Source organism: Microbacterium sp. NPDC089987 (assembly GCF_044748505.1).
GTDB lineage: Bacteria > Actinomycetota > Actinomycetes > Actinomycetales > Microbacteriaceae > Microbacterium.
In genome coordinates, this window is the sequence record NZ_JBIVGE010000002.1 from 446958 (window position 1) to 673416 (window position 226459).

Sequence of the window (226459 nt, forward strand, 5' to 3'; positions counted from 1 at the left end):
TCACCGCTGCCGTAGCCGTCCTCGACGATCGCGACCGGGCAGTCGGCGCCGCGCGCGCCGGCGGCGAGCACGTGCGCCGAATGGCCGAGCGTGCTGACGCCCATGAGCAGCACGAGCGTGTGGTCGGCGCCCGAGGTGCTCACCGACCCGCCGGGCTCGATCTGATCGTGCGCGCTGACGACGCTGAACGACGCGGCGACGCCGCGATGGGTGAGCGGGATGCCCGCGACGGCCGGCACCGAGACCGCGCTGGTGACCCCGGGCACCACCTCGACCCGGACGCCCGCGGCCTCGCAGAACAGCTGCTCCTCGCGGCCGCGGCCGAACACGAACGGATCCCCGCCCTTCAGGCGCACGACCTCGCGGCCGGCCCGCGCCAGCTCGACGAGCAGCTCATTGATGCCGTCCTGCGGCACCGGGTGATGACCGGGCAGCTTGCCGACGTCGATCACCTCGGCGGCGATGACCGCGCCTTCGGCTTCCAGCTGGGCGAGCACGCTGCGCGCGCCGAGCCGGTCGGCGACGATCACGTCGGCCTTCTCGAGGGCGCGCAGCCCGCGCAGGGTGAGCAGGCCGGCGTCACCGGGGCCGGCGCCGACCAGAGTCACTGTTCCGGTCATCGGGTGCCTCCCAGCAGCAGTCCGCGATTGCGCAGCATCCGGCGCTCGAGCGGTCCGAAGAACACCAGCTCGATCACGATGCCGATCGCGAGGATCAGGATGATGGTGCCGAGCACGCTGGCCAGATCCGCCAGCTCGCGCGACTGGTTGAGCAGCGTTCCCAGGCCGAAGCCCATCGAGCCGCCCATCGTGATGATCTCGGCCGCCATCAGCGAGCGCCACGAGAACGCCCAGCCCTGCTTGAGGCCGGCCACGTAGCCGGGCAGCGACGCCGGAAGCACGACAGCGGTGGCGAGCTGCCAGCGACTGGCCCCGAGCACGGTGCCGACCCGGCGCAGCTGCGGTGGCACCTGGTCGATGCCGGAGAGCAGGCCGTTCACGATCGACGGGATCGCCCCCATCAGGATCACGAAGTACGCCGTCGCGTCGGTCAGGCCGAACCAGATGATCGCCGCAGGCACCCAGGCGACCGAGGGCAGCACGGTCAGCCCCGAGATCAGCGGGCCGGCCGCGCGACGCAGCAGCTTCCACTCCGCGAGCGCGAGCCCCAGCGGGGTGCCGATCGCGATGGCGATGAGAAAGCCCAGCCCGCCGCGCTCGAGGCTGGTGAGCACGGCCTGCTGCAGACGACCGGTCTCCCATGCGTCGCCGAGGGCGGTCAGCACCGCGGCGGGGCTCGGCGCCTTATCGGGGCGAGGAGCGGCGACGGTGATGTAGAGCTGCCAGACGGCCAGCAGCACGAGCAGCAGGGCGATCGGCGGCAGCGCTTTCGCGATGATCTCCCGCCAGCGGGGCGTCGTCTGCGCCGACTCGGACTGCAGCCGGTCGAGTCCGGACGAGAGGGTGTGCAGATCGTCGTGCTCGCCGGAGGCGGGGATGGATGGCGGCGCTGTCGTCTCAGGAGGCATTGCGGGCCAGCTCCTTCCGCAGCTCCGCGGTGATCTCGCTGGCGAGGGCGGCGACCTCGGGCGACTCGATGCGCCGGCCGATGGTGTTTCGGATGCGCCATTCGCCGGCGATCCGGCCCGGCCTGCTCGAGAGCAGCACGACGCGCTGACCGAGACGCGCGGCCTCGCGCACGTTGTGCGTGACGAACACGATGGTGCGGCCGGTCGCGCGCCACACCCGCTCGAGCTCCTCGTGCAGCAGATCGCGGGTGATGGCGTCGAGGGCCGCGAACGGCTCGTCCATGAGCAGCACCGGACGATCCTGAGCCAGCGCCCGCGCCAGCGCGACCCGCTGGCGCATGCCGCCGGAGAGCTCGTGCGGGCGCTTGTCCCCGGCTTCGGCGAGGTTCACGGTCGCCAGCAGCCGGTCGGCCTCGTCGCCGCGCTCGCCGCGCGGCACGCCGCGCAGCCGCAGGGCCAGCTCGATATTGCGGCGCGCGGTGAGCCAGGGCATCAGCGCCGATTCCTGGAACATCACCGCAGATCCGCCGTCGGGCGTCTCGATCGCTCCTGACGTGATCGGCTCGAGGTCGGCGATGAGGTTGAGCAGGGTCGACTTGCCGCATCCGGATGCCCCGAGCAGGCACACGAACTCGCCGGGGGCGATGTCGAGCGAGACGTCATCGAGCACGAGCGGCCCCGACCCGTAGCGCTTGGTGACGTGCGAGATGCGCACCGCGGGGTCGACGCCAGGGCGCTCGCCGGGCAGCGGGCTGACGCCGTCGAAGCTGGGCGCGAGATGCGCTTCGCTGACGGTCGGGCGCGCGAGGGTGTCGCGGGTCGTCATCACTGCTCCCCGAGCCCGGACGCCGAGACGGTGTCCTCGCCGGCATCCGACAGCTGTGCGTTGAGCGCTCGCAGGTCGAACAGACCGTCGATCGAGCCCTTCTTCTGCGTGCCCGCTGCCAGCCCGTTCGCGACGAGCGCTTGGAAGGTCTCGGCGTGCGGATCGACCGTGAAATCGACGTTCTCGAGCGCACGGGCGAGCACGTCATCGGGCAGGCGTTTCCCGGTCGCCTCCTCGAGCTGAGCGTTGATCACCGCGCCCGCCTCGGGCTCGTTCTCATCGAGCCACTGCACCGAGGCGATGTGACCCGCGAGCAGCTTCTCGACGATCTCCGGATGCTCGTCCGCGAACTCCTTGCGCACCAGCAGCACCGTGGTCGGGAACGCCCCGTCATCCCAGAGGTCGGCCTCATCGACCAGCACATGCGCGCCCGCCTCGACGACCAGCCGCGATACCCACGGCTCGGGCAGCCAGGCGCCGTCGAGCTGCCCGTCCTGGAAGAGCGTGAGCGTCTGAGCGTTCTCGGTCGGTGTGATGCTGACGGCGCCGGCGCCGGAGGTGGAGGTCTCGTACCCCTCGTCGGCCAGCCAGCTGCGCAGCGCCACATCCTGCGTGTTGCCGAGCTGAGGGCTCGCGATGTTCGCGCCCTGCAGGTCTTCCGGTGAGTCGATGCCGTCGCGCACGACGAGCGCGGCCCCGCCAGAGGTCGCCCCGGCGATGATCCGTGCGGAGGCGCCGCCCGACTGGATGAAGGTGTTGATCGACGGGTTGGGCCCGATGTAGGTGGCATCGATCGCGCCCGCGGAGAGCGCCTCGATCGCGGCCGGGCCGGCGTTGAAGATCTCGGTCTTCAGGTCGACGTCGCCGAGAGCGTCGTCGAACAGCCCCTCCGAGAGCCCGACCAGGGCCGGTGCGTGAGTGACGTTGGCGAAGTAGCCCAGGCGCAGCTCGGTCACCTCGCCCTCGGCGGCGGACCCGGATGCCGGGGCGCAGCCCGCGAGCACCAGTGCGGTGACGCCCATCGCCAGGGCCCCCAGTGCGGTGAATGTCCTGTTCTTGCGGGTGATGTTCACGGTTTCGCCTCCTTAGGCTCGTGGTGCTTTTCGGTCGTGCAGATCGGATCAATCAGGTCAGTCGATGACGGTGCCGGCGGCGAGCGTGGCGCCGTCGGCGGGGTGGATGAGCAGCAGCGAGCCGCCTTCGCGGCTCTGCGCGTACGGCTCGAGCGGGAGGTCGGATGCCAGGCGCAGCCGCACCCGCCCGATCTCGTTCTCGGCCAGGGAGGCATCCGCTCCCGCGGTCAGATCGGTGTGCGCGAGGGTTTCCAGGTCACGGCGGGTGAGGACTTCCGCGATGATCGCCTGCACGGTCGCCGTGCCGTGCTTCACGAGCACGCGCGCGCCGGGGGCTGTGGCTCGGGGGTCGAGCTGGAACAGCTCGACCACGGCATCCCGGCGCAGTGCCGGAGCCGAGCCCTCGGCGACGATCAGCGCGCCGCGGGCGGCGTCGATCTCGTCGGCCAGGGTGAGTGTCACCGATTGCCGCACCTCGGCGGCGCCGGTGTCGACGCCCGCGACGTGCACACCGGTCACCTCGGTGGCGCGCCCCGAGGGCAGCACCTGCACGCGGTCGCCGACCGATACGGCGCCGGCGGCGATCCGCCCGGCGAAGCCGCGGAAGTCGCGCAGCCGCTCGACCTCGCGGGCGGGGACATCGGGCGACAGGCCGCCCTGCGGTCGCAGCACGAGCTGCACCGGCAGCCGCAGCGGGGCGGCCGCATCGGTGCGCACCGGCAGCGTCTCGAGCAGCTCGAAGAGCGTCTCTCCGCGATACCAGGGGGTGCGCTCGGAGCGGTCGACGATGTTGTCGCCTTCCAGCGCCGAGACCGGCAGCACGCGCACCGCGGGGATGCCGAGCTCGTCGGCCACCCGCAGCGCCTCGAGTTCGATGTCGACGTAGGTCTGCTCGTCGAAGCCGACGAGGTCGATCTTGTTCACGGCGACGATCACGTGCGGCACCCGCAGCAGCGACGCCACGGCCAGGTGGCGCCGCGTCTGCTCGACCACGCCCTTGCGGGCATCCACCAGCACGATCACGGCGTCGGCCGTGGCCGCTCCCGTGACCATGTTGCGGGTGTACTGCACGTGCCCGGGGCAGTCGGCGAGGATGAAGCTGCGCTGATCGGTAGCGAAGTAGCGGTAGGCGACGTCGATCGTGATGCCCTGCTCGCGCTCGGCGCGCAGGCCGTCGGTGAGCAGCGCGAAGTCGAAGGCGCCGAGGGCGAAGCCCCGCGCCCTAGAGGTTGCGGCGACCTGGTCGAGCTGGTCGGCGAGGATCGCCTTCGCGTCGTGCAGCAGCCGGCCCACCAGGGTGGATTTGCCGTCGTCGACGGAGCCTGCCGTCGCGAACCTGAAGAGAGTCGCACCCATCAGAAATACCCGTCCTTCTTGCGGTCCTCCATGGCGGCCTCGCTGATCCGGTCGTCGGCCCTGGTGGCGCCGCGTTCGGTCAGGGTCGTGCGGGCGACCTCGTCGACGATGGACGCCGTGTCGGCGGCATCCGACTCCACCGCGCCGGTGCAGCTCATGTCGCCGACGGTGCGATAGCGCACTGTGCGGCGCACCACCTGCTCGTCGTCGCGTGGCTGCGAGAACTCGCCCACGGCCCACCACATGCCCGAGCGGTGGAACACCTCCCGCTCGTGCGCGTAGTAGAGCGGCGGCAGGGCGATGTTCTCGCGCTCGATGTAGCGCCAGATGTCGAGCTCGGTCCAGTTCGAGATCGGGAAGGCGCGCACGTGCTGGCCTGGCAGGTGCCGGCCGTTGTACAGGCTCCACAGCTCGGGGCGCTGATTGCGCGGATCCCACTGCCCGAACTCGTCGCGCAGCGAGATGATGCGCTCCTTCGCGCGGGCCTTGTCCTCGTCGCGGCGCGCACCGCCGAAGACCGCGTCGTGCCGTCCGGCCGCGATCGCGTCGAGCAGCGGCTGAGTCTGCAGCGGGTTGCGCGTGCCGTCGGGGCGCTCGAAGAGCCGGCCGTCGTCGATGTAGTCCTGCACGCGGGCGACCTCGAGGTCGATGCCGAGGCGGGCGACCGTCTCGTCGCGGAAGCGGATCACCTCCGGGAAGTTGTGCCCCGTATCGACGTGCAGCACGGGGAACGGCACCCGTCCCGGCGCGAACGCCTTGGCGGCGAGGTGCAGCACGACGACCGAGTCCTTGCCGCCCGAGAACAGCAGCACGGGGCGCTCGAACTCGGCGACCACCTCGCGGATGATGTGGATGCCCTCCGCCTCGAGCAGGTCCAGCGTGCTCAGCGCAGTGGGACGCGCCTCACCGGTCGTCGAGCGGGCGGAGCGAGACGAAACGTCGTGAGTGTCCAGAGTCATACGTGCAGCCCGCATTCTGTCTTCGTCAGACCGGCCCAGCGGCCGGATCGAGGGTCTTCACCGGGGGCGACGGGCTTCGTGCACGGCGCGCAGCCGATCGACGGATATCCGTTAGCGATCAGAGGATTCACCGGCACGTCGTGCACGGTGGAGTAGCCGATGAGCTCGTCGAAGCTCCACGCCGCGACCGGGTTCACCTTCACGAGCCCGTTGCGCTCATCCCAGACGACCAGCTCGGTCGCGGCGCGCGTGGGCGCCTCGTCGCGGCGCACTCCGGTGAACCACACCTCGTAGCCGCCGAGCGCTCGCTGCAGCGGCTCGACCTTGCGCCGCGCGCAGCACAGCCCGGGGTCGCGGGCGAACAGGTCGGCGCCGAACTCGGCATCCTGCTCCCGCACGCTCTGGACGGGCTTCACGTCGACGACGGTCACGTCGAGACGCGACGCGACCTCGTCTCGGGTGAACCTCGTCTCGAGGAAGTGGTAGCCGGTGTCGAGGAACAGCACGTCGACACCCGGGATGCTCTGCGAGACGAGGTGGGGGAGCGCGGCATCCGCCATCGAGCACGCGACGGCGGCCTGCGAGACGGCGAAGTTGGCCGCGACCCATGCGACAACCTCGGCCGGACTCGCCTCGTCGGGCTGGCGGCTGCGCAGCTCGAGGTTGCCGCGCTCCGCGAGGGCGCGCAGCTCTTGCGCAGAGCGGCGACCCTTCGGCAGGCTCAGGGGCCCACTTTCCGCGGTGCTCACTCCTTCTGCGGTGCTCACTCCGTCCGCGCGGGTCACTGCAGCGCCTCGTCTTCAGCCCGGTGCGCCCAGGTGGCGAACCTCTCGCCCTCGGTGCGGTCAGCGAGGTAACGGCGGATGACCCGCTCGGCGTAGTCGGCGATGCCGTCGGCGGGAACCTTCAGCCCGCGCACGGTGCGCCCGAGGCCGGCCTCAGCGCGCCCCTCGGTGGCGAGTCCGCCCCCGAGGTGCACCTGGTAGCCCGGCACCTGCTGACCGTCGATCATGACGAGCTGGCCCTTCAGGCCGATGTCGGCCGTCTGGATGCGCGCGCAGGAGTTCGGGCATCCGTTCACGTGCAGCGTGATGGTCTGGCCGATCTCGGGCTCGAGCTCAGCAAGACGCTGCTCGAGCTGATCGATCGCCTGCGCGGCGTTCGCCTTGGTCTCGACGATCGCGAGCTTGCAGAACTCGATGCCGGTGCAGGCGATCGTCCCGCGACGGAACAGGCTCGGGCGCGACGGCAGACCGAGATCGTCGAGACCGGCGACGACGTGCGGCACGCGGTCCTCGGGCACATCGAGAACGAGGATCTTCTGGAAGACCGTCGGACGCAGCCGCTGCGATCCGTTCGCCTCGGCGAGATCGGCGAGGCGCGTCAGAGTCGTGCCCGACAGGCGGCCGACAGTGGTCGCGGCGCCGATGTAGAAGCGGCCGTCCTTCTGGCGGTGCACGCCGACGTGATCGGGCGCCCCGACAGGCGCGGCGGGGGCCGGACCGTCGGGCAGGGGAGACGTGAGGTACTCGGTCTCGAGAACCTCGCGCATCTTCTCGGTGCCCCAGTCGGCGAGCAGGAACTTCATGCGGGCCTTGTTGCGCAGTCGGCGGTAGCCGTAGTCGCGGAAGATGCTGGTGACACCGTGCCACACCTCGGCGACGCGCTCCGGCGGCACGAAGGCGCCGAGCCGCTCGCCCAGGCGCGGGACCGCGGCGAGAGCGCCGCCGACCCACAGGTCGTAGCCGATGCCGAGCTCGGGATGCTCGACGGCGACGAACGAGCAGTCGTTTATCTCGTGCACGACGTCCTGGCTGGGGTGGCCGGTGATCGCCGTCTTGTACTTGCGTGGCAGGTTCGAGAAGCTCGGGTCGCCGAGGTAGCGGTCGATGATCTCGCGCAGCTGCGGTGTCGGGTCGATGAGCTCGTCCTCGGCGATGCCGGCCACGGCCGAGCCGAGGAAGGTGCGTGGCACGTCGCCGCACGCCTCGGTGGTGTTCAGCCCGACCGCCTCGAGGCGTCGCCAGATCTCCGGCACATCCTCGATGCGCACCCAGTGCAGCTGCACGTTCTGACGGTCGGTGATGTCGGCGATGTCGCGCCCGAACTCGGTCGAGATCTCGCCGATGACACGCAGCTGCTCGCTGGTGAGCTGTCCGCCGTCGATGCGCACGCGCATCATGAAGTACTCGTCCTCGAGCTCGTGCGGCTCGAGCTGCGCGGTGCGGCCGCCGTCGATGCCCGGCTTGCGCTGGGTGTACAGCCCCCACCAGCGGAACCGGCCATGCAAGTCAGATGGATCGATGCTCGCGAACCCGCCCTTCGCGTAGATCGTCTCGATGCGCTCGCGCACGTTGAGGCCGTCGTCGGCGAGCTTGATCTCCTCGTTGGTGTTCAGCGGTTCGCGCCCGTCGACTGCCCACTGGCCGTGCGGTTTGGTCGGCGTGCGACTGGTGCGGGTGCGTGCCCCGCGGATCGTCGTCGGCTGCTGAATGGTCATCGAGCCCCCCTCGGATGAATGGCTGGGGATCAACGTACGGACTGCCATCCACGCCGGGAACCTTCCATGACACGGAAAGACCAGGAGCGAAACACGGCGTCATGTGACGTGAAACATGACGCGGGAGGGGTGGCGCGATCGTCGGATCTGTGCGTGGCCGGCGAGAGGGCCGCGCGAGCGCAGGCGAATCACCCGACGTAGGACGGAATGGAGCGAGCTCGTCCTACGCCGGGTGGATCGCCTACCTCCGATGAGTCAGGCCGGATGCGCGGCCGCGTAGCGCCCGACGACCAGGTCGACGAGGGCCTCCGGGATGCCTCCATCAGGCAGCAGATCGTCGAGCAGCGGCGGCGTGATGGGGTGGGCGCCGGCATGGCGGACGGCGAGATCGAAGAAGAAGCCCCGTCCGAGCAGGTAGGTCGCGACGACGGCATCCGGTGCCGCGCTCAGCGCCGTCCGCAGATCCGGATGCCGGGCGGCGAGGTACGCGAGGTCGACGCGCCGGCCCGTGCGGGCGCGCAGCAGCGCCGCCATGCCCTCGGCATCCGCAACCGAGCGCTCGTCGCGGGAACCGGCGACGGCGAGCACGACCGGCGCGTCGGGATGAGGGATGCCGTCGAGCCGCATCGCGAGCACCTCGGCGAGCAGGGCGTCGGGGCCGAGCGGGTCGGTGACGACGACATCCGGTCTGTCCACGGCGATGCCGTGCAGATCGTGATGCACATGGAACCCCTGCGAGAGCAGCAGCGGCACCACGACCACCGGCCTGTCGATCGCAGCGAGCGCGCTCGCCGCGTCGGGCTGCTGCACGTCGACGAACGCCGCACGCACGTCGACATCGGGCATCCGCTCGGCCACGCGATCCACGAGAGCGGCGATCGACCGCGCCCCATCGGCGTCGGACGTGCCGTGCGAGACGGCGAGCAGCGCGGGTCGGGCCATGCGGGCGACTCTAGAGCGGGCGAGGGGGATGCGCCGGAAGCGGCGTCAAACAGCGAAATGCGATGCGCAAGACTCAAACCTGAGTCGAGTCATATCAACTTCGTTTGACAGCATCCGGGGGCGGGTTTACACTTGAGTCATCACGACTCAGGTTCACATCTGGTCGTCCGCAGACTTTCACCAATGCAAAGGAGAAACACATGGCACGTGCTGTCGGTATCGACCTCGGAACCACCAACTCCGTCGTCAGCGTCCTCGAGGGCGGCGAGCCCAAGGTCATCGCCAACGCCGAGGGCTTCCGCACCACCCCGTCGGTGGTCGCGTACACCAAGGACGGCGAGGTGCTCGTCGGCGAGACCGCCAAGCGCCAGGCCGTCACCAACGTCGACCGCACCATCGCATCGGTCAAGCGCCACATGGGCACGGACTGGTCGTTCGACGTCGACGGCAAGAAGTGGACGCCGCAGGAGATCTCCGCGCGCATCCTCCAGAAGCTCAAGCGCGACGCCGAGTCCTACCTCGGCGACACGGTCACCGACGCCGTCATCACCGTTCCCGCGTACTTCAACGACGCCGAGCGTCAGGCCACCAAGGAGGCCGGTGAGATCGCGGGCCTCAACGTCCTGCGCATCATCAACGAGCCCACCGCGGCGGCACTCGCGTACGGCCTCGACAAGGGCAAGGAGGACGAGCTCATCCTCGTCTTCGACCTCGGTGGCGGAACCTTCGACGTCTCGCTGCTCGAGGTGGGCAAGGACGACGACTTCTCGACGATCCAGGTGCGCTCCACCGCCGGTGACAACCGCCTCGGTGGCGACGACTGGGACCAGCGCGTCGTGGACTACCTGATCAAGCAGTTCAAGGAGACCACCGGCGTCGACGTCTCGGGCGACAAGATCGCCCTGCAGCGCCTCAAGGAGGCCGCCGAGCAGGCAAAGAAGGAGCTCTCGTCGTCGACGAGCGCCTCGATCAACCTGCCCTACCTCTCGCTGACCGATCAGGGCCCCGTCTCGCTGAGCGAGAGCCTCACCCGCGCGAAGTTCGAGGACCTCACCAAGGACCTCCTCGACCGCACCAAGAAGCCCTTCGAGGACGTCATCCGCGAGGCGAACATCAAGGTCGCCGACATCGACCACATCGTGCTCGTCGGCGGTTCGACCCGCATGCCGGCTGTGGCCGAGCTCGTCAAGCGCGAGACCGGCAAGGACGCGAACAAGGGCGTCAACCCCGATGAGGTCGTCGCTGTCGGCGCCGCGCTCCAGGCCGGTGTCCTCAAGGGTGAGCGCAAGGACGTGCTGCTCATCGACGTCACCCCGCTGAGCCTCGGCATCGAGACCAAGGGCGGCATGATGACCAAGCTCATCGACCGCAACACCGCGATCCCGACCAAGCGCAGCGAGACCTTCACCACCGCCGACGACAACCAGCCGTCGGTCGCGATCCAGGTCTTCCAGGGCGAGCGCGAATTCACCCGCGACAACAAGCCGCTCGGCACCTTCGAGCTCACCGGCATCGCGCCGGCTCCCCGCGGCATCCCGCAGGTCGAGGTCACCTTCGACATCGACGCCAACGGCATCGTGCACGTGTCCGCGAAGGACAAGGGCACCGGCAAGGAGCAGTCGATGACCATCACCGGCGGCTCGTCGCTGTCGAAGGAGGACATCGATCGCATGGTGCGCGAGGCCGAGGAGAACGCGGCTGAGGACAAGAAGCGCCGCGAGGCGGCCGAGGTCCGCAACCAGGCCGAGACCCTCGCGTACTCGATCGACAAGCTCATCAAGGACAACGACGACAAGCTCCCCGAGGACGTCAAGACCTCGGTGCAGGGCGACGTCGACGCGCTCAAGACGGCTCTCGCCGGCGATGACGACGAGGCCGTGAAGACGGCGTTCGACAAGCTGAACGAGTCGCAGACGAAGCTGGGCGAGGCCATCTACGCCCAGTCGCAGGCGGATGCCGCCGCCGGCGCCCCCGCAGGTGACGAAGCCCCGGCTGACGCCGCCTCCGAGGAGGACGTCGTCGACGCCGAGGTCGTGGACGACGAGGACGACCCTTCGACGGGCTCAGGACAGGGAAAGTAAGAGATGACGGACAAGAACTTCGACGACAACAGCGCCGAGGTTCCCGGCGAGGGGTCGGATGCTCAGGCATCCGGCCCCGCGTCGCAGAACCAGAGCGCTTCCGACAGCCCCGACTCGACCGAGGCCGCAGCGGCCGAGGGCTCTGACGACGACCTCACGGTCGACGACATCCTCGGTGCCGAGCAGACGACCGATGCCGCCGCCGTCGATCCCGTGGCGGATGCCGAGAACGCGCTGCTCACCGACCTCAAGCGGCTGACCGCCGAGTACGCGAACTACCGTCGCCGCACCGAGGAGCAGCGCCACGTCGAGATCGACCGCGCAAAGGGCGAGGCCGCCAAGGGCCTGCTGCCCGTGCTCGACGATCTGGACCGCGCCCAGCAGCACGGAGACCTCGTCGAGGGCTCGGCCTTCGCCGTGATCGCCGGCAAGCTGCGCGCCGTGGTGGAACGTCTCGGCGTCGTCGCCTACGGCGCGAAGGGCGACGAGTTCGACCCGCAGCAGCACGAGGCGATCTTCCAGCAGCCGACTCCCGGTGCCACCACCTCCACGATCCTCGAGGTCGTCGAGGTCGGCTACCGTCTCGGCGATGTCGAACTGCGTCCGGCCAAGGTCGTTGTCGCCGTCCCCGCGGAGTAGGTGATCGATGGCTAGCCAGGACTGGTTCGACAAGGACTTCTACAAGACGCTGGGCGTCTCGAAGGACGTCTCGGACGCCGATCTCAAGAAGACCTATCGCAAGCTCGCCCGCAAGTACCACCCCGACTCCAATCAGGGTGATGCCGCGGCCGAGGCGAAGTTCAAGGAGATCAGCGAGGCGTACAGCGTGCTCAGCGACGCCGAGCAGCGTCGTGAGTACGACGAGATCCGCGCGATGGGCTCGGGTGCGCGTTTCACCGCTCCCGGTGCCGGTGGAGCAGGCGGCTTCGAAGACGTCTTCAGCCGGTTCGGGCAGGGCGGGCGTGCGAGCCAGGCCGACTTCGACGACATCTTCTCGATGTTCTCGCAGGGCGGCGGAGGCTCGTTCGGCGCCGGTCGCTTCGGCCAGCCCACCGGCGGGTACCGCGGCTTCGGCGGCCCGCAGAAGGGCGCGGACCTCACGGCCACCACCACCCTCGACTTCGCCACCGCGGTGCAGGGCGAGACGATCTCCCTGCAGGCCGGCGACGGCAAGCCGTTCAAGGTGAAGGTGCCCGCGGGCGTGAAGGACGGGCAGAAGATCCGTCTGCGCGGCCGCGGGCGCCCGTCGCCCGACGGCGGCGAGGCCGGCGACATCGTCGTGCAGGTGAAGGTGCGCCCGCATCCGGTGTTCACACGCGACGGACTGAACCTGCGCCTCACGGTGCCGGTGACGTTCACCGAGGCGACCCTCGGCGCGACGATCGAGGTGCCCACCCTCGCCGGCGACACCGTCAAGCTGCGCGTCGCGCCCGGCACGCCCTCCGGGCGCGTGCTGCGGGTCAAGGGCCGCGGCGTGACGACGGCGAAGGGCACCGGCGACCTGCTCGCCGAGCTGCAGATCGCGGTTCCCACGCACCTCGACGACGCCGCCAGGGAAGCGCTGGAGCGCTTCCACGAGCTCGGTCCGAAGGAGAACCCGCGCGCCGAGATGATGGCCAAGGCGAAGGCCTGACGATGGATGCCGATTCGCCCCTCTTCGCGATCGCGGTCGCCGCGGAGCTGGCCGGGATGCACCCCCAGACGCTGCGGCAGTACGACCGCATCGGTCTGGTGGTGCCCGGCCGCACCCGCGGCGGCTCGCGCCGCTACTCGATGCGCGACATCGAGCAGCTCCGCGAGGTCGCCCAGCTCTCGAGCGACGGGATGAGCCTGCCGGCCATCGCCCGTCTGCTCGATCTGGAGGACGAGGTGCGGATGCTGCGGCGCCGCGTCACCGAGCTCGAAGGCGCTCTGCGTGCCGAGCGCGAGAACCGCCCCGGTGTGCGCGTGTTCGCCGCTGGGGCGACCGGCTCCATCGTCACGCTGCCGTCCGGTCGGCGCATCCGCCGCTCCACGGAGGTCGTGCTCTGGCATCCGCGTGGCGCCGTCGAGGCGGGCGACGACACGGCGGGCGACGACCCGGCCGGCGACGACCCGGCCGGCGACGCGTCCGAGTCATAGAGCGCCGCTCAGATCCCCAGAACGGCCTTCGCGATCAGGAAGTAGATGATCAGGCCGGTCGCGTCGACGAACGTCGTGATGAACGGGTTCGAGAAGACCGCCGGGTCGACCTTCATGGCCCGCGCCGCGAGCGGCATGATCCCGCCGATCGACGCGGCCACCGTGCAGACGGCGGCGAGGGTCAGCCCGATCACCACGCCGATGTGCCAGTCGTAGACGAGTCCCGCGATGGCGAACCCGAGCGTGCCCAGCAGCAGCCCGAGGCAGAGCCCCACCCGTATCTCCCGGGAGAGCACCTTGCGCACGTCCCGCGGCGCGATCTCGCCCAGGGCCAGCGAGCGGGTCACTGTCGTCGCGGCCTGATTGCCGGTGTTGCCGCCGGTGCCGATCAGCAGCGGGACGAACAGCGCCAGCACGGTCATCTGCGAGAGCGTCGCCTCGAACGTGTCGAGCACCTGCACGGTCAGTGTCGCGCCGACCGCGAGCACCAGCAGCCACACCACTCGCGAGCGCACGAGGCGGCGGATCGGGGTCGACAGGTACGAGCGGCGCAGCGGCTCGACACCGCCCTGACGCGCGGCATCCTCGCTCTCCTCCTGCTTGAGGATGCGGGCCGCGTCATCGATGGTCAGGATGCCGACGAGCCGCTGCTCGCCGTCCACCACCGGCAGTGCCAGCAGGCTGAAGTCCGTGGTGCGTCGCGCGGCGACCTCCGCGTCCTCCGTCACCTCGGCGACGTGCGGGTCGCTCATGATGCCGGCGATCAGAGCATCCTCATCCGCCATCATCAGATCCCGCAGGCTCACGATGCCGACCACGCGCCGCGCGTCGGTCACCGGCAGGGTGTAGACGGTCTCGGCGCTGTCGAGGGCGGCGCGGATGCGCGCGAACGTCTCGCGCACCGTGAGCTGCGGATGGGTGGTGACGAACTCCGGGCTCATCCGCCTGCCGACGGAATGCTGCGGATAGCCCAGCATGCCCGAGGTCAGATCGCGCTCCTGGCGGGTGAGTCCGCGCAGCAGCTGCGGAGCGACGGATGCCGGCAGCTCGTCGAGCAGCCAGACCCGGTCGTCGGGGTCCATCTCCGCGAACAGCGAGGCCACCTCGGCGCGCCGCAGCGCGCCCACCAGGTCGCCCCGAGTTCCGGGCGAGAGCGCTTCGAACACGTCGAGCGCCCGCGGCTTCGCGAGCAGCCGATAGACGATGGCCGCGTGCTCGATGCCGAGACGATCGACGAGTTCGACGATCTCAGGTACCGACAGGGGCGTCAGCGTGGCCGATGCGCCCGGGAGGTCCTGCTCGGAGATGAGACGGCGGATGTCGTCGGCCGCGTCGGAGACGGACTGGAGCTGAAGAGGAGTCATGGCGTGCCTTGAGTGAGGCACCGCACTGAGCGCGTGTCAGAGAACGCCGGGGCGTGCGTCGCAGCAGACGCCGCCGCTCAGCCGAGCGGTGCGGAAGCGGAGGGGATGACGTGTCTGCGACTATGACTGTCACTCGACATGGTGAACCACCTCGCTTCCTGGTGCTCGGGGAGGGCGTACCAGACGATCGTACCCGGGATACGAGGACGGGCTGTTCCGGCATCCGGCTCAGCCGGCAGCGACCTCGACCAGCTCTCGGGCGAGGCCGTGCAGGTCTCGAGGGCCGCCCCGCCAGAGGGCGGTGATCGGCCGGCGCAGCGGCACCGGCGCCAGCTCGAGGGCGTGCAGACGCCCGAGTGCCGTGTCGTCGGCGACGGCGAGCTCGCTGAGAACCGCCGGGGCGATCCCGGCGATCGCCGCCGAGCGCACCGCGGCTTCGGTCGACAGCACGGATGCCGGCGGCTCGGCGGTGTAGCCGGCGGCGCTCAGCACCTGATCGAGAGCGGCGCGGGTGCCGCTGCCCTGCTCGCGGACGATGAGAGGAGTGGCGGCGACCTCGGCGAAATCGACGCTGTCGCGGCCGGCCCAGGGATGCTGCAGACCCACGGCGACGACCATCGAATCCCAGTGCACGACGCGCGACCCCAGACCGGTCGGCACGTGCGGGCTCTCGATGAAGCCCAGTGCGCACTCGCCGTCGTGCACCTTGCGGATCACCTCGTCGCTGTTGGTCGTGTCGAAGACGACCGAAGACGGGCGCTGACCACGGCCGATCTGCCGGCCCTGAAGAGCCGCCACCCAGCCGGGCAGCAGGTGCGCCGCCACGGTCTGGCTGACGGCCACGACCAGGTCGGTCGCGCTGTGCTGGCGCAGCGAGCCGACGGCCGCGTTGAACCGGTCCGTCGCCGCGAGCGCCTCCCGTGCCCACACCACGACGAGGTCGCCCTGAGGGCTGAGCACCGTGCCGCGCGGTGAGCGCTGCAGCAGCTCGACGTCGATCTCGCGCTCGAACGCCCGCAGCCGTGCCGAGAGGGCCTGCTGAGTGAGGCCCAGCGTGCGGGCGGCGCGCGAGATGCTGCCGTCCGATGCCACCTGCGCAAGCGCCCGTAAAGGCCGGATGTCGACGATCTCCATGGTCACAACTCCTCGTTGTAACCCTACAAGAATGCGCCCTCTACTCCCGTCGTCGCCACCGCCGAAGACTGGATGCATGGAACGAACAGCACTGGCATCCGCACCACCGTCGCACACCGCCGACAGCCGGCGTCGGGCCCCGCGATCGCTCCTCGGAAAGCTGCCCGGCCTGCTGCTCTGCATGGCGATCGCGGCGGTGGCGACGGTGATCGGCCATGCCGTCCCCGTGCTCGGTGCGGCGATCCCGGCCGTGCTGATCGGCGTGCTGCTCGCGGTGCTGCGCCGGCCCTCGGGTCGTCTGATGCCTGGCGTGAAGCTCGCGAGCTCCTTCGTGCTGCAGTGCGCCGTCGTGCTGCTCGGGGCCGGGCTGTCGATCGACTCGGTGCTGCGGGTCGGGGCTCGCTCGCTGCCGGTCATGCTCGTCTCGCTGGCCGTGTGCCTGTCCGCCGCCTGGCTGCTCGGACGAGCGCTGCGGATCGACGCCGGGCTGGTCACGCTCATCGGGGTCGGCACCGGGATCTGCGGTGCGTCGGCGATCGCCGCCGTCTCGCCGGTGATCCGCGCGAAGAGCTCCCAGGTCGCCTACGCCATCTCGACGATCTTCCTGTTCAACATCCTCGCGATCGGCGCCTTCCCGCTGATCGGCCACCTGCTCGGGATGCCTCCGGAGACGTTCGGCCTGTTCGCCGGAACCGCCGTGAACGACACCAGCTCAGTGGTGGCCGCAGCCACGGTCTACGGCACGGCAGCGCTCGAGTTCGCCGTCGTGGTGAAGCTCGTGCGCACGCTGATGATCATCCCCGTCAGCATCGGCCTGGCCGTCATCGATGCGCGCCGTCGTCAGGAGCGCAGCGGCTTCTCGCTCGCCCGCGTGCTGCGGCTGGTGCCCTGGTTCCTGGTCGGATTCGTCGCCCTCGCACTGGTGAACTCGACCGGGATCATCCCGCCCGCCGTCGCCGGTGCGCTGGGGCAGGTCAGCGCGTCTCTCGTGGCGACCGCGCTGGCCGGCATCGGCCTGTCCACCGATCTGCGGGCGATCCGCACCGCCGGCTGGCGGCCGCTCGCGCTGGGCGGGATGCTGTCGGTGCTCGTCGCCGCGACCACCCTCAGCACGATGGCCTTCGCCGGCTACCTCTGAGACGCGTGTCGTTCAGGTCGGCGGCAGGCGCAGGACGTCGCCCTCGCCGCCGGTGATGTCGCCGGCGATGCGGATGCTGCGAGCGAGATCGTCCAGCGCACCCTCGAGGGTGCCGAAGCGCTCTCGGTCGCTGCACACCGCTGTCAGGGTGACGAGGTGCGTGCCGGTGTCCCAGGTGTAGGTGGCCGACGCAGGGGATCCCGGCTTCGCCGGCGCCGGCATCAGCAGCTTCTCGCCCTGACCGAGCGGCGTGCGGAAGTCTTCGGTGTCGTCGTACTCCATGGGCATCATGGCGCGCGCGGTGCGCAGCTGGGGCGTGAGCTGCTGCACGGTCGCCATCGCGACCACCAGCTCGGGCTCGGCCTTCCAGGTCCACGCCAGCACACGGCCATCCGCCTTGCGCATGGCGAACGGGATCGCCTGGCTGGCGAGCCAGCTGCCCAGGCGGGCGCCGGGCAGCGTCTCGCGCCCGAGTCCCGTGCCGGCCTGCGCCAGCAGCATCCGGATGGCGGCCTTGCGATGGCGACGGCCGCTGAATCCCAGCGACCCGGTCACCGGGATCCACAGGGCGCGGTCGGCAGTCGAGATCAGGCGCATGACCCCACGGTACGCGGCTCGCCTCCCCGAATGACACAGTGCGCTCGGGTAGAGTGACGGGCGCCCAGAGCTAGAGATAGGCAGCAGACTTCACGTGACCTCCGGACGCCCCCTGAAGATCCTCATCGGCTGCGACACGTTCGCCCCCGACATCAATGGAGCAGCGCGCTTCGCCGAGCGCCTCGCCGCCGGCCTCGTGCAGCGCGGTCACGACGTGCACGTCGTCGCGCCGAACACCGCGTACCGCCGCTCACCCGCGCACACCGAGATCATCGAGGGCGAGCCCATGATGATGCACCGGCTGCCCGCTCTGCGCTGGCTGCCGCACGACTGGGTGCGCTTCGTGTGGCCGTGGCGCTCGAAGCACTGGGCGCGCAAGGTGCTCGACCAGGTGCAGCCCGACATCGTGCACATCCAGTCGCACATCATCATCGGGCGCGGGCTCACCCGCATCGCCCACCAGCGGGGCATCCCGGTGATTGCGACCAACCACGTGATGGCCGAGAACATCCTCGACCACAGCACCTTCCCCAAGTTCATCGACGACGTCGTGCTGAAGCTCGCCTGGGCCGACGCGAAGCGCACCTTCGACATGACGCGCGCGGTGACGACGCCCACGCGCCGGGCCGCCGACTTCCTCGAGCGGACGGTCGACATCCACGGCGTCGTGCCGATCAGCTGCGGCATCGATCGACGCAACTACGATCCGGTGATCGCCCCGCGCGACGCGAACCGCATCCTCTTCGTCGGACGGCTCACGGGCGAGAAGCAGGTCGATGTCGTGCTGCGCGCGGTGCAGCAGCTCGACCCCGCGCTCGACGTGCACTTCGACATCGCCGGAGGCGGAGATCAGCGCAAGGCGCTCGAGGCTCTGACCGCCCAGCTGGGCATCGAGGACCGCGTCACCTTCCACGGCCGGGTGACCGACGAGCAGCTGCGCGCGCTGTACTCGCGCTCTTCGGTGTTCGCGATCGCCTCGATCGCCGAGCTCCAGTCGATCGTGACGATGGAGGCCATGGCATCCGCCCTCCCGATCGTGGGAGCGAACGCCGTCGCCCTGCCGCACCTGGTGCACGACGGCGAGAACGGACACCTCTTCGAGCCCGGCAACGTCGACGACCTCGCCGACAAGCTGACTCGGGTGCTGACCGCGTCGCCGGCGGAGTACGAGCGGATGCAGCGCGCCTCGCTCGACGGGGTCGCCGTGCACGACATCAACCGCACGCTCGACACCTTCGAGGCGCTCTACCGCGACGAGCCGCTTCCCGCCTGACGGCTGCCGAGCTCGCTCGCGGTTCCGCGGTGCGCGGCGCTGGCCTGCTGACCGCACGGAGGTAGGCGGACACGCCAAGGTAGGACGAATGACGCGAGTTCAGTCCTACGCTCGCGCGTTCGCCTACGCCCACACGGCCTCGTGCCGCAGACTCGTGCCGCGGCACGAGGCGGTCAGCCCGCGGCCCGGGCAGCCGCAGCAGAGCCGCGTCAGGCGTTGGTCATGCCGCGGCGCAGCAGACGGCCGCGCGGGTTCTCGAAGTCGATGACCTCGCCGTGCAGCCAGGTGCGACGGACGACGCCCGCGAGCGCCTTGCCCTGGTACGGGGTGATCGGGTTCTTGTGGTGCAGCTTCTTGACGTCGACCACGTAGGCGTCGTCGGCGGCGAAGATCGAGAAGTCCGCGTCGTAGCCAGGCGCGATGCGGCCCTTGCCGGTGAGCCCGGCGAACTGCGCGGGGCGCTCGCTCATCCATGCCACGACCTGCTCGAGCGACAGCCCGCGCTGACGCGCCTCGGTCCAGATCAGCGACAGGCCGAGCTGCAGCGACGCGACGCCGCCCCAGGCCACGCCGAAGTCGCCGTTCTCGAGATCCTTAAGATCCAGGGTCGAGGGGGAGTGGTCGGACACGATGAAGTCGATCGTGCCCTCCTCCAGGCCCTGCCAGAGCAGCTCGCGGTTGCCGGCCTCGCGGATCGGCGGGCAGCACTTGAACGCGGTCGCGCCGAGCGGGATCTCCTCGCTGACCAGCGTGAGGTAGTGCGGGCACGTCTCGACGGTGATCTTGAGGCCGTCGTGCTTCGCCGTGCGCAGCATCGCCAGAGCATCCGACGACGACAGGTGCAGGATGTGTGCGCGAGCGCCCGTCCAGCGGGCGCGCTCGATGACCTCGGCGATCGCGAGGTTCTCGGCACCGCGGGGGCGGGATGCCAGGAACTTGCCGTAATCGTCTCCGTCGGGCTGCGGGGCGCGGTCGATGGCCCTGGAGTCCTCGGCGTGCACGATCATCACCGAGTCGAAGGTCGCGAGCTCGCGCATGTCCTTCTCGAGCTCCTCCGGGTCGAGCGGGGGGAACTCGTCGACGCCGGAGTGCAGCAGGAAGCTCTTGAAGCCGAAGACGCCCGCATCGTGGAGGGGGCGCAGGTCGGCGGTGTTCCCGGGGATGGCGCCGCCCCAGAAGCCCACATCCACGTGGGTCTGGCCGCGTGCCACCGAGCGCTTGGTCTCGAGCGCGTCGACGCTCACGGTCGGGGGGATGCTGTTCAGCGGCATGTCGACGATCGTCGTCACGCCGCCGGCCGCAGCGGCGCGGGTGGCGGATGCGAAGCCCTCCCACTCGGTGCGCCCCGGCTCGTTGACGTGCACATGGGTGTCGACCAGGCCCGGGATGAGGGTCTCGTCATCGGCGAGCTCGATGACCTCGTCGCCATCGAGGTTGTTGCCGAGCGGCTGCATGGCGACGATGACGCCGCCGCGCACCCCGACCTCTCGGGGGCGGATGCCGGAACTGGTGAGCACGCGCTCGCCGCGGATGACGAGGTCGTAGCGCTCGCCCGTGGGGTCGAGCGAGGCACGTGCTGATTCCTGGTGCTCGGCGTCCTGCGACATCTCGACCGCCCTTCCTAGTGCTTTCATCATGCGAGAACAACATTTCGCACTAAGGGATTCCATCACGCGCGCGAAGCGCTGTCAACACCGAGCGAGTGTAGTCCGGCATAGGCTGGGCGGGCCCGGCGACTGCTGGCGGGCCAGGGAAGACCGCGCTAGGCTTTTCGCATAGCAGAAGCCGGATTTCATTGATCGGAACTCAGATGAACGCTCCACTCCCGTCCTCCACTCGACGAGAGGTCACCGCCGAACTCGCCCGCTCCTGGCTGCTCGTCGCCGCCACGCGGCCCGAGACCTTCGACGACGCCGCGGCCTCGCATGCCGACGCCGTGGTGCTCGACATCGAGGATGCCGTCGACGCCAGCAAGAAGGAGTCGGCGCGCGCGGATGTCGTGCGCTGGCTGAGCGAGGGCGGACGCGGATGGGTGCGCATCAACGATGCGGGCAGCGACTACTGGGCTGACGACATCGAGGAGCTGCGCGCAGCTCCTGGGCTGCAGGGCGTGATGCTCGCGAAGACCGAGCTCGGCGGGCAGGTCATGGACACCTTCAACCGCCTCGGCGCCCGCGTTCCCATCGTCGCGCTCGTCGAGTCCGCGGTCGGCATCGAGAACGCCAGCGAGATCGCCCGAGCCAAGGGGGTGTTCCGCCTCGCCTTCGGCAGCGGTGACTTCCGTCGCGACACCGGCATGTCGGCCGATCGGGAGGCGATGGCCTACCCGCGCGCCCGCCTGGTGATCTCGAGCCGCGTCGGCGGCCTGCCGGGCCCGATCGACGGCCCGACCGTCGGCTCGAGCCACCCGATCCTGCGCGAGCAGTCCGCGATCACCGTGTCGATGGGCATGACCGGAAAGCTCTGCCTCCAGGCCGAGCAGACGCCCGTGGTCAACGAGGTCATCAGCCCCACCCGCACCGACGTCGAGTGGGCGTCCGAGTTCCTCGCCGACTTCGATGCCCGCGGCCGCATCGTCCGCGACGGCAGCGATCTGCCCCGCCTGGGGCGCGCCCGCAAGATCATGCAGCTCGCCGAGGCCTTCGACGTGCTGCCCGTGGCCCGCTGACGACGCTGCCCTCAGCGGCGCCGATCGCGGCATCCATCCCGAAACAGAACGGAGTCATCATGACCGACAAGCTCACCCCCGGCGTCACCGCACCCGACTTCGCCCTCGGCGATGCCGAGGGCCGCACCGTCGCCCTGGCCGACTACCGCGGTCGCAACGTGGTCGTGTACTTCTACCCGAAGGCGGCGACTCCCGGATGCACCACGGAGGCCTGCGACTTCCGCGACAGCCTCTCGGCGCTGGATGCCGCCGGTTACGCCGTCATCGGCGTCTCGCCGGACTCGATCGATGAGGTCCGCGCGTTCGCCGAGGCGGAGGGTCTCACCTTCCCCCTGCTCGCCGACACCGACGCCTCCGTGGCGAAGGCATGGGGCGTATGGGGCGAGAAGACCGTGGGCGACCGTACCTTCGACGGCGTGATCCGCTCGACCTTCGTGCTCGACGGCGACGGCGTCGTGCAGCGTGCGGAGTACGGTGTTGACGCAGAGGGTCACGTGGCCCGCCTGCGCACCGAACTCGGCGCCTGACTCCACGATGCGAAAAGGGCCGCCGGGGATGTTGACAAACGGATCCGGCGGCCCGCACAATATTTACACATGCTGAAATAACAGTTCCGGCATACGGAAGTAGCCTTCTTGTGAAGACTCCGTCAGGGGTTTCCGTATAGCCTTCACGCCGGATGCCAGCATCTGCTTGAGGATCGAAGATGTTACTCGAGAAGTTCAATTCGGCTCCCCGTGAAGAAGCCGTGGCCGTCGTGAAGCCGGCTCTGGACATCCCCCGGTGGATCGACGCGATTGTTGACGGCCGCCCGTACCAGAGCGTCGACCAGGTCGCCGCCGCCGCCGCTACGGTCGCCGCTCCGCTCTCCGAGGCCGAGCTGGACGCCGCGCTGGCGCACCACCCGCGCATCGGCGAACGCCCGCAGGGCGAGACGGCGGAAGCCGCGCTGTCGCGCAAGGAGCAGCCGGGCGTCGACGCGGATGCCGCTGCCGCGCTCGCCGCTGGCAACAAGACCTATGAGGAGAAGTTCGACCGCGTGTACCTGGTGCGCGCTGCCGGGCGCTCCGCCGAGGAGATCCTCGCCCTGCTGCAGCAGCGGCTGGGCAACACCCCCGAACAGGAGCTCGCCGTCGTCGACCAGCAGCTGCGTGAGATCGCGGCGCTGCGTCTGACCGGAGCCCTCGAGACCTGAAGGAGCGCACCATGAGCGTTTCCCACGTGACCACCCACATCCTGGACACCTCGATCGGACGCCCCGCGCCCGACGTCGCCGTCGCACTCGAAGCCCGTCAGGGCGACGAGTGGGTCGGGATCGGTTCAGGATCCACAGATGCTGACGGGCGGGTGAAAGAACTGGGCCCCGAGCGGCTGGAGAGCGGCGCATACCGTCTCCGGTTCGACACAGCGGCCTACTTCGCCGGCATCGACACGGACACCTTCTTCCCGGAGGTGGTGTTGACCTTCCAGGTCGACGCTGAGCAGGCGCACTACCACGTGCCGCTGCTGCTCAGCCCGTTCGCCTATTCCACTTACCGAGGAAGCTGAGTTGAGATCATGACCAACATCATTCTGGGCAAGAACCAGTACGGCAAGGCAGAGGTCAGGGTCGTCCGCATCACGCGCGACACCGACCGTCACGAGATCGAGGACCTGAACGTCACCTCGCAGCTGCGTGGCGACCTCGACAGCGCCCACTTCGAGGGCAACAACGAGCACGTCGTCCCCACCGACACGCAGAAGAACACGGTCTACGCCTTCGCCAAGGACGGCGTGGGCAGTCCCGAGGAGTTCCTGCTGCGTCTGGGCCGCCACTTCACCGGCGAGTTCGACTGGATCACCGGCGGTCGCTGGGAAGCCGAGCAGTACACCTGGCAGCGCATCCAGGGCGACGACGGCGAGCACGACCACTCGTTCGTCCGCGGTGGCACGGAGACCCGCACCTCTGTGGTGCAGATCGACGAGGACGACACGGTCGTCATCGCCGGCCTCCAGGACCTCAAGGTGCTGAAGTCGACGCAGAGCGGGTTCGTCGGCTACCCGAAGGACAAGTACACCACCCTGTCCGAGACCGAGGACCGCATCCTCGCGACCTCGGTGACCGCCAAGTGGCGCTACAACCGCACGGACATCGACTTCAACGAGGTCTTTGCGGACGTCCGCCGCCTGCTGCTCGCGGGCTTCTCGCGCAACTACTCCTACGCCCTGCAGCACACGCTGAAGGAGATGGCGGAGGCCGTTCTCGAGGCGCACCCCGAGATCGACGAGATCCGCTTCTCCACCCCGAACAGCCACCACTTCGTGGTGGACCTGTCGCCCTTCGGCCTCGAGAACCCCAACGAGGTGTTCTACGCGGCCGACCGCCCCTACGGCCTGATCGAGGCGTCCTTCCTCCGCGAGGGCGCCGACACCGACCACTGGTCGTGGGACGGCATCGCCGGCTTCTGCTGATCCAGCGCCAGGCGGCACGGAACACACACCGGGGCTCGTCGGTCACACCGACGGGCCCCGGTGCCACCAGGGCGGGGAAGCCCCCGTCCGTCGTCCCCATCTCACATACGCCCACCCCGAACAGCGGGTCCTGGACAAGGAGGTCCTCTCATGACTGCTGCGCGCAGCAACACCAAGGCCAAGCGCCCATCCGACCGTCCTGAGGACGAGCGCCTCGGCATCGGCCCATCCATCGCCTACGGGCTCCAGCACGTCCTGACCATGTACGGCGGCATCATCGCGCCGCCGCTCATCATCGGCTCCGCAGCCGGTGTCAGCCCCGGCGAGATCGGCCTGCTGATCGCGGCCTGTCTCTTCGTCGGCGGCCTCGCCACCCTGCTGCAGACCATCGGCTTCCCGTTCTTCGGATCTCAGCTTCCCCTCGTGCAGGGCGTCTCGTTCGCCGGTGTCGCCACGATGCTCGCGATCGTGAACGGCAACGGCAAGGACGGCCTCACCAACGTCTTCGGCGCGGTGATCATCGCCTCGCTGATCGGCCTGGTGATCGCCCCCTTCTTCGCGCAGATCGTGCGGTTCTTCCCGCCGGTGGTCACCGGCGTGGTGATCACCTCGATCGGCCTGTCGCTGATGCCGGTCGCCGGCCGGTGGATCGTCGGGAACGACCCGACGGCCGCGTCCTTCGCCGACCCCGTCAACATCGGCATCGCCGGCTTCACCCTGCTGGTCATCATCGTGCTCAGCAAGGTCGGCAACGCGTTCGTCTCGCGCCTGTCCATCCTGCTCGCGCTGGTCATCGGCACGATCTTCTCGGCGGTGATCGGCCGCGCCGACTTCTCGAAGGTCTTCCAGGGCGACTTCTTCGCCTTCCCGACCCCGCTCGCCTTCGGGGCGCCGACCTTCGACCTCGCGGCCATCCTGTCGATGCTCATCGTGGTGCTGGTGATCCTCACCGAGACGACGGCCGACATCCTGGCCGTCGGCGAGATCGTCGGCTCGAAGGTCGACCGCAAGCGCATCGCCGCCGGTCTGCGCGCCGACATGCTCTCCAGCGCCGTGTCGCCGATCTTCAACTCGTTCACGCAGAGCGCGTTCGCACAGAACGTCGGACTCGTCGCGGTCACGAAGATCAAGAGCCGCTACGCGGTCGCCGCGGGTGGTGTGGTGCTGATCATCCTCGGACTCTGCCCGTTCCTCGGCCGCGTGGTCGCCGCGATGCCGACAGCCGTGCTCGGCGGCGCCGGCATCGTGCTGTTCGGCACGGTCACCGCGTCGGGCATCCGCACGCTGGCGAAGGTCAAGTACGAGAACAACATGAACCTGATCATCGTCGCCACCGCGATCTCGATCGGCATCCTGCCCGAGCTGATCCCTGCAATTTACTCGAACTTCCCGAGCTGGTTCCAGGTCATCTTCAACTCGGGCATCAGCTCCGCCGCGGTCGCCGCGATCCTGCTGAACCTCGTCTTCAACCACTTCACGCGGGGCAACTCCGACGACCCGTCTGTGTTCGCGGCGAGCCCGGTGCGCATCATCCGCACCGACGTGATCCGGGTGCTCAAGGAGGGTGACCGTTACGTCGACGGCAAGCTCGTCGGCGCTGACGGCAAGGTCGTGCAGATCGTTGACGACGAGCCGGGCGGATCAGCGCACTGAGATCCGTCTCGAGGCCCGCGCTCCTGAGGGGTGCGGGCCTCGACGCGTGATCACAGGGAGCGCAGCGCGGAGATCGCTCAGCCGCGACCGCCGAACGGCATCCCCGCCGCGGCGACGGTCAGCGAGGAGATGTTCGCCTCGGGCGGCAGCTGCGCCATGAACAGCACGGTCCGCGCCGCATCCGCCACATCGAACGTCGGCTCGACCAGACGGGAGCCGTCGGCCTGGAGGGCGCCCGTGCCCACTCCGATCTCGGACATGATCCGCGTCGCGGCGTTGCCGATGTCGATCTGGCCGCAGCTGATGCCGTGGGGTCGGCCGTCCAGGTCGATCGACCGGGTCAGGCCGGTGATGGCGTGCTTGCTCACGGCGTACGCGACCGAGAGCGGTCGCGGCACCTGGGCGGAGATCGACCCGTTGTTGATGATGCGGCCGCCGGACGGTCGCTGCGCGATCATCGTGCGCATCGCGGCGCCCGCGCAGAGCAGGGCGCCGGTCACGTTCACATCGATCGTGCGCTGCCATTCGACGGGGTCGATGTCGGCGGCGGATGCCACGGGGCCGAAGATCCCGGCATTGTTGAACAGCACATCCACCCGGCCCCACTCGGCGACCACGCGATCGAACAGCGCGTCGACCTCCGCGGGCACGGTGACGTCGGCGGGCACGACGAGCGCGTCCGGATGCCCGGCGGCGGTCTGCTGCAGGGCATCCGCCCGCCGCCCTGCGAGAGCCACCCGAAAACCCGCCCCGAGCATGGCCACGGCGACCGCGCGCCCGATGCCCGAGCCCGCTCCGGTGACCACCGCGACGCGTTTGCTCGTCATCACTGTCCTCCTGAAGTGGGTCCCTGAGCCTGAAGTGGGTCCCTGAGCCTGTCGAAGTGTCAGGACGCCAGCTCGGCGCTGATGGCCTGGGCCGCCGTGCGCAGCATGGGCACGGCCCGCTCGCCGAAGGCCTCGTCCACGCGCGAGATCGGACCCGACACCGACACCGCGGTGGGCGTCGGCGCGTCGGGCACGGCCATCGAGAAGCAGCGCACGCCGATCTCCTGCTCCTGGTCGTCGATCGCGTACCCCCGCTCGCGGATGCGGTCGAGCTCGGCGATGAGCGAGTCGACATCGCCGATGCTGTGCTCGGTGGGGGTGGGCATCCCGGCGCGAGTGACGATGCCCCGCACGGTGTCATCGGGCAGCTGCGCGAGGATCGCCTTACCGACGCCGGTGTCGTGCGTGTGGGCACGACGGCCCACCTCGGTGAACATGCGCATCGAGTGCAGCGACGGCACCTGGGCGACGTACACGATCATGTTGCCGTCGAGCACCGCCATGTTCGCGCTCTCGCCGAGCTGATCGACGAGGGTCTTCAGCTGCGGGCGGGCCAGGGCGCCGAACTGGCGCGAGGCGCCCTCGCCGATGCGGATCAGCCGTGGGCCGAGCGCGTAGCGTCGGTTCGGCAGCTGACGCGCGTAGCCGAGTGAGACGAGGGTGCGCAGCAGCCGGTGGATGGTCGGCAGCGGCAGGTCGGTCGACGATGCGAGTTCGCTGAGGGTGACATCGCCGCCGGCGTCGGTGACCAGTTCGAGCAGTTCGAAGACACGCTCGACGGACTGCACTCCGGATCCGCTGCCGCGCGTGGTCTTGCTTTCAGCCATCAAGTCCTCCTAGGTACCGACACGATTCCATCATGCGAGAAGTGCGAGCGAAAATCCTGGGCGATCCCGCATCGTTGATTGCATCGGACTTTCGTAAGATAGACAATAGTCTCCACGATGCGAAAGCACGAAGAAGTCCACCAGCAAATGTGAGTCGGCGCCGCGGCGTACGGCGCACCTCAGGGAAGAGGAATCATGGCCAATCCCGGTCCCGGCAACTCGATCACACTGCGCATCGACGCCCCCTCCAACTTCAGCGTCACCAGCGAGCTCGCCGCTGCCGCGGCATCCGCCGGCGCTGCGATCACCGCGCTCGACGTGGTGGAATCGCACCCCACCTCGATCGTCGTCGACCTCACCTGCAACACCATCGATGACGAGCACGCGACGCGCATCCGCGACGCCGTCGAGGCGCTCGAGGGCGTGCACGTGCGCCAGGTCAGCGACCGCACCTTCCTCATGCACCTCGGTGGCAAGCTCGAGGTCGTGCCCAGCGTGCCGCTGCGCAATCGCGACGACCTCTCGCGCGCCTACACCCCGGGTGTCGCCCGCGTCTGCATGGCGATCGCCGAAGACAAGAGCAAGGCACGCAACCTCACCGTCAAGCGCAACACCATCGCCGTGGTCACCGACGGCACCGCCGTGCTCGGTCTCGGCGACATCGGGCCCGAGGCTGCTCTGCCGGTGATGGAGGGCAAGGCTGCGCTGTTCAAGCAGTTCGCCAACGTCGACGCGTGGCCGGTCTGCCTCGACACGAAGGACACCGAGGAGATCATCAAGATCGTCAAGGCGATCGCTCCGGTCTACGGCGGCGTGAACCTCGAGGACATCGCGGCCCCCCGCTGCTTCGAGATCGAGGCGCGTCTGCGTGAAGAGCTCGACATCCCCGTCTTCCACGACGACCAGCACGGCACGGCCATCGTCACCCTGGCCGCCCTCGTCAACGCGCTCAAGGTCGTGAAGAAGAAGATCGAGGACGTGCGCATCGTCGTGTCCGGCGTCGGCGCTGCCGGCAACGCGATCATCCAGCTGCTGCTCGCCGAGGGCGCGAACGAGATCGTGGCCTGCGGTCGCGACGGAGCCATCGTCGCCGGCGTCGAGTACGCCGACGCGCACCGCCGCGAGATCGCCGCGACCACCAACCCGCGCGGCTTCCAGGGCAGCCTCAAGGAGGCCATGGTCGATGCCGACGTCTTCATCGGCGTGAGCGCGCCCAACGTGCTCGACGAGAACGACATCGCGAACATGGCCGACGACGCGATCGTCTTCGCGATGGCCAACCCGACTCCCGAGGTCGACCCGGTCGTGGCATCCAAGCACGCCGCGATCGTCGCCACCGGCCGCAGCGACTTCCCGAACCAGATCAACAACGTCCTGGCTTTCCCCGGCGTCTTCCGCGGCCTGCTCGACGCGGGCGTGTCCGACATCACCGCACCTATGCTGGTCGCGTCGGCCTACGCCATCGCGTCGCGCGTCGAAGAGGATGAGCTCAACGCGAGCTTCATCATCCCGAGCGTGTTCGACCCGCTGGTCGCCGGTGCTGTCGCAGACGCGATCGTGCGGGCCGTCGAGTCCGCCGCCGCGGGCAAGTCCGCCGCAGAGAAGGAGTGAGCCGGGTGTCAGCCAACACGTCCCTGCGCGAGGACGACTTCGCAGACATCGACGAGCGCCTCGCGCAGACCGACGCTCTTCTCTCCGGCTCGTACCCGGGCGATGACGGCAGCCGGCAGCCCGTGCACACCCTGTACGTGCCGGCGGACCGCTTCGACCGCGACCTGCCCGCACGCTTCGGCGCCGACGCCATCGCGGCCGTCGAGGCGGCCGGCGGCACCGCCGCGCTGGCCGAGTCGGTCGGGCTGGGTCATCTCGCCGACCAGCTCGCGCCGCTGGTGGATGCCAAGCTGCGCCGCGAGCCCATCGAAGACCTCCGCCTCGACTTCGAGGACGGCTACGGCACCCGCGACGACGACGAGGAGGACGCCGACGCGATCCTCGCCGCCGAGCGCGTCGCCGAGGCCGTCGCCGCAGGCTCGGCGACGCCGTTCATCGGCATCCGGTTCAAGTGCTTTGAGGCGCCGACCAGGCGCCGCGGCATCCGCACCCTCGACCGTTTCATCACCACCCTCGCCGCCGCAGGAGACCTGCCGGACGGGCTCGTCCTCACGCTGCCGAAGGTCACCACCGTGGCGCAGGTCGAGGCGATGGTCGCGCTCTGCGAGCGCTTCGAGGAGCGCCTCGGTCTGGCATCCGGGCGTCTGCGCTTCGAGGTGCAGATGGAGACGCCGCAGCTGATCGTCGCCGCCGACGGCACCATCCCGGTCGCGACGCTGCTGCACCGCGCCGAGGGACGCGTCTCGGCCCTGCACTACGGCACATACGACTACAGCGCCTCGCTGCAGATCGCCGCCGCGTACCAGTCGATGGAGCATCCCGCCGCCGACTACGCCAAGCAGGTCATGCAGGTCGCGGTCGCCGAGACCGGCGTGCGTCTGTCGGACGGGTCGACCAACGTCATCCCGGTCGGCGAGAAGGCGCCGGATGCCTGGAAGCTGCACGCCCGCCTGGTGCGGCGCTCACTGGAGCGCGGCTACTACCAGGGCTGGGATCTGCACGCCAACCAGCTGCCCACCCGGTACCTGGCGACCTACGCGTTCTACCGCGAGGGGTTCGAGGCCGCCGCCCGACGTCTCGACAACTACCTGCACGGCAGCGACGCGACGATCATGGACGAGCCCGCCACCGCGCGCGCCCTCGCCCGCTTCGTCGTGCGCGGCCTGGAGTGCGGCGCGCTCACCGAAGACGAGGTGCGCTCGTCGACCGGCGCCTCGCCCGCCGAGCTGACGCGGCTCGCGCATCCCAAACTCGCCACCAAGGAGGACAACTCATGAGCGCCCGCACCTACTACACCCCGGCAGGCGGGCTCCCGCCGCAGAGCGACCTGCTCACCGACCGGGCGGTCGTGAAGCTCGCCTACACGTTCATCCCCAAGGGCGTGCTGCGCGACATCGTCACCAGCTCGCTGCCCGGCTTCACGGACACCAGGGCGTGGATCCTCGCCCGCCCGACACCGAGCTCGGCGCAGACCTTCTCGCAGCTGATCGTCGAGATCGCCCCGGGCGGTGGAGCAGCGAAGCCGGAGCTCGAGGCCGGCGTCGAAGGCGTCGTGTTCGTCACGACTGGCAGGCTCACCCTCACGCTCGAGGGTGAGACGCACGTGCTCGAGGCGGGCGGCTACGCCTTCCTCGCCCCCGGGGCGACGTGGTCGCTGAAGAACGAGGGCGACGAGGTCACCAGCTTCCACTGGATCCGCAAGGCCTACGAGTGGCTCGAGGGCGTCGACGCACCTGCATCCTTCGTCACGAGCGACGCCGAGGTCGAGCCGGTCTCGATGCCCGACACGGACGATGTGTGGTCGACGACCCGCTTCACCGACGCGAGCGACATGGCGCACGACATGCAGGTGAACATCGTCACCTTCAAGCCGGGCGGCTCGATCCCGTTCGCCGAGACGCACATCATGGAGCACGGTCTGTTCGTGCTGCAGGGCAAGGCTGTCTACCGGCTCAACGACGACTGGGTGGAGTGCGAGGCCGGCGACTACATGCTGCTGCGCGCGTTCTGCCCGCAGGCCTGCTATGCCGGCGGTCCCGAGGACTTCCGCTACCTGCTGTATAAGGACATGAACCGTCAGATCTCGCTGACCTGAGCGGTCTGGCCGAGAAGGCGCCGTCCCTGCAGAGGGGCGGCGCCTTTCGTATCGTGCGAGAGAGTATTCCGGGTCAGTTCCCCGCGCCGCCGAAGAATGCGTATGTCGCGACCGCGACGACGAGAACGCCGACGCTGATCGAAGTCCAGACCCAGCCCCACCTGGACGTGTCCTGCGGCGCAAGGTCCCGAAAAGCAGGACCGAGCGGGCTGTCGTTGACGCCAGGCATCTGGCCGAACTCTAGGTGCAGAGGCTCTTCAGGATCTTTATTCAAAGAACCCCTCCTCTACCAGGGGAAGATCAATGGAAACACTGCGTCGCGCCTCCGGTTGAGACTGACGTGACTCACCAGATGGGATAGTCAAGCTACCTCGAATCGGATTTGCGGTGTTGACGGCCACAGAGCTCGACAAAGACACCAGTCCAGCTTCCCCGGCGTTGCGCTTCGTAATTCCGCCCGCTGGCGAAAATGCTACCTGAATGCTTTGCTCGTGGCTCGCGCTCAATGCGTGCAATGAAACTCTGCGCTCGTTGGCTACCAGGGTGGGGTTGCAGCTCGAGGCCACATAATCTCCTTGGGCAACGAATATGCAGTCGAAGCTATTGTTGGTTCCCGTCCAAAGCTCACCGCCATCGGTGTGCCCGTAACTGGTGAGCGCAAAGTCTCCTGCTCTGCCCGTGCGCAAATCTCGGGCGGTGATTTGGGCAACCGAGGGAACGTCCGTGGGATCTTCCGTGAGAAGACTTTGCGACTCGGTCTTGGCGGTGCCGCTCAGCTGTGCGTAGAGCAGCCAGGCCTTAACTGCGGTCTTATCGCCCGGTGCATAGAGGTTGTAGAGAAACTTCGCCTCTGTCTTCCCCCATCCTCGAGGCCCGTTCTGCGTCGCGATGCTGTCGCCGGAACTGGAGTATCCGTTGAACCAAACGGTGGTTTTCGAGGTATAACCATCGGCTTTTGGGATATGCGCCGTAATTCCGGTGCGGGAGAGATTCCCAGCAGCTACGGTTTCCGTGTAGGTGGTTCCGTCCGGAGCGATGGTTTTGTTCATCCAGACCTACGTTGCGGATGACGCGGACAGCGCGCCGCCTAGCACGATGCTTGATGTGAGGAACGTGGTAGCAAGGCCGCGACCGAACTGCTTTTTCTTCAATTTCCCCCCTAGGACTTTGAGTCGCCCCGCGCTGAACTGGATCTCAGCTCGTGGAGAGTGTTCTTCTGAGGGATGATCTCGCGCAACGGTGGCTACGTCAAGAAATGTTTCATCCAGATCTCAGACAAGTCGGGGCGAGGAAGATGGGAAACGCCGGACAGGCGAGGCTCTCGCCGGCGATCCTCACCCCCTGACGCGCGAGCCCATTCCGGATGCCGGAATCCCGGACGCCCTTCGTTGACACGTCTCTCACCCCGGCCTAGCCTTCCATTACTAGAAACTTGTCTTCCGCAATACGAAACCAAGGACGATCATGAGCTACACCGTCAACGCGTCGATCCTGCTGACCGACCTTCCCGTCAACGAGCGTCCCGCCGCCGCCAAGGCTGCCGGCTTCGACGCCGTCGAGTTCTGGTGGCCCTTCTCCTCTGCTGTCCCCGAGCAGCAGGAGGTCGACACGTTCGTCGCCGCCATCGAGGACGCGGGGGTGCAGCTCACCGGCCTCAACTTCTTCGCCGGCGACATGCCCGCCGGCGACCGCGGACTGGTGTCGTGGGTCGGACGCGAGGGCGAGTTCCGCGACAACGTCGACGTCGTCGTCGGCATCGGCGAGCGCACCGGCACCAAGGCGTTCAACGCCCTCTACGGCCTCCGCCAGGACGGCGCCGACGAGAAGGCTCAGGACGACCTCGCGGTCGAGAACCTGGCGATCGCCGGGAAGGCTGTCGCCCGCCTCGGCGGCATCGTGCTGCTCGAGCCGGTCTCTGGTGCCGACGCCTACCCGGTGAAGACCGCGGCCGACGCGCTCGAGATCATCGCCCGCGTCAAGGCCGAGCACGGCGTCGACAACGTGCGCCTGCTCGCGGACTTCTACCACCTCGCCGTCAACGGCGACGACGTGGCGGCTGTGATCGCCGAGCACGCCGGCGAATTCGGTCACATCCAGATCGCCGACGCCCCCGGTCGTGGCGAGCCCGGCTCCGGCGAGCTGCCGCTTGCCGACTGGATCGAGGCGGCGCGCGCCGGCGGCTACGACGGCGCCATCGGCCTCGAGTACAAGGCCACCCAGGACGACCCGTTCGCCTGGACCAAGAACTGACATCCCACTTCCGCGAAGGAGCGACGACATGACCAGCATCACCATCATCGGTCTCGGCATCATGGGCCTGCCCATGGCGAAGAACCTCGTCAAGGCCGGCTACACCGTCACCGGCGTCAACCGCAGCCCCGAGGCTGTGCAGAAGCTCGTCGATGCGGGTGGCAACGGCGCCGCAAGCATCGCCGAGGGCGTCAAGGACGCCGACGTGATCATCACGATGGTGCCCGACTCCCCGGATGTCGCCGGCGTCGTGCAGGGCCCCGAGGGTGTGTTCGCCAACGCGAAGAAGGGCGCCCTCTGGATCGACAACTCCTCCATCCGCCCCGACGTCGCCAAGGAGCTGGCCGAGGAGGCCGTCGCCGCAGGTCTCGGCGCCGTGGATGCTCCGGTCTCCGGTGGCGAGCAGGGCGCCATCGACGGCGTGCTCTCGATCATGACCGGCGGGTCTCCGGAGGACTTCGCGAAGGCGGAGCCCATCCTGCAGGCCATCGGCAAGACCATCGTGCACGTGGGCCCCGCCGGTGCCGGTCAGACCGTCAAGGCGGCCAACCAGCTCATCGTCGCCGTCAACATCCAGGCGCTCAGCGAGGCGATCGTGTTCCTCGAGGCCTACGGCGTCGACACGGACGCGGCCCTCAAGGTGCTCGGCGGCGGTCTCGCCGGCTCCAAGGTCCTCGACCAGAAGGGGCAGAAGATGCTCGACCGCGACTTCGCCCCCGGCTTCCGCCTGGCCCTGCACAACAAGGACCTCGGCATCGTCACCGCCGCAGCCCGCGGCGCCGGCGTCACCGTGCCTCTCGGCTCGGCCGTCGCCCAGCTCGTCACCTCGCTCGTCGCCCGCGGCGACGGCGGCCTCGACCACTCCGGCCTCTTCAAGCTCACCGCTGAGCTCTCCGGCCGCGACAAGAACTAAGGACAGAACATCATGACCCGCATGCGTGCAGTGGACGCCATCGTCCAGATCCTGATCAAGGAGGGCGCCGACGAGGCGTTCGGCCTTCCCGGCGCCGCCATCAACCCCCTGTACTCCGCGATGCGCGCCGGCGGCGGCATCCGGCACACCCTCGCCCGCCACGTCGAGGGCGCGTCGCACATGGCCGACGGCTACAGCCGCACCGGCGACGGACGCATCGGCGTCTGCCTCGGCACGTCGGGCCCCGCCGGCACCGACATGATCACCGGTCTGTACGCGGCGATCGCCGACAGCATCCCGATGCTGTGCATCACCGGCCAGGCGCCGGTGGCGAAGCTCGACAAGGAGGACTTCCAGGCCGTCGACATCGCGTCGATCGCGAAGCCGGTGACGAAGTTCGCCAAGACCGTGCTCGAGGGCGCGCAGGTTCCCGGCGTGTTCCAGAGCGCCTTCCAGATCATGCGCTCGGGCCGCCCCGGCCCCGTGCTGATCGACCTGCCGTTCGACGTGCAGATGACCGAGATCGAGTTCGACATCGACACGTACGAGCCGCTGCCGGTCGCCAAGCCCGTCGCGACCCGCGCGCAGGCCGAGAAGGTGCTCGACATGCTCACCGCGTCGAAGCACCCGGTGATCGTCGCCGGCGGCGGCATCGTCAACTCGGGCGCATCCGACAAGCTCGTCGAGCTGGCCGAGACCCTCGGCGTGCCGGTCGTCCCCACCCTGATGGGCTGGGGCGCCATCGCCGACGACCACCCGCTGGCCGCAGGCCTGGTCGGCATCCAGACCTCGCAGCGCTACGGCAACGCGAGCTTCCTCGAGAGCGACTTCGTGCTCGGCATCGGCAACCGGTGGGCGAACCGCCACACCGGTGGCCTCGACACATACCGCAAGGGCCGCACCTTCGTGCACGTCGACATCGAGCCGACCCAGATCGGCCGCGTGTTCGCCCCCGACTACGGGGTGGTCTCCGACGCCGGCGCGTTCATGGACGTCCTGCTCGATGCCGCGCGCGACCGCGTCGCCGAGCTGCCCGACTACAACACCTGGGCGGAGGAGTGCCGCGACCGCAAGGCGCGCCTGCAGCGCAAGACCAACTTCGACAACGTGCCCATGAAGCCGCACCGCGTCTACCAGGAGATGCTGACGGCGTTCGACCGCGACACCACTTTCGTCACCACGATCGGCCTGTCGCAGATCGCCGGCGCGCAGCTGCTGCACGTCTACGGCCCCCGCAAGTGGATCAACGCCGGCCAGGCCGGCCCCCTGGGCTGGACCGGCCCCGCCGCCCTCGGCGTCGTGCGCGGCAAGCCTGGCGAGCAGGTCGTCGCGCTCTCGGGCGACTACGACTTCCAGTTCATGATCGAAGAGCTCGCCGTGGGCGCGCAGCACAAGCTGCCGTACATCCACGTCGTGGTCAACAACAGCTACCTGGGCCTGATCCGTCAGTCGCAGCGCGGCTTCGAGATGGACTACGAGGTCTCGCTCGCGTTCGACAACGTGAACACCCCGCTCGATCCCGACAGCGTCGCGAGCGGCTACGGCGTGGACCACGTCAAGGTCGCCGAGGGTCTGGGCTGCAAGGCGATCCGTGTGGAGCGCCCCGAAGAGCTCGCCGCCGGTTTCGCCGAGGCAGCGCGCCTGCGCGACGAGTTCCAGGTTCCCGTGGTGGTCGAGGTCATCCTCGAGCGCGTCACGAACATCGCGATGGGTGCCGACCTCGACACCATGAACGAGTTCGAGGACCTAGCCGCGTCGCCCGCCGACGCCCCCGAGGCGATCTACGCCCTGCTCGACTGATCGACATGCGCATCCTCATCGCCTCTGACAAGTTCAAGGGCTCGGCGACGGGCTCCGAGGTGGCGGCGGCGCTCGCCGACGGCATCCGGGAGATCACTCCGGATGCCGTCGTCGATGCGGCCCCGGTCGCCGACGGCGGCGAGGGCACGGTCGACGCGGCCGTGGCGAGCGGATTCACGCCGGTGACGGTCTCGGTGACCGGCCCCACCGGCCTCCCGGTGGATGCCGTCTTCGCCGTCCGCGATGAGCAGGCGATCATCGAGATGGCTGCGGCCAGCGGACTGGAGGTGCTGCCGGACGGCGAGAAGGATGCCCTCGGCGCGACCAGCCGCGGCACCGGCGAGCTCATCGCCGCGGCGCTCGACCGCGGCGCGACCTCGATCGTGCTCGGTGTGGGCGGCAGCGCGTGCACCGACGGCGGCGCAGGCATGCTGCAGGCGCTGGGCGTGGCACTGCGCACCGAAGACCGACCGGTCCGCCCCGGCGGCGCGGGCCTGACCGATCTGGTCTCGGCCGACATCTCGGGACTCGATCCCCGACTCGCCGGGGTCAGCTTCGTGCTGGCCGCCGACGTCGACAATCCTCTCCTGGGAGACCGGGGGGCCGCCGCGGTCTTCGCACCGCAGAAGGGGGCGAGCGCCGACGATGTCGCCGTCCTCGAGGCGGGCCTCTCGCGGCTCGCGGAGCTCGTCGACGTGCTGCCCGGCGTGCGGGCTTCGGCATCCGCGCCCGGAGCGGGAGCGGCCGGTGGCGTCGGCTATGCCGCGCTGGCGGTGCTCGGCGCCGTGCGCGAACCCGGCATCGACGTCATCCAGCGCCTCACGGGTCTCGAGGCGCGCATCGCCGACGCCGACCTGGTCATCACCGGCGAGGGCAGCCTCGACGATCAGAGCCTGGGCGGCAAGACGCCGTTGGGAGTCTCGGCGGCTGCCGCGAGAGCGGGCAAGCCCGTCGTGGCGGTGTGCGGTCGCACGACCCTGGATGCTGCGCAGGCCGCGTCTGCAGGCTTCGCGAAGGTCTATGCGCTGAGCGACATCGAGCCCGAGCCGGCGAAGAGCATGGCGAACGCCGTGCCGCTGCTGCGCGAGGTCGGTCGCGCGATCGCCGCCGACCTGCCGGAGCTCCTCGCCCGCTGAGCGGCGCGGCTGTTCATCGGCGATCCGGGTGGTCTCATGTGGTCGCCTCGTCGCTCGTGATGCGGCCATTCGGGCCCACTGGGCGCGGCGGCGACGCGGGTGTGGATCGCGGCGGCGACGCGGGTGGTCCCATGTGGTCGCCTCGCCGCGCGTGATGCGACCGTTCGGGCCCACTGGGTGCGGTGGCGACGCCGGCGCGGAGCCGGGCCCCGAACCGGGTGGTCCCGTGTGGTCGCCTCGCTGCGCGTGATGCGGCCGTTCGGCCCCACTCGGCGCAAGGGAGATGTGCGCGATGCGGCCGTTCGGGCCCACTCGACCCCACACATGACGAAGGGGACCGGGTCGCCGGTGGGCGGACCCGATCCCCTTCTCTCGCGCGTGGGTCCTCAGGCCGCCTTCGGGAAGAGGACGCGGAATGCGCGGACGAAGCCATTGCCCTGGTCGGCAGGCAGGTGGAAGTCCGGGTCGATGTTGACGGACGTGTTCTCTGCGGACGGGACGTACCCGCTCGCCTCAATCGGATGTGCGCTCATGTCCCTCTCCGTTCTTGTTTCCATAAAGTGAAAGAATCGTCTTGCTCTATGAAAAGAATAAGCGCAGAGTTGCCGAAGAGTCAATACCCTCTTCGCGCCTGTGACCGCAAGTTGCGCCGACGCGCGGGCGAGTCGTCAGCTCCAGTGTCCCGGATCGGCGAGCACCCGAGAGCTCACCTGCAGCGACCCCGCCGCCACCTCGGCCGTGCAGAACAGCAGCGACATGGTCGGATACCCGTGAACATGGTTGTCGCGCACGATCGCCCGGTCGTCTTCGGGGGAGAGGCGGGCGCTCTCGGCGAGCACCGCGACCCAGCGCTCGTCCCACGCGTCGGCGGAGGGGCTGCCGGCAGTCGCGGCGAACCGCGGCAGCCACGCGTCGATGCGCGCCGTGCGCGGATCGTCGAGGTCGTCGTGCGCGATCATGTGCACGCCCGCGGGCACCGGCGTCTCGCGCAGCTCCGCACCGTCCCACGAGAGCACGCGGGATCCACTCGGGGTCACCTCGAGCAGGTTGAACCCGTGCATCGGCAGCGGCCCCTGTGGCGAGCGGCCCGCGACCGATTCCAGCGCCAGCGATCCGCGTGAGCGCACCGCGTCCTCCGGCAGATCGAGCACGTCAGCGCGGTTCAGCAGCACGGCGAGGCGCCCGGCAGCGGGGGCGGCCGCGAGCCACGCACCGCCGGCGCGGCGGTCGCGGATGCCGATCACACCGGGGTGCACGTCTGGCCACCACTCGCCGAGGTCGTCCCAGGGACGATCCGGATCCTCGTCGCGCACGGCCAGCAGCCGCGCGCCTTCGCCGGGGGAGGGGGCGACATCGATCACGACGGTGCACACGAGCACGAGTCTAGGCGGGCCTCGCTGCCCCATGGCCGGCAGCCAGATGCGCCGAGCCGGACGCCCATGGCCCTGCACCCTGGGGCAGAATCGAACGCGTGAACATCGTCGTCGCCGTCACCGGCGGAATCGCCGCGTACAAGAGCGTGTACCTGGTGCGCCTGCTGATCAAAGCCGGTCACGAGGTCACCGTCGTGCCGACCGAGGACGCGCTGCGCTTCGTCGGCCTGCCCACGTGGGAGGCGATCAGCCGCAGACCCGTGACGACGAGCGTGCACGAGGACGTCGCCCAGGTGCGCCATGTCGCCCTGGGGCAGGCCGCCGACCTCGTGATCGTCGCGCCCGCCACGGCGAACACGATCGCGAAGATGACCGCGGGCCTCGCCGACGACCTGCTCGGCACCACTCTGCTCGCGACGACGGCGCCGGTCGCGATCGCTCCGGCGATGCACACCGAGATGTGGCGCCACCCGGCCACCCAGGCGAACATCGCCACGCTCCGTGAGCGCGGCGTCGCCATCCTCGGCCCAGGCGAGGGCGAGCTGACCGGCGGGGACTCAGGACCGGGACGGATGCTCGAGCCCGAGCAGATCATGGCCGAGGCGCTCGCCCTGATCGATGGCGAACAGCAGCGAGCGGATGAGCAGCAGGATCTCGACGGACTGCGCGTGGCCGTCTCGGCCGGCGGCACCCGTGAGCCCCTCGACCCGGTGCGCTTCCTGGGCAATCGCTCCAGCGGACGCCAGGGCACCGCGCTCGCGCTCGCCGCGGCCGACCGGGGCGCGGACGTGGTGCTCGTCGCGGCGCACGTCGACGGCGCGGTGCTGGCGGATGCCGAGGGGCACCCGCTCATCCGCATCGAGCACGTCGGAACTGCGGCGGAACTCGGCGACGCGATGCGCCGAGCGTCGGAGGAGGCGGCGGTCATCGTGATGGCCGCCGCGGTCGCCGACTACCGCCCGGCCGAGGTGTCCGACCGGAAGCTCACGAAGGAGTCCGGTCCGCTCGAGAACATCGAGCTGGTGCAGAACGAGGACATCGTGGCCCATCTCGCCGCTCGGCGGCATCCCGGCCAGGTGATCGTCGCGTTCGCGGCCGAGACCCCGGCTGACGGCGACGAGCTGCTGGGGCGCGCGCGGCGCAAGCGCGAGCGCAAGGGCGTCGACCTGCTCGTGGTGAACGAGGTCGGCTGGGACCGCGGGTTCGAGTCGGGGGAGAACGCCGTGCACGTCATCGGCGACGGCGGTGCGGTGGTGGCACGGGCATCCGGAACCAAGCGCTCGGTCGCCGACGACGTGTGGGACGTCATCGCCGACATCCTGTCCTGAGGCGCGGCGGTTCAGCCGCCGATGTACGACATCTCGATCCGCTTGCGCTGCGTGCGCAGCGCCGGGGTGAGGCCGGCGCGGATCTCGGAGTAGCGGTCGTCCCGGCCGCCCCAGATGGATGCCATGGCCGCCGCCAGCTCGACGTCGTCGGCGCCTCCGCGCATGAGCGCACGCAGGTCGTGACCCTGCGACGCGAACAGGCAGGTGAACAGCCGGCCCTCTGTCGAGACGCGGGCGCGCGTGCAGGTGCCGCAGAACGCGTTGGTGACGCTGGAGATCACGCCGATCTCACCGCTGCCGTCGGCGTAGCGCCAGCGCTTCGCGGTCTCGCCGTGCACGGTCGGCGCCACCGGCTCGAGGGGGAACACCGCGCCGATGCGCTCGATGATCTCGGCAGACGGCACGACCTCGTCGAGCGACCAGCCGTTGGTGTTGCCGACGTCCATGTACTCGATGAAGCGCAGGGTGTACGGGGTGCCCTTGAAATGCCCGGCCATGCTGAGGATCTCGTCGTCGTTGACCCCGCGCTTGACGACCATGTTGAGCCGGATGGGTCCGAGGCCTGCGGCGTGCGCGGCGTCGATGCCGTCGAGCACCCGGCTCACCGGGAAGCGCACGTCGTTCATGCGCTGGAAGAGTTCGTCGTCGAGCGAGTCGACCGACACCGTCACGCGCTTCAGACCCGCGGCCTTCAGGGCCGGTGCCTTCATCGCGAGGGCGGAGCCGTTGGTGGTCAGGGCCAGGTCGAGCGGCTGACCTTCGGGAGTGCGGATGGCGGCGAGCTGCTCGATGAGCTGCTCGATGCCGCGGCGCAGCAGCGGCTCGCCTCCCGTGAGGCGCAGCTTCTGCACTCCGTGGGCCGCGGCGACGGTGGCGATGCGCGTGATCTCCTCGAAGCTCAGCAGCTCGTCGCGGTCGAGGAACGCGTAGTCGCGCCCGAAGATCTCCTTGGGCATGCAGTACACGCAGCGGAAGTTGCAGCGGTCGGTCACCGAGATGCGCAGGTCACGCAGCGGACGGTCGAGCCGGTCGGTGAGCGCGGCCGACGCATTCGCGGGACGGCCGTCGCCGTCGATGCGCCTGCTCGCCATGATCACGTCCTCTCGCGTTGAAACGCTAGCACCGGATGCCGGGGTGCGGACCCGCTGAAGCCCGTGTCAATTCCCCGCAACGGGGATGCGCCGTGGATTTCAAGAATGCGCGCCGGAATTCTCTGGACGCCGGCAAATGATGTTGCTATTCTTGCAGCAGCCGCATATCCGAGAAGCGGCGCAATTGAACAGTCAGCGGTTCGACGTATATCTCGCAGAACGATCCCATCCGGATCCGACTCGATAAGCCGTATCACTGCTACGACAGCAAGGAAGCTCTCGTATGAACAGCAGCGCTATGCCGATATCCGAATCGCAGACCGACCCGACGACCAGACCAGACCCGGCCGAATACCTGGCAGAAGCCGTGCGCATCGCCGTCGAGAACGTCCGCAACGCGGGCGGACCCTTCGGGGCCGTGGTCGTCACGGCCGACGGGCAGGTCTTCGAGGGCGTGAACCGGGTCACCGCCGATCTCGATCCCTCCGCGCATGCCGAGGTCACGGCGATCCGCAACGCGTGCCGCGGCCTCGGCACCTTCGACCTGTCGGGAGCGACGCTCTACACGAGCTGCGAGCCCTGCCCGATGTGCCTCGCCACGTCGCTGTGGGCGCGGATCGACCGGGTGTACTTCGCCGCCGACCGGCACGATGCCGCTGACGCCGGCTTCGACGATGCGGCGTTCTACCGCTACTTCGAAGGCGACGACTCCGATCGGGCTGTCATGCCCGTGACCGACATCGCGCTGCCGCCCGGGCAGCGCGTCGCCCCCTTCACCGAGTGGGCAAGCACGCCCACCCGCATCGAGTACTGAACCCCTTCACCCTTCTCCGGAGCCGATGATGTCTTCACCTGTCCCTCCTTCCGCGCGCCCATCCGAGGCCGACACATCCACGACCGAGGTGGTCGGCAACGACGCCGCCGAGCACTTCGCCCGCGGCGGTGAACAGCTGCCGCCCCTGGCCACCGGCGCGACGAGCACCGTCGACGCCACACCGAAGAACGGATTCGACCGGTTCTTCGAGATCACCCGACGAGGGTCGACCGTCGCACGGGAGATCCGCGGCGGCGTGGTCACGTTCGTGACGATGGCATACATCGTCATCCTCAATCCGCTGATCCTCGGCGGCGTCACCGACGTGACGGACGGGGCGCTGGATGCCGCGCAGATCGGCGCCGCCACGGGCCTCACGGCCGGTGTGATGACGATCCTGTTCGGCGTGGTGGCAAGGCTGCCGTTCGCACTCGCGGCGGGGCTCGGCATCAACTCCTTCCTCGCCGTCTCTGTCGTCGGCCAGGTCACCTGGCCCGAGGCGATGGGGCTCGTCGTGATCAACGGGCTGCTGATCGTGCTCTTCGGCGCCACCGGCATCCGCACCGCCATCTTCAAGGCGGTGCCGCAGGCGCTGAAGGCGGCGATCACCGTCGGCATCGGCCTGTTCATCGCCTTCATCGGCTTCGTCGACTCGGGCTTCGTCAACCGCACCGCCGGCGGACCGCCTGTGCAGCTCGGCGACAACGGCTCGATCACCTCCGTGCCCACGCTGATCTTCCTGTTCGGGCTGGTGCTGATCGGCATCCTCGTGGCGCGCAAGGTGCCGGGCGGCATCCTCATCGGCATCGTGGTGAGCACGGTCGTGGCGCTGATCGCGCAGTCCGTGCTCAAGCTCGGGCCGTCTTTCGAGGATCCGAACGGCTGGCACATGACGATCCCCGAGCTTCCTGCCGCGTGGATCACGGTGCCCGATTTCGGCCTGATCGGCCAGTTCGACCTGTTCGGCGCCTTCGGCCGCGTCGGCGTGCTCTCCGCCACCATGCTCGTGTTCACGCTCGTCTTCTCGAACTTCTTCGACGCGATGGGCACGATGACCGGTCTCGCCAAGAACGCCGGCCTGGCCTACAAGGACGGCACCTTCCCGCGACTTCGCGCCGCGTTCGTCGTCGAGGGCTTCGGCGCGGTGGCGGGCGGCGTGACCTCCACGTCATCGAACACCGTCTACGTCGACAGCGCCTCGGGCATCGGCGAGGGCGCTCGAACGGGCCTTGCCTCGCTCGTCGTCGGCGTGCTGTTCCTGCTGTCGATGTTCGTCACCCCGCTCACCCTCGTGGTGCCGATCGAGGTGGGCTCGGCAGCCCTGGTGGTGGTCGGGGCGATGATGATGTCGCAGATCCGCGAGATCAAGTTCACGAAGTTCGCGGTGGCGCTGCCGGCGTTCCTCACCATCGTCACGATGCCGCTGACCTACTCGATCGCCAACGGCATCGGGGTGGGGTTCATCTCGTGGGCGCTGGTGAATGCCTTCTCCGGTCGCGCCAGGAAGGTGCACTGGCTGATGTGGATCGTCGCGGCCGGCTTCGCGCTGTATTTCGTCCGCGGGCCGATCGAGGCGATGCTCGCGGGCTGAGGATGCTGGTCGGAAAGGTCCCGATTCTCGATGTCGAGGATCGGGACCTTTCTGCTGTGCGGATCCTTTCCCTGCGGGCACAGGAATTCCCGTAGCGCACGATTGCAGCGTGAATGAATGCACTCATTCACGCGTTTGCGGATCAGCAATAGCCGGAATGCGTTTCGCGCATTCCGGCTATCCGAAGAATGTCATTCGGATGCCCGCGGTGCCGCCTCCTCGATCAGCTGGAGAATGCGGGCGGCGACGCTCACCGCGATGACCGCGGGCTGCTTGCCCGACACCTCTGGGATGCCGATCGGAGTCGTCACCCGGGCGAGCTCCGCGTCGGTGTGGCCGAGCTCGCGCAGCCTCTTGCGGAACCGCGCCCACTTCGACGCCGAGCCGATCAGGCCGATCGACCCGATCCCCGGCGAGCGCAGCGACTGGTCGACGATCGCGAGGTCCTCGACGTGGTCGTGCGTCATGACGAGCACGTGGGCGCCCGCGGGGATGTCCAGCAGGGCGGCCTCGGGCACCGGCGCGTGATGCACCTGGATGCGCGCTGCGGCGTCGGTCGTGGCGGGGGCGAGGCGCGCCGGGTCGAGCATCTCTGCGCGGGAGTCGACGAGGTGCAGCGACAGCTCGTGCCGCGAGAGGATCCGCGTGAGCTCGAGGCCCACATGGCCCATGCCGAACACCGCCACGGTGGGCACGACGCGAACCGGCTCCAGCATGATGGTGACTTCCCCTCCGCAGCACTGCACGCCGTACTCGGTCGTGGCCTTATCGCTGAGCGTCAGCGTGAGCAGCTGGGGCTCGGCCGTGCCCGAGGCGAGCATCTCGCGGGCGCGGTCGGCGGCGGTCGCCTCGAGGTTCCCGCCGCCGATCGTGCCGAACTGGTCGCCAGGCGAGATGACCATCTTCGCGCCGCCGTTGCGGGGCGCGTGCCCGCGCACCATCGCCAGGGTCACGATCACCGCGGGCGTGCGGCTCTCGCGCAGCGCGCGCAGGGCATCCAGCCAGTCGACCATCTCAGACCGCTGCGAGTTGGGGCGCAGGCTCCGCCGCGCCCAGCGCTGCGCGCGCGGTCTCGACCGCCCAGTACACCGACTCGGCTGTCGCCGGAGAGGCGAGCTCGACAGAGTGCCCTGCCGGGCCGAAGGCCGCGACCGCTTCGCGCAGCGCCTCTCGTGCGCTGAACGCGAGCATGAACGGCGGCTCGCCGACGGCCTTCGAGCCGTAGACAGCGCCATCCTCACGGGCGTTCTGGAACAGGCGCACGTTGAACTCCTCGGGCATCTCCGAGAAGCTCGGCAGCTTGTAGGTCGACGCCGACTGCGTCTGCAGGCGGCCGCGGTGCGGGCCGTCGGTGGCATCCCAACGCAGATCCTCGAGCGTGAGCCAGCCCATGCCCTGCACGTACGCGCCCTCGATCTGGCCGATGTCGAGCATCGGCGAGAGCGAGTCGCCCACGTCGTGCACGATGTCCACCCGGCGGATGCGGTACGCGCCGGTGAAGCCGTCGATCTCGACCTCGGTGGCCGCGGCGCCGTAGGCGAAGTACTTGAATGGCGAGCCCTGCATGGTCTCGGGGTTCCAGTGCAGACCAGCCGTGCGGTAGTAGCCGGCGGCGAACAGCTGCACGCGCTGGAAGTAGGCGGCCTTCGCGACCTCGGCGAAGCTCACGCGCTCGGGCTTGCCGAGGGCGGTCACGTAGCCGCCGCCGAAGCGCACGTCGCGTTCGTCGACGCCCAGCAGGCGCCCGGCGACAGCGGCCATGCGGTCGCGGATCTGCTCGCAGGCGTTCTTCACCGCACCGCCGTTGAGGTCGGCACCCGATGACGCGGCCGTGGCCGACGTGTTCGGCACCTTGTCGGTGCGAGTGGGGGCGAGACGCACCTGGTGCAGCTCCAGGCCCAGGGCGGTGGCCGCGATCTGCAGCATCTTCGTGTGTAGGCCCTGACCCATCTCGGTGCCGCCGTGGTTGACCAGCACCGATCCGTCCTTGTAGACGTGCACGAGCGCACCGGCCTGGTTGAACGCGGCGAAGTTGAATGAGATGCCGAACTTGATCGGCGTCATCGAGATCGCGCGCTTCACGTCGGGGCTGGCCGCGTTGAACGCGTCGATCTCGGCGCGACGCTGGGCGATCGACGCCTCGTCGGCGAGCTGGTCCCAGATCGTCGGCATCCGCTCGGCGTCCTTCACCAGCTGGCCGTACGGGGTGTGCTGACCCGGCTGGTAGAAGTTGCGGCGTCGCAGCTCGAGCGGATCGACGCCGAGTGCGGGGGCGACCCGGCCGAGGATGTCCTCGATGAGGAACACGCCCTGCGGACCCCCGAAGCCGCGGTACGCGGTGTTCGACTGCTTGTTGGTTTTCGCGATCTGCCCGTAGGCGTGCACGTTCTGGATCCAGTAGGCGTTGTCGAGGTGGCAGAGCGCGCGGCCGAGCACGGGCTCTGACAGGTCGATCGACCAGCCGCCGTCGGCGGTGAGCACGGCATCGAGAGCCTGCAGCATGCCGTTCTCGTCGAGACCGACCTTCCAGCTGATGTGGAAGGGATGCCGCTTGCCGGTCATCGTGAGATCCTGCGTGCGGTTCAGGCGCACCCGCACCGGGCGTCCGGTGAGCTTGGCCCCGAGCGCGGCGATGGCGGCGAAGCCGTGCGGCTGCATCTCCTTGCCGCCGAAGCCGCCGCCCATGCGCAGGCACTGCACGGTGACCTCGTTCGCGTGGATGCCCAGCACGTGCGAGACGAGGTCCTGCGTCTCGGTCGGGTGCTGCGTGGAGCACTGGATGAAGTACTGCCCCTCGGAGTCGCGCACGGCGAACGACGCGTGCGTCTCGAGGTAGAAGTGCTCCTGCCCCGCGAACTCGGTGACTCCCTCGAACACGTGCGTCGAGGCGGCGAGTCCCGCAGCCGCGTCGCCGCGGGCGACCGTGCGCCGGGTGCCCATGAACGATCCGGCCTGGATGGCGTCGTGCACCGTGATCAGCGAGGGGAGCTCGTCGTACTCGACCTTCACCCGCTCGGCGCCGAGGCGTGCGGCCTCGGTCGTCTCCGCGAGCACCCACACCAGCGCGTGACCGTAGAACATGGCCTCGCTCGGAAACAGCGGCTCGTCGTTGCGGATGCCGGCGTCGTTCAGGCCGGGCACGTCGTCGGCGGTAAGCACGCGCACGACGCCGGGCACCTCGTAGGCGCCCGAGACGTCGATGCTCACGCGAGCGTGCGCGCTGGCGGACTGCACCGGCCAGGCGGTGAGCACGCCGGCGGTCTGCGCGGCGATGTCGTCGGTGTACATCGCCGCTCCGGTCACGTGCAGCGCTGCACTCTCGTGCACGGCGGGGCGTCCGACGACGGGGTTCTCGGGGCGGTCGGCGAGCGTGTTCACACCGACACCTCCTTCGACTGGATGACGGTCTGGCTGTAGAACTTCAGCAGGGCGGAGCCCAGCATGTGCGCGCGGTAGTCGCCGCTGGCGCGGTGGTCGGACATCGGCGTGCCCTCGGACTGCAGCACGGCGGAGGCCGCCTTCACCGTGGTGATGTTCCACGGCTTGCCGATCAGCGCCTCCTCGGTGGCGGTGGCGCGCAGCGGGGTGGCGGCGACGCCGCCCAGGCCGATGCGGGCAGAGGTGACCGTGCCGCCGGTGATGTCGAAGGCGAAGCCGAGCGCGACGGAAGAGATGTCGTCGAAGCGGCGCTTCGAGATCTTGTGGAACGCGGTGTACTCCGACAGGGGGAGGGGGATGCGCACCGCGGTGATCAGCTCGTCTTTCGCGCGCACGGTCTGCCGGTAGCCGGTGAAGTACTCGGCCAGCGGCACCTCGCGCTCGCCGTCAGCGGATGCCAGCACCAGCCTCGCGTCCAGCGCGAGCAGTGCCGGCGGGGTGTCGCCGATCGGCGAGCCGGTGCCGAGATTGCCGCCGATGGTCCCGCGGTTGCGGATGAGGCGCGATGCGAACTGGGGGAACAGCTTGGCCAGCAGCGGCACACGGCCATCGAGGCGGCGTTCGACGTCGGACAGCGGCAGCGCCGCTCCGATCTCGACCATGTCATCGGTGACGGTGAGTGCGCGCAGCTCTTCGAGCTGGTCGATCGCGATGACGAAAGGCGCGCGGCGACCGCGGAGGTTGACCTCGACGCCCCAGTCCGTCGATCCCGCCACGATCAGGGCATCCGGCTCATCGCGAAGCAGACGCAGGGCGTCGGCGAGGCTGGGGGGACGGACGAAGCGCGACCCGGCGACCTCGGCTTCCGTCGCGACGGCTGAGGGAGCCGGCTGCGACAGGCGCTGCTGGAGCGGGTCATCCTGCTCGGGCGAGCCGAGCGAGTAGGCCGCGTCGCGGATCGGTCGGTAGCCTGTGCAGCGGCACAGGTTGCCGCTGAGCGCGTGCAGGTCGAACCCGTTCGGGCCGGCCTCGAGGCCGTCGTCATCCGGGCCCTCGCCGTGCTGCTGCTCGCCGTCATGAGCGGGGCAGCCGGTGCCGCGCTCGGGACGGTAGTACTCGGCCGCCATGCTGCATGCGAAGCCGGGAGTGCAGTACCCGCACTGCGAGCCGCCGGCCTCGGCCAGCTTCTGCTGCACCGGATGCAGGTTCTCGACCCCGCCGAGCCCCTCGGCCGTCACGATCTCCTGCCCGTCGAGGGCGTAGACCGGCACGAGGCACGCGTTCACCGGCGTCCAGCGGGTGGTGCCGTCATCGTCGGGGGTGGCGATCATCATGGCGCAGGCGCCGCACTCGCCCTCGGCGCAGCCCTCCTTGCTGCCGGGGAGCCCGCAGTCGCGCAGCCAGTCCAGAGCGGTCGTGTGGGTGGGCACACCGTCGAGCGGGCGGCTCCGCCCGTTCACGGTGACCGTGATGTCAGTCATTGTCTCTCCTCGGGTATGACGCGTCGGCGTCGGCGCACGCTGCTCGCGTGCCGGCGGGGATTCCGAGGGGTGGGCGCCGCTCCGATCGCATGATGCGATCGCGACGTCGCGCGCGGGCGCGCTGATCTCAGGCGAACCGACGGCGAGGCCTCGGAATCGTCGGGAAGGGCGATTCCGTGGGCGGCTGCTCAGGCGCCGTGGGCGTACCAGTTGCCCCAGGCGGTGGAGCTCTCGACGGGGGCGGTGGCGTGAACGTGAACGTACTGCAGCATCGCGACCCCTCTCTGCGCTGAGTTGAGGAGAATCCTCATGATGTCGGTCAGTGTAATCGGCCGTCCGAGCTTCGGTCAAGAGCGACGGGTTGCCCTTCCGTGGCGCAGGATCTAAACTTGAGTCAACACAACTCAACTTTGAAGGAGTCTCCCTCCAGGAGGAACGAATGACCAACCCGGCACAGAGTGAAGAGCAGCAGAGCGCCCTCGAGCAGTTCGGCATCAACCTCACCGATCGCGCCCGCCAGGGCAAGCTCGATCCGGTGATCGGCCGCGACAGCGAGATCCGTCGCGTGAGCCAGGTGCTCACCCGGCGCACGAAGAACAACCCCGTGCTCATCGGCGAGCCCGGCGTCGGCAAGACCGCCGTCGTCGAGGGGCTCGCGCAGCGCATCGTCGCGGGAGACGTCGCCGAGTCCCTTAAGGACAAGGAGCTCGTCTCGCTCGACATCTCCGCGCTCGTCGCCGGTGCCATGTACCGCGGTCAGTTCGAGGAGCGGCTGAAGAGCGTGCTCAAGGAGATCACCGAGTCCGACGGCAAGGTCATCACGTTCATCGACGAGCTGCACGTGCTCATGGGCGCGGGCGGCGGCGAGGGCTCGGTCGCGGCATCCAACATGCTCAAGCCCATGCTCGCCCGCGGCGAGCTGCGCATGATCGGCGCCACCACTCTCAACGAGTACCGCGAGTTCATCGAGAAGGACGCCGCGCTCGAGCGCCGCTTCCAGCAGGTGTACGTCGGCGAGCCGACCGTCGAGGACACCGTCGCGATCCTGCGTGGACTGAAGGGGCGGTACGAGGCGCACCACGGGGTCACGATCTCGGACACCGCGCTCGTGGCATCCGCGGCGCTGTCGAACCGCTACCTGCCCAGCCGCCAGCTGCCGGACAAGGCGATCGACCTGATCGACGAGGCCATGTCGCGGCTGAAGATGGAGATCGACTCCTCGCCCGTCGAGATCGACGAGCTCAAGCGCCAGGTCGACCGGATGAAGTTGGAAGAGCTCGCGCTGAAGAAGGAGAAGGACGCCGCGTCGAAGGAGCGCCTCGCGGCGCTGCGCGAGCAGATGGCCGGGCTCGAGAGCGAGCTCGACGCGCTCGAAGAGCGCTGGGCGCGCGAGCGTCAGGGGCTGAACCGGGTCGGCGAACTGAAGAAGCAGCTCGACGAGGCCACCACCCAGCGTGACCTGGCGATGCGCGAGGGCGACTACACGAAGGCATCCAAGCTCGAGTACGAGACCATCCGGCGCCTGAACGCCGAGATCGCCGAGGCCGAGCAGGCCGAGGCGGCCGTCTCGAACGAGGGCCGCATGGTCAACGAGCAGGTCACCGAAGAGGACATCGCCGCCGTGATCGCCGCATGGACGGGCATCCCGGTCGGCAGGCTGCTGCAGGGCGAGAGCGAGAAGCTGCTGCATCTCGAGAGCGAGCTCGGCCGCCGTCTGATCGGGCAGAAGGAGGCGGTGAAGGCCGTCTCGGATGCCGTGCGGCGCTCGCGCGCCGGCATCAGCGACCCCGGTCGTCCCACCGGCTCGTTCCTCTTCCTCGGACCGACCGGCGTCGGCAAGACCGAGCTCGCCAAGGCGCTCGCCGCGTTCCTCTTCGACGACGAGCACGCGATGGTTCGCATCGACATGAGCGAGTACGGCGAGAAGCACTCCGTGTCGCGCCTCGTCGGCGCCCCTCCCGGGTACATCGGCTACGAGCAGGGTGGTCAGCTGACCGAGGCCGTGCGTCGGCGTCCGTACTCGGTCGTGCTGCTCGATGAGGTCGAGAAGGCGCATCCCGAGGTGTTCGACGTGCTGCTGCAGGTGCTCGACGATGGCCGGCTGACCGACGGGCAGGGGCGCACGGTCGATTTCTCGAACGTCATCCTCATCCTCACCTCGAACATCGGCTCGCCCATCCTCATCGACCCCGTCATGTCGCCCGACGAGAAGCGCGAGGCGGTGATGGCGCTCGTGCGGCAGTCGTTCCGCCCGGAGTTCCTGAACCGTCTCGATGACATCGTGATGTTCTCGGCGCTCTCGCACGACGACCTCGCGCAGATCGTCGAGCTGGCGGTCGACGGACTGCAGCGTCGGCTCGCGGATCGCCGGCTGACGCTGGCCGTGACCCCGGATGCCAGGGCCTGGCTCGCCGAGCGCGGCTACGACCCGGTGTTCGGCGCCCGGCCGCTGCGCCGGCTCATCCAGACCGAGGTCCAGAACCGCCTTGCGACGGCGCTGCTCTCGGGCGGCGTGCGCGACGGCGACATGGTGCGCGTGGACGTCGCGGCCGACGGCAGCGGACTGGCGCTCACGGCCGCCGGCGCCTGACCCCTCGGGCCCGGTTTCGCGCCCTGGGCCCGCGAGACTTCACTTCCAGCATGAGAAACGCGTTCCAGCGCGGTTTCTCATGCTGGAAGGTACGTCTCGTGGGTTTTCCGTGCGTTCGAGCGCGCGGGACGACCCGTCGAGTTCCGACATGTGAAATAGTTCATTCGCGTTTCGGAAAAAATCGTTGACGGTGCGCGGTCTGCGTGGTTGAATCTGAACTACTCCGATGACGGAGCACCCGGATCCGCAGACATGCGCACTGAGCCCACTCACCCGTGAGCACACCTGCGAGCCCCGCACTCGACGAAGAGGTCAGGAAATGAGCAAGCAGAAGAACGACGTCCTCCGCCCCGAAGATGAACGCCTGTCCATCGGCGCCACCTTCGGGTACGGACTCCAGCACGTGCTGACGATGTACGGCGGCATCATCGCGCCGCCGCTGATCATCGGGCAGCTCGCCGGACTCAGCCCGGCAGAGATCGGCGTGCTCATCGCGTCGTGCCTCTTCATGGGCGGCCTGGCGACCATCCTGCAGACGGTCGGCATCCCGTTCTTCGGTTCACAGCTGCCGCTCGTGCAGGGCGTGTCGTTCGCCGGTGTGGCGACCATGGGCGCGATCGTCACGAACGGCGGCGGGCTGCCGGCCGTGTTCGGGTCGGTGATAGCGGCATCCGTCCTCGGTCTGCTGATCGCACCGATCTTCGCGATGGTGATCCGGTTCTTCCCGCCGGTCGTCACCGGCGTCGTCATCACCACCATCGGCCTGACCCTGCTGCCCGTCGCCGCGCGCTGGGCCATGGGCGGCAACGCGACTGCCGACGACTACGGCTCGCCGCAGAACCTGCTGCTCGCATTCGTGACGCTGCTGTTCGTGCTGATCCTCAGCAAGGTGCCGATCGGGGCCGTCTCTCGCCTGTCGATCCTGCTCGCCATCGTCGCCGGCACGATCTTCGCCGCCTTCCTCGGCCGGGTCGACTTCTCGCAGGTCGGCGAGGGCGCCATCTTCGCCTTCCCGACGCCGTTCGCGTTCGGCTGGCCGACGTTCGAGATCGCCGCGATCATCTCGATGTTCATCGTGATCCTCGTGACCCTCACCGAGACCACGGCCGACATCCTCGCTGTGGGCGAGATCGTGGGCACCAAGGTCGACAAGAAGCGCATCGCCGACGGCCTGCGCGCCGATATGCTCTCCAGTGCCGTGTCGCCGGTCTTCGGCACGTTCACCCAGTCGGCATTCGCGCAGAACGTCGGCCTGGTCGCCATCACCGGTGTGAAGAGCCGTTTCGTCGTCACCGCCGGAGGCGTGGTGCTGGTCATCCTCGGTCTGCTGCCGGTGCTCGGCCGCGTCGTCGGCGAGATCCCCTCCCCGGTCCTGGGTGGCGCGGGCATCGTGCTGTTCGGCTCGGTCGCGGCATCCGGTGTCCGCACGCTGGCCAAGGTCGACTACCGCGGCAACATGAACCTCATCATCGTGGCGGCGTCGATCGGCATCGGCATGCTGCCGATCGCCGCTCCGACCATCTACGACCAGATGCCCGACTGGTTCAACACCATCTTCCACTCGGGCATCAGCTCGGCCGCGGTCGCCGCGATCTTCCTCAACCTGCTGTTCAACCACGTCGGCGCCCGCCGCTCGAAGAACGCCAACAGCTTCGTCGCGGCACCCACGCGCAGTATCCCGGTGCAGTACCTCGACGCGTTCGAGGACGGCGACTCGATCGTCGACGGCCGGATCGTCGACCGGGAGGGCAAGGAAGTGCCGGTGCAGGTGCCCGAGCACTGAGTCCGCCGCCCTGACGTACCGCGAGACTTCACCTCCGGCACGAGACCTGCGCTCCGGCGCTCGGTCTCACGCTGGAAGGGAAGTCTCGCGGCGTCTTCGCGGGTGCGGGAAGGCTAGTCGCTGTGCGAGGTCTGCCAGGACGAGGGGCCGGTGGAGCCGGCCGGATACTCGTCGAGCGGCGTCTCGCCGCGAGCCCAGGCATCCCGAACCGGCTGGATGATCCGCCAGCACTGCTCGGCCTCATCCGCGCGCACCGACAGGGCGACGTCACCGTCGAGCAGCTCTTCGATCACCTCCTCGTACGACCGCTGCTGCCCAGCACCCAGGCCCGCGACGAGATCCTCGTCGCGCAGCGCGAACGGATCGTCGCCTCCGGTCACGTGCAGGCGCAGGTGCATCTCATCGGGTCCGAGTGAGAAGGTGAGGCGGCCGCCGTCGGCGGGGACGCCGTTCAGCCCCGGCGGCACGTGCCGCACCGGCTTGAATGTCACCACGATCTCGGAGTGCTTGCGCTCGAGCGCCTTGCCCGAGCGCAGGATGAACGGCACCCCGGCCCAGCGGTCGCTGGAGACCTCGAAGACGACCTCGGCGAGCGTCTCGGTCTGCCGGGAGACGTCGATGCCCTCCTCATCGCTGTACGAGGGCAGCTTGCGGGATCCCCCATCGGCGAGCTGCTGGTTGCCGGCCGTGTACTGCGCGCGGCGCGAGAAGCGAGCCGGGTCGTCGCCCATCACGTGCGTAGCCCGCAGCACAGCCGCCTTCGCGTCGCGCAGGTCGCGCTCGTGCAGCGTCGCGGGCGGATCCATCGCGAGCAGCGCCAGCACCTGCAGCAGGTGACTCTGGATCATGTCGATGAGCGCGCCGGCCTTGTCGTAGTAGCGGGCACGGCCTTCGAGCGCGACCGATTCGTCGAAGCGGATCAGCACCTCCTGGATGTGCTCTGCCGACCACACCGGCTCCCAGATGCGGTTGGCCAGGCGCACGCCGAGCAGGTTCAGCAGCGTCGACCGCCCGAGGAAGTGATCGACGCGGAAGATCTGCTTCTCGGGCACGAGCGCCAGCAGCTTGTCATTGAGCGCGCGCGCGCTCGCCTCGTCCTGGCCGAACGGCTTCTCCATCGCGAGCACGGTTCCCTCGGGAAGCGTGAGCCCGGCCATCGCGTCGATCGCCGCGGCGGTGACGGCCGGCGGCAGGGCGAAGTAGAGCACGGTATCCGGGTCGAGCGTGTCGACGAGGGCCGCTACGGCCGAGGCATCCGTCACATCCGCCTGAGCGTAGTCCGCGAGGTCGACCTGGTCGAGTGCCTGGGGGGAATCGGCGAACGCCTTCTTCACGGTGGTGCGCCAGGTCTCGGCATCCCAGTCCTCCGTGCCGGACCCGCGCAGCACGACCCGGCGGTTCTGCTCTTTGCCGAGCAGAGACGCGAGCGAGGGCAGCAGCAGGCGTGAGGTGAGGTCGCCGGTGGCGCCGAGGATGAAGAGTGTTCTGGTCGTCGACATGGCACCGAGGGTAGTCGTCGTCGAACCGAGCGCAAGGGGGGTGGAGTGGGTTCGGCTCCGATGACAGACTGCGCTCGTGGTGACGCGAATCGAGGACTACGCCCTGCTCAGCAACTGCCGCACTGCGGCGCTCGTGTCGAGGGAGGGCAGCATCGACTGGCTGTGCCTGCCGCGGCTCGACTCCGCCAGCACGTTCGCGGCCCTGCTGGGTGACGAATCGCACGGGCGGTGGATGCTGCGCCCCGACGACCCGGATGCCACCGCCACCCGTCATTACGATCGCGACACGTTCGTGCTGATCACCCGGTGGCAGAGCGGTGACGCGGTCGCCGAGGTGCACGACTTCATGCCCATCGACCCGGACCCCGGCGTGCAGATCCGGCGGACGGATGTCGTGCGCCGCGTCGTCGGGGTGGCCGGTGATATGACGTTCACGCAGCGGCTCAGCATCCGGTTCGACTACTCCCGTGCCATGCCGTGGATGCGGCAGACCGGGACCGACGACCAGCCGCAGCTGGTCGCCATGGCAGGGCCGGATGCGCTCGTGGTGCGCGGTGCGCGGCTGAAGGCCGTCGACCACGAGCACCGCGGCGAGGTGCGCGTGGGAGCCGGCGATGTGCACGACCTGCAGCTGTCCTGGTTCCCGTCGCACCGCCCGGCACCCGACCCGCTCGACGTCGATCACGCGCTCGAGGTGACCAAGACGTGGTGGCAGAGCTGGGCCGACACCGTCGAGCACGCCGGACCGCACCACGACAAGGTGGTGCGCTCGCTGCTGATCCTGCGCGCTCTCACGAATCACGAGACCGGCGGCATCGCGGCAGCCGCGACCATGGCGCTGCCCGAGCAGCTCGGCGGCGAGCGCAACTGGGACTACCGCTACGTCTGGCTGCGCGACGCCGCGCTCACGCTCGAGGCGCTGCTCGATCACGGCTTCCTCGGGCTCGCCGACAGCTGGCGCGAGTGGCTGCTGCGTGCGGTCGCGGGAGACCCTGCCGATCTGCAGATCATGTACGGGCTCGCGGGGGAGCGCGATCTCACCGAGAGCGTGCTCGCCGCGCTGCCCGGGTACGCCGACTCCGGACCGGTGCGCGTCGGAAACGGCGCATGGGGGCAGTACCAGGCGGATGTCGTGGGTGAGGTGCTCGTGACCCTGTCGGCTGCGCGGAAGGCGGGACTCGCCGACAGCGAGTTCTCGTGGCCGCTCGAGCGCAGCCTGCTGCGCTTCGCGTCGGATCAGATCGATCATCCCGATCAGGGCCTGTGGGAGATCCGCGGGCCGGCACGCATGTTCACGCACTCGCGGGTGATGATGTGGGCGGCGTTCGATCGGGGTGTGCGGGCGGTGGAGGAGTACGGGCTGCCCGGTGCGGTCGACACCTGGCGCAAGCTGCGCGACCGGATGCGCGAGGAGATCGACACCCGGGGCGTGCGCAACGGGCACTTCACCCAGCACTACGACACCGATGAAGTGGATGCGTCGCTGCTGCTGCTGCCGCAGGTCGGCTACTGCCGACCCGACGACGAGCGGATGCTGGCGACGGTGGCCCGCATCGAGCAGACGCTCATGCACGACGGGCTGCTGCACCGCTACCGAACGGAGAGTGGTGTCGACGGCCTGGCGGGTGAGGAGAGCCCGTTCCTCGCATGCTCGTTCTGGCTGGTCGAGCAGTACGCCAGCACCAGCCGGCGAGACGAGGCGGCGGAGCTGATGGACCGGCTCTGCGGGCTGACCAACGACGTCGGGATGCTGGCGGAGGAGTACGACCCGGTCGCCGGTCGGCAGCTCGGCAACACTCCGCAGGCGTTCTCGCACCTGGCGCTGGTGCGCGCCGCAGACGCGCTGAGCGACAGCGAGAGCAAGCCCCGCTGACGCGAAGAGCATCGCGCGACGGTCGCATCGCTGTCCACAGGGAAGAAAGTGCGGTGCGAAGCCGTTCTGCCGTCGTGCGACCATGGGTGCATGAGACGGCACCTCAAGTGGATCGTGCTCCTCGTCAGCGCGCCGCTGTCATACCTCGTCGCGATGCTGCTGATGATGGCGGCGCGTGAGGCCCAGACGAGCGCCGAAGGCAGTGGCATTGCCGGGCTCGTGCTTGCCCAGCTGCTGCTTATGCTGCTGGCCGTCGGCGTGCCGATCTGGATGCTCGTGTGGTCGATCGTGGAGATGACTCGTGTGCACCGGCGTGCGCAGCGTGCGAAGGGCCGGTTCACGCCATTCGAACAGCAGCAGCTCGCTGCAGCTCGCAGTTCCGCCGCGGCATGGGAGCATGCCCGCGCTGTTCGGACATCGATCATGGCGGGGCAGATGCCGCCCGCACTCCCTGCGCAATGGGATGTCGTGCCGGATCAGGGAGAGGTGTTCTTCGGGCACGTGCCCGTGACGTACGCCCGGTACTACGGTCAAGACATCACGTACCGGCAGTCGTCGACCGTCGCGCTCGGGAGACCAGCCTTCATCGTCGGAGCGCTGGCGGTGACGGCGATCGCGAACGCGGCAGCTCGGTCGCAGGCAGATAAGCAGGCGGCCACCCAGTGGCGCGAGTGGCAGAACACCGGCGCCTACGTGACGTCGCATCGGATCGCCGTCCACGCGAGTGGTGAGTGGCTCTCGTTCGACTACGCCGCGATGACGGCCGTGTACCCCGAGGTGGCCTCCCAGACACTGGTGTGCCAGTTCTCGTCGACATCACCGCTGCTGCTCAGCGGCGACGGCGCGGCGCTGAGCGCAGTGATCGCCGTCGCGCAGGCGTATGGGCGGGATGCTGTAGGGACTCACCCCGCCCTGACCGCCCTCGATCGCCCGGCTCCCGAACCCGCGCTCCGACCGATCGGCAGGACGGGCACCCGCTGACGGCGAGAGCGCCGCCCGGACGGGACGGCGCTCTCGAGGAGGGATGCGCGGCTCAGGCGTTGGCGAGCAGCGTCTCGTCGATCGGACGACGAACGCGGGGAGCCGACTCGCGCTCCTGCAGCACCTCGGGCAGCGCGCCCGCATCACCCAGGTCGCCCAGGGCGATGACGGTGATCGGGGTGAAGCGCTCGCCGAGGCCGGTGAGCTCGCGGATGTCGTCCGCGTCGAAGCCGCTCATCTGGTGCACGACCAGGCCGTCGTGGTGTGCCTGCACCGACAGGTGCGCGACCGACTGGCCGAGGTCGTACACGGCGTGCGAGATCGGGGCGCCCTCTTCGTTCGCGGTCTCGGCGACGGCGACGATGAGCGCCGCGGCGTTTCCGGCCCACGCCTGGTTGAAGCCCATCAGCGCCGAGTGGATGCCGCGGTGCAGCTCCGAGCCCCGGCGCGCGACGATGAAGCGCCACGGCTGCGAGTTGTTGGCGCTCGGGCTCCAGCGGGCGGCCTCGAGCGCGGAGGAGAGCTTGGCCTCGTCGATCGGCGCCTCGGAGTCGAACGCGCGGGGGCTCCACCGGTCGGCGAGGACGTCCAGGACGGGGTGCTCGGTCTGCGCGGTGCGATCGAGGATGGGGTTGCTCATCAGGTGAGGCCTTTCGCTGTTCGGGAGTTCGGGCGGACCTCATCGTCCAGGGATGCCAACGAGTCTATGCGCACGCATATTCCCACATCCGGAAGTCGGGCTTCATCAACGCGAGAAACCACTTCCCGCATGGGAAACCACGCGTAACGCGGTTTCTCAGGCAGGAAGTGGTTTCTCGAGCGGAGGCGGCGACGAAACGGGTCAGCCGCGCAGCGCCTCCCCGAGCTTGACCCGCGCCCCCATCCGCAGCAGCGAGTTCTCGTAGATCTTCGCGGCGACGACGATCGCCGCGATGCACGTCGCGAGCAGGATGAGCAGCGACAGCGCGCCCTCCCACCACTGCGCCTCGCCGACGAACATCCGCACCGGCATCGCGACCGGTGCCGAGAACGGCACGTACGACATGATCGTCAGCACCAGCGGGTTGTCGTTGAAGAAGATCACCAGGAAGTACGGCGCCATCACCAGCATCATCAGCGGCATCGTGGTCGAGCCGATGTCCTCCTGCCTCGACACCATCGCCGCCGCCGCGGCGTACAGCGCCGCGAGCAGCACGAACCCGAAAAGGAAGAACACCGCGAACCAGAGAATCGGCGCGCCGATGCCGCTGAGCACGTCCTCCTGCCCGGTCACGATCAGCCCGACGATGGCGATCACCGACAGCGCGATGATCTGCCCCATCGCCAGCACCGTGTTGCCGAGCACCTTGCCGGCCAGCAGCGTCCGCGCCGGGATCGCCGAGATGAGCAGCTCGACCACCCGGGTCTGCTTCTCCTCCACCACGCTCTGCGCGATCGTGCCGCCGAAGGTCGATGCGGCGATCAGGAACACGATGCCGAAGCCGAGTGCGACCAGGTAGCGCAGCAAGGGGTCGGTGTCGGCCGGCTGCAGCACCTCGACGGTGGGCGACTGAGAGAGCATCATCATGAGACTGGACGGCGCCCCCTCCTTCGCGAGCACCACGTACCCGAAACCGGCCGGGTCCCCGGGGACCAGAGCGGCCTCCACCTCGTCGCTCGTGACGAGCTCTTCCGCCGCCGCACGGTCGGCCACCTCGCGGGCCTCGACGCCGGGCATCCCGTCGAGCACCGCCGAGGTCTCCGAGGTGACGGCGATGGCATCCGCACTCGGGCTCTTACTCATGAACCCGCCGATGAGAACTCCCGCGAGAGCGATCAGCAGCAGGATGCCCGTGGCGATGACGAACGCGCGACTGCGCAGCTTCGCCGTGATCTCGCGCTCGGCGACGAGCCAGACAGCACTGTTCATGCGATGACCTCCTTGAAGATCTGGGCGAGGGAGGGACGCTGCGGGGCGAAGCTCGACACGGCTCCGCGGTCCATCGCCTGGCGCAGCACGCGCTGCGCGGTGTCAGGGGCGTCGACGTCGAACAGCGCCGATCCGCCCTCGAAGTCGAGGACGGCCACGCCCGGCTCGCCGCGCAGCCAGCCCGCGTCGCCGCTGGAGTGCAGCTGGTATCGCAGTGTCGAGTGCGCCGCTCGCAGCTCCTCGCGCGACCCCGCCGCGCGGATCGTGCCGTCGGCGATGATGATCAGGTCGTCGCACAGCCGCTCGACGACGTCGAGCTGGTGCGACGAGAACAGGATGGCGGCTCCCGCCGCGGCCCGGCGCTGCAGCACCTCGGCGACCACGTCCACGGCGAGCGGGTCGAGGCCCGAGAACGGCTCGTCGAGGATGAGCACCTGCGGGTCGTGCACGAGCGCCGCCGCGATCTGCGCGCGCTGCTGGTTCCCCAGCGACAAGGCCTCGATCTTGTCGTCCAGCCGTTCGCCGAGTCCGAGCTCCTCGAGCAGTGCCGTGCCGCGCGCCGTGGCGTCCGCCTTGCTGAAGCCGTGCAGGCGACCGAGGTAGACGACCTGCTCGAGCACCTTCATCTTCGGGTACAGCCCGCGCTCCTCCGGCATGTATCCGAAGCGCTGCCGGTCGTCTGCCGTCGCCGGCTGCCCGTCGAGCGTCACGGTGCCGCCGTCGGAGGCGAGCACGCCGAGGATGATGCGCATCGTGGTCGTCTTGCCCGCGCCGTTGCCGCCGACGAACCCGGTCAGTCGCCCGGGGGCGACGTCGAACCGGATGCCGTCGAGCACCCTGCGCGAGCCATAGCTCTTGGTGATGCCGTCGAGTTGGAGGAAGCTCATGACTTCACGCTAGGCAAGGGCGGTGGCATCGGGCATCCCCCCTGCGGCGGATTCGGGGGTCCGCCTAGCGGCCGGCGTGGCGGCCGAGGTGGAGGGCTGCGCGCACGATGAGTCCGGCGACGAGCGCCCAGAACGCGGCGCTGATGCCGAGCAGCGCGATGCCCGAGGCGGCGACCAGGAACGTCACGACCGCGGGCATCCGCTCGCCGGGGTCGTCGATCGCCTGCTGCACAGCCGAGCCGAAGGCGCCGAAGAGCGCCAGGCCGGCGACCGCGGGGATGACGGCGGCCGGTGCGAGCAGCACCAGTGCCGCGAAGACCGCCGAGAGGCCGCCGAGCACGATGTACGAGACGCCCGTCGAGACCCCGGCGATCCAGCGGCGCGCGGGGTTCGGCTCCGCGTCGGGAGCCGCGGCGAGAGCGGCGCTGATCGCAGCGAGGTTGATCGCGTGGCCGCCGGCGGGCGCGCCGAGCGCGGCGCCGAGGCCGGTGACGAGCATCGCCGGACGCCACGGCACCTCGTATCCGAAGCTGCGCATCACCGCGATGCCGGGCACGTTCTGCGACGCCATCGTCACGATGAACAGCGGCAGCGCGATGCCGACGATCGACCCGACCGTGAAGGTGGGGGCGGTGAAGGTGAGGGTGGGCAGCAGCACGGCCGGGTCGACGTCGGTTCCGGATGCCGCGATGCCGACCACCACGACGACCGTCGCGATCGCGAAGGCGGCGGGCACCGCCCAGCGCGGAGCGAGCCGCGTGACGATGAGCCAGGTGAGCACCACCGGCACGACGCCCCAGGGATTCGCCACGACGCCGGTGATCGGCGCGAGGCAGAGCGGCAGGAGGACCCCCGCGAGCATCGCCTGCGCGATCGACGGCGGGATCGCCGCGATGAGAGTGCCGAGGCGCGGCACGAGGGCGGTGAGCAGGATGAGCGCGGCGACGACGAGGAAGGCGCCGACCGCGGCCGGCCAGCCGCCGTCGACGACGCTGACCGCGGCGAGCAGGGCAGCTCCCGGCGTCGACCAGGCCGACGTGATCGGCATGCGGTAGCGCCAGGCGAGGATTATGCAGGCGGCGCCCATCGTGAGGCTGAGCGCCAGCAGACCGCTGGCGGCCTGGGCGGGGGTGGCGCCCACCGCGTCGAGCCCGGTGAGCACGACGGCGAACGAGCTGGTGAAGCCGACCAGGGCGGTGACGATCCCGGCGGTGATCGGGCGGGATGCGTGGGGCTTCTGTGCAGCGGTGGACGCGGTGGTCATCGGGTAAGCCCGTGGCGGTGAGCGAGCACGATCGCCTGCACGCGGTCGCGGGCGCCGAGCTTCTGCAGCACGCGCGAGACGTGGGTCTTCACGGTGGCCTCGCCGATGAAGAGCTCGCGGGCGATCTCGGCGTTGCTGCGGGCGTCGGCCATGAGCGTGAGCACCTCGGACTCGCGGTCGGTGAGCGGCTCGGCGAGGACGCTCTCGCTTTGGGTCGCTGAGCCTGCACTCTGGGTCGCTGGGCCTCCACCCTGGGTCGCTGAGCCTGCACTCTGGGTCGCTGAGCCTGCCGAAGCGCCGCCCGACATCGCGAACCTCGACAGCACGCGACGGGTCACCTCGGGCGCGAGGATCCCGTCACCCGCTGCGAGCGCTCGCACGGCGGCGATCAGCTCTTCGGGTCCGGCGTTCTTCAGCAGGAAGCCGCCAGCACCGGCATCCAGAGCCTGGAACAGGTACTCGTCGCGGTCGAAGGTCGTGACGATGGCGATCGTCGCCGCGACGGCGGGGTCAGCGACGATGCGCCGGGTCGCCTCGATGCCGTCCATGTCGGGCATCTGCACGTCCATGGTGATGACATCGGGCTGCAGGTCGGTGGCGAGCCGCACACCCTCGGCTCCGGTCGCGGCCTCGCCGACAACCTCGATGTCCGGCTGGGTGCTGAGGATCGCACGGAAACCCGCACGCAGCATGGCGTGATCGTCGACGAGCAGCACCCGGATCATCGCGTCGCCGCCTCGGCGATCGTGGGCGCGGCCTGAATCGGCGCGCCGGTCGGGGCGGGCGTCGGGACGGTGACCCGCACCCGGAAGCCGCCCTGCGGCCGTGGCTGCAGCTCGATCTCTCCGGCGGATGCCAGTGCGCGTTCGCGCATGCCGAGCTGCCCGAGGCCCGGCCGCAGCACGCCGACCGTGCGCCCGGTGTTCACGACCTCGAGCTCGACGGCATCCGGGTTCCAGCGCAGTCGCACATCCGCCGTCGCATCCGCCCCGGCGTGCCGGCGGGCGTTGGTCAGCGCCTCCTGCGCGATCCGGTACAGATTGACACCGACCGTCGACGGCACCGGAACCGCGTCGCCGATCTCGGTGTAGGCGGTCGGCAGACCGGCATCCGTCGAGGCCTTCGCGAGCCGCTCGATGTCGGCGATTCCGATGGCGGACGGCTCATCGTCCCGGCCGTCGCCGGGGTCGCGGAGCGTCTCGAGCAGCTGGCGGAAGTCGCCGATCGCCTCCCGGGAGGCGTCCTCCACGCCCGACAGCATCCGCTTCGCCTCGTCGGGATCACGGTCGATCACCAGACGAGCCGCGCCGGCCTGCACGCCCATCACCGACACGTGATGCGCGACGACATCGTGCAGCTCGCGGGCTATCCGCACCCGGTCGAGGGCGACGGCCTGCGCCGCGGTGATCTCGCGCTCGGCCTCGAGCTCGCGGGTGCGCTCTTCCAGAGCGAATCGCTGAGCCGCGGCGTGGAACGAGCGCTCGCCGAAGTAGTAGGCGCCGCCGAAGTACAGCACGTTGATCAGCAGGTTCAGCATCATGAACGCGACGAACGGCGAGAACACTCCGGCGGCGACGTCTGCCTTGTCGGCTTCGTCGATCGCATCGCGGTACATCACGATGATCAGCCAGACGAACATGCCGAGGATGATCCCAGCGCGTACGAAGAACGCGCGGCGGCGGTCGTTCATCCAGGCGCCCACCGTGTACAGCGCGATGAACATGGCGATGTTGGTCGCGTACACCTCGGGGATGCGCAGGGTGACGCTGGTGAACATGACCAGCGCGATGACGACGGCGACCAGAGCCGGATACCGCCGGCGCACGATCAGGGGAGCCGAGACGCCCACGGCCACCAGCAGCGCCCAGGAGAGCGGTGCCTGCTCGTCGTGGTAGAGGCCCGAGATGCTCGACAGCGCCGCGCTGATGACCGCCCCGACCAGCATGACCACGGCGAGCAGCAGGTCCTGTCGCCGGTCACGGTCGGTCAGGGTGCGAGTGAAGACGGCGGACTCGGGCATCTCTCCAACTTAGGGACGGGGGGATGCCCCGGCATCCCCCTCGCGGCGGATGGGGCAGGCCAGGGCGGAACGCGTCAGTGGTTCCGGTCGGCGGGAAGCAGGTCCGCGACCGACTGCACGATCTCGTCGGGGCGGAACGGGTACCGCTCGATCTCGGTGCGGTCGCTGATGCCGGTCATGACCAGCACGGTGTGCAGGCCGGCCTCGATGCCGGCGACGATGTCGGTGTCCATGCGGTCGCCGATCATCCCCGTCTTCTCGGAATGGGCGCCGATCTTGTTCAGCGCCGAGCGGAACATCATCGGATTCGGCTTGCCCACCACGTACGGCTCGCGCCCCGTGGCCTTGGTGATCAGCGCCGCAATCGCACCGGTCGCGGGCAGAGGGCCCTCGGCGCTGGGACCGGTGGCGTCGGGGTTGGTGACGATGAAGCGCGCGCCCCCGCCGATGAGCCGGATCGCCTTGGTGATCGCCTCGAACGAGTAGTTGCGGGTCTCGCCGACCACGACGAAGTCCGGCCGGGTCTCGGTCATGATGAAGCCGGCCTCGTGCAGAGCCGTGAGCAGGCCGGCCTCGCCGATCACGAAGGCCGAGCCGCCCGGCAGCTGCTGCGCGAGGAAGTCGGCGGTAGCGAGCGCGGACGTCCAGATCCGCTCTTCGGGCACGTGCAGTCCGCTGGCACGAAGGCGGGCCGACAGGTCACGCGCCGTGAAGATGGAGTTGTTGGTCAACACGAGGTACGGGACGCCGTCGCGCTCCCAGCCCGCCAGCAGCTCGGATGCTCCGGGGATCGCGTCGTTCTCGTGCACGAGAACGCCGTCCATGTCGGTGAGCCAGCATTCGATCTCAGAGCGATCAGCCATGGCATCAGGCTATCGGCCGGATGCGCCCGCGCAGACACCGTGGCGAGGGGTTCCGGAGTCGTCTGCGCAGGCGGATGATGAACTGCATGACCGGACGCATCATCATCGACCTGTTCACCACATTGGACGGCGTCGCTCAGGCTCCCGGCGCACCCGACGAGGATCCGAGCGAGGGATTCCCGTACGGCGGCTGGCAGGCGGGCTACCCCAGTCGAGCGGTCGGCGAGAGCGTGATGGCGGGGATGCAGACGCTCGACGCCCTGCTGCTCGGTCGGCGCACCTACGACATCTTCGCCGCATACTGGCCACAGCACACCGATGGCGAGGCAGGGTGGATCGGGCTGCTGTTCGACAGGGTGCCCAAGTACGTCGCGTCGCGCGACGCGGCCCTGCGGCTTGACTGGCAGGGCTCGACCCGCATCGGAGACGACCTCGCCACCGAGATACCGCTGCTGCGTGAGAGACATCGCGACGTGCACGTGATCGGCAGCGTCGACCTCGTGCAGACACTGCTCGCCGAGCAGCTGTACGACGAGCTGCAGCTGTGGGTGTATCCGGTGGTGCTCGGTCGCGGCAAGAAGGTGTTCCCCGACGGCGCGACGCCGCACAGCATGCGCCTGCTCAGCGCAGAGGCCGGTGACGGCGGCGCGCTGATGCTCCGCTACGCGCCCGAGCTCGGCGACGTGCGCACCGGCACGATGGAGAGCTGAGCGTCCCGGCGAGGTCGACTGGTCAGCCGTGAAGCATCCGCTCGATCACCGCGGCCACGCCGTCGTCGGCATTCGCGGCGGTGACCTCGTCGGCGGCATCGCGCACGACGTCGATCGCGTTGCCCATCGCGACGCCGTGCCCGGCCCACTGCAGCATCTCGAGGTCGTTGAGCGCGTCGCCGAACGCGAGCACCTCGTGCGCCTCGACACCGACCCGTCGACACACCTGAGCAAGCCCGGTCGCCTTCGTCACGCCCTGCGCCATCACCTCGACGAACGGCGCGCCCGACAGCGTGGCGGCGAAGCCCGTCAGCCCGAGGGCGTTCAGCGCCGCGAAGATCTCGTCGATCGGCACCGAGGCGTGCCGGATCACGAGCTTCAGACTCGGCGAGCCGAGCACCTCGTCGAGCGCGACGCCGCCCATCGTCTCCGGGGCGCGCTTGTGGTCGCTCAGCTGGGCGAGCGCGGCGTACCCGTGCTGGGCGACGAATCCCTCGCCGGCATCGCGCACGCTCGCGAAGACCAGATCCGGGATGCTCTTCAGCAGCGCCCGCGCCAGCTCGCCCTGCACGTCAGCAGGGATCTCCGCGGCGAACAGGTGCTCGCCGGTCGTCAGGTGCAGGCCGTATGCGCCGTTGCCGCACAGCGCCCACGAGTCGAACCCCGCCTGCTCGGCGATCGGCCGCAGCCCGATCGGCTGGCGGGCGGTGACCGGGATGGTCTCGATCCCGGCATCCCGAGCGGCGTCGAGAGCCGCGCGCGTGCGCGGCGACACCGCTCCCGACCCGTCGAGCAGGGTGCCGTCGAGATCGGTCGCGATGAGGCGGATGCCCGAAAGCCCGGTCACGAGAAGATCATCGGCATGTCGCCGTCGTCGTCACCACCGCCGAAGTCGAGGTCGACGACGACGGGCACGTGGTCGCTGGGCTGCTCGCCCTTGCGCTCGTTGCGGTGGATCGACGCCCCGGTGACGGCGTCGGCGAAGGGCTTCGAGCCGAGCACGAAGTCGATGCGGATGCCCTCGTTGCGAGGGAACTTGAGGCGCTGGTAGTCCCAGTAGGTGAATCCCTCGGGGATCAGCGGTCGGACGACATCGGTGACGCCCGCCGACTCGAGGGCGAAGAACGCCTCGCGCTCGGGCTGGGACACGTGCGTCGAGAAGCCCTGCACGATGCCAGGGTCGCCGTTGTCGTGGTCGAACGGGATGATGTTGAAGTCGCCGACCAGGGCGAGCGGCAGGTTCGGGTCGGCGGCCAGCTCGGCGGCGGTCGCGGTGCGCAACGCCTCGATCCAGTGCAGCTTGTAGTGGTAGTGCTCATCGTTCAGCGAGCGACCGTTGGGCACGTAAAGGCTCCACACCCGCACGCCGTCCACCATCACGCCCAGGGCACGCGCCTCGAGCGGGGCGTCCGGGCCCTCGTGCCCCTTCGCGAACCCGGGCTGGCCGGCGAACGACGTGCGCACATCGGTCATCGGCAGCCGGCTCGCGATCGCGACGCCGTTCCACTGATTGAAGCCGTGCACCTCGACCTGGTAGCCGGCCTCTTCGAACGGCTCATAGGGGAACTGCTCGGGCTTGCACTTGATCTCCTGGAACGCGAGCACGTCGACGTCCTCCCGCACGGCGAAATCGACGGCGCGCGAGACGCGGGTGCGGATCGAGTTGATGTTCCAGGTGGCCAGACGCATGCATCCAGCCTATTCGCGGCGGCGGACAGCCGCCGTCTGATGCGGTTACAGGCTTTAGATGGCTTTATGTGATAAAAATAAAGAGGACTAACAGAGATAAACCGACTAACCGAGGAGAGTCATTGGACAGCGTGTCCAACCCGTACACACCTAACGCCGGCGCATCCCCCGACATCATCGTTGGTCGTGACGAGCAGACAAAGGCGTTCCGGACGCTGCTACGACGGCTCGCGCGTGGGCGAACTCATCAATCCATGATCGTTACGGGTCTGCGCGGAGTCGGGAAGACGGTGCTTCTGAACGAGTTCGCTGAGATCGCCCGCGCTGAGCGCTGGGAGATCCTCGAGTTCGAAGCGAGTAAGCACGACGACACGAAGTTCCGGCAGACGATGGCATCGTTGCTGAAAGCAGCATTGCTGCGCCTTTCTCCTCGCGCCAGATGGACTGAACGCGCTAAGCGAGCGGCCAGTGTGATTTCTTCGTTCGCGCTGTCTGTCGATCAACAGGGAACGTGGTCGTTGGCTTGGGATGTGGAGGCGGCTGAGGGGCATGCAGATCACGGTGATCTCGGGCTCGACCTCACCGACGTGCTGGTCGCCGTCGGAGAGATGGCCCAGGAGCGAGAACGTGGAGTTGCCATCCTCATCGACGAGGTGCAGTTTCTCAGTACTCGGCAGCTGGAGGCGCTGATCCAGGGGATTCACAAGACCGTTCAGCGGCGCCTTCCCGTGACGTTCGTCGGTGCCGGCCTGCCGCAGATAGCGGAGTTGGCGGGGGACGCCAAGTCCTATGCTGAACGCCTGTTTCAGTTCCCGAAGATCGACTCGCTCGATGACGAGGACGCCCGTGAAGCGCTGACCGAACCTGCGGCGGGCGAAGAGGTGGCCTACGACTCGGATGCCGTCGACCTCGCAGTGGAGATCACACAGGGCTACCCGTACTTTTTGCAGGAGCTCGGGTACCAGGTCTGGGAGACGGCGGAGAAGTCGCCGATCACCCGAGTCGATGTGGAATCGGCGAGGGAGGGTTACGAGGCGAAACTCGATGCGTCCTTCTTCCGCGTGAGATTGGACCGAGCGACGCCGTTGCAGACCGCGTACATGCGGGCGATGGCGGAACTTGGCCCGAACGCGCAGAAAGCGTCGGAGGTGGCGCGGGTCATGAACCGAGAGTCCACGCAACTGGGTCCGACCAGAGCCGAACTGATCGACATGGGGCTGTTGTACACCCCCGAACACGGCTTTGCCGCGTTCACTGTCCCGGATTTCGACAAGTTCATGCTTCGTGCGGTGCCCACGCTGGTGATACCCGAGGTGCAGAAGCGCCGTCCGAAGTCGAAGAAGTCATAGCGGCGGACAGCCGCCGTCTCACGGCTACCGCTCCGCAGGGTCTGCCGTGCCGATGAGCACACCGCGGGCGAGCGTGTGGAAATGCCTGTTGAAGCCGAGCACGCCGGGAGTGGACCCCGGCTCCAGTTCGAGGTGGTCGACGTCGAGCGCGTCGACGACGAAGAAGTAGCGGTGGATGCCCGTTCCCGCCGGGGGAGCTGCGCCGATGAAGCGCTCCTTGCGGGCCTCGTTCGGCAGCACGATCGCGCCGCCGGGAAGATCCGCCGCGGTGCCGTCGCTGCTGTCGAGGCGGCGCACGTCTCGAGCGATGTCGTAGGCCGCCCAGTGCCAGAAGCCCGACCCGGTGGGGGCGTCGGGGTCGAAGCACGAGACAGCGAAGCTGAGGGTGCCGGCCGGTGGATCCGACCACTCGAGCGTCGGGTGGCGGTCTTCGCCCGCGCGATCCGACGACCAGGCAAAGCCGGGCAGCGGCCCGCCGGCGGCGAAGTCCGGGCTGGTCAGCTCGAGCGGGGCGACCGGACGCAGCTCGGCGAGTTCGGCATAGGGATCGAATGAGAACATGTGTGACCTCCTCGTCCCACGTTAGGCGAGCAGCGGGGATCCGGCCAGGCGGCGAACGGCGAGCGGTGAATACACTGGATGCCGTGACCCACCTCGCCGAAGACCGCCAGGCCCTGCTCGATCTCATCAAGGACGAGGCCGTGTTCCACGGCGACTTCACCCTCTCGAGCGGCAAGAAGGCGACGTACTACGTCGACATGCGCAAGCTGACGCTCGATCACCGCGCGGCTCCCGCGATCGGGCGCATCATGCTCGATCTCATCAAGGACTTCGACATCGCCGCGGTCGGCGGGCTCACGCTCGGTGCCGACCCGATCGCGAACTCGGTGATGCACGCCTCGGTGGCGACCGATCGGCCGCTCGACGCCTTCGTCGTGCGCAAGGAGCCGAAGGACCACGGCCGCGGCCGCCAGGTCGAAGGTGCCGACATCGCAGGCAAGCGGGTCATCGTTCTCGAAGACACCTCGACCACCGGCCAGTCGGCGCTGAAGGCCGTCGAGGTGCTGCGCCGGGAGGGCGCAGAGGTGCTGGCTGTCGCCGTGATCGTCGACCGCAAGACCGGCGCTCAGGCCGCGATCGAGGCCGAGGGCCTGCAGTGGCTCGCCGCTTACGACCTCGACGACCTCGGCCTCGACCCCCAGTAGCCCATCAGGGGCGCTTGCCGACCGCGGCGTCGGCGACGAGCTTCGCGATGCGGGATGCCCGTGTCTCGGGGCGCTTCGCGGTCGCGATGTGGGTGAGGCCGAGCTTCTTCACCGACTTCGGGAAGCCATTCCAGTTCTCGCGCGCAGCGGGGACGGCATCCAGGGCTGCGGCGAAGTCGTCGGGCTCGATGCCGGCCTCAGGACCGTCGAGCAGGGTCCACGATCCGTCGTCCTTCGCCGCCTTGATCGCGCGGATGCCGGCCGGCGCCAGCAGCCCCGCCGCCGCGAGCTCCGCGAGCCGGGCCTTGTTCGTCGCCGCCCAGCCGCTGCCGCGGCGGCGGGGCGAGAACCACTGGCCCACGGCGCCGTCGTCGAAGGTGCGCACGGGGCCGTCGATCCAGCCGAAGCAGAGCGCCTGGCGCACAGCATCCTCGTATGAGATGCCGTCCTGATGGCGGCGACGCACGTGCAGCAGCCACACGCCGCCGGCTCTCGTGTGGTTCTTCTCGAGCCAGTCGCGCCAGGTGGCGGCATCCTGCGCCGAGAGGCGCTCGCCGTCGTCGAGCGCTCCCATCACCGCTTCCCGCGGGGGTGGTCGTCGTCTTCGCAGGGGCCCTCGTACCACTCGCCGGCGTTGTCCTTGCGCCGCGGCTTGAGCAGCTGGATCGTCACGAGTGTCAACGACGCGAGGCCGATGCCGATCAGCACCAGAAACAGCAGGTCGCTCTGGTTCATGTCTCTCCTCCGCCGCTCAGCCTAGGCTGAGCCACACGGCGTCCGCCGCTCCATCCGGAAGATCGGCAGGGGCGGTGATCTCGGCACCGACGCTCACGCCGGCGTCCTCCAGTCGCTGCAGCAGCTCGGGGTCGCGATCACTCACGCGCAGCACGCGCCCGGTGTGGCCTGCAGGAGCGTCGCCGAGCAGCACGAACGGCTCGCGGATCACGTCGCCGTTCGCGTCGGGGATCGCGTCGCCGTGCGGGTCGAAGCGCGGGCGTCCGAGGCGCTCGTCGATGGCATCCAGCAGCCGATCGCTGATCGTGTGCTCGAGCACCTCGGCCTCGTCGTGCACCTCGTGCCACGCATAGCCGAACTCGCGAACCAGCCAGGTCTCGATCAGCCGGTGCCGGCGCAGCATCTGCAGGGCGCGCTCACGCCCGGCATCCGTCAGCTTCACCGCGCCGTACGGCACGTGCGACACCAGACCGGCGGCGGCGAGCTTCTTGACCATCTCCGTGACGCTCGATGGGGCTATGCCGAGAGCGCCGGCGAGCTGCGACGGGGTGATCGGCGCGTCCTGCCACTCGGTGTGGGAGTAGACCGTCTTGAGGTAGTCGTCGAAGGCGGGGGATGCCACGGTCAGCTGCCCAGAGCGACCAGCACGTTGAACGCCGCGTTGCCGGCGAAGAAGAGGATCGCGAACCCGGCGAGCGCCGCAAGCAGCGAGAGACGCCCGTCGTAGTCGTTCACTCCCCGGGTGCCGATCGCGCGGGCGCGAAAGGCGAGGAACAGGGTCAGCGCGCCGAGCGCGAGCTGCACCCAGGGGCCGCCGGCCGGAAGCAGATCTGGCAGGGCGATGAGCAGCACGCCCAGGGCTCCGGCACCCAGCGCGAACCAGGTGCTGAGCTGCATCGCGCGGCGCGCCTCGGAGTCGTCGCGGTGCTTCTTGACGGGGGAGGAGGGCATGATGTCGAGCCTACCCGGGGCGGGTATGCGCTCCCTCTCCGGTCAGGGTTGGGCTGTGGTCGTGGTCGTGGTCGTGCTCGTGGTCGTGGTCGTGCTCGTGGTTGCGCCGAGAGCACGGGATCTCGCCGAGCGCACGGCTTATCGACGTCGATAACGGGGACACTCGGCGAGATGTGGTGCTCTCGGCGCAGGAAGGTGGGGTGACGAGGTCACGCGCCCGTCGCGACCAGCCAGAGCAGCACGGCGTTCAGGGCGATCAGCAGCGCGGCGAAGACCACGCCGAGCACCGTGGTGATGGTGCGGTTCGCGTGCTCGCCCAGCGTGCGGCGCTGAGCGGTGAGCGCGACCAGAGGGACGAGCGCGAACGGGATGCCGAACGACAGCACCACCTGGCTGAGCACGAGCGCGAGAGTCGGGTCGAATCCGACGCCGAGGATCACCAGCGCCGGGATGAGCGTGACCAGTCGCCGTGCGAGCACGGGAACCCGCACCGTCAGCAGCCCGTGCATGATCTCCGCGCCCGCGTAGGCGCCGACCGACGTCGACGCGAGACTGGATGCCAGCAGTCCGATCGCGAACAGCGTGCCGATGATGGACCCGAGAGTCGCCGTGATCGCGGCGTGCGCGCCCTCCAGCGAGTCGGTGCCCTCGACGCCCGAGAGGTTGGCGGCGGCGAGCAGCAGGATCGCCAGGTTGACCGAGCCGGCGATGATCATCGCGATCGTCACATCCCAGCGGGTGGCGGTGAGCAGCATCCGGATGCCGGGACGACCGGCCTCGGAGGCGAACCGGTCGCGCGTCAGCGCACTGTGCGCGTAGATCGCATGCGGCATGACGGTGGCGCCGAGGATGGATGCCGCGAGCAGCACCGATCCGCTGTCGGTGAAGCGCGGCAGCATGCCGCCGACGACGCCCGCAGGGTCGGGTGGCGCGACGAAGAGCCCGGCGATGAACCCGATCACGATGACCGCCATCAGCCCGATGATGACGAACTCGAAGTGCCGAGGGCCGCGGCGGGTCTGGATCGCGAGCAGCGCGATCGAGACCGCGCCGGTGATGGCTCCGCCGAGCAGCAGGGGGATGCCGAAGAGCAGGTTCAAGGCGACGGCTCCGCCGAGCACCTCGGCGATGTCGGTGGCCATCGCGACGAGCTCGGCCTGCAGCCAGTACGCGCGCCGGGCCCAGCGGTTGCGGATGCGGCTGCCGAGCACCTCGGGCAGGCTCTGGCCGGTGACGATGCCGAGCTTCGCCGAGAGGTACTGGATCAGCCAGGCCATGATGTTGCCGGCGACGACCACCCACACGAGCAGATACCCGTAGCGGGCGCCGGCGGTCATGTTGCTCGCGACGTTGCCGGGATCGAGGTACGCGACCCCGGCGACGAGCGCAGGTCCGAGCAGCCAGACGCTCCGCATCCATGAGGCTGACCGCAGATTTTTCGGCATGCCTAAAAATAGCACCTCGAGCTGTCGCGGCTACGCTGGAAGGCGATGGAAGACACGGGCTCACAGACGCAGCCGGGGTACGGCGTCGGCCCGTGGCCGGGCGAGTGGCCGACCGACGAGCACTACGACCCGGAGCTGCTCGCGCACGGCGACACCCGCAACGTCATCGACCGATACCGGTACTGGCGGATGGATGCCATCGTCGCCGACCTCGACACGCACCGGCATCCGTTCCATGTCGCGATCGAGAACTGGCAGCACGACATGAACATCGGCTCGATCGTGCGCAGTGCCAATGCGTTCCTCGCCGATACCGTGCACATCATCGGCCGGCGTCGCTGGAACAAGCGCGGCGCGATGGTGACCGACCGGTACCAGCACGTGGTGCATCACCCCGACGTCGAGTCGTTCACGGCGTGGGCGGCGGGGGAGGGCATCCCGATCATCGCGGTCGACAACGTCGGGGAAGCCGTGCCGGTCGACCGGGCGGATCTGCCCGAGCGCTGTGTGCTGCTCTTCGGTCAGGAGGGGCCCGGGCTTTCGGATGAGGCGCTGGCGGCGGCATCCGGGCACATCGAGATCACCCAGTACGGGTCGACCCGCTCGATCAATGCGAGCGCAGCAGCGGCGGTCGTCATGTACGAGTGGTGCCGCCGGTACGCCTGAGTGGATCACCTGCGCTTCCACTGAGACGCAGTCTCGCGTAAAATGGGCCTGAGTCTCACCCGAATGGAGTGCACCATGGCATCCGACTACGTCCCCCCGGTCGACGACTACCGCTTCCTGTTCGGCGAGGCATTCGGCCTCGACCTTCCCGCGCGGTCGACCGGCGGCGCATTCACGGCCGAGGACGCCACCGAGATCATCGCCGGGGCCGGCGAGTTCGCGGCATCCGTCCTGGCGCCGCTCGAGACCAGTGGCGACCGCGAGGGCGCACGTCTCGAAGACGGTCAGGTGCGCCTGCCTGCCGGGTTCGCCGAGGCCTACCAGGCGTTCGTCGAGGCGGGCTGGGTCAGCGCCGAGGCGCCCGACTCCGCGGGCGGAGACGGCCTGCCCGGATCCATCCGCGCCGGTCTCGGCGAGATCTGGAACGCCTCCAACGCGGCCTTCGCGCTGTGCTGGCTGCTGACCGCCGGCCAGATCCACGCCCTCGACGCCGCGGCATCCGACGAGATTCGGGAGATGTACCTGACCAAGCTCGTCTCCGGCGAGTGGACCGGCACGATGAACCTCACCGAGCCCGAGGCCGGCACCGACCTCGGCGCGATCCGCACGATCGCCACCCCTCGGGCCGACGGATCGTGGGGCGTCAGCGGTCAGAAGATCTTCATCACCTGGGGCGACCACGACGTCGCCGAGAACATCGTGCACCTCGTGCTGGCGCGCACGCCCGACGCCCCGGCCGGCGCCAAGGGCCTGTCGCTGTTCGTCGTGCCGAAGTTCCTGCCAGACGCCTCCGGCGTGCCGGGGGAGCGCAACGCCGTCACCACGGTCGCGCTCGAGCACAAGCTCGGCATCCACGGCAGCCCGACCTGCGTGCTCGCCTACGAGGACGCGACCGGATACCTCGTCGGCGAGGTGGGCGGTGGGCTTGCGGGCATGTTCGTGATGATGAACTCCGCACGTGCCGGCATGGGCTTCCAGGCGACGGGCATCTCCGACCGCGCCTATCAGCAGGCCGTCGCCTACACGAACGACCGTCGCCAGGGCGCGGTGCTCGACCGTCCGGCCGGCGCGCCGATCGCCGAGCATCCCGATGTGCGCCGTCTGCTGCTGTCGATGCAGAGCCGGCTGTTCGCCATGCGCGCGCTCGGCGTGTACGTGGGCGACCTGTTCGACCGGGCGGAGGCCGACGGCACCGGGGCGCTCGCCGAGTTCTTCGTGCCGATCCTCAAGGGCTGGGCCACCGAAGACGCTGTCGCGCTCACCAGCGATGCGATCCAGGTGCACGGCGGTATGGGCTTCATCGAGGAGACCGGGGTCGCACAGCACTACCGGGATGCCCGGATCATGCCGATCTACGAGGGCACCACGGCGATCCAGTCCAACGACCTCATCGGACGCAAGGTCATCCGCGACGGCGGGGCGACCGCCGAGACGCTGTTCGCATCGATCCTGTCGACTGTGGACCAGCTGCGCTCCCTCGATCACGAGGTGGCGACTCGCACGGCCGATCGCCTGGAGCGTGCGGTGGATACGGCTCGCCGGGCCACGGCATCCATCGTCGGCTTTGGCGCGACCCGCGACGCCTACGGCGTCAGCGTGCCGTACCTCATGCTGCTCGGCACCCTCGCCGGCGGATGGATGCACGGTCTTGCCGTGACGGCCGTGCTGGCGCACGCGACTCCGGATGCGTCGGACGCGGCGCGCCTGGTCTCCGCCGACTTCTACGGTGCCCACCACCTGCCGCGCGTGCACATGCTGGCGGAGACGGTCGCCGCGGGCGAGGTGGGCTGACCCGCACCCCGCGTGAGGGAAGGGGTCAGGCCGCGATGCGCGTCCACGCGTCGGTGCGCACGCGCCAGCTCAGGGTGCCCAGCCGCGCGAGCAGGTAGACCCCGAAGAACGCGACGGCGAGCCAGACGAGGCCGGCGGAGCCGTCGACTCCGGTGGCGGCGATGATCCCCAGCACGGGCAGGAACGGCAAGAGGTTCAGCAGCCCCGCGATGGCGAGGTAGCGCGCGTCGTTCGCGCCCATCAGCACGCCGTCGAGAACGAACACGATCCCCGCGATGGGCTGCGCGACCGCGAGCACGAGGAACGCGGGCTGAACGAGCGCGCCGATCTCGGCATCCCCCGTGAAGACGATGCCCATGACCCCCGACAGCGCGGCGATGACGGCACCGACGATGACTCCGAACCACGCTCCCCAGGCGACGGTGCGGCGCAGCACGCGGTCTACCTGGGCGACATCGCCCGAGCCGAGGCTCCTGCCGATCATCGCCTGCGCCGCGATCGCCAGCGCATCGAGCGCGAATGCGGCTGTCGAGAAGATCGTGAAGGCGATCTGCCAGCCGGCGAGCTCCTGCGTGCCGATGCCGGTCGCGACGCCGACGGTGGCGAGCAGGGCGACGCGCAGGCTGACGGTGCGCAGGAACAGCCATCCGCCCGAACGGGCCGTGCCCCGGATGCCGTTGCGCTGTGCCCGCATCGATGCGCCGTGCTTGAGGGCGAGGCGTCGGATGACGACCACGTACGCCGCAACCATGCCCCACTGCGCGGCGACCGTGCCGAACGCGGAGCCGGCGATGCCCCAGCCGAGCCCGTAGATGAAGATCCAGTTGAGCAGCGCGTTTGCGCCGAAGCCGAGACCGGCGATCCACAGCGGGGTCATCGTGTCCTGCATCCCGCGCAGCAGTCCGGTGGCGGCGAACACGATGAGCATCGCGGGCAGGCCCCACATGGAGATGGAGAGGTAGGTCTGCGCCTCGGCAGAGACGGCGTCGGATGCCCCGAACGCGGCGACCAGCGCCGGGCTGGCGAGGGAACCGGCGACGGCGAGCACGGCGCCCAGGCCGAGCGCAAACCACATGCCGTCGATGCCGACGGAAACGGCGTCGCCAGGCTTGCCGGCTCCGAAGCGGCGGGCGACGGCGGGGGTGGTGGAGTACGCCAGGAAGATCATCAGGCCGACGATCGTCTGCAGCACGGCGCTGGCGATGCCGAGGCCGGCGAGCGGTGAGGTGCCGAGGTGGCCGACCATCACCGAGTCGAGGATGAGGAAGGCGGGCTCGGCGACGAGGGCGCCGAGCGCCGGCACGGCGAGCCGCAGGATCTCGCGGTTCAGTGAGAGCGCCGGGGAGGGGGATGCGGTGGATGCCACGTGACGAGCCTATGGGGTGGTGTGGACGGGCTGTCTCGGTGCCGCGTGGTCTCGCGGTTAGGCTGGTGACTTTGAGTGAGGGGACACCACATGACGTCTGCATCCGCATTCCGCACGCTCGTGCCGATGGCCGCCGTGATGCTGCTCCTGGCGGGATGCAGCGCCGAGCCGACGGGCACGCCAGCCAAGGAGCCCGCCGCCAGCACCGGCAGCACCGCCGCTCAGGATCCCTCATCGGACGCTGTGCTGGCGGAGGGCACCACCGACCTCGGCGAGAACGGTGTGATCACCTCGGTGGTCCGCTCGATCACCGCCGACGAGAAGGTGATGCACCTGCGGTACGCGCTCACGCGCGACGGCGGCGACGAGCCCCTGAGCTTCTTCAGTCTCGGCATCGGCCACGCCCCCACGGTGACGGACCTGGCGAACCTCAAGGCCTACCGGCCGTTCTGTGCGGAGGGGAGCTGGACCGGCGATGGCAAGCAGAAGTGCACGTACACCGTGCTCGGCTCGGTGCCGCACTACGCGAACACCGACCTCGCGCCGGACGCGACGATGGAGATCGGCGTGCTGCTGCCTGCGCCCGAGGGCCAGCCCGAGACGGTCGATGTCATCCTCGGAGATGGCCTGCCCGGGTTCTCGGCGATCCCCGTCACCTATGTCGACGACGCGCGATGACGCGGATCGGCGCCATCGCCCTGGCGGCGATGCTTGGGGCGCTCGTCGCGACGCCCGTGCACGCCTCCACGGATGAAGACTCCTACCTCGACGCCGAGATCACGCAGGCCATGATCGCGGCCTCGACGATCGATCTCGATGCGCGCGCCTCGACAATCGATCTCAACGCGGCCGATGCCACGATCGAGCTCGAGCAGACGATCGAGGAGCGCGAGCATCGCACCGTGCGCCTGACATCGGACCTGCTGTTCGCGTTCGATTCCGCAGACCTCACCGAGGCCGCCCGCGGTGCGGTCGCCGACCTCGCGGCCGGCATCCCCGACGGGGCGGCTGTCTCGGTCGACGGACATACCGATTCGATCGGCGACGGCGCCTACAACGACGACCTTTCCCGGCGTCGGGCCGACGCTGTCGCCGCTGTGCTGGCGGAGGCCCGACCGGATCTCGGACTCACCGTCAGCGGGCATGGCGAGCGGGAGCTGCTGGTCAAGGAAGGCGACGGCGACCAGGCCCCGAACCGGCGCGTCGAGGTCGGTTTCGATGCGCCGCGACGCTGATCTCTCCGCGGGCCAGCACAGCACGGGCCGGCGGCACTCGCGAAGCTCCGCACGCAGGCCCGACAAGCGCGAATAAGGTGTGATCGCCCCCGGTTGGCGCCAGACCCCGCAACTCGGAGAGCCATCGCTTGTCGCGCCGCCCGCGTACCCTGGAACGACGGAGGTGCCCGCCATGTCCGAGGCGATGAGCAATGCCGGCCGATACCGCGCCCGCCGCGATAGCGGCGACAGGGCCGAGATCGAGCCTGAGACCGAAGCACCGATGGTGCTGAACTCACAGAACAAGGCGGAGTTCGTCGAGACCGCCATCCAGCTTGCGATCCGCCGCGGCGAGTTCGACAACCTGCCCGGCGCCGGCAAGCCCCTCGAGGGTCTCGGCACGCACCACGATCCCGACTGGTGGATCCGCCGCAAGATCGAGAACGAGAACCTTTCGGGGCTGGGACGACCCGCCCTCATGCTGCGTGTCGAAGACCGTGAACTCGACGGCGAGCTCGATCTGCTCGGCCGCGAGGAAGACGTGCGCACCGTGCTCGAGGACTTCAATCGTCGTGTGATCGGGGCGCGCCGTCAGCTGCTGGGTGGCCCACCGGTGGTGACGCAGCCCCGCGATGTCGATGCCGAGGTGGCGGCGTGGCGAGAGCGCCGCGCGGCGCGGCAGACGGATGCCCGTGCCGAGACGCCCACGGATGCCGAGCCGCGACGCGGCCGGCGCTGGTGGCGGCGTCGCTGAGCGGCGCTAGCCGATGACGATGATCTGCTCGGGCGTGCGAGCCTCGATCTGCACGAACTCCTCGTGCGCGCGGATCTCGCCGGACACGCAGATTTCCGTGTGGTCGTACTCGAGCGCCGGATCGAACGGGAACGCGCTGCGGTGGTCGTCGAATATGACCGCCGTGAACCCGGCAGCGTCAGGGTGATCGCGTCCGAGATTGAGGAACGTCGGTTGGCCTTCGCTCTTCACCGCAGTGAAAGTGCTCACGACCGAGCCGCAGACCGTGGCGGTGCTGCCGACGTTCGCTCGTGCCTCCGACCAGTCGAGCGCGCCCTCCGGCCGTTCTGACGGCGTCGTCTGCTCGACATCGGCATCGATCGCAGCGGGTTCCGAAGGCGAATATGCAGCCTCGAGCACCGTGCACGCGCAGAGCGGCAGCGGCAAGAGGAGAATCGCGAGGAGGCGGAGCTTCACAGCCTGTAACAGTAGCGGCTTGGCTCGGAGCCACGTCGCCGCAGATGCGAGGCGTCGGCGGGGACGCCCTCCCGGGCCTGATGTCGCCGCAGCGAATAGGCTGAACCGCATGACTGACGTTCTGCCCTCCGGCCTTGCCGTCTCCGAGTTCAGCTCCGACATCCGTCCGCAGGACGACCTCTACCGCCACGTCAACGGCGCGTGGCTCGAGGCCGCCGAGATCCCCGCCGACAAGGCACGCTGGGGGTCGTTCCACATGCTCGCCGAACAGGCCGAGAAGGACGTTCGCGAGATCATCGTCGAGTCGCAGGATGCCGCCGAGGGAACCCTCGAGCGCAAGGTCGGCGACCTGTTCCGCAGCTTCATGGACACCGAGCGCATCGCCGAGATCGGCCTCGCGCCGCTCGAGGCCGAGCTCGCGAAGGTCGACGCGATCGACAGCATCCCGTCGTTCCTGCACACCGTCGGCACCCTCGACCGCGACGGCATCGCCGCGCTGATCGGCGTGTTCATCGAGCCCGACCCGGGCAACCCCGAGCGCTACGTGCCCTTCGCCGTGCAGGCGGGCCTGTCGCTGCCCGACGAGAGCTATTACCGCCTCGAGAACTTCGAGGGCACCCGCGCCGCCTACCGCGCGCACCTCGAGCGCATCCTCACTCTCGCCGCGGTCGCTGACGCTGCAGGCGAAGCCGACCGGGCCTTCGGCCTCGAGCACGAGATCGCCGGTCATCACTGGGACAACGTCGCCTCGCGCGACGCCGTGAAGACCTACAACCTGAAGACCTGGGACGAGTTCCAGCAGCTCGTCGGCATCGACCTCGCCAGGTGGCGGGACGCGGTTGCCGTCGCCAACCCGAGCGCATTCGACGAGCTCGTGGTCTACCAGCCGAGCTTCTTCGAGGGCCTCGGTGCCCTGCTCGTCGACGAGCGCCTCGACGACTGGAAGGCATGGCTGCGCGCCAAGGTCGTGCACGGCATGGCCGCCTACCTCACCGACGACTTCATCGACGAGAACTTCTCGTTCTACGGCACCGAGCTCACCGGCACCCCGTCGATCCGCGAGCGTTGGAAGCGCGGCGTCTCGCTCGTCGAGGGCTCGCTGGGCGACGCCGTCGGCCGCATCTACGTCGATCGTCATTTCCCGGCTGAATCGAAGGCCGCGATGGACGAGCTGGTCGCCAACCTCATCGAGGCCTACCGCCAGAGCATCCAGAAGCTGGAGTGGATGAGCCCCGAGACGCGAGAGAAAGCCCTCGCCAAGCTCGACACCTTCCGCCCGAAGATCGGCCACCCCGACGTCTGGCGCGACTACGACGGCGTCGACATCGACCCGACCGACCTCGTCGGCAACGCCCGCCGCGCGACGGTCTTCGAGCACGACCGTCAGGTCTCGAAGGTCGGCAAGCCCATCGACCGCGACGAGTGGTTCATGCCGCCGCAGATGGTCAACGCGTACTACAACCCGCTGATGAACGAGATCGTCTTCCCCGCGGCGATCCTGCAGTACCCGTTCTTCGACCCGAAGCGGGACGCAGCCGCCAACTACGGCGGCATCGGCGCGGTGATCGGTCACGAGATCGGTCACGGCTTCGACGATCAGGGCAGCCGGTACGACGGCGACGGCCGTCTGCAGGACTGGTGGACGGATGCCGATCGTGCGGCGTTCGAAAAGCGCACCAAGGCGCTCATCGCCCAGTACGACGCTCTCGTGCCGCTGGGTCTGAGCGACGAGAACCACGTCAACGGCGCGCTGACGATCGGCGAGAACATCGGTGACCTCGGCGGTCTGGGCATCGCGCTGAAGGCGTACGAGCTCTCGCTCGGCGAGAAGTCGGTCCCTGAGCCTGTCGAAGGGCCCGTGATCGACGGCTACACGGGCATCCAGCGTCTGCTGCTGTCGTGGGCGCAGGTGTGGCAGCAGAAGAGCCGCGACGCCGAGACCATCCGTCTGCTCACGATCGATCCGCACTCTCCGAACGAGTTCCGGTGCAACCAGATCCTCAGCAACATCGACGCCTTCTACGAGGCGTTCGACGTCAGCGAAGGCGACCGGCTGCACCTGCCGGCGGAGCAGCGCGTCACCATCTGGTGAGCGCGGTTCCGCCTCCAAGGGCCGCGGGTTACGATGACCGGGGCGCCGCCGATAAGGCCTGTGAGGGTGTGCTGAGCGCCCGGCCGGATTCCCCTTCTCTCGGATAGGACACCGCGCGTGGTCTCGTCGCCCGCTCCCGAACCGTCCTCCGGTGTGCCCGCAGCCCGCCGCCGAACACAACGGAGCCTGCGGCGCGCTCCACGGCGCGCGGCCACCGGACGGCGATCGTTCGCACCGAGCCTGCGTCGTCTGGAAGAGCTGGCGCAGAGCGGAGCGCAGGTCTCGGTGCACGTCGTCGAGCTCGACTCGGGTCGCGTCGTGCTGAGCGGAGACGACCACGTTCCCCTGCCGATCGCGGGGCTGGGGGCCGTTCCCGTGCTGGTTGAGACCGCCGCGTGCTTCGAATCCCGGGCCCTCGACCCCCTGCAGATCGTCGACCGGTCCGACGATCAGGTCATCGGCTCGGGTCTGTGGCGGCATCTGCTCGCGCCTGCTCTCCCGCTGGTCGACCTGGCTGTGCTGGCCGCGGCCGCGGGCGACCCCAACGCCGCCAACGCCCTGCTCGACGCGGTCGGTCATGAGCAGGTCCGCGCGCGGATGGTGTCGCTCGGGATGCCGCGCAGCGCCGTGCTCGACCGGTTCCGCGACAAGCGCGGTCCCGACGATGCCCCGCACGTCGCCGTCGGCACGACCCGCGAGTTCGCGAAGCTGTTCGCGGCGCTCGTCGATTCCCGCGCTGTGGACGCCGCTGTCAGCGCCCAGGTCGCCGAGTGGCTCAGCCTGAATCAGGACCTCAGCCTCGTGGCATCCGCGACGGGACTCGACCCGTTCGCGCACGACGACGATGCGCACGGCCTGCTGTTCATCAACAAGACCGGCCGCGACCGAGGGGTGCGCGCCGAGGCGGGGGTGCTCGTCGGGCCGCGCACCGGAGTCGCCTACGCCCTGACCGTGTGCTTCGATGACCTCTCGATCAGCCACAGACTGCGCGCGCATGACGCGTTCCGTGTGCTCGGCACCGACCTGATGGAGTACACCCACTGAGATCGGCTGGCGGTTGCGGCGCGCTTCGGGCGGGAGCCCGAGATCCGGCAGGGTCGCGCGGCGGCGTCCGAGATCCGGACGTCGGCCTGAGACCCGGATGCTTCGGCCTCGGGCGTCCGGGTCTGGGGCGGTCTGCCGGATCTCGGCAAGCTTCCTGGCGGTGGCGACGCGTCTCGACCGGTTCGCGCGGCGGCGTCCGAGGCCCGGCAAGCTGCGCGGCGACGCCCGAGATCCGGACGTCGGGCTGAGTTCCGGATGCTTCGGCCGCAGGCATCCGGATCTGGGGCGCTCTGCCGGATCTCGGCAAGAAGCCCGGAGCTTCGGACCCGGCAAGGCGGCCGGGTCAGCGGGGCAGGGCGGGGTGCGCCTCCGCTGCCGGATGCCGGGGGATCAGGAAGGTCAGCGCGAAGCCGATGATCCCGGCGACGATCGACAGCCAGAAGCACACCTCGAACGCAGCTCGGGTGGGGATCGCCCGGCCGTCGACCTGGATGCTCATCGCGGCGAGCACTCCGCCCATCACCGCGGAGGCGGTGGATGTGCCGACCGATCGGAACAGCGCGTTGAGCCCGTTCGACGCGCCCGTCTCGTGCGCGGGGACGGCGCGCATGATGATCATCGGCATGGCGGCGAAGGAGAAGCCGATCCCGATCCCGATCAGCACGTTGGCGACGACGAAGTGCCAGATCTCGGTCGACCAGATCAGCACGAAGGCATAGGCGAGCACGATCGCGGCCGTGCCGACGGTGAACAGTGGGCGCGGACCGACGGTGCGCTCCAGCCACCCGGAGAGGGGCGAGATGATCATCATCATGACGCCCGAGATCGCCACGATCATCGCGGCGGTGAACATGTCCAGACCGAGTCCCGACCCGGTCTCGCGAGGCAGCTCGAGCATCTGTGGAAAGGTGACGTTCGACGAGAACAGGGCGAAGCCCATGCCGATCGCGGCGATGTTCGTGAAGAGCACGGCCGGTCGGGCGGCGACGCGCAGGTCGAGCAGCGGCTCCTTCGCCTTCATCTGGTACCACCCCCACACGGCCAGCACGACGAGGCCGGCGATCAGGCATGCCAGCGCGAAGGGAGAGCTCCACCCCCACTCCGCCCCGCGTGAGACGTAGAGCAGCAGACCGGTGAGGCCTGCTGCCAGGCCTACCGCGCCGAGGATGTCGAGACGTCCTGGTGCGAGCAGCACGTCGTCCGGGACCACGAGCAGCACCAGCACCAGACCGATCACGCCCAGCGCGGCGGCGAGCCAGAACAGCCCGTGCCAGTCGGCGTTCTCGGCGACGAACGCCGCCACCGGCATCCCGACCGCTCCGCCCACGCCCATCGTGGCGCTCATCAGTGCAACCGCAGTGCCGAGCCGTTCGGGCGACAGCACGTCGCGCATGATCGCGATGCCCAGGGGAACGACGCCGGTCGTCGCGCCCTGCAGAGCGCGACCGATGATCACGCCGATGATCGACGACGACAGCGCCGCGACGATCGAGCCGACCACCAGCAGGGCGAGCAGCGCGATCACGACTCGGCGCTTGCCGTACATGTCGCCCAGACGGCCTGAGATGGGCGTAGCCACGGCGGCCACCAACAGGGTGATGGTGACCACCCAGCTGGTGTCTTCGCGTGAGGCGTTCAGCAGTCTCGGCAGCTCCGCCTGCAGCGGGACGACCAGGGTGAACATGAATGCCGAGCAGAGGCCGACGAAGGCCAGCACGGCGATGATCGCCCCTCGGCGAGGGGTGCGGGAGAGCCGCCTTCTCGCTCTGTCATCCGCACCGCTCACCGAAGAAGGCTACCGGTGCTGGGCGGTGCGGCGGCGCGCCGCGACGAGGAAGCCTGCGGTTGCGATGGAGCACACGATGATCGCGACGATGCTCGCCTCCGGCCCGAAGGCGCCGCCGGAGAGCCAGTCCGGACCGCTGGTCGTCGCCGTGACGAGCGAACCGCGCTCATCGGATCCCGAGACGACCGTGCCGAAGATGCCTCCGATCGCTACGTTCCAGCCGAAGTGCACGCCGATCGCCAGCCACAGGGAGCCGGTGAGCAGGTAGGTGGCTCCCAGCAGGAGGCCGGCCTCGGTCGCGATCGCCAGAGCTCCGGCGAGGGTGGCTCCCGGGTTCAGCAGGTGCAGCAGTCCGAAGAGCGCCGACGATGCGACAAGTGCGACGACCGCTCCCCACCGACCGTTCAGCAGGCGGAAGACCACGCCGCGGAAGAAGACCTCCTCTGCGACAGCGACGGCGGACATCATGCCCACCGCCGTGAGTGCGCCGGTGATCGACCCCCAGCCCGTGATCCGGTATGCGCCCAAGAGCGCGAGGATGCCGATGGTCGCCGCCGCGAGCCCGGTGCCGAGGGCGATTCCCCAGAGCACGTGCCGGGCGCCGCCCGGCTGGGTGACCTCCATCACCTCTCGCTTCTCTATGCGTCGACCGACCCACGCATAGAGGGCGATCATGCCAGCGGCGAGCGCGGGGCCGATGATCAGACTGGCGATCGGGTTCTGCACGGCAGCCGCGACGGCGTTGGCGGCGAGCATGGCGACCGCCATGCCCACGACCAGGAATGTCGTGCGGAGGCGCTGTCGAGTGCGGTCGCCGGACGGGGAGGGCGCGGCGGGGCGGTGGACGGATGCGGGGGTGGGACGAGTCTGATTCGTCATGGCTGCTCCTCGTTGTGGGTGTGACAACGACGCTACGGAGCCGGCATCCGGCGCGAATCGCCCGTGTGAGGACACTTCGGATCCCTCGCTCGGGGGACCCGGCAGCCGGATGCCGACCGCAGGCGCTCAGCGTGAGGCGAGACCCGCCCGGTGCGCGAGCACGACGGCTTGAACCCGATCGCGCACGCCCAGCTTCATCAGGATGCGCGAGACATACGTCTTCACTGTCTCGTGGCTGATGACGAGCTGCGCGGCGATCTCGGCATTCGACTGCCCGTCGGCGAGCAGCACCAGCACGTCGCGCTCGCGAGCGGTGAGCGCGTCGAACGTGGTGCTGTCGCTCTCGGACGGTCGCAGGCGCTCGCCGTAGCGACCGATCAGCGCACGTGTCACGGCGGGGTCGAGCAGGGATTCGCCTGCGGCGACCGTTCGGATCGCGGCGGTCAGCTCCGCCGGACGAGCGTCCTTGAGCAGGAACCCGCTCGCGCCGGCGCGCAGGGCGTCGTACACGAGCGAGTCCAGCGAGAAGGTGGTCACGACGAGCACGCGAGCGGCGATCTCGGCATCCGGACCGGCGATCCGTCGGGTCGCTTCGATGCCGTCGAGAAGCGGCATCCTGATGTCCATCACGACGACATCGGGGCGCTCGCGTTCGACGAGCTTCACCGCGTCGATGCCATTCGTCGCCTCGCCGACCACCACGAGGTCCGGCTGGGCGTCGATGATGGTGACGAATCCGGCGCGGATGAGATCCTGGTCATCGCAGACCACGACGCGCAGGGGGGCGCCCGACGGCTGAGCGGTCACAGCGGGATCCTCGCCCGCACCACGAACGCGTCGCCCTGGGCTGCGGCCTGCAGATCCCCGCCGAGCGACTCCACCCGCTCCCGCATGCCCACGATCCCTCGCCCTCCCGCCGTCGACGTCGGTTCAGGTCCTGTGCCGGAGCTCACGACCTCGACCAGGATCGCATGCTCATCGTGCGTGACGTCGACGGTCGCGGCGCCGTCCGTTGCGTACCTGCGGGCATTCGTGATGCTCTCCTGGATGACCCGCACGACAGCCAGCCCGGCTGCGCCCTGCAGTCGGCGCGGCTCACCGTGCGTGCGCAGTCGGATGCTCTGACCCGCCGCCCTCGCCCCTGCGACGATCTCATCCGGGGTCTGCAGCATCGGGGCGCGCGAATCGGACGAGCCCGCCTCCAGCGCGCCGAGCAGGCTGCGCAGATCGACGAGCGTCGCCCTGCCTCCGTCGGCGATCGAGGCGAGCACCGCCTGCGTGCCCGCGTCGAGGTTCGGCTGGTACCCGCCGGCTTCGGCCTGCACGACCATGGCGGTCACGTGATGGGTCACCACGTCGTGCAGCTCGCGCGCGATGCGCGAGCGCTCGGCCGCGATGGCATCCCGCTCCGCCGCCACCTCCCGCGCGCGGCGTGCTGCAGCCTGCGAGCGCAGCCATGAACCCCAGATCCAGAGGGCGGCGAGCAGCATCCCGAAGGTCAGCGTGTCGACGATGGTGAGGTGCACATCGAACGCGAGCAGTGCCGCGGCGAGCGCGACGTACGCGCTGAGTGCGATCACCGCGGTCAGCCGGCGGTGCTGTTCGATGAGCGCACCCGCCGCCACCAGGGTGACCAGCAGCCCGAGTGCGGCGAACGTCGTCGGGTAGCCGAGCAGCTGGTAGGCGGCGAACGCCGCACCCGTGACGGCGAGAGCCCACCCGGCTCGCCACCGGATGAGGGCGACCGCGCCGCCCTGCACCACCAGCAGCGCGATGCCCAGCAGGTCGAGCGGCCGATCCGGAAGCCCGGCGAGCTCGAGGCCCTGCCGTGCGACCCCGGGGACGAACGACAGCCCGACCAGCGCGACCGCGAGCAGGATGTCCCACCGGGCGCGGATGAATCGCAGGCCGGGGATCGTCACCCCTGCATCGTACGCACGGGCGCGATCAGGTCGCCGTATCGAACGGCCGGCTCCCGGTGCAGCTGCGCCTTGATCCCGGCGGTGAGATCGTCGGCGGTGATCTCGTGCGCGCCGGCCTCGAAGCCGTCGAGCGCGGCGGTCACGATCGCCGACGGCGAGCTCTTCGGCGCGTCGACCGCCGCGGTCATGTCGGTGTCGACCAGGGCCATGAGCAGGCCCGTCACCTGAGTGCCCTGCGAAGCGAGCTGCACCCGCGTGGCGTCGGTGAGGCTCCACGCCGCTGCCTTCGACAGCGCGTACGAGGTGGCGCCAGGGGCAGAGAACCATGCCGCCGCCGAGAGCACATTGAGGATGCCGCCGCCGCCGTTCGCGGCGAAGATCGGCGCGAAGGCGCGAGTGAGGTGAAGCGGACCGAAGAGGTTGGTCTCCAGCTCGCCGCGGATGGCGTCGAGTTCTCCGTCGAGAAGATCGGCTCCGGACGAGACGCCCGCGTTGTTGATGAGCAGCGTGACGTCGCCTGCCCGCGCCGCCAGCTCCCGCACCTGCGCCTCGTCCGTCACGTCGAGTGCGATCTTCTCTGCGCCCGTGTTCGGGATGGACTCGAGGTTTCGTGCGGTGGCGTAGACCTTCCTCGCGCCGCGGTGCAGCAGCTGTCGGACGAACTCTGCGCCGATGCCGCGGTTGGCGCCGGTGACCAGGACGGTCGCATTCTCGATCAGCATGTCAGCCTTTCTGTAGTGAGCACTATGCAATGCGGCCTACCGTAGCAGATTGGCTAGCGGACGCTATAAAATGGGTGACATGGCAGGCAGACCGAGGGCATTCGATCGCGATCAGGCGCTGCTCATCGCGATGGAGAGGTTCTGGCGCGACGGGTACGAGGCGACAACCATCTCCGCGCTCACGTCGGCGATGGGGATCACGCCGCCCAGCCTCTACGCCGCGTTCGGCGACAAGGATCGGCTCTTCGCCGCGGCGAGTGCCCTGTACGTCGACGGGATCACGGCCCAGGTCGAGAAGGCGCTGGCGCTGCCGACCCTGCGCGAGGCCATCACCGAGATGCTCGTCCTCACCGCCGCCGCGCAGTCGGATGACGGCTCACCGGCCGGCTGCTTCCTGGCGACCGAACCGCGGCTCGCCCGCGAGCGCGCCGCGCTGCGCGAACGGGTCGCCAGCCGTATCGCGCGAGCCGTACGAGACGGCGAGGTCGCACCCGACACCGATCCGGAGCAGTTCGCCGCATACGTGATGGCCGTGCACACCGGGCTGTCGTCTCGTGCACGTGATGGCGCCACCACCGACGAGCTGATGGCCATCGTGCAGGTCGCTCTCGGGGCGCTTCCGCCCGCCTGACTCGGCTGAGCGGAGTCCGAGCTTCGCCCGAGATCCGGACGCTCGCCCGAGATCCGGATGCCTGGCCCTCAAGCATCCGGATCTGGAGCGGTTCACCGCGTCTCGGCGCGCTGATCCGGCATCTGGATGCTGGTCAGCTGACGCCCTTCATGAGCTTCAGCACCGGCTTCACCGACACGAACAGCCCTGCGCCGACGGCGATCGCGATCAGGCCGAGCACGGTGAAGTACGGCACCTCGTTCTGCGGGTCGTAGAACTGCACGAGCCATCCCGAGATAGCCGTGCCCAGCGAGATCGAAAGGAAGAACAGCGCCACCATCTGCGTCTTGAACCGCGCGGGTGCGAGCTTCGTCGCGGCCGAGAGGCCGATGGGCGAGAGCAGCAGCTCGGCGACGGTGAACACGAACAGGATGCCGACGATCGCCAGCAGCGGGGTCGAGCCCTCGCCGCCGTTCGCGAACGGAAGGAACAGCAGGAATGCCCCTCCCATCAGCGCGGTGCCGAGGGCGAACTTCATCGGCGTCGACGGCTGGCGCGTGCCGAGGCGGGTCCACACGGCGGCGAAGATGCCCGAGAAGACGATGATGAACACCGGGTTGATCGACTGCACCCACGACACCGGCATCTCCAGGCCGAAGATCGAGCGGTCGAGGCGCTTGTCGCTGTACACCGTCAGCACGGTGAACTGCTGCTGGTAGAGCGACCAGAACGCCACACTCGTGATGAACAGCGGAACGAACGCCCACACCCGCGAGCGCTCGGTGGAGTCGACCTGCCGGCTCGAGAGGATCACCGCGAAGTAGGCGATGGTCGCGCCGAGGGCGCAGAGGATCACGATGGCGGCCAGGTTGTCGGCGCGGATCACGCCGATGAGCACCAGCACCGCGATCAGGGCGATCGCGGCCACCGCGATGCCGCCGAACAGCGGGTAGCGGCTGCGCGGCAGCGGGTTCGGCACCTCGTGTGCGGCAGCAGGCAGCGCCTTGCGTCCGAAGCTGTACTGGATGAGGCCGGCCGTCATCCCGACCGCGGCGAGGCCGAAGCCCCAGTGGAAGCCGACGGACTTCTGCAGCAGGCCGGTCAGCAGCGGGCCGAAGAACGAGCCGAGGTTGATGCCGAGGTAGAAGAGCGAGAATCCGGCATCCCGTCGGGTGTCGTCCTCCGAGTAGAGCGTGCCGACGACCGCCGTCGCGTTGGCCTTCAGACCGCCCGAGCCGAGGGCGACGAGCACGAGGCCGATGGCCACGCCCGCGATCCCGGGAATGAGCGCCAGAGCGAGGTGTCCGGCGACGATCACGATCGCGCTGCCGAACAGCACCCGCTCCGAGCCGAACAGCCGGTCGGCGAGCCAGGCGCCGAGGATGGTCGAGAGGTAGACCGACCCGCCGTACGCGCCGACGATGCCGCCCGCGACCGCCTCGTCGAGTCCCAGCCCGCCCTCGGTGACGCTGAAGTACAGGTAGATGAGCAGGATGCCCTGCATGCCGTAGAAGCTGAATCGCTCCCACATCTCGACGCCGAACAGGTGAGCAAGCGCGCGCGGCTGCCCGAGGAAGCGGGTGTCGGTATGCGCGGAATCAGTGGCGTTGGAGGGAGGATTCACCCGTCAATAGTACGCGGCGAGCCTCGTCCGGCACCGGGAAGGTCTGTTCCGGCAGACGCCGGTGCGATCAGCGACGCCGACTGCGCGCCAGGCCGATCACGCCGGCGATCACGATCACCACGGCGACCACGATGGCCGTGATCCCGATCGCCGTGCTGTGCGGATCGCCGCTCAGGCGGCCGAATGCCGCCCATGCCAGGCCCCACGCGGTGGCCAGAGCCGGCGCCAGCCGGCGGGTGAGCAGGGCACTCGCCACAGCGATGAGCCCCACCACGACGAGCACGCTCACGCCCCAGGCATCCGCCTGCTCTCCGAGCTCGGCGGGCAGCGTCTGAGTCAGCCAGGCGCCGATATTCGCGACGGTCGCTATGGTCACCCAGCCGAAGTGCAGCCCCATCACGGCGTCGAAGAGAGTGAGCTCGATGATTCCGGCAGCCCGGCGTCGGCTCAGCTGCACGATGATCACTGCCAGCACGGCGGTCAGGGCGGCGATGACGATCACCGTGGCGGGCAGATTCAGGTAGCGAGCGGCGACCAGCCAGAGACCGTTCAGCACCATGGACAGCGCCACCCACCATCCGGTGCGCACCTGTCGCGGGTTCTTCCGCTGCCCCGGCAGCGCCTGCCAGATCGTGTATGCCGCGAGGCCCAGGTAGATGACCGACCAGATCGCGAACGCGGGACCGGCCGGAGCGAGGTAGGAGCCCTCCGCCGACAGGGCGCCGTTCTGCAGCTCGGGAACGGACTCGCCGCCGAACGCACCGCCGCCGACGGCCGCCCCGATGATCATGAACACCGCCGCCGCGATGATGGTCGACTGCCTCGCGATGTCGCGTCCGGTGCTGTTCATGGCCCCGACCCTACTCGGGCGAAGCGGCAGCCTCGCCAGCGTTGACAGGACGGGGCTGGCAGTGCAGTGGGCTTCCCGGCCTGCTGAGCGCCCCGGTACGCTGACACCGTGCGCACGATTCGAGATCTCGACACCGTTGAACTGATCATCGATGCCCAGGAGCTGCTGGATTCGATCCGCGGCGAGAACCGCGTCATCGACGCCGGCACTCTGCGCGCTCTGCAGCACTCGGGCAACTACGTCGTCGGGCTCTTCGACGACAGCGAGGGTGAGGAGCGGATGGTCGGGGCCTCGATCGCCTTCTTCGGCGAGCCCGCGCGGCGCACCATGCACTCGCACATCACCGCGCTGCTCCCCGAGTACCGCGGTCGCGGCTGGGGCCGCGAGCTCAAGGAGCACCAGCGGCAGTGGGCCTTCTCGCGCGAGGTCGGCCGCATCACCTGGACGTACGACCCGCTCGTCGCCCGCAACGCGCACTTCTTCCTCACCGTGCTCGGCGCACGGGTCAGCGGCTACTCCGTGAACCGGTACGGCATCTTCGGCGGCGGTGACGCGGGAGACGAGAGCGATCGCCTCGACGTGCAGTGGGCACTGGCCGACATCGCGAAGCCTCCCGCATCCGACACCGTCGTCGCCACGCTCGAGATCCCCGCCGATGTGGAGTCGATGCGCGTCGCGGATCCGGATGCCGCGCACGAGTGGCGTCTGCGTCTGCGCGGTGAGATGGAGGAGCTGCTCGGCCGTGGCCTGCGCATCGCCGGCTTCGACAACGAGCGCGGATACCTGTTCACCGAGTAGGCGGCAGCACGCGCCCGCCTTCTCCCGTCGAGAGCACGGGACCTCGTCGAGTGCACCGGCTATTCGCGCGAGCGAGCCGTGCGTTCGCCGAGATGCCGTGCTCTCGACGTCGGGGGAAGGGGTCAAGAAGAAGCGGGCGGAAGCACGAACTCCCCGGTCTCCCCGGGGTTGACCGCGATCTCCCAGCGGAATCCGTCGGGGTCGGCGAAGTAGCCGGAGTACCCGCCCCATTCGCGCCGGGTGGCCCGGGAGACGGTCGCGCCGATCGCTTCGGCCTCGGCGAGCACCGCGTCGACCTCGGCTTCCGTGGCGAGGTTGTGCGAGAGGGTGACGGGCGCGATTCCGGATGCCGGTGCCGCCCCGATCTCGGAGGTGAAGCCGGCCACGCTCCACAGCGACAGGATGACCCGCTCCGCGACGGGCAGCATGATCACCTCTTCGGATTCGAAGATGGGCTGCCAGCCGAGACCGTCGACGTAGAACGCCCTCGTGCGGGCGACGTCGGCCACGGCGAGGGTGATGAAGCTCACGCGCTGTTCCATGCCTCCAGCATCCACCCGCGCACGACATGCCGGAAGGGCGTCGCGGGTAGGATTGGGATGCCCGTGTTCACGGGCTTCTCACCCGCAGCATCCGACCATTGGAGCCACCGTGGCCGAACAGTCCCGTCTTGACAAGGTCATCGCCCTCGCCCGCCACCGCGGGTTCGTGTTCCAAGCGGGTGAGATCTACGGCGGTTCGCGTTCGGCATGGGACTACGGCCCCCTCGGCACCGAGCTGAAGGAGAACATCCGTCGGCAGTGGTGGCAGACGTTCGTGCGCGGGCGCGGCGACATGGTCGGCCTCGACTCGTCGATCATCCTGCCCAAGCGCGTGTGGGAGGCATCCGGCCACGTCGCCACCTTCTCCGACCCGCTCGTCGAGTGCCTGCAGTGCCACAAGCGGCACCGCGAGGACCACCTGATCGAGGCGTTCGTCGCCAAGAAGGGTCGCCAGCCCGAGAACGGCATGGCCGACATCGTCTGCCCCGACTGCGGCACGCGCGGCAAGTGGACCGAGCCGAAGTCGTTCTCGGGTCTCGTGAAGACCTACCTCGGCGTCGTCGACGACGAGTCGGGTCTGCACTACATGCGCCCCGAGACCGCGCAGGGCATCTTCGTGAACTTCTCGAACGTGCTCACCGCCTCGCGCAAGAAGCCGCCGTTCGGCATCGGCCAGGTCGGCAAGGCGTTCCGCAATGAGATCACGCCCGGAAACTTCATCTTCCGCACACGCGAGTTCGAGCAGATGGAGATCGAGTACTTCGTGCCGCCGGCCGAGGCGAAGGAGTGGTTCGACCACTGGGTCGAGGCGTGCTGGAACTGGTTCATCGACCTGGGTGTCGCGCCGGAGAACATGCGTCAGTTCGACGTGCCCGAAGACGAGCGCGCGCACTACTCTGCCGGCACCATCGACTTCGAGTACCGCTTCGGCTTCCAGGGGTCGGAGTGGGGCGAGCTGATGGGTGTCGCCAACCGCACCGACTACGACCTCTCCAGCCACACCGAGGCGTCCGGTCAGTCGCTGACGTACTTCGACCAGGCATCCGGCGAGCGCTACACGCCCTACGTGATCGAGCCGTCGTTCGGGCTCACCCGCGCCATGATGGCGTTCCTCGTCGACGCGTACGAAGAGGAGGAGGTGCCGAACGCCAAGGGCGGCACCGACACCCGCACGGTGCTCAAGCTCGACCCGCGCCTGGCTCCGGTGAAGGTCGCCGTGCTGCCGCTCTCGCGCAACGAGCGCCTGTCGCCGCTGGCGCGCGAGGTGGCCGACACGCTGCGCGGCAAGTGGACGATCGACTTCGACGACGCCGGCGCCATCGGCCGCCGCTACCGTCGTCAGGACGAGGTCGGCACTCCGTTCTGCGTCACCGTCGACTTCGACTCGCTCGACGACAACGCAGTCACGGTGCGCGACCGCGACACCATGAGCCAGGAGCGCGTGCCGCTGGACGCTCTCGAGGCCTATCTGGCCGAGCGCCTGCGCGGCGCCTGACCCCGTTCGACGAGGCCCCGATTCACCTGGTGAATCGGGGCCGCGTCCTGTCCGGCGCTCGCGAGCGAGAACGCGGACGGGCCCCTCCCGGATGCTCCGGAAAGGGCCCGCTCGCTGGATCAGTCGGGGATCAGAAGTCTTCGCCCTCGGCCTGGGACGGGTGACGGTCGAACCAGTAGGGGCGGCCGATGTGCAGCAGTGCATCGGTGTCGATGAGGTCGTTCTCGCGGTCCATTGTGCGGCTCCTTCGCGCGGGATGGATGGTGATCTGCATCCAGCATCCGCCACTGTTCTGCATCCTTGCGCGCGGAAGAGGCCGAAAGAATCGGGGAAAGTACGCCAGTGGTTAAGGTGTGCAACGTGCGGCCGCTACGGAGGAGAAATGCCGCTGGGGAGGAGGCTCCTCGCGGATTCCTCCTCCCCAGCGTGCGAACGCCTCCCGAGAGCGAGAGCGAGAGCGCGAGCGCGGGGCGCGTCAGGCTCGCGCGATCCGCAGCGTGCGCACCTCGAACGGCTTGAGTGCGAGCTCGCCACCGGTGCGGGCGTCATCGAGCTCGTCCTCGATCAGCGACACCTCGCGGATGCCCGAGTGCTCGAAGCCCACAGTGAGCGCACCCGTCGCGCGGCGTCCGAGCGACTCGTAGACGCGCACGATCACGTCACCCGAGCGGTCGTCTGCGAGCTTCACCGACGAGACGATGATGCCCGTGCCGGTCACCGAGACCAGCGGCTCGACCTCATTCGCGCCGCGGACGACCTTCGCGCGCGCGTTGAGCGCGATGCCCTCTGCGGTCGCGATCTCGGCATCCGCTCCGACGACCAGGCCCACCTCGATCTCGTGGTGGCCGTGGTCGGTATCAGGATCCGGGAAGCGCGGAGCGCGCAGCAGCGACAGGCGCACCGTGGTGGTGACGTCGTCGCCGTCGACGTCACGCGAGGTGTCGAAGCCGTAGATCGAGTCGTTGATCAGCGCGGCGCCGAACCCGTCGTCCTCCTGCGCGAGCACGAAGCGGTGCATCGAGGTCTCGAATTTCGCGGCCTCCCAGCTGGTGTTGACGTGCGTCACTCGGCGCTGGAATCCGAACTGCGTCTCGGCCAGCGTCTCGCGCGCGAAGATGTCAAGCGGGAACGCGAGCTTGAGCAGCTTCTCGGTCTCGTGCCAGTCGATGTCGTTGCGCAGCGCGACGGTGCGCGAGTCCGGTCGCAGGGTGATCGTCTGAGTGATCGCGGATGCCGAGAACTGGCGCTTCACGATCACGACCGCCGTGCCGTCGACGACCGAAGCCTCGATGGACGAGACGTCGGTGAGGTCGTCGACGCGGTTCTTGTAGTACCGGTCGATGTCCCAGGCATCCCACATGTTCGGGAAGTCCTGGTGCAGCTGGAACAGGTTCGCAGGCGATCCCGCGGCGATCGTCTCACGGCCGGTGGCCTTGTCGATCGCCGAGGTGATCAGGCCCTCGGGCGAGACGGTGACGGTGACGAGGCCGTTCTCGAGGACGTATCCCTCCGCCGTCTCCGCGAGGGAGGCCGACGCCTCGGTGCGCGCCAGCTCGACGGCCCCGAGTGCCCGGCCGCCGCCGACCGATGTCGGGGTGAACACGAGCTCGCGGTCGCCCTCTCCGGCGAGTGCCCGGCGTGCTGCGGACGACAGCTTCTCGGCATCCGCCAGCACCTGCGAGAGCACCTCGACGGCCTCGCGGTGCACCCACGCGATCGACGTGCCGGGCAGGATGTCGTGGAACTCGTGCAGCAGCACGAGCTGCCACAGGCGGTCGAACTCGGCGTAGTCGTACTCGGCGCCCCGCTGCACGGCGGCGGTCGCGGCCCACAGCTCGGCCTCGATGAGCGCCTGCTCGGCCCAGCGGTGCAGCGCCTTCGTGGCGTGCTGGCTGGTGAGCGTGCCGCGGTGCAGCTCGAGGTACAGCTCCCCGACCCAGACGGCGGGGTCGGTCAGTTCGGCTTTGGCGTCGTCGAAGAAGGCATCCGGATGCTTCCACTCGACCTTCGCCGAGCCCTCGAGGTCGGCCAGACGCGCAGCCTTTCCGGTCATCTCGCGCGTGGTGCCGCCGCCGCCGTCGCCCCAGCCGACCGGCGCGATCGACATGGTCGCGACGCGGTTCTCCTTGAACTGGCGCGAGGCCTTGGCGACCTCCATGCCCGAGAGCTGGGAGTTGTAGGTGTCCATCGACGGGAAGTGCGTGAACATGCGCGAGCCGTCGATGCCCTCCCACAGGAAGCTGTGGTGCGGGAAGACGTTGCGCTGGTTCCATGAGATCTTCTGCGTGAAGAACCACTCGAACCCCGCTCGGCGCATCAGCTGCGGCAGGGCGGGGGAGTAGCCGAAGCTGTCGGGCAGCCAGACGCCCTTCGACCGGATGCCGAACTCGCGCTCGAAGAAGCGCTGACCGTGCGAGAACTGGCGCACCAGCGACTCACCGGTCGGCATGACCGTGTCGGACTCGACCCACATGCCGCCCAGCGGCAGGAACCGGCCGTCGGCGATGGCGGCGCGCACGCGCTCGAAGACCTCGGGGCGATGCTCCTTGATCCACGCATACTGCTGTGCACTGGACATGCCGTACAGGAACTCCGGCTGCTCGTCGATCAGCGCGGTCATCGACGACGTGGTGCGGGCGACCTTGCGGATCGTCTCGCGCACGGGCCACAGCCACGCCGAGTCGATGTGGGCGTGGCCGATCGCGGCGATGCGGTGCGCGCTGGCGTCGGCGGGGGATGCCAGCACGTCAGCCAGCTGAGCGCGGGCGTCGCCCGCCGTCTCGACGATGCGCTGCAGGTCGAGCACATCGAGTGCGTTGTCGAGCGCCTGCAGGATCCGCATGCGACGTGGACTCGTCTCGGGCAGTTCGGCCTGCAGCTCGATCAGCACCTCGAGGTCGAGGGAGAGGTCGAACACCTCGGGCTCGAACACGGCGAGATCCATGTGGCGCACCCGGTACAGCGGCTCGGGCGAGGAGGTGCGGATGTCGCCCTCCTGCGTAGGCAGGAAGGGGTGGTAGTCGAGAAGTACGGGGTTGGCCGCGCCCTCGAGGAAGAGCTCGACGGAGTGGCCGGCGACCGCGTCGACCGGAACCCACTGGTTGCGGGGGTTGATGCTCTTGACCGGCGAGCCGTCTGGGCGATAGACGAGAGCCTCGCACTGGAAGCCGGGCATGTTGATGTCGAAGCCGAGGTCGATGAGCGCCTCGACCTTCTTGCCACCCCATTCGGCGGGCACGTCGCCGCGCACGCGGAACCAGGTGGTGCCCCAGGCGGGACCCCACATGCTGCCGGCGCTGAACGGCTGGAAGTCGAGGGCCAGACCCTCGACGGGGGCGATGGGCTCGCCGGGCAGCTGATGCACGGCGATCTCGAGCGGCACCCGGGCCGAGTGGATGGCGGGGCGGACGCGCTCGGTCAGCACCCGGTTGACGCGTCCTACGGTGAGCGAGGTCTCTTCGTGCACGGGGAGGATCCTTTGCGGTGGGAGAATGAGGGCGATCGGCCGAGCGGGGGCCCAGCGGGACGATCGTAACTAAAACGATCTAGTACGGTGAGTCTATGCCACGGTCCAAGCGTGTCACCATCGCGGATATCGCGCGCCAGGCGGGTGTGTCGCCGGGCGCGGTCTCGTTCGCGCTGAACGGACGCCCCGGCGTGAGCGAAGAGACCCGGCAGCGCATCCTCGCCATCGCCGATCATCACCAGTGGCGGCCGAGCTCGACCGCTCGCGCCCTTGTGGGCGCGCGGGCCGGGGTCGTGGGCTTCGCGGTGAACCGTCCGGCGCGCACGCTGGGCGCCGAGGCGTTCTTCACCGATCTCATCGCCGGCGCGCAGTCCTCGCTCGCCGAGCGGCGGATGGGCCTGCAACTCGTCGTGGTGAACTCCCTTGCCGAGGAGATCGCGACATATCGCCGCTGGCGCAGCGCCAACCAGGTCGACGGCGTGATCGTGCTCGACCCCCGCGAGGACGACCCGCGTCCCGAGATCCTCGGCTCGCTCGGGCTTCCGGCTGTCGTCATCGGCGGCAGTCCGTCTGGCAGCGACGACCCGGCGACCATCTGGCTCGACGATGCGCAGGCCGCGCACACGGTGTTCGGCTACCTTGCCGGCCTCGGACACCGCGACGTGGTCTACCTCTCAGGTCCAGCGGAGTACGAGCACGCCCGACTGCGATCCGAGGTGCTCGCATCGCTGGCGGACCGCGGTGTGACGGGTGAGACGATCGCCACCGACTACTCGCCGGTCGAGGTCACCTCGGTGATGCGCTCGCTGCTGAGCCGGCGCGAGCGACCCACCGCGGTGGTCTTCGACAACGACACGATGGCCATCGCCGGCCTGCGCGTCACCCAGGAGATGGGGGTCGCCGTTCCGGCGGAGATCTCGCTGGCATCCTTCGACGACTCGGTCGTGACCGGCCTCATCCACCCGTCGATCACCTGCCTCACCCGTGACACCTTCGGGCTGGGTGAGCAGGCGGCGGCGTTCCTGCTCGAGCAGATCGACGCACCGGAGATCCTGCCCGATCGCACCGGGCCGAAGCCGGTGCTCACGGTGCGCGAGAGCACCGGGCGTCCCGGGGCTGACGAGCGTCAGACGACGGTGTTGTTCGACGAGTAGGTCGCGACCTGCTGCGACAGGTCGGGATGCACCAGCTCGGTGATCCCGCGGGATGCCAGCGCTGTGGCATCCGTCGCCTGCGCCGACGTCACGAAGGTGGCGTCCACCCCGCTCTCGCAGGCCTGCACCCACGCCTCGAAGATCGGACCGCCGGGCGCCAGCGCGCCACGGCTCACCGGGGTGTCATCGACGCCCTCGACTTCGATCACGATGCCCAGCGAGCGCGGCACCCGCGGGCCGCGCTCGCGCAGCTCGGGGATGATCTCGGCGAAGCGGTGGCCGATCGGCTTGGCGGCGCCCGACTGGTCGATGAGGCCGAGCGAGTACTCCAGCTCGGGGAAGTCCACGAGGGTGCGGCTGACGTCGTGCGAGCACCACCAGGTGACGCCCCAGAGGTTTTCGGTGCGGACGGCGTTGCGCACGGTCGCCTCGAGGAAGCCGGGCATCTCGTCCTCGGTCAGGCAGTTCGAGGGGGCGCCGACCTCCTGCAGCCAGGTGCGCCGCTGCGGGTCGGTCGCGAATGCGCGCGACACCTCGATCATGTACTCGGCATGGCGCTCGGAGGCAGCGGAGCGACCTCCGTACCGCTGCGCGGTGCCGTTGAAGATCCACGAGTGCACGGTCGTCATGGCTCCCAGGCGGGCGGCGAGAGCCGGCGTGAAGCCGTGCCCGTCGAGGTACCACGCCGCGTCGTACTCGCTGTGCACGTGCTCCTGATCAGGGGCGGTGGAGTCGGCCGCGTCGAGCAGTGTCGTGATCCAGTTCGACGCCTCGGCCGTGGTGACCGGCCACGGGGACGGATGCACGGAAGCCGAGAACTGGTTGGTCTCGTTGCCGGTTGTGAAGCCGAGGAAGTTGCCCGCGTCGCCGAGCGCCTCGGACAGACGCTCGACGAGCGCGACCTGGCCGCTGAGCGCGTCGGGGTGCGTGAACATGTTCTTGTCGTGCCACGTGTACAGCCACGACGGGACGAAGTCGAAGCTCGACAGGTGGCCCTGGATCACGTCGACGCTGACGTCGAGTCCGAACTCCGCTCCCGCATCGACGACCGCGCGCACGTCGGCCACCGCCTCGGCGCGGATCAGTGAGCGGTTGGGCTGCAGCACGGTCCACAGGGGGAAGATGCGCACGTGGTCGAGGCCGAGTTCGGCGAGGCCCGCGAAGTCGCGACGCACATCGTCGAGGTTGAGCGAGAGCCAGGAATGCATCCAGTTGGTGGAGGGGGTGTAGTTCGCCCCGAAGCGGAGGGGAGCGGCGGCCGAAGGGTTCGCAGACATCGCAGGTCTTTCTGGACGTGGTCGGAGATCGTCGCTGGACGAATCGGGGGATCCTGTGTAATGCTAGTTCACACTATAACGGTTTAGTAGTGGACGCCTCCCAAGCGGGAAGGCATCCCGGACCCTTCGAAGGAGAACGTCCATGAGGTTCAGAACCACTCTCGCGACCGGACTCGCCGCGGTCACCGCGCTGGCACTCGCCGGCTGCACCGGCGGCGCCGCCCCCGCGGGCGACGCAGGCCCCGTGGACACTGACGGTGAGCTCAGCGGCACCGTCCAGTTCCAGACCTGGTCGCTGAAGAACGAGAAGTTCACTCCCTACTTCGAGAAGCTCATCGCGGCATTCGAGGACGAGCACCCGGACGTCACGATCGACTGGATCGACCAGCCCGGTGACGGCTACCAGGACAAGATCCTCAGCCAGGCGAACTCGAACACCCTCCCTGACGTGCTGAACCTGCCGCCGGACGTCGCCTTCCCGCTGGTCAAGGCCGGCAAGCTGCTCGACCTCGACAAGGCCGCGCCCGACCTCGAGGACAAGTACAACGAAGGCGCATGGGACGCGTACAGCGAGTTCGGCGTCGAGGGCACCTACGGACTGCCCTGGTACCTCGGCAGCGACGAGTCGTGGTGGAACATGGCGCAGCTCGGCGAGTACGGACTCACTGAAGCCGACCTGCCGACCACGACCGATGCCTGGCTGGATCTGGCGAAGAAGGTCGCCGCGGACTCCGACGGCAAGGTCAAGCTGGTCTCGTCGATGCCCGGTGTCGACACGTTCGTGTCGGCCGACATCGAGATCATGGACGACGACGGCGCCTTCGTCTTCAACACCCCCGAGGCCGTCGAGATCGTGCAGAAGTACGCCGACGCGTACAAGGCCGGCGCCATGCCGCCCGAGTCGCTGACCGGCAGCTACGGCGGCAACGCCGAGATGTACCTGCAGGAGAAGGTCGCCTACTCGACCGGCGGCTCCGGCTTCGCCGGCGACCTGCGCACCAAGGCGCCGACACTGCTCGAGAACACCGTCGCCACCCCGCGTCCCGGCACCCCGCCGCTGTTCGTGCAGGGCGTGAACGTCGCTGCCGACTCGAAGAACAAGCCCGCCGCGCTCGCGTTCGCCGAGTACGTGACCAACCAGGAGAACCAGGTCGAGTTCGTGAAGCTCGCCGTCGGCTTCGCGCCGGGCACCGCAGAGGGCGCGGATGCGGTCGTCGACTCGATGGGCGCCGACCTCGACCCCGCTCAGGCGCAGGCCATGAAGGTGATGTTCGACGCGATCCCCGAGGCGAAGGCCACGCCCTTCCAGTGGACCGGCGGCATGACCGACTACCTCAATCAGCAGATGGCCCTCGCCATCCGCGGCGACGCTCCGGCGAAGGACACGCTCGACAAGATCGTGAAGTACGCCAACGACAACCGCATCGACAACTGACGCTCACCGCGTCCGACCGAGCACGAACACCAGCACCCGAGAGAGGCCCGAAACATGAAGTCGCACAGGTGGTTCACACCCTGGCTGCTCTTGGCGCCCGCCGTCATATGGGTGCTGGTGTTCTCGCTCTGGCCGTTCATCAACACGGTCGTGCTGAGCTTCACCGACGCCCGGCCTCTGCAGCCGGTGCAGCCGGTGGGCTTCGCACAGTACGAGCGCCTGCTGACCGATGAGCAGTTCCGGTACGCCCTGATCACGTGTCTCATCTACGTGATCGTGTGCGTGCCGCTGCTGACGCTCCTGCCGCTGCTGCTGGCGCTGCTGGTCGAGAAGAACATCCCCGCGATCGCGCTCTTCCGCACCACGTACTACTTCCCCGTGATCGCCTCGGTCGTGGTCGTCGCGCTGATCTGGGGCTGGCTTTTCGACAGCCGCGGCATCATCAACGAGGGTCTGCAGTGGATGGGCATCACCGACCAGCCGATCGCATTCCTCGTCGACCGCTGGTGGATGCTGGGCGTCTCGATCCTGCTGACCGTGTGGAAGGGCCTCGGCTACTACATGGTCGTCTACCTCGCCGCCCTCGGGAACGTCGGCAAGGATCTGCACGAGGCCGCGATGCTCGACGGCGCGGGCAGCTTCCGCCGCTTCGTCAGCGTCACCATCCCCAGTGTCCGCGGCGCGATGGTGCTGATCTCGGTGCTGGTGGCCGTCTCCGCCATGCGAGTGTTCACCGAGCTCGACGTGCTCTCCAACGGCACCGGCGGCCCGGGCGGCTACAACATGTCGATCGTCATGCTGATCCGTCAGGTCGGCTCCGGCCTGAGCGGCAACCTGGGCTACGCCGCAGCGATCAGCGTGGCGCTGTTCCTGCTCACGCTCGTGCCGCTGGTCGCGATCGCCCTGATGAACCGCGAGAAGAAGACGAAGGTGCCCGCATGAGCGTCCTCCAGGATCTGCCCGCTTCTCCCGAGCAGACGCAGCCACAGCAGCTGCGCCTCGACCGCCGGTTCCGGCGCAGGGGCTCGGGCGACTTCAACAAGCCGACCATCGCCGGTCTGATCGGCCGCTACGCGCTGCTCACCCTGGTGCTGGTGCTCTTCATCGGCCCGTTCGTCTGGCAGCTCGCGACCTCGTTCAAGGGCCCGGCCGACGACCTGTACTCGTTCCCGCCGAGCTTCATCCCCACCGATCCCACGATCGAGAACTACATCAAGGTCACAGACCTGATCCCGGTGTACACGTACGCCTGGCACTCGCTGCTTATCGCCACGGGCGCCGTGATCACCAACGTCGTGCTCTCCGTCTTCGGCGGCTACGCGCTGGCGTGCATGAAGTTCCGCGGGAAGTTCATCGCGCTCGGCATCCTGGTGTCGACCATGCTCCTTCCAGGTGAGGTGACGGTCACCGCGAACCTGCTCACGATCAACTCGCTGGGCCTGGCGAACACCCTGTTGGGCGTGTTCCTGCCCGGCGCCATCGGCGCGATGAACGTGCTGCTCATCGCGACGGCCTGCCGGATGATCCCGCAGGACGTGCTCGACGCCGCGACCGTCGACGGCGCCACCACCTGGCAGCGCATCCGTCACATCGTGTGGCCGAACGTGAAGGGCATGGCCAGCGTCGTCGCCATCTTCACGTTCATCGGCCAGTGGGACGACTACCTGTGGCCGCTCATGGTGCTCACCGACCCGAACAACTACACGCTGACGGTCGGCATGGCGTACCTGAACGGCAACTTCTCGCCGGACCCGCGTCTCATCGCGGCCGGCACCATGGTCGCCCTCGTTCCGATCATCGTGCTGTTCTCGGTCATGCAGCGCTTCTTCTTCCAGGGAGTGCAAGAGGGAGCTGTCAAGGGATGACATCGGTCGAACTGAGGAAGGCAGAGGGTCCCGAGGATCCGCCGTCGTCCCGGCCTCTCGCCGGTGTGCTCGGCGGGCAGGTCCACGCGTTCGGCTTCGACCCCGCCGCGGGCGTGCTGCGGGTGGCGGTTCCCGAGCTGACCGGCTTCGAGGTGGGCCCGGATGCCGTGGTGCACTGGGCGTTCTACGCCGATGGGCCGGATGCCGTGCACGCGCCGCACGCGGCCCTCGCGGTGACGATCGATGTCGTCTTCGACAGCACCGACGGGCTTGGATCGGAGCGTCTCAGCGACGACGACGAGGTGCGCGACCGGTACGACGTGCGAATGACTCCGGATGCGCAGTTCGCAGCCGCCTGGTCGATGCCAGAGCAGTGGAACGCCGATTCGGTGTCTCTGCAGCCCTGGGCCGGCCGGCGCGCGAGCATCGAGATCGTGCTCGGCGCCCGGGCGCTGCCGGCGTCCGCCGCGCTGCCAGAAGGACCCGTGGAGGGATTCGTCGAGGTCGTCATCGGCAGCAGGACGGATGATCTCGCGCCGCCGACCGATTCCGCCGGCGACGTACTCACCCCGGCCGAGCGGGTGGACACCCGTCGCGGCAGCCACTCCGGCGACCGATTCTCCCGCGGCAACACCATCCCCATCACCGCGGTGCCGCACGGCTTCTGCTTCCTCACGCCCGCGACGCAGGTCTCCGACACCCGCTGGCCGTACCGCTGGTCGGTGCACGACGACGCCGCAGGGCGACCGCTGGCCGCGTTGCAGTTCTCACACCAGCCGAGCCCGTGGATCGGAGACCGCGGGGTGCTGCAGCTGCGCCCCTTCACAGGCATCCCTGATGGCGAGCCACTTCGCATCGTCAGCGGTTGCGAGCACGCCCGCCCGTACGTCTACGCCGCTCGCGTGCGCGACGCGGATGGGCGCGACATCGAGGTCGAGATGACCGCGACCTCCCACGGCGGCGCCTTCCGCATCACCGCAGACAGTCCCGGCGACCCCGTCGGCTTCGAAATCGGATCGCCCGATGGCGCAGGACGCGTCAGCATGCACGCCGATGGCACCTTCGACGGGTGGACGCCAGAGGGCACCGCCGACTGGGGCAATCCGCCGCGCGCCTACTTCGCGGGCATGATGATCGGCGAGGCGGCGACGGATGCGATGCAGCCGGCGTCCGAGACGGACACCGCGGTGGGCAACATCTCTGCGTTCGGTGCCGTCGAGGTGCGCGTTGCCCAGTCATTCCTCTCCGTCGAGCAGGCGCGACGCGCGCTCGCGCAGGAACTCGACGCGTCGCGCAGCTTCGACGAGCTGCGCGATGCGCTTCGCGACGAATGGAACGCGCTGCTCGGCGCAGTCGAGATACCTCCGATCGAGGCGTCGCAGCGCGCCCGTCGTGGCCTCGCCGACGACGAGTCGCGCGCGCAGATCGCCTCGGCGCTGTACCGCCTGCACCTGTACCCGAACACGACTGCCGAGAACATCGGCACGCCCGAGCGGCCGCTGCTGCGCTTCGCCGACCCCACCGTGCCCGCGGGCTCCCACGGGGATGACGCGACCGGCGCACCCGTCGCCGAGGGCGAGCTGTTCGTGAACAACGGCTACTGGGACACGTATCGCACCGCCTGGCCCGCGCTCGCCCTGTTCGACGCCCCACGCGCCGGCCGGATGCTCGATGGCCTGCTTCAGCAGGCGCATCGCGGCGGATGGATGGCCCGCTGGAGCGCCCCGGGCTACGTCGACTCGATGGTCGGAACCTCCAGCGATCAGATCTTCGCCGACGCGGAGCGCTGGGGCGTGGCCTTCGACGAGCGTGCGGCGTTCGAGACGGCGTGGCGCAACGCGTGCGAGCGCAGCGACGATCCGCGCAAGGGTCGCAAGGGCATCGGCCGCGGCCGGTTCGCGGGATACGTCGCGAGCGACGTGCCCGAGGGCATGAGCTGGAGCCTCGAGAACGCGATGTCGGACGCCGGCATCGCCCGCTTCGCGCGCCGGCTCGCGGACTCCACCGGGAACGCCCGGTACGCGGCGTATGCGCGGTACTTCGGCAACAGGTCTCTGTCTCACCGGGCGCTGTTCGACCCGGCATCCGGGTTCTTCCGTGGTCGCGACATCTCAGGGCGCTTCGCCGAGGATTTCGATCCACGGGTCTGGGGTGGCGACAACGTCGAGACCAATGCGTGGGGCATGTCGGTCAGCGCCGTGCACGACGGCGCCGGACTCGCCGCGCTGCACGGCGGCCGCGCCGCCCTGCGTGCGCACCTCGACCGCCTCTTCGCCGAGCCCGAGACCGGCGACGCGGCGTTCGGGGGCAGCTACGGCACGGTCATCCACGAGCAGCGCGAGGCGCGCGCGCAGCGCAGTGGGATGTGCGCGATCTCGAACCAGCCCGCCCATCACATCCCCTGGATGCACGTGCACGGCGACCGCCCCTGGCAGGCCGGTGCCCTTGCCCACCAGCTCGCCGGGCGCCTGTTCGCCGGCGCGATGATCGGGCAGGGGTTCCCTGGCGACGAGGACAACGGCGAGATGAGCATGTGGTGGCTGTGGGGCGCCATCGGCCTCTACCCCCTCGAGCTCGCCTCCGGCGAACTGCGAATCGGCAGTCCGCTTTTCGACGACATCCGGGTGCGCCGCGCCGACGGGTCGACGCTCCGGGTGCTCTCGCATCGATCGACACCGGATGCCCGATACCTGGCATCCGCGACTCTCGACGGCGTCGCGCTCACTCGCGCGGTGCTTCCGGTCGACGCCGTCACCGGAGACCGCGTGCTCGAGCTGACCTTCACGGCGGATGCCGACGAGGCCGCGCACGGCGGACTCTGGGACGGGCCGGAGACGGCGCCTCCCTGGCATCCGGATCTGACCTCCGTTCAGGGTGCACCTCTCGCCGCGGCGGATGCCCTGCTCTTCGACGACGTCGGCGCCGGTGCGCTCACCGCCGCAGATGCGGGGTGGGCGTTCGACTCGCCCTGCACGTTCACCGATGTGACGATCACAGCCGCCGACGAGACGCCGGCGGACGCCTGGGTCTGGCAGGCCAGCGACGACGGACAGCAGTGGCGCGACGTCGCCACCACGCACCGCGAGCCGCTGCCGGCCGACCGCACCACCCCGTTCACGTTCGCCAAGCCCGTGACCGCGCGCATGCTGCGCGTGCATGCCACGGCGGCGCCACTCGCCCTGCGGCAGATCGAGCTGTACGACCTGAGCCGCTGATTCCCCCCGGAAACGAAGAAGTAGATCGGAAGGAATGTCATGAACCGCTCCCCATCCCCCCGCAGGCGCCGGGCAGGTCTCGCCGCTGTGGCCGCGCTCGGCCTCGCCGTCGCCGGACTCACCGTGCCCGCGGCCGCATCCGGCGCCGCCACCGGAGCCGCTGATGAGACCGACGACCCGAAGCGCGTCGTCTACGTAGAGGTCAACAACGAGGAGTTCGCGAACGTCGCCGACTACACGCTCGAGGGCACCAACCGCCCGGCATTCGACGTGGCGATGATCTTCGCAGCCAACATCAACTACGACGTCGAGAAGCAGCAGGCGTACCTGCACTTCAACGACCAGGTCACTGCGACGCTCGAGCAGGCGGAGACGCAGATCCGTCCTGTGCAGGAGCGCGGCACCAAGGTGCTGCTCTCGGTGCTCGGCAACCACCAGGGTGCCGGCTTCGCGAACTTCACCTCCCGCGAGAGCGCGGGGGCCTTCGCCGATCAGCTCGCCGACGCGGTCGAGCAGTACGGCCTCGACGGCATCGATTTCGATGATGAGTGGTCGGGCTACGGCAACAACGACACCGCCCAGCCCAACGCCACCTCCTTCGCCTACCTGCTCGACGAGCTGCGCGACCGTCTCGGCCCGGACAAGCTCATCACGCTGTACAACATCGGCCCGTCGTACGACGTCACCGACTGGGAGGGCACGGGCGCGTCGCAGTACCTCGACTACTCGTGGAACCCGTACTACGGCGCGTGGAACCCGCCGCAGCTGGCCGGCCTGGCGAAGGACCAGCTCGGCGCCGCCGCGGTCGACCTCACGCAGACCAGCCTCGACCGCGCCACCCAGCTCGCGCAGCGCACGGTCGACGAGGGCTATGGCGTGTACGTGACGTACAACCTCACCGCGGCCGACCACTCGGCGTACCTCTCGCCGATCACCGAGGTCCTCACCGGTCGCGCCACCGCCTACCAGGCGCCGTGGTACGACGTCGCCGTCGACGTGCAGGCGACCTGCGCGGGAGGCAAGGTGAAGCTGAAGGTGCGCATCGACAGCGAGGATGACGCCGTGCTCAGCGCGAAGGTCCTCTCGTCGATCGGCACCCGGGTGTTCGACCGCGTACGTGACGGCGCAACCCGCGTCATGGTGCAGCATGCCGAGCGCGGCACGTCGGTCGACGGCTCACTGACGGTCAGCGTCACCGGCCCCGACGGCACGCTGGACCTCGTGCAGCAGTACGCCGTCCCGGCCTGCCGCTGAGACCCAGGAGACGGCTGCGGCAGCGGATCCGCTGCCGCAGCCGTCTCACACGGTCGCCGCGTCGGTTACCCGCGTTGCGTCCCAATAGAATCTTCTGGAGCCGATTCGGAAGGACGCCATGAGCGAGACCGTCAAGAAGCACGAGGACTACAACCCGGGGCCGCGGGTGGGGATCACCTTCTCCACCTTCGACCTGCTGCACGCAGGGCACATCATGATGCTCGCCGAGGCGAAGCGGCAGTGCGACTATCTGATCTGCGGTCTGCAGATGGACCCGACGCTGGATCGCCCTGAGAAGAACGCGCCGACGCAGACCGTCGTCGAGCGCTACATCCAGCTGCGCGGCTGCGAGTACGTCGACGAGATCGTCCCCTACTCGACCGAGCAGGACCTGGAGGACATCCTCCGTTCGTTCAAGCTCGACGTGCGCATCGTCGGCGACGAGTACATCGAGCGCGATTTCACCGGGCGCAGCTACTGCGAAGAGGCCGGAATCGAGCTGTACTTCAACAGCCGCAAGCACCGCTTCTCGAGCTCGGGATTGCGCAAGATCGTCGCCGCGAAGGAAGCCGAGCGCCTCGCACGCGGCTGATCCGGCTCGATCGGCGGGCACCCCGCTAGGGTGACCTCATGATCGAGGTGAGTGCGAACGACGACGGTGCTCGCGCTCGCCGAGACACCTGGATGACCGGCGGAGTGCTGTTCGTCCTCTCGGCGCTCGCCACGGTGGTGCCCCCGGAACTCACATTCGGGCTGCCCTTCGACATCGCGAGCCTGCTGTTCGGGCTCGGCGCGGTGATCTTCGCTATCGGGCTGGGGTCCGCAGGCAGCGTCACCGCGCGCCGGCCTCTCGGCACCGGCGCGATCGTCGCGCTCGTCGCCTGGACGGTCGCGGTGGCGCCGGTGCTGTGGATGCTCGTCACCCGCGACGGTCCGATCGAACGCGGCGCCGACGCCTATTACTCGACCGTCACGGTCGCGAGCATCGCGACCGAGCTCATCAGCGTGGCGCTGGCGCTCATCGCGACAGCGCAGATCGGGCGAGCAGGCGTCGTGCCGAAGCCGTGGAGATGGGCGCCCCTGTGGGCGCTGGTCGCCGTTGTCGTCGCGCAACTCGTCCCCAACCTCGTCGCATCGTCGGGAGCGGTCACCGATCAGACGCAGCTGATCGCACTGTTCTCGCTGATCGGTCTCATGACAGCATCGGCGGTGGCGTTTCTCGGTGTGGCCGCGATCGTTCTCGCGCTGCGCCCGGTTCGCGGATCGACCGCCGTGTACGGGTCGGCCACCTGATTCTCAGCGTCTGCGCCTGTCGCGGGGTCGGTCGCGCGGTCGGCCGCGGCTGAACCGCCTCAGGCCTTCGCGGCCTTCGCGGCCGCCTTCATCGCCTTCTTGTGCTCGCGCACCTTGGTCAGCGACTCGGGCGAGACGATGTCGGCGACGCTGCGGTGGGCGTTCTCCTCACCGTAGGGCGCGGATGCCTCGCGCCACCCGGCACCGGTGAATCCGTACTGCTTGCCGAGCAGCGCCAGGAAGATCTTCGCCTTCTGCTCACCGAAGCCGGGCAGCTTCCTCAGGCGCTTCAGCACTTCGGGTCCGTCCGGGTCGCCGGTCGTCCACAGCGCGGATGCGTCCCCGCCCCACTCGTCGACGAGCGTCTGGCACAGTGTCTGCACGCGCCCAGCCATGGAACCGGGGAAGCGGTGCACGGCCGGTGTCTGCTTGAACGCCTCGAGGAAGGCATCCGGATCCATGCCGGCGATCGCCACGGCATCCGTCGCTCCGGTGCGCTGCTCGATCTTGAACGGGCCGGCGAACGCGGTCTCCATGGGCACCTGCTGGTCGAGCAGCATTCCCACCAGCAGGGCCAGCGGGTTCTTCGTGAGCAGGTCGTCTGCGGCGGTGTCTCCGGTGATGTGAAGGGCCATAAGACAAGTCTGGCAGGCAGTCTGGTCTGCTGCCCCCCGCTCTGCTGGCGGCGATCAAAGGATGTGCACGTCATCCGTTCGTTGACACGCACAACATCTGCTCATAGAGTCGCCGCATGAGCGAGAATCCCCGACATCATGAACTCTCCCTGACCGAACTCGTGGCGATCGTTGAAGCGGCAGGTGCGGGACCCGATGTGCATGGCGCGACCGCGGCCATCGGTCGAGCTGACGAGTTGGTGCATCGATCGCAGGCGCTGCTCGTCGAGATGGTGGTCTCGGCGCGTGCCTCCGGGGTGTCGTGGCAGGCGATCGGGGATGCGCTCGGGGTGAGTCGCCAAGCCGCATTCAAGAGGTTTGGAGGTGCGGCGAGGCACCGGGACGAAGGGCACACGGGGTCGGAGCAGACCCACGACCTGCTGGAACGAACCCGCACGGTGTTCGAGAGTCTGGACGCGGGGGACTACGAAGCAGTGCGATCGCAGATGACCTACGCCTGTGCTCGCCTGCTCAGCAAGAGGAAGATGATGGGCGTGTGGAACCAGGTTGTCGCCGTCTCCGGACGCCTTGAGTCTTCCGCCGAGCTGACCGTGCAGACCCCCGGTGGTACGAATGCGCTGAACACGTTGCTCAACCGGGCCTTCGCGAACGGAGCGATCGTGCAGACCACGTTGCGCCACGAGGCCGGGGAATGGATCGCACGGGTCGCTTACAACGGCTCCGGCAGGATCACCGGCCTCATCATCGCTCCTCCGGGATCTCGCGATCTGCCGTTCTGAGACGAGCTGTGTCTACGCGCTCAGGCGGTGGCGGCGTCGGACGTGACGCCCGATTCGGCACTCAGGCCGTACAGCGCCTCGAGCGCGGCGTGGAACTCGTCCGCACGCCCCTCGGCCGCGAGCTCATGAGCGCGGGTCGTGGGCGTGTGCAGCAGCACGCCGGCGAGGTGACGCATGGCCTGCTCGACGTGGCCGTTCTCGTCGCCGCGCCGACGGGCGCGGTCGATCTCCGCCTCCAGCAGACCGAAGATATGGGTGCGCAGTGCCACGACCGCGGGGGTCACCCTCTGACGCGAGCCGTCGAGATGGAAGCTCTCCGCCGCCTCGCGCACGACGTCGCGCGCGGCATCGGTCGCATGCAGCTCCTCGAGCGGGGCGTGCAGGCGGATGGTGTCGAGGTCGAGCAGGGCGACGCCCTCGAGGTGCGCGACGGCGGGATCGACGTTGCGCGGCATCCCGAGATCGATGACGAGCTGCGAGTGGGTGTGCGGGTGGGTCCCTGAGCTTGTCGAGGGGCATCCGGCGGCCGCACCCGGCTGGCGATCGAACTGCGCCGGTCCCAGGACCATCTCGGCGGAGGTGCAGGTGATCAGAAGCGACGAGGCCTGCGCGACGCTCGCATAATCGTCGGAGGCGACCGGACGGACGCCGTGCTTCTTGGCGAACGGCAGGGCTCTGCCTGACGGGGAGTAGACGGAGATGTCGACGGCGCCGCGCTCGCGCAGGGTCGCGAGGGTGACCGCGGCATACGAGCCCGTGCCGACGAGCAGCACGCGCTCGGCGCTCCAGTCGGCGATGCGGCTGTCGGCCAGTTCGAGTGAGAGGCGCACGAGCGAGCGACCGGCGCGGTGCAGCGCGGTGACGTTCTTGACCTTGCGCTGGGCCTGGCTGGCGCGCTGGAAGAGACGCTCCAGCTGCGGTGAGGTGGTGCCCTGCTCCCGCGCGCCGCTGAGGGCGCGGCGCACCTGACCGGCGATCTCGCCCTCGCCCGACACGACCGACTCCAGGCCCGATGCGACGGCGAACAGGTGCTCGGCGACGTGCGGGTCCTCGACCACGTGATACGAGCCGTCGAGATCTGCGGAGGGGATGCCGGTGGCCCGCGCGACCGTCTCGATCACCGCCTCCGAGTCCACCTCCTCGGCCTCGACATAGGCTTCGAATCGGTTGCAGGTCGCGAGCACGACGGCTCCCTGCACGCCGGCAGCCATCAGGCTGGGGGCGACGGTCTCGGGCTGGCGGCTGAGGCGTTCGAGCAGTTCGAAAGAGGCGGTCTTGTGACTCGCCGTCACGCAGATCAGCACCCCACAAGTCTACGTCGCGTTGCTGTGGGAGGCATCCAAGGCCGACCTAACCCGACGCATCGGGTCTCCGCGCGCGGCCGGGTCGTGGCCTGGGGCACGGCCCGGCGCACGCATAGGCGTGCGGTGCAAGGATGGCGGCATGAGTGATCTGCTGCGCGCGCTCGCCGGCGAGACCCCCGAGCGCACCCCCGTCTGGTTCATGCGTCAGGCCGGGCGGTCGCTGCCCGAGTACCGCGAGCTGCGGGTCGGCACCCGGATGCTGGATGCCTGTCTCACCCCCGACCTGGCATCCGAGATCACCCTGCAGCCGGTGCGCAGGCACCAGGTCGATGCGGCGGTGTTCTTCAGTGACATCGTGATCCCGCTGCGTCTCGCGGGCGTCGATGTCGAGATCGAACCCGGCCGCGGGCCGGTGTTCGCCAGCCCCGTGCGCACGGCCGACGACGTCGCGCGCATCACCCAGATCGACCCCGCCGACCTCGACGGCACTGCCGTCGCCGAGGCCGTGCGTCTGACCGTCGCGGAGCTCGGCGACACCCCGCTGATCGGCTTCGCCGGTGCACCCTTCACTCTCGCCGCGTACCTGATCGAGGGCGGACCGTCGAAGGAGCACCTGCGCGCCCGCGCGATGATGCACGCCGACCCCGACGCGTGGAACGCTCTGGCCGGCTGGCTCTCGCGCATCTCGCGCCGCTTCCTCGAGATCCAGCGCGACGCCGGCGCCTCGGTCGTGCAGCTCTTCGACTCGTGGGCCGGCTCGCTCAGCACCGCCGACTACCGCGCGCACATCGCGCCGCATTCCAAGGCGGCGCTCGAGGGGATCGGGCTGCCCAGCATCCACTTCGGAGTCGGCACCGGACCCTTCCTCGCAGACATGCGTCTCGACGGCGTCGCGGATGCGGTCGGCGTCGACTGGCGGATGCCGCTCGACGAGGCGATCCGCATCGTCGGACCCGACACCGTGGTGCAGGGCAATATCGACCCGGCCATGCTGCAGGCGCCGTGGCCGGTGCTCGAGGCGCACGTCCGCGACGTGATCTCCCGCGGACAGGGCGCCAAGGGCCACATCCTCAACCTCGGGCACGGCGTGCCGCCTGAGACCGATCCCGATCAGCTGACCCGCATCGTGCAGCTCGCCCACGGCGAGCTCTGACGCCAGCCTGCGGGTAGCGGGCGCTGGCTCCCCAGCATCGGGCTCGCGGGTTATGAACGGCAGCCACGGGCATCCGCTCCACAGGCCACGGTGGAAGAATCGGAGCATGATCCGCGAGCATTCCCCCGAACTCGCCGCGCGAGCGGCGCAGCAGCACGTCGTCGTCGTCGGCGGAGGCATCGGCGGTCTGGTCGCCGCCCGGGAATGCGCGAAGGTCGGCATGCGCGTGACGCTGCTCGAGGCATCGGAGGCGCTGGGTGGCAGCATCCGCACCGCCGAGCTCGACGGCATCGCCATCGATGCGGGCGCCGAGAGCTTCGCGACTCGCGGCGGTCACGTGCGGGCGCTGATAGACGAGCTGGGCCTCGCTGACGCGGTCGTGCCACCGCAGGGCGGCGGCGCGTGGCTGAGCGGCATCCCGGGCGCCCCCGACGCACCGCTCCCGAAGGGCAGCCTGCTCGGCATCCCGGCCAACCCCTTCCAGGACGACGTGCGGCGCATCATCGGCTGGCGGGGAGCGTGGCGGGCGTACCTCGACCGTCTGCGCCCGCCGCTGACCATCGGGCATGAGCGCAGCCTCGGCAAGCTGGTCAGCTCGCGGATGGGTGACCGGGTGCGCGACCGGCTCGTGGCGCCGGTGACCGCGGGCGTGTACTCGGCTGATCCCGATGACGTCGACACCGACGTCGCCGCCCCTGGGCTCAATGCCGCTCTCACACGCATCGGCTCGCTGACCGGAGCGGTCGGCGTGCTGGCGGCCGAGCGCAAGGGCAAGGCGCCTGGAGCAGCGGTTCTCGGACTCGTCGGTGGCATGGGCCGGCTGGTCGAGGCGCTGCGCGCCGACCTCGTCGCGTATGGCGTAGACATCCGCACCGGCACCCGCGTCACCCGCCTCGCTCGCGAAGGCGAGAACTGGGCGGTCGAGATCGCGCCGCTGTCCCAGGAGAACCCGGGTGCCGATGCCGGGACCCCTCTGCGTGCCACCGGTGTGATCGTGGCGACAGCCGAGCCCTCCGCGCGCGAGCTCATCGACGCGCACGTTCCGGGCCTCGGTGATGCCGGCCACGCCCCCGAGATCGAGATCGTCACGCTGCTGCTCGACGCTCCGGAGCTCGACGCCGCACCCCGCGGCAGCGGTGTGCTCACGGTGCCGGGCAGTCACACGGCGAAGGCGCTCACCCACTCCACGGTCAAGTGGGGCTGGGTGCGCGATGCCGCTCGGGGTCGCCACCTCGTGCGCCTGTCGTTCGGCAGTCAGGGAGAGCCGGCGGCGACCGCAGCCCTCGATGACGATGCGGCCTCCGCGCTCGCGCTGTCCGAGGCATCCGCCCTGCTCGGCGTAGCCCTGCGCCCACCGCAGCTGCTCGCCGCTCACCGCGCGCGGTACGTGCAGGCCCAGCCGACCTCGCTGATCGGCGCCACAGAGCGGCGCGCCGCGATCCGGACGGCGGTGACCGCCTCTCCCGGCCTCGGAGTGGTGGGGGCGTGGGTCGCGGGCACCGGGCTCGCGCAGGTCGTTCCGGATGCCGTGGCCGAGGCGGACCGGCTGCGCGCGAGCCTGCTCTGGGACTGATCGGAGTCCTGTCCCGGGACCGAACCGGCGGCGCGCTGTTACATCGAACGGGCCTCCGGCGCAAGGGTAGATGCCGAATGCGGAATATGTGGCTACCCTGGAACGCGAAAGAGGCCGCAACCAACGTCAGGAGGCCCTCATGAAGGGAAAGATCGGACTCGTCATCGGCATCGGCGCGGGCTACGTCCTCGGCAGTCGAGCCGGACGCGAGCGCTACGAGCAGATCAAGACGCAGTGGCTCAAGGTGTGGAACCTCGATCCCGTGCAGGAGCAGGTCTCGCGCGTGCAGGACTTCGCGAAGTCGCAGGCCGCCGCTGTTCCCGGTGCCGTCTGGACCGGCGCAGTGAAGGTCGTGAAGGCCGTCTCGAAGTCGGGCACCCCCGGCGAGAAGCTCGACGGCGCGATCGACGCCACGAAGGACGCGGCGGAGAAGGTCGCCGACGCGAAGGACTCGCACGACTCGACGTTGGGTGACACGATGGCTCCCGCGAAGCCGGTCGGCTCCGAGGGCACCACGCCCAAGAACAAGGGCTGAGGCATGCTCCGCGGATACCGCGACCGCGCCGACGACAGCCTGCTGACCCTGCTCGGGGACCTTCCCGAGCTGGTGCGCAACCTCGTCACTGCGGAGGTCAACGCCGCGAAGGCGTGGATCTCGCGCACGGCGAAGGATGCCGGCATCGGCAGCCTGTGGTTCGTCATCGTGCTGTTCCTGCTGTTCTGGGCGATCCCGGTGCTGCTGGCGTTCGCCATCATCGGGCTGAGCTCGTGGTGGCCAGCCTGGCTCTCGGCGCTCGCCGTGTTCGGCTTCCTGCTCGTCTGTACCGTGATCTTCGCCCTGCTCGGGCTGGCGCGGTTCCGCAAGGTCATGAAGCGCCAGAACCCCGGCCAGGCCGTCGCCACCGATGTGCGCATCATCAAGGGAGACTCCGCCAATGACCGATCTTGAGAAGACGGCACTGCCCAGCGCCGCCCTCACCACCGCCGAGGTTCCGCGTACGGTCGTGCCGGCGGGGATCACCGATCCCGTCGCCTCGGCCCGTGCCGAGCTGCGCGCGGCGCTCGCCGCCATCGAGGTGCGGGGGAACTTCCCCCGCCGCATCGAGAAGGCGACGGCGCGGGGCGTCGTGCGCGCTCGCGCCTTCGCGCATCGCAATCCGGCTGGCGCCGGAGCGGCCGTCGTCGCGACGGCAGCCGCCGTCGGCGGGCTCGTGTGGGCGATCGCCCGCGCGATCTCGCGCTGAGAACGCCGCGCAGCACCGCCGGGTTCGCCGCCTTCGCTGAGAAGGGGCAGACTGGAAGCATGTCCGAAACGCGCGATGACAACCCGTCTGGATTCACCTTGTGGGCCGTCTGGGGCAGAAACCCTGACGCGCCCGCGATCGAGACCGACGAGAGCGAGCTCGAAGTGCTCGTCGGCCACATCGAGAGCTCCGGGGTCAGCGTCCGGGGGTTCTACGACGTCAGCGGCCTGAAGGCCGATGCCGACCTGATGGTGTGGCTGCACGGCGACACCGTCGAAGAGCTGCAGCGCGCCCTGAGGCGTCTGCGCCGCACCGACCTGCTGCGCAACCTGCTGCCCGTCTGGAACGTCATGGGCGTGCACCGCGACGCCGAGTTCAACCGCGCTCACGTGCCCGGTTTCCTCCGCGGGGTCGAGCCCAAGCAGTGGCTCTGCCTCTACCCGTTCGTGCGCACGCCGGAGTGGTACCTGATCGAGGAGTCCGAGCGCCGCAAGATGCTCGCCGACCACGGGCGCAAGGGGGCCGCGTTCACCGGCGTGATCGCCAACACCGTCGCCGCGTTCGCGCTCGGCGACTACGAGTGGCTGCTGCCGCTCGAGTCGGATTCGGCGACCGAGCTCGTCGACCTCATGCGCGACCTGCGCTACACCGAGGCGCGTCGCTACGTGAAGGAGGAGGTGCCCTTCTACACCGGGCGCCGCCTGCGTCTCGACGAGATCGCCGAAGTGCTTCAGTGAGCACGCAGACCCCGATCCGCCTCGGCACCCGGCGCAGCGCGCTCGCGCAGGCGCAGTCCGGCCATGTCGCCGACGCGCTCGCAGCGGTCGCCGGTCGGCCGGTCGAGCTCGTGCCGATCGTCTCGGAGGGCGACACGAACCGGGCATCCCTGTCGGAGATCGGCGGAACCGGCATCTTCGCCAACCGCCTGCGCGAGGCGCTGATCGCGGGGGAGTGCGACATCCTCGTGCACTCGCTGAAGGACCTGCCCACCGCCGTCCCCGCTGAGCTGGTCATCGCGGCGACGCCGCCGCGGGCGGATGCCAGGGACGTCGTCATCACGCGCGGCGGCACGCCCCTGCACGAGCTGCGCCACGGCAGCACGGTGGGCACCGGCTCGCCGCGCCGCATCGCCCAGGTGCGGCGTCGTGCACCACACGCCGAGGTGGTCGACATCCGCGGCAACGTCGATTCCCGTCTCGAGCGGGTGTCATCCGGCGAGCTCGATGCCGTGATCCTCGCCGCCGCGGGCCTCACGCGCCTCGGCTCGGAGACGAGCCTGCGTCGTGAGGAGCTGGGTCTCGCCGAATGGCCGACCGCGCCGGGGCAGGGTGCGCTCGCGGTGGAGACCACGGCCGATGCGCCGTCGGAGCTGCTCGACGCACTCGCGCGACTCGACCATCTCGACACCCGCATCGCGGTGACGGTGGAGCGAGCCGTGCTGGCCGGGCTCGAGGCCGGATGCCAGGCGCCCATGGCGGCCCACGCGGTCGTCACCGGCGACAGCATCCGTCTGCGCGCCGTCGTCTACGAACCCGGTGGCGGACGCCGAATCGGACTGGACGTCTCCGAGCCCCTGAACAGGGGGTATATTCGACGGAACGGCAGCGGCAACGGAGCGGATGCTGCCGATGGTGCAGACCCGATGCGCACGGCTCGTGAGCTCGGCGACTCTGCGGCCCATCGGCTGCTCGAACAGGGAGCGGCCGACCTCCTGCCCTGAGAGTGATCGTGATGACTGCTTCCGAAACCAAGACCGCCAGGCCGCTCGACGGCTGGCGCGTTCTCGTGCCACGGGGTGGACCCTGGGGTGACAGTGTCGCTGCCAGCCTGCGTGCGATGGGGGCGGTGCCCGTGGTGGCGCCTCTCATCAACTTCGCCCCGACCACCGATCAGGACGCCCTCGATGCGGCCCTCGGTCGCCTGCAGGCCGGGGAGTACGACTGGTTGACCATCACCAGCGCCACGACGGTCGACGTGCTGTACGCGCATCGCGTCGCGATTCCGTCGAGGACCAAGGTCGCCGCCGTCGGTGAGACGACCGCCGCGGCGCTGCAGGCCGTCGGATACGACGTCGCGCTCATGCCGGAGCTCGACAACTCCGCCGCCGGGATGGCCGAGAAGATCATCTCGATCGAGCCCGACGCGCAGCGCATCCTCACCCTGCGCAGCGAGATCGCCAAGCCGGTTCTCTCGGTCATGCTCACCGAGGCGGGGCACGACGTCGACAGCGTGGTGGCCTACCGCACGGTCGGAGTGCCGGTCACCGAGCGGATCCGCCGCGACGTGGAGAACGGCCGGATCAACGCGATCCTGATCACGAGCGGCTCGGTTGCCAAGCAGGTGCGCGAGCAGTTCCCCGAGATCCCCGGGACCACGCTGCTCGCGGCGATCGGCCCGCGTACGGCGAAGGACGCCGAGAAGGCGGGCCTGCCGGTCACCGCCATCGCCGACAAGCAGACGGTCGACGCGCTGATAGACACTGTCTCGCGGTTCACCCTTCCGCACGCGGCAGACGAGTTCGCACCGTGAGCCGCTTCCCCGAGGCGCGGCTGCGCCGTCTTCGTCAGTCCGCTCCGATTCGCGATCTCATGCGCGAGACCTCGCTCGAGCCGCGTCAGCTGGTGCTGCCGATGTTCGTGCGCGAGGGTCTCGCCGAGCCCGCACCGATCGGCTCGATGCCGGGTGTCATGCAGCACTCCCTGGATTCGCTGAAAGCTGCGGCGACGGATGCCGCCGAGGCCGGTCTCGGCGGAGTGATGCTGTTCGGTGTGCCGGCCGTGCGCGACGCGATCGGATCAGGCGCTGATGATCCAGACGGCATCCTCAACGTCGCCACGACCGCGCTGGCAGCGGAGGTGGGCGATGCCCTCGTCGTGCAGACCGACCTCTGCCTCGATGAGTTCACCGACCACGGTCACTGCGGTGTGCTGACTCCTGCAGGAGCAGTAGACAACGACGCCACACTCGAGCGCTACGCCTCGATGGCTCTCGCGCAGGCTCGCGCAGGATCCCAGCTGCTGGGTCTCAGCGGCATGATGGACGGGCAGGTCGCGGTGATCCGCGAAGCGCTCGATGACGAGGGGTTCCACGACACCCTGCTGCTGGCCTATTCGGCCAAGTACGCCAGCGCCTTCTACGGCCCGTTCCGCGAGGCCGTCGATTCGCAGCTGCAGGGCGACCGGCGCACCTACCAGATGGATCCGGGCAACCGTCGCGAGGGCGTGCGCGAGGCGCTGTTCGATCAGGACGAGGGCGCCGACATCGTCATGGTCAAGCCCGCGATGGCGTTCCTGGACGTGCTGCGCGAGGTGCGCGATGCCGTCGACGTGCCGGTGTGGGCGTACCAGGTGTCGGGCGAGTACGCGATGATCGAGGCCGCCGCGGCGAACGGCTGGATCGACCGCCGCGCCGCCGTGCTCGAGTCGCTCATGTCGATCCGCCGTGCCGGTGCCGACGTTGTCCTCAGCTACTGGGCGGTCGAAGCCGCACGCTGGCTGCGGAGCCGCTGAGGCGCGCGGCCGCACACTTCTCCCCGTTCTGCACACGGAATCGGCCGATGCCTGTGCTGTTCGGGGAAACATGTGCATCCGTGTTCGCTGCCCGAGCCCGGCGCCGCTCATAGCCGGCGTCCGTAGGCTGGATGCATGGACCGCAACGACTCCCTGTTCGACACCGCCCGCTCCGTGATCCCCGGCGGCGTGAACTCGCCGGTGCGCGCGTACGGCTCGGTCGGCGGAACGCCGCGGTTCCTGGCATCCGCTTCCGGCGCCCGCGTGACGGATGCCGCCGGGCGCGAGTACGTCGACCTCGTCGCGTCGTGGGGTCCGGCACTGCTCGGCCACGCGCATCCCGAGGTGGTGCAGGCGGTCCAGGATGCCGCGACGCGCGGCCTCTCGTTCGGCGCCCCCACCGAGGGCGAGGTCGAGCTCGCGCAGCTGATCGCCGAGCGGGTGCGCCACGGCGAGGTGCGACCGGTCGAACGCGTGCGCCTGGTCTCGACGGGCACCGAGGCGACCATGACGGCGATCCGCCTGGCCCGCGGCGCCACCGGGCGCGACCTGCTGGTGAAGTTCTCGGGCCACTACCACGGCCACTCCGACGGGCTGCTCGCCGCCGCAGGCTCCGGCGTCGCCACGCTCGCGCTGCCGGGGTCGGCCGGCGTGCCTGCGCCGATCGCCGCGCAGACGCTCGTCATCGACTACAACGACCCGGATGCCCTGGCCGCGGTCTTCGCCGAGCATGGCGAGCGCATCGCCGCCGTGATCGTCGAGGCGGCGTCGGCGAACATGGGCGTCGTCGCTCCGCTGCCCGGCTTCAACAGGCTCATCGCCGACACCGCCCACGCGCACGGCGCGCTGATGATCCTCGACGAGGTGCTCACCGGATTCCGCGTGCACCCCGCCGGTTTCTGGGGGCTGCAGCAGGAGGCGGGCGAGCAGTACGTGCCCGACATCATCACGTTCGGCAAAGTCGTCGGCGGTGGGATGCCCTTGGCCGCGCTCGGCGGCAGCGCCGCAGTCATGGACATGCTGGCACCCGTCGGACCCGTGTACCAGGCGGGCACGCTGTCGGGGAACCCGCTCTCGGTCGCGGCCGGCATCGCGACCCTCAGGCTCGCGACGCCCGAGGTGTACGCGCGCATCGATGCCGCAGCCGGACGGCTCGCCACCTCGCTGGACGCCGCGCTGACGGCTGCCGGCGTGGTGCACGCGGTGCCGCGCGCCGGCAGCCTGTTCGGCGTCGCCTTTCTGCCTGAGGCGCCGCGCGACTACGCGATCGCTCAGACGCAGGAGTCGTTCCGGTACGCCCCGTTCTTCCACTCCATGCGCGAGCAGGGTGTGGCGCTGCCGCCCAGCGTGTTCGAGGCGTGGTTCCTCACGGCCGCGCACGGCGACGACGAGCTGGCCGCCATCGAGGCCGCTCTGCCCGCGGCGGCCGCAGCCGCGGCATCCGCCTGACCCCGTCTGTGCTGAACCGGCCATGCCGGTTCAGCACAACAGGATCGTTGCCGTCCTGTCAGCAAGTCGTGGGCGTGTCGGTCGGCCGCTTTGGCAGACTGGTCGCATGGTGACCCTGCTGCTGGATCAGACTCGACTTGAGATCGTTCTCTCGCCGATCGAGCGGGCATCGACCTTCCACCGTGAGAACGTGCGCGTCGAGCGCGAGCACATCACCAAGGTGCAGCTGACTCAGGATGCCTGGACCTGGCTGCGCGGAGTGCCGGGACCCGGCACGCACATCCCCGGAATCCTCGCCGCGGGAACGTGGAAGGCCGCGGAGACCACGGACTTCGTGCTGATCCGGCGCCGCCGGCCCAGCGTCGTGGTGGATCTCGATGGCGACGCGCAGTTCCAGCGGCTCATCCTCACGACCCGCCACGGGCTCGCCTTGACCCAGGCGCTGCGGCTCGAGGTCAGCGATCAGCCCGAGGATGTCGCGGACATCGCGACCGGCTCCGTGCCGGTGCAGAAGCAGCGCCAGCGACCGGTCATCCGGCCGCGGCCCCGCACCGCCTGACCGGAACGGCGGGGGCTCAACCGGAACGGCGGGGTCGACGATCCCGCGCGTCAGCGCTGCTGGTGGCTCTGGTCGCCGTCGTGGTGTGCGGGGTCCTGACGCGGCTCGCCGTCGCCGCGATCCGGTGCATCGTCGGCATTCGCCTCGGCCGACTCCTCACGCCGCTGGGCGCGTGAGCTGTACGGGTAGTCGGGCGCCGGGCCCTCGAAGAACCGGCTCGCCGCCGCCGACAGCGAGGTGCGCATCGCAGCGAGCCGCGGGTCGTCGTCCCCGTCGTCGATCGCGTCATCGTCGTCGTCGCTCGAGAGCTTGGGCGTCATGATCGAGATGGCCTCGGTCGCGGGGGCCGGGCTGTCGGAACCCTCGGTGGTGACCGAGGCAGGCAGGCCCGTGATCAGCTCGGTGAAAGTCGGCTCGACGGTCGTGGACGGCAGCGTGACGGCCTCGGTCGCGAGGGGAAGGATGAGCGGACGCGTCTCGTCCGACTGCTCGTCGCCCTCAGCCTGTCCGTCCGAGTCCGGGTGTTCACCGATGCGAGCACTCTCGACCACGCCGTCGACCAGGTCGTCGTCGCTCTGCTCGGCTGCGCCAGCCTCATGCGAGGACGCAGCGTCCCCTGCTGCGTCGAGCTCCGAATCGTCGTCACCGTCGGAATCGGTGCCGTCGGCGACTGCTGCTCGGTCAGCAGTGTCATCGTCATCCGCACCTTCGCGCGTTTCGGCGAGAGCGGCGTCCGCGTCGCTGTCGGCCGCATCCGTGTCGTCCGCGTGCTCGGTCGGCTGGTCGGCTTCCACGCGGTCCGACGCCCGGTCGGCCTCCACGCTGTCCGGCGCCTGGTCGGATGCCGACGACGCGGCTTTCTCGTCATCCGCCTCCGCCCCGATCTCGCCGTCCGCTGCCTGAGCAGCATCCTGCGCGTCCGCCTCGGCGTTCTCCGGCGTCGCCGTGTCTGCGGTGGTGTCGGCGTCCACGTCGCCGTCCGGAGCGTCTTCGATTGCGGGGATGGTGTCAGTCGGCGCTGCTCCGTATCCGGTGCCGGCCGCTGCGACGGCGCCGCCGTCGGCGACCACCGCAGCCGCGCCCGAGAGCGGCACGCCGCCCGCGACCAGGGCCGCGTCGGCCGCGCCAGCGGCGGGGTGCTCTGCATTGGCATCCGCATCGGCGTCGACGGCGTCAGCCGCAGCTTCATCCGTCTCGCCAGCAGCGACGGGCTGGGCGTCTGCGGCTCCGGCTCCGCTCGCCGAGTCCGACGCGTGGGCGACCCGGTTCGCGGATGTGTCGAGGCGCGGGCTGTCGGCGCGGCGACCGTAGACGAGGTCGAGGAAGACCTCCTCGAGGCTGGGCCCGCGCTGCTGCAGCATCGTCAGGGCGACGCCGGCTTCGGCGGCGACTGCGCCGACTGCGGCCGAGTCGGAATCGCGCACGGTGACACCAGAGCGCAGCACGTCGAAGTCGAGCTTGGCGGCCGACAGCGCCGTGATCAGCGGCGCACGGTTCTCGGCATCCACCACGACGGCGCCGCCCGAGGCATCCGCGAGCTCCGAGATCGGGCCGGCGTGCACCGCACGGCCCTTCGAGAGCACCACGACGTCGTCGGCGACCTGCTCGATCTCGCTCAGCACGTGAGAGGAGACCAGCACGGTGCGTCCCTCGTCGGCGAGGCGGCGCATCAGCAGACGCATCCAGCGGATGCCCTCGGGGTCGAGCCCGTTGGCCGGCTCATCGAGCACGAGCACACCGGGGTCGCCGAGCAGCGCCGATGCGACAGCCAGACGCTGACGCATGCCGAGTGAATAGCTGCCCAGGCGGGTGTCCCCGTCGTCCTGCAGCCCGACCAGGTGCAGCACCTCATCGACGCGAGCAGAAGGGATGCCGTTCGCCTTGGCGGCGAGCATCAGCTGACGACTCGCGGTGCGCCGAGGGCGGTACGCCGACTCCTCGAGCACGGCGCCGATGGTCCGCAGCGGGTGACGCAGGTCGGAGTAGCTCGCACCGCCGATGGTCGCGCTGCCCGAGGTGGGGCGGATCTGGCCGAGCAGGATGCGCAGCGACGTGGTCTTCCCGGCACCGTTCGGGCCGAGGAATCCGGTGACGGCGCCCGGCGCCACACGGACGGAGAGGTCGGAAACGGCGGTCACAGCGCCGAAGCGCTTTGTGACCTGGGTGAACTCGAGCACCTGTCCTTCGGGCATGGCGACCTCTCCTGTTCGGGACAATCTCTTCCATCTTCGCGGAAACCTGGGAGAATCTGCGCTTCACCTGCCGGAACGGACGATCCTGGTGCGCAGATCAGTGCAGATCGCGAAGCGGAGTAGCCTGACAGGCGTGACCGACACCGAAGCCGCCACCGTCATCGCCCGCACCGACAGCTCGCTCGGACGCATCACGCTCAACCGTCCCCGGGCCATCAACGCCCTGGATCTCGGCATGATCGAGCAGATCACCGCGGCGCTGAGGGCATGGATCGACGACACCGACGTGCAGACCGTGCTGATCGACGGCGCAGGTGAGCGGGGCCTCTGCGCCGGCGGAGACGTGCGCGCGCTCTACGACTCGATCACGAGCGGCCACCCCGAGCACATCTCGGACTTCTTCCGCGCCGAGTACGCCATGAACGCCCTCATCGCCGAGTACCCCAAGCCGGTCGTCGTCTTCGCCGACGGCATCACGATGGGCGGCGGCATCGGGCTTGCGGGCCACGCGGCCGTGCGCATCGTGACCGAGCGCTCGCGCCTGGCGATGCCCGAGACGCGCATCGGCTTCACGCCCGACGTGGGCGGCACCTGGCTGCTCGGCCGGGCGCCGGGGCGGCTGGGGGAGTACTTCGGCCTCACGGGTCAGAGCATGAGCGCGGCGGATGCCCTGTACCTGGGCTTCGCCGATCACTTCGTGCCGTCCGAGAACCTCGATGGCCTGCGCGACGCGCTGGCCACCCGCGCCGACCCGAGCACCCCGAACGAGCTCACGCTGCTGTTCGACGAGACACCGGAGCCGTCGGCCCTGCCCGCCGCTCGCAAGTGGATCGATCAGGCTTTCTCGGCTGACACTGTGGGGGAGATCATGCAGCGGCTGCGGGACTCGGATGCCCCGGACGCAGCATCCGCCCTCGCGACGCTCGAGGAGCTCGCGCCGACCGCGCTGGCTGTCACCCTCGACGCGGTGCGCGAGGCGCGCGGGATGAGCGGCGTGCGCGAGGCGCTCGAGGGGGAGTACCGCCGGGTGATGTGGTTCGGACACAATCATCCGGACCTGGTCGACGGCATCCGGGCGCAGCTGGTCGACAAGGACCGCGACCCGAAGTGGCAGCCGGCGACCGTCGCCGACCTGCCCGCGGATGCCGGAGCACCGGCGCGGACCTACGTGCCCGAGCCGCCACTGTTCTGAGGCGCCGCTTCTCAGAGGCCGGCGCTCACTCGGACGTAGGCGAACAACCCGACGCAGGTGAATATGCGCGGGATTCTCCTGTGCTCGCGTGTTCGCCTACCTCCGGTGCGGCACTCGCCCGGGGGAGCGAATCGGCTGTGCCGCGGGCTCGTTGCGCGCACCCGCTTCGACGTAGGCCATTAACCCGACGTAGGCGTTTCTGCGCGAGATTCTCCTGCGCTCGCGTGTTCGCCTACCTCCGGTGACTGGTCGACCGAGGCAGCGACGTCCAGCGTGGGCTCGGGCCCGTGCCATGCGTGGTCAGACCGAGGCGGCGAGCTCCAGCAGGCGCGCGACGTGAGCTGAGGCCACGCGCTCGCTCGCGTAGTCGACGGCCGCGTCGCGCGGAGCAGCGAGCAGCGAGCGGTCTGCCTCGAGCTGGACGATCAGGTCGGCGAGTCCCTCGGCATCCGGCGTCGGGGTGCCGAGTGCCGCATCCCCGAACTCCGTCGCGAGCACGGGGTCGCTGACGATCACCGGGCGCCCGTGCGCGAACGCCTCGAGCGCGACCATCGGCTGGTTGTCGAAGCCGAGCGAGGTGATGAGCGCGGCATCCGCGGCATCCATCAGCTCCCCGACCCGCTCACCCGGCACCGGCCCGTGGAACGTGACCCCCGGCACTGGTCGGTGCGTGCCGCCAGCCACGTCGAGGTGCACCCGGCCCCCGCCGAGCCGGCTGGTGACAAGGCGCATCGCGTCGAGCGCCACGTCCACCCGCTTCTCCGGCGCGAAGCGCGCGACCCACAGCAGGCGCAGCGTCCCGCCGTCGGGCGCCGTGGCGACCCGCAGCGGCTGCGCGACGTTCGAGAACGCCTCCACACGCCCCGCACCCGCGTCGCGCAGCGCTGTGGCCTGATGCTTCGACGGCGACAGCACGACGTCGGCCCGCTCGGCGATCCGCAGCGTCATGGTGCGCAGCGCGTTGTTGAGCGGGTGGCTGCCGGCGAAGCGACCGCCGCTCCGGATGCCCGTGAGCGCCGAGTGCACGCGCGCCACGATCGGCGCGAAGGGCGCGAGCGCCGCAGGCGCGCGCCAGAAGAAGGTGTGCACGGTGTGCATCGACGGGATGCCCAGCTGCCGCGCCAGGTCGATCGCCGCTGCGGCGAGCGCGAACTCCGAGTGCACGACGACCGCGCCGATGCCGTGCCGGCGGATGGTCGCGGCAACCAGCGGCTCCAGATCACGGGCGCGGCCGAGCAGCGGCAGATCCAGCACGGGGATGGTGCCGCGCCGCGGCGGGGAGACGGTGGTGATGCCCTCTGACGCCACCGCATCGGCATCCGGGGCCAGGACGACCACCTTCACACCCTCGCCGGCGAGGGCCTCCGCCTGCCGCCGGAATGCGGTCTGCGCCCCGCCGAGATACTTGAGCGAGTAGTCGCACACCATCAGCACTGCAGGGCGGGCGGGGTTCTCCGAGGGCATGACAGCGAGTCTATTCAGGGGTCGTGCGAGCGCACGCCTTCGGCTACCTTGGGGGCGATGAGGAGGCTCTCATGAACAACGCGGTCGAGCGTCTGAGCGACGCGGCCGAGCGTCGAGACCGGCGCACGGCCGACGCGGGCGCGGTGGTCGCCATCGCAGGCGTCGTCAGCGCAGCGATCGCCGCCGTGCTCATGTTCGCTTCCGGCGACGCGGACACCGCCCGAGGGTTCGCATTCGCAGGGATGATCGGCGTCATCGGAGCCGTCACGGCGGCCGCGAAGTCTGCCACGGCCGAGCGCAAGGCGGTGTTCGCCACGGGAGGGGTGCTGCTGCTCATCGTGTCATCCACGATGTTCGGGCTGAGCTTCTCCTGACACCTCGCCCCGCTGGTCCCGCGCTCCTTTTCCGCTGACAGCGAAGGTCAGCCGTAAGGGGGATACGGATGTCGGAGGTTGGTGGCACGATGTGTGATGGCCGCGTTTCGGCCCTCCGAAATCTCACAAGGAAGTCCACCTGTGCTCGGAAAACTCCTCACTCGATATCTGACCAGATACTGGCCGCTGCTCATCACGATCGTCGTGCTGCAGTTCGCCAGTGTGATGGCCTCGCTCAACCTGCCTGAGATCAACGCCGACATCATCAACAACGGCGTCGCGAAGGCCGACATCGGCTACATCTGGAACCGCGGCGGCTTCATGCTGCTCGTGTCGCTGGGGCAGATCCTGGCCTCGATCCTCGCCACCTACTTCGCCGCCCGCATGGCCATGAGCGCGGGGCGCGACATCCGCGGCGACGTGTTCGCGCGCGTGAGCGGCTTCTCCGAGCGCGAGGTCTCGCAGTTCGGCGCCGGCTCGCTGATCACCCGCAACACGAACGATGTGCAGCAGGTGCAGATGCTGGCGATGATGGGTGCGACGATGTTCGTCACGGCGCCGCTGCTCGCGATCGGCGGCATCATCAAGGCCATCCAGACCGACGTCGGCCTCAGCTGGCTGATCGCCGTCTCGGTGCCCCTTCTGCTCGTCATCGCGGTCGTGATCATCGGCCGCATGGTGCCGCTCTTCCGCCGCAACCAGGCCAAGCTCGACGACGTCAACCGCATCATGCGCGAGCAGCTCACCGGTGTGCGAGTGGTGCGCGCCTTCGTGCGAGAACGCATCGAGGAGCGCCGGTTCCGCGCGGTGAACACCGACCTGATGGTGCTCGGGCGCAACATCGGCTCGCTGTTCGTGCTGATGTTCCCGCTGTTCATGCTCGTGCTCAACGTCACCATCGTCGCGGTGGTGTGGTTCGGCGGCGTCGAGATCAACGCCGGCAACGCCGAGATCGGCACGATCTTCGCGTTCATGCAGTACATCGGCCAGATCATGATGGGCGTCATCATGTCGAGCTTCATGGCGATGATGATCCCGCGTGCGGCCGTCTCGGCCGAGCGCGTCACCGAGGTGCTCGACGCCGAGTCGTCGATGACCCGCCCGGAGAACGGCGTGACCGAGTTCCCTGAGCCGGGTGCGGTCGCGTTCCGCGACGTCGAGTTCACCTACCCGGGCGCCGAGGTGCCCGTGCTCTCGGCCATCACCTTCGACGCGCGGCCGGGTGAGACGGTGGCGATCATCGGATCGACCGGCTCGGGCAAGACCACGCTGGTCTCGCTGATCCCGCGGCTGTTCGATGCGACCGGCGGTGTCGTGCAGGTCGGCGGCGTCGACGTGCGCGAGGCCGATCTCGACGCACTCTGGCAGGACATCGGGCTCGTGCCGCAACGACCCTTCCTGTTCTCCGGCACCGTGGCATCCAATCTCCGCTACGGACGGGCGGATGCCACCGACGACGAGCTGTGGGCTGCTCTCGAGATCGCGCAGGGGCGGGACTTCGTCGAGGCGATGCCCGACGGCCTCGACTCGCGCATCGCCCAGGGCGGCACCAACGTCTCGGGCGGTCAACGGCAGCGTCTCGCGATCGCCAGGGCGATCGTGCACGGGCCCCGCATCCTCGTGTTCGACGACTCGTTCTCAGCTCTCGATCTGACGACGGATGCCCGGTTGCGCCAGGCCCTGTGGAGAGAGCTGCCCGACGTCACCAAGATCGTCGTCGCGCAGCGCGTCTCGACGATCACCGACGCCGATCGCATCGTCGTCCTCGACGACGGCGCCGTGGTGGGCGTGGGCACGCACGACGAGCTGCTCGTCATGAGCCCCACATACCGGGAGATCGTCGAGTCGCAGCTGGGGGTGGACGCATGACCCGTTCGACAGGCTCCGAGGCCCAGGACGCAGGCACGTCGCGTCGTGAGCGCGCGCTCGCCGCACGTGCGCAGGCCACGGCGGTCGCCGACCCTTCGGCGAGCTCAGGGCAGGCGCCGATGACCGCCGCCGAGAAGGAGGAGGCTGAGCTCGCCGAGAAAGCGCGCCTCGAGGGCGGTGGCATGTTCGACGGCCCGGCTCCCGGCAAGGCCGACAACTTCGGCCCCAGCTTCAAGAGGATGATCGGGCTGCTCAGGCCCTCGGCCTGGTGGTTCCTGCTGGTGTCGTTCTTCGGCGCCGTCGGCGTCGTGCTCGCCGTCGCCGCGCCCAAGGTGCTCGGCGAGGCGACCAACGTCGTCTACGAGGGATTCATCTCGAGTGTCCTCGGCCAGGGCTTCGGCGGTGCGCCCGGGTTCCCGCAGGGCACGAGCCGTGACCAGGTGGTCGAGGTGCTCCGCGGCGCCGGGCAGGACGAGTTCGCGAACATGGTCTCGGCCATGGACGACTTCGCGGTCGGCGACGGCGTCGACTTCGAGCGACTGCGCTGGATCATCGTCGCGGTGCTGGCGATCTACGTCGTCTCCGCCATCCTCAGCTGGCTGCAGGGATACGTGATCAACGTGATCATGGTGCGCACCATGTGGCGCCTGCGCGAGGACGTCGAGGCGAAGATCAACCGCCTGCCGCTGTCGTACTTCGACAAGGTGCAGCGCGGTGAGCTCATCTCGCGGGTCACGAACGACATCGACAACATCACCCAGACCATGCAGCAGTCGCTGTCGGGTGCGCTGACCAGCGTGCTCACGGTCGTCGGCGTGCTGGTCATGATGTTCTCGATCTCATGGCAGCTCGCGCTGGTCGCCCTCGTCTCGCTGCCGCTCATGGGCGTGATCTTCGGCGTCATCGGCCCGCGTTCCCAAAAGGCCTTCGGCACGCAGTGGCGCAAGGTGGGCCGTCTCAACGCCCGCGTCGAGGAGGCCTTCTCCGGTCACGCGCTCGTGAAGGTGTTCGGTCGCGAGAAGGACGCTCTCGACAGCTTCCAGGTCGAGAACGAGGAGCTGTTCCAGGCGGCGTTCAAGGCGCAGTTCCTCTCGGGCATCATCATGCCCGCGATGATGTTCATCGGAAACCTGCAGTACGTGGGCATCGCCGTGCTCGGCGGCCTGCTCGTCGCCGGCGGCAACCTGCGCCTCGGCGACGTGCAGGCGTTCATCCAGTACTCGCAGCAGTTCAGCCAGCCGCTCAGCGAGCTGGGCGGCATGGCCGCCGTCGTGCAGTCGGGTACGGCTTCGGCAGAGCGGGTCTTCGACCTGCTCGATGCCGAGGAGCAGGATCCGGATGCCGACGACGCGCCCTCCGCGCCGGAGGGCAAGGGCGTCATCGAATTCGAGCACGTCGCGTTCTCGTACAGCGAGGACCGCCCGCTGATCACCGACCTCTCGTTCCGGGTGGAGCCCGGGCAGACCGTCGCGATCGTGGGTCCGACCGGTGCCGGCAAGACGACGCTCGTGAACCTCATCATGCGGTTCTACGAACTCGACTCGGGGCGCATCCTGCTCGACGGGCAGGACATCTCCGAGATGCGCCGCGACGATCTGCGTGCGCGCACCGGCATGGTCCTGCAGGACCCGTGGCTGTTCGCCGGCTCCATCCGAGAGAACATCCGCTACGGCAACGACGCGGCCACCGACGAGCAGATCATCGCCGCGGCCGAGGCGACCTACGTCGACCGGTTCGTGCACTCCCTCCCCGATGGCTACGAGACCGTGCTCGACGAGGACGCCTCGAACGTCTCGGCCGGTGAGCGCCAGCTGATCACGATCGCCCGCGCGTTCGTGTCACGGCCCTCGATCCTCATCCTCGACGAGGCGACGAGCGCCGTCGACACCCGCACCGAGCTGCTGCTGCAGCAGGCGATGGCCGCGCTTCGCGAGGGACGCACGTCGTTCGTGATCGCCCACCGCCTGTCGACGATCCGCGACGCCGACCTCATCCTCGTGATGGAGCACGGCGACATCGTCGAGCAGGGCGACCACGAAGAGCTGATCGCAAGGCGGGGCGCCTACTGGCGGCTGTACCAGTCGCAGTTCGAGCAGGCCGCGACCGACCTCGACGCCGAGGAGACGCTCACCGGTTCCGTGCCCGTGATCGTCACCGGGGACGCCGAAGATGAGCAGGAGGCGATCGCCGAGCAGAAGGTCATCGCCGCCCCCGACGCCCACCAGCTCGGTGAAGCGGTGAAGGAGGCCGAGTCCACGGCATCCGACCCCGACCGCGACTGATCCCGCGACAGCACAACGCCCGCCCCGTGACCGGGGCGGGCGTTGTGCTGTTCCTCGAGGACAGTCGTCTGTCCCCGCGGCTCAGTCGTGGTCGAGGCCGAAGAGCGCGAGCGGATGCGTGAGACGCCACCAGATGCTCGGCTGCGTGATCTCCTCGGCGAGCGAGACCGATGCGGTCGCGGTGCCGAGCGGTCCCTCGACCGTCAGGGTGCCGACCTCGGCGCCGGTCGCCGTCTTGTCGCCGAGCGAGAAAGCCGTGGTGGCCGCTGCCGTGGAGCCGTTCCAGAGCAGCACGCGCGCGTCGGCGTCCGTCACGACGTCGACGCGGTCACCCCACTCGGTGCTGACGTGACCGACCACGGTTCGCGCGGGAACCGACGGCGGCTGCTCGGTGAGCGTCGTCTCCAGCTCGGCGAGAAGCTGACGGGTCACATCCAGCCGCTCGGTGCTCCCGGCCTGCCCGAGCACGGAGGTGTACAGGCGCACGGTGCTCTCACCGATCGTGACATCCTTCGCGGTGAGCAGGTTCCAGTGGTTCAGCGTCCCGGTCTTCACCCCGACGACGCCGGGGTCGTCGAGCATTTTGTTCGTGTTGGTGACCACGCCCACGCCGGGGATGTCGGCCGAGCGCGTGGCGACGATCTCGGCGAAGACGGGGTTCGCCATCGCGAGCTCGGCGATCTGGATCAGTGCGGCAGGGGGTGCCACATTCGCTTCGCTGAACCCCGAGGGCGACGCGATGGTCACGCCCTCGATGCCGCGATCGCTCAGCCATCGCGCCGATGCCTGGGCGAATCCTCGCGGCGATCCCCATATCTCGTTCGCGAGGCGGTCGATGTAGTTGTTCGCCGACCCGAGCATGATGCCCTGCAGCATCTGATACTCGGTCAGGCTGCCGCCCACCGGCACATCGAGCGACGACTGATCCGACCGGCGGTACTGCCAGAACTCGCGGGAGTCGGCGAGGGTGAACGCGAAGCTCGGCCCCTGCTCGCCGACCTGCAGGGGCAACTCATCGAGCACCATCATCACGCTGACCACCTTGGAGATGCTGGCGATCTCGTCGGCCGACGCGGTCGATGCCACCGGTTCCATCCCCTGGATGCCCACGGCCGCGCTTCCCGTCGTGGGCCAGGTCATGGCCGCCGTCGGGGCCGGAGCGATCTCGACGGTGGAGGCTTCGACCACGGGCGCCACCTCGTGCAGCGGCCACAGCAGCGTGGTCGAGACATAGGCGGCGCACAGCGCGACGACGAAGCCGAGCGGCAGGAGCACCCGGGGGCGTCGCCATTCCGGGGTGAGGCGGGCGTCGGTGAAGAGCTCGCGCGGCTGCACATCCTGCACACGCTCGTCGAGCAGGTCGGAAGGCTCGAGCCAGGTCAGAGCCGTGGGCGGACGAGAGGCATCCGCCCACTCCGGCGCAGGCGCACCGGCTGAGGTTGAGCCGGCCATCGGCGATTCCGCCGCCGTGACGGCTGCGTCGCGGGCATCCGCAGCCGCAGCATCCCCGACCGCAACCCGTTCCGGACCCAGGCTGTCGCCGAACGCGGGGAGCGCGGTCGCGCTGGCGGAGGGATGCTCGGCGCGCGCGCGAGTGCGCTCGCGCGCAGCACGGCGTGTCGCCGGCGGCGCCGACTCGGGGGGAGGTGTCACGCGACCACGCTACAGCCCGGTGTTTCACGGAACGAAACGCCGAACCGAGACGAGCGCGACCGGCGGTATGATCGAGCCACCACCACGGGAGTCCGGACAGCCGGGCTGAGAGGAAGCGACACGCGCTTCGACCGTCGAACCTGATCCGGATCATGCCGGCGCAGGGAGGAGTTCAGATGAGTACGTCCACGTCCGCATCCGCCGCCGAGAAGGCGTCTGACCGTACCGGTCTCGGCCGCCCGTCGATCTGGCGCTGGCGCGTCGTCGACATCGTCGTCGCCAGCGTGCTCGGCGTCGCCTGCGGGTTCCTGTTCCTCGCTTGGAACATCGGATACCTCGGACCGAAGGCGCTGCTCGAGCCGCTGATGCCCGGTGTGCAGGGTCTGCTCGACGGTCCGTGGCTGATCGCCGGCGTGCTGGGCGGGCTGATCATCCGCAAGGCGGGCGCGGCGATCTACGTCGAGACGCTCGCCGCAGTCGTGTCGGCGCTGGCCGGCGCGCAGTGGGGCGGCTTCCTCACCATCGAAGCGGGCCTCGTGCAGGGACTCGGCGCCGAGCTGATCTTCCTGCTCTTCGCCTACCGGGCCTGGTCGCTCGCCGTGGCGATGCTGGCCGGCGCGGGCGCTGCCCTGGCCGGCGGCATCAACAACATGATCCTCTGGTACGCGGGCTCCGATGCCGCGTTCACCACCGTGTACCTGATCTGCACCGTCATCTCGGGTGCCGTGCTCGCGGGCCTGCTCGGCTGGCTGCTCGCCAGGGGCCTCGCCGCCACGGGCGCGCTCGACCGGTTCGGGTCGGGTCGCGAGGTGCGGGCCCGCGTCTGAGATGACCGCCCAGGGACGGCCCGCGACTGTCGAGGCGCACGGCTGGGGCTGGCGGCATTCGAGTCGGATCGCCTGGGCTGTGCGAGACATCACCGTGCGCATCGAGCCCGGCGAACGCGTACTGCTGCTCGGCGCCTCCGGTGCCGGCAAGTCGACGCTGCTGCACGGCCTGGCCGGCGTGCTCGGCGGCGATGAGGAGGGGGACGCCGAGGGGCGCCTGCTCATCGACGGGCAGCCGGCCGCAGCCTCACGCGGCCGAGCAGGCCTCGTGCTGCAGGACCCGGATTCGCAGGTGATCCTCGCGCGCGTGGGCGACGACGTCGCGTTCGGCTGTGAGAATCTCGGCATCCCGCGTGACGAGATCTGGGACCGGGTCGATGCGGCGCTCGACGCCGTCGGGCTCGACGTGCCACTCGACCGTCCCACCAAGGCGCTCTCCGGAGGACAGAAGCAGCGCCTCGCGCTCGCCGGGGCGCTCGCGATGCGCCCGGGGCTGTTGCTGCTCGACGAGCCGACCGCGAACCTCGACCCGGAGGGTGTCGTCGAGGTTCGCGATGCGGTGCAGCGGATGCTCGAGATGCAGCCCACCACGCTGATCGTCGTCGAGCATCGACTCGATGTCTGGCTGCCGCTGATCGATCGGGTCATCGTGCTGGGCGACGGGGGCATCATCGCGGATGGGCCCCCGAGTGACGTCTTGGCTGCGCAGGGGAAGCGGTTGGCGGACGCGGGCGTGTGGGTGCCCGGGATGCCTCCGCGGCACCCGGCTGCGCCGATGTCGGCGCCGGGGGAGGCGCTGCTGACCGCCCACCAGCTGGCGGTCGCGCGTGTGCGCAGCACCGTGGTGGCCGACGGCATCGACGTGGACGTGCGCGCAGGCTCTGTCCTCGCCATCACCGGGCCCAACGGAGCAGGCAAGTCGACGCTGGGTCTGACGCTCGCCGGCCTGCTGCCTCCTGCGGCCGGCACGGTCACGGCATCCGCCTCCCTCGCCGCCGGGGCGGGCCCGAAGCCCATCCGGTGGGCCTCGCGCGAGCTGCTCACCCGCATCGGCACGGTGTTCCAGGAGCCGGAGCATCAGCTGCTGGCGGCCACCGTGCAGGACGAGCTGGCCATCGGCCCCCGCTCGCTGGGGCTCTCGGACGCCGAGATCGCGGCGCGCACCGACGAGCTGCTGCAGCGGCTGCGGCTCGACCGTCTCGCCAAGGCCAATCCGTACACGCTGTCCGGTGGCGAGAAGCGCCGGCTGACCGTCGCCGCCGCGCTCATCACCCGCCCGCGAGTGCTCGTGCTCGACGAACCCACCTTCGGGCAGGACGCCCGCACCTGGCAGGAGCTCGTGGCGCTCCTCGCCGGGCTTCGAGATGACGGCACGGCCCTCATCACGGTGACGCACGACCGCGACGTCATCGACGCACTGCACGCCGAGCGCTTCGAGCTGCGAGGCGCGGCATGACCCTCGTCGAGACCCGCGCGCGCACCGGGGCGATGTCGCGCATCAACCCGGTCGCCAAGCTCGCCGCGAGCGCACTCATCGCGATCCCGCTGATCCTCACTCTCGACATGGTGTCCGCCGCGGTCGCCCTCGCGCTGGAGTGCGTGCTCTTCCTGTTCGCCGGGGTCGGATGGCGGGAGTTCTGGGCCCGCACCTGGCCGGTCTGGCTCGCGGCCCCCCTCACCGGCGTGACCATCGCGCTCTACGGCGAGACCAGCGGCCGAGTGTACGTCGAATGGCTTCTCGTGCATGTCAGCGACGGGTCGCTCGCGCTCGCGGGGGCGACCGTGCTGCGCGTGCTGGCGATCGCGCTGCCCTCGGTCGTGCTGTTCGTCACGGTCGACCCGACCGACCTCGCCGACGGGCTCGGGCAGACCATGCGACTGCCGGCGCGCTTCGTGCTGGGCGCGCTGGCCGGTCTGCGCATGGTGGGTCTCTTCCTCGACGACTGGCGTGCGCTCGAACTCGCGCGCCGCGCTCGCGGCGTCGCCGATCGCGGCCGCATCCGCCGGTTCGTGGGGATGGCCTTCGCCCTGCTGGTGCTGTCGATCCGTCGAGGAGCGAAACTGTCGACTGCGATGGAGGCGCGCGGCTTCGGCGCGCCGGTCCAGCGCACGTGGGCTCGTCCCGCGCGCTTCGGCCGGCAGGAATGGATGCTGGTGATCGCCGGCGCATCGATCTCGGCCCTGGCCATCCTCGCGGCGGTGTCCACCGGCGCCTGGAACTTCATCCTCGGGCCGTCCTGACCCCCTCCCGGTCAGTCGATCAGGTTCTTCAGCACGCCCTCCAGCACCACCGCGTGGTTGTGCTCGGCGTCGTTGACCGCGTAGACGAGGGTGACGACCGGATGCCCGTGCAGCGCCTCCACGAGGGTGTCGAGCGTCTCGGCCTGCGGACCCGCCAGATCGGCTCGATAGTGCGCGGCATTGGTCTCGAAGTCGGCCCCTGGTGCATGCCATTCATGGCGCAGCTCGGTCGACGGCGCGACCTCCTTCGCCCACAGATCGATCGCCGCGCGCTCCTTCGAGACGCCGCGCGGCCACAGTCGATCGACCAGCACGCGGTACCCATCGTCGGGAGAGGCGCTGTCGTAGGCTCGTTTGCGACGAAGGTCCATGCCCTCAGCATCCACCGCTCGCGACCACCCCACCAGCGGGACACTCGGAACCACGTATGCTGAGACTCAGTCGCATTCGGCGTCCGACCGGCGCCGAGCCGTTCGAAGGAGAACACGATGCAGATCACCGGACAGGGCGCGCTCATCACGGGCGGCGCCAGCGGACTCGGCCTCGCCACCGCGCGCAGGCTGTCCGCCGCGGGAGCACGGGTCGCCATCATCGACCTGCCCGGCTCCGTCGGCGAGGAGATCGCCGCCGAGCTCGGCGGGCTGTTCCTGCCGGCCGACGTGACCAGCTCCGAGCAGGTGGCTGCGGCCGTGGCATCCGCTCACGCCGTCGCACCGCTGCGCGTCGTCGTGAACTGCGCGGGCATCGCCCCGCCCGCCAAGGTGCTCGACCGCGACGGCAACCCCGCCGATCTCGCCGCGTTCGAGCGTGTCATCCGCATCAATCTCATCGGCACCTTCAACGTCATCTCTCAGGCCGCCGCCGTGATCGCGCAGACGGAACCCACCGAGAGCGGCGACCGCGGTGTCATCGTGAACACCGCGAGCGTCGCCGCGTTCGACGGTCAGATCGGCCAGCCCGCCTACTCGGCGTCGAAGGGCGGCGTGCACGCGATGACCCTGCCGATCGCGCGTGAGCTCGCGCGCCACGGCATCCGGGTCTGCACGATCGCTCCCGGCATCATGGAGACACCGATGCTCGCAGGCCTGCCGCAGGCTGCCCAGGACTCGCTCGGCCAGCAGGTGCCCTACCCGTCGCGGCTGGGCAGGCCCGAGGAGTACGCGGCGCTCGTCGAGCACATCGTCGCCAACGGCTACCTCAACGGCGAGACCATCCGTCTCGACGGCGCCATCCGCATGGCGCCGAAGTAAGGAGAACAACATGTCCCTCGCAGGCAAGACCATCCTGATGTCCGGTGGCAGCCGCGGCATCGGCCTCGCCATCGCGCTGCGTGCCGCCGCCGACGGTGCGAACATCGCGATGCTCGCCAAGACCGACACCCCGCATCCCCGGCTCGAGGGCACGGTGCACACCGCGGCGGAGGCGATCCGCGCCGCCGGCGGCCAGGCGCTGCCGATCGTCGGCGACGTGCGTGACGACAGCCAGGTGACCGAGGCCGTGATGAAGACGCAGGGTGAGTTCGGCGGCATCGACATCGTCATCAACAACGCCAGCGTCATCGACCTGTCGCGTTCGCTCGATCTCGCTGCCAAGAAGTACGACCTCATGCAGGATGTCAACGTGCGCGGCACGTTCATGCTCTCCCGCGCTGCGGTGCCGGTGCTGCGCGAGTCGGCGAACCCGCACATCCTGTCGCTGTCGCCGCCGCTGAACCTGTCGCCGAAATGGCTCGGAGCGCACACCGGGTACACGCTCGCGAAATACGGCATGACGATGGCCACGCTGGGCCTCGCCGCCGAGTTCGCGGATGCCGGGATCGCGGCCAACACGCTCTGGCCCCGCACCACGATCGCGACCGCCGCGGTGCAGAACCTGCTGGGCGGCGACAGGGTGATGGCGGCCAGCCGCACCGCAGACATCTACGCCGACGCGGCGTATTCGGTGATCATCAAGCCCGCGGCGTCGTACACCGGGCAGACGCTGATCGTCGAGGACGTGCTCGAGGCCGACGGCATCACCGACTTCTCGAAGTACGCAGCCGTACCGGGAACTCCCGACGACCGACTGTTCCCCGACATCTTCCTCGACTGATCGCCGGGGCGGCGCCCTCCCGTCTCCCAGCCGGCACGCCGTACCCTTGAAGGTATGCCCGCATCCGACATGACGCCGCCCTCCCGCAGCACGCCCGTGCGCAAGACGGGTGCCGCCCGCGGCGCTCAGGTGCGTCCGGCAACAGAGGGCTGGACGCAGCAGAAGGATGCCGAGGGGCGCCCGCTCCTGCAGTTCGCCAGTCCGAAGCGCGGCAAGCCGCCGGTGCACCTGGCAGACCTCACTGCCGCCGAGCGCGTCGAGAAGGTGAAGGAGCTGGGGCTTCCCGGGTTCCGCGCCAAGCAGCTGTCGACGCACTACTTCACGCACTACACCTCCGACCCCGCGCACATGACCGACCTTCCAGCCGCGCAGCGCGACGAGCTGGTCGCCGGCATGCTGCCGCCGCTGATGACCGAGGTGAAGCGCCTCAAGACCGACCGCGGCGACACGATCAAGTTCCTGTGGCGCCTGCACGACGGCGCGCTCGTCGAGTCGGTGCTCATGCGCTACCCCGGTCGCATCACCCTCTGCGTGTCGTCGCAGGCGGGATGCGGCATGAACTGCCCGTTCTGCGCCACCGGTCAGGCGGGGCTCACCCGCAACATGTCGACCGCCGAGATCATCGAGCAGATCGTGCGCGCGAACCGTGCCATCGCCGACGGCGAGCTCGGTGGCAAGAAGACGAACGACCACTCGATGGAGCGGGTCTCGAACATCGTCTTCATGGGCATGGGCGAGCCGCTCGCCAACTACAAGCGGGTGATGGATGCCGTGCGCATGATGGTCGCGCCGCAGCCCGACGGCCTCGGCATGAGCGCCCGCGGCATCACCGTGTCGACCGTCGGTCTCGTCCCTGCCATCAGGAAGCTCGCCGATGAGGACATCCCGGTCACCTTCGCGCTTTCGCTGCACGCGCCAGACGACGAGCTGCGCGACGAGCTCATCCCCGTCAATTCGCGCTGGAAGGTCGGGGAGGCGCTGGACGCCGCCCGCGAGTACTTCGACAAGACCGGCCGGCGCGTGTCGATCGAGTACGCGCTGATCAAGGACATGAACGACCACCCATGGCGCGCCGACCTGCTCGCGTCGAAGCTGAACTCCCGCGGTCGCGGCTGGGTGCACGTGAACCCCATTCCGCTGAACCCGACGCCCGGCTCGATCTGGACGGCGTCCGAGGTCGACGTGCAGAACGAGTTCGTACGTCGGCTCAACGACGCGGGCATCCCGACCACCCTGCGCGACACTCGCGGCAAGGAGATCGACGGGGCCTGCGGCCAGCTGGTCGCCACCAGCGAAGACGAGGCCGAGGCAGCCGCGCTGGTCTGACGTCGTCGGCGCCCAGGCCGCCATCGCCGCCGGCGCCCCTCCAGGTTTTCCGCGCCCCCTCTGATCCACGTGATCTGGAGGGGGCGCGGACGTTCAGAGGGGGCTTCGGAGGGGATCAGCGCGGGGTGCGCAGAGTCACCAGGCGCCCGGAGCCCTCGATCAGCTCCGCCCAGGAGTCGATGTCGACGGCGCACTCCGCGACCGCACAGGTGGGGAACTCCACCAGCTGCCCGGTGAGCTCGGCCACGGCATCCGCCATTCCGGGGTTGTGCCCGACGAGCATCGCGACGTCGACAGCATCCGGAAGGGACGCGGCGACCGACAGGATGCTGCGCGCCGACGCGGCGTAGAGCTTCGGTTCGTCGGCCACCTCGAGGCGGAAGGCGGCGGCGTACGCGTCGGCGGTGCTGCGGGCACGCAGCGCGGTGCTCGACACGATGTGTTGCAGGGGCACGCCCTCCGCATTCAGCCGCGCGGCCATCGTGGGTGCGTCCTCCAGGCCGCGCGCATTCAGCGGGCGATCGTGATCGCGCACTGCCGGGTCACCCCAGTCGGACTTCGCGTGGCGGGCGAGCAGCAGCGTCTTCATGGCGTCCAGCCTGGCATCCGGACGCGAACGACGCACCCTTGTCTGTGAACCGCTCGCAGGCAGCATCCGGCACTCGCACAGCCGGGTCTTCCTACTCTGGAGGGATGTCCTATTCCGCACATCGCCCTGGACGGATGGATTCCCAGGGGCGGATCTCGTTCGAATCCGATGCTCCCGAAGGCTCGGTCACCGACGACGACCTCGACTTCCTCCGCCAGTACCAGCCGGCCGGCGGCAACGCCGCGACCCTTCGGCAGGGTCAGGGACCCAGTGACGAAGCACTGCAGGAACCCAGTCAGGGAGCGGTGCGAGCACCGGACGCTGCGCCGCCGGCATCCGACGACCGTCCGAGCGAGCCGCGCCCGAAGCGAGCGCCGCGCGCGAAGCGCGAGCGCACGCCCGGATCGCGTCTGCGCACCATGGCGATCCTCGGCGGCGCGGAGGGCGAGATCCTCGACCGCGTGCCGGGTGAGACACCTCGTTTCGTGCAGATGTTTCTCGTGCTGCTGGGCACCGCGCTGGTCTCCGCCATCTCGATGATGTTCGCGCTGACCACGGGCGTTCAGGTCGCCATCTGGGTGGCCATTCCGCTGGCGCTCGTGTGGGCGGCGATCATCTTCAACCTCGACCGGTTCCTCACCTCGTCGATGACGTCCACCCGCAACGTCGGCAAGATGCTCGCCCTCGCCCTGCCCCGCGTGGCGATGGCGGCCCTGATCGGCTTCCTCGTCGCCGAGCCGCTCGTGCTGCAGGTGTTCCACAACGACATCGCCCGCGAGGTCGCATCCACCAACATCACTCAGTCGCAGTCCGACCAGGACGCCCTCGAGAAGGGGCCCGAGAAGAAGGCGCTCGATGCGGCGACCGAGCGCGTCGCCGCGCTCGAGAACCAGGCCGCGACCGGTGTCGTCGCCGGTACCGAGTCGGGCACGGCCACCACCGCAGCCGCTCAGGCCACGGTCGACGAGCTGACCGGCAAGATCGCCGAGCAGCAGAAGGTGATCGATTCCGCTCGTGCCCTGTACCAGTGCGAGCTGACCGGTGAAGGCGTGGGCACGGTGCCCGGCTGCACCGGCGTGAACGGCCAGGGATCCAGCTCCGACGCAGCCAAGGCGCAGCTCGCTCAGGCCCAGCAGACCTACGACGCCCTCGCCGGTCAGCTTCGCTCGGCGAACGACGACCTGTCTGCGGCGGCGACCGGCGCGCAGGCCAGCACCGCCGCATCCGAGACGACCAACCGCGAACAGGCCAACGACCAGCTTCCCGCTGCGAAGAAGACCTACCAGCAGGCGCTCGCCGCGTACAACGCGCGTGCCGACACGGTCGCGCAGGGCAATGCGGGTGCGATCGGGCTGCTCAGCCAGATCACGGGACTCAACCGCCTCGGCGAGAAGGAGCCCACGATCTTCTGGGCGCACTGGCTGATCGCGGCGCTGTTCTTCATGATCGAGCTGCTGCCCGTGCTCGCGAAGGTGCTCACCAGCTGGGGTGACCCGTCGCTGTACGAGAAGGCTCGATCGATCCGCAAGCAGGTCGACCTCGACCGGGTGACCGCGGAGGGGTTCCGCGACCGAGCAGCGATCGTGACGGCTGCGGATGCCCCGGCCGCTGCGTCGACATCCGGATCGCGGTCGTCCGCGATCGACGCGACTCCGACCGACCCGGCTCCGACCGACCCGGCTCCGACCGACCCTGCTGCGACCGAGCCGATCACCCGCGCCGACATCCGCGAGAACGCATCCGTCTGACATGATGGCGCCATGAACGGCACCCGGGTCACCACATCTCGCGTCTCCGTGATCGGGCTGATCGTCGTGACCGCCTATGCCGTGCTCGCCGCACTGCAGATCCTGGTGCTGAATCCCCTGGCGGCGGTGCCCGGGGCATCCCTCGGCGGCATCTACACCGAGATGGATGCCGTCGGCGAGACCATGCCGGTGACGATGCCGCTGCTGCTTCTCGGCGCCGGAGTCGTCGCGGCGATCGTGGTCGCGGTGCTCAGCATCCGGTCAAGGCTGGAGCCCGCGCACAGCGCACTGCTCTTCCTGCTTCTGCTGATCCTCGGCACGCCGGGGTACTTCGTGGCGTCGTTCGGGCCTGGCATGAGCATCGCCGACGCCTTCGGGATCGGCGGTGGCGACTACAGTCGGTGGTCGCTTCTGCTGTATGCCGTGAGCCTCGCTGCGGGTGTCGCCGCAGTGGTGCTGGCGCTGAGGGCGAGGGTCCCGCGCCCCGCTGTTGTCAAGGCCTGACGCATCGCTCGGTCGAGGCCCTGATCAGGGATAGCGTGTGAGCATGGTCAACTATCGCTACCTCGGAAACAGCGGACTCAAGGTCTCGGAGATCACCTACGGCAACTGGGTGACGCACGCCTCGCAGGTGGGCGACGAGGCGGCGATCGCGACGGTGCACGCTGCGCTGGATGCCGGGATCACCACCTTCGACACGGCCGACACCTACGCGAACACGGCCGCCGAGGTCGTGCTCGGCAAGGCGCTCGCAGGTCAGCGTCGTGCGGGACTCGAGATCTTCACGAAGGTGTACTTCCCGACCGGGCCGAAGGGCCCCAACGACACCGGCCTCAGCCGCAAGCACATCTTCGAGTCGATCGACGGCTCGCTGCAGCGTCTCGGCACCGACTACGTCGATCTGTACCAGGCGCACCGCTACGACTACGAGACCCCGCTCGAGGAGACCATGCAGGCCTTCGCCGATGTGGTCAGGCAGGGCAAGGCGCTGTACATCGGCGTCTCGGAGTGGACCGCCGAGCAGCTGCGTGAGGGGCACGCGCTGTCGCGTCAGCTCGGATTCCAGCTGATCTCGAACCAGCCGCAGTACTCGATGCTGCACCGCGTGATCGAGGGCAAGGTCGTGCCGACCTCGGAGAGCCTGGGCATCTCGCAGATCGTCTGGTCGCCGATGGCCCAGGGCGTGCTCAGCGGCAAGTACCTGCCCGGCCAGCCCGTGCCCGACGGCTCGCGCGCCACCGACCCGCACTCGGGTGCCGAGTTCATCAAGCGCCTGCTGCAGGATGACATCCTCGAAGCCGTGCAGAAGCTCAAGCCCATCGCGGCCGACGCGGGCCTGACGATGCCCCAGCTCGCGATCGCGTGGGTGCTGCAGAACCCGAACGTCGCGGCGGCGCTGGTGGGCGCCTCGCGTCCGGAGCAGCTCGCCGAGACGGTCAAGGGCTCGGGCGTGCGTCTCGGCGCCGACGTGATGACCGCCATCGACGAGGCTCTGGGCGACGTGGCGTACACCGACCCGCAGGACACCTACGACGTGTCGCCGAAGACTCGACTGGTCTGACCCTCAGCGTCGCGGGCGGTGCGCACAGCTGCTGTGACACCGCCCGCGGAGCGCGGGTGCGCCGTGCCACAGGGCGACTGAACGGATCAGAGCGCGGTGATGTCGACCTGCAGATCGTGTGTCAGCCGCTCGATGTCGGCGCGCAGCGCCTCGAGGTCGGCGGATGCCGGCAGCGTCGCGGTCACCGCTGACTCGAACAGTCGGCCGCCGGCCATCGCGGCATCCCGGGTCTGCGTGGTCATGCTCTCGATGCTCAGCGCGTGCGCGCTCAGCACTCCCGAGATCTCGCGCACGATGCCCGCGCGGTCGTTGCCGAGCACGCTGATCGAGATGCGCTGCGCGGTGCCGGCCGCGGAGGTGTCGGCACCAGCGTGAACGGTGATCGCGAGCATCCCGTCGAGGGCATCGAGGTCGCCTCGCAGGGCATCGACGCGATCCTCTGCGACGGATATCTCGATCACGCCCGCGAAGGTGCCGGCAAGCTCGGCGAGCTGGCTGTTCTCCCAGTTGCCGCCGTGCGCGGCGACGACGTCGGCGACGGTTGAGACGAGCCCGGGGCGATCCGCTCCCGCGACCGTGAGGATGAGCGTGGTCATGCGATCAGCGTAGCCCGCTCACCACGCGCCGCCGTCGAGGAAGCGCTGCATCCTCTCCCGGTGCGGGGCGAGATCCCATCCTTGAGCGGCGACCCACGCGTCGTCGTAGTAGGTCTGCGTGTAGCGGATGCCGCTGTCGCAGATCAGCGTGACGACGCTGCCCGTCTCACCCGCGTCGCGCATGCGGCTAATCAGCTCGAACGCACCGTAGAGGTTGGTGCCGGTCGAACCGCCTGCGAGGTGCAGCGTGCGGTCGCGCAGCAGACGGATCGCGGCGATCGACGCTGCATCGGGCACCGAGATCATCTCGTCGATCACACTGGGGACGAAAGACGGCTCCACACGGGGCCGGCCGATGCCCTCGATCATCGACGGTCTGCCGACGGCACCCGCATCGCCCTGCCAGGCGGCATAAAACGCCGATCCCTCCGGGTCTGCGACGGCGACCTGCGTGGCGTGGCGTCGGTAGCGGACGTAGCGGCCGAAGGTGGCGCTGGTGCCGCCGGTTCCGGCGCCGACGACGATCCAGCGGGGGATGGGATGCCGCTCCTGCGACAGCTGACTGAACACGCTCTCGGCGATGTTGTTGTTGCCGCGCCAGTCAGTGGCGCGCTCGGCGAACGTGAACTGGTCGAGGTAGTGGCCGTGGCAGCCGGCGGCGAGGCGACGCGCTTCGGGTGAGATCTCCTCGGCGTGGTCGACGAAGTGGCAGCTGCCGCCGTAGAACTCGATGAGGTCGATCTTCTCCTGGCTCGTCGAGCGCGGCACGACCGTGATGAACTTCAGACCGAGCATCCGTGCGAAGTATGCCTCGGAGACCGCCGTTGATCCGCTCGACGATTCGACGAGCGTCGTGTCTTCGTCGATCAGCCCGTTGACGAGTCCGTAGAGGATGAGCGAGCGGGCGAGGCGGTGCTTGAGCGAGCCGGTGGGGTGCACCGACTCGTCCTTCAGATACAGGTCGATACCCCAGTCCGCAGGCAGTGGGAAGAGGTGCAGGTGCGTGTCGGCCGAGCGGTTGGCGTCCGCCTCGAGCACCTGGATGGCGGAACTGACCCAATCGCTCATGGTTCGAGGGTAGCGGTGCACGCAGCGGCGAGAAGAGGCGTCGGTGCGCAATCGGGTCACGGTCGACGGATGCGCTGCGCCTCGGCGTCGGCGGGAAAGGGCTCTGCCAGCGACCAGCGGAACGCGAGCCGCTCGCCGCCCGCGGTCAGAGCGACATGATCGTCGTGCACCGCGACGTCGCTGATCTCGAGCGCTGCGAGGGATGCCCGCGACAGGGCGGTCTGCCAGGCGACGACCACTTCGGCGGGCAGCGGGCCGAGTCGCACGGTCGGGCAGAGCAGGGCGTCGGCGCCGTCGGCCACCCGCACCACGACGGCCTCGGGTGCCAGGGGGATGGCCGCCGGTTCCACCGACGGCGATGCCGCCCAGGCGCCGAGCATGTGCACCACGCTCGTGAGGCCCTCGCACTGCGCCAGCGCGGTCTGCCCCGCGGCCCCCGCGGTGGGTGCGTCATCGCCGGCCTCCGTGGCGCCGCCCTCGACCACCAGCGCGGCGCCGCTCACCCGGCCAGGTAGACCCACGCAGCCGGACAGGCGCGCCACATGAACGACGCTGGTGCCGACGATCTTCGTCACCACCTGCGAGAGCACGTGCCGCCCGCCCGCGTCGAGCGCGCGTGTGACCGCCCCGCCACGGGCGCCGACGCTCGCGCGCAGGGCCGGGCGGTGTGCCGCGCCCTCGATGGTGATGTCGCTGTCGCGCACCTCGCCGCCGGGAACGGGCCGGGTGACCGAGGTGAACTGCAGCCGGCGGTACAGCGGGTCGTCGCGCGTCGGATGGCCGTCGCTGCCGAAGTTGTGCAGGCGCACGATGCCGTCGTCTCGTCGGGCGTCGATCAGCCACCGTGGGCCGTCGAGCACGCGGCGCACGTCCTCCTGCTCGATCTGCAGCGGCGTCTCCGCCGCCGCCCATATCGGATCGTCGGCGGGGAGTGCGAGGCCGAGGAAGCCCTTCGCCGCCCAGTACGGCGAACCCGGACCGCTGTAGGACTGCACCATGCTCGGGGTCGGCTCGCGCTGCCAGCCCAGCGACAGCACGCCGCTGTCGAGGCTGCCACCGTCGACGAAGTGCTTCAGGATGCCGCTGGTCAGCCGCCGTGTCCGGCCCGCGTGCAGCACCTCGAGCCCCTCGCGGCGAGCCATCCAGAACGGCGCTGCCGTCGCCCACCGGTAGATGAGCGAGCGGCCCTGGAAGACCGGCGCGCAGTGGGCGTCGAACAGGTGCTGGTAGCCATCGACGAATGCGGCGAGGCGCTCGCGGTGCAGCGCGCGCCGATCGTCGAAGCCCGCACCCATCAGCTCATCGATGAAGAACGGGTACCAGTGGAACGCGAAGGCGTTGTAGTGGTCGAAGCGCCGCCCGTCGCCGTCGGTGTACCAGCCGTCGGCCCGGTGCCAGTCGTCCATCCGGTCGAGCGCGTTCTCGACCGTGTCGCGGCCTTCGGCGAATCCGCCGGCATGGTTGAAAGCGGCCAGAGTGGCGCCCAGCAGCACGTGGTTGTTGTCGGCGCACCAGGTGCCGCGTGCCTGCGCGAACCAGGCGTGCACGCCCTCACGGGTGGTGTCGTCCAGCGCGGACCAGACGGTGTCGCGCGTGAGGTGCAGGGCGATCGCGATGGATGCCGCCTCGACGGTCGCCTGGCTGTGATCGGTGAGCGCCGGCCAGATACGCTGCGCCATCGCGTGCCGCAGCGCCTCGGCGTAGTGCGTGACCAGGTGGGCGGTGCCGTCGACGCCGTCCGGATCCCCGGCGATGCGCAGCGCCGCGAGCAGGAAGGTGCGGGCGAATCCCTCCAGGCGGTCAATGGCCGAGCCGGCGCCGGCATCCGCCGCCCCCGGCCCCGCGGCGAAATCCACCATCGCCCCGCCGTGCGTCGAGCGCTGCCGGGCCGCGTCGAGGATCCGATCCGCCGCCGCTGTCCAGTGGGCGCGGGTGTACCCGGTGTACGCGGCGGTGAGCGGATCGGCGGGCGGCATCCACGCGGGGGCTGTCATCGGCATGCCTCGATGGTCACAGCGGCGAAGGAGAGGATTCAAGAGGAGAAGGTGTTGAATCCTCTTCTCCTCACCGCGTTGACTGGCGACATCCCGAGCCTGGAGGCCGCCTTGCCGCATCGCCCGAACATCCTCGTCGTCATGGCCGACCAGTTCCGCGCCGCGTCCCTCGGCATCGCCGAGGAGGATCCGGTGCACACGCCGCACCTCGACGCGCTCGCGGAGAGTGGCAGGATCATGCGCCAGGCGGTGAGCGGCTACCCCGTGTGCAGCCCGCACCGGGCGATGTTCCTCACCGGGATGCGTCCGCAGGTGAACGGCGTCACCTTGAACGTGAACTCCGAGAGCGCGCAGGACGGGGTCGGTCTGCGCGACGGCCTGCCGACGTGGGCCAGCGTGCTGCGCGATCACGGGTGGCGCACCGGCTACATCGGCAAGTGGCATCTCGAACCACCGGTCGCCGACGATGAACAATTCGGCGAGGGACGCCGCGACGACGGCAAGGTGTGGGATGCCTGGTCGCCGCCTGCGCGGCGATTCGGGTTCGAGTACTGGTACTCCTACGGCGCGGCCGACCGCCACCTCGCCCCGCACTACTGGACGACGGATGCCGCTCGAGAGGAGCGGGTCGATGTCGATCAGTGGTCGGCCGAGCACGAGGTGGATGTCGCGATCGACTTCCTGAGCGACGCCGGCGACGACCCGTACGCCCTGATGGTCTCGCTCAACCCGCCGCACCAGCCCTTCGACCAGGTGCCCGACCGCTATCGCTCGCGCTACGCCGATCTCGACGAGCGCACCCTTGTGAACCGCCCCAACGTGCCTCACGGCACTGCCGTCGCAACCGAGGCTGCGAAGGTCGCCCGTGACTACTTCGCCGCGATCACCGGGGTGGACGAGCAGATCGGGCGGCTGGCCGCCGCCGTCGCCGCGCAGGACACGAACCGGTCGACGGTGATCCTGTTCACCTCGGACCACGGGATGCAGCTGGGCAGCCACGGCCTGATGTACAAGAACGTGCCCTATGAGGAGTCCATGCGACTGCCGCTGATCGTGCACGCGCCCGGCTTGATCCCCGCAGGGGAGTCTCACACCGTCGTGGACTCCCTGGACTTCGCGCCGACCATCCTCGGCCTGGCCGGCGTCGCCACCCGCGACGAGCGGGTCGCCGGCCGCGATCGCTCGGATGCCCTGCGCGGCGCGCCCGACACCGCGGCCTCCGATGACGATGACGCCACGCTCTACATGCGATTCGCCTCGCGATCGGAAGTCAGCAGTGTGCGCGGACTGCGCACACGCACCGCGAAGGTCGTCGCGACCTGGCATCCGGAATCCGGGTTGGAGGTGCAGTTCTTCGACCTGCTCGCCGATCCCTACGAGCTGGACGACCGCTCTGATGACCCGCGTGCGGTCGCGCTGGCCGGCCGACTGCACGGCGAGCTGCAGCGCGCCGGTGATGCATGGGAGGGCGCTGCGGCGCTCGCCGGAGTGCTCAGACCTGCGATGTAGGGTCGGCCGGCAGTCCGACCCGCGCTCGCCAGCGCTCGTGCGCGTGGGTGAGCTGTGCGACCAGCCGCGGTCGGCGGGAGGCGAGATTGTCGCGCTCGCCGGGGTCGCCGGCCAGATCCGTGAGGATCAGCCCGTCGCCGGTGCTCGTGTGCTCGACCGCGCGCACGTATTGCGCGGTCGGACTGTCGCCGGCCACCGAGAGCAGCTTCCAGTCGCCGCGACGCACGGCCCACTGCCAGCCGCAGTCCCAGTGCAGCTCGCGCTCGCCGGTCGGCGCGCGATTCTCGCGCCCGTCCTGCGCACCGGGGGTGTCGTCGTCGGCGTCGTCCTCGAGCAGGGGGCGCAGGTCGCGTCCGTCGTCGTCCGCGTTCTCGGCGAGCCCCGCTGCCGCCGCGAACGTGGCCGCGAGATCCAGCGCGCTCACCGGTTCGCTCACCACGGTGCGGGCGGCGGCGACTCCGGGCCAGCGCACGAGGAACGGCACCCGGATGCCGCCCTCCCACAGCGTGTACTTCGTGCCCCGCAGCACACCGTTGTCGCCGTAGTTGCACTGTGATCCGCCGTTGTCGGTGAGGTACACCACGATCGTGTCGTCGGCGACGCCGGAGGCGTCGAGGCGGTCGAGAAGGCGCCCGATCGCGCGATCCATCAGCTCGAGCTGCGCGAGATAGAAGGCGCGCCCATCGGGCAGATTCGGGCTGATGGCACCGTCGTACCAGTCGAGGTACTCGGCGGCGCCCGGATGCCAGTCCCCCGGGCTCTCCAGGCCGCGCGCGGCCAGCTCGTCATCGGGCAGCTGCCAGCAGAAGTTGTGCACGGCGTTGAAGGCGACCATGGCGAAGAACGGCTGCTCGCCGTCCTGACGCTCGATGAACGCCCCCGCCCGGTCGGCGATCTCGTCGGTCGTGAAACCGTCGAACTCCACCGCCTCCTCGCCCGACCAGAACGGCTGCACGCCCATCGCCTCGGCGGCCTCGCCGTACTCGGCGACCGCGTCTGCGCTGTGATGCAGGTAGTGCAGGCGGCCCATCGACTGGCCGGCCAGACCGTAGAACGACTCCTCGAAGCCGTGGTGCGGCGGGGCGCCGCGGTCGGCGGCGGTCTCGTCGCCGTAGTGCACCTTGCCGAAGTACCCGGTCGCGTAACCCGCGTCGCGAAGACGTTCGGCGATGGTGGGGGCGCTGCCGATGTGCGCCGAGTCGAACCACAGGCCGCCCCAGCGCTGCTGGTACTGCCCGGTGATGAGTCCGGCGCGGGAGGGCGAGCAGATGGGCGCCGTCACGTAGGCGTCGGTGCAGGTCGCGCCCTCGGCCGCCAGACGGTCGAGCACCGGAGTGCGCACCCCGGGCGTGCCTTCGGCCGACCGGTCGGCGTAGCCGTGGTCGTCCGAGACGATCAGCAGGATATTCGGGCGGCGGGTCATGAGGCTCCATCCCATCCGGGCGGCGCGAACGCGCCGAGGGGGTCGTCGTCGAGGGTGCGGGTCTGTCCCGCGCCGAACACCGGCAGCCCGCGGCCGTCCGCGCGCGGGTCCGCGTGCTCAGTGAACCATGCGTCGAGCATCCGGCGCATCCGCGCCACCTCGCCGGCGTACGCGGGATCGTCGGCGAGATTGCTGCGCTCGCGCGGATCGGCGGCCAGGTCGTACATCTCGTGCGGGCCGTACGGATGCCGGTGCACGTACTTGCGCTCCGCGGTGCGGATCATGCGGACGGGCCCGTACTCGCTGTGCACGACGACCGGACGATCCGGTGTCTCGGCGCGCGCACCGCGCAGCACCGCGGCGAAGCTGCGCCCCGGCCCGTGCTCGAACGGCTCGGGGTCGAGTCCGAGCATCTCGAGCAGGGTCGCCGGCAGGTCGTAGGCGCTGAGCAGCTCGTCACGCACGTCGCCCTCGGGTCGCACGCCGGGCCCCGCGACGATGAAGGGCACCATGACCGACTCGTCGTACATGTTCATCGGGAAGGTGCCGTTGCCCTTGCCCCAGAAACCGTGCTGCCCGCAGCTGAACCCGTTGTCGCTGAGGAAGACCACCACGGTGTCGTCGGCGATGCCGTGCAGCTCCAGCCGGTCGAGCACGCGGCCGATGGCAGCATCCATCGCCGTCACTGCCGCGAAATAGCCGATCAGTGCCTCGCGGGTGTCGGCCTCGCCGCCGATCGGCGCGCCGTCGAGAGTCTGCAGCCACGGGTGACGCTGCTCCTGAGGGCAGGTCTCGAACGCGCAGTCGCGATAGAGCTCGGTGAACTCGGCGGGATGCTGACCGGCGAACGGCTTGTGCGGCGCCGTGAAGTTCAGGGCCAGGAAGAAGGGGGCGTCGTGCTGCTGCTCGGCATCGAGGAACGCGATCGCGTCGTCGGCGATCACATCGGTCAGGTAGTCGGTGACGTGCTCGGTGCGACCGTCACCGGTGTGCATCACCGCGTCGTGGTACGGGCTGCCGCCCCCGTCGAGGGCGTACCAGTGCACGAAGCCGCGGCGCGGCACGTCGCTGGCGCCGAGGTGCCACTTGCCCGAGAGCCCCAGCCGGTATCCGGCGTCGGCGAGCGCATCGGTGAGCGTCGGCGTCCCCGCGAGATGATCGCGGCCGGCAGGACCGGAGTGCGCGCCGTCGAGGTAGTCGTGCACGCCGTGAGTGGACGGAACCTGACCGGTGAGCAGACTGGCGCGGGCCGGTGAGCAGACGGGCGACGCGCAGAAGAACCGGTCTAGACGGATGCCGCGTGCAGCCAGCTCGTCGAGGACGGGGGTGCGGATCTCGCGGTTGCCCGCGGCACCGAGCGCCCAGGGGCCCTGGTCGTCGCTGACGATGAGGATGAGATTCGGCTGAGTCACGTCAGCGCTTCCGCGTCGGCGAGCAGCAGAGCCGAGCCCTCCTCGGCGGAGCGGTATGCCGCGAGGACGAGCTCGACCACGTGCCTGGCGTGCTCCAGCGGCACGGTCGGCGTCCCGCCCTGCACCACCCGCTGGAAGTCGGCGAGCTGCGCGGTGAAGGCGCTCTGGATGTCGTCCGGGTGGGTGCGATGGATCAGCTGCGAGCGGCCGTCGGCGTGCACGGTGGTGCCGTGCCGAGGATCGATCTCGATGATGCCGCCCTCGCACACGACGGTCACCAGGTCACCGCGCGTGGCCGGGTCGCTGACGACGACGATGCTCACCGCGACCCCGTTGTCGAGGCGCAGCATCATTGCACCGTCGGTCTCGACGGTCGAGCCGAAGCGGTTGACGGTGGTGGCGAGCATCTCGGCGGCGCGGCCGCCGCCGAACCACAGCGAGCGGTCGATGCAGTGTCCGCCGATGTTCATCAGCGCGCCGCCACCGGCGATCTCGGGGGAGAAGAACCACGGCGAGCGGGTGCCGGGGCGATAGTCGGTGCTGCGGTTGTCGCGCACCATCCGCACCGCTCCCAGCTCGCCCGAGGCGAGCACCGCGTGCGCCGCGACCTTCTCGGGGAGGTAGTGCTGGATGTGTCCCACGGTCAGAGCGACACCCGCGCTGTCGCACGCGGCCACCAGGCGGTCGCAGTCCTCGAGCGTGGTGGCCATGGGCTTCTCCACCAGCACATGCGCGCCGGCGGCAGCCGCGTCGACACCGATCGGCAGGTGCGTCGCGTGCGGCGTGTTCACGATGACGGCATCCACCGTTCCCGACTCCAGCATCGCCCGGTGGTCTGTGAAGACCGCGGCATCCGGGCATCCGGAGGCCACCCTGCGAGCCGCGGCCTCGTCGATGTCGCAGACGGCGGCGAGCCGCATGCCGTCCAGAGTCGCCGCTGCGGCGCAGTGGTACGGGGCGACGGCCCCTGCTCCGATCAATCCGATCCGCACGTGTCTCTCCCTCGATCAGTCCTGGTGAAGTGCGCTCGCGCCGCACGAGCGACGTATGACGATGCGCGGTCGCAGCCGGATCTGGTGCAGCGGGCATTCGTCACCCTCCACCAGCCGGCGCAGCATGACGTCAGCGGCCATGCGGCCGATGCGGTACTTGGGTGGCGCCACTGCGGTCAGCGGCACCTCGGCCAGATCCGCGACCTCGTCGTCGTACGAGGCGAGCGCGATGTCATCGGGGATTCGCACTCCGGCCCTGCGGGCGGCGCCCTGCAGGAGGGCCGCCTCCCGATCGCCGAAGACGAGAGCGGCGGTGGCGCCGAACTCCCGCAGCGCGATGAAGGCGGAAGATCCGGAATCGGCTTCCCACTCCTGCTTCGTCTGCGCGAACTCGAGCCCCGATGGCAGCCCCAGATCGGCGATGGCGCGACGGAAGCCTCGCACGATGCCGAACTCGGTGACCGTGGCCGAGCGTGTGAGAAGAGCGATGCGTGAATGACCCAGGCGTGCGAGGTGCGCGATCGCGTCGTAGGCGCCACCGGCGTGGTCGGAGCACACGTGCTCGGTGGTGTCGGCGGGGCCGACATCGGCGAGGCTGCGCTCGACGAGGACCACCGGGGCGGGCAGCGCCATCAGCTGCTGGGCTCGGGCGAGCGGGTCGTCGAGTCCGGTGAGGGTCGGCGCCAGGATCAGGCCGTCGACGCCCGCATCCAGCAGCGACGCTATCGCGTCATCCTCACGCTCGGGCTGGTATCGGTAGGTGGCCAGCTGCAGCGAGGCGCCCGCCGCCTGCAGCGACTCGTCGATGCCCTGCAGAACCCGCGGGTAGTACAGCTGGGTGTCGGGCAGCAGCACGCCGATACGCCGACGGGTGCGCTCCTCCCGCGGGCGCGTGTGCGCGACGAAGCTGCCGGCTCCCTGACGACGCACGACGATGCGTTCGGCCACCAGTTCGTCGAACGCGCGGCGCACCGTGGTCAGCGACAGACCGGTCTCCTTCGAGAGCTCCTGCTCGGTGGGCAGCTTCTGGCCTGCGGTCCACGTACCGGCGAGGATGCCGCGACGAAGCTGATCGGCGAGGAGCTCGAACTTCAATCCCCGCGACTCTGCGTCGCGCACCGTTGCGCGCTTTCCGGCCATGCCGATCCCCTCCGTCGTTCTTCCTTTGATTCTTCGTTCCGAGAGAGAAGGAATAAAGACGTATTCGGTGATTCCTTTCATCTGCCAGCGGCGTCGCGGAGGCGCGAAGCCAGAAACCGTCGCAACAGAACGATTACGGATATCGGAATACTCCTTGAATGCTCTTCTATCGAAGAGCGAAAGTCGACCCACGCAGGCGACGATGCCGCGCACAGACGAAAGGAAATCCGATGGCGAAGATCCGAAAGGTCTCGGCCCTTGTCCTCATCGGCGCGGTCGCGCTCACCGCCGCCGGATGCTCGTCCGCTTCAGGCGGCGGGTCCAGCGACTCCGGAGAGTTCACCTACTGGGCGATGTGGAAAGAGGGCGAGGCTCAGCAGAAGGTGGTCGCCCAGGCCATCGCCGACTTCGAGAAGGAGACCGGCATCGAGGTGAACGTCCAGTGGCAGGGGCGCGACAACCTGAAGAAGACCGTCCCCACGCTCAACACGAACAAGGTGCCCGACCTCGTCGACGGCTCGTTCGCGAAGACCGCACCCGTGCTGGCTGAGACCGGGCAGGCGAAGCCCCTCACCGAGGCGTACGCCGCCGACGTCGACGGGGAGAAGGTGTCCGCGCTGATCCCCGAGGCCTACCTCGAAGACGACGTGCTCACGGTGAAGGGCGAGGACGCGCCGTGGATGCTGCCCTACTCGCTCACCAGTGACGCGATCTGGTTCAACAAGGCGGCGCATCCCGAGCTCGTCGACAACGCGCCCCAGAGCTGGGACGACTTCCTCGCGACCATGGATGAGATGACGGCGGCGGGCGAGACCCCGATCGCCATCGACGGCGACGTCGCGGGTTACAACGCCTACTGGTACACCTCCGCGATGGTCGGCCTTGCCGGCCCCGGCTCGCTGCGCGAGATGGCCGCCGACAAGACGGGCAAGGCTTGGGACGACCCCGAGGCGCTCGAAGCCGCACAGATGATCGAGGAGCTCGTCAAGGGCGGCTACTTCATCGACGGCTACAACGCCAGCAAGTGGCCCGCGCAGCAGCAGGTCTGGGCCGACGACAAGGCCGTGATGCTCTTCAACGGCACCTGGATCCCCACCGAGACCGGCCCGTATGCCGCGGACGGGTTCGAGTACTCGTCGTTCCCGTTCCCGTCGCTGGGCGACAGCGCGCGCGCCGACTTCGTCGGATTCTCCGTGCCGGCCCGCGCGAAGAACGCCGAGAACGCGCAGAAGTTCGCGGCCTTCTTCCTGAACAAGAAGTATCAGGACGCCCTGGGCAGTGACGCCAAGATCATCCCGATCCGCACCGACGCGACCGTGAGCGAGGAGATGTCGACCGTCAAGGACGCACTCGACGCCGCGGACTCCTACTACATGCAGAACGACGGCATCAGCTTCCCCGGGTACACCGAGAAGCTGCTGTGGCCCGCGCTGAGCGACCTCGTACTCGGCAAGACCGACGCGAAGACGTTCGTCGAGACGATGAAGACCGGACAGGTCGACTACTGGAAGCAGAACTCGTGACCGACGTCGCTCTGGCGCCTGCCGCTCCCCTCCCCGCCGCCCGTCGCGGGCGGCGGGGAGGGGGCAGCACGATCGACCAGGCCCGCCGCCGCCTGTTCGTGCCGTTCGTCGGCCCCGCGTTCGTGCTGTACACGATCCTCTTCGTCGTCCCCTCGGTCTACGCGATCTGGATCAGCTTCAACAAGTGGGCCGGTGCCGGCCCCATGGAGTTCGTCGGGTTCGGCAACTACGTTCGACTGTTCAACGACAAGCTCTTCCTTCGTTCGTTCGGCAACACGCTGCTGCTGCTGTTCGTCGTCGGACTCGCGATCTTCGTGATCGCCTTCGCGCTCACGCTCGTGCTGCGCGACATGGCAGGCAAGAAGATCGCCCGATCGGTGATCTTCTTCCCCCATCTGGTCAACGCGATGATCTTCGGCGTGCTCGCCGGATTCATCTTCAACCCCGGCGGACTGGTCAACACCCTGCTCGGCGCCTTCGGCGTCACCGATCCGCCCGCCTGGCTCTCACAGGACAACCTGTTCCCGCTGATCATGGTGATGATGACCTGGATCACCACGGGCTACTTCACCACGATCCTCATGGCCGGTGTCGACCGCATCCCGCCGTACTACTACGAGGACTGCGCCCTCGCCGGCGCGAACGCCTGGCAGCGGCTGCGCCACGTCATCCTGCCGCTCACCTGGGACGTCTTCGGCACGTGCGCGGTGCTGTGGACGATCTCGTCGGTCAAGATCTTCGAGATCATCTGGATCTTCGGCGGGTCGACCGGCGCGGGCATGCCGCCGACCCAGACGTGGACGACCGCGGTGTACACCTACGTCACCGCCTTCTCCGGCGAATCCGTGCCCGCCTACGGTGCCGCATCCGCCTCGGCCGTGCTCTCGCTCGCCCTCGTGTCGGTGCTCGTGCTGCTGCTGCGACGCGTGATGAAGCGCGAAGCGATCGAATTCTAGGAGACATCGTGACTGCGACACTCACCGAAGACACCACCCGCACCATCGTGGTGCCCCCCGAGCACCGTCGTCCGCGCCGCCGGAGCGGAGCCGCCATCGGCAATGACCGAAGCGTGATCCGCGCGATCGGGATCGTGCTGCTGTGGGCCTTCGTCGTGCTGAACGTGGCGTGGATGGTGTGGATGGTCATCCAGGCCTTCCGGGACACCCGCTCGATCCTCGCTGAGCCCTGGGGACTGCCCACCTCGCTCGATCCGGTCAACTTCGTCACGGCCTGGACCGTCGGGGACTTCGCGACGGCGACGATGAACAGCGTGGTGACCACCCTCGTCTCGTCGTTCCTGACCGTCGCGCTCGCCGCCCCCGCGGCGTACTACCTGAGCCGCGTCGAGAACCGGCTCACCAACTCGCTGACGATGTACTTCGTGCTCGGGCTCGGCATCCCCGCCCAGGTGATCGTCATCCCGCTGTTCGTCATGCTGAACGAGGTCTACCTCACCGACAGCCTGATCGGGCTCAACCTCGTGTACATCGGCGTCTCGATGCCGTTCACCGTCTTCCTGCTCACCGCCTTCTTCCGGTCGCTGCCGCTGGAGATGGAGGAGGCAGCCGCCCTCGACGGCACGACCGCCTTCGGCACCTTCTGGCGCATCACCCTGCCGCTGGCCAAGGGCGGGATCCTCACCGCCTTCGTGCTGCAGGTCATCTCGCACTGGAACGAGACCCTCCTCGCGCTGACGCTGCTGCAGTCCACCGAGAAGTACACGCTTCCCGTCGCGCTGATCTCGTTCATCCAGCAGCAGACCTACTCCGGCGCGGACTGGGGCGGGCTGTTCGCCGGACTCTGCATCGTCGTGCTGCCGATGCTGGCGATCTACCTGTGGCTGGGACGCCGCCTCACCGAGGGGCTCACCCTCGGCATGGGCAAGTGATGACGGCCGCGACGCGGCCGAACCTGCTCGTGGTGATGGCCGATCAGCTCGGTGCGCACGTCATCGACCGCGATGAGGGCTGGGTCGACACTCCGCACCTTGATCGGCTGCGCCGATCGGGGGCGGAGTTCACCCGCGCCGCCGTGACCTTTCCGCTGTGCGTGCCCTCGCGTGCATCACTGCTGACGGGGCGGATGCCGCACGAGCTCGGCGTCGGCGGCAACCGGTACGGGTCGGCGGATGCGGAGCCGGGCGCGCGCCCCGAGAGCATGGGGCATCTGCTCACTGCTGCCGGCTACGACTGCGCCTACGCGGGGAAGTGGCACGCCATCTCGCCCAGCGCGCCGCCCGATGCCGGCTTCGACGTGCTGCATCCATTCGGCGATCGAGGTCTTGCTGACGCGGCCGTGGAGTGGCTGCGCGGCCGTGCGGATGCCTCGCGACCCTTTCTGCTGTTCGCCTCGTTCGACGACCCGCACAGCATCTGCGAGTACGCCCGCCGCCAGCCGATGCCCTATGGAGACATCGATCCTGGTGGGGTGCGCGATGCACCGCCGCTGCCGGCGAACTTCGACCCCGCCCCGTTCGAGGCCGAGGCGGTGCGCTTCGAGAAGCACGCCGCCCAGCAGACGTACGGCACTGCCGAGTACACGCCCGAGGAGTGGCGACTCTATCGCGCGGCGTACCGCCGGCTCGTGGAGCGAGCGGATGCTCAGCTGGGCCTGATCCTCGATGCGCTCGACGAGTCGGGTCTGGCCGAGTCGACCCTGGTCGTCTTCACCAGCGATCACGGCGACGGCGATGCGGCGCACCGGTGGAATCAGAAGACGGCGCTCTTCGAGGAGTGCGTGCGCGTGCCGCTGATCGTGTCAGGGCCTGGCACGGCGCCCGGGCCGCGGACCGATCCGGTGTCGGCCGGACTCGACGTGCTGCCCACTCTGCTGGAGGCCGCCGTGGTGCCCGCACCCGCGGGGCTGCGCGGCCGCCCGCTGCCCTTCGCGGACAACGCGTATGAGGCATCCGATCGCGTCATCGGAGTCGAGACCCGCTTCGAGCGCGCCGACCCACCACTCACCCGCGGCCGCGCGGTCTATCGCGGCCGGTACAAGTACGCGGTCTACAGCTGGGGCAGACACCGGGAGCAGCTGCACGACGTGGTCGCCGATCCAGGCGAGCGCCGCAACCTCGCCGTCGAATCGGCGTTCGACGGGCTCCTCCAGGAGATGCGGGCGTGCCTGCTGCAGTGGTGCATTGACACCGATGACCACGAATTTCTCAAGCTGATCCCGCTGCCGGCGGATGCCCCGGAGGGCACGCAGGAGCGGATCTTCGCCGTGCCCTATTGAGCCGAGACGTCCCGCCGCGCCCCGGTGTGCTCGGCTTGCGGATGGTCTTGAACCGACGGCCACTCGGGCGCACAATGGCCCCGTCGACGGATGAGAGGACGAGGCAATGGCGCACGGAGACATCACGCACATCGACATCCCGGTGACCGACATGCGACGCGCGAGCGACTTCTACGGAACCCTGTTCGGCTGGACCATCGCCGAGATGCCCGGTTTCGAGGGCTACCCCATGTGGCAGGCCCCGAACGGGATCTCGGGCGGCGGGCTGGCGCCGCGATCGGAGGGTTTCACGCAACCCCGCTCGTACGTGGAGGTCGACTCGATCGACGACACGATCGCCGCCGCGACGCAGGCGGGCGCGACGGTGGCGCTGGAAAAGAGCCCGATCACGGACACCAGCTCGTGGGCCGTGATCGTCGACCCCGACGGCAACCGTATCGGCCTCTACGAGGGCATGACCTGACCCCCGGCTACTGCTTCCGGTATGAGTTCGTGCCGCTCCAGCGTGATTGATGCGGCACGAACTCATACCGGAGCGAGAGGGGGGGCGCGGGTCGAGGGGCGGTAGCCTCGGGGGTCATGGGATCAGCCACGCACCAAGCACGGCGCACCGGCGCGGGGCTCGTCGTCGCGCTCGGAGCGGCGCTGTCGTTTGGCATGTCGGGAGCGTGGGCGCGCGGCCTGATCGATGCGGGATGGACGCCGGGCGCGGCCGTCACGGCCCGCATCTGGGTGGCCGCTCTGGTGCTGCTCGTGCCCGCCGTGCTGGCGCTGCGAAAGCGGTGGGGTCTGCTGCGCCGCAACGCCGGCATGATCGTCGCGTACGGTCTGCTCGCCGTCACCGCAACCCAGCTGTGCTACTTCCAGGCCGTCGCCCTGATGGACGTCGGCATCGCCCTGCTGATCGAGTACACCGCGCCCGTCGCGGTGGTGCTGTGGCTATGGCTGCGCCGGGGTGAGCGACCGACGCGGCGCAGCATCGTGGGCGCGGTCGTCGCATTCGGCGGCCTGGTGCTGATGCTCGATGTGCTCACCGGGGCGCGGGTGGATGCCGGCGGCATCCTGTGGGCACTCGCCGCAATGGTCGGCGCGGCGACGTACTTCGTGCTCTCCGCGCGCGAAGACACCGGACTGCCGCCGATCGTGCTCGCGGCCGCCGGCCTGTTGCTCGGCGGCGTTGGTCTGACGCTCGCCGGCATCGTGGGTGCGCTGCCCATGGCGTGGACTTTCGACGACGTCGGGTACCGGTTCGGGTCCCTGCCGTGGTTCGTGCCCGTGCTCACGATCGGCCTGCTCGCCACCGCCCTGGCGTACGTGCTGGGGATCGCCTCGACGCGCATGCTGGGCTCGCGGCTGGCCTCGTTCATCGCCCTCGCCGAGGTGGTCGCGGCCCTGCTGTTCGGATGGCTGCTGCTGGGTCAGCTGCCCGCTCCGGTGCAGCTCGTCGGGGGCGTGCTGGTGCTGGCCGGGGTGGTGATCGTCAAGCTCGGCGAGCCCGCCGCCGCGGGCGAGCTCGTGGAGCCGCTGCCCGACTCCGCGCGCTGAGACGCATCGCCCCGGCACGCTGTTTGTATACGTACGCGGCGCGCATGGCGCCAACAGGTCGCGTCAAGTCGGCTTTGTGTATACGCTGACGTCATGAGCACTGTCGTCGATCGCCTCCGCGCGAGCGACCGTGCCTACGCCACGCTGCTCGAGGAGATCCAGTCCGGCGCGCTCGCGCCCGGCACCGTGCTCGCCGAGGTCGAGCAGGCAGACCGCCTCGGCGTGAGTCGCACGCCGCTGCGCGAGGCCCTGCGGCGTCTCGCCGCCGACGGCCTCGCTGTGCAGCAGTCGCCGCGGGTCACCGTCGTCGCCGGTCTCGACTTCGCTGACATCCGCGCGCTGTTCGAGATCCGCCGGGCTCTCGAGGAGACCTCCGCCCGTCTCGCCGCGCAGCGGGGGGATGCCGCCGCCTTCGGCGCCCTGGCCGCGGAGTTCACCCGGGTCGACCTCGAGGGCGAGGACGGCCGGGACGCCTACTACGCTCTGATCGCCCGGCTGGATGCCGAGCTCGATGCCGCGGTGGGCAACGACTACCTCAGCTCCGCCCTGCGCACCGTCCGCACCCACCTGGTGCGCGTCAGGCGGATGGCGCGCGACAAGCCCGAGCGCCTCGCCGCCTCGGCGGCGGAGCACCAGCTGATCGCCCGTGCGCTGGCATCCCGCGATGCCGATCTCGCCGCCCACGCCACCCATGTCCACCTGCACAACGCTCTCGCGAGCATCCTCGAGAGTCTCGACGCGGACGCCGTTTCGCCTCGCTTCGCTCGCTCAACGACCGGGGACCAGTCCCCGCGGGAAGGAACCCCATGACCGTCAACCACCACGTCCGCGTCTACCGCTCCGAGGAGGAGCTGCCCCGCGAGGAGCAGCTGGCCTGGAAGATCGCCCAGGTCGCCGTCGACCCGGTCGAGGTCGATCCTGAGGTCGTCGACATGATCATCAACCGCGTGATCGACAACGCGTCGGTCGCCGCGGCATCCCTCACCCGCGCGCCCATCAACGCGGCGCGCGCGCAGGCCTTCAGCCACCCCATCTCGAACGGCGGCAAGGGCGCCACCGTCTTCGGCTGCCCGCTCGACCAGCGCACCAGCCCCGAGTGGGCGGCGTGGGCGAACGGCGTCGCCGTGCGCGAGCTCGACTACCACGACACCTTCCTCGCGGCCGAGTACTCGCACCCGGGCGACAACATCCCGCCGATCGTGGCCGTCGCCCAGCACGTCGGCTCCGACGGTCACGCGCTCGTGCGCGCCCTCGCGACCGGCTACGAGATCCAGGTCGACCTGGTGAAGGCGATCTCGCTGCACAAGCACAAGATCGATCACGTCGCGCACCTCGGCCCCTCGGCCGCGGCCGGCATCGGCACCCTGCTCGGCCTCGACGCCGAGACGATCTACCAGGCGATCGGCCAGGCGCTGCACACCACCACCGCGACCCGCCAGAGCCGCAAGGGCGAGATCTCGACCTGGAAGGCGCACGCTCCGGCCTTCGCGGGCAAGATGGCGGTCGAGGCTGTCGACCGCGCCATGCGCGGGCAGACTTCGCCCTCGCCCATCTACGAAGGCGAAGACGGCGTGATCGCCTGGATGCTCGACGGCAAGGACGCCTCGTACGAGGTGCCGCTGCCCGCGCCCGGCGAGCCCAAGCGCGCGATCCTCGACACGTACACGAAGGAGCACTCGGCCGAGTACCAGGCGCAGGCGATCATCGACCTCGCCCGCCGCCTCGGCACCGACAGCCCCGCCCTGCGCGACCCCGCCAACATCGAGTCGATCGTGCTGCACACCAGCCACCACACGCACAACGTGATCGGCTCGGGCGCAGGCGACCCGCAGAAGTACGACCCCACCGCCTCACGCGAGACGCTCGACCACTCGGTGCCGTACATCTTCGCCGTCGCCCTGCAGGACGGCACCTGGCACCACGTCGACTCGTACACCCCGGAGCGCGCGCAGCGTCCGGACACGGTCGAGCTGTGGCACAAGATCACCACGGTCGAGGATGCGGAGTGGACCCGCCGCTACCACTCCACCGACATCAGCGAGAAGGCGTTCGGCGGCCGGGTCGAGATCACCCTCACGGACGGCACGACCGTCGTCGGCGAGATCGCCGTCGCCGATGCGCACCCGCTCGGCGCCCGTCCATTCACCCGCGAGAACTACATCCGCAAGTTCCGCGTCCTCGCTCAGCCGGTGCTCGATGTCGTCGAGATCGAGCGGTTCCTCGAACTCGTCCAGCGTCTTCCCGAGCTCACCGCCGCCGAGGTGCAGGAGCTCTCGATCGTCGCGAAGAAGGGCGTGCTGGCATCCGCCGACGCCCCGAAGGGGCTGTTCTGATGCTGTATTCCGGAACGCCGGCACACGAGAAGCGCCGTCTGTTCCGTGAGCGTCTGGCGACCGGCGAGCTGCTGCGGTTCCCGGGTGCCTTCAACCCGCTGTCCGCGCGGCTGATCGAGCAGAAGGGCTTCGACGGGGTCTACATCTCGGGTGCCGTGCTGTCTGCCGACCTCGGGCTGCCCGACATCGGCCTGACGACTCTCACCGAGGTCGCAGGCCGGGGCCAGCAGATCGCCCGGATGACCGAACTCCCGGCGATCATCGACGCGGACACCGGCTTCGGCGAGCCGATGAACGTCGCCCGCACCATCCAGGCTCTCGAAGACGCCGGCATCGCCGGAGCCCACATCGAGGACCAGATCAACCCGAAGCGCTGCGGTCATCTCGACGGGAAGGCGGTGGTCGACGCGGATACGGCGGTCAAGCGCATCCGGGCCGCGGTCGATGCGCGGCGCGACGAGAACTTCCTCATCATGGCGCGCACCGACATCGCCGCCGTCGACGGACTCGACGCCGCGAAGGAGCGCGCCAAGGCGCTGGTGGATGCCGGTGCTGACGCGATCTTCCCGGAGGCGATGCGGTCGCTGGCGGAGTTCGCCGCGATCCGGGATGCCGTGGATGTGCCGATCCTGGCGAACATGACCGAGTTCGGCAAGTCCGACCTGTTCTCGGTCGACCAGCTGCGCGACGTGGGCGTGAACATCGTGATCTGGCCGGTGTCGCTGCTGCGCATCGCCATGGGCGCTGCCGGCCGGGCGCTGGATACGCTGAACGCCGAGGGGCACCTGACCTCGAAGCTCGGCGAGATGCAGCACCGCGCCGATCTCTATGATCTGATCGACTACGAGTCGTACAACCGCTTCGACTCGGGAGTCTTCAACTTCACCATCGACCGACCCGGTCGTTGAGCAGGCGAAGCGCGCCGAAACGCAAAGGAGCACAGCATGACTGATGCAGAGATCAGGAAGGGCCTCGCGGGCGTCGTCGCCGATGCGACGGCGATCAGCAAGGTCAACCCCGAGACCAACAGCCTGCTGTACCGCGGGTACCCGGTGCAGGAGCTCGCGGCGACGCAGTCTTTCGAGGCCGTCGCGTACCTGCTGTGGCACGGCGAGCTGCCGACCGACGAGCAGCTGGCGGAGTTCCGCGCGACCGAGCGGGCGCACCGCGCCCTGTCGCCCGAGGTCAGGGCCGCGATCGACGCGCTGCCGCTCGACTCGCACCCGATGGACGAGGTGCGCACGGCCGTGAGCGTGATCGGCGCCTTCGAGACCGCCGGCACCGGCAACGTGCTCGACGCGGTCGGCACCCCCGAGCAGAACCTGCAGCGCAGCCTGCAGCTGTTCGCGGTGCTTCCGGCCGTCGTCTCCTACGGGCAGCGCCGGCGCCGCGGGCAGGAGATCATCGAGTCGCGCGACGACCTCGACTACGCCGCCAACTTCCTGTGGCTGACCTTCGGCGAAGAGCCGCACGAGGCGGTCGTCGATGCGTTCAACCGCTCGATGATCCTGTACGCCGAGCACTCGTTCAATGCATCGACCTTCACCGCACGGGTGATCACCTCGACGCTCAGCGACCTGTACTCCGCGGTCGTCGGCGCGATCGGCGCTCTCAAGGGGCCGCTGCACGGCGGAGCCAACGAGGCCGTCATGCACATCTTCGACGAGATCGGCTCGGCTGACCGGGTCGAGGAGTGGCTCGACGCCGCGCTCGCCGAGAAGCGCAAGATCATGGGCTTCGGGCACCGCGTCTACAAGCGCGGCGACTCACGCGTGCCGACCATGAAGGCCGCACTCGACACCCTGGTCGCGCACTACGACCGCCCGGAGGTGGCCGAGCTGTACGAGAAGCTCGAGAGCGAGTTCGTCGAGCGCAAGGGCATCTACCCGAACCTCGACTACCCGTCTGGTCCGGCGTACAACCTGATCGGGTACGACACGCTGACCTTCACGCCGCTGTTCATCGCCGCTCGGATCGTGGGCTGGACCGCGCACATCCTCGAGCAGCAGGCCTCGAACGCCCTGATCCGCCCCCTGTCGGCGTACAACGGCGTCGACGAGCGGCACATCGAGGCGTACGAGCCCGACACCGCCGCGATCGACGTGCAGGAGCGCCCGGAGGAAGCCGCCGGCTGAGGGCATCCGCCGCTGCCGTCCTTCCACCCGAGAAACCACATCCCGCGCGAGAAACCACATCCCGCACGAGAAACCACGCCTGAGCGTGTGTCTGATGCGGGATGTGGTTTCTCGCGCGTGGGCGCCGGGCTCAGACGTGGTCGCGCCAGGAGTGCTTCGGCTCGAAACCCAGCACGTCTCTGGCGTGGTCGATCGAGAGCAGCGTCTCGTGCGCTCCGACCTCACGAGTCACCGGCACGTCGGGGAAGACCTCGGCGATCAGCTCGGAGTTGGGCCGCGACATGACGGTGTCTGCAGCCGCGATGATGAAGCGGTCGAACCCCGGCTCCGCCACCTGCAGCGCGCGCTCGACCGCCTGTGCGCCATCGCGGGCGTCGATGTAACCCCACAGGTTCCACTTCCGCTTCAGGGCGTCATCGTCGAAGGACGGGAACTCGGCGTAGTCCTCCGGCACCATCACGTTCGAGAACCGCAGAGCGGTGATCGACAGATCGGGATGCCAGCGCACCAGCTCCCGGGCCAGCTGCTCCTCAAGGGTCTTCACCAGCGAGTACACCGACTCGGGGCGGGCGGGGTACTCCTCGTCGACGGGGATGTACGGCGGCGGCACATCGAACGGCAGGCCCAGCACCGTCTCGCTGGATGCGTAGACGATGCGGCGGATGCCCAGACGCACGGCGGCCCAGAAGACGTTGAACGTCGCAGGCATGTTGTTGTGGAAGGTCGCGACATCGCTGCGGATGCCGGGAGCAGGGATGGCCCCGAGGTGCACGACCGCGTCGATGCCGTCGTGCTGGTCGCCGACCGCGGTGAGCGCGTCCACGACCTGGCCGTAGTCGGTGAGATCGACCTGCACGAAGCCGTCGGCGCGAGTGCCCGTGAGATCCATGCCGACGACGTCCCAGCCGTTCGCGCGCAGGTCGCGCGCGACGACGGTGCCGAGTTTTCCGGATGCTCCGGTCAGTGCGATGCGCATGGTCGCCGTCCTTCCATCGAGGCCTGTGAGGCAACGCTATATGCCGCGACGCCGATACCACCGCGTTAGCGTGTCTCGGCCGTCCGGGTCAAGAGTGTCCTGGCCCGGCATCCGTCGGAGTAGAAACGGATGCCAGGGGCGCGTCGCCCCCTACGAGAAGGGGAGCTCCATGCCTGGGTCCGGAGGGAAAGTCACAGAAGTGCGGTCGCTGGTTCCAGCGCGGATGGATCGACTGCCGTGGTCGCGATTCCATTGGCTGATCATCGTCGGACTCGGCTTCTCGTGGATCCTCGACGGACTCGAGGTGCAGATCGTCGCGGCGAACGGCTACGCCAAGACACTCGGAATGGGCCCGGCTGAAGTGGGACTGGCCGGCACCTGCTATCTGCTCGGTCAGGTGTTCGGAGCGCTCGTATTCGGGCGCCTGGCGGATCGCCTCGGACGCAAGAAGCTGTTCCTCCTCTCGCTCGCCGTCTACCTGGTCGGCTCGGCCGTGGCGGGCCTGGCGTTCGCCCCCTGGTTCTTCTACATCTGGCGGTTCGTGGCGGGTGCCGGGATCGGCGGCGAGTACGCGGCCATCAACTCGGCCATCGATGAGATCATCCCGGCGAAGTACCGCGGTCGTGTCGACATCGCCATCAACGGGACCTACTGGGGCGGCGCTGCCCTCGGTGCCGTGGCGAACATGTTCTTCCTGAACACCGAGATCCTCCCCGTCGACCTGGGCTGGCGGCTGAGCTTCTTCCTCGGGCCGGTGCTGGGTGTGCTGATCATCTGGCTGCGCCGGCACATCCCGGAGAGCCCGCGGTGGCAGATGACCCACGGGCGCGAGGATGCCGCGGAGCGCAACGTCGACGACATCGAGGAGCGCATCCGCCGCGAGGGCAAGACCATCGACCCCGTCGACGAGAGCAAGGCGATCACGGTCAAGGAGTACGGCAGCGTCCCCTTCCTCGTCATCATGAAGGTGCTGTTCAAGAAGTACCCCCGACGCACCCTGGTCGGCATCACGATGATGATCACGCAGTCGTTCCTGTACAACGCGATCTTCTTCACCTACGCGCTGGTGCTGGAGAACTTCTACGACACGCCCCCGGCATCCGCGGGCCAGTACTTCATCATCTTCGCCGTCGGCAACCTCACCGGCGCACTCGTGCTGGGGCACTTCTTCGACACCTGGGGGCGCCGGCGGATGCTGTTCGGCACCTACGTGCTGGCCGGCTTGATTCTGCTGGTGAGCGCCTTCATGTTCAACGCCGGCGTGCTGAACGCCGCGACGCACACGGCATTCTGGTGCGCGTCGTTCTTCTTCGCCTCGGCCGGCGCTTCGGCCGCATATCTGACCGTCAGCGAGATCTTCCCGCTCGAGCTCCGCAGCCAGGTGATCTCGTACGTCTTCTCGATCGGTCAGCTCGTCGGCGCGATCGCTCCCGTCCTGTACGGCTCGCTGATCGGCGCAAGCGCGGAGACGGGTGACCGCGGGCCGCTGTTCTGGGGATACGTGCTCGGCTCGGCGGTGATGATCTTCGGCGGAGTGATCTGCGGGATCTTCGGCATCAGCGCCGCCGGCAAGTCGCTGGAGGACGTCGCCGACCCCCTCTCACTGGTGTCCCCGGCCGAAGACGGCGTCACGCCGAAGGACGGGAGCTGAAGCCCACACGACGGCAAGGGCCGGGGCACCGCGGAACGCCGGAGTCTGCAACGTTGTAACGTTGGCACCGAGCGGCATCGTCCGATGCCCGTCGTCAAGCGGGGAAGGATGCCGATGGCTGTCACGCTGCACGATGTGGCGAGACTGGCGGGGGTCTCGATCAAGACGGTGTCCAACGTCATCAACGACTACCCGCACATCCGCCCCGCCACGCGCGAGAAGGTCGAGAGGGCGATCGGCGAGCTGGGCTACACGCCCAACCTCACCGCGAGGAACCTGAGGTCGGGGCGCACCGGCGCGATCGCTCTCGCCCTGCCTGACCTCAGCCTGGCCTACTTCGCCGAGCTCGCCGCCCAGGTCATCCACGAGGCGGAGGCCGCCGGCGTCGTCGTTCTCGTCGAGCAGACCGGCGCAGACCGGGAGCGCGAACTCGATCTGCTGCGCAGCCCTCGACTCAAGCTCACCGACGGGCTGATCTTCAGCCCGCTCGGCATGGGACCTGATGATGTGGCCGCTCTGGATGTGCCCTACCCGCTGGTGCTGCTCGGCGAGCGCATCTTCGACGGCCCGACCGATCACGTCACCATGCGCAACGTCGACGCCGCGCGCGCAGCGACCGAGCACCTCCTCGCACAGGGCCGTCGCCGGGTCGCAGTCGTCGGGGCGCACGAGGGCGAGATCGTCGGTTCGGCGGCCTTGCGGCTTCAGGGGTACCGCGAGGCGCTGGAGGCGGCAGGCATCGCGTACGACGACTCGATCGTCGGATACACGACTCTGTGGCACCGGGCCAACGGCGCCGACTCGATGCGCGACATCCTCGCCAGGGGTGGGGAGTTCGACGCCGTGTTCGGGCTGAACGACACCCTCGCGCTCGGCGCGATGCGCGTGCTGCAGGAGACGGGACGACGGGTGCCCGATGACGTCTCGGTGATCGGCTTCGACGGTCTGGACGAGGCGGCCTACTCGATTCCGTCGCTCACGACGGTCGATCCCGGCCGCAGCTGGATCGCGAAGACCGCCGTGTCGACGCTGCTCGAGCGCATCGGTGGAGCGGCGGATGCCACCCCGCGAACCCTCTTCGCCGACTACCGCATCCTCGAGCGCGAGTCGTCCGCCCGCTGATCCGCGCCGCGGGTGAATGCCGCGGTGCGTAGGAAGAGCAGTTGACAGCGCCCGCTCGTCGGGTCACAATATCTCTACAACGTTTACTACAACGTTGTAAATCCATGAGGATCGCTGGGCGGCTTGGCGCTGAGCGATGACATCGAAGTCAGCTCTGAGAGGAAGACCCGCACAATGAAGTCACGGATCCTGGCCGTCGCCGGTGTGATCACACTCGCCGGCATCACCGCAACCGGCTGCTCCGCATCCGGAGCCGCGAGCGACGACGGTACGCTCACCTTCATGTTCCGCGGCAGCGACGCCGAGAAGGCCGCCTACACCAAGGCGATCGAGGAGTTCGAGAAGGCCAACGACGTCGATGTGAAGATCATCATGACCACGGCCGACGAGTACAGCACGAAGCTCAAGGCGGCCATCGCAGGCAAGAAGATCCCGGACGTCTTCTACGTCGACCCGGGCAGCGTGCAGGCGTACGTCCGCTCCGGCATCATCAAGGACATCACCGAGACTGTCGAGAAGGAGGTCGATCTCGACAACGTGTGGGCGTACGGGGTCGACAGCTACCGCTTCGACGGCACCCTCATGGGCAAGGGCGGCATCTACGCCATGCCGAAGGACGTCGGCCCGTTCTCGTTCGGGTACAACAAGACGATGTTCGAGCAGGCGGGCGTGCCCCTGCCCGACGTCGACCAGCCCTACACCTGGGCCGAGTTCATCGACGTCGCCAAGAAGCTGACGAAGGACACCGACGGCGACGGCGAGCTCGACCAGTGGGGCACCGGCCTCAACGTGCAGTGGAACCTGCAGCCGTTCGTCTGGTCGAACGGCGGGGATTGGCTCAACGAAGACCGCACCGAGGTGACGGTCGACAGTCCCGAATTCGTCGAGGCCCTGCAGCTCTTCGCCGACATGAGCACGAAGGACGGCATCACGCCCTCGAGCTCGGACTCGCAGACCCTCGACACCTATCAGCGCTGGATGAAGGGCGAGATCGGGTTCTTCCCCGTCGGCCCCTGGGACGTGCCCACCTACGAGAAGCTCGACTTCGAGTGGGACCTGATGCCCTACCCGGTCGGCAAGACCGGTGAGACCGCCACCTGGACCGGAACCCTCGGCATCGCCGTCAGCGAGAGCACCAAGAACGCCGAGCTCGCCACCAAGCTCGCGATCTACCTCTCCACCAACGAGGCCGCGCAGCAGTCGCTCGTCGACGATGGCGTGCAGATCCCCAACCTCATCGACATGGCCGACACCTGGGTGGCCGATTCCACCACGCAGCCGGCGAACAAGCAGGAGTTCCTCGACATCGTCCAGGACTACGGCCGCGCGCTGCCCGCCAACACCACGTACAGCGCTGAGTGGTACGACGAGCTCTGGAAGAACATCCAGCCCGTGCTCGACGGCAAGCAGAGCGCGAAGGACTACCTCGAAGAGGTGCAGCCGCGCATGCAGGAGCTGCTCGACAAGGCCAACGCCGACGCCGGCATCGGCTGATCATCCGCCGGGGGCGCACGGCGCCCCCGGCCCCCGCATCCGGTACCCGAAAGGAGGTGAGCCATGATGGGCTCTCCGACCACCATCCGCCGTTCCCGACTCCACCGCCGAGAGCACCTGGCCGCGGCCGCCTTCATCGCGGCTCCCGTCATCGGCTTCCTCATCTTCATCGGCTACCCGATGCTGTACGCCGTGTACGCCTCGTTCACCAAGTGGAACGGCCTGAGCGAGCCGACGTTCAACGGTCTCGACAACTACGTCGAGATGGTCAACGACCCCTACTTCTGGAAGGCGATGGGCAACACCGTCTTCATGATGATCGGCATCCCGATCGGCCTGATCATCTCCCTCCTGCTCGCCCTCGCGCTGAACCGGCGCATGCGGGGCACGACCTTCTTCCGCACGGTCTACTACGTGCCGGTCATCTCCTCGCTCGCCGCCGTGGCGATCCTGTGGCAGTGGGCCTACAACGGCGACTTCGGACTCATCAACCAGGTGCTCGCGATGTTCGGCATCGACGGGCCGAACTGGCTGCAGGATGCATCAACGGCGAAGCCCGCGATCATCATCATGGCGGTGTGGAAGGGCATCGGCTTCTCGATGCTGCTCTATCTCGCCGCCCTGCAGTCCGTGCCGAGGCACCTGTACGAGGCTGCGGCGATCGACGGCGCGAACGCCCTGCAGCAGTTCCGTCACATCACCATCCCGATGCTGCGACCGGTCACCTTCTTCCTCGTGGTCACCAGCATCATCGGCGGGGCGCAGATCTTCATCGAGATCAACATCATGACCCCCACCGGAGGGCCCGAGTTCTCCACGGCATCCATCGTCTGGTACATCTGGCAGAAGGCCTTCAACTACCTGCAGATGGGCTATGCCACCTCGATGTCCGTGGTGCTGGGACTGCTGGTGTTCGTCATCACGGCGATCCAGTTCCAGATGAACCGACGCTCCCAGTTCTCGATCGAGTGAGGCAGCCATGACTCTTACCACTTCGCCGCCGCCCGCGACCGCACTGGCCGTGCTCCCGCCGGATCACCGGAGCCCTCGCCGTCGTCGGCGCGGTGCGCCCGGCGACTCGGCCGTCCCGGTGGGCATGCGCTCGCGCGCGTACCGCTCGATGAACGTCATCGTCACCATCGTGCTCGCCATCGGCGGCGTCATCATGATCGCGCCGCTGCTGTGGACCTTCACGACCTCGCTGAAGACGAGAGAGGCCGTGTTCGCGCTGCCTCCGCAGTGGATCCCCGACCCCGTGCAGTGGGAGAACTACCTGCGCGTGTGGTCGGCCGGCCCGCTCGCCAGCGGCATCTGGAACAGCATCGTCGTCTCGGTGAGCGTGACCGTGGTCGGCACCGCGACCAGCGCACTCGCCGCCTTCGCGTTCGCCAAGATGCGGCTGCCGTTCAAGAACGTCGTGTTCCTGACCCTGCTCGTGGCGATCATGATCCCGTTCCCGACGATCATGATCCCGCAGTTCAAGATGTTCGGCGATCTGGGCATGGTCGACACCCTGTGGCCGCTCATCCTGCCCGGACTGTTCGGCAACATCGTGATGATCTTCTTCCTGCGCCAGTTCCTCGACTCGGTGCCCGACTCGATCATCGAGGCGGCCAAGCTCGACGGCGCCGGGTACCTGCGCATCTTCTGGACGCTCATCTTCCCTGCCATCCGGCCCGCGGTCGCGGCGCAGTTCATCCTGTGGTTCATGGCGGTGTGGAACGACTACCTGGCGCCGATCATCTACCTGAACTCTCCCGACAGGCAGACGCTGCAGCTCGTGATCGCGAGCTTCAACGCCACCTACGCGAGCCAGACCGACTACCCGCTGATCATGGCGGCATCGTTCATCGCGCTCATCCCCGTGCTCGTCGTGTTCGTGATCTTCCAGCGGCAGATCATCGAATCGGTCGCGCTGACCGGAGCGAAGGGCTGATCGTGTTCGACACGGCAGACACCGCGACCTGGGGTGCCCGAAACGCGCACGACCCGACCGTCGTGCGCGGAGACGACGGCCTCTGGTACATGTTCTCGACCGACGCCGCGTCCGGGCTCGACCGGGTGCCGGCGGGCGCGCACGTGCGCACTTCGCCGGATCTGGTCACGTGGACCTACCGCGGCACGGCCCTCGAGGGCGTTCCGGCGCCGGCCGCCTCCTGGTCGGCGGCCGCGGGACTGTGGGCGCCCGAGGTGGTGCGCTGGCCCGCGTCGGATGCCGATGGCGCGGCGCAGCGCGAGGCGCGCTGGCACATGTACTACTCCGCCTCGACCTTCGGCTCGCGCACATCGGCGATCGGCCTGGCCACCGCACCCGAGCCGGCCGGCCCCTGGCACGACGAGGGCATCGTGATCGCGACGGATCACGCGAGTGACACGATCAACGCGATCGACGCCGCGATCATCTTCGACCGGCAGGGCTCGCCCTGGATGCTGTACGGATCGTTCTTCGGCGGCATCCACGCCGTCGAGCTCGCGCTCGAGACCGGCAGACGACTCCGCGACGAGCCGGGCACGCTGATCGCCCGCCGCCCGGTCGGCGTCGACGGCGCCATCGAGGGCGCCTACGTGGTGGAGCGCGACGGACGCTACGTGCTCTTCGTGTCGTACGACTCGCTTGTCGACACATACAGCGTGCGAGTCGGCGTCTCCGACTCGATCACCGGGCCCTACCTCGACCACCAGGGGCGCGATCTCACCTCGCCGACCGAGGAGGACGCCGTCGCGACCGGCACCAAGGTGCTCGGGGGCATGCGCCTGCCGGGGGCCGCGGGGCTGATCGCGCCGGGGCACAACTCCATCTTCCAGGACGGCGCCGACACCTTCATGGTTCATCACGTGCGCTTCGCGGACGCGCCGGCCGAGCACGAGGCGCAGATCCGACGCGTGCACTGGACGACCTCGGGCTGGCCCGTGGTCTCGCCGCACGCGTACGCCGGCCCCGGCACCGAGCGCCTCGCGACTGCCGAGCCGGTGGCGGGGGACTGGGATGCCGTGCGCTTCGCGCCGGAGAACGCCGGCATCGTCGACGCCGAGCGGGTGCGCATCGAGTCGGATCTCGTGTGCGCAGGGGAACCGGTCGCGACGCGGCTCAGAGTGATCGCCGATGCCCCGCCGCGCTCCGGCGGATCGAGAGCGACGGCCGTGCTGGATGCCGTGGTCTTCGGTGCGTGGGATCAGGTCGCCGGATGCACGGTGCTCGCGTTCAGCGGCATCGACCCGGACGGCGTGATCTGGAGCGGCTCGAAGGCGGTGGAAGCATGAGCGCCGACGCCTACCCTGCTGCAGGCTGGACCGGCCGGGTCATGCAGGCGCTGAACGCCGTGTGGACCCTGGTGCTCGTCAACCTGCTGTTCGCCGGCGGCGTGCTCGCGGGGCTCGTGGTGGCAGGCGTCATGCCGGCCGGTGTCGCTGCGGCATCCGTCCTGCTGCCCGGCGGGCCCTCCGCCGGCGACGGCCTCGTGCGGGCCTTCGCGCGGCAGTACCGCGCCTCCTTCCGGAGGGCGAGCCTCACCGGCATCCCGTTCCTGATCGCCGGTCTGCTGCTGGCCGCCGATGCGATGGTGCTGTCCCGTCTCGACGGCCCTGCCGCCGCCGGACTGTCCGCACTCACCGCGGTCGTCGCTCTCGTCGTGATCGTCGCTCTCGCCGTCACGGTGACCCTGCTCACACGACACGACGACCGCCCCGCTGCGGTGCTGCGTGCGGCCGTCGCCGTCGCACTCGCCGCGCCGCTCACCGGCCTCGGCGTGCTGCTCACTCTGCTCGCCACCGCGGTCATCGCCGCGGTGCTCCCCGTGACGATCCCGCTCGTCGGCGTCTCCCTGCCGCTTGCGATCGCCGTGCGCCTGATCGACCGCCGACTCGCCCGCCTTCCGCTCGGCGCTTCCCAGCCGATCCTCGACTCAGCCTCCGACCCCCATCACCCAGACAAGGAAATCCTGTGACCAAGGCACGCATCTCCATCGACCGGACCGCGGTCGTCGCTCCGATCGATCGGCGCATCTTCGGCTCGTTCGTCGAGCACCTCGGCCGCTGCGTCTACGACGGCATCTACGAGCCCACCCACTCGACCGCCAACGAGGACGGCTTCCGTCTCGACGTCGTCGACCTCGTGCGCGAGCTCGGCTCGACCACCATCCGCTACCCCGGCGGCAACTTCGTCTCGGGCTTCCGCTGGGAGGACTCGGTCGGCCCCCGTGAGAATCGCCCCGTGCGCCGGGATCTCGCCTGGCACTCGCTCGAGACCAACCAGGTGGGCGTCGACGAGTTCTCGCGCTGGCTCGAGCTCACCGGCTCCGAGCTGATGATGGCCGTCAACCTGGGCACCCGAGGCATCGAGGCGGCTCTCGACCTGCTCGAGTACTGCAACCACCCCTCCGGCACGGCGCTCAGCGACCAGCGCATCGCCAACGGCACCGTCGAGCCGCACGACATCCGCATGTGGTGCCTCGGCAACGAGATGGACGGCCCCTGGCAGACGGGCTACATGACCGCGGAGGACTACGGCAAGATCGCCGCTCGCACCGCGCAGGCCATGAAGTCCGCCGACCGCACCCTCGAGCTGGTGGTGTGCGGGTCGTCGGGCTCTGCCATGCCGACCTTCGGCGACTGGGAGCGCACGGTGCTCGAGCACACGTACGAGCACGTCGACTTCATCTCGTGCCACGCGTACTACCAGGAGCGCGGCGGCGACCTCGCCTCGTACCTCGCGTCGTCCATCGACATGCAGTACTTCATCGAGACGGTCGTCGCGACCGCCGACCACGTCGGACACAAGCTCAAGTCGAGCAAGAAGATCAAGCTCTCGTTCGACGAGTGGAACATCTGGTACCTCGACGAGCACCGCGAGTCGGACGAGGTCAACGACGAGTGGCGCTACGCGCCTCGCCAGCTCGAGGACGTCTACTCGGTGGCGGATGCCGTGGTGCTCGGCAACCTGCTGATCACGCTGCTGAAGAACCATGACCGCGTCGCGTCGGCCTCACTCGCGCAGCTCGTGAACGTGATCGCTCCGATCATGACCGAACCGGGCGGTGACGCCTGGCGGCAGACCACCTTCTTCCCCTTCTCGGTCACCTCCCGGCTGGCGAAGGGCGAGATCATCAAGCCCCGCATCGAGGCCGGCACCTATGAGACGGCCGTCTACGGAGAGGCGCCGCTGGTCGACTCGGTGGTCACCGTCGACGAGGGATCCGCCGCGGTGTTCCTCGTGAACCGCAGCCAGACCGAGCCGATCGAGGTGAACATCGCCGTCGACGGACTCGGCATCTCGACGATCGACGAGGCGGTCACGCTGTGGGACGACGACGTGTATGCGAAGAACACGCTCACCGACCAGAACCGCGTGGGCCTGAAGAGCCTCGAGGGGGCGACGATCAGCGACGGCGTCCTGACCGTGACGCTTCCGCCCGTCTCCTGGTCGGCACTGTCGCTGTCGTGACCCGATCGCCGCGCTCGGTCGGCGCCGCCGTCGCGATCCTCGCGGCGGCGGCGCTGGCCGGCTGCGCGCCCGCCGCGCCCGCCCCGACGCTGACCGGTGACGTCTTCGTGCACGACCCCGCGTACGTGCAGACCGACGAGGCCCACTTCGTGTACTCGACCGGTGACGGGCGGATCGCCGACGGCAACATCCAGGTCCGCCGCTCCGATGACGGCGTCGACTGGGAGTACGCGGGAGAGGTGTGGGATGCGAAGCCTGCGTGGCTCGATGAGGCCGTGCCCGGGGTCGACAACCTCTGGGCGCCCGAGCTCTACGAGCACGACGGCACCTGGTACCTCTACTACTCGGTCTCGACGTTCGGCAGCGGGGACTCGGTCATCGCGCTGGCGACGAACACCACCCTCGACCCTGCCGACGACGATTACGAGTGGGTGGACCGCGGCGAGGTGATCGCCTCGGAGGGCACAGACTTCAACGCGATCGACGCCGGCATCGTCGAAGACGCCGACGGCACCCCGTGGATGTCGTTCGGATCGTTCTCGTCGGGCATCCGGATGGTCGAGCTCGAATGGCCGAGCGGCCTGCGCGCCGACGCCGCCGAACCGCTGCGGCTCGCCGATCGCGGTCTCGTCGAGAACGCGATCGAAGCGCCGTACGTCGTCGCCCGTGACGGGTGGTTCTATCTCTTCGCCTCCCGCGGCTTCTGCTGCAAGGGCGTGGACAGCACGTACGAGATCATCGTGGGCCGGTCGAAGGATCTCGCAGGGCCCTACCTCGATGCCGATCACCTCGCCTTGCTCGACGACGGCGGCACGGTCGTGCTCACCGGCGACGGCGCCGACCGGATCGGCCCCGGGGGACAGTCGGTCTTCGGCTACACGCTCGCGTTCCACTTCTACGACGGGGCAGCCGACGGCATCCCGACGCTCAACCTGCTGCCCCTGCGCTGGAAGGACGGCTGGCCGAGCGCCGAGTGGCGTCCGACCCCCTGACTCCCGAGCGGCCAGCGCCGGGTGCGGATGGCCGAAGTCGGCGGGCCTCCTGTCGGCGGCTTTCGTCATGGACCCTGAGCTCACGGCATCCGGTGCTGCCACCGCGCCGTCTCGCTGCCGCGGGCGGTCTGACCGTCGGCGCCCGCGCGGCCTGCGCATCAGCCCAGCTCGATCACCGACCACGAGAGCGGCGGCAGCGTGGCGCGCACGGCGCCGTCGACGACCTCGGCGGCCGTCAGCGGCAGCATGTGCACCGTGTCGGGCGCGGACTCGAGGTTGGCCGTGTGGCGGTCGCCGCCCTCCGGGATCGTCAGCGTCTCAGCGTTCGCGATCCGCAGGTCGCCGAAACCGCGCAGGTCGACGGTGAGGTCGTTCGCCGAGTCGAGCGAGCGGTTCGCCACGAACAGCACCACCCGGCCGGTCTCCTCGTCGAACGTCGCCGCGGCGTCGATCGAGTCGACGTCACCGTATCGCTTCGTCGAGATCTGCGACGCCGCGACGGCCAGGCGCAGGATGCGGCCGCGCGCAAGCCGGGCCATCCGCTCGAACGGCCAGAAGCTGGTCTGCCGCCAGGCGGGCCCGCCCTGCTCCGAGCGGATCGGCGCGATCACGTTGACCAGCTGCGCCTGGTTGGCGATGCGCACCCGGTCGCCGTGGCGCAGCAGGCTGTTGAGGAAAGTGCCCACGACGACGGCATCCGTCACCGAGTAGGTGTCCTCGATCAGCCGCGGATGCTCACGCCACGTCTTCGAGACCTGGTGCGGCTGGTCATCGGTGTCGAGGCCCGACTGATACCAGACGTTCCACTCGTCGAATGAGATGTCCACCTGTCTGGTGTGCTTGCCGGCGGCCTTCACGGCATCGACCGTCGCGATGACACCCTCGATGAAGGCATCCATCTCGACCGCCTCGGCGAGGAACGATTCGGCGTCGCCGTCATGCTCCTGGTAGTACGCGTGCATCGAGATGTAGTCGACCTCGTCGTACGCGTGCGTGAGAACGGTGTGCTCCCAGGAGCCGAAGGTGGGCATGCCGCGATTCGACGACCCGACCGCGACGAGCTCGATCGAGTCGTCGACGAGCTTCATCGCCTTCGCCGTCTCCTGCGCGAGCCGACCGTACTCGGCAGCGGTCTTGTGACCGATCTGCCACGGCCCGTCGAGCTCGTTGCCCAGGCACCACAGCTTGATGTCGAACGGGTCGGCCGCGCCGTTGCGACGGCGCAGATCCGACCAGTACGTGCCGCCCGGGTGATTGGCGTACTCGACCAGCGCACGGGCCTCCTCGACACCGCGCGTGCCGAGGTTGATCGCCTGCATGATCTCGACGTCGGCCTCGCGGGACCAGTCCACGAACTCGTGCAGACCGAACGCGTTGGTCTCGATGGTGTGCCAGGCGCCGTCGATGCGCACCGGGCGGTCCTCGACCGGCCCGACGCCGTCCTCCCATCGGTACCCCGAGACGAAGTTGCCGCCGGGGTAGCGCACGACGGTCGGTCCCATCTCTCGCACGAGCTCGAGCACGTCGCGCCGGAAGCCGCGCTCGTCGGCCTGCGGATGCCCGGGTTCGTAGATGCCGGTGTACACGCATCGACCCATGTGCTCGACGAAAGAGCCGAACAGACGTCGGGGCACGTCGGCGATCGTGAAGTCGCGGTCGATGGTGATGCGGGCCGAGGTCATGGTTCTCCTTTTTGCGAGGGGATCACTGACCGCCGAAGCCGCTGGTCGCGACTCCCTTGACGATCTGCTTCTGGAAGATGATGAACACGATGATGAGCGGCAGAGCGGCGAGCACCGCCTGGGCCATGACCTGCGCGTACTGCACGCCATACGCGCTGATGACCGTCTGCAGTCCGACCGGCAAGGTCATCAGCGTCGTGTCGTTGATCACGAGGAACGGCCAGAGGAAGTTGTTCCAGGCCGCGATGAAGACGAAGATCGCGACGGATGCCAGGATCGGGCGCGACAGCGGCAGCACGATCGACCAGAAGATGCGCAGTCGACCTGCGCCGTCGACGCGGGCCGCGTCCTCCAGCTCGATCGGGATGGCATCGAAGAACTTCTTGAGGATGAACACCATCGCCGGTGCCACCACCTGAGGCAGGATCAGACCCCAGTGCGTGTCGATCATGTCGAAGGCGAGCATCTCGTAGAACAGCGGGATGATCAGAACCTGCGGAGGCACCACGATCGACGCGATGATCAGTGCGAACAGCCACCGGCGTCCGGTGAAGTCGAGCCGCGAGAAGGCGTAGGCCGCGAGCGACGAGATCGCCAGGGTGATGACGGTCACGGCCAGCGACGTCCACAGGCTGTTCAGGGCCCACAGGTACACGTTGCCCTGGGCCAGGATGGCCGCGAAGGCCTCTGTGGTGGGGCCGGAGGCGCCGATCCAGGAAGGGTCTCCGGAGGCGGCATCCGTCTCGGTCTTGAAGGCGGTCGCCAGTGCCCACAGGAACGGCAGCAGCCAGCCGATCGCGAGCAGCGCGAGGATGACGAAGGCGACGACGCGCAGCGGCGCGAACGGCTTCTGCCCGGGTACGCGCGCCCGATGCACACGCCGCGCACGCTGCTCGCGGGGCACCGTGACGGTCTCGGTGTGCGAGATGGTGGCCATCACAGCTCCTTCTTCCGGCGGACGATGAGCGCCTGAGCGACCCCGACGATGATGATGAGGGCGAAGAACACGTACGAGATCGCGGCGGAGTAGCCGAATCGGTAGCTGACGAAGCCGGCCTCGTAGACGTACTGCACGATCGAGCGGGTGGTGTCGCTCGCGACCCCTCCGAGCATCTGGTACGCCTGGTCGAAGAGCTTCAGCGAGGCCAGCACCTGCAGGATCAGGATGAGCACGGTGGCCGGGCCCAGCTGGGGGAGGGTGATCGACCAGAACTGCCGCCACGCGTTCGCCCCGTCGAGCGAGGCGGCCTCGTACTGCTGCGGCGGGATGTTCTGCATGGCGGCGAGGTAGAGCAGGAAGTTGAACCCGACCGTCCACCACACCGTCGCGATCACGATCGACAGCATGTTCGTGTCGGGGTTCTGCAGCCAGGCGATCGGCTCGAGGCCGAGCGCCTTGAGGATGTTGTTCGCGGCGCCGATCTGCGGGTTGAAGATCCACACCCAGATCTGCGAGATGACGGTGGATGCCAGCAGGTACGGCATGAAGAACGACAGCCGCCACAGCCACTGGCCGGGGAGGCCGCGGTCGACGAGAGCGGCCATGACCAGCGCGAGCGCGACCAGCGGCACAGTCGAGAGCACAGTGAACCACAGCGTGTTCCACAGCGACTGCCACATCACCGGGTCGCCGAGCGCTTCGGCGTAGTTGGCGAAGCCGACGAGCCCGCCGCCGGCGCCGGTGAGCGACTGGTCGGTGAAGCTCAGGTAGATGCCGTGCACGATCGGCCAGATGAGGAAGAGGGCGAACGCGATGAGGAACGGCGTGAGGAACGCCCAGCTGACCAGCTGCTCTCGCCGCTGGATGCCGGCGGGGCGGAACCGCGTGTCGGACTTGCGGCCGGTGACGACCGTGCGGGTGCTCGCTGTGGTCGTCATGACTTCGTCCCTTCGGGATCGGCGGGGTTGGGCTGGGCGAGCAGCGTGTTCACGCGACGCTCGAACCGGTCGATGGCCGCAGCGGGATCGTCGCCGCTGAGCAGCACCCCCTGCACGGCGGCGCCGAATTCGCCCTGGAAGTTCGAGCCGGAGCCGGTGAACCAGGCCGTCGGGTCGTAGACGACGTGCTCCGCCGCTTCGGCGTAGTGCGCCTGCGGGATCAGATCCGCGTACTCGGGCGACGAGGTCACGGGCAAGTACGCGGGGATGTGACCGGCCTCGGCCCAGCCGAACGATCCCTTGAGCATGTCGGCGACGAACTGATAGGTGAGGTCGCGCCGGTGCTCGTCGGCGCGGGCCTGGTGCGGCAGCACGAAGGAGTGCGAGTCGGCGTACACGGCGGGCGTGCCGTACAGGGTGGGGATCATCGTGGCGTCGAACGGGATGCCCGCGCTGAGCATGGTCCGCAGCTCCCAGACGCCGGTCATCAGCATCCCGCTCTTCCCGGTCGCGAACTCCGCGATCGCGCTGCCGTAGTCGTTCTGCGCCGCGGCGATCTCGCCGTCGAGAAGCGACTGCATGTATGCGAGGGTCTCGACCGCGGCATCCTTGTCGATCCCCATCCGGCCTCCGGCCGGAAGCTCGATCTCGAGTCCGTGCTGGGCGTACAGGCCGTAGAACAGACGCCACATCTGCGCGCCGTCACCCAGGTACCCGTACGACAGGGCGTGCCCTTCGGCGACACCCGCCACGGCACGCAACTGGTCGAGGAACTCCTCGGGCGACGAGGTGGGCCTCAGTGTCCCGTCGGAGTCGAGCTGCCCGGCCGCGTCGCAGACGTCCGTGTTGTACATCAGCACGAAGGGGTGGGCGTCGAGCGCGACGCTGAACAGCCGGTCGCCCGCGAAGCCCTTCTGCCAGATCGGGCCCGGAAAGGTGCTCTCGTCGACCCCGAGCTCGGCGAGCCGGTCGACGTCCCAGCTGTCGAGCAGGCCGCCGGGAGCCCAACCCGGCACGCGCGTCGCATGCATGATGGCGACGTCGGGTGCCCGTCCGCCGGCACCGGCCATCGCGAGTTTCGTGTAGTACGGCGTGCCCCAGGCGAGCACGGTCGGTCGGATGCGGTACGCGTCCTGCGCGTGGTTGACCTTGTCGAGCAGAGCCGACATGGTCACGCCGTCGCCGCCGGAGAGCAGGTGCCAGAACTGCAGGGCCTGCGTGCCGGAGCCGCTGACCGCACCGGGTGCGCATCCGGCGAGCAGGGCGGTGCCGGCAGCCGCGGATGCGGCGGCGAGGAACTGCCTTCGGGAAAGATCGAGCGGAGGTGTCATCACTGCTCCTTCGTCACCTCGTTGTGAACGCGTCCATCATTACATCGTGGTAATCAGGACGCAAGAGGGTGTTCGGACCGCTTTCGGTCGGGTCAGGCCCGGTGCCCCGCAGGCCTGGCCGACGTGCTCGCCCGCGCGCGGATCGCATGCGGCAGCGTCACACTGCGCGGCGGCATGGCGCGGTCGTCCATGCGCGCAGTCAGCAGCGTCAGGGCCGCTTCGGCCAGGGCATCCCGATCGAAGGCGACGGTGGTGAGCGCGGGCGCGGTGAACGCCGACAGCTCGACATCGTCGAAGCCGGTCAGCAGCACGTCGTCGGGAACCCGGATGCCGTGGGTGTCGAGCGCGTGCAGCGCCCCGAGAGCGAGCGAGTCGGTGAACGCGATCACCGCGTCTAACGCGATTCGGCGGTTCAGCAGCTCCTGCATCGCCGCCGCGCCGGACGCCATCGACCAGGGCAGCCGGTTCAGTTCGCGGGACGGATCGTGCGGGATGCCCGCTTCGCGCAGCGCATCGCGCACGCCCTCCAGCCGCTGACGGCTGGTGGCGGTCGCGTGCCGCGGATCGTCGTCACCGCCGATGACGGCGACGCGGCGGGCACCTTTCGCCAGCACATGACGGGTCATGTCGGCTGCGGCGCGCCTGCTGTCGATGCGGACGTGGTCTGCGCGGTGCTGCTCGACCTCGCCGATGACCACCAGCGGCGGAAGCTGATCGGCATGGCGGAGGATGCTGTCCTCCAGGCGCACGGGATTGAGGATCAGACCGTCGACCAGGCGGGTGCGTGCGCGGGCGAGCAGCTCGCCCTCGCGCTCGGGCTCCAGCGCGGTCTCCTCGATCTGCACGGCGAGACCTCGCTGGTGGGCGGCCTGCACGATGCTGTGCACGAGCTCCGCGGAGTACGCGGTCGCGAGATCGGGCAGGGCCACCGCGATGGTTCCCGACCTGCCGGTGCGCATGCCCCGTGCGCTGAGATTGGGCACGAAGTCGAGCTGCCGCATCGCCTGCTCGACCTTCTCCCGAGTCTCGCCGCTCACGGCGAACGAGCCGGTGACCACATTCGACACGGTCTTCGCTGATACGCCGGCGAGAGCTGCGACGTCCTTCATGGTCGCTCGGCGCGCGGGTGGCGGAGTCATCCGGTCAGTGTAATGGCGACGGGATGCGCGACCGCGGCGGGCTTACATCGATGTAACGACCGTGCGATCATGGCGTGATGAGCACAGAGCGCAACTGGGCAGGCAACCTGAGCTACGAGGCCTCGAGCCTCGTGCACCCCGAGTCCCTCGAGGAGGCGCGGGAGGCGCTCGCCTCGAGCGAGCGGGTCCGGATGCTCGGCACCAGGCACTCGTTCAACGACATCGCAGACACCGACGGAGTGCTCATCGCGCTCGACCGGATGCCCCGGGTGATCGAGATCAGCGATGCGCGCGACGCCGTGCGCGTCAGCGGCGGGCTGCGCTATGGCGACATCGCCCCGCAGCTCGACGCCGCCGGTCTCGCACTCGCCAATCTCGCCTCGCTGCCGCACATCTCGGTCGCCGGTGCGGTGGCCACGGGCACCCACGGCTCGGGAGACGAGATCGGCTCGCTCGCGGCCGCGGTGCGGGGGCTCACGCTGCTCACGGCATCTGGTGAGGTCCGCGAGCTGCGCCGAGGCGATCCGGGCTTCGACGGCGCCGTCGTCTCGCTCGGCGCCCTCGGCGCGGTGATCGACCTCACGCTCGACGTGGAGCCCACCTACACGGTCGCGCAGCACGTGTACGAGGGGCCGAGCTGGGACGCGATCCTCGCCGACCTGGATGCGGTCACGAGCGCCGGCACGAGTGTCAGCATCTTCTCGACATGGCGGCGCACGGATGCCGCCGATCAGCTGTGGGTCAAGCAGCGTCAGCCTGATGACCGCGTCGATCAGCGGCTCACGGTCATCGCCGACCTCGGGGCTGTGCCCGCTGCGGAGAAGCGCCATCCGATCCTCGGGGCCGATCCGCAGGCCTGCAGTGAGCAGGGCGGTGTTCCCGGCGAGTGGTTCGAGCGGCTGCCGCACTTCCGGCTGGCGTTCACCCCGTCGGCCGGCGTCGAACTGCAGAGCGAGTACCTCGTGCCGCGTCGCGACGCGGTCGACGCGATCGAGGCGGTGCGCGGGCTCGCGTCGCGCATCGCCCCGCTGCTGCTCGTGAACGAGATCCGCACGGTGCGAGCCGACGACCTCTGGTTGAGCTCGTCGTACGGGACGGATGCCGTAGGCCTCCACTTCACCTGGCGACCCGACGAGCCGGCGGTGCGGGCGCTGCTGCCGGAGATCGAGGCGGCTCTGCCGGGCTCAGCGCGACCGCACTGGGGCAAGATCTCGACGCTCGACGCTGACGAGGTGCGCGCGCGCTACCCGCGTTGGAACGACTTCGCGGCGCTCGCCGCATCGTACGACCCCGATCGTCGCTTCGTGAACCGGCGCCTGGAGATGCTCGGACTCTGACCTTCTCTCCCGGTTTCGCCTCCCGGCGATCCGACCCTTGTGTTCCCCGTTGTGATACCGGTAACATCCGAGTCAGCTGGCCCCAACGTCGTGGCATCCGTCGTATCTCGAGGAGGAGACACTCACCCCACCGAACCCGGTGGCACGGCCCCAGCTGATCGCGGCTCTCGCCGCCGACCCGACCGGGTCGATCTTCCCCCCTGCCGTCTCAGGGCGCGCACGTGCGGCACTCCCCTCGTGCCGCTGCTCGAGCGCGCCCGCGCTCCGGCGCGCCCTGAGACGGTCGATGCACTAGAAGGAGTTCGTAGACGTGAGAACACACGACAACCCTGCGCGCGGTCGGCGCCGATCAGCGCGGCGCATGGCCGCGGTGATCGGAGTCAGCGCGCTGGTCGCCTCGTCGGCGACCGCCGTCGGCCAGGCCGCCTTCGCGGCCCCGGTGACCGCTCCCATGGCGGCGACCGCGGAGATCGACGCGGTGCCGGGAAACCTGCTGCCCGACGGGCGGTTCGCGGGCAGCCTGACCGGGTGGACGACCGCCCGCGGCGGCGAACTGGCGCTGACCACCGACGCGGCCAGCGGCTCGCACGCCCTCGCGGTCACGAAGCGGCAGAACACCCAGTCGGGTCCGTTCGCCGACGTCTCGGGCAAACTCGAGGTCGGCGCCACCTACCGGATGAGCGGAAAGCTGAAGTACACGGAGGGCGAAGCGACGCAGCGCTTCAACTTCACCTTCTGCCCGTCAAACTTCAACGGCTGTGCCGACTACGGTCGCGCCTTCCCCAAGGGCCAGTGGGAGTCGTTCTCCCAGGAGTTCACGGCGGAGGCGAAGCACGCTGACGCGAACTGGTTCTTCATCGAGACGCCGTGGGGCTCGAACGCCCTGCAGGACTTCGCCGTCGACGAGATCTCGCTGATCAAGATCGCGGACGCTCCGGAGCAGCCGGCCTTCCAGGCTCTCGAGGACGTGCAGACGAAGCCGATCGGCGACCACAACCCGCTCGTCGGTCACAAGTTCGGCGCCGACCCGCACCACCTGGTGTACAACGGTCGCCTCTACATCTACTCCACCGATGACACGCAGCAGTACGAGGCGAACAGCAAGGACGCCAACGGCCTGCCGACGCAGTCCAACGGCTACGGAGCGATCACGCGACTCAACGTGATGTCGACCAGCGACATGGTGAACTGGGTCGATCACGGTGCGGTGCCGATCGCTCGCGAGGGTGGAGCCGCTCCCTGGGCGCGCAACTCCTGGGCCCCGGCCGCGATCGAGAAGGACGGCAAGGTCTACCTGTACTTCTGCGACAGCGGCACCGGAACAGCCGTCGTCGTCGGAGGCTCGCCGCTCGGCCCGTGGAAGGATCCGCTGGGCAAGAAGATCATCCCCGACACTGTGGACCGTGACTACATCGCCTCCGGTGGCTTCCCGGCAGGAATGTGGCTCTTCGACCCGGAGGTCTTCATCGACGACAAGGACGGGCAGGCGTACCTGTACTTCGGCGGCAACTCCCAGATCGGCACCGCGCCGAACGTGCAGGGCCCGCAGAACCCGAAGTCGACCCGAGTGGTGAAGCTGAAGGGCGACATGGTCACCCTCGACGGCGATCCGGTCGAGATCGACGGCCCCGGCATGTTCGAGGCGTCGAGCATGTTCAAGCGCGACGGCAAGTACTACTACTCCTACTCCTCGAACTTCCAGGTGAAGGAGGAGGCCGGCAAGTACCCGAAGACCGGGGCGATCGCCTACATGATGACGGACGACCCGATGGATCTCACGGCATCGAAGTACGCGGGCGAGGCCTTCCTGAACCAGTCGACGTTCTTCGGTGCCGGCAACGGCGGCAACAACCACTCCGACATGTTCACCTACAAGGGCGAGACGTACTTCACGTACCACACGCAGACACGCGGAGCCGCGTGGGCCGCCGCGTTCGGCAGCCCCGGCGCCACGCAGGGCTACCGCTCGGTGCACATCGACAAGCTGGAGTTCAACGCGGACGGCACGATCAAGCCCGTCAAGGGCACGCGCCAAGGCGTCGAGCAGGTCGAGGCGTTCAACCCGTACCGCACGTTCGAGGCGGAGACCCTCGCCTGGCAGCTGGGCATCACCACCGTCAAGACGGAGGCAGCCTCGGTCGAGTTCCCCGAGCACAACGGCGGGGGCAACCTCGTCGTGTCGTCGATCGATGACGGGGACTTCACCGGCATCTCCGGTGTGGACTTCGGGGCCGGCGCGAAGACCGTGTCGGCGCGCGTGAAGCCACTGACCGAGGGCAGCAGCGTCCAGGTCCGTCTCGACCAGCCCGACGGTCCGGTCGTGGCGACCCTGCCCGTCGAGGGCGCAGTCGGCGAATGGACGACCGTCCAGGCCGACGTCGAGGGTGCAGACGGGAAGCACGACGTGTTCTTCGTGTTCGCCGGAGCCGAGGGCGTCGAGGCCGGTGTCGACCTCATGGAGGTGGACAACTGGGCGTTCACCGGATCGCAGGACTCGGTCCCCGGTGAGCAGGAGTTCGCAGCGGAGCTGTCGAGCAACCAGGTCGTTGCCGGCGGATCGGTGACGGTCACCGCGTCGGGTGTCGAGGCCGACGAGGTCGAGATCGGCATCGAGAGCGCCTACCGCAAGCTCGCCACGGCGCAGGTGGAGGACGGTGCGCTGTCGGCGACCGTCGTGATCCCGACCGACACCGAAGCCGGCGCGCACGAGATCGTGCTGCGGGCCAACGGAGTCGAGCTGAAGCGCCTGCCCTTGACGGTCACGGCCGCGGCGGCCCCTGGCGATGGCGATCCGGGTGATGGCGGTGCGAGTGATGGCGGTGCGAGCACCGGTGGCTCCGGCGCCGGCGGTTCCAGCACCGCGGGCTCGACGGCGGGCGGTTCGGGCGGCGCACTCGCCACCACGGGTGCCGACGGCTCGGGCAGCGCCCTGGCCGCGGTGATCGGGGCACTGCTGCTGGCGGGGGGTTCGGGTCTGTGGATGCTGCGGCGCCGGCGGTCTGTCGTAAGCGAGCACTCCGCCTGACACTGAGCCGTCGGCCTCTGCGCTGACGGCGTCGGCCCGGTCGTGCCCCTGGTGGGAACGACCGGGCCGATCGTGCGTGGTCGACTCCTGCTTCGTTGCGGGGCGAGGCTGTGCTCGGTAACATTCCGAAAGGCAAGCCGACGGAGGAAGCGCATGGCCAACGTCGGCTCCGACAAACCGAACATCCGGCAGGTCGCCTCGATCGCCGGCGTCTCGCACATGACGGTGTCCCGGGTGCTCAACGACTACCCGAACATCAAGCCCGAGACCCGTCGCCGCGTCCTCGAGGCCATCGAAGAGCTCGACTACCGGCCGAACCTCGTCGCCCGAGCGCTGGCCACGCAGCGCAGCCAGCGCATCGGGGTGATCGTCGAGAGCCCCGTGGCGCACGGCCCGACCAGCATCCTGCGGGCGGTCGAACTCGCGGCGCGCGAGGCCGGCTACTCGGTCACTCCCATCGCGCTGTACGAGGGCGATGCGATGACCCCTCATGACGCGGTCGACAGTCTCACCACCCAGGGCGTCGACGCGATCTGCGTCGTCGCGCCCCGGTCATCGTCGGTGGCGGCGCTGCGCCGCGTGACGATGAGCGTGCCCATGCTGGTGGTCAAGGCCGACCCCGACCCGACCTTCCTGACCGTGTCGATCGACCAGCACGCCGGGACCACGCTCGTGGTCGATCACCTGGTCTCCCTCGGTCATCGCGACATCCTGCACATCTCGGGTCCCCTCGACTGGCTCGATGCCAGGGCGCGCGAGCGCGCCTTCCACACCAGGGCGAAGTCGTGGGGCATCCGCGAGCGGCCGATCGTGGTCGGCGACTGGAGTGCCGATTTCGCCTACGACTTCGCGGTCGGGCTGCAGCGCCTTCCGGAGGTGACCGCCATCTTCGCCGCCAACGACGACACGGCGATCGGTCTCATCCACGGGCTGCACGACCGAGGGTTCGACGTGCCGGGCGAGATCAGCGTCGTCGGCTTCGATGATGTGCCGCTCGCGCGGCACTTCCTTCCCCCGCTGACGACCGTCCGGCAGGATTTCCAAGCCCTGGGAGGGGCTGTCGTCGAGATGCTGCGCGCGGCGATCGAGCAGCGTGAGCTGCCGCCGTTCACCCGCATCCCGACCGAGCTCGTCGTGCGCGGTTCGACAGCCAAGCCGCGGGAGTCGCGATGATCGACGGGGCTGTCGCTCCCGTGATCGAGTTGCGAGGGATCACGGTCGAGCTGCCGGGGGTGCGGGCGCTGGATGCCGTGGATTTCCGTCTCTTCCCCGGCGAGGTGCACGCGGTCATGGGCGAGAACGGCGCGGGCAAGTCGACGCTCATCGGCGTGATCACCGGAACCAGGCGACCGACCTCGGGAGTGGTCCTCGTCGACGGCGAGGAGCGCTCGTTCGCGGGCGTCGGCGACAGCAGAGCCGCCGGCATCGCGACCGTGTTCCAGGACATGCAGCTGAGCCCCAACCTCACGGTCACTGAGGCCGTCATGCTCGGGCGCGAGCGCCGCGGCCGGTGGGGCATCGACTGGCGGCGCAACAGGGCCGACGCCGCACAGGCGCTTGCTCGGCTCGGGGTCGACGACCTCGATCCCCGCAAGCCGCTCTCATTCCTCTCACCCGCCCAGAAGCAGCTCGTCGCACTCGCGCGATCCGTGGTCGACGAACCGCGGGTGCTCGTGCTCGACGAGCCGACCTCCAGCCTCGACAGGGCCGAGGTGGCGGCGCTGATGCGCGTGATCCGCGGGTTGCGCGACAGGGGCGTCGCCATCCTGTTCGTCTCGCACTTCCTCGAGCAGGCCTTCGCCATCAGCGACCGCATGACTGTGCTGCGTGGCGGACGCAAGGTCGCCGAGAACCGCACGCGTGAGCTCGAGCGCGCCGAGCTCATCTCGCAGATGCTCGGCAAGGATCTCGAGGGGCTGCGCGCCCTGGGCTCTGAGCGGAAGGCCCATCACTACGTGTCAGAGGGGGAGCCGGCCTTCCGCGCTGACGCCCTCGGGCGCAGAGGCGAGCTCCGTCCCACGGACATCGAGGTGCATCGCGGTGAGATCGTGGGGTTCGCCGGCCTTCGCGGCGCCGGGCGAACCGAGCTCGGAGCACTCATGTCGGGCGCACTGCGCTCGGACTCCGGCGAGCTCTGGGCCGGCGGCGAGCGGGTGCGGCTGCACAGTCCGTCGGCAGCCCTGCGCCGTCGCATCGCCGCGTCGAGTGAGAGCCGCCGCACCGACGGCATCGTCGCCGGGCTGACCGCTCGAGAGAACATCCTGCTCTCGCTGCAGGCGCTGCGCGGGTGGATTCGGCCCATCCCGCAGTCGGAACAGCGGATGCTGCTCGAGATCTACACCGACGTGCTGAATCTCAGCGCTGCCGATCTCGCCCGTCCCATCGAGCAGCTGTCCGGGGGCACGCAGCAGAAGGTGCTGTTCGCTCGAGCACTGGCCGTGCGTCCGCATGTGCTCATCCTCGATGAGCCGACGCGCGGCATCGACGTCGCCGCGAAACTCCAGATCCAGCGCAGCATCAGCACTCTGGCGCAGCAGGGCGTCGCGGTGGTCTTCATCTCATCGGAGCTGCAGGAGGTCGTGCGGCTGAGCGATCGGATCGTGGTCTTGAAGGATCGCGAGAAGATCGGCGAGCTCAGCAACGGGCCCGGTGTCACCGTCGACACGATCGTGGAGATGATCGCCGCCGAGTCCGGCGACGACACCGACTGAGCGGGGCGCCGAGCGCATCTCCCGCCGAGTCCCGAACGTTATTCGAACGTGCTTGAATTACCGGGAATGTTCCCGGTAACATGCAGACACAGGACGCTCTGCATCCTGCAATCACCCGCGGGCCGCACGGCCCACCCGCCGGGCAGCGCCCCGGTCTCTCAAGGAGGAGAACTATGTCTGCAAAGAAGCACTTCCGCGCGGTACTCGGCTTCGCTGCCGTCGGTGCGCTCGCGCTGGGCCTCACGGCCTGCGGCGGTTCCGACGACAAGGGCTCGTCGGACGGCGCCGGATCCGGCGACCTCATCGAGGTCGGCTTCGTGGCGGTCGGCCCCGAGGGCGGCTGGCGTCAGGCGAACGAGCAGAACATCAAGGACACGTTCACCGAGAAGGCCGGCTACAAGCTCAGCTACGCGCCCGCCGCCAACCTCGACCAGAAGTCGCAGATCGACAGCTTCACCGCGTTCGTCGACCAGGACGTCGACGTCATCCTGCTCTCGGCCACCGAGGCCACCGGCTGGGAGGACTCGCTGAAGCTCGCGCAGGAGGCCGAGATCCCGGTCATCCTGCTCGACCGCGGCATCGAGCCCGAGGACGACAGCCTCTACGTCACCCGCATCGCCCCCGACAACGTCGAGGTCGCGAAGGAGGTCGGCGAGTGGGCGGCTTCGGCCTTCCCCGATGGCGGCAACTACGTCGTGCTCGAGGGTCCGGCCGGTGTCGGCGTGGTCAACGAGCGCAACGAGGGCTTCGAAGAGGGCCTCGGCGACTCGTCGCTGAACAAGGTCGACTCGCAGACCGCGAACTGGTCGACCGAAGAGGGCAAGAGCGTGCTCGAGACGATGCTCAAGGCCAACGGCAACGACATCCAGTTCGTCTTCGCTCAGAACGACGAGATGGGCCTCGGCGCCGCCCAGGCCGCTGAGGAAGCCGGCCTCGTCGTCGGTGAGGACATCAAGATCGCCACGATCGACGGCACCAAGAACGCCATCCAGGCGCTCGCCGACGGCAAGCTCAGCTACGTGCACGAGTACAACCCGCTCTTCGGCGAGACGGCGCTGGAGGTCGTGCAGAAGGCGCTCGACGGTGAGGACGTGGACTCGTACATCATCGTCCCCAGTGAGGCCTTCGACTCGGCAGACGCGGCCAAGGCCGTGCTCGCCGACCGCAAGTACTGATCGGAGGTCCGGGTGGCGCGGAGCGCGCCACCCGGCATCCGTCGTCACAGACTGAGAGACAACGATGACCGAAGAACTGCCCATCGTGCAGATGCGCGGGATCTCTATCGAGTTCCCGGGCGTGAAGGCCCTGGACGACGTCGAGTTCCGGCTCTTCCCCGGCGAGGTGCACGCCCTGATGGGCGAGAACGGCGCCGGCAAGTCCACCCTCATCAAGGCGCTCACCGGCGTCTACCGGATCGACTCGGGCTCGATTCTGGTCGCGGGCCAGGAGCGGCAGTTCAGCGGCACCGGCGACGCACAGAACGCCGGCATCTCGACGGTGTACCAGGAGGTGAACCTCGCCCCCAACCTCAGCATCGGCGAGAACGTGATGCTGGGCCATGAGATGCGCGGTCCGTTCGGAGTCGACTGGCGTGCGACGCATCGCGCGGCCACCGAGGCGCTCGGGAGGCTCGGCCTCTCGCACCTCGACACCCACAAGCCCCTCTCGACCCTGTCGATCGCCGTGCAGCAGCTCGTCGCGATCAGCCGTGCGATGGCGGTCAAGGCCAAGGTGCTCATCCTCGACGAGCCGACCTCCAGCCTCGACGCGGCCGAGGTCGAGGGGCTGTTCACCGTGATGCGCACGCTGCGCGACCAGGGAGTCGCGATCCTCTTCGTGTCGCACTTCCTCGACCAGATCTACGCCATCAGCGACCGGCTCACCGTGCTGCGCAACGGACGGTACGAGGGCGAGTACCTCACCCGCGACCTGAACCGCCATGCGCTGATCTCGAAGATGATCGGTAAGGACCTCGACGCGCTCAAGTCGCTCGGCGGCAACCGGCGCACCGAGCCGCGCGATGCCGACGAGAAGCCGCTGCTGTCGGCATCCGGAATCGCCCGCCGTGGCTCGGTCGAGCCCACGGATCTCGACATCCGCCCCGGCGAGGTGGTCGGCTTCGCCGGCCTGCTCGGCTCCGGCCGCACCGAACTCGCCCGCCTCCTCTACGGCGCCGACCGCGCAGACCAGGGCGCGATCCAGCTGCACGGTCGCGACATCGATCTCAAGTCGCCCGCCGACGGGCTCGCGGCGCGCATCGCGTTCTCGACCGAGAACCGGCGTGACGAGGGCATCATCGGCGACCTCACCGTGCGCGAGAACATCATCCTCGCCGTGCAGGCCGAGCGCGGCTGGGCGCGGCCGCTCCCGCGCAAGGAGCAGGACGCCATCGTCGAGAAGTACATCGCCGAGCTGAACGTGCGTCCCGCCGACCCGAACCGCATGATCAAGAACCTCTCGGGCGGCAACCAGCAGAAGGTGCTGCTCGGGCGGTGGCTGGCCACCAAGCCCGAGCTGCTCATCCTCGACGAGCCCACCCGAGGGATCGATGTGGGTGCCAAGGCTGAGATCCAGGAGGCCGTCGCGGCGCTCGCCGAGGACGGCGTGGCCGTCGTCTTCGTCTCGTCGGAGCTGGAGGAGGTGGTCCGTCTCTCCGAGCGGATCGTCGTGTTGAAGGACCACGAGAAGATCGGGGAGATCCAGAACGGCCCGGAGGTCAACGCCGAGCAGATCGTCGACGTCATCGCCGCGCACGGTACGGATGCCGCGGCTGCCACACTCGACGAGGCCGAGGGCGCCCTGCCCGATACCATCTCCGCATCCACCGCAGAGGAGGGGACGCGATGAAGAACGCGACCACCGTCTTGCGAGACCTGGTCCACAAGCCGTTCTTCTGGGGCATCATCGCGATCGTCGCGCTGCTGCTGCTGAACGTGCTGAAGGATCCCGGCTACCTCGCCCTGTCCGTCAACCCGAACAACGGCCATCTCGTCGGCAACGTCATCGACATCCTGCGCCAGGCCGCGCCGATCATGATGATCGCGATAGGCATGTCCCTCGTGATCGCCACCGCGGGCATCGACCTGTCGGTCGGCTCGCTCATGGCGGTCGCCGGCGCCGTGTCGATGGAGTTCCTGCGCAGCACCGGAGGCACCTCGGTGGGCTCCGCGCTCACCGCCGTCGGGCTGTCGCTCGCGATCACCGGGCTGCTGGGCGCCGTGAACGGCGTGCTCGTCGCGTATGTCGGGCTGCAGCCGTTCATCGCCACACTGGTGCTGATGCTGGCCGGGCGCGGCATCGCGAAGGTGATCACCGGCGGGCAGAACACCGCAGCCAGCAACGACGCCTACCGCTGGATCGCGAACGGCTACATCATCGGCATCCCGGTCGTCTTCCTGCTCGCCCTGGCGATCGTGATCGCCGTCGGCTGGGTGGTGCGCCGCAGCGCCCTCGGGCTGATGATCGAGGCGATCGGCATCAACCCCCGCGCGAGCCGCATGGCCGGCATCAAGCCGAAGGGCCTGCTGCTGACGGCCTACATCCTCAGCGGCGTGCTCGCCGGCATCGCCGGCGTGATGTCGGTGGGAAGCGTGATGACGGTCGACATCTCGCGCACCGGCTATCAGCTCGAGCTCGACGCCATACTCGCCGTCGTCATCGGCGGGGCATCCCTGATGGGGGGCAAGTTCTCGCTCTCGGGCGCGTTCGTCGGCGCGCTGCTGATCGCCACACTCGACAAGACGGTGCTCTTCCTCGGCGTCTCGTCGTCGGCGACCCCCGCCTTCAAGGCGACGGTGATCATCGTCATCTGCCTGCTGCAGTCCGAGCGCGTGCGCGCCTGGTTCCGACGTCGTCGCACCTCGGCCCCCACTTCGCGCGCCGAGACGTCCGAGATGAAGGAGGTGGCGGCATGACCACCATGACCGCGACACCCGCTGCGCCCTCCCGCGCGAGCCTCACCGCGCGCGTGGGCCGTGCGATCACGGCGAACCCGTCGATCCTGCCGACCATCGCCTCGGTCGTCATCTTCGTCGCCATGATCGTCTACGGCGAGATCGCCTACGGGCGCATCGTGCAGGCGAGCACCCTGTCGAACCTGCTCATCAACAATGCGCACCTGATCGTGCTGGCCGTCGCGCTGACGTTCGTGATCCTCACCGGCGGCATCGACCTGTCGGTCGGATCGATCATCGCGTTCTCGTCGGTCGCGGGCGTCATGCTCGCCGGCGCCGGGTGGCCTCCGCTGCTCGTGGTCGTGGCGATGATCGCCATGGGCTCGGCCTTCGGGCTGTGCTCGGGGCTGCTCATCAGGTACTTCAACGTGCAGCCGTTCATCGCGACGCTCGCCATGATGTTCCTCGGGCGCGGCCTGGCATCGCTGCTGAGCACGAAGCCCGAGCGTCTCCCCGAGGACTCGCCGATTCGCTGGATGGGCGAGAAGATCAAGGTGATCGACGGCCCGAAGGTCAACGACCTCACGATCACCCCCTCGGTGATCGTCGCGGTCCTCGTCGTCGCGATCGCGTTCTTCGTGCTGCATCGCACCCGCACCGGTCGCACGGTGTACGCGATCGGCGGATCGGAGAGCTCGGCGCTGCTGATGGGTCTGCCCGTGCACCGCAGCAAGATCCTGGTGTACGTGATCAGCGGCACGCTCTCCGGAGTCGCCGCCGTGCTCTACACGGCGCGCCTCGGCACGGCCCAGAACATCACGGGCATCGGGTGGGAGCTCGACGCGATCGCCGCTGCGGTGATCGGCGGCACGGTGCTCACGGGTGCTTACGGATACGTGCTCGGCTCCGTGGTCGGCGCGCTCGTGCTGGGACTGATGACCGTGCTCATCACCCGCGACGGCGGCATCCCGCCCGAGATGACCACGATCATCACCGGCGGCATCCTGCTCGTCTTCGTGCTGCTGCAGCGCGCGGTGATCCGCAAGAAGGAGTAGCGGTGCATCGGGTCGGCCGGCGGGGGATCTCCGCCGGCCGAGCCGTACACTCAGGACGGTGAGCGACGTGGATGCGATGGGCAGGCGACCGGTCGGCGTGCGCGATGTCGCCGCACGCGCGGGCGTCTCCCGGCAGACGGTGTCGCGCGTGCTCAACGAGCATCCCGAGGTCGCGGCCGAGACCCGCGAGCGCGTGCTCGCGGCCATGGCAGAGCTCGGGTATCGCGTCAACAACGCCGCCAGGGCTCTGGGCACCCGGCGGTCGCGCACGCTCGGCGTGCTGGCATCCGACGCGCTGCAGTACGGGCCCTCGCGCAGCCTCGCGGCGATCGAGGCGAGGGCGCGCGGCGCCGGCTACTGGGTCAGTGCGGCGTTCGCCGATGCCGGCGATGCCGGCGCCGTCGTCGCCGCGGTGCAGCATCTCGTGTCGCAGGGGGTCGAGGGGATCGTCGTCGTGGCGCCGCACGTGCAGACCATGGATGCGCTGGATGCCCTGCAGATCGGCGTGCCGATCGTCACGCTGCACGCCTCAGGGCGAGGTGCACGCGGGCTCTCGGTCGACCAGGCCGCCGGCGCACGGCTGGCCGTCGCCGCGCTCGCCGATGCGGGCCACACGCGCATCGCGCATCTGGCCGGCCCCGCGGATTGGCTCGAGGCGGAGTCGCGCGCCGAGGGATACGCGCGGGAGCTCGCCGCCCGCGGCATGCCGAGCGGGCCGGTGATCGTGGGGGACTGGTCGGCGGCATCCGGACACGCCGCGGCGGCGACCGTGCGCGAGCTCGGGGTCACGGCCGTCTTCAGCGCGAATGACCAGATGGCCCTCGGTCTGATCACCGGCCTGCGCGAGGCGGGTCTCGATGTGCCGGGGGATGTGAGCGTGGTCGGCTTCGACGACGTGCCGGATGCCGAGCACTACTGGCCGCCGCTGACCACCGTCCGGCAGGACTTCGACGAACTCGCTCGTCGCGCGGTGGCGGCGGTGATCGGCGAGGCGGCAGCGCCCCGCGACCCCGTCCGGCCCGTGCTCCGCGCGAGGTCGTCGATCGCACCCCCGCGAGATGAGTCCGACGCCGCGGCCTGTTGACCGATGCGCCGCTGCCGTGTCAGACTTCTGTGACCGGTCACATAGACCGTTTCTCCCGTCGAGCCACCGAGGTACCCGTGAGCAATGAAGCCCCCTTCACCCCCGAGGTGGAAGCCGCCATCCAGGTCGTGCGCGCCGACGTCGCGCGCCTGCACGCTGAACTCGTCCGCTACGGCCTCGTCGTCTGGACCGGCGGCAACGTCTCGGGCCGGGTTCCCGGTGCCGATCTTTTCGTGATCAAGCCGAGCGGCGTCTCGTACGACGATCTGGCTGCGAGCAACATGATCCTCTGCGACCTCGACGGCAACGTCATCCCCGGCAGCGAGGGCAGCGACCGGTCGCCGTCGAGCGACACCGCCGCGCACGCCTACGTGTACCGCCACATGCCCGAGGTGGGCGGCGTGGTGCACACCCACTCGACCTACGCGGTCGCCTGGGCGGCCCGTGGCGAGGAGATCCCCTGCGTGATCACGGCCATGGCCGACGAGTTCGGCGGGCCGATCCCCGTCGGGCCGTTCGCGATCATCGGCGATGACTCCATCGGACGCGGGATCGTCGACACCCTCACCGGCCACCGCTCGCGCGCTGTGCTGATGCAGAACCACGGTCCGTTCACGATCGGAGTCGACGCGAAGGATGCCGTGAAGGCGGCCGTCATGGTCGAGGATGTCGCCCGCACCGTGCACCACGCACGCGAGGCAGGACCGCTCATCCCCATCCCGCAGGAGGCGATCGACGCGCTCTTCGACCGGTACCAGAACGTGTACGGACAGAACTCGGACGCCCGCCGATGACCCTTCGACAGGACTCAGGGACCCCGCTGGAGGCCATCCGCTCGGGCCGCACCGCGCTCGGCATCGAGCTCGGCTCGACGCGCATCAAGGCGTGCCTCATCGACGCCGACACGCACGAGGTGCTCGCCACCGGCTTCCACGACTGGGAGAACAGGTTCGAGAACCGCCTGTGGACCTACTCGCTCGACGCCGTGTGGACGGGCCTGCAGGAGGCGTACGCCGGTCTCATCGCCGACGCCCTCGACCGCTACGGCGTCCGTCCGACCACGTTCGGCGCGATCGGCGTCTCGGCGATGATGCACGGCTATCTGCCGTTCGACCGATCCGGCGATCTTCTCGTGCCGTTCCGCACCTGGCGCAACACGAACACCGGCGCCGCCGCCGCGGAGCTGACCGAGCTGCTCGGCGTGAACATCCCGCTGCGCTGGTCGATCGCCCACCTGCGGCAGGCGCAGCTCGACGCCGAGCCGCACGTCGACGAGGTGCGCTTCTTCACCACTCTCGCCGGATACGTGCACTGGCAGCTGACCGGGCGCCGCGTGCTCGGCGTCGGAGACGCGTCCGGCATGTTCCCGATCGACTCCGCCACCCGCGACTACGACCAGGCGCTCATCGAGCGCTACGACGCGCACACCGGCGGCGACCTGCGCGCGATGCTGCCCGAGGCGCTCGTCGCCGGCTGCGAGGCCGGCACGCTGACCGCCGCGGGTGCCGCGCTGCTCGATCCCACCGGCGCGCTGCAGCCGGGCATCCCGTTCTGCCCGCCGGAAGGCGACGCCGGCACGGGCATGGTCGCGACCAACGCCGTCTCGCCCCGCACGGGCAACGTCAGCGCGGGCACCAGCATCTTCGCGATGGTGGTGCTCGAGCGTCCGCTCGCCGAGGTGCACCACGAGCTCGACCTCGTGACCACCCCGGCCGGCGATGCCGTCGCCATGGTCCACTGCAACAACGGCGCCAGCGAGCTCGCGGCGTGGGTGGGCATGTTCGCCCGATTCGCCGAGGCATCCGCCACCCCGCAGTCAGCGGACGCCGTCTTCGAGACGCTGTTCCGAGAGGCGCTCGAGGGCGAACCGGACGCAGGCGGCCTGCTCGCCTACAACCACCTCGCGGGCGAGCCGATCGCCGGCACCGACGAGGGGCGGCCGCTGTTCGTGCGCACGCCCGAAAGCCGATTCACCCTCGCCAACGTCATGCGCGCCCAGCTGTACGGAGTGTTCGGCACGCTCGCGCTCGGCATGCAGGTGCTCGCCCACGAGGGCGTGACGATCGAGCGGATGTTCGCGCACGGCGGCATCTTCCGCACCGCGGGGGTCGCGCAGCGCTTCCTCGCCGGAGCGCTGAACGCGCCCGTCGCGGTCGGCGACACGGCATCCGAAGGCGGGGCCTGGGGCATCGCCGTGCTCGCCGCGTTCGTCGGATCCGACCGGCCGCTGGGCGACCACCTCGCCGAGCGCGTCTTCGCCGACGCCGGCCTCCGCGTCGCCGAGCCGCTCCCCGAGGACGTCGCCGGGTACGCCGCCTACCTCGACCGCTACCGGGCCGGCATCGCCGTCGAAGCCGCTGCGGTCGCCGCACTCTGACCCACGATTCGCCTGAACCGCCCATCCGGGCCGACACGCAAGGAACTCCCATGACTCGCACGCCGCTCACCACCACCCTCGACGAGTACGAGGTCTGGTTCCTCACCGGCAGCCAGCACCTCTACGGCCCCGAGACCCTCGCCCAGGTCGCCGAGCAGTCGCAGCAGATCGCGCGCACCCTCGACGAGGCCGCCGAGGTGCCCGTGAGGATCGTCTGGAAGCCGGTGCTCACCGACTCGGCATCCATCAAGCGCATCGCGCTCGAGGCCAACGCCGATGACCGGGTGATCGGCCTCGTCGCCTGGATGCACACGTTCAGCCCCGCGAAGATGTGGATCGCCGGCCTCGACGCGCTGCAGAAGCCGCTCGCGCACCTGCACACGCAGGCGAACGTCGAGCTGCCGTGGGCCGACATCGACTTCGACTTCATGAACCTCAACCAGGCCGCGCACGGCGACCGCGAGTTCGGGTACATCCAGACCCGCCTCGGCGTGCCGCGCAAGACGATCGTGGGGCATGCCTCCGACCCGCGTCTGCGCCAGGAGCTCGCGACGTGGCAGCGCGCCGCCGCAGGTCTCGCCGCTGCCCGCTCGCTGAAGCTCGCCCGGTTCGGCGACAACATGCGCTTCGTCGCCGTCACCGAGGGCGACAAGACCGAGGCCGAGCTGCGCTTCGGCGTGCAGGTGAACACGTGGGGTGTGAACGACCTGGCGGATGCCGTGGCCGCCGCCTCATCGTCCGACATCGACGCCCTCGTCGCCGAGTACGAGGAGCTGTACGAGGTCGCTCCCGAGCTGCGCCGTGGCGGCGACCGCCACCAGTCGCTGCGCGACGGCGCCGCCATCGAGATCGGTCTGCGCTCGTTCCTCGAGGAGGGCGGTTTCGGCGCCTTCACCACCTCGTTCGAGGACCTCGGCGCGCTGAAGCAGCTCCCCGGCCTCGCCGTGCAGCGCCTGATGGCCGAGGGCTACGGGTTCGGCGCCGAGGGCGACTGGAAGACCGCGATCCTCGTGCGGGTGGCGAACGTGATGGGCGCAGGGCTGCCCGGTGGCGCAAGCCTCATGGAGGACTACACCTACGACATGACTCCCGGTGACGAGCTGATCCTCGGCGCGCACATGCTCGAGGTCTCGCCGTCGCTCACCACGAAGAAGCCGACTCTGGAGATCCACCCGCTGGGCATCGGCGGCAAGGACGACCCGGTGCGTCTGGTCTTCACCGCTGACCCGGGCCCCGCTGTCGTCGTCGCGCTGAGCGACATGCGCGACCGCTTCCGGCTCACGGCGAATGTCGTCGAGAACGTCGAGCCCCGCGCCGCCCTTCCGAACCTGCCGGTGGGTCGCGCGGTGTGGAAGCCCGCACCCGACTTCACCACCAGCGCCGCCGCCTGGCTGACGGCCGGCGCCGCACACCACACGGTCATGTCGACCGCCGTGGGCATCGAGGCGTTCCGCGACTTCGCCGAGATGGCCGAGGTCGAGCTGCTCGTCATCGACGAATCGACGACGCTGCCCGGGTTCCAGAACCAGGTCCGCTGGAACGCGGCCTACCACCGCCTCGCGCAGGGTCTGTGATGACGCCGGTCTCCGGACGTCAGCTCTCCATCGCCGGCCACGGCTACGAGGCCGTGATCGCCAGCGTCGGCGCGACCCTGCGCACGCTGACCCACGAGAGGCGCGACCTCGTCGTGCCGTTCGACGCCGACGAGGTGCGACCCAACTACCGCGGCGCGACACTGGCGCCATGGCCGAACCGGATCGTCGACGGGCAGTACTCGTTCGCCGACGCAGAGCACCAGCTCGCGCTCACCGAGCCGTCACGCGGGCAGGCCCTGCACGGACTCGCAGCCTGGCTGGAGTTCGCCGATCAGGTCGTCGAGCCGGACCGGGTGGTGCTGACCGCGGTGATCGAGCCGCAGCTGGGCTATCCGTTCCGGGTGCAGGTCGAGGTGGAGTACCGTCTCGACGCCGGCGGGCTTACCCAGGTGGTCACCGGCCGCAACCTCGGGGCGGATGCCGCGCCCTGGGGCACGGGCCCGCACCCCTACCTGGTCGCCGACCGCTCCTCCCGCTCGGCCGTCGACGCGTGGACGCTCTCGCTGCCGGCATCCGAGGTCCTCACCGTGACCGACGATCGGCTGAGCCCGATCGCGGTCGAGTCGGTTGACCGGCATCCGCAGTGGGATTTCCGCACGCCGCGCACGATCGGCGACACGTTCATCGATCACGCCTTCACCGGGCTCGCGCGCACGGACGGGCTGACCACCGTCGAGGTGCGTTCACCGGACGGCGGCGGCACGGCCGTGATCTGGGACGAGGCGTGCCCCTGGGTGCAGATCCACACCGCCGACACCCCCGCTGACGAGGCGACGCATCGGATCGGTTTGGCTGTGGAGCCGATGACCTGCGCGCCGGATGCCTTCAACTCCGGCGCCGGCCTCGTCGTGATCGAACCAGGCGACGAGCACACGGCGTCCTGGACGATCCGCGCCCTCTGACCTGCCCGGCCGACGCCGTGAGAAACCACATCCGGCATGAGTCACCACGCGTGAACGTGAGGCTCATGCCGGATGTGGTTTCTCGGCGTACCGAGACTACCGGCTAGGGCAGCCGCGCGGCGTACTGCGCACGGATGCCGGGAACCGACGCCACAGGCACGGGAGCCGCCCCGCCGGCCGCCCACCGCGGGCGCTCGCCGGTGAGCGCCCACGCGGCCTGAGCGGCGGCGCCGAGCGCCACGTACTCCTGCGGCGCGGGCACGACGACGGGAACGTCGAAGACCTGCGCGGCGATCGTCTGCACGGCGCGGCTCTGCGCCGCGCCGCCGATCAGCAGGATGCGGGTCGGCGAGACCCCCTGCGCGCGGATCGCATCCAGACCGTGAGCCAGGCCGCAGAGCACACCCTCGATCGCCGCGCGGGCAAGGTTCTCGCGGGTGGTGCCCGCCAGGGTCATGCCGAACAGGGTGGCGGTGGCGTCGGGCAGATTGGGCGTGCGCTCGCCCTCGAACCAGGGCTGCAGCACCAGCCCGCCCGCGCCGGGGTCGGCGTTCAGGGCGAGTTCGCTGAAGGTGGCGTGGTCCACTCCGAGCAGGGCTGCCGTGGCATCCATCACCCGGGCCGCGTTCAGCGTCGCGATGAGCGGCAGCCACCCACCCGCCGCGTCCGCGAACCCGGCCACGGTTCCGCTCGCGTCGTGGGCCGGGGTGTCGGTCACCGCGAACACCGTGCCGGACGTCCCGATCGACACCACCGCGTCTCCGCTGCGGGCGTCGAGACCCAGCGCCGCCCCCGCGTTGTCGCCCGCGCCGGGGGCGACGATCCCGCCGTCCTTCGCGGTGACGTGCTCGGTCGGGCCGAGCACCCGCGGCAGGACGATGTCGGAGGCATCGCGTCGCAGCGCGAGCGAGAGGATGTCGCGGTCGTAGCCGTCCGAGCCCCAGTAGCCGGTGCCGCTGGCATCCGAGCGGTCGGTCACCAGCTCGTCGAGCTGCGGGTCGTCGGGGCCGAAGCCGCGCAGCCGCCAGGTGAGCCAGTCGTGCGGCAAGGCGACCGCGGCGACGCGCGCGGCATTGTGCGGTTCGTGGTCGGCGAGCCAGCGCAGCTTGGTGACCGTGAAGGACGCCACCGGCACGACGCCGGTGCGGATGCTGAACTGCTCGGCACCCAGCTCGGCCACCAGGTCGGCGGCGGCGCCGGCGGAGCGCGTGTCATTCCACAGCAGCGCCGGGCGGATCACCTGTCCGTGCTCGTCGAGGGCGACCATGCCGTGCTGCTGACCGCCGACAGACCAGGCGGCGATGTCGTCCATCACGGCGCCGTGCGCGCCGGCGGCGTCGGCGAGCGCCCGCTGCAGGGCATCCCACCACGCCTCGGGATCCACCTCGGTGCCGTCGGGGTGGGACGCACGCCCGGTGCGCACGACGGTTCCCGTCACGGCATCCCGTACGACGACCTTGCAGGACTGGGTCGACGAGTCGACCCCCATCACGAGTGCCATCACGGCATCCTTCCGTCAGCTCCCTCGGGGAGGGGTCAGCTCAGCGCGCGCCCATCAGGTGCTCGGTGGCCAGCTGCTGCAGGCGCACGAAGCCGAAGCCGTGTCCGCCCAGGTACGCGTCGGCGTCGAACTCCTCGTAGGCGCTGCGGTCGGCGAGCAGGTCGTCGTACGACTCGCCGTCGCTCAGGGTGGGCTGGGCGAGCTCGGCGACCTTCGCGGCGGCCAGGGCCTCCTGCACCTCGGGGTCGGCGCGGAACGCCTCGGCGCGCTCCTTGAGCAGCAGGTACATGCGCATGTTGGCGGCAGCCGAGTCCCAGACACCGGTCTCGTCCTCGGTGCGGCTCGGCTTGTAGTCGAAGTGACGGGGACCGTCGTATGCGGCGCCGCCGTTCGGGCCGCCGTGCTCGAGCAGGTCGACCAGCGAGAAGGCGTTGTTCAGGTCGCCGTGGCCGAACACGAGATCCTGGTCGTACTTGATGCCGCGCTGGCCGTTCAGGTCGATGTGGAAGAGCTTGCCGTGGTACAGCGCCTGGGCGATGCCGGCGGTGAAGTTGAGCCCGGCCATCTGCTCGTGTCCGACCTCGGGGTTCAGGCCGACCATCTCGGGACGCTCCAGCGAGTCGATGAAGGCGATCGCGTGCCCGAGCGTGGGCAGCAGGATGTCACCGCGGGGCTCGTTGGGCTTCGGCTCGATGGCGAAGCGGATGTCGTAGCCCTTGTCGGTGACATAGTCGCCGAGCAGGTTGACCGCCTCACGGTAGCGCTCGAGGGCGGCCTGGATGTCCTTCGCCGAGTCGTACTCGGCGCCCTCGCGACCGCCCCACATGACGAACGTCTTGGCGCCCAGTTCGGCTGCGAGGTCGACGTTGCGCAGCACCTTGCGCAGCGCGAAGCGACGCACCTGACGGTCGTTCGAGGTGAAGCCGCCGTCCTTGAAGACCGGGGCGCTGAACAGGTTCGTGGTGACCATGGGCACCACGAGGCCGGTAGCGGCCAGCGCGCCCTTCAGCCGGTCGATCTGCTTCTGCCGCTCGGCGTCGGTCGATCCAAAGGCGAACAGATCGTCGTCGTGGAACGTCAGCCCGTACGCGCCGAGCTCGTCGAGCTTCTCGACCGCGTGCACGACGTCGAGTGCCGGACGGGTGGGGCCACCGAACGGATCGGTGCCGTTGTAGCCGATGGTCCAGAGTCCGAACGAGAATCGGTCGGCCTTGGTGGGGGTGAGAGACATGTGATCCGCCTTCAGCGACGTCGGTGAAATGTTGTAGAGCCGAACATATCAACCGGATGCCGAAGACGCAACGCCTTCGCCTGCATACGGCACGCGAATTGCGGCGGGCCAAGTGCAGCGGGCGGAGGGTCGCCTCAGCGTGCGGGGGGAGCGGTCGACGCGCGGACGATGAGCTCGGCGGGCAGGCGCACATCCTCATGGGTCCCGTCGTCGAGCATGTCGAGCAGCACGCGCACGGCGATCATCCCCATCTCGTGCAGGGGCTGGCGCACCGTGGTGAGCTGCGGTTCGTGCGAGGCTGCCTCGGGCACGTCGTCGAATCCGACCACGGAGAGGTCCTGCGGAACGCGCACCCCGCGTTCGACGGCGACGCGCATCACCTCGATCGCCGACTGATCGTTGGCGGCGAAGATCGCGGTGGGGCGATCGGCGAGGTCGAGCAGCCGGTGAGCGCCGGCGGTGGAATCCGCGGCGCGGTACCCGCCATCGACGACGAGGGCGGGATCGAAGGGGATGCCCGCCTCGTGCAGAGCACGTCGGTAGCCCTCCTCGCGCTGATGCGCCGACTCGAGATCAGTGCGACCGCGCAGGTGCCCGATTCGCCGGTGCCCGAGGCTGATCAGGTGCTCGACGGCCGCGTGAGCGCCGTCGCGGTTGCGCACGCTCACCGTCGACGTGCCCTTCGGCCCGGCGTGCGGGTCGACGGCCACGATCGGGACGGTGGCCTGGGCGGGGGTCGTGGTCGGCGTGACGATGATGGCGCCGTCGATGAGCGTTCCGCCGAGGCGGGAGAGCGAGCGACGCTCCCATCCCAGGTGCTCGCCGGCGGAGACGCTGCCGGCGTACGCGAGCACGTCGTAGCGGGTGTTCTGCAGCGCGGCGGACACCCCCTGCAGAAGCTGCACCGCGAACGGCTCGAACTCGGCGACGAGCACCCCGATCACGTTCGTCTGCTGACGGCGCATCGATGTCGCCACGAGCGAGCTCGCGTATCCCAGCTCTTCGACCACGCTCATGACGTGGCTAAGGGTGGCAGGGGCGACGCCGTCGCGACCGTTCACCGCCTTCGAGACGGTGGCGACCGAGACGCCGGCGGCTCTCGCGACGTCGTGGATGGTGGTGCGGGCGGCCATCATCACAGCCTACTGAGAGAAAACGTTATCGATAACGATTGACATGATGAGAGTGAGGTGCCAGAGTGGTGCCGACGAGATTGGGTGTCGTCGGCAACAAATCCCGCACCCAGCCACTCAACGATGAGGAGACACAGCATGAAGATCCGGAAGACCTGGCTTGCGGCGGCTGCCGTCGTGGCCGTGGGAGCGCTCGGCCTGAGCGGCTGCTCGGGCTCGACAGGCGGAGACGGTGGCGGCGACACGCTGACCATGTGGCACAACTCCACCACCGGTGAGGGCAAGCAGTACTGGGAAGACGCTGCGGCGGCGTTCCAGAAGGAGAACAAGGATGTGACCATCAAGGTCACGTCGATCCAGAACGAGGACATGGACGGCAAGCTGCAGACCGCCGTCAACTCCGGTGACATGCCCGACATCTTCATGGCGCGTGGCGGCGGCAAGCTGGCCGACATCGTCAACGCCGACAAGGTGAAGGACCTCACCGACCTCATCGACGACGACGTCAAGAAGGCCATGGGCGACGCGCCGTTCGGTGCATTCACCATCGACGGCAAGATCTACGGCATGCCCAGCGCCGTGCTTCCCGGCGGCATGTTCTACAGCAAGGATCTCTTCGAGCAGGCGGGCATCGCCTCCGAGCCCACCACCTTCGATGAGCTCAACGACGCCGTCTCGAAGCTCAAGGGTGCCGGCGTCGCGCCGATCGCCCTCGGCGCCAAGGCGGCATGGCCGGCAGCGCACTGGTACTACTTCTTCGCAGTGCGCGCCTGTGACCAGGACGTCATCGAGAACCTCGTCACCGACGCCGACTTCACCAACCCGTGCTGGCTCGAAGCCGCGAAGGACTTCCAGGAGTTCGCCGCCACCGAGCCGTTCAACAAGGGCTTCCTGACCACGGATCCGCAGGAGGGCGCCAACTCGTCCGCCGGCCTCATCGCCAATCACAAGGCGGGCATGGAGCTCATGGGCGCCTGGGACGTGGGCGTGATCGCCAGCCTCACGCCTGACGAGCAGCCGCTGCCCGACCTCGGCTGGTTCCCGTTCCCTGAGGTCGAAGGCGGAGCGGGCGGCGCCGGTGCCATGATGGGCGGCGTCGACGGCTACTCGTGCGCCAAGGACTCCCCGGCGTCGTGCGAGAAGTTCCTGAACTTCGTCTCGACGAAGGACTGGCAGGAGAAGTACGCGGTCGCGTTCCAGACGATCCCCGCGTCGCAGGAGGCGACCGGCGCGGTCACCGACCCCTCGCTGAAGCCCCTGATGGAGGCGTACCAGAAGGCCCCGTACGTCGCCCTCTGGCTCGACACCGCTCTCGGCCAGAACGTCGGGAACGCGCTGAACACCAGCGTCGTCGAGATGCTCGCAGGTCAGGGCAGCCCGGAGAAGCTCGTCGACACCGTCGTCAAGGCGCAGGCGCGAGGCTGACCGAACCATGCACGACACCCAGGCACTGCAGCGCACCACGGTGCCTGAGAAGGACGCCGTCTCCGGGGCGGGCTCGACGCCCGCTCCGGAGCGGCGGCCGCGGCGGGCCGACTGGCGCAAGCGCGGTGAGATCGCGCTCCTCTCAGGCCCCGCCCTGATCATGTTCCTCGGCTTCGTCATCCTGCCGGTGGCGATGGCCGCGTTCTACGGCTTCTTCAAGTGGAACGGCTTCGGCTGGCCGACCGAGTTCATCGGCCTCGACAACTACGTCATGATCTGGCAGGACGACACGTTCCGTCAGGCCGTCATGCACAACGGCATCATCCTGGTGCTGTCGCTGCTGCTGCAGGGCCCCGTCGCGATCCTGTTCGCGCTGCTGATGAACCAGAAGATCCGCGGACGCTCGATCATCCGCATCCTGATCTTCGTCCCCTACGTCATCTCCGAGGTGATCGTCGGCATCGGCTGGAGCCTGATGCTGCAGGATGCCGGAGCCCTGAACTCCCTGCTCGAGAAGTGGGGCCTGGGCGACTTCCAGCAGTCATGGATCGCCGATCCGGCGATCGCCATGTCGTCGCTGATGATCATCATCACCTGGAAGTACCTCGGCTTCGCCGTCATCCTCATGCTGGCGGGCATGCAGTCCATCCCCGAGGAGCTCTACGAAGCCGCCGCCATCGACGGCGCCGGCTTCTGGAAGACCCAGTGGGCGATCACCGTCCCCCTGCTGGGACCGACCATCCGGATCTGGGCGTTCCTGTCGATCATCGGATCGCTGCAGCTCTTCGACCTGGTCAACATCATCTGGGGCCAGTACATCGCCGCCACCGCGGGCACCTCCACGATGGCGACCTACATGTACCAGAACGGCCACCTGGCCGGCAGCTACGGCTTCGGAAACGCCGTCGCCGTGATGCTGTTCATCATCACGCTCATCGTCGCGCTGTTCTACCAGCGCTTCGTCCTGCGCCGCGACACCGAGGGCGCACTGACCGGCGACGGCGGAAGGAAGCGCAAGTGAGTGCCGACAGCCTGAACACACGGGTCGCCATCCAGGCGATCACGCCCAAGGGGCCGCGCCGCGTGCGCGAGTCCGGCGTCAAGTGGGGCAGCCCCGCGGTCTACCTGGTCGCGCTCGTGCTGATCGCCATCTGCATCACCCCGGTGCTGTACATCATCATCGGCGGGTTCCGCACGAACTCGCAGATCACCCTCGACCCGTCGGGATTCCCCACGCCCTGGCAGTTCGCCAACTACGGCGACGTGCTGGCGAGCTCGGAGTTCTGGGTCGCCATGATGAACTCCACCATCTCGGCTGTGGGCACCACCGCGGGTGCGGTGCTGCTCGGTCTCATGGCCAGCTACGTGATCGCACGGTACGACTTCGGCGGACGCGGTCTGATGTACTCGCTCTTCGCCGCCGGACTGATGTTCCCGGTGACCGTCGCCATCACGCCGCTGTACATCCTCATCCGCAACCTCGGACTGGTGAACAGCCTCGCCGGCATCATCCTCCCGCAGATCGCCTTCGCCCTGCCGATGACGATCATCATCCTCGTGCCGTTCCTGCGCGCCATTCCCAAGGAGCTCGAAGAGGCGGCGTCGATCGACGGCGCGTCGCGACTGGGCTTCTTCTGGCGCATGGTCCTGCCGCTCAGCCTGCCCGGTGTCATCACCGTCGGAATCCTGGCGTTCGTGGGTGCCTGGAACGGCTACATGCTGCCGCTGTTCATCCTCAGCGACCAGAGCCTGTTCACCCTGCCGCTGGGTGTGCAGAACTTCGCCTCCCAGTACTCGGTCGACACCGCCCGGGTGCTGGCCTACACCTCGCTGTCGATGCTGCCCGCACTGGTCTTCTTCAGCCTGTTCGAGCGCCGCATCGTCGGCGGACTGACCGGAGCCGTGAAGGGCTGACATGTTCGACCGCACCTCATCCCCGACCACCTCGCAGGGTGTGCCCGCCTTTCCGGCCGCCTCGCCGCGCGTGACCGAGCTCCTCGCGCAGATGAGCCTCGACGAGAAGGCCGCGCAGCTCGTCGGCTACTGGCTCGACCAGGGCGGTGACGTGGTCGCGCCGATGCAGAACGAGATGGCGTCCGCAGGCGCGTCGAACGCGCTGAGCGAGATCACCCGCCATGGCATCGGCCACTTCACGCGCGTGTACGGCACCCGTCCGGTCGAGCCTGCCGAGCGGGCCGCCTGGCTGTGGGATGAGCAGCGGCGACTGCAGCGCGAGACGCGTCTGGGCATCCCCGCGATCGTGCACGAGGAGTGCCTGACGGGCCTCGCCGCCTGGAAGGCGGCGACGTTCCCCACCCCGCTTGCCTGGGGCGCCTCGTTCGATCCGGAGCTCGTGGCCGAGATGGGCGCGCTGATCGGGCAGTCGATGCGCGAGCTGGGCATCCACCAGGGACTCGCGCCCGTGCTCGATGTGATCCGCGACCCGCGCTGGGGCCGCGTCGACGAGTGCATCGGCGAGGATCCGTACCTGGTCGGCACCATCGGCACCGCCTACGTGCAGGGTCTGCAGTCGCAGGGGGTGCACGCCACGCTCAAGCACTTCCTCGGCTACTCCGGCTCACGCGCGGGGCGCAACCACGCCCCGGTCTCGGCCGGCCCGCGCGAGGTCGCCGATGTCTTCCTGCCGCCGTTCGAGATGGCGATCCGCGACGGCGGCGCGCGCGGCGTCATGAACAGCTACTCCGAGATCGACGGCGTGCCCGTGGCATCCGATCCGGCGCTGCTCACGGAGCTTCTGCGCGATGAGCTCGGCTTCGACGGGGTCGTCGTCGCCGACTACTTCGCGGTCGCCTTCCTCGAGGTCATGCACGCCGTCGCCCGTGACCGCGGCGAGGCCGCCGAGCTCGCGCTGAAGGCCGGAATCGACGTCGAGCTGCCGTCCGGAGACGCCTACCTCGCCCCTCTCATCGAGCGGGTGCGCGCCGGGCAGCTGGACGAGGCCTACCTCGACCGGGCGGTCATCCGCGTGCTCTCGCAGAAGGAGCAGCTCGGGCTGCTCGACCCGGAGGCGTTCCAGGACGAGCCGCCCGCCGTCATCGATCTCGACACCGCAGCGCACCGCGACGCCGCGCTGCGTCTGGCCGCCGAGTCGATCGTGCTGCTCGCGAACGACGGGGTGCTGCCGATCGCCGACCCCGCTCTGCGCATCGCTCTCATCGGGCCGAACGCCGACCGCTCCGATGCGCTGCAGGGCTGCTACTCCTTCGCCAACCACGTGCTCGCTCATCACCCCGACCACGAGGTGGGCTTCGAGATCCCCACAGTGCGCGAAGCGCTCACCGCGGCGATGCCGGATGCCGAGATCGTGCACCTGCGCGGATGCGATGTCGAGGGCTCCGACAGGTCGGGGTTCGACGAGGCCGCTCGAGCAGCGGCGGACTCCCACCTGGCCGTCGTGGTGGTCGGCGACCAGGCGGGCCTGTTCGGCCGCGGCACGGTCGGCGAGGGCAACGACGTGCAGTCGCTCGACCTTCCGGGCGTGCAGCGCGAGCTCGTCGAGCGGGTGGCCGAGACCGGCACGCCGGTCGTCATGGTCCTGCTGACCGGCCGCCCCTACGCGATCGACTGGGCGCTGGAGGGCGCCGTGCGACCGGCCGCCGTGCTGCAGTCGTTCTTCCCCGGTGAAGCCGGCGGCACGGCGCTCGCTCAGGTGCTGACCGGAGAGGTCACGCCGTCTGGCCGGATGCCGGTGAGCCTGCCGCGCTTCTCGGGCGCACAGCCGTACAGCTACCTGCATCCCATCCTCGGCGGACCGTCGGAGGTGACGGCGACCGATCCGACACCGCTGCGGCCATTCGGATTCGGGCTGTCGTACACGAGCTTCGCCTACGACGACCTCGAGCTGCCCGCCGAGGCGAGCACAGCAGGGCGCTTCACCGCCTCGGTCACCGTGACCAACACGGGCGACCTGCCCGGCGACGAGATCGTGCAGCTGTACGGCCGCGATGTCGTGGCCAGCGTCACCCGACCGGTGGCACAGCTGCTCGGCTACGCGCGTGTGGCACTCGAGCCCGGTGAGAGCCGGCGAGTGAGCTTCGACGTCCCGGCCGGGCGCTTCGCGTTCACCGACCGCACGCTCACCCGGGTCGTCGAGCCCGGAGACGTGCAGGTGTGGGCTGCTGCCCACGCCGCCGCATCCGCGCCCGCCGCCGATCTGGCCGGCACGACCGGCGGTGCGATCTCGAACGAGCGCACCCGTGAGCAGATCGCGCTGCCCGGCGCCGCCACCGCACCGCGCAGCATGATGCTCACCGGCGACGTGCACCGGGTGACCGGCGCGGACGCGCGGGTCGTCACCGTCGAGATCGCGGAGAGCGTGCGGGTGTGACGGCGCTCAACCCGGTGCTTCCCGGCTGCCATCCCGACCCCTCGGTCTGCCGGGTCGGGGAGTGGTACTACCTGGTGACCTCGACATTCGAGTATCTCCCCGGACTGCCGGTGATGCGCTCACGCGACCTGCTGCGGTGGCAGACGATCGGTCACGTCATCGACCGTGCGGGGATGCTCGACTTCGACGGCATCCGCTCATCCGGTGGGCTGTACGCGCCCACCATCCGCCATGGCCTGGGTCTGTTCTGGGTGGTGTGCACGCTCGTCGACCCCGATGACCCGAGTCGAGGGGGCAACTTCCTCGTCACGGCGGAGCAGCCGCAGGGTCCGTGGAGCGATCCGGTGATGCTCGAGGTCGACGGGATCGACCCGTCGCTGGCCTTCGACGATGACGGGCGGGTGTGGATGCACGGCACGCGCCTGGCGGCGGAGCCGGCGTGGCACGACCAGACGGAGGTGTGGGTGCGGGAGTACTCTCCCGCGCAGCGCGCCCTGGTCGGCGACGAGCATGTCATCTGGCGCGGTGCCGTGCACGGCGCGGTGTGGGCGGAGGGCCCCCACCTGTACCTCATCGACGGCGAGTGGCATCTCGTCGCGGCGGAGGGCGGTACGGAGTTCCACCACGCCGTGAGCGTCGCGCGCGCAGACGCGGCGATCGGCCCGTACGTCGGCAACAGGGCGAATCCGGTCTTCACGCACCGTCACCTCGGCCGCAGCGCGGAGGTGATCGGGGCGGGGCACGCCGACCTGGTGCAGGCGCCGGACGGGTCATGGCAGGCGCTGATGCTGGCGATGCGCGCGGCCGACGGACACCACTACCCGCTGGGGCGCGAGACCTTCCTCTGCCCGGTCGAGTGGCAGGACGGCTGGCCGGTCTTCGCCCCCGGGGAGGGGCGCCTGCCGCTGAGGATCACGGCACCCTGGTCAGCGGAGCCTGCCCCGGCGGGATGCTGGCAGCCCGACGATCGTCGAGCGGGCGCGGTGACGCCGCAGGACCCACGGTGGACGGCGCTGCGCGCGCTGCCGTCTGAGGTCGCCCGCGCAGACGGCGAGGTGTGGCGGATGCCGGCGCGATCGGCGACGCTGCGCGACGCCACGACGGTCGCGTTCCTGGGCATCCGGCAGCAGCACGCCGACGTCGACCTGCGCTGTGTGCTGGATGTCGGAGGGCTGGCCGACGGCGAGAGCGGTGCGCTCGTGGTGCGTCAGTCGGAGCAGGACCATGCCGCGGCTGTCATCACCCGCACCGGCGGGGACCTGACCCTGAGCGCCGTGCACGTGCGCGCCGGGGAGCAGCACCTGCTCGCCTCGCGCACGCTGCCTGATCGAGCGGAGATCGAGCTGCGGCTGCGTGCGCGCGGATACGACCTCGAGCTCGTGCACGACGACCAGACGCTGACGACCGTCGATGCGCGGCAGCTGGACGCCTCATCGACCGGCGGCTTCCTGGGGTTGTGGCTGGGTGTGTGCGCAAGCAGCTCCGGCAGTGCCCCGCAGGGGGAGCTGGCGATCATGACGCTGGAATACATCCCGGTCGGCGACCGGCTGTGAAGGTGCGGTGCGCTCCTCGGTAGCCTGGGGATCCACGGGCAGAAAGCAGACCAAGCATGAGCGAACGCGCCACAACGGTCGAAGGCGTACGGCGCACCAACCTCGGCGAGGTGCTGCGGCTGGTGCACCACAGCGGACCGCGTTCGCGCGCGGTGATCACCGCTGAGACCGGGCTCAACCGATCCACCGTCAGCGACCTCGTCTCGCGTCTCGCCGAGGTGGGCCTCGTCGATGAGCACGACCCGGATCCCACGCGACGGGTCGGGCGTCCCTCGCCCATCGTCGCTCCGAGCCGCGACGTGGTCGCCATCGGGATCAACCCCGAGATCGATGCGATCGAGATCGGAGCGGTCTCGCTGGGCGGCGCCATGCGCCGTCGCGCACGCGTCGCCGTCGCCCGTCCCGACGTCGAGGAGATGGTGGACGTCGTCACCCGCGTGATCGAGGGATGGCGCGAGGATCTGGCGGGATGTCGTGTCGTGGGGGCGGGCGTCGCCGTGCCCGGACTGGTGCGCACGGCCGACGGGATCGTGCGCCTCGCTCCGCACCTCGGCTGGCGCGACGCCGAGATCGTCGGACCTCTCGGGGACGCACTGGGGCTGCCGGTCGCCGTCGGCAACGACGCGTCGTACGGCGCACGAGCCGAACGGCTGTTCGGAGCGGCGCGAGAGCACGCGGACGTCGTGTACCTCAACGGCGGCGCCAGCGGCATCGGCGGCGGCTTGATCCTGCACGGTCAGCTGATCGGCGGCGCAGGCGGGTACGCCGGGGAGTGGGGCCAGACGGCTGCGAGCATCGCGGATGCCAGAGACAGACGCGTCGAGGACGGCGTGCTCGAAGACGAGGTCAACCGCGCACGTCTGCTCGCGTCCGCGGCCCTCGGCTCGGCCGACGATGACGAACTCGCCCGCGCCCTGGGTGACAGCGCCGGCGTGCAGGCGAGCGAGGAGGCGTCTCGGCAGCGCCGGATCCTCGCCGCCACTCTCCGCAATGCGGTCAACGTGCTCAACCCTTCGATGATCGTCCTCGGCGGCTTCCTCGCAGTGCTCCGCGACCTCGACCGCGGATCCTTCGATGCGGCGGTGCGGGCGCGAGCGCTCGCCGCATCAGCGGAGGACCTGCAGCTGGCATCCGCGGCCCTCGGCGCCGACCGTCTGCTCATCGGAGCCGCAGACGCCGCCTTCGACCGGCTGCTCGCGGATCCGCTCGCACCCGACCCCGTTCTCGCGTGACTCGCGCCGATCGGTGACCCTCGCCCCGGACAGGGGCAGGATGGAGTCATGAGCAGCGAAGCCGTGATCGTCGACGTCGTCCGCACCCCGGTGGGGCGGGGCAAGCCCGGCGGGATGCTCTCGGGCGTGCATCCGGTCGATCTCGCCGCCGGCGTGCTGCAGAGCATCCTCGAGCGCAACGGCCTCGAGTCAGGGCAGGTCGACGACGTGCTGCTCGGCTGCGTCAGCCAGGTCGGGGACCAGGCCATGAACATCGCCCGGCAGGCGGTGCTCGCCGCCGGTTTCGACGAGACGGTTCCCGCGACGACCATCGACCGGCAGTGCGGCTCGAGCCAGCAGGCCGTGCACTTCGCTGCAGCCGGGATCGCGGCCGGGGAGAACGACATCGTCATCGTCGGCGGCGTGGAGTCGATGAGCCGCGTGCCGCTCGGCGCCTCCGCCGCCGGCGGGTCGCCCCTGTCGCCGCGACTGCGCGAGCGCTACCCCGAGGGGCTCGTGAATCAGGGGGTGAGTGCCGAGCTCATCGCACGGCGCTGGGGTCTCGAGCGCGAGCGGCTCGACGCGTTCGCCGCCGAGTCGCACGCCCGCGCGGCTCGCGCCTGGCGCGACGGGTTCTTCGACCGCACCGTGGTCGCCGTGCCGGAGGCCCCGGATGCCCGGATCGACGAGACCGTCCGCGAGGGGACCACGGCCGACAAGCTGGCCGGACTGCCCGCATCCTTCCGCACCGATGCGCTCGCTGCCCGCTTCACCGATCTGAACTGGTCGATCACCCCCGGCAACTCCTCGCCGCTCACCGACGGAGCATCAGCCGCGCTCATGATGAGCGCCGACCGCGCTGAGCAGCTCGGGCTCACCCCGCGCGCGCGCTTCCGCGCCTTCGACGTGATCGGCGACGACCCGATGCTCATGCTCACCGGCCCGATCCCCGCCACGCGTCGCGTGCTGGAACGCGCCGGACTCACCATCGACGACCTCGATGCGTACGAGGTCAACGAGGCGTTCGCCTCGGTGCCGCTCGCGTGGGCTGCCGAACTCGAGGCGGATCCGGCGAAGCTCAACCCGCGCGGCGGGGCGATCGCCCTCGGGCACGCTCTCGGCTCTTCGGGAACTCGCCTGCTCGGCACACTTCTCGATCACCTCGAGGCGACGGGCGGTCGCCTGGGTCTGCAGACCATGTGCGAGGGCGGCGGCATGGCCAACGCGCTCATCCTCGAGCGGCTCTGACGGCATCCGGCGCCGCTCTCGGCCCTTCCCCGAGGCGTACCCGAAGGCTCTTGAACTTGGACGAAGCGGGGAGGAGGATGTCGGCGAGCCGACATCGAGGTCGGCTCATTCGGCATCCGGACGTCTGCTGGGGAGGCTCCGCCCGGTTTTGAACACGGTTCGGCGTGAAAGCCGGGCCGGGAAATCGGAGGCATCATGCGCGTTCATCGTGCACTCATCGCAGTGGGTGCTGTCTCGGCTCTCGCTCTCACCACGCCGGCGCTCGCGTCGGCGGCGGACCGAACGCCGGTGGTGAAGGAATGGTCGGCGCAGCTGGCAGCGCCGTTCAGTCTCGCCGTCGAAGGTCACCGCCTGCTCGTCGCCGACGGCGGCACCGGCACCGTCGGGCAGCTGCAGCCCGACGGCAGCATCGCGCCCATCGTCGAGGGCGTTCCGGGGCTCGCGGGCCTCGCGACGCGCGGCTCGTGGATGGCCTACGGGTCATCGGTCGAGGACGGCGGGGCGGAGCCGCCCGTCATCACCGAGAGCGGCCTGAACATCCGCGACCCGCGTGGCAGCACCCGGTACGTCGATCTGCGGGCGTACGAGGACGCGAACAACCCCGATGCCGCCAGTGCGTACGGCGTCACGGACCCGACGAGCTGCGCTGCGGGCACGGCCTACACGGGCCTGTACGACTCGCATGTCTACGGCGTCACCGCCTGGCACCGGGGATGGCTGGTCGCGGATGCCGCCTCCAACGCGGTGTACGAGGTGACCGACAAGGGGGAGGTCAGCACGCTCGCGGTGCTGCCGCCCGTTCCGGTCACTCTCACCGCCGAGACGGCCGGGATGCTGGGACTGGGTGAGTGCGCGATCGGAGATGTCTACTACGCCGAGCCCGTCCCCACCGGGGTCGCGCTCGGCCCCGGAGGCGCGATCTACGTCACCACGCTGCCCGGCTTCCCTGGTGAGTCGGCGTCGCTCGGCGCCCTCTGGCGGATCGACAGCCGGACCGGCGCGATCACCGAGGTCGCCTCGGGCTTCTCCGGGCCGACCAGCCTCGCCATCGCCGCGAACCGCGTGTACGTCGCCGAGCTGTTCGGCGCCGGGATCTCGGTCGTCAAGGACGGCGAGGTATCGCAGTTCGCCGCACTGCCCGGGGCGGTGGGCGTGGCCGCATCCTCCAACGGCACGGTCTGGGCTTCGACGCTCGACTTCGCCGGGGGACCGGGAACGCTGGTGAGCATCGCCAAGGGCGAGGTGAAGGTGCAGGCGCACCTGCGCCGCTGAGCGCCCGAGCGCGCGGCGCTCGCGCTGAGATGAAGAGACCCCCGCCGACCCGATTCGGCGGGGGTCTCGCGGTCTGGGACCGCGGTGGGAGCCGTGCTCACCACGGCGCGGCTGAGGCGGGCACCCGATCTGGTCACGCTCTGTGGCCGCGCACCGACAGTTCTACGCGACCCGGGTGACGCCGAGGTGAACGGGAGGCCAATCCCTGGCATCCGGATTCCGAGTGGCACGCGAAAGCGCCGGTCGCCCGAGACGAGCGGCCGGCGCTTCCGGTGTGCGGTCAGCCCGCGGTGGTCACTTCGCCTTGGGCGGCGTGACCGAGATGAGGGCTGCGGTGTCGTGCTGCATCGACTTCTTCACGGTGATCACCGTGCCGTAGCCGACGCCGGCATCAGCGGGGTTGCCGCTGCCGAGCACGGTGCCGCCCAGGTCGAGACCGTAGAGGTCCGTCGCCGGGGAGCCGTCCGCATTCACCACGCGAGTGGTGTACGGCGCGTCACCGACCGACGGCACGACGACGGACGCATCGCGCAGGCGGTAGTAGAGGTCCTCGCCGCGGACCTCGATGCCGGGCACCCAGCCCTTGTCGTCGGTGAACGTGCTCACCGGCGGCTGCGGGGCGAAGGTGGTGCACGCCTCGTTGTAGTTCGCGTCGACCGAGCAGTCCTTGAACGTGTACGTCGGCTGCGTGCTGAACGCGGCGTTCGAGCTCTGAGCGCGGCTGGAGATGTTCTTCAGCGGCGACGGATCCATCTCGGCCTGTGCGCCGGTGCGGCGCAGCGGGTCGAAGTGGCTGTCGACGAGCAGCAGGCCGCCCTTCGCGCCCCAGCTCGGCAGAGCCGTGTGGTTGGAGGCGACGTGGTTGGTGTCGCCGTAGGTGGTGTCGCGGTACCAGACCAGTGCGCCCGGTGCGTTGTACGGCACCTTCTCGACCTTCCACGCCTCGTCGCTGTACACCGTGGTGTAGCCGTACTTCAGACCCTCGTCGAAGCCGTCGAGGTTGCGCCACTCGACCATGTAGTACTGCGCCTTGATCTGCGTGCCGCTGTCGTGGTGCCAGCCGGCGCCGGTCGTGTCGGTCCAGGTGCCGACGGCTGCCGTCCAGCCGTTGTCGCCGGACTCGACATCGTCCGTCCACACGGCGGTGCCCGCGCTGGTCAGCGCGAAGTCGTCGGCGAACCAGCCGCGCTCTTCGAACGCCGCGTCGGTCGCCTGACGCAGGCGCACCTGGATGTCCTGGCCGGCGAACGCCGTCAGATCGATGTAGTCATGGCGCCACCCGTCGCTGGAGCCGGTGAGGCCGTACTTCTTGCCACCGAAGTCCTTCATGCGACCGTTCGGGTCGGAGTAGCCATCGTCGGTCGAGACCACGTTGCCCGCCTCGTCGAAGACCTTCTGCTCGGCCCACGTCTTGCCGGCGTCGGTCGACACCTCGACGAAGCCGAAGTCCCAGTCCTCCTCGATCACGTAGTCGTTCCACATCCAGAACTTCGCGTCGGTCGGCACGCCGGCGATCGACCGCGTGAGCGTGACGTCGGCCCAGTCCTGGTCGGCGCCGGAATACCACATGTCAGCGCCGCTGTGCGGCGTCGTCAGCACGATCTTCTTGTCGGGCAGGTTGACCTTGATGCCGTCCTCGGTGCCCTTCTTCGGACGCGAGGTCTGGCCGACCTTCGTTGTGCTGGACTTCTCGCCCGGGTTCACCACCTTGGGCTCGACCCAGCCGAGCACCCACTTGTCCCACAGGCCCATGTGCGTCGGCATCGACTGGAAGATCGGTCCCGCGTGCGAGCCCGAGCTCATCAGATCCCAGAAGTCGATGTCGGAGTTACCGGCGTTCGAGGTGTCGTACAGATCGGGCAGACCCAGGTCGTGGCCGTACTCGTGCGCGAACACGCCGACGCCAGAGTCCTCGGGCTGAACGATGTAGTTCGAGATCTTCAGATCGGTGCCGGGGATCGTGGCGCCGCCGGCGACAGCCGACGAGTGCGCCCAGATGGCGTACGTGCCCTCGGCGCCGCCGCCGCCCGACTTGTCGGCCCCCGCGTGTACGAGCACGACGTGGTCGATCACGCCGTCGGGCTCGAGCACGTTGCCATCGCCGTCACGGTCGCCCTGATCCTCGATGTCGTAGTCGGCCCAGGGGAAGTCCGGGTTCTGTGCCGCCACTGCGGCGACGGCGTCGATGGGCAGCTGCCCGGGTCCGAGCGGGTTGTCGGGGTGACCCTGCATGTCCTGCATGGGGCCCGCCTCCCAGGCGCCGGCGTCGTTCTTGTGGCACACGGTGGCGCCGTAGTAGCCCTCGGAGTGCGGCACGCTGACCCATTCCGTGGCCGAGCCGCTGAGGGAGTATCCGCCTCGCGACATCTCCTCGTACATGTTCTTCATGGTGTAGCCGGAGATGTCGAAGCCGGGCTTGCCGTCGGGGCCGGTGAGATCGGTGCGCACGCGCTCGGTGATGCCGTCCTCGGTGAACAGCATCTTGTTGAAGTGCTCGCTCGAGAAGTCCGGCACCCACATCGAGTTGTTGTCGAGGTGCTCGGCGTCGGCGGGGTTGGGGATGTTGTTGTGCAGGGTCGGGCCCTGCAGACTGCCCGGCTTGCACTCGGTGGCGCCGAACTCCGTGGGCACGTACTGGTCGCTGAAGTCGTCGGTGCCGTCGAACTCGACGAGGATCGTGAGGAGCTTGGCCTCCTGCGTGGTCTTCGCCTTCTTCAGCTGCTTGGGGCTCTTGCCCGTCTTCAGTGACTTCGCCTCGGTCCTGGCCAGCTGCGCTGCGGCCTTCGGGTTGCCCTGGGCGAATTTGTGGTCGTGCGCTGCGGCCCGCTCGATGGCCTTGCCGCTCACGGAGCGCTTCTGCTGACCGCTGGTGTCGGCGATCGGCGTGTCGGCGGGCACTTCGACGATGCTGTCGGTGCGCGGGGCGACGTAGTTCATGTAGTACTCACCGGCGGCGATGTCGGGCGCCGCCAGTGGCGCCCCGCTGTCGGGCGACGGGGCCGCGGTCGCGGTCGCGCCGCCGAAGGCCGTGAGGCCTGCGGCTGCGATCACGAAGGCCGACGTCGCGGCCACGGCGCGTCGTCGCGCTGGGGCAGTCCGTTGTGACATTGCTTCTCCCTCCGGACACCGTCGCGTAGGGGTCTCGCAACGGTGCGAAATGACGCGCCCCGGTTGGAGCCGCCATATACGGGTTTACCTGTCGAAACGCTGAGAGGGAAGAGGAAGCGCAGGAAATCTTAAGCCGATGCCAAGCCGATGGTGGCGACGGGCTCAAGTAGTAGGTAGCCCTAGTAATTCGTCGGGATGCCGCGTATCCTGGTCACTGTGCCAAAGACGGTGCAGAGGAGCGTCACACAATGACTCGTTTGATCCCCCATTTCATAGGCGGAAAGCACGTCGAACCCACCGGCGGACGCATGGCCGATGTCTTCGAGCCCAGCACGGGCGCCGTCCAGGCCCGTGTGCCGCTCGCCACGACCGACGAGGTCCGCGCGGCGATCGACGTCGCCGAGGCCGCGCAGCCCGCCTGGGCCGCGACGAACCCGCAGAAGCGAGCGCGCGTGCTCATGCGCTTCGTCGATCTCGTAGGTCGCGACATGGACGAGCTGGCCCGCCTGCTCTCGAGCGAGCACGGCAAGACCTTCGACGACGCCAAGGGCGACGTGCAGCGCGGGCTCGAGGTCATCGAGTTCTGCATCGGCGCCCCGCATCTGCTCAAGGGCGAGTACTCGACCGGCGTCGGCACCGGGATCGACGTCTACTCGATGCGCCAGCCGCTGGGTGTCGTCGCGGGCATCACGCCGTTCAACTTCCCGGCCATGATCCCGCTGTGGAAGGCCGGCCCCGCCATCGCATCCGGCAACAGCTACATCCTGAAGCCCAGCGAGCGCGACCCCTCGGTTCCTGTAAAGCTCGCCGAGCTGTTCCTCGAGGCGGGTCTTCCGGCGGGTGTCTTCAACGTCGTGCACGGCGACAAGGAGGCCGTGGATGCCATGATCACCGACCCTCGGATCCAGGCGGTCGGCTTCGTCGGCTCGACGCCGATCGCGGAGTACATCTACACGACCGCGATCGCCAACGGCAAGCGTGCGCAGTGCTTCGGCGGCGCGAAGAACCACCTCATCGTCATGCCCGATGCCGACCTCGACCAGGTCGCCGACGCTCTGATGGGCGCCGGTTTCGGCTCAGCGGGCGAGCGCTGCATGGCGATCTCGGTCGCGGTGCCGGTGGGGGAGGAGACGGCGGATGCCCTGGCGGCCAAGCTCACCGAGCGCGTCGCCGAGCTGCAGGTGGGCCCGTCGCTCGCCGAGGGCGTGGACTACGGCCCCCTGGTCACGCGCGATGCGGTGGATCGGGTCACCGGGTACATCCAGCAGGGCCTCGACGAGGGCGCGACTCTCCTCGCCGACGGCCGCGGATTCTCGGTCGAAGGTCACGAGGAGGGCTTTTACCTCGGTCCGACCCTGTTCGACCACGTCACGACCGACATGGCGATCTACCGCGAGGAGATCTTCGGCCCGGTGCTGGTCATCGCACGCGCCGCGGACTATGAGGAGGCGCTGGCGATGGCATCCGACCACGAATACGGGAACGGGGTGTCGATCTTCACGCGCGATGGCGACGCCGCCCGCGACTTCACCGCCCGGGTGAACGTGGGCATGGTCGGTGTGAACGTGCCGATTCCCGTGCCGATCGCGTACTTCACCTTCGGCGGCTGGAAGCGCAGCGGCTTCGGCGACCTCAACCAGCACGGCACCGACGCCTTCCGCTTCTACACGAAGACCAAGACGGTGACGAGCCGCTGGCCCTCCCACGGAGTCCGCGACGGCGCGAGCTTCGTCATCCCCACGATGTCCTAGGAGCCGGAGCCATGACCATGATCGATCCCACCACCGTCACCGCCGAAGAGCGCGAGGCGATCCTCGGCGCCGTGCGCGAGTTCGCCGAGACCGAGCTCGCCCCGTACGCCGCCGAGCGCGACGAGAAGCACATCTTCCCCCGTGAATCGCTGCACCGCGCGGGCGAGCTGGGCCTGGGCGGCGTCTATGTCAGCGAGGAGTTCGGCGGCACCGCGCTGAGCCGTACCGACACCGTGGCCATCTTCGAGGAGCTCGCGATGGGCGATCCGGCGGTGGCTGCATACATCTCCATCCACAACATGGTGGCGTGGATGATCGACACCTACGGCGACGACGACCAGCGTGGTCGGTGGCTGCCGGCCCTGACCGCCATGGAGCAGTTCGGCGGCTACTGCCTGACCGAGCCGGGCGTCGGATCGGATGCCGCCAACCTGGCCACCAGCGCCGTCCGCGACGGCGACGACTACCTGATCACCGGGATGAAGCAGTTCATCTCGGGCGCCGGAGAGGCCGGCGTCTACGTGGTCATGGCTCGCACCGGCCAGGCCGGATCGGGAGCGAAGGGCATCTCGGCTTTCCTCGTCCCGGGCGACGCCGAGAACCTCAGCTTCGGCGCGAACGAGAAGAAGATGGGCTGGCATGCCCAGCCCACCCGGCAGGTCATCTTCGACGGGGTGCGCGTTCCGGCATCCGCCATGCTCGGCGAAGAGGGGCGCGGTTTCGCGATCGCCATGTCGGCGCTCAACGGGGGCCGGCTGAACATCGCCGCCTGCTCGCTGGGCGGCGCGCAGTGGGCGATCGAGAAGGCCGTGCAGTACGTGCACGAGCGGGTCGCCTTCGGCGAGCCTCTGGCCGAGAAGCAGTCGATCCTCTTCGCGATCGCCGACATGCGCACAGAGCTGCAGGCCGCGCGCCTGATGGTGCGCGACGGCGCGCAGGCGGTCGACGAGAAGGCTCCGGATGCCACCATGCGGTGCGCCATGGCCAAGCGCTTCGCCACCGACGCCGGCTTCGAGGTCGCCAACCGCGCCCTCCAGCTGCACGGTGGCTACGGCTACCTGCAGGACTACGGGATCGAGCGCGTCGTGCGCGACCTACGCGTGCATCAGATCCTGGAGGGGACGAACGAGATCATGCGACTCATCGTCGGTCGCGAGATGCTGCGTCCGGCAGGGTCGGCGTCGATGCGGAGCGCATCATGACGCGCATCGCGTTCCTCGGCCTCGGGCACATGGGCCTGCCCATGGCGCGCAATCTCGTGAAGGCAGGGCACGAGGTGCACGGGTTCGACCTCGTGCCGGCCGCGATCGACGCGGCGCGCGCGGCGGGCATCCCGGTCGCCGCCAGCGGAGCCGACGCGGTCGCGGATGCCGAGGTCGTCATCACGATGTTCCCCGCCGGGAAGCACGTCATCGCGGCCTATCAGGACGAGCTGCTCGCGGCCGCAGCTCCCGGCACCCTGTTCATCGAGTCGTCGACCATCGCCGTCGACGAGGCGCGCACCGCGCACGAGCTGGCGGTCGCCGCCGGCCACCGCAATCTCGACGCGCCCGTGTCGGGCGGTGTGGTCGGCGCCGAGAACGGCACGCTGGCGTTCATGGCCGGCGGATCCGACGACGACTTCGCGGCGGCGCTGCCGCTGCTCGAGGCGATGGGCAAGCGCATCGTGCACTGCGGCGGGCCGGGCCTGGGTCAGGCCGCCAAGGTGTGCAACAACATGGTGCTCGCGGTGTCGCAGATCGCGGTCGCCGAGGCCTTCGTGCTCGGCGAGCGGCTCGGTCTCGAGCACCAGGCGCTGTTCGACGTCGTGTCACAGGCATCCGGTCAGTGCTGGTCGATCACGACCAACTGCCCCGTGCCGGGACCTGTGCCGACCAGCCCGGCCAACCGCGACTACCAGCCGGGTTTCGCCGGCGCGCTGATGGCGAAGGATCTGGGGCTCGCCCTGCAGGCGATCGAGCAGACGGGAACGGATGCCAGGATGGGCCGCCTCGCGCAGCAGCTGTACGCCGCGTTCGCCGAGGGTGACGGCGCGGGTCGCGACTTCTCGGGCATCATCACTGACATCCGCGAGGGCAGGGTCTGAGGCTGCTTCGCGGGGGAGGGCAGGGTCTGAGGCTGCTCGGCAGGTCCCATATGGCCGCCGCGCAAGCTCTGAGGCGGCTATATGGGACCTGCGAGAGGCGGGCAGGCGGGGGCGGGTCGCGTGGGCACAGCTCGGAAGACGTCCACTGGGCCCAAACGGTCGCCGCGCCCGGGTGGAGGCGGCCATATGGGACCTGCGCCAGACCGGCGGAGGGCTCGCGACAGAACGGGCCGACGCCCCGTGACGGGTCGGCGGACGGCGGCGATCCCGCTCCGACCTGAGATACTGGATGCGCCGCGACGTGGCGGAGGAGGGGAGCGACATGTCCGAGTACGAGACGATCCTTGTCGAACAGCGAGAACGGGTGGGCTGGATCACCCTCAACCGGCCGGAGGCGCTGAATGCGCTGAACGGCCAGGTCTCCGAGGAGGTCGCGGCCGCGGCATCCGCCTTCGATGCCGACGACAGCGTCGGCGCGATCGTGGTGACCGGCTCCGAGCGCGCGTTCGCCGCCGGCGCCGACATCAAGGAGATGGAGTCGAAGACCGGTGCCGAGATGCTCGACACCGACCACTTCGGCGCGTGGACCCGCTTCGCCGCCGTCAGGACCCCGGTGGTCGCCGCGGTGTCGGGCTACGCGCTCGGCGGCGGCTGCGAGCTGGCGATGATGTGCGACATCATCCTCGCCGCCGATACCGCCACGTTCGGCCAGCCCGAGATCAACCTCGGCGTCGTGCCGGGCATGGGTGGCACGCAGCGCCTCATCCGCGCGGTCGGCTACTACAAGGCGGCCGAGCTGATCCTGTCGGGTCGCCTGATCAAGGCCGACGAAGCCGAGCGCATCGGACTCGTCTCGCGGGTGGTGCCGGCCGCCGACCTGCTCGCCGAGGCGACCGCGCTCGCCGAGACGATCGCATCGAAGTCGCTGCCGTCGCTCTACGCGGCCAAGGCGACTCTGGATGCAGCCATGGAGACCACCCTCGAAGACGGCCTCGACGTCGAGAAGCGCCAGTTCGCCGCGCTGTTCGACACCGCGGATCAGAAGGAGGGGATGGCCGCGTTCCGCGAGAAGCGCCCCCCTCATTTTCTGCACCGATGAGCATCGCCATGGAAGCACTGCCTGACGACGCCGACCTGACCCTCTCGGAGGACGACCGCCGCGAGCTCGTGCAGTGGACGGTCGCGTGTGCGGAGCGGATGCTGCCGCTGTTCCTCGCCGAGCGCCCGCATGACAGCCGGCCGCGGGATGCTCTCGATGCCGCACAGGCGTTCCTGCGCGGCGAGCTCAGCATCGACGAGGTGCGTGAGCGGGCGTTCGCCTGCCATGCCGCGGCTCGCGAGTCCACGGACCCCAACGCCATCGCCGCCGCGCGTGTCTGCGGACAGGCGGCGGCCGTCGCGCACATGGCCGGGCACGCCAGGCAGGTGCCGCGTTACACCGTCAAGGCGTTTCCCGGCGACCGCTCGCGGCGCGACGAGGAGCTCGCCTGGCAGCGGATGCGCGTGCCCGAGCGCTTCGACCACTACGTCTACGAGGGCGACTGACCCCGGCCCGCCCGCGCCTGCCCGGCCACGCCGGCCAGGATCCGCGAGACGTGCTTTCCAGCACGAGACCGTGCTTCCGAAGCACCGTCTCGTGCTGCAACGGAAGTCTCGCGCGTCAGCCGGACCGCGGCGGCGACGGAAGGTGCGGCTCAGGCGAAATGGGCGCTGATCGCGTCGTTGCGCTCGGTGATCACGCGGATCAGACGACGCCGCATGGCCACGGCATCCACCACCCGCCCCAGCGGACCGAAGGGGGAACGGAAGTCGATGGTGTCGCGCATCAGCGTGCCGGCGTCGAGCGGTTCGAACTCGTGGGTGTGCAGGAACGAGCCGAACGGCCCGCGAATCTGACGATCGCGGAAGCGGCGGGGGCGATCGACGTCGAACACCAGCGAGGTCATCCGGAACCGCAGACCGAAGTGCCTGGCGCTCCAGGTGATCTGCTCGCCCTCTTCGAGGCGGCCCGAGGTGCGGCCGGATGCCACGCGCTCGCCGTGCGAGCGCTGCGATGCGAGGTGCAGGCCGACGTCGAGCGAGACGTCGAAGACGTCTTCCGGCGGTGCGGAGATGATGCGCTCGAGGGTGAAGGACGGCATCAGAGCGGGTCGGGCAGCGGACGCGGATCGGTGAAGTCGCCGGCGTTCTTGCGCAGGCGGGCGACGATGCCGACGAGGGATGCCGCATCGTCGGCGTCGAGGCCGGGGGAGGCGAACACCTCGGTGTTGAGCGCCGCCGTGGCGCGCTCCACGAGTTCGCGTCCGGATTCGGTCAGCGTCAGCAGCGCCGCGCGGCCGTCGTGCGGATGCGGGTCACGGCGCACCAAGCCGTCGCGCACGAGGCGCTCGGCGGTGCTCGTGACGCTGGTCGCGTGCACCTGCAGCCGAGCCACCACGCTCGACAGCGGCAGCGTGCCGGTGCGGCTGAACGCCAGCAGGCGCAGCACCTCGTAGCGGGCGAAGGTCACCTCGAACGGCTTGAGAGCGGCATCCACCCGCGCCAGCAGAAGCTGCTGCGCGCGCATGACCGACGTGACCACGGCCATGCCCTCCGCCGCCTCGGTCCAGCCGTGTGCGAGCCACTGCCTCTTCGCCTCGGCGAGCGGGTCGATGGGGAGCGGTCGGGGTCGGGCCATGGCTCAACGGTATCGGCAAGCCGCCCGCCCGGTGGTCGGGACTCAGTATCATGAGGGCTGATACCTGATTCCAGAAGATCGCGCGGGTAGGATCGAACCTGCGTGAGGGAGGTTCAATGAAGATCTACGTGCTGGTGAAGGAAGTGCCCGACACCTACGGTGACCGCAAGCTCGATCTCGAGACCGGTCTGGCTGATCGAGCGGCCGGCGAGGTGGTGCTCGACGAGATCACCGAGCGTGCGCTGGAGGTCGCCCTCTCATACGCCGACAAGAACCCCGGCACCGAGGTCGTCAGCCTGTCGATGGCGCCCGCGTCGGCCACGGCATCCGTCCGCCGCTCGCTGGCGATCGGCGCGGGATCGGCCGTCCACGTCGTGGACGAAGAGCTGCGCGGAGCCGACCTCACCCTCACCGCGGAGGTGCTCGCCGCCGCGATCCGCCGCGGCGAGCCCGACCTCGTGATCACCGGCAACCTGTCCACCGACGGCGTGGGCGGCGTCATCCCTGCGATGCTGGCCGAGCACCTCGGGTACGCGCAGGCGACCGCCTTGAGCACGGTGGAGATCGGCGACGGGCAGCTGACCGGCACCCGCGCCGGCGACGCGGGCGCGCAGGACGTCACCGTTCCGCTGCCGGCGGTCATCTCCATCACCGAGGCGCTTCCGGATGCCCGGTTCCCCAACTTCAAGGGCATCATGGCGGCGAAGAAGAAGCCCCTCGAGGTGCTCTCGCTGGCCGACCTCGGCGTCTCGGCTGACCCCGCGGTCGCGCCGCGCACGATCATGACGAGTGTCGCGGAGAAGCCGGCGCGCGCCGCCGGCGTCAAGATCACCGACGAGGGAGACGCCGCGGCGCAGCTCGTCGAGTTCCTCGCACAGAACAGGCTGGTGTGACATGGCGTACCCCGAGAAGTCGATCCTCGTCCTCGTCGACGTCGACCCGTCCGGTGACGCCGCCAGCAGCACGGCCGCACTCCTCGGCGCGGCCTCCACGATCGGAGCGCCGGTGGCGCTCGTCGTCGGCGGCAGTCAGGCGGCGACCGACGCCGCAGCTGCGGCCGGCGCGCAGGTCGTGCTCACCGCTGCGGGCGATGCTTCGTCGCTCACCGTGCCGGTCGTCGATGCCCTGCAGGCCGCCTACCGCCAGGTGCAGCCGGATGCCGTGCTCATCTCGAACTCCATCGCCGGTCGCGACGCGGCGGGTCGCTTCGCCGTGCGCGAGAAGCTCGCGCTCGCGGTCGACGTGGTCGGCGTCTCCCGCGACGACGAGGGCGTGACCGCGCAGCACTCCGTCTACGGCGGCTCGTACCTCACCGACTCCGCGCCCACCTTCGGCGCGCCCGTGATCACCGTTCGTCAGGGCGCCGTCGACGCGCGCGCCGAGGCCGTCGCCTCGCCCGTCGTCGAGGAGCTGTCGGTCACGGCATCCGGAGCGGCGGCCGCCACGGCCGGCGAGATCGCCGCGGAGGCGAAGACCTCGTCGCGGCCCGAGCTGCGCGGAGCCACCCGGGTCGTCTCGGGCGGGCGCGGACTCGGCTCGAAGGAGAAGTTCGTGCTCGTCGAGCAGCTCGCCGACGCGCTCGGCGCTGCCGTCGGCGCGTCGCGTGCCGCGGTGGATGCCGGATACATCCCCTACGCGCACCAGGTCGGTCAGACCGGCGTCTCGGTGTCGCCGCAGCTGTACGTCGCCCTCGGAATCTCGGGCGCGATCCAGCACCGTGCGGGCATGCAGACCGCGAAGACGATCGTGGCGATCAACAAGGACGGCGACGCCCCGATCTTCGATGTCGCTGACTTCGGCATCGTCGGAGATGTGTTCACCATCGTGCCGCAGCTGATCGAGGCGCTCGAAGCCCGGAAGAAGTGACCATGGCCGGATCGATCCGCCGCGGCCTCCCGCGGGTCAAGGGAGGCGAGCCGTGGCCTCCCGCCACGGAGCTCGCGGCTGCTGAGGAGCCGTCGCGCACCTCCGTGCCCTCGCGCACCTCCGTGCCCTCGCGCACCTCCCTGCCGGCGCGCACCTCCGTGCCGGCGCGCACCTCCGTGCCGGCGCGCACCTCCCTGCCGTCGACAGCACGGGACCTCGCCGAGAGCACGGCTCCTTCACGTGAAGAGGCCGTGCACTCGCCGACGTCCCGTGCTCTCGACGTCCAGAGTTCGGACGCGCCGGCGCCGGCCGCAGTGAGGCTGCGGCGAGGGCTTCCGCGCGTGGCCGGCGGTGAGCCCTGGCCTCCTGCGGACGCCTCGGCCGTGGCATCCGTCGTTCCTGCGGCCCCCAGGACCACTTCTGATGCGTCGAGTGAACGGGATCTCGCCGAGAGCACGGCTCCTTCGCGTGAACAAGCCGTTCGGTCGGCGACATCCCGTGCTGTCGGCGCAGAGGTCGACGCAGAGGTCGGGGCAGAGGTCGACGCAGCTGCCACGCCGGTCGTGGCAGGCTCGGATGCCGGCGTCGCGGTGCGACGTGGGCTGCCGCGAGTCGCAGGAGGGGAGCCGTGGCCTCCTGCCGGCACCGTGCCCGTAACGGCGGACGTCGGCGCAGCCGCCGCGACCCAGGAAGCTGCGATCCACGACACGGCAACGACCACCGAGGCCGTCGCGAGCGAGGCCGCTCTTGCCACTGGGGTCGCCGCGCCCACCGACGCTCCAGCCGCTAAGGAAGTTGTCGCTGCGGCATCCAAGCCGGATGTGTCCACTCCGTTGCCGTACCAGCGCACGGTCTGGCAGGGGAGCGCGCCCCGGTACGCCGCCGAGCCCCTGCCTGAGCCGTCGCCCCTGCGGCCGACGTGGCCGCGGGCCATCGGCGGGCTGCTGGGCCTGGCGTCCCTCGGCCTGCTGGCTGTCGCCGCGGTCTTCCTCGTCCGCACCTTCCTCAGCACCCCGTTCATGCAGGACTTCCTCGCGACCTACCCGGGCGAGTACCACCCGGCGGTCGAGGTCGAGCCTGGCTTCGCCCCGTGGGCGAACTGGGCGCACTTCTTCAACATGTTCCTGATGGTGCTGATCATCCGCTCCGGTCTGCGGGTGCGCAGCGAGAAGCGGCCCACGGTGTTCTGGACGCCGCGCCGCAACAGCAAGGGCAAGATCAGCCTCACGCTCTGGTTCCACCAGGCACTCGACCTGCTGTGGGTCATCAACGGCGTCATCTTCGTCGTGCTGCTGTTCACCACCGGCCACTGGGCGCGCATCGTGCCCACCAGCTGGGAGGTCTTCCCGAACGCGCTCTCGGCGGGGCTGCAGTACGTCTCGTTCGACTGGCCGACCGACAACGGCTGGGTGAACTACAACAGCCTGCAGCAGCTGGCCTACTTCGTCACGGTGTTCCTCGCCGCTCCGCTCGCGATCATCACCGGATTCCGGATGTCGGGGCTGTGGCCGAAGAAGGCCGAGAAGCTGTCGAAGGCCTACCCGGTGGAGTGGGCGCGTGCGCTGCACTTCCCGGTGATGCTGTACTTCGTCGCGTTCATCATCGTGCACGTCGCCCTCGTGTTCCTCACCGGGATGCTGCGCAACCTCAACCACATGTTCGCCGCTCAGGGCTCGGTCGACGGTGCCGCATACGCCGCGAACTGGACCGGGTTCTGGGTGTTCGTGCTCGCGATGGCCGTGATCGCCGGCGGCTGGTTCGCCGCTCGGCCTCTGGCGCTCGCCCCGATCGCGAAGCTGTTCGGGCAGGTGTCCGGCCGCTGACCCGCGGCGCGGGGGCGTCCTCGCCTTCCCGCCGCGCCAGCACCCCCTGTAGCGGCGACACCCCCCTGTAGCGCCGACACCCCGTGCTGTGGACGTCCACAACACGGGGTGTCGGCGATTCGGCGAGGTGTCTGCCCGATCAGGCGCGCACGAACCGCACCTCGGTCAGCTGCTCGCCCAGGAACGGCTCGGTGTGGCTCTCGCCGTCGAGAGTGAAGCCGTTGCGCTGGTAGAAGCGATGAGCGCGCGGGTTGTCGTCGGCCACCCACAGGTAGCACGGCTCGCTCTCGTAGACGGCCGCGTCGAACAGCTTCTGGCCGATGCCGGTGCCGTGGTAGGCGCCGAGCAGGTAGATGAAGTACAGCTCGCGCAGCGCCGGAGCGTCCTTGTCGCGGGCGGGACCCGAACCCACGAAGCCGACGATCTCTCCGTCGACGAGAGCGGCGCTCATGCGGAAGTCGTCACCCTGGCGGGCCCAGTTCGTCCACAGCTCGGCCATGCGGCGAGGGGAGATGCGCTCGA

At 69.3% G+C, this 226459-nt stretch carries 200 protein-coding genes and 1 riboswitch (2 of these 201 only partly in view); of the genes, 122 read left to right on the forward strand and 78 right to left on the reverse strand.

All coding sequences use genetic code 11. The features are described 5' to 3' along the window. The 9 genes from cobA to ACIPV2_RS09900 form a co-directional block, all read right to left on the reverse strand. A protein-coding gene (cobA, locus tag ACIPV2_RS09860) for a uroporphyrinogen-III C-methyltransferase (protein WP_400840758.1) crosses the window boundary here: on the reverse strand, positions 1-620 show its 5' portion. The gene continues 310 nt to the left of window position 1, outside the view; 620 of the gene's 930 nt are visible here — the first part of the coding sequence; the start codon lies at positions 618-620; its stop codon lies off the left edge, out of view. Further along, entirely contained in the window at positions 617-1528 is a 912-nt protein-coding gene (locus ACIPV2_RS09865; RefSeq protein WP_400840760.1) for an ABC transporter permease, read from the reverse strand. Before ACIPV2_RS09865 ends, cobA begins: the two co-directional genes overlap by 4 nt. Then, positions 1518-2354 (reverse strand): ABC transporter ATP-binding protein, encoded by an 837-nt coding sequence (locus ACIPV2_RS09870; protein WP_400840762.1) that lies wholly within the window; start codon positions 2352-2354, stop codon positions 1518-1520. The genes ACIPV2_RS09865 and ACIPV2_RS09870 overlap by 11 nt, the downstream gene beginning before the upstream one ends. Next, positions 2354-3421, reverse strand: a complete 1068-nt coding sequence (locus ACIPV2_RS09875) for an ABC transporter substrate-binding protein (RefSeq protein ID WP_400841798.1) — start codon at positions 3419-3421, stop codon at positions 2354-2356. The genes ACIPV2_RS09870 and ACIPV2_RS09875 overlap by 1 nt, the downstream gene beginning before the upstream one ends. Positions 3422-3484: 63 nt before the next feature. After that, positions 3485-4783: a sulfate adenylyltransferase subunit 1 gene (locus ACIPV2_RS09880; RefSeq protein WP_400840764.1), complete on the reverse strand. Its 1299-nt coding sequence runs from the start codon at positions 4781-4783 to the stop codon at positions 3485-3487. Continuing rightward, on the reverse strand, positions 4783-5742 hold the full coding sequence (gene cysD, locus ACIPV2_RS09885) for a sulfate adenylyltransferase subunit CysD (RefSeq protein ID WP_400840766.1): 960 nt from the start codon (positions 5740-5742) through the stop codon (positions 4783-4785). Before cysD ends, ACIPV2_RS09880 begins: the two co-directional genes overlap by 1 nt. After that, positions 5739-6491 carry a phosphoadenylyl-sulfate reductase gene (locus ACIPV2_RS09890; RefSeq protein WP_400841800.1) on the reverse strand — a complete coding sequence of 251 codons (753 nt, stop codon included), beginning with the start codon at positions 6489-6491 and terminating at the stop codon, positions 5739-5741. The genes cysD and ACIPV2_RS09890 overlap by 4 nt, the downstream gene beginning before the upstream one ends. 32 nt (positions 6492-6523) lie before the next feature. Further along, positions 6524-8242: a nitrite/sulfite reductase gene (locus ACIPV2_RS09895; protein WP_400840768.1), complete on the reverse strand. Its 1719-nt coding sequence runs from the start codon at positions 8240-8242 to the stop codon at positions 6524-6526. Positions 8243-8497: 255 nt separating this feature from the next. Beyond that, entirely contained in the window at positions 8498-9184 is a 687-nt protein-coding gene (locus ACIPV2_RS09900) for a sirohydrochlorin chelatase (protein ID WP_400840770.1), read from the reverse strand. A gap of 200 nt (positions 9185-9384) precedes the next feature. On the opposite strand from ACIPV2_RS09900, the gene dnaK reads away from it, so the two are divergent. From dnaK to ACIPV2_RS09920, 4 genes are read left to right on the forward strand one after another with little or no spacing between them, the layout of a single operon-like run. Continuing rightward, positions 9385-11265, forward strand: a complete 1881-nt coding sequence (dnaK, locus tag ACIPV2_RS09905) for a molecular chaperone DnaK (protein ID WP_400840772.1) — start codon at positions 9385-9387, stop codon at positions 11263-11265. 3 nt (positions 11266-11268) lie between these two features. After that, complete coding sequence (locus tag ACIPV2_RS09910; RefSeq protein ID WP_400840774.1) at positions 11269-11904, forward strand: nucleotide exchange factor GrpE; 636 nt, start codon at positions 11269-11271, stop codon at positions 11902-11904. 7 nt (positions 11905-11911) lie between these two features. Beyond that, on the forward strand, positions 11912-12898 hold the full coding sequence (locus ACIPV2_RS09915; RefSeq protein ID WP_400840776.1) for a DnaJ C-terminal domain-containing protein: 987 nt from the start codon (positions 11912-11914) through the stop codon (positions 12896-12898). Positions 12899-12900: 2 nt separating this feature from the next. After that, positions 12901-13386, forward strand: coding sequence for a heat shock protein transcriptional repressor HspR (locus tag ACIPV2_RS09920; protein ID WP_400840778.1), 486 nt, complete (start codon positions 12901-12903; stop codon positions 13384-13386). Between the two features lie 8 nt (positions 13387-13394). Here the strand turns inward: ACIPV2_RS09920 and mgtE are convergent, their stop codons facing one another. Both mgtE and ACIPV2_RS09930 read right to left on the reverse strand, forming a co-directional pair. Further along, positions 13395-14750 carry a magnesium transporter gene (gene mgtE, locus ACIPV2_RS09925; protein ID WP_400840780.1) on the reverse strand — a complete coding sequence of 452 codons (1356 nt, stop codon included), beginning with the start codon at positions 14748-14750 and terminating at the stop codon, positions 13395-13397. A 228-nt stretch (positions 14751-14978) separates the two neighbouring features. Further along, entirely contained in the window at positions 14979-15884 is a 906-nt protein-coding gene (locus ACIPV2_RS09930; RefSeq protein WP_400840782.1) for a LysR family transcriptional regulator, read from the reverse strand. 76 nt (positions 15885-15960) lie between these two features. Between ACIPV2_RS09930 and ACIPV2_RS09935 the strand changes: the two genes are divergently transcribed. After that, entirely contained in the window at positions 15961-17022 is a 1062-nt protein-coding gene (locus ACIPV2_RS09935; protein WP_400840784.1) for a YeiH family protein, read from the forward strand. A gap of 12 nt (positions 17023-17034) precedes the next feature. On the opposite strand, the gene ACIPV2_RS09940 is transcribed toward ACIPV2_RS09935, so the two are convergent. Continuing rightward, entirely contained in the window at positions 17035-17619 is a 585-nt protein-coding gene (locus ACIPV2_RS09940; protein WP_400840786.1) for a hypothetical protein, read from the reverse strand. Positions 17620-17713: 94 nt separating this feature from the next. Between ACIPV2_RS09940 and ACIPV2_RS09945 the strand changes: the two genes are divergently transcribed. Continuing rightward, positions 17714-18892 carry a glycosyltransferase gene (locus ACIPV2_RS09945; RefSeq protein WP_400840788.1) on the forward strand — a complete coding sequence of 393 codons (1179 nt, stop codon included), beginning with the start codon at positions 17714-17716 and terminating at the stop codon, positions 18890-18892. 209 nt (positions 18893-19101) lie between these two features. On the opposite strand, the gene allB is transcribed toward ACIPV2_RS09945, so the two are convergent. Continuing rightward, a complete protein-coding gene (gene allB, locus ACIPV2_RS09950) occupies positions 19102-20499 on the reverse strand; it encodes an allantoinase AllB (protein ID WP_400840790.1) in 1398 nt (465 codons plus the stop codon). Positions 20500-20702: 203 nt separating this feature from the next. On the opposite strand from allB, the gene ACIPV2_RS09955 reads away from it, so the two are divergent. From ACIPV2_RS09955 to ACIPV2_RS09980, 6 genes are all read left to right on the forward strand, one after another. Next, positions 20703-21560, forward strand: a complete 858-nt coding sequence (locus tag ACIPV2_RS09955) for an HpcH/HpaI aldolase/citrate lyase family protein (protein ID WP_400840792.1) — start codon at positions 20703-20705, stop codon at positions 21558-21560. 59 nt (positions 21561-21619) lie between these two features. After that, positions 21620-22087, forward strand: coding sequence for a thioredoxin-dependent thiol peroxidase (bcp, locus tag ACIPV2_RS09960; RefSeq protein ID WP_400840793.1), 468 nt, complete (start codon positions 21620-21622; stop codon positions 22085-22087). A 179-nt stretch (positions 22088-22266) separates the two neighbouring features. Further along, positions 22267-22755, forward strand: coding sequence for a 2-oxo-4-hydroxy-4-carboxy-5-ureidoimidazoline decarboxylase (gene uraD / locus ACIPV2_RS09965; RefSeq protein ID WP_400840795.1), 489 nt, complete (start codon positions 22267-22269; stop codon positions 22753-22755). Between the two features lie 11 nt (positions 22756-22766). Beyond that, complete coding sequence (uraH, locus tag ACIPV2_RS09970) at positions 22767-23108, forward strand: hydroxyisourate hydrolase (protein WP_099194946.1); 342 nt, start codon at positions 22767-22769, stop codon at positions 23106-23108. A gap of 9 nt (positions 23109-23117) precedes the next feature. After that, positions 23118-24011: a factor-independent urate hydroxylase gene (gene pucL, locus ACIPV2_RS09975; RefSeq protein ID WP_101187605.1), complete on the forward strand. Its 894-nt coding sequence runs from the start codon at positions 23118-23120 to the stop codon at positions 24009-24011. Between the two features lie 150 nt (positions 24012-24161). Further along, positions 24162-25664 carry a nucleobase:cation symporter-2 family protein gene (locus tag ACIPV2_RS09980; RefSeq protein WP_101187606.1) on the forward strand — a complete coding sequence of 501 codons (1503 nt, stop codon included), beginning with the start codon at positions 24162-24164 and terminating at the stop codon, positions 25662-25664. Positions 25665-25741: 77 nt separating this feature from the next. Here the strand turns inward: ACIPV2_RS09980 and ACIPV2_RS09985 are convergent, their stop codons facing one another. Together ACIPV2_RS09985 and ACIPV2_RS09990 are read right to left on the reverse strand one after the other, a co-directional pair. Further along, positions 25742-26491, reverse strand: a complete 750-nt coding sequence (locus ACIPV2_RS09985) for an SDR family oxidoreductase (protein WP_400840798.1) — start codon at positions 26489-26491, stop codon at positions 25742-25744. A 59-nt stretch (positions 26492-26550) separates the two neighbouring features. Beyond that, positions 26551-27318, reverse strand: coding sequence for an IclR family transcriptional regulator (locus ACIPV2_RS09990; protein ID WP_400840800.1), 768 nt, complete (start codon positions 27316-27318; stop codon positions 26551-26553). A 195-nt stretch (positions 27319-27513) separates the two neighbouring features. Here ACIPV2_RS09990 and ACIPV2_RS09995 point away from each other — a divergent pair, with 195 nt between their 5' ends. From ACIPV2_RS09995 to ACIPV2_RS10005, 3 genes are read left to right on the forward strand one after another with little or no spacing between them, the layout of a single operon-like run. Next, positions 27514-28929, forward strand: coding sequence for an NAD-dependent malic enzyme (locus ACIPV2_RS09995; protein WP_400840802.1), 1416 nt, complete (start codon positions 27514-27516; stop codon positions 28927-28929). A 5-nt stretch (positions 28930-28934) separates the two neighbouring features. Next, the gene (locus tag ACIPV2_RS10000) at positions 28935-30206 is read left to right on the forward strand and encodes a DUF6986 family protein (protein WP_400840804.1); all 1272 of its coding nucleotides are present in this window, start codon (positions 28935-28937) and stop codon (positions 30204-30206) included. Next, on the forward strand, positions 30203-31024 hold the full coding sequence (locus tag ACIPV2_RS10005) for a bifunctional allantoicase/(S)-ureidoglycine aminohydrolase (protein WP_400840806.1): 822 nt from the start codon (positions 30203-30205) through the stop codon (positions 31022-31024). The genes ACIPV2_RS10000 and ACIPV2_RS10005 overlap by 4 nt, the downstream gene beginning before the upstream one ends. A 266-nt stretch (positions 31025-31290) precedes the next feature. Here the strand turns inward: ACIPV2_RS10005 and ACIPV2_RS10010 are convergent, their stop codons facing one another. After that, positions 31291-32073, reverse strand: coding sequence for a hypothetical protein (locus ACIPV2_RS10010; protein ID WP_400840808.1), 783 nt, complete (start codon positions 32071-32073; stop codon positions 31291-31293). Between the two features lie 415 nt (positions 32074-32488). Between ACIPV2_RS10010 and ACIPV2_RS10015 the strand changes: the two genes are divergently transcribed. From ACIPV2_RS10015 to ACIPV2_RS10030, 4 genes are read left to right on the forward strand one after another with little or no spacing between them, the layout of a single operon-like run. After that, positions 32489-33274, forward strand: coding sequence for a hydroxypyruvate isomerase family protein (locus ACIPV2_RS10015; RefSeq protein WP_400840810.1), 786 nt, complete (start codon positions 32489-32491; stop codon positions 33272-33274). A gap of 28 nt (positions 33275-33302) precedes the next feature. Then, entirely contained in the window at positions 33303-34187 is an 885-nt protein-coding gene (locus tag ACIPV2_RS10020; protein ID WP_400840812.1) for a 2-hydroxy-3-oxopropionate reductase, read from the forward strand. A gap of 12 nt (positions 34188-34199) precedes the next feature. After that, positions 34200-35987, forward strand: coding sequence for a glyoxylate carboligase (gene gcl, locus ACIPV2_RS10025; protein WP_400840814.1), 1788 nt, complete (start codon positions 34200-34202; stop codon positions 35985-35987). Between the two features lie 5 nt (positions 35988-35992). Further along, positions 35993-37123: a glycerate kinase gene (locus ACIPV2_RS10030; protein WP_400840816.1), complete on the forward strand. Its 1131-nt coding sequence runs from the start codon at positions 35993-35995 to the stop codon at positions 37121-37123. 386 nt (positions 37124-37509) lie between these two features. Here ACIPV2_RS10030 and ACIPV2_RS10035 read toward each other — a convergent pair whose 3' ends face one another. After that, positions 37510-37656, reverse strand: coding sequence for a hypothetical protein (locus ACIPV2_RS10035; RefSeq protein ID WP_400840818.1), 147 nt, complete (start codon positions 37654-37656; stop codon positions 37510-37512). Positions 37657-37791: 135 nt separating this feature from the next. Further along, the gene (locus ACIPV2_RS10040) at positions 37792-38496 is read right to left on the reverse strand and encodes an NRDE family protein (RefSeq protein ID WP_400840820.1); all 705 of its coding nucleotides are present in this window, start codon (positions 38494-38496) and stop codon (positions 37792-37794) included. A gap of 98 nt (positions 38497-38594) precedes the next feature. Here ACIPV2_RS10040 and coaBC point away from each other — a divergent pair, with 98 nt between their 5' ends. Beyond that, positions 38595-39824, forward strand: a complete 1230-nt coding sequence (gene coaBC / locus ACIPV2_RS10045) for a bifunctional phosphopantothenoylcysteine decarboxylase/phosphopantothenate--cysteine ligase CoaBC (RefSeq protein WP_400840822.1) — start codon at positions 38595-38597, stop codon at positions 39822-39824. Between the two features lie 11 nt (positions 39825-39835). Here coaBC and moaA read toward each other — a convergent pair whose 3' ends face one another. Continuing rightward, a complete protein-coding gene (gene moaA / locus ACIPV2_RS10050; protein WP_400840824.1) occupies positions 39836-40915 on the reverse strand; it encodes a GTP 3',8-cyclase MoaA in 1080 nt (359 codons plus the stop codon). A gap of 298 nt (positions 40916-41213) precedes the next feature. Between moaA and ACIPV2_RS10055 the strand changes: the two genes are divergently transcribed. Continuing rightward, the gene (locus ACIPV2_RS10055) at positions 41214-41729 is read left to right on the forward strand and encodes a nucleoside deaminase (RefSeq protein WP_400841802.1); all 516 of its coding nucleotides are present in this window, start codon (positions 41214-41216) and stop codon (positions 41727-41729) included. A gap of 28 nt (positions 41730-41757) precedes the next feature. Beyond that, a complete protein-coding gene (locus tag ACIPV2_RS10060; protein ID WP_400840826.1) occupies positions 41758-43320 on the forward strand; it encodes an NCS2 family permease in 1563 nt (520 codons plus the stop codon). Between the two features lie 191 nt (positions 43321-43511). Here ACIPV2_RS10060 and xdhC read toward each other — a convergent pair whose 3' ends face one another. The 4 genes from xdhC to ACIPV2_RS10080 form a co-directional block, all read right to left on the reverse strand. Beyond that, positions 43512-44333, reverse strand: coding sequence for a xanthine dehydrogenase accessory protein XdhC (gene xdhC, locus ACIPV2_RS10065; RefSeq protein ID WP_400840828.1), 822 nt, complete (start codon positions 44331-44333; stop codon positions 43512-43514). 1 nt (position 44334) lies between these two features. Beyond that, positions 44335-46698: a xanthine dehydrogenase molybdopterin binding subunit gene (gene xdhB / locus ACIPV2_RS10070; RefSeq protein ID WP_400840830.1), complete on the reverse strand. Its 2364-nt coding sequence runs from the start codon at positions 46696-46698 to the stop codon at positions 44335-44337. After that, entirely contained in the window at positions 46695-48179 is a 1485-nt protein-coding gene (locus tag ACIPV2_RS10075) for a xanthine dehydrogenase small subunit (RefSeq protein WP_400840832.1), read from the reverse strand. Before ACIPV2_RS10075 ends, xdhB begins: the two co-directional genes overlap by 4 nt. A gap of 188 nt (positions 48180-48367) precedes the next feature. Then, positions 48368-48490, reverse strand: a complete 123-nt coding sequence (locus ACIPV2_RS10080; protein ID WP_400840834.1) for a hypothetical protein — start codon at positions 48488-48490, stop codon at positions 48368-48370. A 128-nt stretch (positions 48491-48618) separates the two neighbouring features. Between ACIPV2_RS10080 and ACIPV2_RS10085 the strand changes: the two genes are divergently transcribed. Together ACIPV2_RS10085 and ACIPV2_RS10090 are read left to right on the forward strand one after the other, a co-directional pair. Beyond that, positions 48619-50769: an ATP-dependent Clp protease ATP-binding subunit gene (locus ACIPV2_RS10085; protein ID WP_101187621.1), complete on the forward strand. Its 2151-nt coding sequence runs from the start codon at positions 48619-48621 to the stop codon at positions 50767-50769. A 319-nt stretch (positions 50770-51088) separates the two neighbouring features. After that, complete coding sequence (locus tag ACIPV2_RS10090; RefSeq protein WP_101187622.1) at positions 51089-52552, forward strand: nucleobase:cation symporter-2 family protein; 1464 nt, start codon at positions 51089-51091, stop codon at positions 52550-52552. Positions 52553-52665: 113 nt separating this feature from the next. On the opposite strand, the gene ACIPV2_RS10095 is transcribed toward ACIPV2_RS10090, so the two are convergent. After that, positions 52666-54051, reverse strand: coding sequence for a glucose-6-phosphate dehydrogenase (locus tag ACIPV2_RS10095; protein ID WP_400840837.1), 1386 nt, complete (start codon positions 54049-54051; stop codon positions 52666-52668). Between the two features lie 76 nt (positions 54052-54127). Between ACIPV2_RS10095 and ACIPV2_RS10100 the strand changes: the two genes are divergently transcribed. Further along, complete coding sequence (locus ACIPV2_RS10100; RefSeq protein WP_400840839.1) at positions 54128-55924, forward strand: glycoside hydrolase family 15 protein; 1797 nt, start codon at positions 54128-54130, stop codon at positions 55922-55924. A gap of 90 nt (positions 55925-56014) precedes the next feature. Then, positions 56015-56905 (forward strand): hypothetical protein, encoded by an 891-nt coding sequence (locus ACIPV2_RS10105; protein ID WP_400840841.1) that lies wholly within the window; start codon positions 56015-56017, stop codon positions 56903-56905. A 52-nt stretch (positions 56906-56957) separates the two neighbouring features. Here the strand turns inward: ACIPV2_RS10105 and ACIPV2_RS10110 are convergent, their stop codons facing one another. From ACIPV2_RS10110 to ACIPV2_RS10140, 7 genes are all read right to left on the reverse strand, one after another. Continuing rightward, positions 56958-57545: a nitroreductase family protein gene (locus tag ACIPV2_RS10110; protein WP_400840843.1), complete on the reverse strand. Its 588-nt coding sequence runs from the start codon at positions 57543-57545 to the stop codon at positions 56958-56960. 201 nt (positions 57546-57746) lie between these two features. Further along, the gene (locus ACIPV2_RS10115) at positions 57747-58814 is read right to left on the reverse strand and encodes an ABC transporter permease (RefSeq protein WP_400840845.1); all 1068 of its coding nucleotides are present in this window, start codon (positions 58812-58814) and stop codon (positions 57747-57749) included. Further along, positions 58811-59701 (reverse strand): ABC transporter ATP-binding protein, encoded by an 891-nt coding sequence (locus tag ACIPV2_RS10120; RefSeq protein ID WP_400840847.1) that lies wholly within the window; start codon positions 59699-59701, stop codon positions 58811-58813. Before ACIPV2_RS10120 ends, ACIPV2_RS10115 begins: the two co-directional genes overlap by 4 nt. A gap of 64 nt (positions 59702-59765) precedes the next feature. Next, on the reverse strand, positions 59766-60965 hold the full coding sequence (locus ACIPV2_RS10125) for a benzoate/H(+) symporter BenE family transporter (RefSeq protein WP_400840849.1): 1200 nt from the start codon (positions 60963-60965) through the stop codon (positions 59766-59768). Then, positions 60962-61690 carry a response regulator gene (locus tag ACIPV2_RS10130; RefSeq protein ID WP_400840850.1) on the reverse strand — a complete coding sequence of 243 codons (729 nt, stop codon included), beginning with the start codon at positions 61688-61690 and terminating at the stop codon, positions 60962-60964. The genes ACIPV2_RS10125 and ACIPV2_RS10130 overlap by 4 nt, the downstream gene beginning before the upstream one ends. After that, positions 61687-62985, reverse strand: coding sequence for a sensor histidine kinase (locus ACIPV2_RS10135; RefSeq protein WP_400840852.1), 1299 nt, complete (start codon positions 62983-62985; stop codon positions 61687-61689). The genes ACIPV2_RS10130 and ACIPV2_RS10135 overlap by 4 nt, the downstream gene beginning before the upstream one ends. Positions 62986-63059: 74 nt before the next feature. Then, the gene (locus ACIPV2_RS10140) at positions 63060-63848 is read right to left on the reverse strand and encodes an HAD-IIA family hydrolase (protein WP_400840854.1); all 789 of its coding nucleotides are present in this window, start codon (positions 63846-63848) and stop codon (positions 63060-63062) included. A gap of 86 nt (positions 63849-63934) precedes the next feature. On the opposite strand from ACIPV2_RS10140, the gene ACIPV2_RS10145 reads away from it, so the two are divergent. Further along, positions 63935-64558: a dihydrofolate reductase family protein gene (locus ACIPV2_RS10145; protein WP_400840856.1), complete on the forward strand. Its 624-nt coding sequence runs from the start codon at positions 63935-63937 to the stop codon at positions 64556-64558. A gap of 22 nt (positions 64559-64580) precedes the next feature. On the opposite strand, the gene ACIPV2_RS10150 is transcribed toward ACIPV2_RS10145, so the two are convergent. Together ACIPV2_RS10150 and ACIPV2_RS10155 are read right to left on the reverse strand one after the other, a co-directional pair. Further along, on the reverse strand, positions 64581-65405 hold the full coding sequence (locus ACIPV2_RS10150; protein WP_400840858.1) for a Cof-type HAD-IIB family hydrolase: 825 nt from the start codon (positions 65403-65405) through the stop codon (positions 64581-64583). Beyond that, positions 65402-66247, reverse strand: coding sequence for an exodeoxyribonuclease III (locus ACIPV2_RS10155; protein ID WP_400840860.1), 846 nt, complete (start codon positions 66245-66247; stop codon positions 65402-65404). The genes ACIPV2_RS10150 and ACIPV2_RS10155 overlap by 4 nt, the downstream gene beginning before the upstream one ends. Positions 66248-66378: 131 nt before the next feature. Here ACIPV2_RS10155 and ACIPV2_RS10160 point away from each other — a divergent pair, with 131 nt between their 5' ends. After that, a complete protein-coding gene (locus tag ACIPV2_RS10160) occupies positions 66379-67596 on the forward strand; it encodes an ATP-binding protein (RefSeq protein ID WP_400841804.1) in 1218 nt (405 codons plus the stop codon). A 24-nt stretch (positions 67597-67620) separates the two neighbouring features. On the opposite strand, the gene ACIPV2_RS10165 is transcribed toward ACIPV2_RS10160, so the two are convergent. Then, on the reverse strand, positions 67621-68157 hold the full coding sequence (locus ACIPV2_RS10165) for a YbhB/YbcL family Raf kinase inhibitor-like protein (RefSeq protein WP_400840862.1): 537 nt from the start codon (positions 68155-68157) through the stop codon (positions 67621-67623). 83 nt (positions 68158-68240) lie between these two features. On the opposite strand from ACIPV2_RS10165, the gene pyrE reads away from it, so the two are divergent. Then, positions 68241-68801 (forward strand): orotate phosphoribosyltransferase, encoded by a 561-nt coding sequence (gene pyrE / locus ACIPV2_RS10170; RefSeq protein ID WP_400840864.1) that lies wholly within the window; start codon positions 68241-68243, stop codon positions 68799-68801. 4 nt (positions 68802-68805) lie between these two features. Here pyrE and ACIPV2_RS10175 read toward each other — a convergent pair whose 3' ends face one another. From ACIPV2_RS10175 to ACIPV2_RS10190, 4 genes are read right to left on the reverse strand one after another with little or no spacing between them, the layout of a single operon-like run. Next, positions 68806-69375 (reverse strand): YdeI family protein, encoded by a 570-nt coding sequence (locus ACIPV2_RS10175; protein WP_400840867.1) that lies wholly within the window; start codon positions 69373-69375, stop codon positions 68806-68808. Continuing rightward, complete coding sequence (locus ACIPV2_RS10180) at positions 69375-69536, reverse strand: hypothetical protein (RefSeq protein WP_400840869.1); 162 nt, start codon at positions 69534-69536, stop codon at positions 69375-69377. The genes ACIPV2_RS10175 and ACIPV2_RS10180 overlap by 1 nt, the downstream gene beginning before the upstream one ends. Before the next feature lie 16 nt (positions 69537-69552). Then, positions 69553-70158, reverse strand: coding sequence for a metal-dependent transcriptional regulator (locus ACIPV2_RS10185; protein ID WP_101187636.1), 606 nt, complete (start codon positions 70156-70158; stop codon positions 69553-69555). A 2-nt stretch (positions 70159-70160) separates the two neighbouring features. Then, a complete protein-coding gene (locus tag ACIPV2_RS10190; RefSeq protein ID WP_400840871.1) occupies positions 70161-70487 on the reverse strand; it encodes a hypothetical protein in 327 nt (108 codons plus the stop codon). A gap of 1 nt (position 70488) precedes the next feature. Here ACIPV2_RS10190 and ACIPV2_RS10195 point away from each other — a divergent pair, with 1 nt between their 5' ends. After that, positions 70489-70641 carry a hypothetical protein gene (locus ACIPV2_RS10195; protein ID WP_400840873.1) on the forward strand — a complete coding sequence of 51 codons (153 nt, stop codon included), beginning with the start codon at positions 70489-70491 and terminating at the stop codon, positions 70639-70641. Positions 70642-70696: 55 nt separating this feature from the next. Here ACIPV2_RS10195 and ACIPV2_RS10200 read toward each other — a convergent pair whose 3' ends face one another. Beyond that, on the reverse strand, positions 70697-71932 hold the full coding sequence (locus tag ACIPV2_RS10200; protein WP_400840875.1) for an Nramp family divalent metal transporter: 1236 nt from the start codon (positions 71930-71932) through the stop codon (positions 70697-70699). Between the two features lie 45 nt (positions 71933-71977). Between ACIPV2_RS10200 and ACIPV2_RS10205 the strand changes: the two genes are divergently transcribed. Both ACIPV2_RS10205 and ACIPV2_RS10210 read left to right on the forward strand, forming a co-directional pair. Next, entirely contained in the window at positions 71978-72598 is a 621-nt protein-coding gene (locus tag ACIPV2_RS10205) for a TrmH family RNA methyltransferase (protein WP_400840877.1), read from the forward strand. Positions 72599-72673: 75 nt separating this feature from the next. Beyond that, a complete protein-coding gene (locus ACIPV2_RS10210) occupies positions 72674-74389 on the forward strand; it encodes an acyl-CoA dehydrogenase (protein WP_400840879.1) in 1716 nt (571 codons plus the stop codon). Between the two features lie 25 nt (positions 74390-74414). Here the strand turns inward: ACIPV2_RS10210 and ACIPV2_RS10215 are convergent, their stop codons facing one another. Further along, positions 74415-75755: an MATE family efflux transporter gene (locus ACIPV2_RS10215; RefSeq protein ID WP_400840881.1), complete on the reverse strand. Its 1341-nt coding sequence runs from the start codon at positions 75753-75755 to the stop codon at positions 74415-74417. A gap of 90 nt (positions 75756-75845) precedes the next feature. Here ACIPV2_RS10215 and ACIPV2_RS10220 point away from each other — a divergent pair, with 90 nt between their 5' ends. The 3 genes from ACIPV2_RS10220 to ACIPV2_RS10230 all read left to right on the forward strand — a co-directional run bounded on the left by ACIPV2_RS10220 (position 75846) and on the right by ACIPV2_RS10230 (position 77723). Then, complete coding sequence (locus tag ACIPV2_RS10220) at positions 75846-76433, forward strand: hypothetical protein (RefSeq protein ID WP_400840883.1); 588 nt, start codon at positions 75846-75848, stop codon at positions 76431-76433. After that, positions 76430-76990 (forward strand): OmpA family protein, encoded by a 561-nt coding sequence (locus ACIPV2_RS10225; protein WP_400840885.1) that lies wholly within the window; start codon positions 76430-76432, stop codon positions 76988-76990. The genes ACIPV2_RS10220 and ACIPV2_RS10225 overlap by 4 nt, the downstream gene beginning before the upstream one ends. Positions 76991-77162: 172 nt before the next feature. Beyond that, positions 77163-77723, forward strand: a complete 561-nt coding sequence (locus ACIPV2_RS10230; protein ID WP_400840887.1) for a DUF1992 domain-containing protein — start codon at positions 77163-77165, stop codon at positions 77721-77723. A 6-nt stretch (positions 77724-77729) separates the two neighbouring features. Here ACIPV2_RS10230 and ACIPV2_RS10235 read toward each other — a convergent pair whose 3' ends face one another. Further along, positions 77730-78179 carry a hypothetical protein gene (locus tag ACIPV2_RS10235; protein ID WP_400840889.1) on the reverse strand — a complete coding sequence of 150 codons (450 nt, stop codon included), beginning with the start codon at positions 78177-78179 and terminating at the stop codon, positions 77730-77732. Between the two features lie 109 nt (positions 78180-78288). On the opposite strand from ACIPV2_RS10235, the gene ACIPV2_RS10240 reads away from it, so the two are divergent. Together ACIPV2_RS10240 and ACIPV2_RS10245 are read left to right on the forward strand one after the other, a co-directional pair. Next, complete coding sequence (locus ACIPV2_RS10240; protein WP_400840891.1) at positions 78289-80271, forward strand: M13 family metallopeptidase; 1983 nt, start codon at positions 78289-78291, stop codon at positions 80269-80271. A 117-nt stretch (positions 80272-80388) separates the two neighbouring features. Next, positions 80389-81315, forward strand: coding sequence for a serine hydrolase (locus ACIPV2_RS10245; protein WP_400840893.1), 927 nt, complete (start codon positions 80389-80391; stop codon positions 81313-81315). A gap of 343 nt (positions 81316-81658) precedes the next feature. Here the strand turns inward: ACIPV2_RS10245 and ACIPV2_RS10250 are convergent, their stop codons facing one another. The 5 genes from ACIPV2_RS10250 to ACIPV2_RS10270 all read right to left on the reverse strand — a co-directional run bounded on the left by ACIPV2_RS10250 (position 81659) and on the right by ACIPV2_RS10270 (position 86624). Then, entirely contained in the window at positions 81659-83101 is a 1443-nt protein-coding gene (locus ACIPV2_RS10250; protein ID WP_400840894.1) for an MFS transporter, read from the reverse strand. 9 nt (positions 83102-83110) lie between these two features. Then, positions 83111-83980 (reverse strand): type II CAAX prenyl endopeptidase Rce1 family protein, encoded by an 870-nt coding sequence (locus ACIPV2_RS10255; protein WP_400840896.1) that lies wholly within the window; start codon positions 83978-83980, stop codon positions 83111-83113. Positions 83981-84106: 126 nt separating this feature from the next. Continuing rightward, complete coding sequence (locus ACIPV2_RS10260; RefSeq protein ID WP_400840898.1) at positions 84107-84787, reverse strand: response regulator; 681 nt, start codon at positions 84785-84787, stop codon at positions 84107-84109. Beyond that, positions 84784-85902 carry a sensor histidine kinase gene (locus tag ACIPV2_RS10265; RefSeq protein WP_400840900.1) on the reverse strand — a complete coding sequence of 373 codons (1119 nt, stop codon included), beginning with the start codon at positions 85900-85902 and terminating at the stop codon, positions 84784-84786. The genes ACIPV2_RS10260 and ACIPV2_RS10265 overlap by 4 nt, the downstream gene beginning before the upstream one ends. Beyond that, entirely contained in the window at positions 85899-86624 is a 726-nt protein-coding gene (locus ACIPV2_RS10270; RefSeq protein ID WP_400840902.1) for an SDR family oxidoreductase, read from the reverse strand. The genes ACIPV2_RS10265 and ACIPV2_RS10270 overlap by 4 nt, the downstream gene beginning before the upstream one ends. Positions 86625-86703: 79 nt before the next feature. Here ACIPV2_RS10270 and ACIPV2_RS10275 point away from each other — a divergent pair, with 79 nt between their 5' ends. Next, positions 86704-87255 carry a TetR/AcrR family transcriptional regulator gene (locus ACIPV2_RS10275; RefSeq protein WP_400840904.1) on the forward strand — a complete coding sequence of 184 codons (552 nt, stop codon included), beginning with the start codon at positions 86704-86706 and terminating at the stop codon, positions 87253-87255. Positions 87256-87388: 133 nt separating this feature from the next. Here the strand turns inward: ACIPV2_RS10275 and ACIPV2_RS10280 are convergent, their stop codons facing one another. After that, positions 87389-88765, reverse strand: a complete 1377-nt coding sequence (locus tag ACIPV2_RS10280; RefSeq protein ID WP_400841806.1) for a peptide MFS transporter — start codon at positions 88763-88765, stop codon at positions 87389-87391. Between the two features lie 160 nt (positions 88766-88925). Further along, on the reverse strand, positions 88926-89708 hold the full coding sequence (locus ACIPV2_RS10285) for a TspO/MBR family protein (protein ID WP_400840906.1): 783 nt from the start codon (positions 89706-89708) through the stop codon (positions 88926-88928). A gap of 108 nt (positions 89709-89816) precedes the next feature. On the opposite strand from ACIPV2_RS10285, the gene ACIPV2_RS10290 reads away from it, so the two are divergent. After that, positions 89817-90506: a GNAT family N-acetyltransferase gene (locus ACIPV2_RS10290; RefSeq protein ID WP_400840908.1), complete on the forward strand. Its 690-nt coding sequence runs from the start codon at positions 89817-89819 to the stop codon at positions 90504-90506. Between the two features lie 122 nt (positions 90507-90628). Here the strand turns inward: ACIPV2_RS10290 and ACIPV2_RS10295 are convergent, their stop codons facing one another. Further along, complete coding sequence (locus tag ACIPV2_RS10295) at positions 90629-91048, reverse strand: VOC family protein (protein ID WP_400840910.1); 420 nt, start codon at positions 91046-91048, stop codon at positions 90629-90631. 109 nt (positions 91049-91157) lie between these two features. Between ACIPV2_RS10295 and ACIPV2_RS10300 the strand changes: the two genes are divergently transcribed. Further along, positions 91158-92543 carry a glycine--tRNA ligase gene (locus ACIPV2_RS10300; RefSeq protein WP_400840912.1) on the forward strand — a complete coding sequence of 462 codons (1386 nt, stop codon included), beginning with the start codon at positions 91158-91160 and terminating at the stop codon, positions 92541-92543. A gap of 475 nt (positions 92544-93018) precedes the next feature. Here ACIPV2_RS10300 and ACIPV2_RS10305 read toward each other — a convergent pair whose 3' ends face one another. Then, positions 93019-96009, reverse strand: a complete 2991-nt coding sequence (locus ACIPV2_RS10305; RefSeq protein WP_400840914.1) for an alpha-mannosidase — start codon at positions 96007-96009, stop codon at positions 93019-93021. 95 nt (positions 96010-96104) lie between these two features. On the opposite strand from ACIPV2_RS10305, the gene ACIPV2_RS10310 reads away from it, so the two are divergent. Further along, positions 96105-97163, forward strand: coding sequence for a LacI family DNA-binding transcriptional regulator (locus ACIPV2_RS10310; RefSeq protein ID WP_400840916.1), 1059 nt, complete (start codon positions 96105-96107; stop codon positions 97161-97163). On the opposite strand, the gene ACIPV2_RS10315 is transcribed toward ACIPV2_RS10310, so the two are convergent. Further along, positions 97136-98440, reverse strand: a complete 1305-nt coding sequence (locus ACIPV2_RS10315) for a glycosyl hydrolase (RefSeq protein ID WP_400840918.1) — start codon at positions 98438-98440, stop codon at positions 97136-97138. The two genes, ACIPV2_RS10310 and ACIPV2_RS10315, sit on opposite strands and share 28 nt — an antisense overlap. Before the next feature lie 142 nt (positions 98441-98582). Between ACIPV2_RS10315 and ACIPV2_RS10320 the strand changes: the two genes are divergently transcribed. The 7 genes from ACIPV2_RS10320 (at position 98583) to ACIPV2_RS10350 (ending at position 107502) form a co-directional block, all read left to right on the forward strand. After that, positions 98583-99875, forward strand: coding sequence for an ABC transporter substrate-binding protein (locus tag ACIPV2_RS10320; RefSeq protein ID WP_400840920.1), 1293 nt, complete (start codon positions 98583-98585; stop codon positions 99873-99875). Between the two features lie 54 nt (positions 99876-99929). After that, positions 99930-100817, forward strand: a complete 888-nt coding sequence (locus tag ACIPV2_RS10325; protein ID WP_400840922.1) for a carbohydrate ABC transporter permease — start codon at positions 99930-99932, stop codon at positions 100815-100817. Next, entirely contained in the window at positions 100814-101740 is a 927-nt protein-coding gene (locus ACIPV2_RS10330; RefSeq protein WP_400840924.1) for a carbohydrate ABC transporter permease, read from the forward strand. Before ACIPV2_RS10325 ends, ACIPV2_RS10330 begins: the two co-directional genes overlap by 4 nt. Beyond that, the gene (locus ACIPV2_RS10335; protein ID WP_400840926.1) at positions 101737-104955 is read left to right on the forward strand and encodes a GH92 family glycosyl hydrolase; all 3219 of its coding nucleotides are present in this window, start codon (positions 101737-101739) and stop codon (positions 104953-104955) included. The genes ACIPV2_RS10330 and ACIPV2_RS10335 overlap by 4 nt, the downstream gene beginning before the upstream one ends. A 39-nt stretch (positions 104956-104994) precedes the next feature. Then, positions 104995-106209: an endo-beta-N-acetylglucosaminidase H gene (locus ACIPV2_RS10340; protein WP_400840928.1), complete on the forward strand. Its 1215-nt coding sequence runs from the start codon at positions 104995-104997 to the stop codon at positions 106207-106209. 118 nt (positions 106210-106327) lie between these two features. Beyond that, positions 106328-106801 carry an adenylyltransferase/cytidyltransferase family protein gene (locus ACIPV2_RS10345; RefSeq protein WP_400840930.1) on the forward strand — a complete coding sequence of 158 codons (474 nt, stop codon included), beginning with the start codon at positions 106328-106330 and terminating at the stop codon, positions 106799-106801. 38 nt (positions 106802-106839) lie between these two features. Next, positions 106840-107502, forward strand: a complete 663-nt coding sequence (locus ACIPV2_RS10350) for a hypothetical protein (RefSeq protein ID WP_400840932.1) — start codon at positions 106840-106842, stop codon at positions 107500-107502. A gap of 59 nt (positions 107503-107561) precedes the next feature. Here the strand turns inward: ACIPV2_RS10350 and ACIPV2_RS10355 are convergent, their stop codons facing one another. Further along, on the reverse strand, positions 107562-108137 hold the full coding sequence (locus tag ACIPV2_RS10355) for an HhH-GPD-type base excision DNA repair protein (protein WP_400840934.1): 576 nt from the start codon (positions 108135-108137) through the stop codon (positions 107562-107564). A 116-nt stretch (positions 108138-108253) separates the two neighbouring features. On the opposite strand from ACIPV2_RS10355, the gene ACIPV2_RS10360 reads away from it, so the two are divergent. Beyond that, complete coding sequence (locus ACIPV2_RS10360; protein ID WP_400840936.1) at positions 108254-108916, forward strand: hypothetical protein; 663 nt, start codon at positions 108254-108256, stop codon at positions 108914-108916. A gap of 20 nt (positions 108917-108936) precedes the next feature. Here the strand turns inward: ACIPV2_RS10360 and ACIPV2_RS10365 are convergent, their stop codons facing one another. Then, entirely contained in the window at positions 108937-110220 is a 1284-nt protein-coding gene (locus ACIPV2_RS10365; protein WP_400840938.1) for a glutamyl-tRNA reductase, read from the reverse strand. A 139-nt stretch (positions 110221-110359) separates the two neighbouring features. Between ACIPV2_RS10365 and hemE the strand changes: the two genes are divergently transcribed. From hemE to ACIPV2_RS10420, 11 genes are all read left to right on the forward strand, one after another. Next, positions 110360-111373 carry a uroporphyrinogen decarboxylase gene (gene hemE / locus ACIPV2_RS10370; protein ID WP_400840940.1) on the forward strand — a complete coding sequence of 338 codons (1014 nt, stop codon included), beginning with the start codon at positions 110360-110362 and terminating at the stop codon, positions 111371-111373. 106 nt (positions 111374-111479) lie between these two features. Continuing rightward, a complete protein-coding gene (hemG, locus tag ACIPV2_RS10375) occupies positions 111480-112946 on the forward strand; it encodes a protoporphyrinogen oxidase (protein WP_400840942.1) in 1467 nt (488 codons plus the stop codon). Positions 112947-113085: 139 nt separating this feature from the next. Then, the gene (locus tag ACIPV2_RS10380; protein WP_400840944.1) at positions 113086-113481 is read left to right on the forward strand and encodes a hypothetical protein; all 396 of its coding nucleotides are present in this window, start codon (positions 113086-113088) and stop codon (positions 113479-113481) included. A 3-nt stretch (positions 113482-113484) separates the two neighbouring features. Beyond that, positions 113485-113895 carry a phage holin family protein gene (locus tag ACIPV2_RS10385; RefSeq protein WP_400840946.1) on the forward strand — a complete coding sequence of 137 codons (411 nt, stop codon included), beginning with the start codon at positions 113485-113487 and terminating at the stop codon, positions 113893-113895. Then, on the forward strand, positions 113882-114190 hold the full coding sequence (locus ACIPV2_RS10390) for a hypothetical protein (protein WP_400840948.1): 309 nt from the start codon (positions 113882-113884) through the stop codon (positions 114188-114190). Before ACIPV2_RS10385 ends, ACIPV2_RS10390 begins: the two co-directional genes overlap by 14 nt. A 59-nt stretch (positions 114191-114249) precedes the next feature. Beyond that, positions 114250-114927, forward strand: a complete 678-nt coding sequence (hemQ, locus tag ACIPV2_RS10395; protein WP_101187774.1) for a hydrogen peroxide-dependent heme synthase — start codon at positions 114250-114252, stop codon at positions 114925-114927. Next, positions 114924-115910, forward strand: a complete 987-nt coding sequence (hemC, locus tag ACIPV2_RS10400) for a hydroxymethylbilane synthase (RefSeq protein ID WP_400840952.1) — start codon at positions 114924-114926, stop codon at positions 115908-115910. Before hemQ ends, hemC begins: the two co-directional genes overlap by 4 nt. Positions 115911-115921: 11 nt before the next feature. Then, entirely contained in the window at positions 115922-116719 is a 798-nt protein-coding gene (locus ACIPV2_RS10405) for a uroporphyrinogen-III synthase (RefSeq protein WP_400840954.1), read from the forward strand. Continuing rightward, entirely contained in the window at positions 116716-117699 is a 984-nt protein-coding gene (gene hemB, locus ACIPV2_RS10410; RefSeq protein WP_400840956.1) for a porphobilinogen synthase, read from the forward strand. The genes ACIPV2_RS10405 and hemB overlap by 4 nt, the downstream gene beginning before the upstream one ends. A 135-nt stretch (positions 117700-117834) precedes the next feature. Further along, positions 117835-119148 carry a glutamate-1-semialdehyde 2,1-aminomutase gene (locus tag ACIPV2_RS10415; RefSeq protein WP_400840957.1) on the forward strand — a complete coding sequence of 438 codons (1314 nt, stop codon included), beginning with the start codon at positions 117835-117837 and terminating at the stop codon, positions 119146-119148. A gap of 106 nt (positions 119149-119254) precedes the next feature. Continuing rightward, positions 119255-119707 (forward strand): hypothetical protein, encoded by a 453-nt coding sequence (locus ACIPV2_RS10420; protein ID WP_400840959.1) that lies wholly within the window; start codon positions 119255-119257, stop codon positions 119705-119707. A gap of 50 nt (positions 119708-119757) precedes the next feature. On the opposite strand, the gene ACIPV2_RS10425 is transcribed toward ACIPV2_RS10420, so the two are convergent. Then, the gene (locus ACIPV2_RS10425) at positions 119758-121899 is read right to left on the reverse strand and encodes an ATP-binding cassette domain-containing protein (RefSeq protein ID WP_400840961.1); all 2142 of its coding nucleotides are present in this window, start codon (positions 121897-121899) and stop codon (positions 119758-119760) included. Positions 121900-122032: 133 nt separating this feature from the next. On the opposite strand from ACIPV2_RS10425, the gene ACIPV2_RS10430 reads away from it, so the two are divergent. Further along, entirely contained in the window at positions 122033-123091 is a 1059-nt protein-coding gene (locus ACIPV2_RS10430; protein ID WP_400840963.1) for an enoyl-CoA hydratase/isomerase family protein, read from the forward strand. 300 nt (positions 123092-123391) lie between these two features. On the opposite strand, the gene ACIPV2_RS10435 is transcribed toward ACIPV2_RS10430, so the two are convergent. Beyond that, the gene (locus tag ACIPV2_RS10435; RefSeq protein ID WP_400840965.1) at positions 123392-124555 is read right to left on the reverse strand and encodes a glycosyltransferase family 4 protein; all 1164 of its coding nucleotides are present in this window, start codon (positions 124553-124555) and stop codon (positions 123392-123394) included. Positions 124556-124626: 71 nt separating this feature from the next. Between ACIPV2_RS10435 and ACIPV2_RS10440 the strand changes: the two genes are divergently transcribed. The 3 genes from ACIPV2_RS10440 to ACIPV2_RS10450 all read left to right on the forward strand — a co-directional run bounded on the left by ACIPV2_RS10440 (position 124627) and on the right by ACIPV2_RS10450 (position 129080). Further along, positions 124627-124929 carry a hypothetical protein gene (locus ACIPV2_RS10440; protein ID WP_400840967.1) on the forward strand — a complete coding sequence of 101 codons (303 nt, stop codon included), beginning with the start codon at positions 124627-124629 and terminating at the stop codon, positions 124927-124929. A gap of 141 nt (positions 124930-125070) precedes the next feature. Then, positions 125071-126798: an ABC transporter ATP-binding protein gene (locus ACIPV2_RS10445; protein ID WP_400840969.1), complete on the forward strand. Its 1728-nt coding sequence runs from the start codon at positions 125071-125073 to the stop codon at positions 126796-126798. Positions 126799-126917: 119 nt separating this feature from the next. Further along, complete coding sequence (locus ACIPV2_RS10450) at positions 126918-129080, forward strand: ABC transporter ATP-binding protein (RefSeq protein WP_400841808.1); 2163 nt, start codon at positions 126918-126920, stop codon at positions 129078-129080. Positions 129081-129161: 81 nt separating this feature from the next. On the opposite strand, the gene ACIPV2_RS10455 is transcribed toward ACIPV2_RS10450, so the two are convergent. Continuing rightward, positions 129162-130733 (reverse strand): D-alanyl-D-alanine carboxypeptidase, encoded by a 1572-nt coding sequence (locus tag ACIPV2_RS10455; protein ID WP_400840972.1) that lies wholly within the window; start codon positions 130731-130733, stop codon positions 129162-129164. Between the two features lie 74 nt (positions 130734-130807). Next, a riboswitch (TPP riboswitch) is annotated at positions 130808-130917 on the forward strand. Between ACIPV2_RS10455 and ACIPV2_RS10460 the strand changes: the two genes are divergently transcribed. The 3 genes from ACIPV2_RS10460 to ACIPV2_RS10470 all read left to right on the forward strand — a co-directional run bounded on the left by ACIPV2_RS10460 (position 130910) and on the right by ACIPV2_RS10470 (position 133801). Next, positions 130910-131560, forward strand: coding sequence for an ECF transporter S component (locus ACIPV2_RS10460; RefSeq protein WP_400840975.1), 651 nt, complete (start codon positions 130910-130912; stop codon positions 131558-131560). Its footprint overlaps the riboswitch before it by 8 nt. Before the next feature lies 1 nt (position 131561). Next, on the forward strand, positions 131562-133016 hold the full coding sequence (locus ACIPV2_RS10465) for an ABC transporter ATP-binding protein (RefSeq protein WP_400840977.1): 1455 nt from the start codon (positions 131562-131564) through the stop codon (positions 133014-133016). Continuing rightward, complete coding sequence (locus ACIPV2_RS10470; protein ID WP_400840980.1) at positions 133013-133801, forward strand: energy-coupling factor transporter transmembrane component T family protein; 789 nt, start codon at positions 133013-133015, stop codon at positions 133799-133801. Before ACIPV2_RS10465 ends, ACIPV2_RS10470 begins: the two co-directional genes overlap by 4 nt. Before the next feature lie 11 nt (positions 133802-133812). On the opposite strand, the gene ACIPV2_RS10475 is transcribed toward ACIPV2_RS10470, so the two are convergent. Then, entirely contained in the window at positions 133813-134172 is a 360-nt protein-coding gene (locus ACIPV2_RS10475; protein WP_400840982.1) for a DUF488 domain-containing protein, read from the reverse strand. Positions 134173-134289: 117 nt separating this feature from the next. Here ACIPV2_RS10475 and ACIPV2_RS10480 point away from each other — a divergent pair, with 117 nt between their 5' ends. The 3 genes from ACIPV2_RS10480 (at position 134290) to rlmN (ending at position 137218) form a co-directional block, all read left to right on the forward strand. Next, positions 134290-135051, forward strand: a complete 762-nt coding sequence (locus ACIPV2_RS10480) for an SDR family NAD(P)-dependent oxidoreductase (RefSeq protein ID WP_400840983.1) — start codon at positions 134290-134292, stop codon at positions 135049-135051. A gap of 10 nt (positions 135052-135061) precedes the next feature. Continuing rightward, positions 135062-135892, forward strand: a complete 831-nt coding sequence (locus tag ACIPV2_RS10485; RefSeq protein WP_400840985.1) for an SDR family oxidoreductase — start codon at positions 135062-135064, stop codon at positions 135890-135892. 69 nt (positions 135893-135961) lie between these two features. Continuing rightward, complete coding sequence (gene rlmN / locus ACIPV2_RS10490) at positions 135962-137218, forward strand: 23S rRNA (adenine(2503)-C(2))-methyltransferase RlmN (protein WP_400841810.1); 1257 nt, start codon at positions 135962-135964, stop codon at positions 137216-137218. Positions 137219-137333: 115 nt separating this feature from the next. Here rlmN and ACIPV2_RS10495 read toward each other — a convergent pair whose 3' ends face one another. Beyond that, a complete protein-coding gene (locus tag ACIPV2_RS10495) occupies positions 137334-137807 on the reverse strand; it encodes a histidine phosphatase family protein (RefSeq protein ID WP_157823536.1) in 474 nt (157 codons plus the stop codon). 104 nt (positions 137808-137911) lie between these two features. Here ACIPV2_RS10495 and ACIPV2_RS10500 point away from each other — a divergent pair, with 104 nt between their 5' ends. The 3 genes from ACIPV2_RS10500 to ACIPV2_RS10510 are packed head-to-tail and all read left to right on the forward strand — an operon-like array spanning position 137912 to position 141116. Continuing rightward, positions 137912-139555: a DUF4407 domain-containing protein gene (locus ACIPV2_RS10500; RefSeq protein ID WP_400840987.1), complete on the forward strand. Its 1644-nt coding sequence runs from the start codon at positions 137912-137914 to the stop codon at positions 139553-139555. A gap of 12 nt (positions 139556-139567) precedes the next feature. Continuing rightward, on the forward strand, positions 139568-140059 hold the full coding sequence (locus tag ACIPV2_RS10505) for a hypothetical protein (protein ID WP_400840989.1): 492 nt from the start codon (positions 139568-139570) through the stop codon (positions 140057-140059). Between the two features lie 43 nt (positions 140060-140102). Then, on the forward strand, positions 140103-141116 hold the full coding sequence (locus tag ACIPV2_RS10510) for an aldo/keto reductase family protein (protein WP_400840991.1): 1014 nt from the start codon (positions 140103-140105) through the stop codon (positions 141114-141116). 86 nt (positions 141117-141202) lie between these two features. On the opposite strand, the gene ACIPV2_RS10515 is transcribed toward ACIPV2_RS10510, so the two are convergent. Genes ACIPV2_RS10515 through ACIPV2_RS10525 form a run of 3 tightly spaced genes read right to left on the reverse strand, consistent with a single transcriptional unit; the run spans position 141203 to position 144780 of the window. Then, entirely contained in the window at positions 141203-141712 is a 510-nt protein-coding gene (locus ACIPV2_RS10515) for a glycine cleavage system protein R (protein ID WP_400840993.1), read from the reverse strand. An 18-nt stretch (positions 141713-141730) separates the two neighbouring features. Then, complete coding sequence (locus ACIPV2_RS10520) at positions 141731-142780, reverse strand: PLP-dependent cysteine synthase family protein (protein WP_400840995.1); 1050 nt, start codon at positions 142778-142780, stop codon at positions 141731-141733. 56 nt (positions 142781-142836) lie between these two features. Continuing rightward, complete coding sequence (locus ACIPV2_RS10525) at positions 142837-144780, reverse strand: DUF2264 domain-containing protein (RefSeq protein ID WP_400840997.1); 1944 nt, start codon at positions 144778-144780, stop codon at positions 142837-142839. A gap of 48 nt (positions 144781-144828) precedes the next feature. On the opposite strand from ACIPV2_RS10525, the gene ACIPV2_RS10530 reads away from it, so the two are divergent. Next, a complete protein-coding gene (locus tag ACIPV2_RS10530) occupies positions 144829-146283 on the forward strand; it encodes a sulfatase (RefSeq protein WP_400840999.1) in 1455 nt (484 codons plus the stop codon). Here ACIPV2_RS10530 and ACIPV2_RS10535 read toward each other — a convergent pair. The 4 genes from ACIPV2_RS10535 to ACIPV2_RS10550 are packed head-to-tail and all read right to left on the reverse strand — an operon-like array spanning position 146267 to position 151250. Further along, a complete protein-coding gene (locus tag ACIPV2_RS10535; protein WP_400841000.1) occupies positions 146267-147706 on the reverse strand; it encodes a sulfatase in 1440 nt (479 codons plus the stop codon). The genes ACIPV2_RS10530 and ACIPV2_RS10535 overlap by 17 nt on opposite strands. Further along, positions 147703-149118 carry a sulfatase gene (locus ACIPV2_RS10540; RefSeq protein WP_400841002.1) on the reverse strand — a complete coding sequence of 472 codons (1416 nt, stop codon included), beginning with the start codon at positions 149116-149118 and terminating at the stop codon, positions 147703-147705. Before ACIPV2_RS10540 ends, ACIPV2_RS10535 begins: the two co-directional genes overlap by 4 nt. Continuing rightward, the gene (locus tag ACIPV2_RS10545; RefSeq protein WP_400841003.1) at positions 149115-150110 is read right to left on the reverse strand and encodes a Gfo/Idh/MocA family protein; all 996 of its coding nucleotides are present in this window, start codon (positions 150108-150110) and stop codon (positions 149115-149117) included. The genes ACIPV2_RS10540 and ACIPV2_RS10545 overlap by 4 nt, the downstream gene beginning before the upstream one ends. Before the next feature lie 15 nt (positions 150111-150125). Next, on the reverse strand, positions 150126-151250 hold the full coding sequence (locus ACIPV2_RS10550) for a substrate-binding domain-containing protein (RefSeq protein WP_400841005.1): 1125 nt from the start codon (positions 151248-151250) through the stop codon (positions 150126-150128). A gap of 230 nt (positions 151251-151480) precedes the next feature. On the opposite strand from ACIPV2_RS10550, the gene ACIPV2_RS10555 reads away from it, so the two are divergent. The 10 genes from ACIPV2_RS10555 (at position 151481) to ACIPV2_RS10600 (ending at position 162020) form a co-directional block, all read left to right on the forward strand. Then, positions 151481-152773 (forward strand): ABC transporter substrate-binding protein, encoded by a 1293-nt coding sequence (locus tag ACIPV2_RS10555; protein WP_400841007.1) that lies wholly within the window; start codon positions 151481-151483, stop codon positions 152771-152773. Further along, a complete protein-coding gene (locus tag ACIPV2_RS10560; protein WP_340085938.1) occupies positions 152770-153729 on the forward strand; it encodes a sugar ABC transporter permease in 960 nt (319 codons plus the stop codon). Before ACIPV2_RS10555 ends, ACIPV2_RS10560 begins: the two co-directional genes overlap by 4 nt. 8 nt (positions 153730-153737) lie before the next feature. Next, on the forward strand, positions 153738-154661 hold the full coding sequence (locus tag ACIPV2_RS10565) for a carbohydrate ABC transporter permease (RefSeq protein ID WP_400841010.1): 924 nt from the start codon (positions 153738-153740) through the stop codon (positions 154659-154661). Beyond that, a complete protein-coding gene (locus ACIPV2_RS10570; RefSeq protein ID WP_400841012.1) occupies positions 154661-156007 on the forward strand; it encodes a sulfatase in 1347 nt (448 codons plus the stop codon). The genes ACIPV2_RS10565 and ACIPV2_RS10570 overlap by 1 nt, the downstream gene beginning before the upstream one ends. A gap of 106 nt (positions 156008-156113) precedes the next feature. Continuing rightward, positions 156114-156470 (forward strand): VOC family protein, encoded by a 357-nt coding sequence (locus ACIPV2_RS10575; RefSeq protein WP_400841014.1) that lies wholly within the window; start codon positions 156114-156116, stop codon positions 156468-156470. A 116-nt stretch (positions 156471-156586) separates the two neighbouring features. After that, positions 156587-157552, forward strand: a complete 966-nt coding sequence (locus ACIPV2_RS10580) for an EamA family transporter (RefSeq protein WP_400841015.1) — start codon at positions 156587-156589, stop codon at positions 157550-157552. Between the two features lie 93 nt (positions 157553-157645). Beyond that, a complete protein-coding gene (locus ACIPV2_RS10585) occupies positions 157646-158362 on the forward strand; it encodes a GntR family transcriptional regulator (RefSeq protein WP_400841018.1) in 717 nt (238 codons plus the stop codon). Next, positions 158359-159885, forward strand: a complete 1527-nt coding sequence (locus ACIPV2_RS10590; RefSeq protein WP_400841021.1) for an MmgE/PrpD family protein — start codon at positions 158359-158361, stop codon at positions 159883-159885. The genes ACIPV2_RS10585 and ACIPV2_RS10590 overlap by 4 nt, the downstream gene beginning before the upstream one ends. Continuing rightward, positions 159885-160793 (forward strand): methylisocitrate lyase, encoded by a 909-nt coding sequence (gene prpB, locus ACIPV2_RS10595; RefSeq protein WP_400841023.1) that lies wholly within the window; start codon positions 159885-159887, stop codon positions 160791-160793. The genes ACIPV2_RS10590 and prpB overlap by 1 nt, the downstream gene beginning before the upstream one ends. Positions 160794-160829: 36 nt before the next feature. Beyond that, the gene (locus ACIPV2_RS10600; protein ID WP_400841025.1) at positions 160830-162020 is read left to right on the forward strand and encodes a bifunctional 2-methylcitrate synthase/citrate synthase; all 1191 of its coding nucleotides are present in this window, start codon (positions 160830-160832) and stop codon (positions 162018-162020) included. 130 nt (positions 162021-162150) lie between these two features. Here ACIPV2_RS10600 and ACIPV2_RS10605 read toward each other — a convergent pair whose 3' ends face one another. Next, the gene (locus ACIPV2_RS10605) at positions 162151-162996 is read right to left on the reverse strand and encodes an NAD-dependent epimerase/dehydratase family protein (RefSeq protein WP_400841027.1); all 846 of its coding nucleotides are present in this window, start codon (positions 162994-162996) and stop codon (positions 162151-162153) included. 223 nt (positions 162997-163219) lie between these two features. On the opposite strand from ACIPV2_RS10605, the gene ACIPV2_RS10610 reads away from it, so the two are divergent. From ACIPV2_RS10610 to ACIPV2_RS10650, 9 genes are all read left to right on the forward strand, one after another. Next, positions 163220-164647: an MFS transporter gene (locus tag ACIPV2_RS10610; RefSeq protein WP_400841029.1), complete on the forward strand. Its 1428-nt coding sequence runs from the start codon at positions 163220-163222 to the stop codon at positions 164645-164647. Between the two features lie 114 nt (positions 164648-164761). Continuing rightward, on the forward strand, positions 164762-165769 hold the full coding sequence (locus ACIPV2_RS10615; protein ID WP_400841031.1) for a LacI family DNA-binding transcriptional regulator: 1008 nt from the start codon (positions 164762-164764) through the stop codon (positions 165767-165769). Between the two features lie 174 nt (positions 165770-165943). Further along, entirely contained in the window at positions 165944-167263 is a 1320-nt protein-coding gene (locus ACIPV2_RS10620; protein WP_400841033.1) for an ABC transporter substrate-binding protein, read from the forward strand. A gap of 63 nt (positions 167264-167326) precedes the next feature. Further along, entirely contained in the window at positions 167327-168235 is a 909-nt protein-coding gene (locus ACIPV2_RS10625) for a carbohydrate ABC transporter permease (RefSeq protein WP_400841035.1), read from the forward strand. A 7-nt stretch (positions 168236-168242) separates the two neighbouring features. After that, complete coding sequence (locus tag ACIPV2_RS10630) at positions 168243-169199, forward strand: carbohydrate ABC transporter permease (protein WP_400841037.1); 957 nt, start codon at positions 168243-168245, stop codon at positions 169197-169199. Between the two features lie 2 nt (positions 169200-169201). Beyond that, entirely contained in the window at positions 169202-170524 is a 1323-nt protein-coding gene (locus tag ACIPV2_RS10635; protein ID WP_400841040.1) for an arabinan endo-1,5-alpha-L-arabinosidase, read from the forward strand. After that, positions 170521-171207 (forward strand): DUF624 domain-containing protein, encoded by a 687-nt coding sequence (locus tag ACIPV2_RS10640; protein WP_400841043.1) that lies wholly within the window; start codon positions 170521-170523, stop codon positions 171205-171207. Before ACIPV2_RS10635 ends, ACIPV2_RS10640 begins: the two co-directional genes overlap by 4 nt. Next, the gene (locus tag ACIPV2_RS10645) at positions 171204-172703 is read left to right on the forward strand and encodes an alpha-N-arabinofuranosidase (protein ID WP_400841046.1); all 1500 of its coding nucleotides are present in this window, start codon (positions 171204-171206) and stop codon (positions 172701-172703) included. The genes ACIPV2_RS10640 and ACIPV2_RS10645 overlap by 4 nt, the downstream gene beginning before the upstream one ends. Next, positions 172700-173695: an arabinan endo-1,5-alpha-L-arabinosidase gene (locus tag ACIPV2_RS10650; protein WP_400841049.1), complete on the forward strand. Its 996-nt coding sequence runs from the start codon at positions 172700-172702 to the stop codon at positions 173693-173695. Before ACIPV2_RS10645 ends, ACIPV2_RS10650 begins: the two co-directional genes overlap by 4 nt. A 158-nt stretch (positions 173696-173853) precedes the next feature. Here the strand turns inward: ACIPV2_RS10650 and ACIPV2_RS10655 are convergent, their stop codons facing one another. The 5 genes from ACIPV2_RS10655 to ACIPV2_RS10675 form a co-directional block, all read right to left on the reverse strand. Continuing rightward, the gene (locus ACIPV2_RS10655; protein WP_400841051.1) at positions 173854-175377 is read right to left on the reverse strand and encodes an alpha-N-arabinofuranosidase; all 1524 of its coding nucleotides are present in this window, start codon (positions 175375-175377) and stop codon (positions 173854-173856) included. Positions 175378-175399: 22 nt separating this feature from the next. After that, complete coding sequence (locus tag ACIPV2_RS10660; protein ID WP_400841053.1) at positions 175400-176314, reverse strand: carbohydrate ABC transporter permease; 915 nt, start codon at positions 176312-176314, stop codon at positions 175400-175402. Then, positions 176314-177255, reverse strand: a complete 942-nt coding sequence (locus ACIPV2_RS10665; RefSeq protein ID WP_101187718.1) for a carbohydrate ABC transporter permease — start codon at positions 177253-177255, stop codon at positions 176314-176316. The genes ACIPV2_RS10660 and ACIPV2_RS10665 overlap by 1 nt, the downstream gene beginning before the upstream one ends. After that, positions 177252-178586 carry an extracellular solute-binding protein gene (locus ACIPV2_RS10670; RefSeq protein WP_400841057.1) on the reverse strand — a complete coding sequence of 445 codons (1335 nt, stop codon included), beginning with the start codon at positions 178584-178586 and terminating at the stop codon, positions 177252-177254. Before ACIPV2_RS10670 ends, ACIPV2_RS10665 begins: the two co-directional genes overlap by 4 nt. A 92-nt stretch (positions 178587-178678) precedes the next feature. Beyond that, positions 178679-179725 carry a LacI family DNA-binding transcriptional regulator gene (locus ACIPV2_RS10675; RefSeq protein ID WP_400841058.1) on the reverse strand — a complete coding sequence of 349 codons (1047 nt, stop codon included), beginning with the start codon at positions 179723-179725 and terminating at the stop codon, positions 178679-178681. A gap of 77 nt (positions 179726-179802) precedes the next feature. Here ACIPV2_RS10675 and ACIPV2_RS10680 point away from each other — a divergent pair, with 77 nt between their 5' ends. From ACIPV2_RS10680 to ACIPV2_RS10740, 13 genes are all read left to right on the forward strand, one after another. Then, positions 179803-181062 (forward strand): FAD-binding protein, encoded by a 1260-nt coding sequence (locus ACIPV2_RS10680; protein ID WP_400841060.1) that lies wholly within the window; start codon positions 179803-179805, stop codon positions 181060-181062. Between the two features lie 310 nt (positions 181063-181372). After that, on the forward strand, positions 181373-184087 hold the full coding sequence (locus ACIPV2_RS10685; protein WP_400841062.1) for a family 43 glycosylhydrolase: 2715 nt from the start codon (positions 181373-181375) through the stop codon (positions 184085-184087). 153 nt (positions 184088-184240) lie between these two features. Then, complete coding sequence (locus ACIPV2_RS10690) at positions 184241-185260, forward strand: LacI family DNA-binding transcriptional regulator (RefSeq protein WP_400841064.1); 1020 nt, start codon at positions 184241-184243, stop codon at positions 185258-185260. Then, positions 185257-186798, forward strand: coding sequence for a sugar ABC transporter ATP-binding protein (locus ACIPV2_RS10695; RefSeq protein WP_400841067.1), 1542 nt, complete (start codon positions 185257-185259; stop codon positions 186796-186798). Before ACIPV2_RS10690 ends, ACIPV2_RS10695 begins: the two co-directional genes overlap by 4 nt. A gap of 173 nt (positions 186799-186971) precedes the next feature. After that, positions 186972-187973, forward strand: coding sequence for a substrate-binding domain-containing protein (locus ACIPV2_RS10700; RefSeq protein WP_101187724.1), 1002 nt, complete (start codon positions 186972-186974; stop codon positions 187971-187973). 64 nt (positions 187974-188037) lie between these two features. After that, a complete protein-coding gene (locus ACIPV2_RS10705) occupies positions 188038-189645 on the forward strand; it encodes a sugar ABC transporter ATP-binding protein (RefSeq protein WP_400841070.1) in 1608 nt (535 codons plus the stop codon). Next, complete coding sequence (locus ACIPV2_RS10710; protein ID WP_400841072.1) at positions 189642-190712, forward strand: ABC transporter permease; 1071 nt, start codon at positions 189642-189644, stop codon at positions 190710-190712. The genes ACIPV2_RS10705 and ACIPV2_RS10710 overlap by 4 nt, the downstream gene beginning before the upstream one ends. Continuing rightward, positions 190709-191746, forward strand: coding sequence for an ABC transporter permease (locus ACIPV2_RS10715; protein WP_101187727.1), 1038 nt, complete (start codon positions 190709-190711; stop codon positions 191744-191746). Before ACIPV2_RS10710 ends, ACIPV2_RS10715 begins: the two co-directional genes overlap by 4 nt. 76 nt (positions 191747-191822) lie before the next feature. Then, positions 191823-192830: a LacI family DNA-binding transcriptional regulator gene (locus ACIPV2_RS10720; protein WP_400841812.1), complete on the forward strand. Its 1008-nt coding sequence runs from the start codon at positions 191823-191825 to the stop codon at positions 192828-192830. A gap of 77 nt (positions 192831-192907) precedes the next feature. Further along, complete coding sequence (locus ACIPV2_RS10725) at positions 192908-193624, forward strand: L-ribulose-5-phosphate 4-epimerase (protein WP_400841075.1); 717 nt, start codon at positions 192908-192910, stop codon at positions 193622-193624. Then, complete coding sequence (locus ACIPV2_RS10730; RefSeq protein ID WP_400841077.1) at positions 193621-195207, forward strand: xylulokinase; 1587 nt, start codon at positions 193621-193623, stop codon at positions 195205-195207. The genes ACIPV2_RS10725 and ACIPV2_RS10730 overlap by 4 nt, the downstream gene beginning before the upstream one ends. A 50-nt stretch (positions 195208-195257) precedes the next feature. After that, a complete protein-coding gene (gene araA / locus ACIPV2_RS10735) occupies positions 195258-196781 on the forward strand; it encodes an L-arabinose isomerase (protein WP_400841079.1) in 1524 nt (507 codons plus the stop codon). Further along, positions 196781-197704 (forward strand): aldose 1-epimerase family protein, encoded by a 924-nt coding sequence (locus ACIPV2_RS10740; protein WP_400841082.1) that lies wholly within the window; start codon positions 196781-196783, stop codon positions 197702-197704. Before araA ends, ACIPV2_RS10740 begins: the two co-directional genes overlap by 1 nt. A gap of 103 nt (positions 197705-197807) precedes the next feature. Here ACIPV2_RS10740 and xylB read toward each other — a convergent pair whose 3' ends face one another. The 3 genes from xylB to ACIPV2_RS10755 all read right to left on the reverse strand — a co-directional run bounded on the left by xylB (position 197808) and on the right by ACIPV2_RS10755 (position 201569). Beyond that, positions 197808-199205, reverse strand: a complete 1398-nt coding sequence (gene xylB / locus ACIPV2_RS10745; protein WP_400841083.1) for a xylulokinase — start codon at positions 199203-199205, stop codon at positions 197808-197810. Positions 199206-199245: 40 nt separating this feature from the next. Then, positions 199246-200436 (reverse strand): xylose isomerase, encoded by a 1191-nt coding sequence (gene xylA / locus ACIPV2_RS10750; protein ID WP_400841084.1) that lies wholly within the window; start codon positions 200434-200436, stop codon positions 199246-199248. A 134-nt stretch (positions 200437-200570) separates the two neighbouring features. Next, complete coding sequence (locus ACIPV2_RS10755; RefSeq protein WP_400841086.1) at positions 200571-201569, reverse strand: LacI family DNA-binding transcriptional regulator; 999 nt, start codon at positions 201567-201569, stop codon at positions 200571-200573. Positions 201570-201707: 138 nt separating this feature from the next. Between ACIPV2_RS10755 and ACIPV2_RS10760 the strand changes: the two genes are divergently transcribed. From ACIPV2_RS10760 to ACIPV2_RS10795, 8 genes are all read left to right on the forward strand, one after another. Then, positions 201708-202994 carry an extracellular solute-binding protein gene (locus tag ACIPV2_RS10760; RefSeq protein WP_400841088.1) on the forward strand — a complete coding sequence of 429 codons (1287 nt, stop codon included), beginning with the start codon at positions 201708-201710 and terminating at the stop codon, positions 202992-202994. 7 nt (positions 202995-203001) lie between these two features. Next, positions 203002-204015, forward strand: a complete 1014-nt coding sequence (locus ACIPV2_RS10765; RefSeq protein WP_400841090.1) for a carbohydrate ABC transporter permease — start codon at positions 203002-203004, stop codon at positions 204013-204015. 29 nt (positions 204016-204044) lie between these two features. Continuing rightward, entirely contained in the window at positions 204045-204908 is an 864-nt protein-coding gene (locus ACIPV2_RS10770) for a carbohydrate ABC transporter permease (protein ID WP_400841814.1), read from the forward strand. A gap of 1 nt (position 204909) precedes the next feature. Continuing rightward, positions 204910-207342 carry a glycoside hydrolase family 3 N-terminal domain-containing protein gene (locus ACIPV2_RS10775; protein WP_400841092.1) on the forward strand — a complete coding sequence of 811 codons (2433 nt, stop codon included), beginning with the start codon at positions 204910-204912 and terminating at the stop codon, positions 207340-207342. After that, positions 207339-208895: a family 43 glycosylhydrolase gene (locus tag ACIPV2_RS10780; protein WP_400841094.1), complete on the forward strand. Its 1557-nt coding sequence runs from the start codon at positions 207339-207341 to the stop codon at positions 208893-208895. Before ACIPV2_RS10775 ends, ACIPV2_RS10780 begins: the two co-directional genes overlap by 4 nt. 56 nt (positions 208896-208951) lie before the next feature. Next, on the forward strand, positions 208952-210127 hold the full coding sequence (locus tag ACIPV2_RS10785; RefSeq protein WP_400841096.1) for an ROK family protein: 1176 nt from the start codon (positions 208952-208954) through the stop codon (positions 210125-210127). Positions 210128-210175: 48 nt separating this feature from the next. Next, positions 210176-211354: a thiolase family protein gene (locus tag ACIPV2_RS10790; protein ID WP_400841098.1), complete on the forward strand. Its 1179-nt coding sequence runs from the start codon at positions 210176-210178 to the stop codon at positions 211352-211354. Positions 211355-211549: 195 nt separating this feature from the next. Then, on the forward strand, positions 211550-212626 hold the full coding sequence (locus ACIPV2_RS10795; RefSeq protein ID WP_400841100.1) for a ScyD/ScyE family protein: 1077 nt from the start codon (positions 211550-211552) through the stop codon (positions 212624-212626). Between the two features lie 294 nt (positions 212627-212920). Here ACIPV2_RS10795 and ACIPV2_RS10800 read toward each other — a convergent pair whose 3' ends face one another. After that, on the reverse strand, positions 212921-215698 hold the full coding sequence (locus ACIPV2_RS10800; protein WP_400841102.1) for an immune inhibitor A domain-containing protein: 2778 nt from the start codon (positions 215696-215698) through the stop codon (positions 212921-212923). Positions 215699-215982: 284 nt separating this feature from the next. Here ACIPV2_RS10800 and ACIPV2_RS10805 point away from each other — a divergent pair, with 284 nt between their 5' ends. From ACIPV2_RS10805 to ACIPV2_RS10825, 5 genes are all read left to right on the forward strand, one after another. Then, positions 215983-217485 (forward strand): CoA-acylating methylmalonate-semialdehyde dehydrogenase, encoded by a 1503-nt coding sequence (locus tag ACIPV2_RS10805; RefSeq protein ID WP_400841104.1) that lies wholly within the window; start codon positions 215983-215985, stop codon positions 217483-217485. An 11-nt stretch (positions 217486-217496) separates the two neighbouring features. Further along, complete coding sequence (locus ACIPV2_RS10810; RefSeq protein WP_400841106.1) at positions 217497-218687, forward strand: acyl-CoA dehydrogenase family protein; 1191 nt, start codon at positions 217497-217499, stop codon at positions 218685-218687. Next, complete coding sequence (gene mmsB / locus ACIPV2_RS10815) at positions 218684-219571, forward strand: 3-hydroxyisobutyrate dehydrogenase (RefSeq protein ID WP_400841108.1); 888 nt, start codon at positions 218684-218686, stop codon at positions 219569-219571. The genes ACIPV2_RS10810 and mmsB overlap by 4 nt, the downstream gene beginning before the upstream one ends. Before the next feature lie 322 nt (positions 219572-219893). After that, positions 219894-220670 (forward strand): enoyl-CoA hydratase-related protein, encoded by a 777-nt coding sequence (locus ACIPV2_RS10820; RefSeq protein WP_400841110.1) that lies wholly within the window; start codon positions 219894-219896, stop codon positions 220668-220670. Further along, positions 220667-221116: a putative immunity protein gene (locus ACIPV2_RS10825; RefSeq protein WP_400841112.1), complete on the forward strand. Its 450-nt coding sequence runs from the start codon at positions 220667-220669 to the stop codon at positions 221114-221116. Before ACIPV2_RS10820 ends, ACIPV2_RS10825 begins: the two co-directional genes overlap by 4 nt. Positions 221117-221265: 149 nt before the next feature. Here the strand turns inward: ACIPV2_RS10825 and ACIPV2_RS10830 are convergent, their stop codons facing one another. Both ACIPV2_RS10830 and ACIPV2_RS10835 read right to left on the reverse strand, forming a co-directional pair. Beyond that, the gene (locus ACIPV2_RS10830; RefSeq protein WP_400841114.1) at positions 221266-221712 is read right to left on the reverse strand and encodes an SRPBCC family protein; all 447 of its coding nucleotides are present in this window, start codon (positions 221710-221712) and stop codon (positions 221266-221268) included. After that, on the reverse strand, positions 221712-222248 hold the full coding sequence (locus ACIPV2_RS10835) for a MarR family winged helix-turn-helix transcriptional regulator (RefSeq protein WP_400841116.1): 537 nt from the start codon (positions 222246-222248) through the stop codon (positions 221712-221714). The genes ACIPV2_RS10830 and ACIPV2_RS10835 overlap by 1 nt, the downstream gene beginning before the upstream one ends. Positions 222249-222364: 116 nt before the next feature. Between ACIPV2_RS10835 and ACIPV2_RS10840 the strand changes: the two genes are divergently transcribed. The 3 genes from ACIPV2_RS10840 to ACIPV2_RS10850 are packed head-to-tail and all read left to right on the forward strand — an operon-like array spanning position 222365 to position 225937. Then, complete coding sequence (locus tag ACIPV2_RS10840; RefSeq protein WP_400841118.1) at positions 222365-223141, forward strand: electron transfer flavoprotein subunit beta/FixA family protein; 777 nt, start codon at positions 222365-222367, stop codon at positions 223139-223141. Position 223142: 1 nt separating this feature from the next. Then, positions 223143-224114 carry an electron transfer flavoprotein subunit alpha/FixB family protein gene (locus tag ACIPV2_RS10845; protein WP_400841120.1) on the forward strand — a complete coding sequence of 324 codons (972 nt, stop codon included), beginning with the start codon at positions 223143-223145 and terminating at the stop codon, positions 224112-224114. A gap of 2 nt (positions 224115-224116) precedes the next feature. Beyond that, positions 224117-225937, forward strand: a complete 1821-nt coding sequence (locus ACIPV2_RS10850) for a cytochrome b/b6 domain-containing protein (protein ID WP_400841122.1) — start codon at positions 224117-224119, stop codon at positions 225935-225937. 139 nt (positions 225938-226076) lie between these two features. Here ACIPV2_RS10850 and ACIPV2_RS10855 read toward each other — a convergent pair whose 3' ends face one another. Continuing rightward, positions 226077-226459, reverse strand: partial view of a GNAT family N-acetyltransferase gene (locus tag ACIPV2_RS10855; RefSeq protein WP_400841124.1) — the 3' portion only. The gene runs 127 nt beyond the window's last position; only the last 383 of its 510 coding nucleotides appear in the window; its start codon lies off the right edge, out of view — the gene reads right to left on this strand; it ends in the stop codon at positions 226077-226079.

What these genes read in the sequence shown, in the direction of transcription:
- ACIPV2_RS09880 (WP_400840764.1), bottom strand. Translation starts at nt 4,783, where the DNA reads ATGGGTGCGACTCTCTTCAGGTTCGCGACGGCAGGCTCCGTCGACGAC.
- mgtE (WP_400840780.1), bottom strand. Translation starts at nt 14,750, where the DNA reads ATGACTCCTCTTCAGCTCCAGTCCGTCTCCGACGCGGCCGACGACATC.
- ACIPV2_RS10520 (WP_400840995.1), bottom strand. Translation starts at nt 142,780, where the DNA reads ATGAGCGATTGGGTCAGTTCCGCCATCCAGGTGCTCGAGGCGGACGCC.
- ACIPV2_RS09985 (WP_400840798.1), bottom strand. Translation starts at nt 26,491, where the DNA reads ATGACGAGCAAACGCGTCGCGGTGGTCACCGGAGCGGGCTCGGGCATC.
- mmsB (WP_400841108.1), top strand. Translation starts at nt 218,684, where the DNA reads ATGACGCGCATCGCGTTCCTCGGCCTCGGGCACATGGGCCTGCCCATG.
- ACIPV2_RS10285 (WP_400840906.1), bottom strand. Translation starts at nt 89,708, where the DNA reads ATGAACAGCACCGGACGCGACATCGCGAGGCAGTCGACCATCATCGCG.
- ACIPV2_RS10335 (WP_400840926.1), top strand. Translation starts at nt 101,737, where the DNA reads ATGACATCGGTCGAACTGAGGAAGGCAGAGGGTCCCGAGGATCCGCCG.
- ACIPV2_RS10485 (WP_400840985.1), top strand. Translation starts at nt 135,062, where the DNA reads ATGTCCCTCGCAGGCAAGACCATCCTGATGTCCGGTGGCAGCCGCGGC.
- ACIPV2_RS10525 (WP_400840997.1), bottom strand. Translation starts at nt 144,780, where the DNA reads ATGCCGATGACAGCCCCCGCGTGGATGCCGCCCGCCGATCCGCTCACC.
- ACIPV2_RS10175 (WP_400840867.1), bottom strand. Translation starts at nt 69,375, where the DNA reads ATGGGAGCGCTCGACGACGGCGAGCGCCTCTCGGCGCAGGATGCCGCC.
- ACIPV2_RS10475 (WP_400840982.1), bottom strand. Translation starts at nt 134,172, where the DNA reads ATGGACCTTCGTCGCAAACGAGCCTACGACAGCGCCTCTCCCGACGAT.
- pucL (WP_101187605.1), top strand. Translation starts at nt 23,118, where the DNA reads ATGACCAACATCATTCTGGGCAAGAACCAGTACGGCAAGGCAGAGGTC.
- ACIPV2_RS10205 (WP_400840877.1), top strand. Translation starts at nt 71,978, where the DNA reads ATGGAAGACACGGGCTCACAGACGCAGCCGGGGTACGGCGTCGGCCCG.
- ACIPV2_RS10145 (WP_400840856.1), top strand. Translation starts at nt 63,935, where the DNA reads ATGACCGGACGCATCATCATCGACCTGTTCACCACATTGGACGGCGTC.
- ACIPV2_RS10155 (WP_400840860.1), bottom strand. Translation starts at nt 66,247, where the DNA reads ATGCGTCTGGCCACCTGGAACATCAACTCGATCCGCACCCGCGTCTCG.
- ACIPV2_RS10075 (WP_400840832.1), bottom strand. Translation starts at nt 48,179, where the DNA reads ATGACTGACATCACGGTCACCGTGAACGGGCGGAGCCGCCCGCTCGAC.
- ACIPV2_RS10460 (WP_400840975.1), top strand. Translation starts at nt 130,910, where the DNA reads ATGAGTACGTCCACGTCCGCATCCGCCGCCGAGAAGGCGTCTGACCGT.
- ACIPV2_RS10585 (WP_400841018.1), top strand. Translation starts at nt 157,646, where the DNA reads ATGAGCACTGTCGTCGATCGCCTCCGCGCGAGCGACCGTGCCTACGCC.
- ACIPV2_RS10270 (WP_400840902.1), bottom strand. Translation starts at nt 86,624, where the DNA reads ATGCTGATCGAGAATGCGACCGTCCTGGTCACCGGCGCCAACCGCGGC.
- ACIPV2_RS10105 (WP_400840841.1), top strand. Translation starts at nt 56,015, where the DNA reads ATGAGACGGCACCTCAAGTGGATCGTGCTCCTCGTCAGCGCGCCGCTG.
- ACIPV2_RS10465 (WP_400840977.1), top strand. Translation starts at nt 131,562, where the DNA reads ATGACCGCCCAGGGACGGCCCGCGACTGTCGAGGCGCACGGCTGGGGC.
- ACIPV2_RS10835 (WP_400841116.1), bottom strand. Translation starts at nt 222,248, where the DNA reads ATGGCCCGACCCCGACCGCTCCCCATCGACCCGCTCGCCGAGGCGAAG.
- ACIPV2_RS10125 (WP_400840849.1), bottom strand. Translation starts at nt 60,965, where the DNA reads ATGACCACCGCGTCCACCGCTGCACAGAAGCCCCACGCATCCCGCCCG.
- ACIPV2_RS09935 (WP_400840784.1), top strand. Translation starts at nt 15,961, where the DNA reads ATGGAACGAACAGCACTGGCATCCGCACCACCGTCGCACACCGCCGAC.
- ACIPV2_RS10690 (WP_400841064.1), top strand. Translation starts at nt 184,241, where the DNA reads ATGGCCAACGTCGGCTCCGACAAACCGAACATCCGGCAGGTCGCCTCG.
- ACIPV2_RS10765 (WP_400841090.1), top strand. Translation starts at nt 203,002, where the DNA reads ATGCACGACACCCAGGCACTGCAGCGCACCACGGTGCCTGAGAAGGAC.
- ACIPV2_RS10085 (WP_101187621.1), top strand. Translation starts at nt 48,619, where the DNA reads ATGACCAACCCGGCACAGAGTGAAGAGCAGCAGAGCGCCCTCGAGCAG.
- ACIPV2_RS10660 (WP_400841053.1), bottom strand. Translation starts at nt 176,314, where the DNA reads ATGGCCACCATCTCGCACACCGAGACCGTCACGGTGCCCCGCGAGCAG.
- ACIPV2_RS10715 (WP_101187727.1), top strand. Translation starts at nt 190,709, where the DNA reads ATGACCACCATGACCGCGACACCCGCTGCGCCCTCCCGCGCGAGCCTC.
- ACIPV2_RS10180 (WP_400840869.1), bottom strand. Translation starts at nt 69,536, where the DNA reads ATGAACCAGAGCGACCTGCTGTTTCTGGTGCTGATCGGCATCGGCCTC.
- moaA (WP_400840824.1), bottom strand. Translation starts at nt 40,915, where the DNA reads ATGGCGAGCAGGCGCATCGACGGCGACGGCCGTCCCGCGAATGCGTCG.
- ACIPV2_RS10420 (WP_400840959.1), top strand. Translation starts at nt 119,255, where the DNA reads ATGGTGACCCTGCTGCTGGATCAGACTCGACTTGAGATCGTTCTCTCG.
- ACIPV2_RS10730 (WP_400841077.1), top strand. Translation starts at nt 193,621, where the DNA reads ATGACCCTTCGACAGGACTCAGGGACCCCGCTGGAGGCCATCCGCTCG.
- ACIPV2_RS10385 (WP_400840946.1), top strand. Translation starts at nt 113,485, where the DNA reads ATGCTCCGCGGATACCGCGACCGCGCCGACGACAGCCTGCTGACCCTG.
- ACIPV2_RS10435 (WP_400840965.1), bottom strand. Translation starts at nt 124,555, where the DNA reads ATGCCCTCGGAGAACCCCGCCCGCCCTGCAGTGCTGATGGTGTGCGAC.
- ACIPV2_RS10495 (WP_157823536.1), bottom strand. Translation starts at nt 137,807, where the DNA reads ATGAAGACGCTGCTGCTCGCCCGCCACGCGAAGTCCGACTGGGGTGAC.
- ACIPV2_RS10760 (WP_400841088.1), top strand. Translation starts at nt 201,708, where the DNA reads ATGAAGATCCGGAAGACCTGGCTTGCGGCGGCTGCCGTCGTGGCCGTG.
- xdhC (WP_400840828.1), bottom strand. Translation starts at nt 44,333, where the DNA reads ATGGTCGACTGGCTGGATGCCCTGCGCGCGCTGCGCGAGAGCCGCACG.
- prpB (WP_400841023.1), top strand. Translation starts at nt 159,885, where the DNA reads ATGCTGTATTCCGGAACGCCGGCACACGAGAAGCGCCGTCTGTTCCGT.
- ACIPV2_RS09910 (WP_400840774.1), top strand. Translation starts at nt 11,269, where the DNA reads ATGACGGACAAGAACTTCGACGACAACAGCGCCGAGGTTCCCGGCGAG.
- ACIPV2_RS10280 (WP_400841806.1), bottom strand. Translation starts at nt 88,765, where the DNA reads ATGTGGGAGCGATTCAGCTTCTACGGCATGCAGGGCATCCTGCTCATC.
- dnaK (WP_400840772.1), top strand. Translation starts at nt 9,385, where the DNA reads ATGGCACGTGCTGTCGGTATCGACCTCGGAACCACCAACTCCGTCGTC.
- ACIPV2_RS10700 (WP_101187724.1), top strand. Translation starts at nt 186,972, where the DNA reads ATGTCTGCAAAGAAGCACTTCCGCGCGGTACTCGGCTTCGCTGCCGTC.
- ACIPV2_RS10570 (WP_400841012.1), top strand. Translation starts at nt 154,661, where the DNA reads ATGACGGCCGCGACGCGGCCGAACCTGCTCGTGGTGATGGCCGATCAG.
- rlmN (WP_400841810.1), top strand. Translation starts at nt 135,962, where the DNA reads ATGACGCCGCCCTCCCGCAGCACGCCCGTGCGCAAGACGGGTGCCGCC.
- ACIPV2_RS10340 (WP_400840928.1), top strand. Translation starts at nt 104,995, where the DNA reads ATGAACCGCTCCCCATCCCCCCGCAGGCGCCGGGCAGGTCTCGCCGCT.
- ACIPV2_RS10090 (WP_101187622.1), top strand. Translation starts at nt 51,089, where the DNA reads ATGAGCAAGCAGAAGAACGACGTCCTCCGCCCCGAAGATGAACGCCTG.
- ACIPV2_RS10035 (WP_400840818.1), bottom strand. Translation starts at nt 37,656, where the DNA reads ATGAGCGCACATCCGATTGAGGCGAGCGGGTACGTCCCGTCCGCAGAG.
- ACIPV2_RS09955 (WP_400840792.1), top strand. Translation starts at nt 20,703, where the DNA reads ATGAACGCTCCACTCCCGTCCTCCACTCGACGAGAGGTCACCGCCGAA.
- ACIPV2_RS10425 (WP_400840961.1), bottom strand. Translation starts at nt 121,899, where the DNA reads ATGCCCGAAGGACAGGTGCTCGAGTTCACCCAGGTCACAAAGCGCTTC.
- hemG (WP_400840942.1), top strand. Translation starts at nt 111,480, where the DNA reads ATGATCCGCGAGCATTCCCCCGAACTCGCCGCGCGAGCGGCGCAGCAG.
- ACIPV2_RS10555 (WP_400841007.1), top strand. Translation starts at nt 151,481, where the DNA reads ATGGCGAAGATCCGAAAGGTCTCGGCCCTTGTCCTCATCGGCGCGGTC.
- xylA (WP_400841084.1), bottom strand. Translation starts at nt 200,436, where the DNA reads ATGTCTCTCACCCCCACCAAGGCCGACCGATTCTCGTTCGGACTCTGG.
- ACIPV2_RS10295 (WP_400840910.1), bottom strand. Translation starts at nt 91,048, where the DNA reads ATGGAACAGCGCGTGAGCTTCATCACCCTCGCCGTGGCCGACGTCGCC.
- ACIPV2_RS10120 (WP_400840847.1), bottom strand. Translation starts at nt 59,701, where the DNA reads ATGAGCTTCCTCCAACTCGACGGCATCACCAAGAGCTATGGCTCGCGC.
- uraH (WP_099194946.1), top strand. Translation starts at nt 22,767, where the DNA reads ATGAGCGTTTCCCACGTGACCACCCACATCCTGGACACCTCGATCGGA.
- ACIPV2_RS10135 (WP_400840852.1), bottom strand. Translation starts at nt 62,985, where the DNA reads ATGCCCGAGTCCGCCGTCTTCACTCGCACCCTGACCGACCGTGACCGG.
- ACIPV2_RS09995 (WP_400840802.1), top strand. Translation starts at nt 27,514, where the DNA reads ATGGCCAATCCCGGTCCCGGCAACTCGATCACACTGCGCATCGACGCC.
- ACIPV2_RS09895 (WP_400840768.1), bottom strand. Translation starts at nt 8,242, where the DNA reads ATGACCATTCAGCAGCCGACGACGATCCGCGGGGCACGCACCCGCACC.
- ACIPV2_RS10130 (WP_400840850.1), bottom strand. Translation starts at nt 61,690, where the DNA reads ATGATCCGGGTGCTGCTCGTCGACGATCACGCCATGCTGCGTGCGGGT.
- ACIPV2_RS10255 (WP_400840896.1), bottom strand. Translation starts at nt 83,980, where the DNA reads ATGACGAATCAGACTCGTCCCACCCCCGCATCCGTCCACCGCCCCGCC.
- ACIPV2_RS10005 (WP_400840806.1), top strand. Translation starts at nt 30,203, where the DNA reads ATGAGCGCCCGCACCTACTACACCCCGGCAGGCGGGCTCCCGCCGCAG.
- ACIPV2_RS10575 (WP_400841014.1), top strand. Translation starts at nt 156,114, where the DNA reads ATGGCGCACGGAGACATCACGCACATCGACATCCCGGTGACCGACATG.
- ACIPV2_RS10310 (WP_400840916.1), top strand. Translation starts at nt 96,105, where the DNA reads ATGCCACGGTCCAAGCGTGTCACCATCGCGGATATCGCGCGCCAGGCG.
- ACIPV2_RS10010 (WP_400840808.1), bottom strand. Translation starts at nt 32,073, where the DNA reads ATGAACAAAACCATCGCTCCGGACGGAACCACCTACACGGAAACCGTA.
- ACIPV2_RS10605 (WP_400841027.1), bottom strand. Translation starts at nt 162,996, where the DNA reads ATGCGCATCGCACTGACCGGAGCATCCGGAAAACTCGGCACCGTCGTC.
- ACIPV2_RS10840 (WP_400841118.1), top strand. Translation starts at nt 222,365, where the DNA reads ATGAAGATCTACGTGCTGGTGAAGGAAGTGCCCGACACCTACGGTGAC.
- ACIPV2_RS10355 (WP_400840934.1), bottom strand. Translation starts at nt 108,137, where the DNA reads ATGGCCCTTCACATCACCGGAGACACCGCCGCAGACGACCTGCTCACG.
- ACIPV2_RS09865 (WP_400840760.1), bottom strand. Translation starts at nt 1,528, where the DNA reads ATGCCTCCTGAGACGACAGCGCCGCCATCCATCCCCGCCTCCGGCGAG.
- ACIPV2_RS10020 (WP_400840812.1), top strand. Translation starts at nt 33,303, where the DNA reads ATGACCAGCATCACCATCATCGGTCTCGGCATCATGGGCCTGCCCATG.
- ACIPV2_RS10710 (WP_400841072.1), top strand. Translation starts at nt 189,642, where the DNA reads ATGAAGAACGCGACCACCGTCTTGCGAGACCTGGTCCACAAGCCGTTC.
- ACIPV2_RS10810 (WP_400841106.1), top strand. Translation starts at nt 217,497, where the DNA reads ATGACCATGATCGATCCCACCACCGTCACCGCCGAAGAGCGCGAGGCG.
- bcp (WP_400840793.1), top strand. Translation starts at nt 21,620, where the DNA reads ATGACCGACAAGCTCACCCCCGGCGTCACCGCACCCGACTTCGCCCTC.
- ACIPV2_RS10705 (WP_400841070.1), top strand. Translation starts at nt 188,038, where the DNA reads ATGACCGAAGAACTGCCCATCGTGCAGATGCGCGGGATCTCTATCGAG.
- ACIPV2_RS10060 (WP_400840826.1), top strand. Translation starts at nt 41,758, where the DNA reads ATGTCTTCACCTGTCCCTCCTTCCGCGCGCCCATCCGAGGCCGACACA.
- ACIPV2_RS10510 (WP_400840991.1), top strand. Translation starts at nt 140,103, where the DNA reads ATGGTCAACTATCGCTACCTCGGAAACAGCGGACTCAAGGTCTCGGAG.
- ACIPV2_RS09980 (WP_101187606.1), top strand. Translation starts at nt 24,162, where the DNA reads ATGACTGCTGCGCGCAGCAACACCAAGGCCAAGCGCCCATCCGACCGT.
- ACIPV2_RS10655 (WP_400841051.1), bottom strand. Translation starts at nt 175,377, where the DNA reads ATGACCTCGGCCCGCATCACCATCGACCGCGACTTCACGATCGCCGAC.
- ACIPV2_RS10405 (WP_400840954.1), top strand. Translation starts at nt 115,922, where the DNA reads ATGACTGCTTCCGAAACCAAGACCGCCAGGCCGCTCGACGGCTGGCGC.
- ACIPV2_RS10500 (WP_400840987.1), top strand. Translation starts at nt 137,912, where the DNA reads ATGTCCTATTCCGCACATCGCCCTGGACGGATGGATTCCCAGGGGCGG.
- ACIPV2_RS10200 (WP_400840875.1), bottom strand. Translation starts at nt 71,932, where the DNA reads ATGCCGAAAAATCTGCGGTCAGCCTCATGGATGCGGAGCGTCTGGCTG.
- ACIPV2_RS10580 (WP_400841015.1), top strand. Translation starts at nt 156,587, where the DNA reads ATGGGATCAGCCACGCACCAAGCACGGCGCACCGGCGCGGGGCTCGTC.
- ACIPV2_RS10380 (WP_400840944.1), top strand. Translation starts at nt 113,086, where the DNA reads ATGAAGGGAAAGATCGGACTCGTCATCGGCATCGGCGCGGGCTACGTC.
- ACIPV2_RS10620 (WP_400841033.1), top strand. Translation starts at nt 165,944, where the DNA reads ATGAAGTCACGGATCCTGGCCGTCGCCGGTGTGATCACACTCGCCGGC.
- uraD (WP_400840795.1), top strand. Translation starts at nt 22,267, where the DNA reads ATGTTACTCGAGAAGTTCAATTCGGCTCCCCGTGAAGAAGCCGTGGCC.
- ACIPV2_RS10165 (WP_400840862.1), bottom strand. Translation starts at nt 68,157, where the DNA reads ATGTTCTCATTCGATCCCTATGCCGAACTCGCCGAGCTGCGTCCGGTC.
- ACIPV2_RS10330 (WP_400840924.1), top strand. Translation starts at nt 100,814, where the DNA reads ATGAGCGTCCTCCAGGATCTGCCCGCTTCTCCCGAGCAGACGCAGCCA.
- ACIPV2_RS09915 (WP_400840776.1), top strand. Translation starts at nt 11,912, where the DNA reads ATGGCTAGCCAGGACTGGTTCGACAAGGACTTCTACAAGACGCTGGGC.
- ACIPV2_RS10360 (WP_400840936.1), top strand. Translation starts at nt 108,254, where the DNA reads ATGAGCGAGAATCCCCGACATCATGAACTCTCCCTGACCGAACTCGTG.
- ACIPV2_RS10220 (WP_400840883.1), top strand. Translation starts at nt 75,846, where the DNA reads ATGACGTCTGCATCCGCATTCCGCACGCTCGTGCCGATGGCCGCCGTG.
- ACIPV2_RS09900 (WP_400840770.1), bottom strand. Translation starts at nt 9,184, where the DNA reads ATGGCCCGACCCGCGCTGCTCGCCGTCTCGCACGGCACGTCCGACGCC.
- ACIPV2_RS10240 (WP_400840891.1), top strand. Translation starts at nt 78,289, where the DNA reads ATGACTGACGTTCTGCCCTCCGGCCTTGCCGTCTCCGAGTTCAGCTCC.
- ACIPV2_RS10115 (WP_400840845.1), bottom strand. Translation starts at nt 58,814, where the DNA reads ATGAACAGTGCTGTCTGGCTCGTCGCCGAGCGCGAGATCACGGCGAAG.
- ACIPV2_RS10610 (WP_400841029.1), top strand. Translation starts at nt 163,220, where the DNA reads ATGGATCGACTGCCGTGGTCGCGATTCCATTGGCTGATCATCGTCGGA.
- ACIPV2_RS10415 (WP_400840957.1), top strand. Translation starts at nt 117,835, where the DNA reads ATGGACCGCAACGACTCCCTGTTCGACACCGCCCGCTCCGTGATCCCC.
- ACIPV2_RS10775 (WP_400841092.1), top strand. Translation starts at nt 204,910, where the DNA reads ATGTTCGACCGCACCTCATCCCCGACCACCTCGCAGGGTGTGCCCGCC.
- ACIPV2_RS10670 (WP_400841057.1), bottom strand. Translation starts at nt 178,586, where the DNA reads ATGACACCTCCGCTCGATCTTTCCCGAAGGCAGTTCCTCGCCGCCGCA.
- ACIPV2_RS10230 (WP_400840887.1), top strand. Translation starts at nt 77,163, where the DNA reads ATGTCCGAGGCGATGAGCAATGCCGGCCGATACCGCGCCCGCCGCGAT.
- ACIPV2_RS10845 (WP_400841120.1), top strand. Translation starts at nt 223,143, where the DNA reads ATGGCGTACCCCGAGAAGTCGATCCTCGTCCTCGTCGACGTCGACCCG.
- ACIPV2_RS10850 (WP_400841122.1), top strand. Translation starts at nt 224,117, where the DNA reads ATGGCCGGATCGATCCGCCGCGGCCTCCCGCGGGTCAAGGGAGGCGAG.
- ACIPV2_RS10190 (WP_400840871.1), bottom strand. Translation starts at nt 70,487, where the DNA reads ATGCCCTCCTCCCCCGTCAAGAAGCACCGCGACGACTCCGAGGCGCGC.
- ACIPV2_RS10830 (WP_400841114.1), bottom strand. Translation starts at nt 221,712, where the DNA reads ATGCCGTCCTTCACCCTCGAGCGCATCATCTCCGCACCGCCGGAAGAC.
- ACIPV2_RS10640 (WP_400841043.1), top strand. Translation starts at nt 170,521, where the DNA reads ATGAGCGCCGACGCCTACCCTGCTGCAGGCTGGACCGGCCGGGTCATG.
- ACIPV2_RS09930 (WP_400840782.1), bottom strand. Translation starts at nt 15,884, where the DNA reads ATGGAGATCGTCGACATCCGGCCTTTACGGGCGCTTGCGCAGGTGGCA.
- ACIPV2_RS10225 (WP_400840885.1), top strand. Translation starts at nt 76,430, where the DNA reads ATGACGCGGATCGGCGCCATCGCCCTGGCGGCGATGCTTGGGGCGCTC.
- ACIPV2_RS10320 (WP_400840920.1), top strand. Translation starts at nt 98,583, where the DNA reads ATGAGGTTCAGAACCACTCTCGCGACCGGACTCGCCGCGGTCACCGCG.
- ACIPV2_RS10195 (WP_400840873.1), top strand. Translation starts at nt 70,489, where the DNA reads ATGTCGAGCCTACCCGGGGCGGGTATGCGCTCCCTCTCCGGTCAGGGT.
- ACIPV2_RS09940 (WP_400840786.1), bottom strand. Translation starts at nt 17,619, where the DNA reads ATGCGCCTGATCTCGACTGCCGACCGCGCCCTGTGGATCCCGGTGACC.
- ACIPV2_RS10680 (WP_400841060.1), top strand. Translation starts at nt 179,803, where the DNA reads ATGAGCACAGAGCGCAACTGGGCAGGCAACCTGAGCTACGAGGCCTCG.
- ACIPV2_RS10720 (WP_400841812.1), top strand. Translation starts at nt 191,823, where the DNA reads ATGGGCAGGCGACCGGTCGGCGTGCGCGATGTCGCCGCACGCGCGGGC.
- ACIPV2_RS10055 (WP_400841802.1), top strand. Translation starts at nt 41,214, where the DNA reads ATGCCGATATCCGAATCGCAGACCGACCCGACGACCAGACCAGACCCG.
- ACIPV2_RS09870 (WP_400840762.1), bottom strand. Translation starts at nt 2,354, where the DNA reads ATGACGACCCGCGACACCCTCGCGCGCCCGACCGTCAGCGAAGCGCAT.
- ACIPV2_RS10805 (WP_400841104.1), top strand. Translation starts at nt 215,983, where the DNA reads ATGACTCGTTTGATCCCCCATTTCATAGGCGGAAAGCACGTCGAACCC.
- ACIPV2_RS10350 (WP_400840932.1), top strand. Translation starts at nt 106,840, where the DNA reads ATGATCGAGGTGAGTGCGAACGACGACGGTGCTCGCGCTCGCCGAGAC.
- ACIPV2_RS10030 (WP_400840816.1), top strand. Translation starts at nt 35,993, where the DNA reads ATGCGCATCCTCATCGCCTCTGACAAGTTCAAGGGCTCGGCGACGGGC.
- allB (WP_400840790.1), bottom strand. Translation starts at nt 20,499, where the DNA reads ATGTCGCAGGACGCCGAGCACCAGGAATCAGCACGTGCCTCGCTCGAC.
- ACIPV2_RS10695 (WP_400841067.1), top strand. Translation starts at nt 185,257, where the DNA reads ATGATCGACGGGGCTGTCGCTCCCGTGATCGAGTTGCGAGGGATCACG.
- ACIPV2_RS10080 (WP_400840834.1), bottom strand. Translation starts at nt 48,490, where the DNA reads ATGAGGATTCTCCTCAACTCAGCGCAGAGAGGGGTCGCGATGCTGCAG.
- ACIPV2_RS10675 (WP_400841058.1), bottom strand. Translation starts at nt 179,725, where the DNA reads ATGACTCCGCCACCCGCGCGCCGAGCGACCATGAAGGACGTCGCAGCT.
- gcl (WP_400840814.1), top strand. Translation starts at nt 34,200, where the DNA reads ATGACCCGCATGCGTGCAGTGGACGCCATCGTCCAGATCCTGATCAAG.
- ACIPV2_RS10015 (WP_400840810.1), top strand. Translation starts at nt 32,489, where the DNA reads ATGAGCTACACCGTCAACGCGTCGATCCTGCTGACCGACCTTCCCGTC.
- ACIPV2_RS10820 (WP_400841110.1), top strand. Translation starts at nt 219,894, where the DNA reads ATGTCCGAGTACGAGACGATCCTTGTCGAACAGCGAGAACGGGTGGGC.
- ACIPV2_RS10755 (WP_400841086.1), bottom strand. Translation starts at nt 201,569, where the DNA reads ATGGCCGCCCGCACCACCATCCACGACGTCGCGAGAGCCGCCGGCGTC.
- ACIPV2_RS10665 (WP_101187718.1), bottom strand. Translation starts at nt 177,255, where the DNA reads ATGACGACCACAGCGAGCACCCGCACGGTCGTCACCGGCCGCAAGTCC.
- ACIPV2_RS10480 (WP_400840983.1), top strand. Translation starts at nt 134,290, where the DNA reads ATGCAGATCACCGGACAGGGCGCGCTCATCACGGGCGGCGCCAGCGGA.
- ACIPV2_RS10275 (WP_400840904.1), top strand. Translation starts at nt 86,704, where the DNA reads ATGGCAGGCAGACCGAGGGCATTCGATCGCGATCAGGCGCTGCTCATC.
- ACIPV2_RS10590 (WP_400841021.1), top strand. Translation starts at nt 158,359, where the DNA reads ATGACCGTCAACCACCACGTCCGCGTCTACCGCTCCGAGGAGGAGCTG.
- ACIPV2_RS10110 (WP_400840843.1), bottom strand. Translation starts at nt 57,545, where the DNA reads ATGAGCAACCCCATCCTCGATCGCACCGCGCAGACCGAGCACCCCGTC.
- ACIPV2_RS10550 (WP_400841005.1), bottom strand. Translation starts at nt 151,250, where the DNA reads ATGGCCGGAAAGCGCGCAACGGTGCGCGACGCAGAGTCGCGGGGATTG.
- xylB (WP_400841083.1), bottom strand. Translation starts at nt 199,205, where the DNA reads ATGGCACTCGTGATGGGGGTCGACTCGTCGACCCAGTCCTGCAAGGTC.
- ACIPV2_RS09990 (WP_400840800.1), bottom strand. Translation starts at nt 27,318, where the DNA reads ATGGCTGAAAGCAAGACCACGCGCGGCAGCGGATCCGGAGTGCAGTCC.
- hemQ (WP_101187774.1), top strand. Translation starts at nt 114,250, where the DNA reads ATGTCCGAAACGCGCGATGACAACCCGTCTGGATTCACCTTGTGGGCC.
- ACIPV2_RS10825 (WP_400841112.1), top strand. Translation starts at nt 220,667, where the DNA reads ATGAGCATCGCCATGGAAGCACTGCCTGACGACGCCGACCTGACCCTC.
- ACIPV2_RS10345 (WP_400840930.1), top strand. Translation starts at nt 106,328, where the DNA reads ATGAGCGAGACCGTCAAGAAGCACGAGGACTACAACCCGGGGCCGCGG.
- ACIPV2_RS10615 (WP_400841031.1), top strand. Translation starts at nt 164,762, where the DNA reads ATGGCTGTCACGCTGCACGATGTGGCGAGACTGGCGGGGGTCTCGATC.
- ACIPV2_RS10630 (WP_400841037.1), top strand. Translation starts at nt 168,243, where the DNA reads ATGACTCTTACCACTTCGCCGCCGCCCGCGACCGCACTGGCCGTGCTC.
- ACIPV2_RS10210 (WP_400840879.1), top strand. Translation starts at nt 72,674, where the DNA reads ATGGCATCCGACTACGTCCCCCCGGTCGACGACTACCGCTTCCTGTTC.
- ACIPV2_RS10535 (WP_400841000.1), bottom strand. Translation starts at nt 147,706, where the DNA reads ATGACCCGCCGCCCGAATATCCTGCTGATCGTCTCGGACGACCACGGC.
- ACIPV2_RS10390 (WP_400840948.1), top strand. Translation starts at nt 113,882, where the DNA reads ATGACCGATCTTGAGAAGACGGCACTGCCCAGCGCCGCCCTCACCACC.
- hemE (WP_400840940.1), top strand. Translation starts at nt 110,360, where the DNA reads ATGAGTGATCTGCTGCGCGCGCTCGCCGGCGAGACCCCCGAGCGCACC.
- ACIPV2_RS10790 (WP_400841098.1), top strand. Translation starts at nt 210,176, where the DNA reads ATGAGCAGCGAAGCCGTGATCGTCGACGTCGTCCGCACCCCGGTGGGG.
- ACIPV2_RS10325 (WP_400840922.1), top strand. Translation starts at nt 99,930, where the DNA reads ATGAAGTCGCACAGGTGGTTCACACCCTGGCTGCTCTTGGCGCCCGCC.
- ACIPV2_RS10440 (WP_400840967.1), top strand. Translation starts at nt 124,627, where the DNA reads ATGAACAACGCGGTCGAGCGTCTGAGCGACGCGGCCGAGCGTCGAGAC.
- ACIPV2_RS10450 (WP_400841808.1), top strand. Translation starts at nt 126,918, where the DNA reads ATGACCGCCGCCGAGAAGGAGGAGGCTGAGCTCGCCGAGAAAGCGCGC.
- ACIPV2_RS09920 (WP_400840778.1), top strand. Translation starts at nt 12,901, where the DNA reads ATGGATGCCGATTCGCCCCTCTTCGCGATCGCGGTCGCCGCGGAGCTG.
- ACIPV2_RS10315 (WP_400840918.1), bottom strand. Translation starts at nt 98,440, where the DNA reads ATGTCTGCGAACCCTTCGGCCGCCGCTCCCCTCCGCTTCGGGGCGAAC.
- ACIPV2_RS10470 (WP_400840980.1), top strand. Translation starts at nt 133,013, where the DNA reads ATGACCCTCGTCGAGACCCGCGCGCGCACCGGGGCGATGTCGCGCATC.
- ACIPV2_RS10625 (WP_400841035.1), top strand. Translation starts at nt 167,327, where the DNA reads ATGATGGGCTCTCCGACCACCATCCGCCGTTCCCGACTCCACCGCCGA.
- ACIPV2_RS10795 (WP_400841100.1), top strand. Translation starts at nt 211,550, where the DNA reads ATGCGCGTTCATCGTGCACTCATCGCAGTGGGTGCTGTCTCGGCTCTC.
- araA (WP_400841079.1), top strand. Translation starts at nt 195,258, where the DNA reads ATGACTCGCACGCCGCTCACCACCACCCTCGACGAGTACGAGGTCTGG.
- ACIPV2_RS10095 (WP_400840837.1), bottom strand. Translation starts at nt 54,051, where the DNA reads ATGTCGACGACCAGAACACTCTTCATCCTCGGCGCCACCGGCGACCTC.
- cysD (WP_400840766.1), bottom strand. Translation starts at nt 5,742, where the DNA reads ATGACTCTGGACACTCACGACGTTTCGTCTCGCTCCGCCCGCTCGACG.
- ACIPV2_RS10505 (WP_400840989.1), top strand. Translation starts at nt 139,568, where the DNA reads ATGAACGGCACCCGGGTCACCACATCTCGCGTCTCCGTGATCGGGCTG.
- ACIPV2_RS10140 (WP_400840854.1), bottom strand. Translation starts at nt 63,848, where the DNA reads ATGGCTGATCGCTCTGAGATCGAATGCTGGCTCACCGACATGGACGGC.
- ACIPV2_RS10515 (WP_400840993.1), bottom strand. Translation starts at nt 141,712, where the DNA reads ATGACCACGCTCATCCTCACGGTCGCGGGAGCGGATCGCCCCGGGCTC.
- ACIPV2_RS10740 (WP_400841082.1), top strand. Translation starts at nt 196,781, where the DNA reads ATGACGCCGGTCTCCGGACGTCAGCTCTCCATCGCCGGCCACGGCTAC.
- ACIPV2_RS10785 (WP_400841096.1), top strand. Translation starts at nt 208,952, where the DNA reads ATGAGCGAACGCGCCACAACGGTCGAAGGCGTACGGCGCACCAACCTC.
- ACIPV2_RS10600 (WP_400841025.1), top strand. Translation starts at nt 160,830, where the DNA reads ATGACTGATGCAGAGATCAGGAAGGGCCTCGCGGGCGTCGTCGCCGAT.